The sequence below is a fragment of the Catelliglobosispora koreensis DSM 44566 genome, from assembly GCF_000379685.1.
Taxonomy (GTDB): domain Bacteria; phylum Actinomycetota; class Actinomycetes; order Mycobacteriales; family Micromonosporaceae; genus Catelliglobosispora; species Catelliglobosispora koreensis.
This window is the reverse complement of the sequence record NZ_KB903292.1, coordinates 57,672-284,769: the sequence shown is the minus strand read 5'-3', so window position 1 is coordinate 284,769 and position 227,098 is coordinate 57,672. Positions and strand designations below refer to the sequence as shown.

Genomic DNA, 227,098 nt, shown 5'->3' with positions numbered 1-227,098 from the left:
GTTGGTGGCCGAAGGTGCCACGAACCGTGAAGTGGCCGCGCAACTCTTCCTCAGCCCCCGCACGGTTGATCATCACCTGCGCAATATCTTCACCAGGCTCGGCATCCGCTCGCGGGTGGAGCTGACGAAGATGTTGCGTTAGAACACCACGACAGACCGGGCGCCCACGCCCCGAGCCATGCGCGCGAAGGCTTCCGGTGCCTCCTCGAGGGTGATGGTGTCGCTGATGAGCGCGTCGAGGCTCAGATCGCCAGCGACCACCTCGGCCGCGAGCGTAGGCAGATCACGGTCGGGATCGGAGGAGCCAAACACCGACGAGCGCAGCGAGCGCGACGAGTGAAATATGTCCAGTGCGCTCAACTGCACCAGGTCATCGTTGGAACCCATGCCCACCACCGTGACCGTGCCACCGCGGCGCGCGGCGCGCCAGGCGGCCCGGATCGTCGCCGCCCGGCCCACACACTCGAAGGTGTGGTCGGCACCGCGTCCGTCGGTTAGCCCACGCACCACTTTGGACAGTGTGTCATCGGAGAGCGCGAAGTGCGTCGCCCCGGCAGCCAGGGCCAGATCGCGCTTACCCTCGGCCCGGTCGACGGCGATGACCGTGCTCGCGCCAGCCGCCTTCGCGGCGATGACAGCGGACAGGCCGACGCCGCCAAGCCCAATGACCACAACGCTTTCGCCGGGCTTGACGTTGGCTGTGCGGCGAACCGCGCCGAACCCGGTCAGCACGGCGCAGCCGAGCAAGGCCGCCAGTGGGAATGGAAGCTCTTGCGGCACCGGGATGATCGCCCGCCGGGGAACCACGACTTCTTCGGCCAGCGCACCGAGCCCGAGTGTTACGTGCCGGTCGCCTTGAGGGGTCGTCGCGGCGCCCAGTGAAGCGCACAGCCACGGCTCGCCATGGGCACAGAACCAGCACTCACGGCACGGCGGCGCCCAGTTGAGCACGACGTGTTCGCCGGTCTCCACGATGACGCCGGCGGCTTCGTGCCCGATCACCAGTGGATGCGGTGGATTGAGCGTTCCGTCCACCATGGACAGGTCGGAGTGGCAGACACCGGCCGCCTTGATGCGGACCCTAACTTCTCCCTCACGCGGCTCCGGCAGCTCGAGCTCCTCGACCCCCAGTTGCGTGCCCGGACCGTTCCAGACCAGAGCCTTCATCGCTGAATCGCCTTTACCTCAAAGAATTCGGTCAGGCCGTGCGTGCCAAGCTCGCGTCCGTTGCCGGACTGTTTGTAACCGCCGAAGGGTGCCAGCGGATTGAACGCGGCACCGTTGATGTCGACCGCGCCCGTGCGCAGCTGCCAAGCGACCGATAGCGCGCGCTCTTCGTCTTCGGACCACACAGCTCCGGCGAGCCCGTAACGGGAGTTGTTCGCGATCTCGACCGCCTCGGCGTCGGTGTCAAACGGCATGACCACGAGCACTGGTCCGAAGATTTCCTCCTGCGCGACCACACTGTCCGGCTCAGCGTCGGCGAGCACGGTTGGCGCGACGAAATAGCCGCTGTCGGGGACCTTCGCGTCCAGGCCGCCGGCGATGACGCGAGCGCCGTCGTTGATGCCGCGAAGGATGTAGCCCTTGACCCGCTCACGCTGGGCGGCCGACACGAGCGGGCCGATCCTGGTCGCGCTGTCGAACGGGTCACCCATCTGGTAGCCGCCAACGGCTTCGGTGATGAGGGCGAGCGTTTCTTCGTACCGGCTGGCGGCCACGAGCATCCGCGTCCACGCGGTGCAGGTTTGACCGGAGTTCAGGAAGGCATTAGCCACACCAGTTTTCACGGCGCGCGGCAGATCCGCGTCGTCAAGGATGATGTTGGCTGACTTGCCGCCCAGCTCCAGGCAGACCCGAGCGATCCGGGCCGAAGCAAGGCGAGACACTTCAGCGCCCACGGCCGTGGAGCCGGTGAACGAGACCAGGTCGACTTCCGGATGCGCCGCGAGCGCCGCGCCCACGACAGCGCCTTCGCCCGTGACCAGGTTGAGCACCCCGGCGGGCAATCCAGCCGCGTGCACGGCGTCGAAAAGCAGGTAGGACACCAGGGGTGTCAGCTCAGCGGGCTTGAGGACGACGGTGCATCCTGCCGCCAACGCTGGTGCCACCTTGGCCATGATCTGGTGCAGCGGATAGTTCCACGGCGTGATCGCTCCAACGACACCAATGGGTTCGCAGACGATCAGTGAGTTGCCGACGACCTCCGGCTCGGGTGGTGCCGCTGCCATCGCCGCATAACCTTCGAGCACCTTGAGCGGCAGCTGCGTTTGCACACGCGAGGCGATCTTTAGCGGCGTGCCCAGTTCAGTGGCGATCGTGTGGGCGATCTGCTCGGCACGAGCGCTCAGCTCCCGGTGCAACGCCTCCAGATAGGAGGCTCGTTTCGCCGCGGCGAGCCCGGCCCACGCTGGGAAGGCGGCTCGGGCCGATGCCACGGCAGCGTCCACATCGGACGCATCGCCCGCGGGCACGCGCGCGATGACCTCTTCCGTGGTGGGGTTTTCCACCGTGATCACGCCAGTGCCCAAAGGCGGCATCCACTGCCCGCCGTAGTACAGATGCGCCCGGTCCATGGTCAGAAACTATCACTGCAAGTTTTTGACCACAACCGTCTCGTAGATGCCAGAAAGACCGGCGATCAACGCTTCCAGGCCGAGCTGAAAGGCCCCTTCATCAACGCTTTCGGACTTGCCCGCGAGCCGGTGAGCCTGGCTGAGGTGGGGATAGTGAGCCGCGTAAAGCTGCGGGTCCTCAACGAACCCGCGAGCGAACGAGCCGAGTGCCGAACCCGCGACGTAGTAACGCATGAGTGCCCCGATGTGCGTGGCCCTCGCCGGTGGCCACCCCGCCTTGACCAGGCCGCCATAGACCGCGTCCGCGACGGCGAGCGCGGCGGGACGACGGCCCGGCCCTTGCGCGAGGAACGGCACGATATTCGGGTGCGCAGTCAGGGCGTCGCGGTAGGACTTTCCCCAGAGCAGCAGCGCTTCACGCCAGTCGTGAGTGGCGAAGAACGACACATCGACCTTCGCGGTGATCGTGTCGGCCACCGCGTCGAGGATCTCGTCCTTGGTCTTGAAATGGTTGTACAACGACGGTCCGCGCACGCCTAGCTCGGCGGCGAGGCGGCGGGTGGAAAACACGGCCAGCCCGTCGCGGTCGATCAGCGTGGCAGCGGTTTCCACGATGAGCTGCCTGCTCAGCAGCGCTTGCTTTGGCCTGGGCACGAATCACACCCTATCAGCCACTGGACACAATAAAACTTCCAGCGCTAGTTTATCGGCCATGGACCTGAAACTCTCACCGGAACAGGTCGCCGTGCGCGAGCTCGCGGCCGCGTTCGCCGACCGTGAGCTGCTGCCCTACGCGGCCGAGTGGGACCGGCGAGAGCAGGTCGACCGCGCGATCATCGCCAAACTGGGCGCCCTCGGGTTCCTTGGCCTAACCATCGACGAGGACCTCGGCGGCTCCGGTGGCGACCATCTGGCCTACTGCCTCGTGCTCGAAGAGCTCGGGCGCGGCGACTCAGCCGTGCGCGGTCTGGTCTCGGTGTCGCTCGGGCTGGTCGCCAAAGCCATTGCCGCCCATGGGAATGCAGACCAGCAAGCGGAGTGGCTCCCCAAGCTGTGTTCCGGTGACGCTTTGGGCTGCTTTGCTCTAACCGAGCCGGGCACCGGATCCGACGCCGGATCACTAACCCTGCGGGCAGCCCGTGATGGGAGTGACTGGCTGCTCACAGGGTCCAAAGTGTTCATCACCAACGGCACGTGGGCCGATGTGGCACTCGTGTTCGCCCGGACCGGGGGTTCGGGACCGCGTGGGGTGACGGCTTTCCTAGTACCCATGGATGGGGTTTCCCGAAGGGAGATCAAAGGGAAACTTGGGCTACGTGGCCAGCCCACCGCCGAGCTGTTCTTTGATTCTTTGCGGGTACCAGACACAGCGCGCCTCGGCGATGAAGGCCGGGGTTTCGCTATCGCCATGTCCACGCTCGACAAAGGACGCATGTCCGTGGCGGCGGGATGCGTTGGCATCGCTCAAGGCTGCCTCGACGCCGCGTTGACCTATGCCGGCCAGCGCACCCAGTTTGGCAAACCCATCGCCAGCTTCCAGCTCGTGCAGCAGCTCCTAAGCGAGATAGCGGTCGACACAGCGGCGGCCCGTCTGCTCACCTGGCAGGTGGCCGATCTGATCGACCGGCACGAGCCGTTCGCCACGCAGGCGTCGATGGCGAAACTGTTCGCCAGTGAAGCCGCTGTCCGGGCGGCGAACAATGCCTTGCAAGTGTTCGGCGGGGCTGGTTATGTCGACGAGACACCAGCGGGCAAGTACCTGCGGGACGCCCGCGTCACCACGCTCTATGAAGGCACCAGCCAGATCCAGCAACTCCTCATCGGGCGGGCGCTCACCGGCGTCAACGCCTTCGTGTAGAAGGGATATCCCGCACGTGGACTTCTCGCTAAGCGACGAAGAAAGAGCCGTTCGCGACACCGCCCGCAGTTTCATCCGCAAGGAAGTCATGCCGCTGGAGCAGGAGGTGCTGCGCCGCGAACGGGCACATCAGCCCGGCCTGTCGCGCGACGAGTTGCGTGAGCTCCAGCTCAAAGCTAAGCAGTTTGGCTTCTGGGGACTGTCCACTCCGGAGGAATTTGGCGGGATGAACCTGCCCGCCGTGATGCAGTCGCTGATCTGGACCGAGATCGGGCGCTCGTGGGTGCCGTTTCGCTTCGGCGGTGAGGCCGACAACATTCTGTTCTACGCCAACGCTTCCCAGCGCGAGGAGTTCTTGCTCCCCACGATCTCGGGCGATCGCATCTCCTGTTTCGCCATCACCGAGCCCGGCGCGGGATCGGACGCCGCGAATATCAAGCTCTCGGCTCGCCGCGACGGGGACGACTGGGTGCTCAACGGCGAGAAGACGTTTATCACCAACGGGCATGACGCCGATTTCGTCATCGTCGTCGCGGTGACGGACCGGGAAAAGGGTGTCCGGGGTGGCGGCACCACCGCGTTCCTCGTCGACCGGGACATGGGCTGGCGCTCGGAGTGGATCCAGACGATGGGCGAAGGCGGGCCGGCCAGTCTCGTGTTCGACAACGTGCGCGTGCCACACCGCAACATCCTGGGCGAGATAGGCCAGGGCTTCGAGCTCGGGATGAAATGGATCGGCAAGGGCCGCTACATCATCCCCTCGCACGCGCTCGGGATCGCCGAGCGGGGACTGCAGATGGCCATCGAGCACGCGAACAACCGTGAGACGTTTGGGGCGAAAATCGCTACGTACCAAGCGATCCAGTGGATGATCGCGGATTCGGAGACCGAGCTGGAGGCGGCCCGATGGCTGATTCTGCGTGCGGCGTGGACGGTCGATCAGGGCATGGACCCACGGCACTCCTCGTCGATGGCCAAGCTGTATGGCGCGACGATGGCCAACAACGTCGTCGACCGCGTGATGCAGATCCACGGTGGCATGGGCTACACCCGCGAGCTGCCCATCGAGCGGTGGTACCGCTATGTCCGGCTGCTGCGCATCTTTGAGGGCACCGACGAGATGCAGCGCTTGATCATCTCGCGCGATTTGTTGCGCGGATATACCTCTATTGGCGGTCACCTCGCCTAATGGTGATCGTTTAGTGGGTTGACTGCCAGAGCTGCCGGGGGCTCTGGCTAGGCTCATGTGAGGACTATTCGTGAGGCGAACGCTTGCGGCTGCCCTTTTGGTCATCACGGTCAACGCCACCTTCGTGCCGCCGCTGCCTGCACTCGCGGCACAGAGCACAGCTTTCGCCGCCGTGGCTGACACTTATGTGGACAAAAGTGAGCCCCGCGAGAGCTTCGGCTCCACGAGACGCCTGATCGCCGACAGCTCCCCCACCCGGCGGGTGTTCCTGAAGTTCGACGTGACCGGACTGACCGGAGCGGTGACCCAAGCGCGCCTTCGGTTGCGGCTCGCGTCGAGCAGCAAGCACGGCGGGACGGTCCGTGCGGTGACGAATTCGTGGGCCGAAAACGTCACATGGGCCAGCCAGCCCACGGTTGATGGCGTGGCACTGGGCAAGATGCGTCTCGCGAAGCGCGGTGAGTGGGCCGAAGCCGACCTGCGTCAACTGGTGACAGGCAACGGAACGTTCAGCATCGCGATCACCGCCGAGTCAGGCGATGCGCTCGTCTTTGACGCCCGGGAAGCCGGAGCGCACGGTCCGCAACTGCACGTCGTGACCGAAACGTTCAGCGACGACCCGGTCGTGCTGGCGGCCGGTGACGTCTCCTCCTGCTGGACGACAGGCGACACCGAGACCGCAGGACTCATCGACTCGATCCCCGGAACCGTCGCGTTGCTGGGCGACGGCGTCTACCCCACCGGGTCGTGGCTGTCGTTCCAGGACTGTTATGAACCGACCTGGGGCCGGCACAAGGCACGCACGCGGCCGGTGGCTGGCAACCACGAATACAAGGAACCTGACGCCGCGGGTTACTACGACTACTTTGGTGCCGCCGCAGGCGACCGCGACAAGGGTTACTACTCCTATGACCTCGGTGCCTGGCATGTCGTCGTGCTCAACTCAAACTGCGAGTTCGTCGCCTGCGTCGCGGGATCGCCGCAGGAGCAGTGGCTGCGGGCCGATCTGGCCAGCAATCCCCGGCTGTGCACGCTGGCGATGTGGCACCATCCCCTGTTCACTTCGGGACTAAACCACAAGCCAACACCAGAGACGCTGCCGCTGTTTCAAGCCCTGTATGACTTCGGTGTCGAAGCTGTCCTGGGTGGACACAACCACCAGTACGAACGGTTCGCGCCACAGGACCCGGCAGGCAGGCTCGACGTCACTAGCGGAATCCGGCAGTTTGTCGCCGGGATGGGCGGGTCGAATCACTACGCTTTCACGCGCGTCGCGGCGAACAGCGAAATCCGCAACAACGACACCTTCGGCGTGCTGAAGTTAACGCTGCGCCCGGCCAGTTACGACTGGGAGTTCGTTCCCGTGCCCGGAAAGACGTTTACTGACATAGGTTCCACGGCTTGTCACTGAACGACGATGATCACGTCGAGCCGGCGCGGGCCGTGCACGCCTTCGACGCGGTTCAGCTCGATGTCGCTCGTGGCTGACGGGCCCGAGATGAGGGTCAGCGGCCGGGTGGGATCTGCCAAGGCGGCGAACATGTCTGGTACGTCAGCGACGATCTGCTCGGTGCGCACGACGCACACGTGATGGTCTGGCACGAGGGTGAGCACGCGACGCCCCTGACCCGGTCCACCGTCGAGCACGATGGTTCCTGTGCTCGCGATGGCGACGGCACATCCCGTGAGCACGGGACGGGTCAGCTCCGCTGGGGTAAAGCCGGTGTCCGTGATGGCGAACGCTGGCGCCCACTCGGTTGGCAAGCCGGGAGCTACGACCACTTCGGACACAAGTGAGGCGACTACCGCGGCCACTTCGCTTGCGGCACAAAGCGTTACTCCTGCCTTGTAGTCACGGAGACGGTCGGCGAACATCTCAAGAGTCATGGCGCTTGGCCCACCAGTCCCGGAAGCTTTGGCTCGCCGGCAGCGGAGCGTCCCGGTGCTCCGTCCACGCCGACATGGGGAAGGGCAGCCGGCGGATCGTCCCGCCACGGCGCCGCGTCAAGAACCGCGCAGGCGCGGCTCCCGTGCGCGCCAAGCGCACAGCGGCTTTCCACCGGCGCCGGTCCCGCATGACCCAGCTGAGCGTACGCATCACCGCGCTCTCCGCGACCGGATGCGGCCCCTGCTGACGCAAGTGCACCAGGATCTCCGGGATGTTTATCTTCACCGGGCACACGTCATAGCAGGCGCCGCAAAGCGTTGACGCATAAGGAAGACTGCTGTTGGCACCGGCTTGCTGCCCGGTCAGTTGCGGTGACAGGATCGCCCCGATCGGCCCCGGGTAAACCGAGCCATAGGCGTGCCCGCCCACGCGTTCGTAGACCGGGCACACGTTGAGGCACGCCGAGCATCGAATGCACCGCAGCGCTGGACGGCCAACGGGATCGGCGAGCAGGTTGGACCGCCCGTTGTCGAGCAGCACGATGTGCACCGACGACGGCCCGTCCCCTGGGGTGACACCGGTAAATATCGACGTGTACGGGTTCATCCGCTCACCGGTGGCTGACCGTGGCAGCAGCTGCAGGAACACGCCGAGATCGCTGAAGCGGGGCAACAGCTTCTCGATGCCGACCACGGCGATGAGTTTCTTGGGCAGCGTCAGGCACATGCGCCCGTTGCCTTCGGACTCCACGACCACGAGCGACCCGCTCTCCGCGACGGCGAAGTTGGCGCCGCAGACGGCCACGTCAGTGGTGAGGAACTTCTGGCGCAGATAGGAGCGGGCCGCGGCGGCCAGCTCGGCGGGCTCATCGGACGGGCTGCTGAACCCCGGCATCCGGGCGGCGAAGATGTCGCGGATCTGGCTGCGGTTGTAGTGGATCGCGGGCACCAGAATGTGTGAGGGGGTGTCATCGGCCAACTGAACGATCAGTTCAGCGAGGTCGGTCTCGATGGCGGAAATCCCTGCCGCCGCAAGGGCTTCGTTCAGGCCGATCTCTTGCGTGGCCATCGACTTCACCTTGATGACCTCGCGTGCGTCACCGGCGAGGGAGGCCACGAGAGCGCACGCTTCCGCGGCGTCTGCGGCACGGTGAACGGTCGCGCCCGCCGCTTCGGCCGCCGCGGTGAAAGCAGCCAGGTAGGACGGCATGTTGTCGAGCACATCGTCCTTAATGGACGCGGCTTGTGAGCGCAGGCCCTCCCAGTCGTCCAGTTCCGCGATCACCGCCGCCCGCTTGCCCCGGATCGTCCGGGTCGCGTTGCCGAGATTCGCCCGCAGCTGAGGATTCCCCAGAAACACCGGAGCGGCCTTCTCAAACGGCACCTTACTGACGACCCCCATGCCGGAGCCTGTTGGTGGCAGTTCGAAAGGCCGCGCGTTCATGCGCCGGTCTTTACGGTGCCGGCGAGGATTTCCGCGTAGTGAACGGCTTTGGGCGCGCCGGGGCGGCGCGCGAGGCCACCGCTCAGGTGAGCTAGACACGAGTTGTCGCCAGCGGTCAGGAAAGCGGCATCAGTCGCGCAGGCCGCCGCGCACTTGTCGGCGAGCATGGCCCCGGAAACGGCGGCGTTCTTCAAGGCGAACGTTCCGCCGAAGCCACAGCATTGTTCCGCGTCGGGCAGCTCGGCAAACTCCAGTCCGTCAACCGCTTCGAGAAGCCGCCGTGGCCGGTCCCCCAGGCGCAGCATGCGCAGCCCGTGACACGACGGGTGATAGGTGACCCGATGCGGAAACCGCGCGCCCACGTCGGTCACGCCGAGGACGTCGATGAGCAGCTCGGACAGCTCGTACACCGGCAGCGAAGTGTGCGCGCGAAGGTGAGCCACACAGGAGCCGCTGGGCGACACGATCACCTCACAGCCCGCGAACGCTTGCTCGGTAAGGGATTCCAATGCCCGGGCGGGTGCAGAGTACCCACTGTTGGCATGCATTTGACCGCAGCAAGTCTGCTCCTGCGGAAAGACGACCTCGTGCCCCAGACGCTCCAAAAGCGACACCACAGCGATGCCCGTGCGGGGAAAGAGCACGTCGTTGAGGCAGGTCACGAAGAGGGCTATCCGCACCCGCGAATCATATAGGATCTACGAACGTTCAGGGAACACCTAAATCGCCAGCTAGATCGTTATGCGACTGTGCGCCGTACCACAAAGCTGGGCATTACCGCTTTTATCACCACAGCCGTAAGCCTCATTCCGTCGGCCGCCTATGGCGCCGAGCCCGGAACCTATGCGAACTGGGCGCTGTCTGGCAGCAACGGCAACTGGACCGCCAAGGGCACGCCCGCCGCTGGATTCCCCATGGCCAGCATGGCTTCCAACGCGACGTCCGTCAGCTCACCCAGTGGCGCGAGCGCTTTCATGGGTCCCGGGACACCCATTGGCGCCGCGTACGGCAGCTCACAGAACATGAACTACCTCAACATCTCCACCGCTGCTGGCATCACGGAATCCACGAGCACGTGGACCTTTGATTCGCCCACACCCGCTGGCAAGTGGGCGTTCGCGGTCGGTGACGTCGACGCCGACCGGGTCCAGATCTCCGCCACAGACGAAAACGGCGACCCGGTTCCCGCGGCACAGCTAGGTTTTCAGAGCACCTTCAACTACTGCGCCTCTTCACCGAAGCCCGGCAGCTGCGCCGGCCCCGGTCCGTTCACGGATGTTCCCACCTGGAACCCAGGGACGTCGAGGCTAACAGGCAACACGCTCGACACCATGGGTGCTTCGGCGTGGTTCGAGCCGACCGCCGCCATCAAGACGCTGACGTTCAAGTTCACTGCCATCGTTGGTTTTCCCGTGTTCCAGCTGTGGCTGGCCACCAAGTCCGTCCCGGTCGTCGTTCCCGTTGGCGGCGTGACCCCGGAGTGCCCCGCGACGGTCGAACTGGACGAACCGGATGGCACCCCGATTCTTGACGCGAATGGCAACCCTGTGACAGCCGAAACCGGCGCTAACGGCGAGGCCGTCATCGACGGGGTAGCTGACGGCAGCTACAACCTGCACCTGACCACCGGTTCCTGCGGTGAGATCACCGGGCCGACGGACTTCCCGATCATCGTCAAAACCGAAGAAGGTCCGGTGAACATTCCGGCGGGCACCTTCACCGTCTTCGTGCCGACCTTGCCCGCGACCGGCACATCCATCGGCGCATATGTCCAAACAGGTGCCGCGATGCTTGGTACCGGCGCGATTTTGTTCTGGGTGGGCACGCGGCGGCGCCGGCTGTCCTAAGCGGAGGGACGACCCCCGATATGGACAATGCGGGTGCATGGGGTAAGTTATGAATCGTGGTCGCATTCGCGCGATTGATCACTGGATGGGCGCCGCTTGTCGCCCGGCTTGAAGCCGGGCAGGCCAGCGCCGCTTCCATAGTGCGCGAACTATTGCACCACTTCGGTTTTGTGGCCCTCGTGTCGTTTACAGACGCCCGGTCAGCCGTGACTACCTCTTCCTTCGCACCATTGGGCGAGCGAGCTCCGCCGCGTTTCGGCGTCTAGAGCTCCCCTTTCACCCTTCTCACTCCTCTCCCCTCGCTAGGTGCTCACATGAACATTGTTGTTGCTGAATTCTTTTCCGACGTCCAGCATGCCCTCGCTATCTGGTCCCTACTCCTCCTCGTCGCCGCGATGTGCGTGGCGTTCCTTATGCCACGCGACAAGCGCGTCAAGCCGGTCGCTGCCAACGCGCCAGATCCGGCGCTTGGCCCCGTTCTCAAGCGTGTGCGTCTCAGCTCCGAGGCGCGTGAGCTGCGCCTGCACGCGAGAAGACTGCGCTCCATCGCCGATCAGGCCGAAGAAACCGCGCGCAAGCGGCGCGAAGCCTGGCTGGCAGCCATGAATCAGGCCGCGCAAACATGGCAGGCCTTTGAGGAAGGCGACGCGCTAACCCGCCGCATCGAGGCGACCCTCGCCCTGCCCGATCCCGAAACCCCAAAGACACCAGCGGAATACGCCGATCGCGAGCGTTACCTGCACCGCGCCGCGATGCGTGCATGCAGTCACCGCCAGCTGTCCGCCTTGGACCTCAGCGACGCCCTGGCTCACCGCAACGGCTGGGACCCACGGCTGCACCCGGTTAAGCAGGAAGTCATCCTGCAACGGCGCATCCGCGAAAGTCTGCTGCGCGAGCACAAGGCGGCTGTCGTCAAGGAATCCAAGGCCTGGGAATCAGCTCAACTGGCCGCGACAGCCGTGCGCAACCTGCGCCAGGAAGCCTTCTTCGCCGAGCAGCAAGCCCGCGAGATGCAGAAGGCGGCCGGGCCGGCGCGTGCACAAGCGAGCAAGCCGGGACTCTACGACACCAGGCAGCTACCCTTAGCGCGTGCGCGAGCCTACTAGTTCGAAGCTTCGCAGCGTCGGGACGACCATCTTCACTGAGATGACCGCTCTGGCCCGGCGGACGGGTGCGGTCAACCTCGGTCAAGGTTTCCCCGACAGCGACGGCCCGCCTGCCGTGCTGGCCGCGGCGCAATCGGCGATCGCGGGCGGGCTCAATCAGTACCCTCCGCTCGATGGTTTGCCGGAGTTGCGCGAAGCGATCGCTAAGACGCGGCTTGACCACTACGGACAGCAGTTCGGCGACATCATGGTCACGGCTGGCGCGACCGAGGCGATCGCGGCTGTGCTGATCGCTCTGTGCGAGCCGGGCGACGAAGTGGTGGTCTTCGAGCCTTACTACGACAGCTATTTGGCCAACTTGGCGATGGCCGGGGCGGTACGCCGGCCGGTGCAGCTGCGCTCGGAAGGTTCTCGCTTCACGTTTGACCCTGCCGAACTGCGCGCGGCCATCACGCCCAAGGCTCGGCTGTTGCTGCTGAACAGTCCGCACAATCCGACGGGCAAGGTGTTCACTCGCGAAGAGCTGGACCTGATCGCGCAGTTGTGCCAGGAGCACGACTTGATCGCGGTCACCGACGAGGTTTACGAACACCTTATCTATGACGGCAAGCAGCACATTCCGCTCGCGACACTGCCCGGCATGGCTGAGCGGACTCTCACGATCTCCTCCGCTGGCAAGACTTTCAGCGTCACCGGCTGGAAGGTGGGCTGGGTCTGCGGACCGTCGCCACTTGTCGCCGCCGCGCGTAAGGCCAAGCAGTTCCTAACCTTCGCCGGCGGCACGCCGTTTCACGCGGCGATCGCGGTTGGCCTGACGCAGGAAATGGGCTGGGTCACTCGGCTGCGCGATGACCTGCAAGAGAGGCGTGACCGGCTGCGCGATGGGCTCGAAACCCTTGGCGCGTCTGTTTATCCGTGTGAGGGAACGTATTTCCTGCAAATCGACGCCCGCTCGCTGGGCTATGCCGATGGCATCGACCTATGTCAGGATCTGGCGGTCAAGGGTGGCGTGGTCGCGATTCCCGCCCAGGTCTTCTTTGACGACACCGAAACCGGGCGGCGGTTCGTCCGGTTCGCGTTCTGCAAGTCTGACGGGGTGCTCAACGAAGGAATATCCAGACTGTCGAGCTTCCGGAGCCGATGATGAGAGTCGCTGTTTGCCAGCTCAACGCCCGAGACGACCGCGCGGCCAACCTTGCCGTGGCGCGTGACCTGCTGACGCGCGCCGCCGCGGCCGGTGCCGATTTGGCTGTGCTGCCCGAATTCACCGACTATCTCGGGCCCGCCGAAGGCACTCCCGCTGCGGAAAAGCTCGACGGCGAATACGCCACGTTCTTCGCCGAGGCAGCTCGCGAGCTGGGCATGTGGGTACTAGCCGGATCGTTCCACGAGGCCAGCGGCTCCCCCGGCCGTTCGCACAACACGGCACCGCTTTTCGACCGCGAGGGTTACCTTGTCGCGGCCTACCGCAAAATCCACCTCTACGACGTGGACATCCCCGGGCGAGTGTCCTATTTGGAGTCAGCCACCATCGCGGCCGGTGAAGAGACCGTCGTCGCCGATGTCGAAGGTGTCCGCGTCGGCCTGTCGATCTGCTACGACCTGCGCTTCCCCGAGCTCTACCGGCGCCTCGCCGTCGAAGGCGGCGCCCAGGTCATCGTCGTGCCAGCGGCGTTCATGCTGCATACCGGCCGCGACCACTGGGAAGTGCTGCTGCGCGCCCGCGCCATCGAAAACCAGTGCTACGTCATCGCCGCGGGCCAGATCGGTGACCACGACCCGGGCCGCACCTGTTTTGGCCGCAGCATGGTCATCGACCCCTGGGGCACGGTAATCGCTCAAGCCCCCGACACCGTCGGCGTCACCATCGCCGACCTCGACCTGGCCCGGCTCGCCAAGATCCGCACAGAACTCCCTAGCCTCGCCAACCGCCGCCTCATCTAGGGCCCGAATCTCCTGTATTTTGGTCAGCGGCAGGGGACGAGGAGAAAGCGAATGGATCGGGCCATTCTTCCCGCGGCGCTGCTCGCTGCCGTTGTTGCCACCGCTGGTGGCGTCATGCTGACCGGCAACGAAGACAATGGCCATCAAGGTCACGTCTTGGCGACCGGCCCGGCTTGGGATATGCCGGTGATCGCGGTCGGGTCGCCTTCGGTGTCGCCGTCAGCGGAAGCGTCGGCCACAGCGTCAGCGCCGTCCACTGTGGACGGTCCAAAGCCGGGCACGGCTCCCACGACAGCAGCACCCGCGCCGCCGCGGCAGACCGCGACGATGACGCTGGACACCAAGTTCCTGCGGTCGATCCTGTCCGATGGCACCAATGTCGGCCACCCAGCCGAAGCGGGCTATGTCGATACGTCGAACCCGGATCGGCGGCGTGTGCACCGGACGTTGTTCAAGTTTGACGTCAACGCGTTCCTGGGCAAGGAAATCGCGTCGGCCAAAGTCGTCGCTCCCGGCAGCTGGGGCTGGGGCTGCACGGCCAGTCAAGCGGTCAAACTGCAGCGCATCACGGCCGCCTGGAACCACGATCAGTCGAGCTGGTTCAATCAGCCGCCCACGACCTCGGTGAACGAGGCGACAACCAAAGACCCGCAAGGATGTTCGGGCGACAAACCGGCCTACGAAGGCGTCTGGTCCTGGACGATCACGAGGATCGCCCAGGACTGGGCTTCCGGCGCCGCGAGCAATCACGGCCTGCTGATGCGCATCATCGATGACCTAGCCCGCCCGAACCCGTGGGACACGCAATATCACCGCTGTTTCACCGCGCTTCAGCTTGTCGTGACCTACTACAAGTAGTTACGCGGTCGCGATCGCGGCCAGCACGTCGGTGCGAGCTGCCCGGCGCGCTGGCCAAAGCGCCGCGACGACTCCCACCACGACCATCCCGGCCAGTGCGCCGCCCACGAGCAGCCACGGGACGGTCAGGCTGAAGATGGGCTGGGTCAAGATGACGTGCTGCATCACGGCTCCTAATAGGACACCGACCCCGATGCCGAGCACCCCGCCATAACTGGCGATCACGATGCTTTCCCATCTGACCGAGCTGCGCACGAGTTTGCGCGTCGCACCAACCGCCCGGAACACCCCGATCTCCCGCGTGCGCTCCAGCACCGACAGCGCCAGCGTGTTTACCACGCCAAACACCGCGATCACGACAGCCGCTCCCAGCAACGCTGAGATGATCCCCAGCGCCAGCCGGATCGGCTCGGTCTGCGCGGCGATGAGGCCATCACGATCGCGCACAACCACATCGGGCCGGTCAGCCAAGGCCGCGGTCAGCTTGCTCTGGTCGCCACCCTTGACGAAGACCCCCAGTGGGTACCCTTTGAGCCCGGCCGGAAGCAGCTCCTTGTTCAGAACGACGCCCCGCATGACGTAACTATCCGGGTAAATCCCCGTGACGGGAGCGGTGATCGGCGCGGCCTCCTCGAAGTGCAGGGTCAGCTGCGTGCCCACTTTCAGCCCGAACTCGTCGGCCAGCTCCGTCGAAACGGCGAAGCCGCCCTTAAGGTCCCAGCGTCCTTCCTTGATAGGCGGAGTGAGGACCGTCCCGATAGCGGCCGGTTCAACCGCCGTCCACGTCTGCCCGCGCAGCTCGTGGCCGGGAAGTGTGACACGCACTCCGCCTTGCACCGGCGTCGCGACACTGTCCTTGGGCGACATGCCCTTCACTCGCTCGATGACTGCTTCAGGCAGATCGAACCAAGCCTGAACAGGTTGCACCGCAAGGGTTTGCGCCGGGAGGTCATTCTTGACGGTCTTCGTCATGACCTCCTCAACGGAACTGCTCACCGTGGCAAACGAGGTGACCAGCGCCAGCCCGATCATCAGCGCCGACGCGGTAGCGGCGGTCCGCAGAGGATCCCGGATCGCGTTGCGCACGGCCAGCCGCGAGGTCGCGCTTCTGGCCACTTTGGACAATGGCTTCAGGAAGGCCGACGCGAGCAACGGCGCCAAGAACAGCACGCCCAGCCAGGCGATCAGGGCACCGCCCATGCCCACGGCACGTTCCATCTTCGATAGCGGGGTGCCACTCGTGGCGATCACAGCGGCCACGCCGCCGGTGATGAAGATCGCTCCAGCGACCGTCCGCAGGACGATCGAGCGGCGCGGCAGCGACGCGTCGGCCCGCAACGCGGCGACCGGAGCGATAGCTGAGCCCCGGCGAGCCGAACCGTAGGCGGCGACCACGGTCACCACCACACCAACCAGGTAACCGATCAGAATCGCGAGCGGTGATACGGCGAAGACGATGGTCTCCCCCGTCGTGCGGATGAGCGTCATCGCGAGCCAGCCGAGGCCAACACCAAGGGCCGCACCGATAGTGGAGCCGATCAGGCCGAGCACGGCCGCTTCGGCGATGATCGCCCGGCGCACCTGACCCCGCCGCGCACCCACGGCGCGCAGGAGCGCGAAGTGCCGCGACCGTTGCGCCACCAGCATCGTGAACGTGTTGGCGATGACGAACATCCCGGCCAGCAGGGCGACACCGGCGAAGGCGAGCAGGAAGTTGCGCGCGAATTCAGCCTCACTGGTCGCCGCTCTTTCGCGGTCGGCCTTCAGCTCAACTCCGGTTTTGGCGTCCAGTCCAAGGCCGGCAATGGCTTTGGCGATCGCTGTGGCATCGGTGCCGGTTAGCTCGATCCAGGAATACTTCTCCCCGAGCGTCTGCTTAGCGGTCGCTGGATCGAACGCGGCCACCGGTGTGGACTCGTCCACGGAAAGCCGGCGATAGGTGTAGATGCCAACGACAGTGGCGTCGCGGGAACTGCCGTCGCCGTTGAGTAACCGTGCGCTCTCCCCCACGCCCACGCCAGCATCGGAGGCGGATGCTTCTTCCAGCGCGACTTCCTTGTCAGTGGCCGGAGCCCGGCCGCTGACAAGACTGAACCGTTCGCTGGAATCCCAGGCGGTGCCGCCCATGTCGGGGAAGGAGTACCCGCTGATCTTCCCGTCCTTGCCGACGAGCGCCGAGTAACCGAAGGCGACGCCTTGGGCCTTCGTCACACCCGGCAGCGCCCGAAGTTCGCTGACCGTTTCCGGTGTCAGCTCTTCCCCCGTCACCTGCACCGCAACGTCCGATCTGGACGATCCACTGGAGACGGTCTCGGCGGCCGAGTCGGACACGACCCACGTGGCCACGACGAACCCCACCCCGAGCACGATCGCGACCAACGTCATCGCCATCCGCCCCGGGTGCGCTCGCATATCGCGTAATACGGCGCGCAGCATTAGACCGTCACCGCCCGGTGCTCCAGATCGCGCATGCGGTCCAGGATGCTGTCGGCGTCGGGCTTGAGCAGCTCGCCGACGATCTGGCCATCGGCGAGGAACAGCACCCGGTCGGCGTAGGCGGCCGCGGCCGGGTCGTGCGTCACCATGACCACGGTCTGGCGTAGCTCATCGACGCTGCGCCGCAACAGGCTCAGCAGCTCGGCCGACGAGCGTGAGTCCAGCGCTCCCGTGGGCTCGTCAGCGAAGATGACGTCAGGCTTGGTGATGAGCGCGCGGGCACACGCCACGCGCTGCTGTTGCCCGCCAGAAAGCTGGCCTGGGCGGTGGTGCAGCCGGTCGCGCAGGCCAATCGCGTCGATGATGGCATCGGCGTGCGCCGGGTCAGGTTTGCGCCCGGCCAGGTCGAGCGGAAGCACGATGTTTTCGATCGCTGTCAATGTCGGCAGCAGGTTGAACGCCTGAAAGACGAATCCCACGCGGTCGCGCCGCAAAATCGTCAGGGCGTCATCGCTAAGCGCCGAAAGTTCTGTGTCCCCGATCCAGGACTTCCCGCTCGAGGCGGTATCAAGACCGGCCACGCAGTGCATAAGTGTCGATTTCCCCGAGCCCGAGGGGCCCATGATGGCGGTCAGTTCGCCCGCGTGGAAGCTGACCGTTACCCCGGCCAAAGCGGTCACCCGCGCCTCGCCCTGCCCATAAATCTTTGTCAGCTCAACGGCCCGTGCGGCCGCACCTCTCGTCATGGTGGCAAGGCTTCCGTGCGCTGGGCGAAGCCAAATCTGGCTTGAGTGCTTTCGGGCCTCCTACTTAAGTTGCAGCGCTTGTGACTTTGGCAGCAGAGACGATCGCCACCGCGCGGCCTACGCTCGGTTGGTGGACGAACAGCGCGTGACCCGGCTGATCCGCCGAGTTACCCCGTGGGGGCTCGGTGGCATCGTGGCCATCGCCTCGCTCTCCTCGCCTGGCGTCACGCCGGTGCAGACCATGAGCGAGTACTCCGGCTCCGACGTGATCTACCCGTTGCTGTTCACCGGGGCCGCGCTCGCCGGGCTGACCGCTGGGCTGGCCCGCCGCTGGATCTGGCCGCTGGCCGTAGTCGCCACGCTCGGCTGGTGCCTGCTGACGATGTTTCCCGTCGTCGGTGTGCTGTCCTATTACGTCGCGCTGCGGCTAAGCCGCTGGCCGCACATCTTCGCCTACCTGGCCGCGGCGGCCACCGCTGTCGTCGTCCCGACCGCGTTCGGCATCGCCCACACCGATGACCTGGGCACCGGCTCCTTGGTCGGCATGGCGGTCTATGGCCTCATGGTCGGCCTGCCGTTCGCGGTGGGCTTCGCGGTGCGCGCCCGCCGGCAGGTCTTCGCCGCGCTTGAGGACAAAGCCGCGCGGCTAGAACGGGAGCAGGCCACCCGGGCCGAGCAGGCACGCGTTGAGGAACGCGCACGGATCGCCCGCGAAATGCATGACGTTGTGGCCCACCGGGTCGCCCTCATGGTCTTGCACGCCGGGGCGATCGAAGTCAACACGGCCGACGAGAAGCTCAGCACCGAGGCGGCCCTGATCCGCACCACGGGCCGCGAGGCGCTAACCGAGCTGCGGCAAGTGCTTGGGGTTCTGCGCACAGAAGATACCGGTGACCTGGCACCGCAACCTGATCTGTCCGATCTGGAGCGTCTGCTCGACCAGACACGGGCCGCTGGAGTGAACGTCACCTATACCCAAACCGGCGAGGCGAGACCGCTGCCTCTTGTCGTGCAGCGCACCGCCTATCGCCTCGTGCAGGAGGCGCTGACCAACGTCGTCAAGCACTCCGGCGGCGCCGACACGAGGGTCAGCATGCACTACCTTGGCAGCTCGGTGGAGCTGAAGGTGGACAACGAGCCGGCCCGGTCCGGTGCGGAGCGCCTTCCCGGCAGCGGGCTCGGGCTGATCGGCTTGCGTGAACGAGTCGCGCTGCTTTACGGCCGGTTCGAAGCCAGGCCCCGTCTTGACGGCGGATTCACGGTCACCGCGTTTCTTCCGGGCGAAGCTTAAGGAGTACCCCCGAATGATCCGGGTTTTGATTGTCGATGACGAAGCACTGGTGCGCTCAGGGTTGCGGATGATCCTCGAAGCGGCCGGGGACATCGCCGTCGTCGCCGAAGCCCGGGACGGAAACGAAGCCGTGGAAGCGGTCGTGCGGCACCGCCCGCAGGTGGTCCTGATGGACGTCCGGATGCCCGGGCGCGATGGGCTGAGTGCCGCCGAAGAGCTGAACCAGCAACCGGATCCGCCGAAGATCGTCATGCTGACGACGTTTGATATAGACGAATATGTGCACCGGGCACTGCGTGCCGGAGCGGTCGGATTCCTGCTCAAAGACACGCCGCCGAAGGATCTCGCCGAAGCCGTACGCACGGTCGCGGCAGGCAACGCCATGCTTTCACCAACTGTTACCCGGCGGCTCATCAGTTCGTTCGCTAGCAAGGGACCGTCGCTCGCGCACAACGCCAGGCAGCGTTTGACCGTACTGACCGACCGGGAAATGGAGGTCGTCAGCCAAGCGGGGCTCGGTCTGTCCAATGCGGAGATCGCCCGTCAGCTCGACATGGCCGAGACGACCGTGAAGGCCCATATGAGCCGGGCGCTGGCCAAACTCGGGCTGAGCAACCGGGTGCAGGCAGCCATCCTCATCCATGACGCGGAGCTGTCTTAGGCTAAGGCCCATGAGCGATCGCGACGTGGTGACCGAACCCCGCTGGATTCCCGTGCTCGTGTGGACTGGGTTCCCGGTGATCGGGGCCGCGGCGGGATGGCTACTCAAGTCGATCGCTGGCTGGGTGGCGGGCCTGCAGTGGGCACCGCTCCAAGGGCCCTTCAAGCTGATCGCCTCGATCAAAGAACCCCACGCCACCATCGGCGCCCTGGCGATTGGCGCCCTCATCGGCCTTGTCGTGTCATTCCTCGCCGCCGCCGAGAGCATGAGTGTGGCCTTGTCCGGTGACAGCGTGGAGCTGAACCGCAAATGGAAGGACCCCAAGGAGTTTCACCGCTCGAAGATCGCCGCGGTCTTTCTGGACGGGAAATACTTGGTGCTCCTGGGCAAGAACACCGAAGAACTCGCCAGAGAAAAATCCGACCTAGAGGGTACGGCGTTGCGCCCGGCCTTTGAGAAGCATGGTTACCGCTGGCTGGACGCCGATCCGCATGCCGCCGAGTTCCGCCGCTGGATCGAAGACGACCCGTCGGTGCCCGGTGCCGCCAACGCGGTGCTCAAAGCGCGGGCCAAAGCCATCAGCAAAGACCGCGAAGACGACGCCTCTGAGCTGCGCGAAGAGCTGGCCAAGATCGGGATAGTCGTGCGTGACGAGAAAAATAAGCAGTACTGGAGAGCCGTTCAGTAGTCTTGGCGGATGCCCTCTGACGAAGAAGTGATTGACAGCCCGACCGGCTGGGTAGCCAACCACATCAAGTCCTACGTGGACAGTGATGGCGCTAAAGGCCACCGTCATTACAACAACGACGCGCTGCTGCTGACCACGCGGGGCCGCAAGTCCGGCAAACTACGGCGGACCGCGCTGTATTACGGGCAAGACGGCGACCGGCTGATTGTCGTGGCGTCCAACGGCGGCTCAGCCACGCACCCGTTGTGGTACCTCAACCTGGCCGCCGACCCGAACGTCACCGTCCAGGTCGGGCCGGACGTGTTCCCCGCCACCGCCCGCCTTGCCGAGCCCGGTGAACGGCCCGCGTTGTGGGAGCTGATGACCGGCTTGTTCCAGCAATATTCCACCTATCAGGCCAAGGCCACCCGCCAGATCCCGGTGGTCGTCATCGAGCGCGCCTAACGCGACGCTAGGCCGGGTCGAGGGTGCCGAAAGGCACCGTGACCGTGCACCGCCTAATCCTGGCGATCGTGAGCATCGCGCCGTCAAGCGCGCCATAGCGGCGCAACGCGTCCACGCCATATTCACTGCAGCTAGGGGTGAAGCGGCAGCGCGTGCCCAAACTTCGCGAGACGTGACGCTGATAGGCGCGGATCACCCAAACGCCGATCCGTGCGGGAAGCGTCACCCGATCGCGTGGCCGAGTGTCAGCCGCAGACATCCATGGCTGGGCACCGGTGAGAAGCTGGAATAGGTGGCTGCCGGCGACGGTGCTTCCACAGTTGCTTGTGCCCGTATCACAACTGCGGGATCCCGAGTCGCAACTGCCGCTTGCGGAATTGCAGCCCTCGTTCCCCGAGGTGCAACTGTCTGCCGTGGCGCCGCAGACATCATCCATCGGCTGCTGGCAGACATCGTTGAACACGTCATCGCAAACGGCGCCGGTGGCTGGGCCGCAAGAATCGTCGCAGGAAATCTGGCAGCCATCGTTGGTGTCGCCGCTGGGCGGTGCGACCGGCGGCCCACCGCCGGGCTGGGTGACCACACCGTCGGATTTGGACGGTGCCGGTGTGCTGACGCTAGGCCGGCCCCGGCGGAGCAGCCAATACAACACCACGGTGCATGCAGCGGCAGCCGAGGCCACCACCCCGAACACCCACCAAATCAGCTTAGATCGCTTAGGCACGTCGGAAAGGTACCGTGTTCGATCCCGTGCGTCACGCGATGGGACGTCTGAAAAGCGCCAGCATGGGCGTCCCGCCGGTGACAGGCTCGACGGGTGCATATGAAAACCGACTTGAAGGTGCTGTATTTCGGCACTCCAGTAGTGCTCATCAGCACCCGTAACGAGGACGGCACGGCTAACCTCGCGCCGATGTCATCAGCGTGGTGGCTGGGCCAGGAAGCCGTGCTGGGAATGGGCAACAGCTCGCAGACAACGGCGAACCTGGCCCGCGAACGCGAGTGTGTGCTGAACCTGGTGCCGTCCAGCTTGGTCTCCGCTATCGACAACCTGGCTATGACGACCGGAAAGCACTCTGTGCCGGAAGGCAAGGCACGCATGGGTTACCGCCATGTGGCCGATAAGTTCGCCCACGCGGGCCTCAATCAGCAAGCGTCGGAACTCGTGTGGGCGCCGCGCGTGCGGCAGTGCCCGATTCAGCTGGAAGCCAAGGTAACCGCGATCCATCCGGTCGGGGATCTCAGCGCCAGCACCATTCACGTCAAAGTCCTGCGAGCACATGTCGAGCAGGAGCTCATCATCCCTGGAACCCACTATGTCGACCCGGAGAAGTGGGATCCGCTCATCATGAAGTTCTGTGAATTCTTCGGTGACGGCCGAAATGTGGCGGCCTCACGGCTGGCTGAAGGCTGGCAGATGCCGCATGCGGCGGTGGGCCTAAGCTCAGCACGTGTCTGATGATCTGCATTCGGTGGCGTTAGCGGCGGCCAGAGCAGGTGCCGCGGCGATCGTGTCCGTGTCCCGCGACGATTTGGCCACGCGGGACAAGGGCGGGATCGAGGATTTCGTCACCGCGGCGGATCTCGCTTCGGAGGAGGCGATTACCGAAGTCATCCGCCGGCACCGGCCCGGCGACGCCATCGTGGCCGAGGAGTCGGGGCGGTTCGCTGGGTCAACTTCGGTGTGCTGGTATGTCGATCCGCTCGACGGGACAGCCAACTTCGTGGCGGGCACTCCCGACTACGCGGTCTGCGTCGCCGCCTATGTGGCGGGAGTGCCCACGGCAGCGGTAATTTACCGTCCTGCTGACGATCGCTGGCTAGCGACTACACCGTCGGGATTAGACGGTTCTTATGTTCCGGCTTTGCTGCCGGGCAGACCGTTGTCCGAAGCCGTGATTACGGTCAGCCGGCCGCACGAACAAAGCCGCAGTGAGGTGGCAACCCGGCTTCGCTCCCTGTTGGGTCCGCTCGTGCGGCAGGAGCGGCGCACTGGTTCCGCCGCCTGGGCGATGCTGCTGATCACGATGGGCGAGCACGACGCCTATCTGTCGCCAGACATTCCGTTGTGGGACACCGCCGCCGGGCATCTGCTTGTGCAACGCGCTGGCGGGCTGGTGACCACCACGCTAGACGGCGGGATGCCACTGTCCATTGTGGGCACGCCCGCTGTCACGATCGCGCTCGCCGAGGCCATCAAGACCCGGCAATGAGCCAGGATGCCTTGGTACCAAAGAACTCGCCCAGCCTTTTCACCGCGCTGTCCAGGGCGGCTGTCTCAGCCTTGCTCAGCGGGCGGTAAAGCTCAGCTTCGACAGTCAGCGGCTTCGGCACCAGCCGCCAGTGCCCGATGACCTGACCGTCAAGCAGGATCGCGTGCAAGTACGTCCTGAGGTCGATGTCGCGGGCCGGGGTGTCCGAGCGCAGGACGTCTTTGCTTTCGCTGTAGGACATGATGTATTCGTCGAAGCCCTGCACAAGGTCGATCCGCGGCGACTTTGGTGCCTTGCCCGTGTTTGGTTTGACGAAGTAGAAGTTTCCGTCCTGCTCGGCGTTGAGCACCGAGAGGGCTTTCTTGGTGTCGGCCACGGTCAGGCTGCACCAGCGGACGAAGTCCTTCACTGTCGCGGGGCCACGACTCGTGAAGTAGCGGCGGGCGAGTTCCACGATCGCTTCTTCCACGGGCAAGGACTTCTTATCTGGAACGCGATCGTCGAAGAACGCGTAAGTTGGGGCTTTGCCGCCCACGGTTCCGCTCACGATCACGGCTTCGAGCTCAGCACGCATGAGGACATAGGCCATGTGCAGTCCGCTGGCGGTGAGTCCCGCGTCTTTGGCAAGCACGTCCATGAGTTCTTTACGGTTGAGTTCGTTGCCGCCGTTGAGCGCCTTGGTGAACACCGTCGCGCACTTGGCGAACGACTCCTCGTCGACTCCGTACTTGCGGTAGTAGGTGCCGTTGACCTGGTGCACGCGGGCCTTGGTCGCCTGCAGCACCCAGCGGATATCGTCGCGGTGCACGAAATGCCACGTCGGCCGCAGCACGTGGGTGCGCAGGATCGTGCCGTCGCGGTAGAGCCTTTCGATCGCGCCATCGTCGCTCGCTCGTGTGCGCTGACCGAGCGCCCACTTCGCCGGGCCGAACTCTTGCGCCTGCATGGCACCAAACCAGCGCAGCGCTTCAACGGGATCGCCGAACGGCGTGCCCCACAGTCTGTGCTCGTGCATGCGCCACGTCGCGATATCGCGGTTGTTCATCGTTGTCTAATTTAGCCTCCCAGAAACGCTGGAGAGGACCCCGGGCCGACGAGCTCTGGCCGTCCCGTGCCGTCGGCCGGCAGTCTGAAGATCGCTGGCTGGCCCTCATGTGCTTTGGCATAGGCGACGTGAGCGTTGTCCACCCAGGCCAGCTGATCGTCCACACTGTCCGTCTCGGCGAGGGCGATGTCGGTGTTTCGCACAAGATCGAGCAAGTGCAGGCGCCAGCGATCCCCGAACCGTTTCTTGTACGCCAGGCGCGTTCCGTCAGGTGACAGGGACGGGCACTCGACGTTTTCCCGCAACGACTCCAGGTGCCGTTTCGTGAGGTCCCCGCGCATGAGCCACGTCTTGCCACCAGACCACATCGTCGCGTAGAAGGTGTTGTCGTCACTGGTAAACGTGATGCCCCAGAAGTTGCGGTCCACAGCCTCGTAAGGCTGTCCGTTCAGGTTCACGCTGAAGTCTTCGAGCGATCCGTAATGGGCACCGGTCTTGAGGTCATATGCCCCGGCGGTGGTGGAGAACTGACCGTTGGGAGCGAGATAGGAGTCTCCGGTGCGAAAGACGGTCCACGCGACCAGGCGGCCTGAGGCCGACACGCGCGCCCGGCTTGGCAATCCCCACTGTGACAACGATTTCAGCTCCTTGAACTGACTGTCGTAGATGACGACCTTGGACCCGTCGGGTGGGATACCGGGCCGCAGGCACACGACCGTGCCACCGGCCGCATAGGCCCGCACACACGCCGGGCCGTTCTGACCGTCAATGCGGACAACGCCTTCGTGCACTTTGAGTAAGGCGCCCGGCCGTAAAGACGTCTCTTGTGGTGCGCTCTGCTGGGCGCGGAACACGATGTAACTGGCCGTCGACACCACGGTCAGGATGATGAGCACCAGGCTCGACGTTCGTTTGCTCATGCGCGTCTCCGGTTCATCAGGGCGGTAGCGGTCAGCAGGGCGAGCGCGCCGCCGTAGGCGGCCAGCGGAAGACCGGGGCCAACGGTCGCGGCGAGGAGTCCAAAGACGACGGCTCCGGCCGCCCGCGCTAACGCTTGCGCTGTTTGCAGAAGAGCTAGCCCGCTAGACCTGGCGTGCGCGGGGATGAGCGGTCCGGCATAAGCCATCAGGACCCCATCGGTCGCAGCGTAGAACAAGCCGTGCAGGACCAGTGCGCCGATCGCGAGCCCTGGCGTTAGCCCGATGATGAGGTAGGCGGCCACTAGGAGCCCGTGCCCGATGGCGAACATACGCCACCTTCCGATGCGGTCGGCGAGACGGCCCACCGGTGCCGCGGAGAGCAGGAAGGTGACGGCGGTGCCGAGGGGCAGCAGCGGCAGGACTTGGGCGGGCAGGCCCGCTTGGCGTTGCAGCGTAACGAACAGCACCATGTCGCCGGCGGTGCACAGTCCGAACAAGACGGTGCTCAGGACGGGCTTCTTCGGCACGGCTCGCCAAGCCTCACGCAGGCTAAAGCTCGCTTTCCTTTCAGGGGCGGGCTTATGGGGTACCCAATGAGCGATGACCAGAACCCCGGCGACACCGAAGGCGAAACTCGCGACGAAGACCACGTCGTATCCCCCGGCCACCAGGCTGATCAACCCGAAGGCCACCAGCGGGCCCAGCAAGGCCCCAGCGGCGTCCAATGCCCGGTGTACCCCGAACGACCGCCCCATCAGCTCCGGCGGCGCCGCCAGGCTGATCATCGCGTCGCGGGGTGCCGTGCGCATGCCTTTGCCCGCGCGGTCGATCGCCAGCGCGACCGGCACCGCGACGGGCAGCAGCAGCCGGCTGACCGTCGAGAGCGCGTATCCTGCCGTAGCAACGGCTTTGGGCCGCCCTAACCGGTCGGCGAGCCAGCCGCCTACTACCCGCAGCACAGCCGTGGCACCGATGTACAGGGCGTCAATCGCACCGAGGGCGGCAAGCCCGATCCCGGCACCGTAGATGAGATACATCGGCAGGATCGCGGTGACCATCTCCGAGGAGATGTCCGTGAGCATGCTGACGATCCCCAGGGTGACAACCGTTCCCGGCACCCCGCCGAGCCGGAAGGACCGGCCCGGCGAGGTGTGCACAGTGGACAGATACATCCGCTTAACTCACCGCGATGTCGTCGACCTGTGCCTCGAAGAGGCTGCCGCCGCTGGCATCCGCCGCCTCGACGAGGATCTGGACACTGCGCCCGGCATAGGTGCTGAGGTCAACGTTCGCGTTCTGCCAGGCACCGGCGACTTCCGCGGCCGCGCCAAGCCGTTCGAACACGGTCGTCACCGTGGTGCCATCGACGATCCGCACCCGCAGATAGTCTGCCGTGGACGAATTGTCGCCGTGAGCGATGGAGTAGGCGAACGTTAGCCTGGCCGCCGATGGAACCGTGAACGCGGGCGACCTGATCGAAGTCACCCCGCCGTCCAGATCGTTGGCGCCATAGGCACTTCCGGCCAGCCGTCCCGTTGACAAACAGTTCGTGCCGCTCGCTGTGGTGCCGAGCTGCTTGACCTGATTGCTGTAAGTGGAGGTGGTCTCCTCGGGATCGCCCCGCTCGAACAAACCAGACGACGCCGTGTCGGTTCCGCTAGGGTTCGCGGTCCAGCCCGTCACCGACTCGAAGTTGTCGCTGAAACCGCCACCGCCGGTGGAGGCGGCGATCTTAATGTCGTCGATCTGTGCTTCGAGCAGGCTCGCCGTGCCCAGATCAGCGGCTGTCACCTGCAGCTGGATCGTCCGTCCCGCGAACGCGGAAAGGCTTGCCGTGGCTGCTTTCCAGGCACCGTTCACGTTGCTCGCGGCTCCAGCCTGCTGGAACACGGTGGTGACCGTGCTGCCGTCGACCACCTGCACCCGCAGGTAGTCATTGGTGCCGGAGTTGCTGCCGTGCGCCAGGTTGTACTGGAACGACAGGTTCGCCGCCTGCGCGGGCAAAGCGATCGCCGGTGAGCGGACCGTCGTCGTGCCGCCATCGAGGTCATAAGCGCCCGCTGACGATCCCGCCAAGCGCCCGGTCACGAGACTGTTGGTGCCACTGGGAGTCGTGCCCAGCTGTTTGATGCCAGACGAATCCGTCTGCTCGGGATCGCCCCGCTCGAACACGCCAAGCGTGGCCGTGTCGGTGCCACCCGGGTTGACAGTCCAGCCTTTGTTCGTCTCGAAATCATCGGCGAAGATGTCTGACCCTTGTCCTTGGACAGTCAGGCTGAGCGTCGCCGTTCTGGAAACACTGCCAGACGTTGCGGTCAGGGTGACCGGATAGGTGCCCGGTGCCGCGCTCGCACTGGCCGTCAGGGTCACGGTTGAGGTCCCCGGAGGGGTAACTGACGACGGGCTGAACGAAGCCGTGACACCACTCGGCAGGCCGCTGGCCGAAAGTGCCACAGCGGCGCCAGAACCGGAGACGCTGACCGTCGCCGCGCCCTGACCGCCCGGCGCGACACTAACCGCCCCTGGGCTGACACTCACGTCGAATCCGCTGGCCTTCTTACACGTGCCGGTGACAGAGTCGGTGTAGGTGCTTCCCGCCACGGGAACGAAATCGGCGCGGTAGGTCGTCGCGGTGAGGGTCAGCTTGCCCACGCCAAAGGTGTTGGCGTTACTGGCCTCGACGACGGCCGCAGGAGTGGAGTCGAAGCTGTAGAAGCCACGCCCGCCCGTGCCGATGAGCAACTGCCGGATGCCGTTGACCGTGTCGGTCGTGCCATTCGGCCGTGCCATGGCGAACCGCTGATAGTTGTGATCGTGACCCACGATCAGCAGGTCGGCACGGTGGTCGTAGAGCGCCTGGTAGAGCGGCGTCACGGAGGTGTCGTCGCCGTGGCTGCCGCGGCTGAACCGTGGGTGGTGCCAGTAGGCCGCGGTGCACGGTTTGGTGTTCGCGGTCAGATCGGTGCGCAGCCATTGCTCCTGCGCCGATCCGGCTCCCCGGGCGATGTTGGAGTTCAGCGCCACGAAGTGCCAGTCGCCCACGTCGAAGCTGTAGTAGCCTTTGCCGCGTTCACCGGCGCGGGCACCCCAGTAGTCGAAATAGCCTGCGGCGCCTGAGGTTTGGTACTCGTGGTTGCCTGGCGAGGGATACGAGATGTTCTTGAACTGGCCGTAATACGGGTCGTAGTTGTTGTTGAACTCCGACAACGTGCCGCTCTCATAGGCCAGGTCGCCCGGCATGATGAGGGCGTTGGGGTTCATCGCCTCGATGACGTCGGCGGTCCGGTCGCAATTGGACCCGCAGATGTCACCGACCGCCGCGACGGTCACTGTCGCCGCCGCTAGCGCTTGGGTTCCGGTCTCGTAGCCGCCGAAGGAGTACGAACTCGATGGCGACTTGAGCGACGGCGTGACCGTGACACAACTGCCTTCGAAAGACCTGGTGTGGAAGGGTTTCCCGGCCCAGTTGCGTCCGGTGAGGGTGTAGGAGCCGCCGGCCGATCCGGTCAGGGTGACCGAGTCGCCGTCGGCGAGGCTCAGTGAGGTGACGTGCAGACGCAGCCACTTGGCACCGTCGCCACAGATCTGATGCACCGAGCGGATGTCGGCCGGTGCCGCCGCGGGCCGCGCCTGAGCCTCCAAGCCGATGGTGCTGGTGGCCAGGAGGCAGAGGGTTAAGGGTACATACCAACGTGATCTTTGCTTGTGCATAGACAGACTCAACTCCTTGCCATGCTGCCCCTCCAGGCCTAGAGTGCGCAGAACTGGATAACTCTGGACGCCGGGGTGATGCCATATGGACTTCAGTGCCCTGCTGCGCGAGGCGATCGCCCGCAGCGGCCTCAGCCTGGCGGAGATCTCCCGTGGGCTGCACGAGCGCGGAACTCCGGTCAGCATCAGCGCCCTGAGCTATTGGCAGACCGGCTCCAACGTTCCGGAGCGGGCGGCCTCGATCGCCGCTATTCGTCACCTTGAAGCCATGCTTGGTTTAGCAGCTGGGTCAGCTATCGCGACTTTGCCGGCAAGAAAGCCCCGTGGGCGGTACCAGCCGCGGGCCAATCACCGGTCCCTTCTCGACCGGACGTGGCGCAGCGCCCCGGCGCTCACCCGCATGCTGGCCAAACTGGACGCTCAGCCCGAGGACCTCGCTCAGCCGGCGAAAGTCGCCCAGCACGCGACCTATTACCTGGACGCGTTTGGCGAGGAGCACAGCGTGCGCATGCGGCGGATTCTGCTTGCCCAGCATGACGGCGTGACCCGTACGTTTTTCGCCATGCGGTGCAGCTCGCTGCCGCAGGCACCCGTCGTGACCTATGCCCAGGGCTGCACGCTGAGCCGGTTCCGGGGTGACGGCGCTTCGTCGACGTGCGTCTTCGAGTTCCAGTTGCAGCAGACCCTCAACCGCGGCGACTTGGGCCTCGTGGAGTTCTGGATCAAATATCCGCCCGGGCAAAATGAAACCCGGGCCACCCTGCGCGCCAACGCGGGTGCCCGGGATCTGACGATGAGCGTCGTGTTTCACCCGTCACGGGTGCCACTAAGGTGCTACAGCTCTTATCAGGCAACGATTTCCGGTGAACACCGGACGATCGGTGACGGGCCGGTGCTCATTCAGCTCGACCCGCCACCTGGCATCTATGCCCTGCGCTGGGAGTGGTCCTAGCGTGGCGTCAAGGCGATCGTCGCCGTCGCGGTCACGCCATTCACCGTCACGGAGAGGCCGACCGAGCCGGATTGCCGCAGTGGCAACAGCTTTCCGGACTCGGGATCGAACCAGGCATGGTGCCATGGCCGCAGCCCGAAAGCCGGTCCAATGTAGACATTTGCCGACCCGGTCCAGTCCGCGCTGACCGGTGCCGCCACGGGGACGGTGCGGCCGGTCTGTTCGACAGCCGCTGTCACCGTCACGGGGGTGAGCAGTTTCGCTTCCCCGGGCGCGGTGAGCGACAGTCCGTTCACGTGCGCTTGCACTTCGGCTTTGAGCTCACTGCCGTACACGCCGAAGTGGGTCCATCCGGTGAAGCCGCCCTCATTGGCAGGCGTCGAGGGGCCCTTGCCGGAGTTGCCGTTGATGAAGTAGGGCACTCCATCAACGCGGCCCGCGTAGAACGTGCCCACGTGCGCTCCGATGAACACGGCCTGCTGGCCTGTCGCGTTCTCCCAATCACCCAGCCATTGCTCGATCAGCGCCGCTTCCTTGCGGTCGCCAAGCTGGCTAGCCTTGGCCGGGGTGGGGTCGCGCGGCGGGTGGTGGTGCATCACCACCACGTTGCCGGTGGCGGTGTCGAGTGCCTGTCGCAGCATGTTGAGCTGTGCCACGTGCAGTGACCCGTCACCGGAGTTGAGCATCACGAAACGTGTGCCCTTGTGGTCGAGCACCCGGTTGACGTCACCGAATACGGCCTGGAAGTTCGTGATCGGCGCGCCCATGATCTCGTGGTTGCCCGGGATGTAGTAGTACGGCAACTCCCCACGCAACTCCTCATCCAGGATGCGTTTCGCCAACGCGAAGTCCTGTGGGAAGGCGGTGTCGACGAAGTCACCGTTGATGATGACGAAGTCGGGACCGGCCGCCTTGATTTCCCGCAAGGTTCTGCGGGCTTGGGCCACGATGTCACTGTCGGGATTGGCCGCCACGAATTGCGAGTCGGACATGACCGCGAAGCGCCAGGGCGCACCGTCCACGGTGCCATCCCGGATCACCACACGGTCCGTCAGGAACGGCGCGGCTGGCATCTCCAGTGACGGTGGCACGAGAGCGGCCAGCTCATCGATGATCAGTTCACTCTGGTACTTCGCGGCCGCCTTGATTTCCGGTGCGTAGAAGCGCCGGACCTTCAACGGATACACGGCTCCCTGCGGCACGGCGAAGGTCACCTGCTGCCAGCCCGTCCACGTGACGTTGGGGCCGCGGAGCACGAGTGCGGAACCGTTGCCGTCAACGAGATGCAGGCTTGGCCACTCGCCGTTGCCAGCACCGTGCACCCACATCGAGAACCCTTGTGGCTGACCGGGAACGTCGATGAAGGCGGGCGGGTTGGCATAGGCGGCCCTGGTCACGCTGTGCTTGGTGAAGTCAGCGGACAGTTTCAGGCCCGTACCCGTCTTGCCCGCGACGGGGCTGACCGATCCCGGGATGTCGGCCGGAATCGCGTTGTAGAACCACTGGGAGGCGTTCTCAAAATCAGCGATGACAACGCTTTCCAAGCCGATCGTCACACCGATGACGGTCTCGGCCTGGCCGGCTTTTAGGGTAATCAGTCCTGCCCCGACCGGCTTGAGCGCCTTGACTTTGAGCACGCCTCCTTCACCGGTGACGTTCAACAGTGAGGTGTCATAGCTCAACTTCACGTCGCCGGGCTCGATTGGCGCGCTGGTGCCCTCGCCGTCGAACCCGACAACACCAACCGTGGCCGTGGCGTCCAATCCGGACAGTCCGAGCTTCGTCTGCGTCGCCTGGATCCGGTCCAGCGGTCCGAGCACGGTCAGGCCGATGCTTCCGGTCGCGGACCCTTGGAACGCGGTCGCGTTCACCTTTCCGGGCACGAGCGCGTGGAACACACCGTTCTTGACGTAACCGTGGATCAGGTTGGAGCTGCGCCATTGCGGTGTGGCCGCGGCCGGGCCGAAGGTCTCGTCATAACCGGCGGCGGTCAGCTGGCGGGTCAGGCCGGGGAACACCCGGTCCGGACGGCCGCCGCGCACGGGACCCACGCCCGCCGCGTCACGGGCGTCGATCGCGGTCTCGACCCAGAATCCTTTCAAATTCCCGGAACCAGCCGGGGCGAAGATGCCCAGCCCGTTCGGCACCGGGCGCAGGCTTCCGTCAGACGGCTGGTTCTCCGTCTGCACACTGGCCGATCCCGGTTCGCGGGCCAGCAAAGTCGACGATCCGCCACCGTCGAGGTTTAGCGCGTTGTGCGCGCCAAGCTCGGCCATCATCTGGCCCATCTCGGTGAGTGTCACGCCGCGGCTGTCGACCTGACGTCCGTCAACCGTGAGCAGGTGCATCGTGCGGCCGTCGGCGGAGAATCCGACCGCCGTACGCGGTGCCAGTGACGGATCGGCGATCTGCTGCGGCACACCGTCGCGCACGAGCACGTAGTTGCCGCCGATGGCCGCCTTCAGGTTGGCGTCGCCGGTCGGCTTGGGCTGATAGGCAATCACCATGGGATCGCCAACGGCCAAGGTGGACAAGGCGTCAGCGCCCGCGTCACGGCCGAGCAAAACCGTGGTGCCCGAAGGGATTTCACCCGCTCCGGCGACGTTGGCCACGGCGGTGACGACTCCGCCGGAGACCGTCACCTCAGTGACCCGGCTCGCGCCGGAAACCGCGCGGGTACGCGTGTAAGCGCCCCAAAGCGAGGTGAACGCCCCGACACCGTTGGCCTGGATGAGGTTGTTGAACTGCGTCAACGCGACCGGGCTAGCACCCGTCTTGGTCGCCGTTCCCTCGAAGTACACCTCAAGGACTTTGCCCAGGCCCTCGGCCGTGATCCCGACGGCGGCGTTGTGCCCGGCGACCGGCGATTGGATCAGCTGTCCACTTTGGATGCCGATGCCTTGCGCCGCGCTGGAGTTGTTGATGTCGAAGAAGTCTCCGTTGACGGCGGCCACGGCACGGGTTCGCCCAGCCGGGCCGGTCAGCGGCTCGGGGGTGGAGACCGCTCCGGAGTAGAGGTAGTCGACCGAAGCCCCGCCGGACAGGTCGGCGCTGAGCGCGTCGGCCCGCAGCCAGCCCAGGCTGTCGATCCGGTCGAAGGAGGTCAGTGTGACGCCGGGCGCGACTGGCCGGACGTCCTTGTCAGTTTCCAGGGTTGGCTGAGCCTGAAGGGCCTGCGCGGTGTTGGCCACTGCGACCGCGGGACTGGGCAGTGGCAGCACGAGCGCAGAGATCAGGACAAAGTGGAGGGCAACCCTTCCACGCGCACGACTCATGCCGGCAGTCAACCTGATTAGGTGACTAATTTTCAAGACCTGGAGATGAACTGAAAACAAATTACGGCCGGTGTGCTTCGAAGAAGCTGGTGTCCGCCGGCCTCGGCTGATCAGGCAGGTAACGCAGGCGGGCCGTCACGGTTTTCAGCAGCTCAGGCAACTTTGGCAGCTGGATCGAGACCCACTCCGGGGCTAGCCCGGGGACCACGGGCAGCAGGCCATAGGGCTCCTGCACCCACTCGTCGTAGACCATGCCCCACCGGCCACGACGATAGGACGCGCTGCGGAAGGCTTGATCGCCGGGGAAGGTCAGTTCCAGCCAGAGCGACTCGGCCACCGCCGCCGCGGGCGAGCCAGGATCAGCGTCGTGGTCGACATAGGTCCACAGCCGCCACGGCGAGACGGGGAAGTTTGATCGCGTGCCCACCTTGGCACGTCTGCGCGCGGGGTCGAGGTCGTCACCGTCGATGCGGTAACCCTCCTCGGGGCAAAACGGCGTCACGGCTTGATACTCCAAACTCGACGTCCACAACTGCACGTAGATCGAGTAAGCCACTCCGTCAATCGCCAATTTGTTGACCAGGAGAACGGGGCTTTCGAAGAAGCCGTAGTTCAAGCGCACGAGCGGGAAGCTCTCGTTGAACGCGGCCGCGACGGCGGGCAGTTGGGCCACCCGTTGCGGCTCAGGGGCGTAGCCCCGGCGTACCACCTCGCGGTGTGGCTCTATCTCCGTTAGCGAAGCCGCCTGTTCCTCCAAGGCGGACAGTCTGCCTTCCAGGCCCGCTGGTTCGTGGCGCGGCCGCTGGCCCCGCGCCCACGCGTGCTGATAGACCAGCCCGTTGGCCTCGTCGTCGAGCAACTCCGCGCCCTGGCATAGCGCGATGAGCCGGGCCATCTCGTCACTGACGTAGATGAAGCGGTCGTCGTCATAGAACATGTCCTCGCGCCGGCTCCAGTAGAACCAGCGCCGGTGCGCGGCGTCGAGCGTGACCCAGCGCGGGCCGATCAGCGAGTACCACTTAGCGCTGCTGTCTCGGGAGGCGTGCACGCGATACCGTTCCTGGTCGGGGTTTTCGACCCCGGCGACCCACCTCTCCTCACCGGTCACCCGCGACACCTGATAGCCGCGCCGTGTCAGTGCTTCATAAACCCGTTGTGCTGTAAAGGGTTCCGAACCGCATAGCAAAGCCTTCTCCTGCCCGAACGAGACCCTCGTGGCGTAACGCCAGCCGGTCACGTCAGTGACCTCGGGCGGCAGCGGATCGGAAACTGGCCGCCGCACATCGAGCGGAGGATAGAGCGAACCTTCCGGATCGGCTTCCAAGCGCAGCAACAGTTTTCCGGTCGTCAGCACGTAAAGGCAGCCGTTGGCGGGAGTCATCGCCGCGACGCCGTAGCCGTGGTCGCCCGGATCCTCGGGATAGGTATCCAGCCGTGGGCGTAAGTGCCCGATCAGTTCACCGACGCTCACTTCCCAGACCTGAGCACCTTCGTCGTCGCAGGCGCGAATGAAAGTGCCAACAGCGTCATAGGTGATGCCTTGCGCGATCGTCGTCTCCTGGACGATCAGCCCGTCATGCGTGCGGTAAACCGGCTCCTGCAACGCTTTCACCGATGGCGGCGACGGCAGTTCGGCCCCCGTGATCAGGTCACGGCCGAGGTCCCCCACGCGGACCGCCCGGCCACTGATGCCACCGAAAGACGCGTGCAGCTTGCCGCGCTGTGCCCCGGTCGCCGGATCGAAGAGCGCACTGATGCCATCAGCGGCGACCACGAGGCCCCGGTCGTTCACGACGATCTGCGCGGGAAGCGCGCAGCCCGTGTCGGTCACCCACATCGCCCGCGGGCGTCCCGCCATCGCCTGTATGCCGGCGGAACCCGCTGGACCGCATACGGTTTCGTCCGTCGCGAGGGGACGCGGCCAGCGTTGGGTGAGCCAATCCGCGCTCGGCGCGACAAGTGCCAGGGCACGCAAGGCTTCGGCGCGGTCGGCTTCGGCGGCGTACGACCGTTCCCAGTCGGCGGGATGGCCAGCGCTAGGAATAGACCGTCGTGGCAGCACCTCCCTGCTGCGCACGATGGAACGCCAGGCCATGCCTGCCGCGTAACCCAGCAGCGATCGTTCAGGCTCGGAAAGCCTTATCCTGCTGAGGGTTTGCAGTAGCTCCAAGTCCAGCGGCTCACTGAACCGGCTGACCGCTTTGAGTGCCTGCTTCGTGACATACCACTCCTGCGGGTCGATTAGATCGGCCAGTTCCGTGATCACAGAAGTGAAGAACTCGGCCGCTTCACTCGGCACCGCGGCGTAAAGCAGACCGTAGATGTCGTCTGAGGGCGCGGCCGTCATCGCCTTGGGCACGGGCAGAAACGCTTGCACATCAAGCGTATCCAGTGCCCGTGCGCGGAACCTCCGCAAGCCGTTGCGCGCGACCGCCAGCGCGTCAGCGTCGGCAGAGCCGGGAAAGGCGAACTGCCCGGCGAGCTGTCCCGCCCACACCGCCTCGTCCACTAAACCGAACGTCTTGATCAGGCCCGTCTCGGAGTCTCCTCGCGGGGCGACCGCGCTCGCCGCCGCGTCCTGCACCCGGGCCAAGGCCGCGCCCGCCCAGTCGAAGGAGGGCAACGTGTCGGTGGGCCAACGGCGGCCCATTGCCCGTGGCTGCTTGGTTCCCGGGTATCCCGGCCCGGCCAGCTCTAGAAAGATCTTAGGATCGCGAACGTACTTGCTGATTCCGTCTTCCAGCCTGGTCGCGCACTCCAGCCGTTCTATCGCGGACAGTCCACCAATCCGTGCCGAGAGGTCACCAAGCCACGCCTGTGCGTCGGGCAGTGCGGTATCGAGGTCCGCGGGTGAAGGAGCCGGCACGAGGTCGAGGCTCGCGCGCATGATGCCGGTGACCTCGACGTCGGTCAGGCGCTTGCAGAGGGCGTTGAGCCGGTCGACCGTGCCATTCACATCACTGTGTCCAATCTGGACTGACATGCGAGTGAAGAGCGAACACAAACGGGTGAGTTCGGCGAGATTTCCCTGAGCCCCGAACCCGTGCCCGAGCGCCACCGGCAACGATGGCGCCTCGCCGAGCAGCCAGTCACGCAAGCCCGCGCAGCCAGCCCGAAACGGGTGTGTGGCGGGCAGCAGCGCACCAAACTCCAGCCGCCCGCTGAACTCCACCGTGTGCAGCAACTCAAGCGCGACCTGGCGCAGCCAACGGTCCACTTGCGACTGATCAAGCGTGCCTAACCACGCGCGAACGTCGCCCTCGCCCAGCTCATCCACGGCCTCCACCGGCCCGAGTTTAGGGGCTAAGGCTGATATCCTCGCAGGATCAATTCGCGCCAAGGTCACCGCCGACCTGCGCCTGGACTCGAAGGGGGCCCGATGAGCACCGGTCAGAAGCAGCATGCGACCTGGTCAACTCCAGGAGGGGTCACCGTCTGGGCGACCTATGAGAATGTCGACGGCCAATCGATTCTAGACGACATGATCGAGGCGATCGACTCCCGTCGCGGGATGGTCCTGACCTCCGGGGTCGAAACTCCAGGGCGTTATACGCGAGCCGATATCGGCTTTGTCGACCCGCCTTTGTCCATCACGGCCAGCGCCCGCACCCTGACCATTGAGGCGCTCAACGACCGGGGTCTGCCCCTGCTGCACGCCTTCAGCGATGTCCTGGGCGCGACCAGTTTCAGCTCGCACGTGGCGACGTGGGACATTCCGCTGGCCGAGCACCACGACTCAGAGGAAGAGCGCACGCGCCAGCCATCGGTCTTCACCGCGCTGCGGGCGATCATCGCCGCGATGTCGGCCGACCAGGACAGCTCGCTCGGCCTTTACGGCGCCTTCGGCTACGACCTCGTCCTGGCATTTGAGAACGTCGCCCACAAACTGCAGCGCGATCCCTCAAAGCGCGATGTGGTGCTGTTTGTCCCCGATCAGGTGCTTTACATCGACCGGGCCCGCAACGCCGCCCGGCTGTCCAGCTACGAATTCGCATACGGCGAATGGAAGTCCAACGGCTTCGACCGCAAGAACCCGCTCGACCCCTACGCGGGGGCGCAGCAGCCGAAGATCTTGCGTGATCACCAGCCGGGCGAATATGCCGCCCTCGTTGACGTCGCCAAGCAATACTTCGCCCGCGGTGACCTGTTCGAAGTGGTCCCCGGGCAGGTGTTCTACGAGCCGCTCGAAGAGACGCCCGGCATCCTGTTCCGCACGCTGGCCCGCCGTGAACCCGCTCCCTTCGGCTTCTTCACGAACCTAGGCGAGCAGGAATACCTCGTCGGCGCCTCCCCAGAGATGTATGTCCGGGTGGAGCCGCAGATCGCACCCGATGGTTCCAAGCGCCTTCGCGTCGAGACCTGTCCCATCAGCGGCACGATCGCCCGTGGACGCGACGCTCTGGAAGACGCGCACCAGATCCGCACTCTGCTCGGCAGCACCAAGGACGAGTCCGAGCTGACCATGTGCACCGACGTGGACCGCAACGACAAGGCCCGGGTGTGCGAGCCAGGATCGATTCACGTCATCGGCCGCCGGCAGATCGAGCTGTACGCCCGGCTCATCCACACCGTGGATCACGTCGAGGGCATCCTGCGCCCCGACCGCGACGCGCTCGACGCGTTCCTCACGCACGCGTGGGCGGTGACCGTGACCGGTGCCCCGAAACGGGCGGCGATCGAGTTCATCGAGCAGCACGAGAAGTCCCCGCGCCGTTGGTATGGCGGGGCCGTCGGCTTCTGCGGCTTCGACGGCAGGCTCAACACCGGCTTGACCTTGCGGACCGTCCACATTGAACAAGGTGTCGCGGCTGTCCGCGCTGGCGCCACGTTGCTGCACGACTCCGACAACCAGGCCGAGGAAGCCGAGACCGAGCTGAAGGCGTCGAACATGCTCGACGCGATCCGCACGGCTGGCCGCGTGGAAACCAAGCGCAAGCCCGCCAAGGCCGACACGTCGCCGGGAACAGGCCGCCGCATCCTGCTGGTGGACCACCAGGACTCGTTCGTGCACATGCTCGGTGACTACTTCCGCCAGTCAGGTGCCGAGGTCGTGACCTACCGGGCCGGTTTCCCCGTGTCCCTGCTGACCGAGCTGAAGCCCGACCTCGTCGTGCTCTCGCCCGGGCCGGGCCGCCCGAAGGACTTCGATCTCGATAGGACGATCCGCGTCTCCCTCGAACACCAGCTCCCCATTTTCGGCGTGTGCCTAGGGCTGCAAGGGCTGGCCGAATGCTTCGGCGGAACGCTCGGCCAGCTGAGCATTCCTATGCACGGCAAGGCTTCTGAGATCCGCCTCGAAGGCGACGGTGGCCGCGTGCTCTCCGGGATGCCAGAGACGTTCCAGGTCGGGCGTTATCACTCGCTGTTCGCCGACACGATGACCCTGCCCCGTGAACTGACCGTCACGGCCACCACGGATGACGGCGTCATCATGGCCCTGGAGCACGAGTCGCTGCCGATCGCCGCGGTTCAGTTCCACCCCGAGTCCATCATGTCGGCCGGGCAGTCACTCGGTCTGCAAATCGTTCGGCAAGCGGTCTCACGGCTGCGCTGGAAGGACTGACAATGCGTGTTCTGGTGCTGCTGCGCGGCGATGAGGCCAGCGAGGCTGGCGAGCTACCAAGCCACGACATCGTCGACCAGATGATGAAGTTCAACGCTGACCTGGCTGAGGCCGGCGTGCTGCTGCTGGCCGAAGGCCTGCGGCCTAGCTCAGACGGCGCCCGTACCAGCCATGTCGATGGAAAGAAGACCGTCGTAGACGGACCCTTCGCCGAGGCGAAAGAGGTCGTGGTCGGTTTCTGGGTCTGGGACGTAGCCAACATGGACGAGGCGAAGCAGTGGGCACTACGTTGCCCGGCCGAGCTGGAGATCAGGCCCGTCTTCGAGACAGCGGATTTCGGCGATCACCTCACCGAGGAGCAGCGGGCGCTCGATGAGCAGATCCGGTCGGGACTTGGCGACAGCTGAGATCGCGCGGGCCGTTGACGCGGCCTGGCGGGCGGAATCAGCCCGGGTCATCGCGACCCTGGCGCGGATGGTGCACGACATCGGGCTGGCCGAAGAGCTCGCCCAGGACGCGCTCGTGTCCGCTTTGGAGCAGTGGCCGTCAACAGGCGTCCCGGATAACCCGGGCGCCTGGCTGACCGCTGTCGCCAAACGCCGTGCGATCGACCAGTTTCGCCGTCAGGAAACGTTGCAGCGCAAGGTTTCCGAGTTGGGGCGCGACACTGACTTCGCCGAGTCGTTCGAAGAGCACGCCGTCGCTGATCTCGATGACGACATTCGCGACGACGTTCTGAAGCTCATCTTCACCGCCTGCCACCCGGTGCTGTCGCAAGAGGCCCGGGTGGCGCTGACGCTGAAGATGATTGGCGGCCTCACCACCGAGGAGATCGCCCGCGCCTACCTATCAACCGAGCCGACCATCGCGCAACGGATCGTGCGTGCGAAGAAAACGTTGGCGCAGAAGCAGATCCCGTTCGAGATCCCGTCCGGTGACGAGCTAGGGCCGCGATTCGCCTCCGTGCTTGAAGTCGTCTACGCCATCTTCAACGAAGGCTATTCGGCGACCTCGGGTGACAGCTGGACCAGGCCGACCCTGTGCGGAGAAGCGTTGCGGCTCGGGCATGTGCTGTCCGGGCTCGCGCCGGGCGAAGCCGAAGTGCACGGTCTCGTGGCCCTGATGGAAATCCAGGCTTCCCGGCTTCGTGCGCGGACAGACCCGTCCGGCAAGCCCATCGTGCTGCTCAACCAAGACCGCACGTTGTGGGATGTGCGGGCGATCCGGCGTGGGCTCTCGTCACTTGAGCGAGCGGAAAGCCTTGGCAGCGGCCCCTACACGCTGCAAGCGGCGATCGCGGCATGCCATGCGCGGGCAGGCGCACCCGAACAGACCGACTGGGCCCGGATCGCCGCGCTCTACGAGCAGCTGCCCTCGTCCCCGGTCGTGGAACTCAACCGCGCGGTAGCGGTCTCGATGGCACAAGGACCGCAAGCCGCCCTCGACATCCTCGACCCGCTGCTGAACGAACCGTCCTTAAAGGACTACCACCTGCTGCCAGCGGTCCGCGGCGACCTGCTCGCGCGGCTCGGCCGCAACGATCTGGCCAAGGTTGAGCTAGCACGGGCCGCCGAAATGACGCGCAACGCCACAGAGCGGGAATTCTTGCTCCAGCGCATCGCTACGCTTTAGCTATGGCTAAGACGCACACGTACGAAACGCTGGTCACCTGGACGGGCAACCGCGGCACGGGAACGAGCGGCTACCGCGACTACGGCCGCGAGCACGAAGTCACCGCCGACGGCCCGCCGATGATCCCCGGCAGCTCGGACCCTTCGTTCCGCGGTGATCCCGCCCGGTGGAATCCTGAGCAGCTCCTGGTGGTGTCGCTCTCGCAGTGCCACATGCTGTGGTTCCTGGCTTTGGCCGGTGCGAAAGGCGTCATCGTCACGTCTTACGTCGACAAGGCCTCCGGTGTGATGGCCGAAAACCCTGATGGCTCAGGCCAGTTCACCGAAGTCGTGCTACGGCCTGAAATCGAGCTCGGCTCGCCGGAGATGGCTGTCCACATAGGAGAGTTGCACGAGCGGGCCCACGAGAAGTGTTTCATCGCACGGTCGGTGAACTTCCCTGTGCGCGTGTCACTTCCGGCGGAGCAGTAGCGCCAGCATGACGGGAAACTCCAGATAGGCGTGATAGCTCGCGAACGCCTGATAGACCGTGCGTCCCTGGCGATAGTCGGTGAGGAACAGAAGGCCCAGCAGGAGCGCGGCTCCGGCGCCCAACAGCCACGCGCGGCCGCCTTTGAGCCATGGAACCCGTTGCTCGAAGGCGGCTGCCGCCTCCGGCGCATAGCGCGGGAAGAAACCAATCCACACCACATAATGCATTGTTTGCAGGAACGCGAACACCGCCAGGAACCTTAGCCCCGCCGTCACTCCAGGCGGCGTCACCAGGCTTGGCGTGTCCCCCGCGAACGCCACCACGGCTGAGGCTGACTGATCCAGCAACGGATCGAACGCCCCGGCCAGAATCAGCGCCGGAATCACGAGCACCCAGCCCAGTTGCGTGGCCCGGAAAAGCGCCCGCTGCGGCACGTCGCGCGACCACTCCCACAGGAAGAACAGCGGCACGACATTATGCAAATGCGCCAGCATGACAAAGTGATAAGCCGGCCAGGTAAGCGAAACGGCGGCCAGGCAAGCTAATCCGCCGCGCCCCAGCCATCGCCACTTTCCTTTCAGGGCAAAGGCCACCAGGGTGTACGCGAGGAGCACTTCAGCCGTTCGCAGGTTTGCCAGCCGGCAAATCACGATCCCCGTGATGAAAGCAAGCACTGTCCACAAAAGACGGCCATTCAGCACTCCCGCGAATCGGCCCGCCACATAACGCAACTCCAGTACATTGTGCAGCGCGCCAAACAGAATGAGGCCGATGACGGTCGTGGCCAGCGGAGCCCGCAACGCGATCGCGAGCGCGGCGACCGCACAGGCACCCAGCCCGTAGACATAAGCCGTGCGTCTAGTGACAGCGGGCAGCGCTATCGTCATGTGATGCTCCGGTTCTTCGCGCTGACGTTAGCGGTTGAGGTGCCGCTATACACCGCCGCGCTGACGGCCGGCTGGCGGTTGCCCTGGCCGCGCGCGGTCGCCGTGGCAGTGGCCGTGAACATCGTTACCCATCCCCCACTGTTCCTCTGGCTGACCGCCCACCCAAACACGTTCATCGCCGCTGAACTGACCGTCTGCCTGGTGGAATGGTTCCTGCTCATGGCCTTCGTGCGCCGGCGCGACTGGCTGCTCCTGCTGCTCAGTGTCGCGGCTAACGCATGCTCAGTACTCGCTGGGATTATTTTCGGCGGATAAGAATGACCACCAAGGCGGCAACGGCCGTGACCGCGACCGCGGCAATACACAGGACGGCCCCGAGACCGATAAAAGCCGGCCCGGGTGCGGCATCAGCGAGTGGCATCAACATCGGAACAGTGTGACCGATGAGTTCGCCGGGTGGGCATCGTCTAATGGATGACGAACACTTAGCAACGACTGGAGACGACCATGAAGAAGATCATCGCAGGCCTGTTCATCTCGCTCGACGGCGTCGTCGAAGCGCCCGACCAGTGGCACTTCCCCTACTTCAACGAGGAGATGGGCGCCGCGGTCGATGCCAGTTTCAGCGGTGCTGAAACCATGCTCTTCGGCCGCAAGACCTATGACAGCTTCGCCGGCGCCTGGCCCGAGCGCGAGGCCGCAGGTGAGGAAGACGCCCACTTCGCGAAGATGCTCGGCGACGTCCGCAAGATCGTCGTGTCGAACCAGCAGCTCGAGTTCACCTGGCGCAACTCCGAACAACTGCAGGGCGACCTCGTCGAGACCGTCACCGCCCTCAAGAGCGAGCCCGGCGACGGGAAAATCAGCTTGAGCGGTTCGGTATCCGTGGTCCGCCAACTCCTGGCCGCCGGCCTGCTCGACGAGCTTCACCTGCTCCTGCACCCCATCGCGGTCCGCAAGGGCATGCGCCTATTCGACGACGCCGAGTCCACCATCCCCCTCAAGCTCGTCTCTTCGCAGGCCTTCTCCACCGGTGTCCTCAACCTCGTCTACGCTCCCGCCGACCCGCCAGCAGACGCCACCTACGACGACGCCAAAACTCACCAGTCCTAACCAGACCGCCCCTGCGGGTCCTCGCTTCTTCCCTGTGAAGCGAGGATTCCGCTGTCGAGCGCTTCCGCCGAAGTGGCCCGCGCCCAAAGCCATTCTTCGCCGTCACAACGCAACACCGCGCCGTGGCCGTGGCCGTGAAACCACCGAGTGGGCGGCCCGTCTGGATCGGGCCAAAGTGGGTAATCTGGCAACGGCAGTCTGCGAAAGTGCTGTTCCACCAGGCTGATCGCATACCGGTCCAGTTCGCGGTTGCCAGTGAACTCCCCCTCGGCGAGCATCCACTCCGAGAGCAACATCTCGACGACCGCATGCGAAAGGTGGCCGAGAAACAGCCGCCATTCCAGGCCTACCTGGAAGTACACAGGAGGATCGGGCACGGCCGTGGCCACGGGCACGCCCCAGCGTGTCGCGTGCTGGTGCTCTACACGGAAAACAAGAATCGCGCCGGTGTCATCCAGGTGTAGCTGTTTTGGAGTCAGCAGCAGGTCCTGTACGCGAACCAGATCGTCGCGCCGCCCGATGCGGCGATACAGCTCGCGGAGCGCCGGAGGCATGGACACGCCAAGCCTCGCTTCAGCCGCATTTAGCTCCGCTTCAACGAAGCCGTCACCGTCCGCGACAGGGCGGCCCAGGTCCGCCGCGAATCTCTCAACAAAGCGCCACGTGCCGGCAGTATCACCCATCGCTTGCGTCACTTCACGTTCCAGATCGGGCATCACGTCGAGATTGTAGCTGCTGCCATTGAGGGCTTGATCGCTTGTGGGGCAAGGGTTTTGTGTTGCCAATAGGCGCAAGTTTGGGGTGGGTGTTTCTGTCATACCCCGTTTTTAGGGTTGGGTTATGCGGGGAGTTCTTGCGGGACGGGCGGTTTACGCTCTGTCTGATGCGGAACTCGCTTGTGCCGCCGAGGACATTCGCGACACGGTAAGGGTTTTGCAGGCCGAGCTGATCGCGGTGGCCGCCGAGCAGGCGGGCCGCAACATTCCCCGGCTGCAGGGCTATTCGTGCTGCCGAGCTGGCTCAACGCCGTGCACAAAGTCGGTACAGGAACGGCAACGAAGATGGCCCGGCTCATCAAACTGCTGCCCGACCTCCCCGCTGTAGCTGATGCGTTCGCTGCTGGTGTGGTGTCGGAAGCGCAGGCAGCCGAAATCGCGTTTGCGGCTGAGGCAGTGCCGGCCGGGATGCGTGATGAGGCCGCGCAGGTGCTGCTTTCCCAGGCGTCCGCCTTAAAGCCCGAAGAGCTGCGCATCGCGGGGCGGCGGATCCTGCGTCACGTCGACCCCGACGCGGCAGAAGAACACGAGCGCAAACAATCCAACGCGAAGAACGCGCCGCTTGGGATGCACGCGGTTTCACCGTCACTTCTGATGGCACCGGCCGGTTCCGGCTATCCGGATCCACCACCGCCGAAGGCGCCGCCGTTTTGCAGGCAGCCCTAGACCCTTTGTGCAACCCAGCTCGCAGCAAACCGTCATCGTCGTGGAATGGCTGCATTGCCGAGGCCGCCGCATGCGCTTGTCCAGCCAGCCAGGCTTGCAATTGCGCTAGCAAGCTCGCCGACAGCGCCGCGCGCGAGATGGCCGAAACGCCATTGCCGCAAGCATTCCGCGACCCGCGCTCGCCACAGCAACGCCGCCATGATGCTTTGCTTGAGGTCGTCGAGCTGGCGCTAGCGGCCGAACAGCTGCCCGAAAACGGTGGAGCGAGGCCGCAGACCGTTATCACCGCCAGCTACGACCCAGTCGAGCAGGAGGTGCGGGCCGGGCTGCTCGACACCGGCGAACAACTGACCCCCGAAGCCGTACGGCGGCTGGCCTGCGACGCAGGAATCATCCCCGCGATCCTCGACGCCCACAGCATTCCCCTCGACGTCGGCCGGGAACGACGCCTCATCTCGGGCGCTTTGAGACGAGCCCTGGTCCTGCGCGACAAAGGCTGCGCCTTCCCCGGCTGCGAACGCCCACCACGCTGGTGCCACGGCCACCACATCAACCACTGGATCGACGGCAGCAAAACCAGCCTCGGCAACAGCGTCCTAATCTGCGGCTTCCACCACCGCCTCATCCACGAAGCCGACTGGCAGATCACCATCGCCGCCGACAGCATCCCCGAATTCATCCCACCCGTATGGCTAGACCCATCCCAGCACCCACAACGCAACCTCTACCACCGAAGACCCTGAGCGAATTCACTACCGCGTGCACCGAACCGGGAGCACCTGGCCATACCGCTGTGCCAAAGTTTCCGTGGAACGAGACGAACACAGCTTGACTGCGCGATGAGGGCTGCTGTTTCTGTTCAGAACCTTCACACGGTCAGCACCTTCCTGCAGCGGCCATAGTCAACTGTGGGCAAGTGCGCCAGAATCAGCGGGAAACGAACCGGCGGACTCGTCGGCATGCCTGTTGTGGGCGGAGTGGTCTTGGCGTTGTTGGGTCATGCCTTGACCTTTGCCGTCGCCTGCGCTGTCACGCCGCCCGTGGGTACTGATACGGATCTGGATGCGGGCGGCAGGTTCTCGGTGATGTTCTCGCTGCTATCGGTCGTTGTCATCGGGCAGCTAGTCCTCATAGCTGCCTGCCTAGCTGCCAGCGCCGGACGCATTGCACGGTTCGGTATTGGTATGTGGGCCGGTTGGGTAGCTGGAATCGCGGCAATGGCGGTGGCCGCGTTCCTCTTCCTACAGGGCGCTTCATACGACGAGCCTCAATCGAATCACGGCACGTCGCGACATGAAACGGGCCGGCACTTCTAAGTCGCAAGCCAAAAGCGGGAGCGAGGAAAGGGCGAAGCGGCAAGGAAGAAAGAGGGTGCCCGGCGGCGGCGGTTGGGGACGCGATGCCGCCGGGCGGTGGTGGGCTAGGACTGGTAGATCTCGAACTCGGAGAGTTGGCCTGCGGGCCAGCCGGTGTTGCCGGTGAAGGTTAGGCGGACGTAGCGGGGCGAGGTCGCGGGGAACGTCAAGGTGACCTGGTTGCCCGTGGCCGGGCTGAAGGCGTACCCATTGGTGGGAAGAATGGTGGTGAAAGAGGAACCGGTGGTGCTGCCTGACACCGAGAGGGTTTGGGTTCTGGGACCCCAGGCCGCGGGAGGCGGAAGCTTCAGCACGATGCGGCTGATGGAGGTGGCGGCGCCGAGGTCAACTTGGATCCATTGGGGGAAGGCGTTGTTGGCGCTCTCCCAATACGTCGAGGTGTTGCCGTCGACCGCGTTGGCAGGTGTGTAGTTCTGGGTGTGGCTGCTCGCGGTCGCCGGCTTGTTGAGGGCGAGGTTGGTGTTCGGCGGCACCTGGTTTGTGGTGACGTTCAAGGTGTTTGACGCGGGCGAGGTGTTGCCGGCCGCGTCTTGGGCGGTGACGGTGAAGGCATACGCCGTGTTAGGGGTCAAACCCGTTACCGTGAAAGAGGTTGCGGCCGTAGTGCCGACGACGGCGCCGGCGATGCGCACCTGATAGGCCGTCACGCCAACGTTATCCGTCGAGGCGTTCCAGGTGAGCGAGACGCTGTTGGTCGTCTTGCTGGGTGAGGTGAGGTTGCCGGGCGCGGTCGGCGGCTGTGTGTCGCCGCCGGAAGTCGTGCCGTAGACCTCGAACGAAGAGATCTGTCCAGCGGGCCAGCCCGTATTGGAGGCGATGGTCAGGCGAATGTAGCGCTGCGTCGTGGCCGGGAAGGTAATCGTGACTTCGGGATTGAAGGTGTAGCCAGTCGCACCCACGATCGGGGCGAAGCTGGAACCGTTGGTGCTGCCCGAAACCGCGATGTTCTGAACCCGGCTGCCCCAGTTGGTGGGCAGCTTCAGCACGATGCGGCTCACGGATGCCGCGGCACCCAGATCTACCTGAAGCCACTGCGGGAACGAGTTGTTGACACTCTCCCAATAGGACGCCTGGTTGCCGTCGACCGCGTTCGAGGCGGGGAAGCCACCGTTGGCGCTGCTGGCTTGGGTGGCCTTGCCGCGGGCCAGGTCGCTGACCGGGTCCGGCGGCTGGCCGACGACGGGAAGTGTTGGCCTGATCGGAGTCAAGGGCGCCAGGCCCTTGAACATGGCCCCCGCGTCTTTGGTGATGCGCAGGTAGTAGTCGGACGAGCAGGCGGTGCCGTCCTCGTCGAGGGTGACGAAGTTGGAGCCCGCTGGGATTTGCGAGGCGTTTTCGGCGGTCTTGGCGATCTGGTTGCCCTCGTTGTACTCGTCGAACATCGAGATGTAGATGCCTTGTGCGCCAAGGCGGGTCATGTTGTAGAAATGCCGCCAGTAGAAATCGCCGTGGAACCTGGCGTGATTGGACAGATCGCCGGGCATGACGCACGGCTGATAGTCGATGCCGCGGTTGTTGCACTCGGCTTGGTCCCCGATGTTGACGTTGTTGTAGTAAGAGTCGAGTTCGCCGAGATTGCTGGCGCGGCCGACCATCCACGGGGAAATCATGTTGAACGCGGTGTAGACGTCGAAGAAGCCGGGTCGGGAGTCGTTGATACCTTGGCGCCACCACGTGGGCACGCCGCCAATGACGTAGCAGCCCTGGGCTTTGAACCAGTTGATGACTTCCAGGCAGGGCGCGGGCGTGAACGGGCGGCTTGGTTCGCTGAAGCCGAAACCCCAGATGCAGACGACGGGCTTACCGTTTTGGCGCGCGTAGGCCGGTGAGGATGTGTAGGCCGACATCTTGTTTATCCAGTCGGTCTTGATCTCCGACTGCATGTTCAGCCAGTTGGTGACGTCATACATGATGTAGAACTTGCGGCCTCTGGCCTCCGACGCCGCGCGGACTTTCACGGTGATGGCATCCCGGATCGCGCCCTCGCCACCGAACGGGTTAAACCGTTGCAGCGCAACGGTATCGCAACCGTTCTCCTGCATCCAGCGGAACTGGGTGTCGATGGTCTGGTCGTCGTAGTGTGAGAACAGCGTCGCCGGCTGTCCATTGCCGAGGTTGTTCCACGCGGTCTGGTAACCGCGAGTGTAGTCGCGCATGTCGGGCCAGGAGACGATCGCGTTGTTGCCCGAGGAGGGTGACTGCCCCCAGTTCTGGGCCCAGTGCCACCAGCCGTTGAGCGGTGATCCGTCGCCGATCGCGGCGAACCAGCCCTGGTAGCCGACGGTTATCTTGCCGACGACATCGCCAGGTGGGCTGGCGGCGACGGCCGGCTCCCCAAGGGTTGACACGGCAGCCACCGCGGAAGCGGCAAGGAATGTTCTGCGGGACACGGTCATGGGACGGCTCTCCCCTTCATGAGATGGGTGAAGGCGCGGAGCGGTCGCGTCCCGGCTAGCTTAAAAACATCGATACATTTCCGCAAGAAGTCGACGGAGACCTGTTCGAAACAGGCCCCCGTCGACTTAGTAAGCGCTACTGCTGGGTGACCTTCACATCATCGACACCGGCTTCGACCAGGCTTGCGGTCGAGGCGTCGGTGGCTTCGATGAGGATGCGAACCGACTGTCCAGCATAGGAACTGATGTTCCAGGTGCCGACGGCCCACGCACCGTTGCGGTTGGTCGCCGCACCGGCTTGCGTGAACAGAACCGTCGTTCCTCCACTGTGGATGATGCTCACGCGGAAGAAGTCGGCGCTCGACGAGTTGCTGCCGTGCGCTAGGTACCACGACATGCTGACGTTCAGCGTGCCGCTCGACGGCAACGTGATCGCCGGGGAGCGAACGCTGGACAGACCGCCATCGAGATCGTGGTCGCCCGCGGCGGCACCTGCGAGAGGCCCGGTCACGAGGTCGTTTGACCCGCTGACAGTGGTGCCGAGTTGCTTGGCACCACTGGAGTTGGTGTCCTCCGGGTTGCCGCGCACCCAGACGCCCGTGGTGGCGGTGTCGGTGCCGTTCGGGTTGACGGTCCAGGCCGTCGCGGACTCGAGGTCGTCAGACCACACCGTCGTGGGTGGTGTGCCACCACCGGAGACGTTGAGCGTCCACGAGTTGATGTAACCGACATCGTTGGCCGCGTTGTCGTTGACGCGCAGCTTCCAGGTGCCGTTGGCCAGTTCACTGGACAGGTTCACCGTGTAGGTCTGGTTGATGTTGTCAGCCGAACCTCCACTGCGGTTGTGCAGGGTGTAGAGCGTGCCGTCCGGCGCCACCAGTTGCACCAGCAGGTCGCCGATGTAGGTGTGGACGATGTTGACGGCCACGGTTGACGCCGCACCCGCACTGCCAGCACAACCAGAGATCGTGATCGATGACTCCACCGTGGCGTTGTCGGAGATCGTGACATCCGTTGGGTTGGTCGCGGAGCAGCCCGGCGGTCCGTTGACGGTCAGGCTGTACGTGGTGGTGCGGGTGGCTGATGTTCCCGTTCCCGTGACCGTGACGGTGTAGGTACCCGCAGGCGTGGAAGCCGCCGTCGAGATGGTCAACGTGGACGAGCCACCCGCCGACGTGATGCTTGATGGCGCGAAGCTAGCCGTCGCCCCGCTCGGCAGGCCGCTGGCGCTGAGCGTCACGTTCTGGGCGCTGCCGTTGGTCAGCGTCGCCCCGATCGTGGTGTTGACGGAACTTCCCTGGTTCACCGAGCCTGACGTGGGAGATGCGGCGATGGTGAAGTCGTTCGTCGCCTGGTCCTGCACGGCGAGTGTCCAAAGTGCATACGCCGCCGCGTCACCTGCCCGGTCGAGGTGGGTGTTGCTGATATTGCTGGGGAACGTGTCGCAAGACGCGTGGTAGCACGGGTCGTAGTCACCTGTGGTTCCGCCCCACTTCGCGACCTGTGCGCTCGTCTTGTTGGCGCTTGCGCCAGCAGCGACACCGGACGTCTGGATGCCGACCGCGTTAAATGACGCGTCATCGGAACGGCCCGCGCCCTCGACGTTTTCTTCCGGGGCCAGGCCCGGGAAGTTGGTGTCGTAGTACTGCTTGAGCACCTGACCGGTCGCCGACGTGATGCGGTTGATGAAGTAACCGCCGTTGGTCGAGGCGACCATGTCGAAGTTGTAGTAGCCCTTGATCGCGGTGCGCTGGGCCGACGTCAGCTGGTTGACGTAGAACTCAGAACCGTTGAGGCCCTGCTCTTCATCGGTCCACCAGCCGAACCTGACATGGTTGAGCATCGTCGGGTTCGTCGCGGCCAGCGTCAGCGCCAGCTCGAGCAGCATGCTTGAGCCCGACGCGTTGTCGTTGATGCCCGCGCCCGCTGACACGCCATCGAGGTGCGCGCCAAACATGTAGACGTTGCTGGCGTTGCCGCCCGGCCAGTCCGCGATCACGTTGGGGCCCGCCCCGGACGTGCAGCCGGAGGTGCAGTTTTGCTTGACGACGGTAAATCCTGCCGCGACAAGCTTGTCGTAGACGTAGTTCACCGAAGCGGTGTAGCCCGCCGTGTTGGACCGGCGGTTGCCCCCGTTGGCGGACGCGATGTTCTGGAACTGCTGCAGGTGCGTCCTCATGTTGGTGAGGGAGATGTCGGGTGCTGCTAGGGCAACGGTGGGTTCTGCTGTCGCCGAGTTCGGCACCAGCAATGCGGTCGCGATGGCCAAGGTCATGGCCATGGCACCGCGCAGGGTACTTTTCACGAGTCCTCCCCGACTCCATAAACAATCGTGGCGGTAGCCACGGGTGGTCCCTGCTTACCGGAGCATTCACGAAAACGTAAGACTGTTTTATTGGTGCTTCGATGTGTGACACTTCTTCGATGTCTTAGTCCTCTGCCGCCGTTGGCTTGGGAGCGCTCCGGCGTCTGGCGTGACCATCGAGGTTGGCCTAATCACGGCGGACGCTTAGGTCACGTGCCACATCCCGGTGATCATCGGCAGCGCTGGCACATCGGCTCATCCCGCCGGGAACCCGTGCCGTTCGGCGTAGTCCTTCGCAGAGAAACCGGGGACAGTCCAATCTGGACTGTCCCCGGTTTTCCTTACGCGAAGGCGCAAACGAGCGTTGAGCCAAGAGACCAGGTGGTACTCGTCCCGGCGCCCAATTCCCGCGCGTAGACATAACTTCCTGTCGCCCACGGCGGCGTCTCTGGCACCACGATCTCTGGTGTCACCAGCCCTGGGGTCCGGTTGCCAATGTCCCAGCCGACGCTGAGCGTCCGTGCACCTGACGGGCAGGTAGACGCGACATGCTTGTTGTTCGAATCCCCCAGCGCCAAAGCGTTCACACGCTGAAGTCCTGGCAGATCGCCCGGTCCACAGACGGCATAGGTCCGCAGCGACCAAGCGGCGGCCGCACCGTTGGCGTCTTCCACCGCCACCGCGTTCACCGTCGTGACACCAGGAACCATCGAGTTGAGGATGACTTCCCCGTTGCCACCAATGACTTCCGCGCCACCCCCGGTGACTTTCTTACCCGCCGGGCAGGTGGCCGTCGGCCCGTCCACGCCGACCACCTGGAACCCAGGCTGATCGTCAGCGCAAACCGCGTAGGTCCGCAGCCACCAGAGTCCCTTCGTGCCCTTCGGGGTTTCCCTTGCCCTGACTTGGAAGTAGCTCGCGCTAGGCAGCACCTTGTCAATCAGGACCTCTCCTTGCGTGTCGCCATCGAGGTAGAAACCGCCACCGATGAGACGCTGGCCGGTGCACGTGGCCGTGACGGTCCGCACCGACGTGGATTCGGCGAGTGAGTTCACCGTGACCACTCTGAGCGCACGCAACGTCTCGGCTGCGCTTGCGGGAACCGCGAACTGCGAACCGATGACGCTGGCCGCTAACGCGACAGCCGCGAGCCGGGCTAAGCGCACGGGAGACCTCCATTTTGCCGGAAACAATTGCCGCACACGATATGGCTAAAACCACAGTCCGAGCTGTCGGTTTGCCGTCAGAGCACGAGGGTAGGGTGTCGTTATGACGGGGCCAGCGTATGAATCGGCGTTTGACCGCCAGATCCGCGAGGCAGAAGAGCGCGGAGACTTCAAAGACTTGCCCGGCAAGGGCAAGCCGATCCCGGGCGCGGGCGGCCACTATGACGAAGACTGGTGGCTCAAGCAGTGGATCGCCCGCGAGAATCTGACCGGTCTGCTGCCGCCGAGTTTGGCTCTGCGTAAAGAGATCGAAGAGCTCGACATGATGCTGGCCCGCCGCAACAACGAAGAAGCCGTGCGGGCTTACCTCGCCGACCTCAACGCCCGCATCATCAAAGCCAATCGCGGCATGCTTGACGGTCCGCCCGTGGTGCTGCAAAAAGTTGACGCTGACGCGGCTGTCGAGCGGTGGCGCTCACGTCCCCAGCGCCCGCGCGATTAACGTTTTGCGGCTGCGTTCGCCGGTTTTGGCGAAGATGGATTTCAGATGATCCTGCACGGTGTGCTCCGACAAGTACATCATGGTGGCGATCTCTTTGGTGTCTTGGCCTTTCACCAGATGACCGAATAGCTCGGCTTCCCTCGGGGACAGTCCGCAAGCGCGGGTGAACAAGTCAACTCGCTCCGCTGGCGAACTCTCCTCAATGGACACCGCGATCGCGTCGCCCATGGTGGTTGCCCGCAGGGTCATCCACAATCCGCTCGCCAGGTGCACCCGCGCCCAGGCGGGGCGCGAGTGCGTCCCGGCCTCGTTCGCGAGCACTTGCGCCCCAACGTTATACGCGCCAGCCGGAATGGGTTGCTGGCCTTCCGGTGGCGGGACGAGTTGCCGCAGATAGGCGTTCGTTTCCGGCGTCTGCCGTAAGACGGTCAGATCACGGGACAACAGCAGCACGACGGGGCCTGGTCTCGGCGGGCGGGCTGGTGCGGTGATGAACGTTTCGGCCTGGCTGTGGCGCAGTGCCTCGGTGACCGGCTCGCAAAGCGCGTCTAGGGCTTGCCGCTCAGCGGCCGTGAACGGGTCGCCAGCGCGCCACAGGTCGAGCCAGCCCCACGTTCCGTGCCTATCGCTGAAGACCACCGTGGCGACGTCTGCGATGCCGTGCCGCGCCAAGAATTCGCGCCACTGTGAGCCACCTGTCGCCGCCGACAAATACCGCAGGCGGATCACTTCGGGAAGGCTGGGCATCAGCTCGTCAGGCACCCGAGCCACCGGCGAACAGCCGACGCCGGTCTCAGGGTCCGTGAGCAGAAACGCGTGGTAATCAAAACGGACCGTCTGCTTCAACGCCCGCAGCACACGCGATCGCAGGGACACCGGGTCGCCACCCGCGCGGCACGCAGCCTCGACAGCCGTCACGAGGCTCAGCGTAGCGGGCATACCCCAGCTATCTGGGATATGCCACCGCCGCGCTGGCCCCAACACTGAAGGCATGACAACACTTCACATCGAGCACGCGATCACTGACTTCGGCACCTGGAAGGGCGCGTTTGACCGGTTCGCCGAGATGCGCCAGCAGGCCGGGGTGCTGGCACATCGCGTCTATCAGCCCATCGGCGATCCGAACTATGTCGTTGTCGATCTGGATTTCAGCACGCCCGCGCAAGCTGAGGCGTTTCTGGGTTTCCTGCGCGACAAGGTGTGGGCATCGCCAGCCAACGCCCCGGCCCTCGTCGGAACTCCCGTGACTTCAGTGTGGAAAGTCGCGCCGGGGACGGATGGTGATTGACTCGCGGAAGCGCTCAATCGCCGCGCCGACTTGGATTCTGGTGACCGTTGGCTCCAAAGCGGTGCGGTACAACAGTTTGCGGTAAACGCCCAGCAGATCGAAGCTGAAATACATGGCCATCAGCGGGTTAATGAACAGTTCGCTGCCGCCGGTGCGGGTCGTGAAATGCATATCGCCGAACTCGCCCTTGATCGCGGCGGCGATCTGTCCATTCACGATGCTCGGGTATTTCGGTGTGTGCAGGGCCGCATGTGCCACGGCGTCAAGGTAAGCGGCACCTTCTGGCGACTGCCACGAGATCGACAGCGCACCGAGATAGGCACCGGCTTTGTCAAGCGTGGCAATGTTTTCCAGCACGTGCGAGTGGCAGATGCCGTGAAACGAGTCCACGCCAAAGCCGGCGCTGACGACAAACCTTACCGGGACGTCGATTCCTGCCACGGCGACAAGGCTCGCCATGTCTTCGGCGGGCGTGCCCAGGCCAGCCTCATCACCTTGCATGAGGATGTCGGTGCCGCCGTCAACGAGCACGATGGCGTCGAGTTCCAGCCGCTGCACGAGGGTGCGGTAGTTGGCGCGCATCGGCTGCACCCCAGCCCGTTCCAGTGCGTAGACCACTGGCGTGAGCGGACCGCCGGTGAGCCAGCGGGCCAGCGTCCGTTCCGGAAAGTAGGTCTCGCCACCGGTCGACTCCGCGGTCACGGCTGCTAGCCGCGGCTCGATCCAATCGGCTTGGCCGAGGTCGCCGAGATCGGTGAACGTGAGGTTAGCGAGGTGGACTTGCTTGCCAGCGGCGGCGAGGGCGAAGGCGAGGGGAAGGCCGGCATATACGTCAAATCCCCCACCGGCTCCCGCGATCAGGACGCTGCGGGCGGGTTCGAGATGGGTGAACAGGGCGGGTTCTCGAAGGCTCCACACGAGCCGAGATCATGTCATCATGAAGGATCGTTAGCCAGCAGCTTTTACTGATCGAGGACGACGACAGGATCGCTCGTCTGCTGCACCGTGCACTGCACGGGGAGGGCTTTCAGGTCGTTCGCACGGCGACCGGGCAGGAGGGGCTCACCTCGGGCCTCAACGGCGGCTTCGACCTGGTGATCCTCGATCTGATGCTGCCGGATCTCGATGGCATGACGGTCTTGCACAAACTGGTGGAAAACGTGCCCAGTCAACCGGTGCTGGTGTTGTCAGCGGTTCCGCAGATCGCGACGAGGGTGGCGTGCATCGAGGGCGGCGCGGCCGACTTCGTGGCCAAGCCGTTCGCCCTGGCTGAACTGGTCGCGCGCGTGCGGGCACGCATTAGGGAACGAGCACCCGGGCCCGCCACGGATCTGCTGACGGCCGGGCCGGTACGCCTGGACCTGCGCTCACACAAGGTGATCGTCCAGGGGCGAGAGTCGGCGCTGTCGCATCGCGAGTTCAGTTTGCTGCGCTATCTCATGCAGCGCACCGGTTTGGCGTGTTCGCGAGCCGAGCTCCTGCGCGAAGTCTGGGACATGACCTTCGATCCGGGCACTAATGTCGTCGATGTCTTCATCCGCAGGCTGCGGGCCAAACTTGACCATCCTGATCGGATAGTGGCGGTAAGGCATGTCGGATACCGTTTCGACGCGCACTAAGTGGATCGTCCGCGCGACTTGGCTAAGCGGCGCGCTGCTTTGCGCGCTAGCGATGTACCTGTTGCCTTCGCACGAGACGATCCCCTATCACGTGCTTTGGATTGGGCTCGTGCTCGCTTATGGCTTCACGGTGTGGCAGCCCCGCGAAATGCTGGTCATGGTGGCGATATCCGCTGTCGTGACCGGCACGATCATGTCGTATCACGCCAGCCTGGGACGCATTGACTGGATCGAGACCGCTGAGATTCCGCTGAGTGTGATCCTGACGGCGGTCGTCGCTCACTACCTGCGTAAGCGGCACTTGGCGTTAGCCGAACTGGCCCGCATCGCGCAGGAGGAACACCGCCGCATCGAGGCACGCCAGCACCTGGTGCGGCAGGTGTCGCACGAGTTGCGGACACCGATCACGATCGCCCGCGGGTACACGGAATTGGTACGGGAACGCGTTAGCGACCCTGTCGTGGCTGAAGACACCGCTATCGTGCTCGATGAGCTGGACAAACTCGCGCAGATCACGGAACGCCTGGTCACGTTGATGCAAATAGAGGGTCAGCTCACCCGTGAGCCGCTAGCCCTTGACCGTGAGCTGGCCCGGATCGTGCGGCGCTGGACTCCGGCCGCCGAGCGCGCGTGGGAAGTCACGGCCAGCAGCGGAACCGTTCTCGCCAACCGTGAGCGGCTGGAAGTCGCCGTCGACTGTCTCCTGGACAACGCCGTCAAGCACACGGCCCGCGGTGACCGGATTAAAGTGACCGGGAGCATCGACCATGATGGCTGGTCGGTCGAGGTAACCGACACAGGCGCGGGCATGAATCCGGGCGAAGTGCCTGAGGGGATTGGGCTTTCGACGGTGCGGGGCATCGCTCAGCAGTGGGGCGGCACGATCGAAGTGCGCAGCCGCCCCGGCGCCGGGACTACCGTTTCGATGACACAACTGTCATCAATGTTGCCGGTCAAGGCGTGGCAACCATAGGTTTCGGATGGTCCGTCGTGATGGGATCCAACTCACTGATTCCTCCCCGGCTTCATTGAATTCGTATCCCATCGCGACGGGGTCAGTGGCCGAAGGCGTCTGAGTCAGCCGCCATGGCCTCGCCCTGGTCGAGCGCACTGATCGCTTCGATGTCGGCTGGCTCCAGCTCGAACCCGAACACGTCGAGGTTGTCCGCAAGGCGGTCACGGTTGCTGGACTTCGGAATCGGCACCGCGCCCAGCTCAAGGTGCCAGCGCAGCACGACCTGGCCGGGCGTTATGCCGATCCGGGCGGCGATGTCTCGCACGGCCGGCTCACGCAGGACGCTATTGCCTCCGCCGCCAAGCGGCGCCCACGACTCGGTGACGATGCCATGTTTCTCGTGATAGGACCGTGCCGCCTCACGTGTGACCAGTGGGTTCAGCTCGATCTGATTCACGTCGGGAACCACACCGGTTTCCGCGATGACCCGGTCGAGGTGGGCGGGCTTGAAGTTGGACGTGCCGATAGCTTTGACCCGCCCCTCTTTCAGCATCGCCGCCAGTCCTTCCCATGCCTCGACATAGCGATCCTGCGCCGGATTCGGCCAGTGGATCAGCATGAGGTCGAGGTAGTCGACGCCTAGCCGGTCGCAACTGCGCGATACCGCCTCGGCGACCAGGTTGGCACCGTGCCAGCGCCGGTTGAATTTGGTGGTGACGAACACATCTTCTCTGGACACACCCGAGGCACGGATGCCCCGGCCGACACCGGCCTCGTTGCCGTAATTCTCGGCGGTGTCGATGAGCCGGTAGCCTAACCCAATCGCCTGCGCTATCACGGTTTCGGCTTCGCGATCGGACATTGGCCAGGTGCCTAGCCCGACGCGGGGCATCTTCGCCCCATGCCGCAGCTCGACGGTGCTCACGTGTGACGTCATGTCCCCACTCTATTAGGCTGCACAGATGCTCGAAGGCAACGACGATCCACAGCTTCAGGCTGAAGGCGAACTCTCCCTCGCGCGGATGGCCCTAGACAGCGGCGACCTCAATCACGCGGCCAATCACCTCGCCGGGGCGGTGGCTTGGTCGCCGGGGCACCCCGAGGTGCGGGAGCTGATGGGACAGCTGGTGCGCGAGCACGGCGCGGCGACGCCAGACTTGTTCGATATCAAGGGTTCCGCCTTCATCGGCACCGTGGTCGCCCGTGCCTATGCGCTGGGCAGCCTTGGCCAGCACGCGGAGGCGTTCCAGCTGCTGGTTTCGGCCAGTGCCTATGACCCCTCGATGCCATGGGCCGAGGTGGACTGGATGTCTGATCCTCATATAGCCGAAGCGATTCACCCCGAGATCACGGTCCGCGCCATGATGCGGCTCGCTACGGCATTGGCCGACCCGGTTACCGATCCGGCGGTGCGGGCCGCGTCGGCTCCCTACCTGACTTTTGTGAGCAATGCCGTCGCCGCGCACAGCTATTACGGCCTGCTCATCGGCGTGGCTTCAAGCATCTCGCGGCGCGCGGGGTCGCTGGAGCAGGCGCTCGCGTGGGCGACCCAGGCGGTGCAGACGGATCCGACCGCGATGACCGAGCTCTACCTCGCGTCGGTTTACCGTTCCATGAAGCAGGTTGACGCCGCGGCGCAGTCCTTCGAGCGCGCCATCGCACACGATCCGCTTAATCTGGCGCTGTATTCCGACCTCGCCGAACTCTATGCCACACACCAGCAGCTGCCCAAAGCCTTGCAGTGGATCGACAAGGCGATGGCGATCGACCCGGACTATGACTGCGTTGTCCACGTTGGACAGCGGCTGCGCTTCGAGCAGGACCACGACGCCCGGCATCTGATCCAGCTGGCCGATTTCGCCAGCGCCCACCCTGGCAGCGACTGCAATCACGAGGATCTGACAGCGGCGTGCTGGGAAGAACCTTGGCTGGGCTTCGTTCCGGCTTCTACCGAGTCGTGCACCAACCTGCTCTCGCAAGCCGTGGAGCAGAAGATTGACGGTCCGATCACCATGTCGGTCTCCTCTTTTGAGCCACCGAGCGCCATAACCGCCATCACGCGGACCTTCCCCGGTTCCTCAGTGACCACTGGGCCTGCACCCGGCGCCGATCCGCACCGTCCATTGCGGACAGTGCGGGCACAGGTCTGGACGCCCGACGGTCAGCCCGCCGTCGCGCCGCCATCGCAGCGTGCCGTGGCCGCGCTGCAACAGACCGCCCAGTTCCGTCTGGGCAATCCGCCAGCCGCCTATGACCACGCCGTCAGCCTGGCCGGGCTATCCCTGGACGACCTGCTCGGCGTGCTGGTTCACCCCGTGGCACCACCATCAGATGGGGATATTCCGTGGCACGACTACCCCGCCCTCTGGATTCGTGTCGTGCAGACCTGGGCCTGCCTGGGCATGTTGCACCATCAAGCCGACGAGCCGTGGCAGACCTCAGCCCGCCGCGAGGTGCTCGTTGACTTGACGTTTGGTGCCGAAGACTGGGTGACCGAGACCGCGTTGTTCGCCCTCATCACCGCTGCCTGGGTCGATCAGAGTAGTCGCGAAGATGTGGCAAACGTGGTCCGCGACCGGTTCGAGACGCTGAAATCGGCCTACGCCGTGCGCCCGGTCACCATTGCCCCCAGCCTCGCCCGGCTCGCGCTATTAACCCCGCAAATCGATGGGGGTACTAGGGAGTTCGCGGCAGAAATCCTGGCGGAGACCGACGACTGACCGAGGTATCCTGGCCCGTTATGCGGCTGGAATTGGTAACCAAGGAAAATGTCCGGGCGGCCTGCGATCTGAAGCTCCACCCTCATCAGGAGAGCTATGTGGCACCCGTCGCGGTGTCGATCGCCGAGGCCTACGTGAATCAGGACATCGCCTGGCTCCGAGTGATCATGGACGAGGACCAGGTCGTCGGGTTCGTCATGGTCGCCATCCAGCCTGATGAGCCGATCGAGGCTTACCGTTTTTGCATCTGGCGGCTGAACATCGCCGCCGAGGAGCAGGGCAAGGGCTATGGCCGCTTCGCGATCGACTCGGTGCTGAAGGAGGCCCGGGAGCGTGGCGTCAGCCGGGTCACGGTCACGTGGCATCCCGGTGAGGACGGCCCAGAAGAGTTCTATAAGCGACTGGGTTTCGTCCCCACCGGCGAGGTGCTTGAGGGCGAAAAGGTTGGGGCGATTGACGTCTAGACGCGGCCTGTCCCGCGATAGAGGTCAAGCTCGCCGTCGAGTTCGACAGCGATGACCGTGGCATAGGCGTCCTCGGTTGTGGGCGCCTTAATCCACTTCACCCCGGGCACGTCATGCAGGCCATGGTCGGCGTGATGGGACAGCTCTTCTCCCGAGCCCAGCACGGAAATCTTGCGAATCTGGTTACGCACGCCGCGCAGGCCGATGGTCTCGCGTGGCGTGTCAAAGCACATGAGATAAAGCGTTTCGCGGTCTGCCGACAGGGTGCTCGGCCCATAGTGGTGCCCGGCGGGCAGCCCGGCCACCGTCGCGTAGACAGCCTCGCTGTGTCTGCGGATCCAGGCGCCCAGGCCCCGCAGGCGTTCGGCTTGCGGCGCCGTGATCGTGCCGTCTTCGCGTGGGCCGACATCGAGCAGCAGATTGCCACCCGCGCCGATCGTCTCCACGAAGTAGCGCACCAGCTGACGGACCGTCTTGTGGTTGTCGTCGTGGCCTTGAAAGCCCCAAGAGTCGTTGACTGTCAGGCACAACTCCCACGGGCCATCGGGCGGCAGGATCGGCACGCCTTGCTCCGGTGTCGCGTAATCGCCGTAGGACAGCATGCGGGCGTTGAGAATCGTTTGCGGGTTGGCGGCCAGAATCCGTTCCGCCAACGGCTTTAGCCGCCACTGGGCCTCGCTGCGCTCCCACTCGCCGTCAAACCACAGCAGATCTGGGTGGTAGCGATCCATCAGCTCGCCCACTTGACCGTCGCGGTAGTCCAGATATTTCTCCCACGCGGCCGGATCGTCGGGCTGTCCCTCGGGCGGGCCGACGAAGCGGTTGTCGTTGACCCACGTCGCCTCACCCTGGTTGCGCACACTGGCGTATAGCGGATGGGTCCAGTCGGAGTGCGAATAGTAGAAGCCAACCTTGAGGTCCCGTTCGCGCAACGCGTCCGCGTAGGGCTGAAGCAGGTCACGACCCGCCGGTGTCTGGCGCACGTTCAGGTCACCAAAAGCCGTGTCCCATAAGGCGAATCCGTCATGATGGCGAGCGGTCAGCACGGCGTAGCGGGCGCCCGCGTCAGCGAACAGCTCCGCCCACGCCTTCGGGTCATAGTTCGCGGCCGTGAAACCGTTCAGCTGAGCCAAGTAGTCCTCGCGCGACAGCTGGCCCTGATACATAGCCCACGATTCGGGGACACCTTTGACGGCATAGATGCCGTAATGGAGAAAGATGCCGAGTTTGGCATCGGGAAACCAAGGCTGCATCGGCACGGCGCGCCAGCTCCTTCACAGGTCCGTTAGTGGTAGGTGCTGGGTAAGGCTAGAACCCAAAGCCTTGTCAACGCGTTGGCCAGGTTCACCTTTACTGGTAGTTTTTCACCCGTGTCCGACCTGCTGCCCGACGGTGCCGTGATGTTGCGGCTGCAGCAGCCGCCGGTCATCGCCAACGTCGGCGCCGCCGTGCACGGGACAACCGGCAAACACGATGTGTTTCTGCTCCGCGATCACTGGCAGCTGCACCTCTACGCCTATTCAGGCGAGCTGATCCTGGGCGGGCTGACGCACACCATCCATCCTGGTCACGTGAGCCTCGTGCCGCCGGGGCAGGAGGTGCGGTTCGGCTATCGCGGGCGCTCCGAGCATCTGTTCGTCCACCTCCAGCTGCCCACCGTGGGACCGGGCCTTCGCGTGCCCGTCATGCAGGACGCTGGCGAGCGGGCCGAGGCACTGTCAGGCATGTTTCGCCAGGCACTGGCCGCGGCACACCGCGAGCCCGTCCAAGCGGCCGCTGAGATCTGGGCCGTGCTCTGGCGGGTGGCTCAGCTAGCGCAGCCGTCCGAGGGCGGCCGGCATCAGGCGGTGGTGCGGGCGATGGACTTCATCGAGAGCCGGCTAGGCGAACCGGTCACGGTGCCACAGATCGCGCGCTATGCGGAGGTCTCGCACAATCAGCTCACGCGACTGTTTCGTCTGGAGACAGGGGAAACCGTGGTGGCCTACCTGCGCCGCAGGCGGCTTGAGCGCGCTGAGCACCTGTTGCGGCGCACGACTTTGCCCATCCCCGCTATCGCCGGTCTCGTGGGCATTCCCGATCTGCAGGCCTTCAACAAGGCGTGCCGTCGCGAGTTGGGACAAGCACCCCGCGCGATCCGTTCCAGTTTGTCCCTATAAAAGCAGACCGTGGTGCCGGTTCCCACCGGCGGAACCGGCACCACGACCAGGTCATATTAGCTGAGGTATTTCTCTAGGTCATCAAGGATCTTGTTAGCCGCCGTGACACCGATTCCTGTCATCCAGGTTTCGTCGGTCACGACCTGAATCTTGCCGGTCTTCACCGCCGAAAGTGCCGTCCACAATGGACCAGCCGTGATTTTCGCCTGCTCCGCTGCGGCCTTCTCGCCGTAGGCGGCCACGAACACGAAATCACCGTCAACGTCGGCGACCCGCTCCGGGCTCACCTTCTCAAACCGCTTGTCCTGCTTGCCTTCCAGCATCTGGAACGGTGTGCGGGCCAGGCCCGCGTCGGTCAGCACGATGCCGGAGAACGACTCCGGGCCGTAGACACGAATGTGGTCAGGCATGAACCGCACCACAGAAATCTTGAGCGCCTTGTTCACCTTCAACGTGGCGGCTCGCTGCTGATAGCCGTTGAGCTTGGTTTGGGCCTCCGCACCCTTGCCCAGGGCCTGACCGTCGAGGAGGAAGTTTTCCTTCCACGGCTTGCCCACGTTTTCCGTGAAGACGGTCGGGGCGATCTTGCTCAGCTCCGCGTAGAACTTTTCCTGGCGGAACTTGGAACCCAGGATCAAGTCGGGCTTCAGGGCGGCGATCGCTTCGAGGTTGGGCTCTTGCAGAGTACCCACCTCTTTGATGTCTTTAGTGGCTTCGGCTCCGAAGTAGGTTGGCCATCCCGTGAGTTCCCCGGCCCGGGCCGCACCTACGGGCGTGACACCGAGGGTGAGCGCGGTGTCAACCTTGTCGGTGTCCAGCACGACCACGCGCTTGGGCTGAGCCGGAATCTTGCTGGTTCCCATGGCGTGCTTGAGTTCCACCGTTGCCGCTGCCGTGTCGGTGGGCTTGGTGGTGCCACAGCCGGCCAGAGCCAGCCCGGCGACCACGGCCGCTAGCAGGAGACGCTTCACTTGCTTATTCCTTTCCAGTGGGAACGACCAGCGGTGCGCCGCTGACCGGACAGGGCACGACAACGCATTCGAGCCCAAAGACTTGCCGCACCAGGTCTGCGGTGACCACATTGGACGGTGCGCCCGTCGCGACGACTTCGCCATCTCGCATCGCGATGATGTGATCGGCGAAGCGGGCGGCCTGGTTGAGGTCGTGCAACACGGCGACGATGGTCCGGCCGCCACGTTGCAAGCGCCGCATCAAAGCCAGGACATCAACCTGATGCGCCAGATCGAGAAATGTTGTTGGCTCGTCGAGGAGAAGCGTCTCGGTCTGCTGGGCGAGTGCCATCGCGATCCACACGCGCTGCCGCTGCCCGCCGGACAGTTCCTCGATCGGCCGGTCGGCGAGATCGGCCACGTCAGCGTCGGAAAGTGCTTGCCGCACCACGGTTTCGTCATCGGCGGACCACTGGCGCCACCACCGCTGATAAGGCTGACGGCCACGAGAAACAAGATCAAGAACAGATATTCCCTCTGGTACCAAAGGAGCCTGCGGCAAAACACCAAGCCGCTGCGCCACCAGGCGGGGCGGCAGCTCGTGCAACGGCTGCCCGTCCAGAAGCACCGCTCCTCCACGGGGTTTGAGCAGCCGTGCCATGGTGCGCAGAAGCGTTGACTTGCCTGAAGCGTTGGGCCCGATGATGACGGTCAGTTTTCCGGGCGGAATCGCGACCGACAGTCCATTGAGGACCTTCCGGCCGTCATATCCCGCGACGAGTTCCGTGACGTCCAGTTTCACGCGCGCCTCCGGCGTAGAAGCAGGTAGATCAGGTAGGGCGCACCAATAGCGGCCGTGAGCACACCGGCTGGCAGCTGCGTGGGCGCGAGCAGCCGCCGCCCGGCCAGATCCGCGAGCACGACGAGGGTGGCCCCGAGCAGAGCTGACATCACCAATGGCGGGCGTTCGGTTTTCGCGATGCGCTGGGCGACTTGCGGTGCGACCAAAGCCACGAAGTCGACGGCACCGACCTGCGCGGTCGCCGACGCGGCAAGCAAAGCACCAAGAGCGGCAAGCCCGTAGCGGCGGGCGACTGGCCGCACGCCCAGCCCGCGGGCGACATCGTCGTCAAGTGAGCTGATTCGCAGTGCCCATGCGGCCCATGCCAACGGCACCGCTGCGGCGAGCAACACGATCCCGATGGCGGTGGCTTCTTCCAGTCCCCGGCCGTTGAGCGAACCGATGAGCCAGATCTGGGCTCGTTGCGCGTCAATCACTTCCGCCGACGTGAGCACGACTTCGATGCCGGCCCGTAACGCGAAGGCGACCGCCACTCCCGCGAGCACGAACCGCCTCGCGGTGAATCCGGCCCGCGAGCCGAACCCGAACACGACAGCCGCCGCGAGCAGACCGCCCGCGAGAGCCGCTGGCGCGACAGCGAAAGCGCCTGTGGTCAGGGCGATTGTCGCCGCGAGGCCAGCTCCCTGCGTCACCCCAATGACATCGGGACTGGCGAGCGGATTGCGGGTCACCGCTTGGATGAGCGCACCGCCGAGGCCAAACGCGGCACCGGCGACCGCGGCCAGAATCGTGCGCGGCAGGCGAAGCTCCCGCACCACCACGTCATAGTCGGTGCCGCCAAAGAACAATGACCGCAAGACTTCTAACGGCGGCACACTGACGTCCCCAAGGCTGACACTAGCGACGATCGCCGCGGCAAGGACAGCGGCGATAGGCAGCAGACGCCACGTCATTTGCCGCTCCGCAGCACTGTCCAAAGCAGAACCGGGGCGCCCACCAAAGCGGTGATGACCCCGGCCGGAACCTCGCCGGGCGGAAACAGAACGCGGCCAAGGATGTCCGCGCTCAGCACCATGACGACACCAAACAACGCGGACACCGGCAGCACCCAGCGGTGACCGGTGCCCACGAGAGCTCGGGCAGCATGGGGCACGGCTAGCCCGACGAAAGCGATCGGGCCGGCGAGAGCGACGGCGGCACCGGTCAGCAAAACAGCGGCCGTCCCACCAATGATGCGCACCCTGGCCACGGATTGGCCGAGCCCACGGGCCATATCATCGCCAAGCGCCAAGGCGTCCAGCCCTCTCGCCACGAAGACGGCCAGCACGAGGCCGACCGCGATGAACGGAGCGACCTGAAGCGCCATCTGCGGCGTCCGGCCGGCGAGCGAACCCACGACCCAGAACCGGAACTGATCAAACGTCGCCGCGTCGATGCTGAGCAAGCCGTAGATGAGCGAGCCAAGCCCGGCATCAACGGCAGCGCCAGCCAGAGCTAGGTTCACCGGGTGGGCACCGTCACGTGAACGGGCCGCGATCCCGAAGACGAGAAGGCCTGCCAGTGCCGCGCCCAGCAGGCCGAACCAGATCCAGCCCGCGAGCGTGCTAATCCCGAACATCGCGATCGCCACCACCACTCCGGTCGATGCGCCCGCTGAGATACCTAAGATCCGGGGTTCGGCGATTGGGTTGCGCGTCAGCGTCTGCATCATCGCCCCGGCGATGGCCAGGGCCAGGCCGACTTCAATCCCGGCGAGGGTCCGGGGCAGCCGCATATCCCACACGATCACGGACGCTTCACTGGCTGACGGGTGCAGCAGCACGTCAAAGACTTCGTGGACGGGGATCGCCTTGCTGCCGATAGCCAAACTGGCCACGGCCGCGACCCCGAGCAGGACCGCGCCGAGGATGACGACGAAGCCCCTCTTCACGTAACCCGACACTAGGTTAGGCAACCCTAACTGTCGACTTAGCGTGAGCTAGCTCTCTTATGCGGACGATCCGGGTCGCTCAGTGACGGCTGAGTGACCCAGACCGCGCAGTGTTACCTCGCGACGGCTTCCGTGGGGAAAGACAGCACACCAATGCCGCGCTTGATGAGTTCGCCGGCGATGATGATCCGCTGAATCTCCGACGTGCCTTCCCAGATGCGGTCAACCCGCAGCTCACGGTAGAGCCGCTCGACCGGGTAGGCGCGGTCATAACCACGGCCGCCAAAGATCTGCACGCAACGATCGATCACTCGGCCCGAGGCCTCCGAAGCGGACAGTTTCGCGATGGCGGCCTTGGCGTGCACCGTTTTGCGGTCCGTGGCGGGTTGATCTGCCTCCCACGCGACCTGATGCGTGTAGGCCCGGTTGACGGCGATGTCGACCGCACTGTCCGCCAGCATGCCCTGGATCAGCTGGAAACTCGCGATCGGCTGGCCAAACTGGTGTCGTGTGACCGCCCAATCGCGTGCCAGCTCCAGCCCGCGTTCTGCCGCGCCAATGGTGCGTGCGGCGATCATCAGGCGTTCCTCGGTGAACCACGATCGCGTAATGTCGTAGCCCTGGCCCAAGCCGCCCAGCACATTGCTGTCGGGAACGAAGACGTCGGTGAACGTGAACTCCGGGTGTTCGTAAACGAAGGTATGCATGAAACGTGGCACGCGCTCCATGCGTACCCCCGGAAGGTCTTTCTCCACAAGGAAAAGCGACGGGCCATATTCGGTGGCTGCCAGCAGAATCATGAAGTCAGCGTGATCGCCAACGGTGACAAACCACTTCTCGCCGTTGATGACCCAGCCACCGTCCACTTTGGAGGCAATCGTCATGAGATTCTGCGGATCGGAACCCGCCTCCGGCTCGGTGACGGCATAGCAATCGCGCCGCTCGCCTTTGATAACCGGGATGAGGTACTTCTCGCGCTGCTCCGGAGTGCAGAACCGCAACGCGTTGGCGGGCCGCCACACCATGTCCCAGATCGCGCCCGTCAGCCGGCCGAGCTGCTCTTGCACGATCGCCTGTTCGGTGATCGTCAGCCCGGCGCCGCCCCACTCACGGGGCATGTTGATGGCCTGCAAACCGCTTTCCAGCACGGCTTTGCGCACCAGATCATGGACGTCGGGCGCCAGGCCGTTGTTGGTCTCACAATCAACTTCAAATTTTTCCAGGTACTCGGTCAGCTCGCGCGCCTTGCTCCTAAGCTCCAGCTGACGGGGCGTGTAGTGAAAGTCCACTTAGGCTCCTTTGAGTTGCAGTGCCGCCGTGCCCCGCTTGATGAGCTCGTTGGCGATGATGATGCGCTGAATTTCCGACGTGCCTTCCCAGATGCGGTCGACGCGGACCTCGCGATACATGCGCTCGACGGGGTAGGACCGGTCATAGCCGCGTCCCCCGAAAATCTGCACGCACCGGTCGATGACCCGGCTAGCCCCTTCACTGGCGGACAGTTTCGCGATGGAAGCCTTGGCATGCATGGTTTTCGGGTCGAGCCCGTGGTCGGCCTCCCACGCGACCTGATGGGTGTAGGCCCGGTTGACCGCGATATCGACCGCGCAGTCGGCCAGCATTCCTTGGATCAGCTGAAAACTGGCGATCGGCTGGCCGAACTGCTGCCGCGAAACCGCCCAGTCTCGGGCCAGCTCCAGTGCTCGTTCCGCCATGCCGACGGTTCGCGCGGCGATCATCAGGCGTTCGTCGGTGAACCACTGCTTGGTGAGTTCGTAGCCTTGGCCCACCTCACCAAGCACGTCCTCGTCGGCCACGAAGACGTCAGTGAACGTGAACTCGGGATGCCCGTTAACGGCGGTATGCATGAAGTGCGGCTGCCGGCTCATGACGACACCGGGCGCCGCCTTGTCCACGAAGAACAACGTCCCGTCCGCTTGCACCACAAGGAAGTCCGCGACATCGCCACACGTGACGAACCACTTCTCGCCGTTGATGAGCCAGCCACCGTCCACTCTGGTGGCGCTGGCTGTGCCCGAGGACGGGTCTGATCCGGCACCGGGCTCGGTGACGGCGAAAGCGTCGAACTTCTCACCCCGCAGAATCGGGTACAAGTACATCTCGCGCTGTGCTTCACTCGCTAGCGCGAGCACGTTGGCTGGACGCCAAGGGATGTCCCACAAGCAGTTCGTGACTTTGCCGAATTCTTCCTCGACAATCACCTGTTCTAGCAAGGAAAGCCCGGCACCGCCCCACTCACGCGGCATATTGATGGCGTAGACGCCGGCATCCATGGCCGCCTGCGTCAGCGTGCGAACCGTTTCCGCGGTCAGCGGGCCGCCCGCGGTTTCTGATTCGAGTTCGTATTCCATGAGCAGCCGGGCATAACTGGCCGCACGTGCGCGCAGCTCGGCCTGCGCGGGGGTATAGCTGAAATCCATAGGGGACGCTCCTCAAACGGCTCGGGCATCAAGCGCGACAGCGCCGTGAGCGCTGACGAGCAAAGGGTTGACTTCGAGCTCAGCGAGCTCTGGGTGGCTGGCCGAGACCGTGGTGATGGTCTCGATCGCCTTCGCCGCGGCGGCGACATCCACGGCTGGGCTGCCACGGAATCCGTCGAGCAGCCGGGCGGTCTTCAGGCTCCGCAGCAACGTGATGGCATGCGCCGCGGTCACCGGGGCTAGTGCGAAGACCACATCACGCAGCACCTCCGTGTGCACGCCACCGAGGCCGATCATCGCGACCGGACCGAAGCGTTCGTCCCAGCGCACGCCCACGATGAGTTCGATGCCCTGGCTCAGATCGGCCATCTGCTCCACGGAATAGGTGCCCGCGCTCAGCCGCTCGTCCATGGCGTCGAACGTGGACTTCAAGTCGGCGAAGGTGGCGAGGTTGAGCGCCACTCCCCCGGCGTCGGACTTGTGCAGCAGGTTGAGCGCCTTCAGCACATAGGGCCCGGCGAAGTCAGGTTCTCTATCCACCGTGGACACGCGTATTGCGGGTGGAAAGGCGAGCCCCTTCAGCAACTCACGGCACGCGTAATAGTCCTTGTCCGTGACCGGCTCGGCTTGCTCCGGCAACGGTGCGATCCCGGCCGGGTTGGTGATTCCGGTGACGCAGCGCAGAGCGGCGGCGGCATCTTCGATCGCCTCGAAGACCGGCACCCCAGCCTCGGTGAGCGTCTTGCAGGACGGTGAGTCTGGGTACATCGACTGCACCGCAACGGGTTTGGGGCTGGCCGTAATCAGGCGGGCCATCTCTTTTGCAGCGGCTAGCTCGCCGTCGCCCAGGGAGCCGCCGCTGTAGGACGATCCGGAGTATCCGCCGAAGAAGCCCGTCATCAAGACAGCGTCAACCTCGGGAGCGGTCAGCAGGGCACCGACCGTGTGGGCATAGGACATCGGGTCCTGCTCGCCCATGCCCGCGAGGTCGACAGGGTTGCCTACAGCCGAAGGGCCCCAAAGCAATCCGCGCAAGTCGTGCTGAAGATCCGGTCCCGTGAGCGGAACCTCCAGCCCGGCTCGCTCGGCGACATCGGCCGCGATCGACCCGTGCCCGCCTCCGTCGGTGAGCACCACCGTCCGGCGACCTGCACTGCGCCGTGGCGCCGAGAGCGCGGCCAGTTTGGCGGCCAGCTCACGAGGCGTTTGTACCAAGTGGACACCGGCGTCGCGTGCCGCCGCCGCGACCACATCAGCTGACGTGGTCAGCGCTCCCGTGTGCGACTTGGCTCCTCGCGCGGATGCTTCCCCGGCTCCCGCTGTCAACAGCAGCACGGGTTTGGCTGACGCCGCGCAGACAGAGGCGAACTCGCGTCCGTTGCCGAAGTCCTCGGCGTAAACGGCGATCGCTGTCGTGAGCGGATGCGCCGCACAGTCCGCGACGAGGTCCACGAGGGTGACGTCGGCCTGATTGCCGAACGACACGAACCGGGAGAAGCCCAGGCCATGTTTGCGCAGCCGAAGCTCAAACTCCAGGGCGAGGTTGCCGCTTTGCGACAGCAGCGCGACACCGCCGGGACTGAACTGATCCGAGGACAGGTAAACCTCGGTCGTGTTGTCCACGAGCCCTAAGCAGTTGGGTCCGACGAGCACGGCTCCGGCGTCTCGTACCCGCTTGACGATCGCCGCCTGACGGACCGCCCCGTCGTCTCCCGTCTCCGCGAAACCAGCGGTGATGCCGACGATGGCTTTGGCCCCAGCGGTCAGCGCGTCGTCTACAGCGGACTCAAATGTCGCCGCCGGAACGGTGATGACGACCAGATCCACCGGCTCACCGATCTCCGTGACACAGGTCGCCGCGGTCTGTCCCAGGATCGTCCCGCCCCGCCGGTTGACCAAATGCACAGGCCGCCGAGACGCTCGAAGTGCTTGCGTGGCAACGGCATTACCCCACTTCGCCGGATCGTCACTCGCCCCAACGATCGCTACCGAACGCGGATCGAACAGTGCACTAAGGTCCCGCCGCCCATCGTTTCCCGCCACAACCGTCGCCGGCCCGTGGTGGTTGCGTTCCTGCACCGTCGCTTGCACCCGGGCGGCTTGGTCGCGCTCGCTCATGACGCCAGCTTCAACGCGGCGTTGGGACAGGCCTCGACGGCGGCGCGGGCCGCGTCCACTGTGGACGCGGTAACGTCGGCGGTTTTGACTTGGGCGTAGCCCCACTCGTCGAGGTCGATGAGGCCGGGTGCTTGTTCGTGGCACAGCCCGTAGGCCTGGCAGGCCGTCGGGTCAACCCGCAGTTTCATGACAGAGCTCCTTCGGTGCGGCGGATCGGGGTTCCCAGCTCGGGCAGCGCCACGGTGAGCCGGGCGCCCAGGCTGGGAGGTGCGCTCAGACACTGGGCGCAGTAGTGCGGAAAGGCCGGGCGCAGGCGTAGCAGCGACGCGGTGATGCGGGCAGCCGCGTCGAGCAGGCCACACGCGCCGCGGCCTACGAGCGTTTCCGACCAGCGGGTCAGACGCTCGATGTCGGCGGTGGACCCGTGCCCTTGCGCGATGGCGGCTAGCGTTTCGGCCAGCGAGCGGGTGCCGGACACGCACACGCCGCACTGACGTGAGCTTTCGGCGGCCAGGAACGACAACGCGTCCGCGGCCACGGACACGGGACAGCTCAGCTGGTTGAAAACGTGGATCGCACCGGAGCCCAGTCCACTGCCCGCGGCCCGAAACGTCGCCTGATCAAGCGGCAGGTCGAGCACCTCTGATCCGACGAGACCGCCGAACATGCCTCCGGCCAGGGCACCGGTGATTCGCAGGCCACCGCCGAGGACCGACCGCAGCGTCGAGCCGATGGCGACCTCGCGCAGGCTCGGTTTAGTACCCCCACCAGAAACGGTGATGAGCATGTGCCCGGCGGCAGGCCGGCCAGCGGCGATGAGTGCCAGATGGGCCAGGGTTTCCACATTGGACACTAGCGTCGGCTCATCGGCGACCCCGCGCTCAAACGGACGCGGCGGTTTCGCGGTCGGCAAAGCGGGCCCGCCGTTGAGGAAACGCACGACAGCGCTCTCCTCGCCCGCGACATAGGTCGCTGGCCCTTCCACGATGCCCACCGAGATCGGCAGCCACCAGTCCCGCAACGCCTGCCTTAGCTGTTGTGCCGCGATCGGGTCAGTCACGTAGACGTAACCCGATCCAGCGTTGACGATCGCGGCGGCCCGGCACAGCCCATCGAGCACGAGGAATGGCCTGAACCGCATGAGATGGCGGTCTTTTATCGATCCAGGCTCACCCTCGGCGCCGTTGGCGACGACGACTTTGGCACCCGGCCGGTCCCGGACCGCACGCAGCTTCGCGGCGAGCGGGAAGTTGGCTCCCCCGCGGCCGGTAAGCCGGATCGCCTCGACCCATTGCAGCAACCGGTCCGGGCTCGGGCCGGTGCTGAATCCGCCGGTGGCCAGGTAGGCATCGAGCCCTTCGGGCACCTGCGGAGTCGCGCCGAGCAGGCGCCCGCCGCCGAGGACTTCAGTTTTCATCACCGCCTCCTAGCCGTTCTCGCATGTTTTCTGTTGCTACATAAGCGTTCCCACGCAGGCCGATGAGCATCCGGTGGTGCTCCAGCACGATCGCTTTGACGTGCTTTGCCGCCTGCGTGCCCGGCTGTGCCGCCAGCGCCAGCTCCGCGACCTCATCGAGGTAGCGCAGCCATTGCCGTTGCGTGCCGTGCAGCAGGAGCTTGCTGATGCGCTGGCGTTCGGCCGTCTCGCTGCCGCCGCGCAGCACCGCCACGGCGGCGGGCAGCTCACGCTCAGGTTCGGGCGTGAGCCCGAGCCAGACGAGGGATCGCGACACAGGGGGTAGACTAACTAACTAATTAGTCAGCGAACAAGTCTTGACATGTTCCGAACACACGAGCATCCTCACTAACCAATTAGTCAGCCACGCCGGACGGAGGAGCGAATGCTGGAGACAGCGCCAGCGTCAGCGCTAGCCGCGAAGTACTACCTCGACCCGGCCATCGCTGAGCTCGAGCGAACCGAGATCTTTAGCAGGAGCTGGCAGCTCGTGGCGCACGAGTCTGACCTGCCGCGCGCTGGGGCGCGAATCGTCGCCCCCATCGCCGGGCGGGAAGTGCTCGTCGTCCGTGCTGAAGACGGCTCGCTGAAAGGTCATCTGAACGTGTGCCGTCACCGCGGCTCCCGCTTGGTGATCGACGCTCAGCCCGACGGCAAGGCGATCCGCTGCCCCTATCACGGGTGGACTTACAAGCTGGACGGATCGCTCGTTGGCGCGCCTGAAGGCCGGCTCATTCCGTGCCTCGACAAGCCCAAGCTTGGGCTCTATCCGGTGCGCGTCGAGTCGTTCCTTGGCTTCATTTTCGCCAATCTCGACGAGCACGCCACGCCCCTGCACGAGCAGGTGCCAGGGCTAGCCGAGTTAGCCGGACGCTATCTCGGGCCCGATCTGGTGCCGGTCGGCAAAGACCGGATCTACCACACCGCAGGCGAAACCCAGAAAGCCAACTGGAAGGTTGTCGTCGACAACTACCTGGAGGGCTATCACGTCCCTGTCGCGCATCCGGGCTTGATGCGGCTGCTCGACTATCAGCGCTACAGCGCCGAGATTCACGATTCCTACGTGTTCTTCGAAGCGCCCATGCGGCCCGAGCCCTCCGGCAACCGGCTGGAACGGCTCTATCAGTGGGTGACCTCGCCGATGCCGGGACTGTCCGAAGCCGACAGCCGGGTTTGGCGCTATGCCGTCATCTATCCCAACACTCTTATCGACCTCTACCCAGATCACGTCTTGGCCTGGTCGGTGACTCCGCAAGGGGTGGCCCAATCAGGGTTGCCCGGAGCCTTCTACACCAAGCCCGGGGCCAGCCGCAGAACCAAGCTGGCTCAGCACCTCAACATCAAGATTGGCTGGATCACCAACGACGAAGACGCCGAACTCGTGGCCCGCGTCCAGCAGGGGATGTCTACCCCCGGCTGGAGTCCCGGCCCGCTGTCACGGCGAGAGGCGGCCGTTGGCTGGTTCGCTGACCGCATCCGTAAGGATGTGGGGCAATGACTACCGACGACCGCAAAGAGCAGACCCGGCGGCGCATCATCATGGCCGCCTGCGAGGCCATAGCCGAGTACGGCTTTGAGGGCGTGCGCATGCGCATCGTGGCCGAGCGTGCCGAAGTATCGACGGCGCTGCTCCACTATCACTTCGATACCCGGGAAAAGTTGTTCCTTGAGGCGATGAAGTTCTCGTTCGAGAACACCGGAGCCGAGGAGTACGAGGCGAAGCCGCCCCGAAAGAATCCCAATACCTGGATTCTCGCCCGCGTCATCGACGCGTGTCTGCCCAGGACAGCCGAGCTGCGGCGCGACTTCGTGCTGTGGCAGGAGCTGTGGCTGCGGGCGACCCGCGACAGCGACTCGCGCTTGCTGGCGATCGACCTCTACCAGCAGATGCACGAGTGGGTCGCTGGCGTGATCGACAAAGGCATCGGCGCCAGCGAGTTCACCGCGTGCGACGTGGGGAAGGTCGCTGACCGGCTGCTAGTCCTCACCGATGGCTACGGCATTCGTCTTCTCCTAGAGGACCCAAGACTGTCCCTCGCGGACGCCAGAGCGGCCGTGTGGGCCGCGATTAGTCCCGACCTCGGGATCACCCGGAAGTTTCCAGAGTAAATAACGCCCACTGAACAAAACCCCAGGCCGCGAGGCCCGGGTAGCTCAACGCACCCTGAATTCCCTTCAGCGAGGAGCTCACCATGTCTATGACCAGGCGCTCGATCCTCGGGCTCGGCCTAGCGATGGCCACCGCGGGCTGCAGTTTCGCGCCCACGACTCCGGGCGGCCAGCCGACCCCTGAGGACACCACGCCACCGGTGACCCCCAAGGTGGACGGCGACCTTGTGTATTTCAACTGGGCCGATTACGTGGACCCGGAAGTGTTCGCGGCGTTCGAGGCGGAATACAAAGTCAAGGTGATCCAGTCGAACTTCGATTCCATGGAGTCGATGGTCGCCAAGATGAACTCCGGAAACGCCTACGACATCATCTTTCCCAGTGCCAAGTGGACCCAGAAGCTCGTGGCCGGCGGCAAGCTGCGCAAGCTCGATCTCAAGGCGATGCGTCACGCCGACGCCGTCTACAGCGGGTATTCCTACTTCGCCGATCCTTGGTATGACGCCAAATCGGCGCACAGTGTCCCGTTCACGATGTACAAGACCGGGATCGGCTGGCGCAAGGACAAGCTCGGTGAGCTGTCCGGTTCCTGGGCCGATCTGTGGAACCCGGCCGCGAAAGGCTCAACGTTCCTTCTCGATGACCGTGACGAGGTCCTCGGGATGATCGCCCTCAAACTCGGCCTGCCCATCAACACGGCCGAGCCCGGCGATCTGCAGAAGATCTCGGCTGAGATCAAGGGCCTGCGGCCAAGCCTTCGTGGCTTTTCCAGCGACGACTGGGGGAATCTGCTTAACGGCAGCGCGCACCTCACCCAGGCGTGGAGCGGGGATATGGTCGCCATCCTCAACGAAGCCGAAGACGCGAGCCTGTATGACTTCCTGGAGCCTAAGGAAGGCTCGCCGGTCAACACCGACTGCTATGCCATCCCCATGAATGCCGCTCACCCCGGCACCGCCGCCTTGTTCATCGACTTCATGCTCCGCCCGGAGAACGTCGTCAAGAACATGACCTATATCGGGTACCCAATGCCCGTCAAGGGAACCGAGTCCGATTATGAGGCGCTTGTCGAGGCCCTCCCGCAATGTGTGGTCACCGTCGATGACCTGAAGAAGGATCTGATGTTCCAAAATGGAGGGACTGCCGCCGAGCAGGCCCGCGACAAGGCGTGGACCGATGCGAAAGCGGGTTAGCCTCTGGTCCTGGCTGCTGTTGCCGGGCACGGTGTGGATGTCCATCTTCTTTATCACGTCGCTGCTTCTGGTGACGGCGCTGTCCTTCGGGACGACCGATGATCTGGGCACTCCGCACTTCGGTAACAGCCTGTCCAACTGGGCTGAGGTCTTCGCACCGGTCTACCGCACGGTTATCTTGCGTTCCCTGGGCTACGCGTTCATCACCGCGGTGCTCTGCTTGCTCATCGCCTATCCCGTGGCTTATGCGATCGCGCGTCACGGCGGCCGGTGGAAGAACGCTTTGATCGCCGCCATCGTGGTGCCGTTCTTCGCGAACTATCTCGTGCGCATGTATGGCTGGGCGGTGGTCCTCTCCGACGAAGGGCCACTGCTCGGCCTCGCCCGAAAGCTAGGCGCCCCAGACGATTGGCGCATCCTGCACACCGGCTTCGGCGTCATCGCTGGCCTGGTCTACGGATTCGTCGTGTTCATGATTCTGCCGCTTTACGCCGCGATGGAACGCATGGACAGTGCAGTCATCGAGGCCGGGCGGGACCTTTACGGCGGGCCACTGCGCACATTCCTCTTCGTCACGGTCCCAGCGACGCGGCAAGGCGCGCTAGCTGGGCTAGTGCTGGTCTTCTTACCCGCCATGGGCGATTTCGTGAGCGCACAGTTCCTCGGCGGACCGGATCAGATCATGATTGGCAACCTCATCCAGAGCAAGTTCTTCGACGGCCAGAACTGGCCGCTCGGTTCGGCTCTGACGATGTTGCTGATGATCGTGCTGCTGATCGCGATGGCGGGATATCTGCGCCGGGCACGCAAAGACGAGCAGGAGGCTTGGCAATGAGGAAACCCAGAACCGCCTTCGCCTTCACCGTGCTTTTCTTCGTGCTGCTTTACCTTCCCGTCGCGGTCGTCGTGCTGTTCTCCTTCAACTCCCAGAAGTCTTTGACCGTCTACGAAGGATTCAGCCTCCGCTGGTACGAGGCGTTCTTCGCTGACGAGGCGCTCATCGAATCCTTGGGCATGAGCTTGCGCGTCTCGCTCGTGGCCATGGTGGGCTCGCTCGTGCTCGGTGTCGCGTTGGCCCTCGGGCTGGTGCGCGCTCGCGGCAAGCTGGGCCTGTATGCCGGTTTCATCATGCTGGTCCCGCTGATCACACCCGAGATCGTGACCGGTGTGGCGTCACTGCTTCTGTTCAAGGGACTGGGAATCCCGCTGTCCACCATGACGGTGATGATCGCCGAGATCACCTTCTCGATCTCTTATGTCACGGTCATCCTGCGTTCGCGAGTGGCCGCGCTAAACCGTGAGGTCGAAGAGGCCGCGATAGATCTGGGAGCCACGCGCTGGCAAGCGTTGCTTCTCGTCACGTTGCCGGCCCTGCTGCCCTCAATTCTGGCCAGCGGCGTGCTCATCTTCGCACTCGTCTTCGACGACTTCGTCCTGGCCTTCTTCACCACCGGGGTCACGCCACAACCGTTGTCGGTGCGCATCTACTCCGCCATCAGGTTTGGCATCCAGCCAACCATCAACGCCGTTGGCACGCTCATGTTGCTCGGCTCGATCGCCCTGATCGGCCTGGCCCTGCTGATCCCACGCTTCTTCGGCCGTCGCGGCGGCCTGTCCATCCTGTCCGGAGAGTGAGTCGCGATGATCCGTCTCAGCAACCTCAGCAAGTCGTTCGGCGAGATGCACGCCGTGCGGTCACTCGATCTCGATATCGAAGCGGGGCAGTTCTTCTCCTTGCTAGGGCCGTCGGGCTGTGGCAAAACAACGACTCTGCGCATGATCGGCGGTTTCGAGAAACCGTCCGCGGGCGTCATTTTGCTTGGTGGCAAGGACGTGACCTATGAACCGCCGAACAAACGTGACGTGAACACGGTCTTTCAGAGCTATGCCCTGTTTGACCACCTGTCGGTCTGGGACAACGTCGCGTTTGGCCTACGCCGCAAGGGCGTTGCCAAGGCGGAGATCACTCAGCGCGTCGGTGCGACGCTGGAGATGGTCCAATTAGGAGAGTTGGGCACACGCAAGCCGCGAACGCTTTCCGGTGGCCAGCGGCAGCGGGTCGCCCTGGCGCGGGCCCTCGTCAACCGCCCACGGGTGCTGCTGCTCGACGAACCGCTCGCGGCACTGGATTTGAAGCTGCGCAGGCAGATGCAGATCGAGCTCAAGCAGATTCAGCGCGAGGTGGGCATCACCTTCATCTTCGTCACCCACGATCAGGATGAAGCCTTGACGATGTCCGACCGGGTCGCCGTCATGAACAACGGTGTCGTTGAACAGTGCGGCACGCCCGAGGATGTCTACGAGCGGCCGGCGACGCGCTTTGTCGCTTCTTTCATGGGAACTTCAAACCTCATGCCCGGGGTGTACGCCGACGGCGCTGTCACGCTCGATGGTGGACTGACCGTGAACGTGGGTCAGCGTTCGTTCGCCGACGGCACAGCGGTTTCGCTATCAGTGCGGCCGGAGAAGATCTGGCTGTCCGACTTCGAAGACGGGATGACACGCGTGCGCGGAACGGTCCGTGAGACGGTCTATTCCGGGCCCACGACGACGTATCTCATCGACCTTGTTCCCGGCGTGCGTGTGGCCGTGCTGGAGCAGAACACCGCCCGCTCACGCAACGAGGATCGCTGGGCGGGAGGCGAAACCGTCGACCTTGGCTGGCGCACCGCCGACTGCCTGGTGCTGTCATGAAGCATGACGTGATCGTGCTCGGCGCGGGGATTGCCGGGCTCACAGCGGCGCGGGACCTGATGCGAGCCGGCGTTGATGTGCTGGTGCTGGAGGCACGAGACCGCGTCGGCGGCCGGGTCGAGCAGGCCACCCTGCCTGACGGCCGGATCGTGCAGCTCGGCGGAGAGGTCGTCGGTCACGCGCACACGGCTTATCTCCAGCTCGTTGGCGAGCTTGGCCTCACCTTGACGGAAAGTTACGTCGGCGAGCCAGGGCAGATCGTCAGAGCGACCTCCGAAGACGTGTCCGTGGGCGATCCGCCGCACTGGTTCGAGCCGGGCGACTGGGCCTGCCACGAGCGCGTGACTGCCGCCTTCGTCGCGTTGGCCAAGACAGTTGACCCCGGCAACCCTTGGGAGCACCCGGCTTTAGACCGCCTGTCGGTCGGAGCCTGGCTGCGCGCGGAGGGCGCGAGCTCTAATGTGGTGCGGCTGTGGGAGATCGGTCAGCTCAGTTTGGCGAGTGGGTCCTATGAACGCACCTCCCTGCTCGCGGCATTGCGCAAGAACGTGGTGGTGCCCAGCAACGGCCACTATGACGTCAACGATTGGGAATGCTTGCGGGTCGCCGAAGGGTCAGCCGCGGTGGCCATGCGCTTGGCGTCCGGGCTGGGACACCGGGTCCGGACCGGCGCCCCTGTCGCCGCTGTCACGGCAGGCCCGGCTGGCTGTCAGGTGCGGCTCGTGGAAGGCGAGACGTTCACGGCGTCCGCGATCGTTTGCGCGTTACCCGTCGGGCCGCTGCGCCAAGTCGACTTCCGGGGCTTGTCCCAGGCACGGCTGGATTCGCTGCACCAGCAGCGTCAGGCACGCGCCGCCAAGGTCACGATCGCCTATGACACTCCCTTTTGGAGGGACGGCGGACACAACGGGCTATCGGAATCCGAGCTCGTCATGGGCAGCACTTGGGCGCAAAACACCGGTGTGCTGTCAGCATTGGTGCCGCCGGAGCGATTCGGTGTGCTGCAAGGCATCCCGCCACACCTGCGGCAAGCCGAACTGCTAGCGGAGGTCGCTGGCATGTTTGGGCCCGAAGCACTTGCGCCGCGATCGTTTTACTTGCGGATGTGGGGCAGCGACCCGTGGACGCAAGGCTATGTGACGCAATGGCTTCCCGGTGATGTGATGGCGGTCGGCCCGCTGCACGGCACACATGAGCCACCGTTCTACTTCTGCGGCTCCGATCAGTGGGTCGCCGGCTATCTAGAGGGCGCCGTCCGCACCGGACGTGGCGCCGCGGAGGCGGTGCTGGCTCGATGAGATTCCGCAACTTCATCAACGGGTCGTTTGAGGACGCGAGCGGCTCACTAGACATCGTGGATCCGGCCACCGGATTGGTTTACGCCACGTCACCTTGCTCGTCCGCGTCTGATGTGGACGTGGCGTGTTCAGCGGCCTTGCGGGCTTTTGGCACCTGGTCCCGCACTACACCGGCGCAGCGGCAGCTGGCGTTGCTGCGATTGGCGATCTCGCTTGAGGACAATGCCGCGGCGATTGTCGCCGCCGAGTGCCGCGACACCGGCAAGCCCGCACAGCTGTTCCGGGCCGATGAGCTGCCCGCGATCATCGACACGTTACGGTTCTTCGCCGGAGCCGCCCGCAACCTGCCCGGCCCAGCCGCGGGTGAGTACGCCGACGGCTTCACCTCGATGTTGCGGCGCGAACCCCTTGGCGTGTGCGCGCAGATCGTGCCGTGGAACTATCCGCTGATGATGGCGGTGTGGAAGATGGCGCCCGCGATCGCCGCAGGCAACACCGTCGTGCTCAAACCGGCCGACACCACTCCCGCTTCCGCCCTGCTGCTAGCTGAGCTGGCCGCCGAACACCTGCCGCCCGGCGTCTTCAACGTGGTCTGCGGCGACCGTGGCACTGGCCGTGCCCTGGTCGCCCATCCCGCTCCCCGGCTGATCGCCCTGACGGGCAGCGTGCGGGCCGGGCTGGAAGTCGCCGCCTCCGCTGGGCTGAAGCGCACTCACCTCGAACTGGGCGGCAACGCCCCGGTGATCGTGTGGGACGACGTCGATGTGGTGGAGACCGCCACGGCGCTGGCCGGGGTGGCCTTCTACAACGCGGGACAGGACTGCACCGCGGCGACCCGTTTCCTGGTGCACCAGCGTGTCCACGACACGTTCGTGCCAGCTTTGCGTGCGGCGGTCAGCCAGCTTAAGGCCGGTGTTGACTTTGGGCCGGTGAACAACAGGGCGCAATGGGCTGCTGTGCGGGAACTGGCGGGCTTACCTAGTACCCCCTCGGGGCCGGGGTTTTGGATGGATCCTGTGGTGGTGACCGGCTGCCGCCAAAGCGATGAGCTGGTGCGGCGGGAAATCTTTGGGCCCGTGGCGACGGTGCAGCAATTCGCCTCCGAGGAGGAGGCGCTGACCTTGGCCAACGGTGTGGATTTCGGGCTCGCCGCGAGCGTCTGGACGCGTGATCACGGCCGGGCCATGCGGGCGTTCAAGACGCTGGACACCGGCATCGTCTGGATCAACACCCATGGCACCACTGTTTCCGAAATGCCCCACGGTGGTGTCAAATCCTCCGGCCATGGCAGCGATCTAGCGCTGACGAGCCTGCTGGAATACACGCGTGTCAAGCACGCGATGTCTGCCCTTAGCTAATACGCCCAGCGCGAACGGGGGTGCCGCCTCAAGGTGTGCGCCGCTATACAGGAGCGTATGAGGCAAGGACGGAAGCTACTGCGGTCAGTGCTCGGCGACGCGTTGCGGCAAGCACGCCAGGAACAGGGACGCACGCTCGCTGACGTGGCTAAGGCCGCCCGGATTTCGATGCCTTATCTGTCCGAAGTGGAGCGTGGCCGCAAAGAGGTTTCGTCTGAAGTGCTTGCCGCGCTTTGCGAAGCCCTCGGCCTCGACCTAGCCGACGTTCTGGTCGCGGTCGTCTTTGACCTCACGCGCTCGTCACTGCCGGTTCCCACTTCACGGTCTTCCGCTTCGGCCGGTGTCGCCTCCTCGCCTGCCGCTTCTGCCGCGGCACAGGACGCGGATTCGGCGCTGTCTGAGGCGGCGCTCCTGCCTTTGGACCTGGCGCTTTTTTCGGCTTCGCTTAGCCGGGCGCAGGTGGCGCCACCGGTGCGCCGGCCCGGTGACGCCTACGCGCTGGCTGCCTGATCAGGCACTGACGAGCACCCTCTCAGCGGCCGTCTTGACGGTCGTGATGATTTCGTCGGCGAGGCCGTATTCGACGGCTTCGGCGGCGGTGAACGTCTTGTGCCGGTCGATGTCGTGGCGGATCTTGTTCACCGGGTGACCGGTGTGCCTGCTCAGAATCTCGTCCATTTCGGCCCGCAATTGAGCGACATCCTTGGCACGGATCGCGAGGTCGGGCAACGTCCCCTGAGCGACATCGAACCATCCCTCTTCGGTGGACGGCTGGTGCAGCATTACCTTGGCGTGCTTGAGCATTGACCGCTTACCCGGAGTGCCAGCGGCGAGCAGGACAGCCGCCGCCGATGACGCCTGGCCCACGCAGAACGTCGCGATGTCGGGCCGCACGTATTGCATAGTGTCGTAAATGGCCGCAAGCGCGCTGTAAGAGCCGCCACGCGAGTTGATGTAGAAGCCGATCTCCAGATCAGCGCTCTCCGCTTGCAGATGCAGCAGCTGCGCGATGACCACGTTAGCGACATCGTCGTTGATTTCCGTGCCCAGGAAGACTATGCGCTCAGATAGCAGGCGCGAGTAGATGTCGAAGGCGCGTTCGCCCCGGCTCGTGCGCTCGACCACTGTCGGAATGGTGTACTGCCCCATCTCACAACCCCATCCTGTGACTGCTGCTGCCCGGCCGCACATCATCTAGGCGCTCGACGACGTGATCGATCATTCCGTAGGCGAGTGCCTCCTCCGCGCTGAACCAGCGATCCCGCTGACCGTCGCGCACGATGGTTTCCACCGGCTGACCCGTGTGCTCCGCGGTCAGCGTGCTCATCACCTTGCTCACCCGCTCCAGCTGACTAGCGTAGATCTCCACGTCGGCAGCTGTTCCCCCGAGCCCGGCTGAACCCTGGTGCATCAGGATTTGCGCGTTTGGCAAGGCGAACCGCTTGCCCGCCGTGCCAGCGCACAGCAGGAATTGCGCCATGCTGCCCGCTTGGCCCATCGCCAGCGTGATGACGTCATTGGGAATCAGCCGCATCGTGTCGTAGATAGCGAGCCCCGCGAGCACGGAACCACCGCGGGAGTTGAGGTAGAGAGCGATGTCCTTTTTGGAGTCCTCCGCTGACAGAATCAGTAGCTGAGCACAGATCCGGTTCGCGATCTGATCGTCAACATCCGCGCCGAGGACGATGACCCGCTCATGCAACAGCCGGGACGCCAGCTGATCGTCAAGCGCTTCACTAGTAGCCATGTGTCTACCGTCGTGCGGATCGCCGCGAGAACCAAGGGAATCTGCCCACAGCTACTCTGCTGGCAGCAAAGCGGGCCGCCGGGTTTCCCCGACGGCCCGCTTGCAGGTCAGCTGAAGGCTAGCCGCAGCAACCGATCAGCGTGTGGTTCGTGCATCCGCCACCGCTGCTCTCGTGGCAGTACTTCTTCCAGTACGTCGGGTACCAGGTCACCTGGTCATATGAACACTCGACGGCCCGGGTGCAGTAGTAGAACCAGATGTAGATGGCCTTTGCCTCACGCTGCGGCACGAGGAGTGCCAGAAGCCGGTCGGCCGCGTTCTTAGCGAGCTGCATTTCGTTGTCTCCCTTCCCTAAGTGGAACTTCAGACTAAGAAATACGAATACAAGTCCTATATATGTAGAACTATGCCTCTTCGCTTCCTGTGCGGAGCGTGAAGGGACGCTGCGACAGGTACTTCGCTTCTGGAATCGCTGGCACCGCTGGTGTTCGCGGGTTCGTCTTGCGCCACAGCAGCAGGCGGCGCACATATACGCCAACGATTTGTTCTACATCGACAAGCCCGAACTCACGAGAATCGGTGCTGGCGTTGACGTTGTCGCCCAATAGCTCCACCGACTGGCCCCGCATCATGGCGATCCGTTTCACCATCAGCTTTCGCTGCTTCACCGGGCTATCGGCGGGAGGCCACGTCCAGTCTCCCGCCTCGGTCAGCGTTGGCTGGCTGACGAGCACGATCTGCCCGGTGCGAAGGCTGCTGGCGTCTCTGCGCCGCACCAGAATCCGCTCACCATGACACAGCGCTGGATACATGCTGTTGCCATCGATCTTCGCGATCAGCCACGGAGACAATCGAGTTCGCAGACCGGCGAACACGATCACGGTCAGCACCACCGCGGCACCCAGGATCCCATACATCGCTCACTCCTAGCGCAAGACGAAACCGGCAGGCGCCGCGGCGGCAGTGTCGAGCTGATACCCGTTGGCCTGCATACGGAATAGCTCGGCGTATTCGCCTTCGGCGTGAATGAGGCTGTCGTGGCGGCCTTGCTCGATGATCACACCGTCGGCCAGCACGACAATCATGTCGGCATCGCGCAATGTGCCCAGGCGATGCGAAATCAGCAAGCTCGTGCGGTCAGAGCGGTGCTCCCGAAGACGCTGGTGCACCTCATATTCGGCCGCCGCGTCGAGGCCGGAACTGGGTTCGTCGAGGATCAGCAGCTCCGGCTCCTTGCGCATGAACGAGCGGGCTAGCGCCACCCGCTGCCACTCGCCCCCGGAAAGCAAGACACCGTCATCCTTTCCGCTGCTGGAAAGGAATAGCCGGGTAAGGGCGGTCTCGTAACCGTCCGAGAGAGCCGAGATCTTGTCATCGATGCCCGCCAGCCGTGCGCTAGCACGCACCGCGTCCAGGTCATCGAGCCGGTCCAAGTCGCCGATGCCGATGTTCTCCCGGGCACTCAAGTCGTAGTGCATGTAGTCCTGGAAGACCGCGCTTAGCCGCTGGCGCAGCTGAGCGATGGGCACGTCGCGCACATCCACGCCGTCCCAGAGGATCGCACCGCGCTCCGGGTCGTAGAAGCGGCAGATCAGCTTGACAAGCGTCGACTTGCCCGCACCGTTTCGCCCGACGAGACCTAGAGAGGTGCCGTGCGGAATGAAGAGGTTGACGCCGCGCAGAATCCACGGACGGTCCGGCGAGTACCTGAACCACACGTCACGCAACTCGATCCCGCGCCGCAACGGCGGCAGCGCCACGGTCTTGGCTGGCTCTGGCAGATCCGCTGGCGTGTCCAGGACTTCCAGGTAGCGACGGAAGTTCAGCAGATCTTGATGGGCGAACGCGATGGAAGTCGCGGCCGACGACAGTCCACCTTGCACGCCAGCGATCGCCGCGAGGAACATGGCGACGTCACCGACCGTCAGCTCGCCACGGCCTGCCCGGATCACAATCCACACGAGGCCGCCACCGGAGACGAGCATCGCGAGCAAGCCAAGGCCGCCTTCGAGGCTAACGGTCCGGCGGTCGAGGCTGCGGCGCATGGCGTCGGCTTCCTTACGTACCACGCGCATGCGGGTCCGGAGGAGGTCGCCGATGCCGAACAGCCGGATCTCTTTGGCCGCCTGGAGATTTGCCAGAAGACCCGCGTAGAAGACCTCGCGGCGTTCCCTCGAGCTGATGTTGACAAAGGCATCCGCGCGCTGGCGGGCTAGGCGCACCTCACCGATCAGCATGGGGATCGCGCTCACGAGCACCACGAGAGTGATCGGCGGGCTGATCGTCCACAGTGAACCCAGGAAGGCCGCTGTGGTAATGAAAGTCCGGCACAGATTGATCGCGCTGTCGGCCACCCGCACCGGGGCGGCGGAGCCGGTGTGCTGGGCGACCCGAAGCTGGTTGTGGAACTCCGGGTTCTCAAAGTTGCGCAGGCCATTGAACGTGTTCACCTTGGCGTATAAGCGATCCTGCGTCGCCAGGCTCACCGCCCGGCTGTACTCCGCCATCAGGTAACGGCTGAGGTGCGGGATCAGCGCCCCCAGCAACCCCGTGCCAGCCACCGCGAAGGCGAGCAGCGTCAGGTTGTGGGTCGCTGTGCCACCAAGCCGATCCAGGAGCATTTTGGTGAACCAGGCCAGCATTACCGGAACCATGCCGGTGATCAGCGCTAAAACCAGGTAACACAGGAGTCTTAGCGGCGAGGCGCGCATGCCGAAGCGCACCGCTACAGCAGCGATGCGCAGGCTGTCCATTGACGACACTAGGCCCTGCTTCACGCCGCGGCCATTTCACCGCGGCGCATCGCCGGCGCCGGGGCGGAGTCCAGCTTGGCCGGCATGATGGCACCATCGCCGCCAACGGTGCACGTCGTCGGGTACCCGAAGATGCCGAACGCCTTGCCGACGGGGCCGTCGGGTCCTTCGCTCACGACGTTGGCCACCGGCAGCAGTGTGCGGATCAGGTCGTCGACAACGCCTTCCGGGCCGACCACGACCGCGAGAGCGGAATCGCGCCCACCGCTGCGCTGCGAAGCCGCGGCCACCCACGTGGGAAGGTTCTCCTCGCACGGCTGGCATCCGGGCGTGAAGAAACCGACCAGGGTGTCGGCAGGCAGCTTGCTGGTAATCGCCTGGCCATCAACGGTTTGCGCGACGAACTCGCTGACGTACTTGTTCGTGGGCGCGAGTGTGCTGGCACCGTCGCCACCGACATTGGCAAGGAGGTCCGTGTGCTCACGCAACCGGCGGATGATGGCGAAGGCGAGCAGCAAGTTGACGGCCGAAACCAAGCCGACCACAACGGTGACAATGTCCATGAATCTCATCTGGATCCCTTTCAGTGGCAGGTGCTCAGCGTTTTGCCGAGCGGAAGAGCAGGTCGGCGAGTTCGTCTAAACGGATCACCAAGAGGGCAGGCAGGGCAGCGGTGATCAGCGCGATGGCGAACTGCTGCGCACCCGGTTGAGACGGGCCGCTGGCTTGAGCCACCACCGCCACCGCGAGCAGCACCCCGTTGCGCCACAGGTGCCGGCGGCTCAACGGGCTCGTGCTGGCACCAAAGCATTGGCAACTCGCCGTGTTGCCTTTGCCGAGTGCCCGCAAAATCGCCAGGGAGAAGGCGACGAGCAGTCCTGCGGTAAGCAGCAGCCCGGCGATCGCCGTCGCCGGCACGAGCAGCAACACCACCGCGGCTGCCTCGGCGAGCACCACAGCCGCCGCCATCGCCACGGACAGCCGGCCCGAAACCCCTGTCATGGCACGCAATGCGGTGACGAACTCCCCGGAGCCGCTCACCTTGCTAGCGGCCGACACCACGAAAACGGTCGCTAGCAAGCACCGGCAGATCACATCTAGCTGCAGCACCGTCTCAACGTAGACGCAGCATGCATAAATGCCTTATCGAGTCGATATATGGAAAGGTATGCACCGGCATACCCAGCTTCGAATATCTTCCATATATCAGCGGCTCATACGGTCGTCGCGTTGGAGTCCACACCGGACTCACGGGAAGGATTCATCACATGGCGACGATGAAACGGCTGGGCGACACGCTTCTCAGCCGCATGGTGCCCAAGGTCGACGCGTCCGCGCTTTACGTTTGGGTGTATTACTGCGGCGGCTACAACCCTTGCTATTACGTCAACCCCGACTTCAGCTACCAGAGTGGAAACGCTTTGCGGTACAAGGCTTGGTGCCACGAGAGCAGTGGCGGCGGATGCACCAACGAGACCTGGATCGGCTGCTGCAACATCTAGCTGACCGAGCGGGCGCACGTCACCAATGGTGGACGAGGCGCCCGCTTCCATTCGCTTGGCCCTGTCCCGCGACGCGGCAGGCTATCGAGGCCACGCTCATCCCCGGCTCCTCCCGCATGCAGGAAGCGGCGGCGTGCAGCGCAAGGGGCAGCCCGCCGCACAGGGCGGCCACCCGTTCAGCGACGGGATTGTCCCCCGTCCCGAGCTCGGCGCACAGAAGCTCGAGCGACTCGGCGCGGGTCAGCGTGGTCGCGGTGATTTCAAGGGTGGGCCACACGCCGGTGGGCCGGCCGCCAGCGGTCACCATAACCGAACAACCCGAGGACGCGGGCACGAGTGGCGCCAGGTCGTCTGTCTCCGTGGCGTTATCCAGCACCACCAGCAGACGCTTTCCCGCTGTCAGGGAACGGAACAGGGCCGTTAGCTCGGGCAGGTCCATCGGTTGCGCGGTGTTGCGCCCGCCCAGAGCCCGTGACATCAGGCTGAGGGCGCCCGCGACGGAAACCTGCCGCAGGTCCACATAAAGCTGACCGTCATCGAACTGCTCAGCCACCTCGTGAGCGGCCCGCAACGCCAGTGCGCTTTTGCCCGTGCCAGCGGCTCCTCTAATGACGACGACGGTCGGGCAGCCACTCACCACGGGAGCAGCCGTGGCGGTGAGCCGACGGCGAAGGTGGGCCAGGGTGTCCTGACGGCCGACCAGTCGCATCGGGCCGGGCGGAAGCTGCCTGGGCACGACCAACGTGGCCGCGGCCGGTTCTGACGGCACGACACGTTCGGTGACCGGCGTGGCGACCTGCCGGTTGAGGATCGCGTGGTGCAGTTGCGTCACCTGCTCGCCTGGCTCGATTCCCAGCTCGCGCACCAATATCTCGCGCATATCCCGGAAGGCCGCCAGAGCGCCAGCGACATCGCCCGTGCTGACGAGGGCCTGCATCAATAGGTACCAGCCGCGCTCGCGGAGCGGATAGCGGATCGTCCAGTCCCGAATCCGGCCGAGCACGTTGCTGCTCAGGCTCGTCATCAGCAGCGCCTCAAACAAGTCTTCCTGCGCGGCGATTTTCTGCTCATCGAGACGCCGCACCAGTGCCGAAAGCCGCGGGCCGTCCGCGGCGCCTTCGAGCGGTTCGCCGCGCCAGATCGCCATCGCCAGCTCAAGGCGAGCCGCGGCAGCCGAACCGTCTCCGTGAACCAATGCTGAGCGTCCCTGCGCCACGAGCCGTTCGAAGACATCGATGTCAAGCCCATCGGAAGGCACCGCCAGGGAATAGCTGGAGATGCCGCTCTCCAGCCGGCAGCGCTCGGTATCAGGCAGCACGCGGCGCAGATTCGCCGCGTAATTACGCAGATTTGCTAAGGCGGATTTCGGCGGATTGCCGCACCAAAGTTCTTCGACAAACTGATCGAGGCTTACCGCGGCCCCCGCCGCGGAGAGAAGAACGGCGAGAAAAGTCTTCTGCTTGGGCGATCCCAGCGGCAAGGGTTTGCCATGGGCGCGCGCTTCAACCGGACCCAAAACGCGAAACTCGAGCATCATCCATCCCCGTGTGGACTCTCGTCGATGAAGTTGTAGTTCGAAGCCCGGCCGGAGAATGCGGCCCAACCTGAGCCGCAATCCCCCGAATCGGCCGGACAGCCGAACTAACAGTGTGCGGTTACGATGCACAGCACTTGCATAGAGTTATCCACAGGCAGGAATGGGTAGCGTCTTGAAGATCCAGGTTCTGGGGCCGGTTCAGGTGTGGGCACGTGACCGGCGGATCATGCTGGCCGGGCCACGCAGCGAGGCTCTACTCGCGACGTTGGTGCTGGGCAACGGCCGCGAAGTACCAACCGAAGTGTTGATCGAATCGGCCTGGGATGGCGCAATTCCGGCCACGGTGCGGCGGCAGGTCCGCAACCGGATCACCGAAATGCGCCGTGCGCTCACCGCGGCCGGGTTTCCGTCGGAGATCATCACTAGCCAGGGCAACGGCTTTACCCTCTCCCCTGAGGGCACCACCATCGACCTGCTGGAGTTTCGCCGCCTCGCCGACCTGGCTCAGGAACACCAAGGCGGTCCCGAGGCCACGGGCTTCCTCCGCTCGGCCCTAACGCAATGGCACGGGCCTGCCTTCGCCGGTCTCGAGACTCCCCGGCTCACCGCCGCGGCCGCCCAGCTCATGGAGCACCGGCTGGCGTTGTGGGAGCAATACCTGGAACTCGAGATGGCCGCGGGGAACCACCGCGACCTCATCGCCGAGCTCAGCAGCCTGCACACGACCCACCTCGCGCACGAACCGTTCGCCAAGCTGCTGATGCTCGCGTTTTACCGCAGCGGGCGCCAGGCCGACGCGCTGGCGACCTATGCGGCCACGAAGAGGCACCTGGCCGAGGAGTTCGGGATCAGCCCGGGCGAGCACTTGCAGCAGATGCACGAAGACGTGCTGCGCAACAACAGCCGGCTTCTGCTGCCCGTCAGAGCCAGCTTCATCGTGCCGCGCAACCTCCCCTCGACGGCCAGCAACTTCATTGGCCGGGCCGGCGAGCTCGCCTGGCTGGACGAAAACGCCCGAACGGGAATCGCTGTCCTGTCAGGCATGCCGGGAGTCGGGAAGACCGCGTTAGCCATCCAGTGGGCCTACGCCGCCGCGGACCGCTATCCGGACGGCCAGATCTACCTCAATTTGCGCGGGTTCTCGCAGGAACCACCACTGACGGCGGTTGATGCCATCGGGCAGGTGCTGCGGACGTTAGGCACCCCGGCAGAGAAGCTTCCGCTGGACTACGACGCCGCTATCACGGAGTACCGTGCCGCATTGGCGGGCAAAGAAATGCTTATCCTGCTTGACAATGCGCTCAGCGCCGAGCACGTGCGGCCGCTGTTGCCCGGCTCGGCCACGACGGCCGTGGTCGTCATCAGCCGCAACAAGCTGACCGGCCTTGTCGTGCACGACGGCGCACGCCAGCTCATGCTGGACGTGCTCGCCGCCGAGGAAGCCGAGCGGCTCGTCGTCGACCTCCTCGGCGCGCAGCGGGCGGCGGCTGAGCCGTCGGCGACGGCGCAACTGGCTTCCTACGCCGGAAACCTGCCGCTCGGTTTGCGCATCGCCGCCGCCTACCTGGCTGACCGTCCACAGCAGAGCGTGGACGGTTATGTCTCGGCGCTCACGGGACGAAGCCGCCTAGCCGACCTGTCCCTCGACGGCGACGAGCACCTTGGCGTCGAAGCGGTTTTCGACCAGTCCTACGTCGCTTTGGCGGCACAGCAACAGCATTCTCTCGCGGCACTATCAGCTCTGCCCGCTAACAGTTTCGGCGCCGGTGTCTTGGCCGCGTTGCTGGAGTTGCCGGAGCGGGAGGCCGAAGACATCCTCAGAGCGCTCGAAACGCAATGCCTGATTAGGGAACACGGCACGCAGCGCTACACCTTTCACGACCTCATCCGCGTTTACGCCGCGAAGAAGCTGAGCGGCTTGCCCTTTGGCGAACATGACAAGGTGCGGTCGCGGCTCGTCGCCTATTTCAGCACCAACGCCGAACGTGCCGTAGCACAGCTTGGCAACTCGCACGAAGCCCCAGAAGCCATGGCATGGCTCGAATCCGAACGGTCCAACCTCGTCGGCGCTGTCGTCGAGGCCGCCCAATCGGGACGGCCCGGCGAGGCCTACGACATCGTCAAGCCACTGTGGCGTTACTTCCATCGGGTGGGGCACCTGGCCGACTGGATCGCGACCTACGAAGCGGCGCTCAAAGCCATGGACAGCGACGACGCGGACAGAGCTGCTCTGTCCTATGTGCTCAACTACCTTGGCGGGGCCTATATCCGGGCCGGCCGTTATCCCGAAGCGATCGCCGCGCTGGAACGCTGTCTTGTGATGCGTGAACAGTCCGGTGACCTGGACGGCTTCGCGCGTACTCACGCGAACCTCTCGATGATCCAGCACGACCTCGGTCAGCACAGCCGCAGCATGTGGCACACCCAAACGGCCATCGCCGCGTGCCGCACGAGCAACAACCGCACGTTCGAAATCAATCTCATCGTGGGCCAGATGTCCAACGGGCTACTCGAACTCGGGGAATACCAAAGGGTTCTGGACGAAGCGCTGCACTTGCTGCCGGAGGTGAAAGAAAGGTGCTCCGGGCTTGAGTTTGGCACGGCACTGCACAACGTTGCGCACGCCTACTTCGGCCTCGGCGACCACTTGAAGGCGCTGCATTACTTTGAAGAGGCGCTCAAAGTGCACGAGCAGTGTGGCGACAAAATGACCGCTGGCAACACCCTTGGCTTCATCGCGATCCTTTACCGCGAGACCGGTCGCGTGGAGGAGGCGCTCGATCTGCATGTGAAGGCTCTTGAACTCGTGCGCCAGCACCGCACACCCGCGGCCGAATGCCAGTACACCAACGAATTCGCCGCGACTTACCTCGCTGGCGGTGACCTCGGTAACGCGCTGGCGCACTTTCGCGCCGCGCTGTCGCTCGCCACGCAGGTGGGCTCGACCTACGAGCTCGCCCGGGCGCATGTCGGCATCGGCAAGGCACTGCGGCGTACCGATGCTGTCAAAGCAAAGCAGCATCTTCTCGCGGCACTGGAAAATCTCGACCCGGCCCACCACAGCGTCATTGCCGAGGTCGAGGCGGAACTGGCCAATCACGACAGCCCCGCTGTGCTCCTCGACACGTAGGCGGGGACTGCCCGGTTCTGGTAAACCGGGCAGTCCCACCTTTCAAGGGGAGGAGAGCATTGCTTTTAGAGGGTTAGCGTCCAGGTGTCGATACGGCCGACGTCGATCGCCGCCGCGTCGCGAACCCGGAGCGTCCAGGTGCCGTTAGCGGCTTCGCTAGACAGGTTCCTGGTGTAGGTCGTGATGATGTTGTCGGCGCTGCCACCGCTACGGTTGTGCAGGTTGTAGACGGTGCCGTCCGGCGCGATCAGGTCGACAACGAGGTCGCCCTTGTAGGTGTGGTAGATCGTCACCGCGATCGTGCTGGTGGCCGAGGCGTTACGGTTGCAGCCAGAGATCGTGATGGTACTGGTCACTGTGGACAGATCGGGGATCTGAACGTCAGTGGGATTGGTTCCGGTGCAGCTGCCACCGGTGCCGTTGACCGTCAAGGTAAAGGTCGCCGTGCGGGTGCCGGACGTGCCAGTACCGGAGATGGTCACCGCGTAGGTGCCGGGCGCGGTGGCCGCGGTCGTGGCGATCGTCAGGGTCGACGAGGCGCCTGAGGTAACCGAAGACGGGCTAAACGATGCCGTGGCGCCGGCGGGCAGGCCGCTGGCCGACAGGTTCACCGTCTGCGCAGCACCAGCCGTGGTAGCGGTGCTAACCGTGGCGGTCAGGGAGCTGCCCGGGTTAACGGCACCAGAAGTCGGCGAGACCGCGACAGAGAAGTCCTGCGACGGGGTGTCGTTGACCACGTAGAGCAGCTTGTTCGGGGAGCCGGTGCCCGGGTTCGTCACGACACCGTTGGTGGCGTTGTTGACGAGGAAGTCGCGCACCTGCAACGGGGTCCACGAAGGGTTGGTGCCCAGCACGAGTGCCGCGGCGCCGGCGACATGTGGCGTAGCCATCGACGTGCCACTGATGGTGTTGGTGGCGGTGTCACTGGTGCCCCATGCGGCGGTGATGGAGCTACCCGGCGCGAAGATGTCCAGGCAGGTTCCGATGTTGGAGAACGACGAACGCGCGTCGGTGTTCGTCGTCGAGCCAACGGTGATCGCGTTCGGGGTCGAAGCCGGGGAAACGTTGCAGGCGTTGGAGCCGTTCTCGTTTCCAGCCGCGATCGCGTACGAGACACCGTCTGCGATGGACGCGGTGACAGCGTCGTTGGTGGCCTGGTTGAAACCGCCGCCAAGCGACATGTTCGCCACGGCCGCCTGACCGGCACCGTGGTTGCCCGTCACCCAGTCGATACCGGCGATAACACCAGCGTTGGAGCCCGAGCCGGCACAGTTGAGCACCTTGACGGCGACCAGCGACGCGGCCTTGGCCACACCGTAAGTCGTTCCGGCTGTGGTGCTAGCAACGTGCGTGCCGTGCCCGTGGCAGTCGGTGTTGTTGCCATCCCCGGTGGTGTTGGTACCCCACACCGCGCGCCCGCCGAAGTCGGAGTGCGTGGTGCGGATACCGGTGTCGATGATGTACGCCTTCACACCGCTAGCGGTGTTCGGGTACGTGAACGAGTTGTTCAGCGGCAGTGCCCGCTGGTCGATGCGGTCGAGGCCCCACGACGGGGTCGGCGACTGGGTTCCCTGGATCGTGACCAGGTGGTTCTGCTGCACATACTTGACGTTCTCAAGAGCGGCGATCCGCCTCGCCGCGCTTTCCGAAACGTTGACCTCGACACCGCGCAAGGCGTGCCGGAAGGTGCGTGCGACCGAGCCGCCGAAGTCGGCGGCGAGCTCGCTCGCCTCAGCGTCAACAGATGCCGCTGAGACGCTGGTGTCCTTGAACACCACCAGATACGAGCCGCTGATCGCGGTGGTGCCGCCGGCGGAAAGGATCGCTCCTTCTGCCGGTGCGGCACTGGCAGCTGAGCCAAACGCTGCCATGCCGGCGACGAGCGCGGCCGCCAAGCCGAGCCCTGCCGAACTCCTCAGGCGGTGCATGCGGGCTGGTGACATGTGTGACCTCCCCAATCAAATATCGACGGCGGTAACCGTCTTGGGAGGTTGTATCGAAGAATTTAAGATTATTCAAGGCCCGTGACAAGGTTGTCATATCTTGGTAATGGCATCCTCGAACGCCAAGTCCAGGAAGAGCGCCGCCGACCAGCTGAAGCCGCTGGTAGCCCGGCCCGCGCGCTGGCCGGTCAGCGGATTCCAGTACTCATAGAGCCCACCACCATCGCGAACCATCGCCAGCGTTCGGTTGCGCAGTTCCGCCGCTTCCTGAACGAACCCTGAGCGGCGCAATCCGTCGATCAACAAGTAGTTGATGTTCAGCCACACTGGCCCGCGCCACATGCTCTCCGGGTCGAACGCCGGGTCGTCGAACGCCACTGTCGGCACAGGACGCTCGCCCCAGAAGCTGTTCGACAACAGGTCGCCGGCGAGCTGGCGCGCGATCTGCGCCGGGAGCCGTCCCGTGAACAGTGGCATCAGCTCCAGCGGGGTACGGACCGGCACCGTGACACCATCAGCCAGCGTGCCGAAACGCTCGCCGTCCCAACGCGTAGCGACCATGAGTGCGGTATGACGGGCCGCCTCGTCGCGCCACGGCGAACCGTTGAGACCGAGCACGTCGGCGATGTCGCCGAGCACATCGCATTGGTGGGCCAAGTAGGAGTTGAGATCCGGCGGCTCGGCCCGGGGACCGTAATCCCAGATAGGACTGTCGTCGAGGCCAGAAGAATACGGATGCAAGTACTCGGCCAGTCCATCGCCGTTTGGATCGCTCTCCCTGAGCCACCATCGTTGCGAGACGACCAGTTTCGGGTATACCTCACGGAGGAACTCGAGATCAGGGTCGGCGGTGTGGACCTTCCACACGGCCCACGCGGTTAGCGGCGGCTTGGTGACCGGCACTGGCCTGGGGTCAGGTCGCGTTCCCGTCGCGGTGCCGACGTGCTGGGCCAGCCGCACGTGGTCGCTTTTGGGCAGATCGGTGGTCTCGGCGAGTACGCCGTGATCGTGCACCACATCTGGGATCTGCCCGCTGGGCAACTGATTGTCGAGCAGAATGCGGATCTGCTCACGGGCCAGCGCAGGGGCGGTGTGCCGCAATGCGATGGCGTGAAAATACGAGTCCCAGTTCCACACAGCCACATAGCCATACCTGGACGGAACCACCCCTGTGCGGTCCTGAATGGACAGTTGATTGATCCCCAGCGTCCACCAGGCCATCTCGGCCCGCTCACGCAAGTCCTCGCGCACCGTTGGCAGAAGGTCAAACCAGGCCTGCGCGCGTTGACGAGCCGCCTCAAGCAAGGCTTCTGGCGAAACGTCTCCCAGTTCGCCCGTCAGCACCAGGTGACCGTCGACAGCGCCTTCCCCGTCCGACCATCGCGCGTGCGCGCCAGATCCCACTAACACCAACGTATCCGGTGCCGCGAACAACAGGTGCACATCGCCTTCGAAGGTGATCCGGTCCGGACGTGCCCTGAGCACGGGCAGCTCACGAGACCCGGCAAACAGGCGCAGCCCTGTTAGGACGGTGGTCTGCGACAGCCGTGTCTCATACTCCGAGCGCGCTATCCACAAAGAACCGTCGTCGGCTCGCATCACCATCAGCCGTGAGAGCGGCTCCGTGAACGGCCGCTCGACAAGGTCAAGGTCGAACACGGGTCACCGCCCTCCCAGGCCAGAGGAGGCCAGGCTGTTGATGATGCGGCGCTGGCCGATCAGGAACGCGATCAGCATCGGCACCACGGTGACGACGTTGGCCGCCATGACCAGGCCATAAGAGGTCAGGTCGTGTTGCCCCACGAACTGTGCGATCAGCATCGGCACCGTGAACAGCTCCGTCGTGTTCAGGAAGATGAGCGGGAAGAAGAAACTGTTCCAGCTGCCCAAAAACACGATGATCCCGAGCGCGCCTAAGCCTGGCCTGATGTTAGGCAGCACGATGCGCCAGAAGATGGTCCAGTGCCCGGCGCCATCAATGCGGCCAGCGTCTTCCAACTCGGCAGGCACCGCGAGGATGAACTGCCGCAACAGGAACACCGCGAACGGATTCACCATCGCCGGGATGATGAGAGCCAAGTGGGTGTCGACCCAGCCGAGCTTGCTCATCATCAAGTAGAGCGGGACGATCGTCACCTGGGCCGGCACCATTTGGGTCGCCAGGAAAACGCCGAACAACAGCCCGCGTCCCCGGAACCTGATGCGCGCGAACGCATATGCCGCCATAGCCGAGGTGATCAGGGTGCCGGTCACGGTGATCGCGGCGATATAGAAGCTATTCCAGAACGCCCTAGCAAAGGGTGCCGCCGTCAGCGCGTCGCTGTAGTTCTCTGCCCGCCACGGCTCGGGCAGCACCTCCTGCGGATTGAGCAACATCTGCTGATCGCTCTTGAACGAGGTCAGCACCATCCAGACGAAGGGGAACAGCATCGTCAGGCCACCTAGGATCAGCACGGTGTGCAAGACGATGCGGCCAGCAGGCACCCGGCGCCGGGGCGGCCGTTGTATGGCGACAGCGGTCATGGCCTACTCCTCGTAGTGGACGAAGCGCTTCTGGGCGCCGAACTGGATCAGGGTTACCGCGACCGTCAGCACAAGCAGGATGAGCGCGGCTGCACTGGAAAGCCCGAACCGGAACTGCTTGAAGCCCAGGTCGTAGACCTGATAGACGATCGTGCGGGCGCCATCGTTGTGAGCCGGGTTGGCCAGGATGTAAACGGATTCGAACGCCTGCAGTGAACTGATCACCGACACCACCATGGTGAAGAACAGGGTCGGCGAGATCATCGGCAGCGTGATCGAGCGGAACAGCCGCGCCGGGCTGGCCCCATCGATGCGTCCCGCCTCCATGAGTTGCGGCGGAATGGTTTGCAGCCCAGCCAGGAATATCACCACGTTGAGCCCGAGCGACGACCAGATCGTCACCACGGCGACCGACACCATGACCCACTGCTCACTGTTGAGCCAGTCCGGCAGGGTCACACCGAACAAGTCGTGCGCGGTGTTGTTCAAGATGCCGTAGTCGCCGCTAGCCAGGATCGACTTCCACATCACCGCGACAGCGACCGAACTCGTGACGACAGGCAGGAAGTAGACCACCCGGTAAATCGTCTTGCCGCGCACGCTATTGAGCGCCACAGCGATCAGCAACGCCAGGCCTAGCCCGACGGGAACCGTTATCAGGCCGAGCTTCGCGGTGTTCCAGATGGCATGCCCGAACTCCGGATCGGCGAACTGGGCGCGGAAGTTGTCGAATCCCACCCACGAGGCTTCGGTCAGGCCGTCCCATTGCATGAACGACAGCACGACGGCGAATCCGAGTGGGAACACCAGGAATACCAGCAACCCGCCGACCTGAGGGCCAAGGAACGCGGCGGCCCACCACTTGTCGCGCTTGCGCCAACCAGTGGGCCGCTGCTGCGGAACTGTCGTCATCCGACTTTGCCGCTAACCAGGGTCTGCAGCTGGGTCATGCCCTCGTCGAACCCAACCTTGCCGGTCCAGACCTTCATCAGCAGGTCGTTGATTTCGGCCGTCAGCTTGGGCACGGCGACTTCTTCGGGATAGTTGGCGAAGCCGGTGTCCCTGACGTCAAGGAAGGTCTTGGCGTGAGCCGGGTATCCCGCTGACGTGACCAGGTTCTCCGCGCCCTTGATGGAGGGAACGGCACCGCCGGACTTGAGCCGGATCGCTTGTCCTTGTGCGCTAACGAACTCGGACAAGAAGATGAACGCTTCCTTCGGGTGAGCCGTGTCCTTGTTCAGCGAAAGGTACGACGCCGCGACCGCGCCAGCCATCGGCGAGCCCGTCTGCGACGGGAACGGAACGATGTCGTAATTGGCGAGGTTTTCCTTGCCGCCCTTTTGCAGGCTGTCGACCACCCAGCGCCCGCCGGCGTAGAAACCGGCCTGGTGCTTGATGAACTGCGTGGAAGCGCCCTGGCCTTCCGGCAGATTGTCCGCGCTCAGGAAAGTCTTATCCTGGTACCCCTTGGCCAGTGTCTGCAACGCCGCCCGCGACTTGGGATCGGTGGTCGCGACGAACTTGCCGCCGTCGTAAACCTTGCCGCCGAAGCCGCTAATCATGCTGTAGGTCGAGCCATACCAGTTCCAGAAGATGGAGCCGGCCTTGCCCGCCGCCTTCAGTTTGGCGTTCATTTCCAGGTACTTGGCCATCGTCCACTGCCCGGACTCGTGCAGCTTGGCCGGGTCCTCCGTGATGCCCGCTTCTGCGAGCGCCTTCTTGTCGAACCAAAGCACCTCGGGGTTACAGTCGTTAGGAACCCCGTAGATTTTGCCGTCCTTCTTCGCACCGCCATACAGACCCTCAAAGAAGTCCTCTGGCTTGCTCTGGCTGTCCGCGCTAGCCAGCTTGTCGTTTAGCGGTGCGAGAACTCCCGCCGCCACGAACTTGCCGACGTTGTCGTCGCCCACGTAGAAGACATCGGGCGCCGTCTTGGAAGTTAACTGGGTGAGCAGCTTCGGGTGGTAGTTCTCGTAGTCAGGAACCGACTCCAGCTTCAGGACGATATTCGGGTGCCTCTTCATGAAGTCCTTGCTGAACTCATCCATCAGCGCCAGGTCTTCCGGCGTGCCCCAGGTCGCCCAGCGAATGGTGACCTTTCCGTCCGCGCTGGTTCCGTCGCCTTTGCTGCCCGTGCAGGCGGCAGTGGCGGCGAGCACCAAAGCTAAGACAGCTATGACTTTCTTTCTCATGGTGGACTGCTCCTAAGGGGTTATTTATGCGAGCCCGCCGCCATCGACGACGAGAGCGGAGCCGGTGACATAACTGGCGGCGTCGCTGGCAAGAAAAAGCACCGCCGCCGCGATTTCCTCGGGCCTCCCCGCACGGCCCATGGGGCGGTCGGCCGCGTCGGCCGCGAATGCCGCCCAGTCCTCTGAAAGCTGGCGTGCCTCATCGCGCAGCATCGGAGTATCAGTGTCGCCAGGGTTTACGGAGTTCACCCGGATTCCCGCGGCGGCGTGGTCGATCGCTAAGGCACGTGTCATGTTGACGACCGCCGCCTTGGAAGCGCAGTAAGAAAGCGCGTTGCCGCCGCCTTTCAAACCCCAGCCTGACCCGGTGTTGACAATCGCTCCCCCACTGGTCATAGCGGGGATAGCGTTGCGGCACATCAGGTATACGGACTTGACGTTGACCGCCATGACCCGGTCCCACTCGTCTGGTTCGATGCCCAGGGCGGTGGTCCGGCGAATGATGCCGGCGTTGTTGAACAGGACGTGCAGACCGCCGAACCGCTCGACCGCCGCGGCGACAACGCGCGCGCAGTCCTGGTCTTCAGAGACATCGGCCTGTACCGCGATCGCCTGGCCACCGGCGGCCGTGATCTCCTGGACCACATCGCCCGCATCAGCGATGTCGGCGATCACCACTGCCGCTCCCTCGCGAGCGAACAGCACCGCTGTCGCGCGGCCGATTCCGGATGCGCCGCCGGTGACGATGGCGACCTTGTCCTGCAACATGTTCATGCGTCCTCACTTGCTGAGATAAGGCGATACAGCGTGCTCTCCCGGTAACCGGTGATCACGCGAACGTGGCCGCAAACCCGGCGGTCTGCCTCCGGGTCTCCGGTGTCAGCCAATAGTGGCCGTCCCCCGAGTCCCGCGAGCTTTTGTTGTGTGCCAAGCACTGTCATGCCCCGCAGTCCACTCAGGACGCGTGGGCTCAGCTGCTGGTTTCCCCGTCCCAGCACGAACCCTTGGCCGCCAATGATGGACAGCACCGCTTCGGCTGGCCCGCCCTGCACCAGCTCGTATAGCTCCGCCTCGGCCACGTCGCGGCCGATGAGCTTTCCGTCGAGGACAACGTCTACGCCAAGCAGACTGGTTTCCAGGCCGAGCGCCTTGCCGACCGCCTGCGTGGTCGTTCCCGGCCCCAGGACGTAACGCACGCCCTCGCGCAGACGGGTCACGCATTCACGGGCGATCCCTTCGACCGTGCCGGGCGGAGTGCTGGCTTTGCGGCCGGACAGCCGCACCCTCACCGATGGAACGCGCACCGTCCCGTACAGCCGTGGGCCAACACTTCCCGCCCGGTAGGCGTCCTCGTCAAGGTCGACGACTTCCGCTTCCTCCGCGTCACCGGTGAACCGAGAGGCGGCAAGGCCTGCTGCCGCAGCGCTGATCGCAAAGCATCCTGAATAGACTTTGACGCCGGCGGGTATCCCAAGAACCGGGCTGATCGGTCCCCCATCGAGCACATCGCGGGCTGTGCCATCGCCACCGGCGAACATCAGCAAGTCCACGCCACGCAGTGCCTTCACGGCCGCCCGCGTGTCTGCCGAAGTCGTCGGCTGTTGTGCCGCAAGGGATATGACCTCGGCGTGTGGAGCCGCGTCCGCACCCATGGCACCCGCGACGGTGCGCACAATCGTGTCCGGCCGGTGCTTCGTCAAGGCCCGCACGGCAATTGCCGCCCTGCGCCCAGCCAACGCGACAGAGCCGCGCGCGATCGCTCGCTGCTGGATCTCGCTGCCGTCACTGCCTTTGAGCCCGGCGGGCCCGCCGAGGCCCGCGATGGGGTTGACGATCAGCCCGACGATCATCGCGCGCCGTGCTTTCGCTGATATGCGCGCCATGTCGGTGACCACTGTTGCGGGTCATCGAGTGATGTCGGGTCAATCTTGTGGATCGACTGGTTGTAGGGAGCGCCCTTGACGAACGCTGGATCCCGCCTTGCCTCGTCGGCGACGTGGGCGAGGATCGCGGCGTACTCGTCGAGGTCCTCTTTGCTGTAGGACTCGGTTGGCTCAAGGGTGAACGGTTCAGCGACCACGTATGGGTGATGGCTCGTCCAGTAGTGCACCCCAAAATCGGCTGCCCTGACGCCAATCTCCTCGGAGTGCACACCGGTCTGCTCCGACAACTCCTGCCAGGAGTAGCGGACCTGTTCCACGCGTGGCTTATCCGCCCACGGCACTGACGCGCCCGGAATCCGCAGAATCTTGTGCATGAGGTAGTTGTTGTTGAGCACGGCGATTTCGGCCACGTCGCGCAGGCCTTCCGCGCCCAGCGCCATAACCCAGGCGTAGGCCCGGACAACGTTTGGGGTGACACCGAGATATGGGCGGATCTTGCCGATGCTATGCGCTGGTGTGGCGAGCACAAAACCGTTATCTGTCTTGTCAACGACCGGCCCCGGCAGGAACGGGACAAGTTTTTCGGCCACACCACAGGCGCCAGCCGCCGGTCCGCCACAGGCGTGCGGGGTCGAGAAGGTCTTGTGCAGATTGAAGTGGCACAGGTCGAAACCGGCATCTGCCGCGCGCGTGATGCCAAGGATGCCGTTGGCGTTGGCCTGGTCGTAACAGGCGAGACCGCCGACGCCATGGACCAGGTCTACGAATTCTTTGATTTGCGGGTTGTAGATGCCTGTGTCTTCTGGATTGGTAATCAGAAGGGCTGCCGTGCGCGGTCCTATCGCCGCCTTGAGCGCTTCGATATCGGGGAAGCCGTCGGCATCCGGCATCAGCGTGATGATGTCGTATCCAGCGACCTTGGCACAGGCCGCATTTGACGGGTGCGAGAACATCGTCGTGATGACCTGGTCGCGATGACTCTCACCGTTGGCCGCGTGGTAGGCACGAATCATCGCGATGTTGGCGTAGATCGCCGCGCTGCCAGCGCCCGGCTGCAAGCTCACGCGCGACATGCCAGAGATTTCCTTGAGGATCTGCTCCAGCCGCCAGTAAATCTCCAGCGCCCCCTGCACGGAATCCAAAGGCTGCGCCGGGTGCAGCTCGGCGATTTTCGCGTCACGCACGAAGATGTCATTGACCTTCGGGCTGTACTTCATGGTGCAGGTGCCCTGGCCGACGTCAACGTTCAGGTCGACGCCGAGGTTCTCCTGCGACAGCCGTGTGTAGTGCCGCACGACGTGGAGTTGAGACAGCTCAGGCAAAGCGGGCCGGTTAACACGCCGGATGTCTTCGGGCAATTCAACTTCCGGCAAACCACTTTCTGGTACTCCGATGCCGCGCCGCCCCGGCTGAGATAGCTCGAAAATGATCGGCTCGTCCCACCGCGCCTGATGGAACCGGCGTAACGCGGGCTTCGGCGCGACGGGCATCGTCGCGAATGGTTCGGTCTGCGCACTCATGCCAGGGCTCCCTTCACCGCGGAGGCGAGTCGGTCGATGTCGTCTCGGGTATGCCGTTCTGTCACGCAGATCAGCACTTCGTTCCCGCTCAGGCGAACCCCGCCGAAGATGTTTTCCGCCCGCAGGCTAGTCAGCAGTGCATCGGCATCAGAAACGGCGATGGCGAACTCCCGGAAGTGAATCTCGTTGGGGTGCAGGACAGTCGCGCCCGCATCGGTGAGCGACGTCATGGCATACCGCGTCAGGGACAGCACTGTCTCGCCGACTTCCCGCATGCCTTCCGGTCCCATGAGCGCGAGATAGACCCCGGCCGTGATGCCCCACAGAGCGGCGGCGGTTCCCACCCACTCTTTGCCCTCTTCGCGTAGCGCGAAGGAAGTCCGGTCGTAGTAAACGTCACCGAAGCCGTACTCGCCCGCGACAGCCGTGGGCGCGATGCCGAACAGCCGGCTCGGAAACTCGGCAACGAGCCGTTCCTCGTCATGTGTCGCGATGAAACCCGCTTGGCCGCCGCCAAAACTCTGATGCATGCCCAGTGACTGGATGTCGCCGCACACGATGTCGGCTCCGTAGCTCGCTGGCGGTGCTAGAACTCCCAGGCTGATGGGATCGGTGCCGACCACGAACAAGGCACCGTGAGCGTGCGCGGCCTCGGCCAGCAAGCGTGGGTTGCGGGCCACAACGCCATACATGTCAGGCGTTTCGAGATAGATCGCGGCGACGCTGTCGTCGAGAACGGTGGTGAATTCGATGTCAGGGGTCAGATAGTCGCGCAGTTTGCTCAGCTTGTCGGGCAGGATCTGGCAGCTGAGCAACACCTTGTCGCGTCCGGTATAGCGGCACGCCATCCGCAGCGCGGTGCCCGTGGCCTGATAGCCGTCGTAAACGGGCACGTTGACGACATCCATGTCGAGCAGCTCGCCCATCATGCTGACGTACTCAAACAGGGCCTGGAACCGGCCATGGTCTTCATACGGTTCGCCCGCATAAGCGGTCAGGAACTCGCTGCGGCCATTGATCTCATCGCACACGGCTGGCACGTGATGCGGGTAGCAGCCCGCGCCAAGGAAGCTGAGCGCTTCAGTCGTGTCCGTGTTCTGGTTGAGCAGACCCTTCATGTGCCGAATCAGGCCCTGCTCGTCGCGGATGGGGGCGGGTAGGTTCAGCGGCCGTTGCAGGCGCAGCCCGGCCGGGATTCCGGCGTAGAAGTCCTCGATACTGGCCGCACCAATCGCGGCCAGCATCGCGGTCCGGGTCGCCGGCCCGGTGTTGGGGATGTAGGGATGGGCGTTCACTGCTGTCCTTCTTTGATAACGATGACGTCGAGCGGTGGCACTTCAGTGACTTCCCGTCCAGTGAGCATGTCTGTGCCCCGGAACGGAACGGGCTGAGATGCGTTGGTGTGGTTGAGAACAAACGTGTACGGACCGCGCCGGCAGATCTCCAGTTCCTGCTCCGGTGCCGTGATTCCCGCCTCGCGCAGCACGGGGGTCACGTCGTCGAGCAGACAGCTGACGTAGATGGCGTTGCCATTGCGAGTGATCGCGGGACGGCCATCCTCATAGGACGCGAGTGGCCGCGCGGTGGTGAGCCGGAGCACCTCGGTCCACGTGTGCGCGTTAGCGGTGCCCACTTTGGTCCGCTGCCCATCCGGCAGGGGCCAGAACTCCTCCACCGTGACACCCAGCAGTTCCGTGAGCGGCCCAGGAGCGCCACCGTCATGGATCTGGTCATTATCGTCGACCACTCCACTGAACGGACCCACGATGAGGGTGCCCTTGAAGTCCTGCAACGCTTTTGCCTGCTCGATGGTGCACATGTAAAGGCTGGGCGCGATGACGAGTTGGTAGGACTCCAGGCTGCGGCCATGCGGTGCCAAGTCAACGGCGATGCCGCGGCGGAACAGTGGCTCGTACCAAGTGTGGAGCATGTCTTTGAGCTTGAGTCTGTTGCTGGGCATGGATTCCTGGGCTTCCAGTGCCCACCAGCTAGACCAGTCCAGGAGGATCGCGACCTCAGCGGAGGTGTGATGTCCCTTCACCTCGGCGAGTTTGCGAAGCTCTTGTCCCAGGTGGACAGTCTCGCGCCATTGCCGGGTCTGCGTTCCAGCGTGCGGAAGCATCGCCGAATGGAACTTCTCCGGACCGTATTTGGCTTGGCGCCACTGGAAGAACATCACACCGTCGGAGCCATGTGCCACGGCTTGCAGGCTGTCGAGCCGCATCTTTCCCGGCCGCTTGGGAACGTTGACTTCACGCCAGCTCACCGCGGAAGGCGCTGATTCGAGCAGTAGCCAGGACTGCTGCTTTAGCGATCGCATGAGGTCGTAGCTGAGCGCGATTTTGAGGTGCGACTTAGGGTCGGCTGGATCCGGGTACGCGTCGTCGGTCACGAGATCCTCGGCCTGCGCCCACTTCCAGTAGTCAAGCTCGCTCATGATGCTCATGAAGTTCGTGGTGACCGGGATCGCCGGGGTGACTTCGCGCAGCACCTGCTTCTCGAGCTCAAAACATTCGAGCAGGGCGTCGCTGGAGAATCGCTTCCAGTCCAGGAGCTGAGCGGGGTTGACCGGCCCGGGCGCTTTGCGCGGCGGGTTGACCTGTTCGAAGCCGGTGTAGTGCTGACCCCAGCACGAGGTGCCCCAAGCTTGGTTGAGTCCCGCGATGTCGCGGTATCGCGACTGCAGCCAATCCCGGAAATGTTTGGCGGACTCGTCGCACCAGCAGCTGACGATGTGATCGCCATACTCGTTGCTGATGTGCCACATCTTCAGTGCCGGATGGTCCTTGTAGCGCTCGGCGATCGTGCGCACCAGCCGCTGCACAGCCGAGCGGAAGACTGGCGAGCTTGGGCAATAGCTTTGCCGTGACCCGAATTCCAGCCGTGTCCCGTTGGCGTCAACCGGCAGCACTGACGGGTGATCCCGCACGAGCCAGGGCGGCGGCGTCGCCGAGGCGGTGGCCAGGTCGACCTCAATGCCTTTGGCGTGCAACAGGTCCAGCACGCGGTCGAGCCAGCCGAAGTCGAACTCGCCTGGCTTGGGCTCAAGCCGCGACCACGAAAAGACCCCGACCGTGACCATGGTGACCCCGGCCTCTGCCATCAGCGCCACGTCCTCGAGCCACGTGGCCTCTGGCCACTGCTCGGGGTTGTAGTCACCGCCAAAGATCAGGGTCACTATGGCCTCCGTCTCAGATCTGAAGTATTTTGTATACAGAATTCATAGCGCATTATTTTGCATGTGGTCAAGAGGTAGCCTTACGGCGATCCGATTTGTTACTAAGGGAGCCCCCAATGGCGATCGAGCGGCGTCCACTTCGCGACCAGATACGCGAAGAACTGCTAAAACGCCTCGACCGTGGTGACTTCGCCGCCGGAACCGACGTCAATGAGGCGGCGCTGGCGGCCGAGCTTGGCGTCAGCCGCACTCCCCTGCGCGAAGCGCTGATCACGCTCGCCGGAGAGCGGATCTTGGAAAGTAACCAGGGGCGTGGGTTCCGCTTCGCCCCGGTCAGCCGGCAGGAGTTCCGCGAGGTCTGCTCGATCCTCGCCGCGCTGGAGTCGCTGGCACTGGAGTCGTCTGATCCCGCACACCTCAAACGCATCGCGCCGGACCTTTTGCAGCTGGCCCATGGGTTCCCAGACCCGGTCGCCGAGCAGCAGATCATCGACCGTCATGATGATGAGTGGCATGACTTGCTGCTCAGCGGATGCACCAACGAGCGCCTCCTCGACCTGGTGACCGGCGTCAAGGCGGGCATGCGGCGGTACGCCCACTTGGCTGTCGCCGATGATGCCCCGTTGCGCCGTGACGCCGATGAGCACGCCGCCATCGCCCGGCACCTGCTCGATGGAGACCTGCCGGCCGCCGTTGTCGCGCTCAAAACCAACTGGGCCAACGGCGCTGAACGGATGCTCGCCCGCATCCCCGAGGAATGAGCTCAGATCCAGCCTGACTGCTGAGCGATCCGAATGGCCTCGATCCGGGTGCGCGCACCGGACTTGGCGAGAACACGGGCTAGGTGATTGCGGACGGTGCCATGGCTAAGGAACAACCGTGCCGCGATGTCACGGGTGGTGAGCCCATGCTCGGCTAACTTCAGCACTTCTTTCTCCCGGCTAGTCAGCGGATTCGTTCCCGCGGTAACCGCCGCACGGGCGAGCACGGGATCCCGTACCAGCTGACCACGACTCATGCGGCGCAACCCTTCCACCAGAGTCGTGATAGGAGAGTCCGCCGAGATGAGGCTCGCATCGGGGTTTGACGTGACGACCTCGGCATGCCGGCTATCCGCTAGTCCCTGCGCGATTAGCATCACGTGGCAATGGCTGAGCATTTCCGCGCACAGGTCAGACATCGGCACAGCCGCGGGCAAGTCAAAGTCGACCACAGCCACGTCCGGCTTCTCGGCCATCAGCGCCGCCAGCACCTCATCTCCATCGGCGGCCTCGGCCACAACCTCGATATCGCATTCATCGACCAAGGCCGAAACGAGCGCGCCCCGCACGAGGCGGCCATGATGCGCGAGCAGCACCCGAATCACTGTTGAGACGCCAATGCTGTGCGGCGGGCGGCACATAATGGCGGTACGCGCAGAAGACTGTTCCACCGAGTCACTCCTGGCCAATCTCGCTGACGGTGGACTCGAGTGAGCCCCGTTCTGATCGGACATCGTTATATCGACCAAGTTGCTTGATCGTTACTAGTGAATCTGTCCGGCCAAAGATCGTCTTTCACTATATTTCCGGGCAAAGGCCGCTGGACGTGTCGGTGCTGGCGCGATTGGCCGCGCTGAGCTACGTTGGGTAAGTACAGCCTTCGGTGAGGCGTGAAGTTACCGCCCCGGGGGGAATCACTTCCAGCGAACTGAGCCGCAACTGGCCAGTTGTCACGCGAGCGCGCTTCCTCAGCATTGCCCGGAATGCGCCCCGCCATCTCACTTAGGAGAGCAATGCCTGGTCTCGTAACCACCACACGGCGCCCGAAAGCTAGACAGGCCCGAACCCCCGCGCCAGTTCAGGACATCCAGGAACTGAAGTCCGTCGCGGGCATCCTCGACATCCGCGACGAGCACGGCTTTGTGCGGGTCGAGGGCTATGTGCCGTCCACTCACGACATTTATGTTCCCCAAAACCTCATTCGCCGGTACGGCCTTCGCCGAGGTGACGTCGTCACGGGACTGGCGAGCGACACTGAGGTCGTTTCGTCAGCCAAGCGGGCCAAGAACAGTCCGCTAGTGCGTCTCGACACCGTGAACGGCGCTCCTGCGGGAACGGCCGGCACCCGGCCGGTCTTCCATGAGCTGACACCGCTTTACCCGCAAACCCGGCTGCGCATGGAGACCGAACCGCATCTGGTGACGACACGCGTGCTGGATCTGCTGATGCCGATCGGCAAAGGCCAGCGAGCGCTGATCGTCTCGCCACCGAAAGCCGGAAAGACAACGATCCTGCAAGCGATCGCGCACGCCATCCACGTCAATCACCCGGAATGCCACCTGATGGCCGTGCTCGTCGACGAGCGGCCCGAAGAAGTAACAGACATGCAGCGCTCCATCCATGGTGAAGTGATCGCGTCCACCTTCGACAGGCCACCGTCGGACCACATCGCCGTGGCCGACCTCGCCATCGAGCGTGCCAAACGCCTTACCGAGCAAGGAAAAGACGTCATCATCCTGCTCGACTCCATCACGCGCCTGGCACGGGCCTACAACCTGGCCGCCCCCTCCAACGGCCGGACCCTTTCTGGCGGCATCGACTCGACCGCACTGCAGGCCCCCAAACGATTTCTGGGCGCGGCTCGCAACATCGAAGGCGGCGGCTCACTAACCATCATCGCCTCCGCCCTAGTCGAAACCGGTTCCGCTGGCGACACCCTCATCTTCGAGGAATTCAAGAGCACCGGGAACGCCGAATTCAGGTTGCTGCGCACCGTCGCCGACCGCCGGGTCTTTCCCGCCGTCGACTTCGATTCATCTGGTACCAGGAAAGAAGAAATCCTTGTCGGGCCAGAGGAATTGGCACTGATCCGCAAACTGCGCAAGGCTTTGCTCGCCCTCGATCCGCGGCAGCGCGCCGAGCAACTGATCGACAGCCTGCTCAAGACTTCTAGCAACACCGAATTCCTGCGCCAGATAGCGCGATCGGCAAACTGAAATCACACGCCTGCACGGGCGGCTGTGCTGAAACCCCGGAACCACAGCCAGGCCGGCAGGACAATGAACTCGAAAAGACCGCCCGGGATATACATCAACGCACCGGAGCCGTTGAGTGTGTCCACGACTCCGATGAGATCCAGGATGGCGCTTGCCAGCAGCAAGAGGTATCCCACGACGCCGAGCACGGCGATCCAAGCCGGGACAAGCTTTTCGCGCAACAGGAGCCAGCACAGCAGCATGCTGCCGATGCCCAGGATCGCCATCGCCATTTGATAGGTAGTCCGGCTGAACCCGGTGGCTCCTTCTGCCAGTGCCAGAAAGACCGCGTCGCCTTCGCCTGCGCTGGAGTAGTTGCCGCTCAGGCCAAGCAGGAAGAGGTGGCTGCACACTCCAAGACTCAGCAGCACACACTCCGCGGTGCGGAAAGCAAGGTATGACATGGCAATGGTCTCGTTATGCCTGCGGATTACCGGCAGAAAGCCTAGAGCGATGCCGACAACACCAATGGCCATGAAGAGCCGCATCATTCCTCCTAAGAGGACAGCGGCCTCCTTATCACGGATCTCTGCCAGGGGGCCTTGCAGAATGGGTGCGGCCACGTAGGCGTCGACCATGCCCATGAGCGTGGTAAGCACGAACAGCGTGGCGATCAGACGGGCCGGAAACTTGTCGCGGAGATTCATCTGCACCTCCAGGAAAGCCGATATTACACTACACTGTGTAGTGTAATAAGAGTCCTGTCAACCGTCCTTCGAGAGGGCCGATGGCCAAGCAGCAACGCGATACCAGCAAGAAGCGCGAAGCGATCCTCGACGCTGCCGCTCACGTGTTCGCCACCCAGGGCTTTGACGTCGCCAGCATGGATCACATCGCCGAAGTGTCTGGCGCGTCCAAGCGCACGGTCTACAACCACTTCGCGAGCAAGGAAGTGCTTTTCCGCGAAGTGGTCGACCGGTTCCTCGCACAGTCACACGAACTCAAGGAAATTCCTTACGACCCCAAGCGCAGTCTGGCCTCGCAGCTCGCGCGCTTCGCTGATTCCATCCTGGACCTCACGCGAAACGAACAGTGGCTGGGCCTGACCAAAGTGATGACCGGGGTGACTGTCCGCCAGCCGGGCTTTGTCGCTGAGACGCTCGCCCGCGGCGGCCGCACCGAGGACACGCTTGAAACGTGGCTTCGCGCCGCCAACGCTGACGGGCGCATGAAGGTGCGCGACCCCGGGCTCACGGCACGAACCTTCTGGGCGGCGCTCAACGGCGCCTTCCTCATGCCCGCGATCTACGTCGCTCCCGTGCTAGCCGCGGAAGCCAACGCGATGAAGAAGGAACTCATCGACCTGCTGCTCGCCAAGCACGCGGTCACCGCCAGCTAGGCATTTCGCCGGCTTGTGTCCATTTGCGACACTGCTGCTATGTCGAGTGTGCTTCAGCAGCTTCCGGCACTTATCGGTGTGGTGGTTGGGGTTGTCGCGACTTATGTCGCCACGGTGGCTGCCGAACGCGGCCGCTGGCAGCGCCAGCAGTCCGTGCGCTGGGACGAGCGGCGGATCACCGCATACATCGAATACGCGCACGCGGTCAAAAAGGTCCTGGCCATCACCGTGCGGCTGGCCGCCCAGCGAGGCATTCACCCTGATGATGACGAGATCTCGCCTGAATACACCATCGCCGACTTGGCGTCGGCCGAAGACGAGCGGACCATCAAATGGGAAGCCGTCCTGATGATGGGCAACGAGGCCGTTGTCGTGGCTGGCCGCGACTGGCATCAGAGCGCCTTCAAGATGATGCGGATCGCCTGTGGACAGGCGACCGACGTCAGCTGGCCAGAGGCGGTGACGACCACGGGGCTGGGCCGGCGGCGTTTCTACGAGGCCGCCAAGCGGGACATCGGGGTCGCGGTCGGCCACACGACCGAGGCTTACGAGTGGCAGATGAGCAAGTGGCTAGCCGACCGGCCCCAAGACGTTGCCAAGGAAGAGAACCGGTAGGTTCCAATTCAGCATATGTCTGCGTGACTGTCTGTATTGGACCAGCCACGAATTATTTCCTTCGGCAATCGCTAGCCATCCGGGGCGGCAACGCTCAGTCCGGCGGCCTAACGAACTACTTCGACAGGCAGCGCCCTGCGGGTTACCACCCGATGAAGAAGGAAGCGCCGCTCGGTACGCGGTCATCGGCGGAGCAGAACGCCATGCTCGTTGGTGGTTCTTCCGGCCGGTGTCTCGATGTGCTAACGGCAGCAGCACCAACAGAACCCAGCTGCAGATATGGGACTGCTGGGGCGGCAATATGCAACGCTGGACACACCGCCAGCGACACACTCCAGGTGTATGGCAACAAGCGCCTCGACGTCCTGGTAGCGGGAACCACCATGAAACCCAGGTCGTCATCCGGGATTGCCACGGCGCCACCAACCAGCAATGGAGCCAGCGCACATAACCATCCAGCAGTCACACGCCGAAGGGCCGGCTCCGCAAAGGAACCGGCCCTAACGCGCCTGTGACGCGATTAAGTTGGAAGGCGGTGCGAACCCGCAGCGTGCCGGCAGCTCGCATTTCCGCACCTGCCCTGAACCAGCGGGAACTTCAGCTGCTGACAGGTACAGGTTTTGACCTTGCACGGGACTCCGAGGTTGACCGGCGGGTCGTTTCGCTTACCCGCCCGCGGCGGCTTGGTGGCGTTGCGACTGGCTGTTTCCTGTTTGCTTTTCGCTGAGGTGGACATGAACATCACCGCTTAGACGATCGGCCCCGTGTGGGGCGAAAGCGCCACCCAGGCGCCGGGCTCCGGCAGCGGCCAAACCGCCCATTCGGCGCCGGGCGCCAGGTGCGAATGTCACCCTCAGTTTACGCTCGCGTGCGTGTCCCGGGCGCAAAACGGCGGTGTCCACTGTGGACCGCTTCCAAAGGCGGGCAAAGAAAATCCCCGCACGTCTGTTGACGTTTGGGGAAATCTGGAAAGTGCGCCGCCAGGGACTCGAACCCCGAACCCGCGGATTAAGAGTCCGCTGCTCTGCCAGTTGAGCTAGCGGCGCTCGTGGCAACGGGAGAAACCTTAGCACGGCCCCAGCAGGGATCTCCAATCGGTATCCCTCCGGCGCCGTAAATGTGACAAACGCTAACAAAAATTCGGATTCTAAGCCCAAGACGGGCGCTAAGGCCGGGCGAGCATGACACGGTCGAGCACTGGTTTGTAGCCGAGCTCACCGGACTGGCTGTCTTCGGTGGAACCGAACACCAAGACATGCTCAGCGAGGGATGCGGCGGCCGAGGTGGCGGCGGCGAAAGCCGCCTCGGCGTGAGCGCTGTCAGCGGGAGCGTAGACAGCGCTCAGGCGGACCATTCCGGCGGCAAGTCTGCTGCGGCCAGCCATCGCGACCGGTGTGCCGTCGCGTTCCCACAGCGTTATCCCGCCGTAGGTGAGCGGATCGTCGACCACGTAAGCGGCCTCGCTCGGATCACCCGGGTAGGCGGCCATCAACGCGTGAAACCACGACAGCAGCAGCTCACGGTCGGCCGCCACAGCGACTCGCGCCTGACCGGGCGGATACGTGGGCGGGACGAACTCGGCGAGCCGGTAAAGCGTGATGCGGGAACGCTCACGCAACTCCAGTGCCCCGGCGACCGCGTCGGCGAAGCGTCCATCGACACCGATCGCCTCCACGGAACCAAGAACCCCCGGCAGCTCTGAAATCGCCGAAGGTGGCACGAGAGAAAGGATCGGCGGATGCGCGGGGGCTTGAAGAAACGCACCGGTCACCGCACCCGACGGATCTAGCCACCAGCCGTACAACTGGTCTGGCGCGACCGACGGTCTGGCCTGTAGGTAGGCCGCTTCTGTCAGCAGAGCGGTGTGCTCAACCGGATGTGCCCCAAGGAAATCGCCCGCTACGGCGAGAAAGCTGTGCACGTCAGCTGATGTATGCCAAGTCACGGCAGGTCGAAGCTCGCGGTCACGGTCAGGCCCGGTGAGGTGTTCGCGAGGTGGACGCTGTCGCTGAACTCGCGCACCACCCAGAGTCCGCGGCTGCCGTCCCCGGTGATGGGCGTTCGCTCTCGTCCAGCGTTTTCCAGGTCGGTGATGCCGCGGCCACGGTCACGCACTTGGCAGTGCAGCGCGCCGTCGGCTGCCCAGAGATGTAGCTCGCCTCGCCCGCCGCCATGGCGGACCGCGTTAGTGGCTAGCTCTGTCGCGACGACGAGCAGCTGGGTGAGGCGCTCGTGGCCGATGCCCAATTCAGAAGCGTGCGCCGCGACGGAGGAACGGAGCTCATAGAGGTTGGTGCGATCGAACCGGACGGTGAGACCTGTCGCGGCGGGAGCCGGAATCCCACGGGAACTTTGATCGCGTTTCATGGCAAGCTCTGCATTCGCACTTGGGGAAGCTGTGCTGCCCCAATGCTTTTGAAGACAACCGCTGCCTCTCGGCTGCACAGGATCACCATCTCCCGGCCCAGTGGCAGTGACATCGCCGCGCGGGCGATGACCGTGGCGGCGGTGATGTCTATGAAGTGCAACTTCGCCAGGTTGACGTAGATGGTTTTGTCCAGCCGCAGTGCTTCGGCTATCGCCTGCTGTAACGGATCCAGGTTGGTGTAATCCAGCTCGCCCGAGATGCGAATGCCCGGCGGGCGATGCTGACGGCAGATCCGCAGCAAGGCAGTGTCGTGATAGGCCAGTGCGGCAACCGCTTTGGGATGTGTTTCGGCTGCCTGTGCCAAAGTGACCGGGTCGAAGGAGTCGCGATCATATTGGCAAAACAGCATCAGCTGGCCGCCGTCGAAGAGGGCCGCGGCCTCCCGCTCAAAGGCGATCAGCTGCTCGGCCGCGGCCATGGGCTTGATGGCCCAGCACATGTCCGCGGCGATTCGCACAGCCGTGAAGCCGTTCGTTTTCGCGGTATCCACTTCGGCGCGCACCGCCGAGATCATCTCGCCCGCGCTCACGACGCCTGTGGCGAGTAGCTTCTCGCCGATGTCGTGGATGGCGAGTTGCCCCCGCCCGACCGCGACGGTCGCCGCGATGTCGCGTATCGCGAGTTCCTTCATCAGCCCATCAGGCTGTGAGTCGGTGAAGCACACCACACGCTGCCCGCGTTCGAGGCCATCCGCGACGAATTCCGCCACCAGGTCGACTCGCTCGTCAGGGTCGGTAAACGTCAAACACGCATGATCTCCGAGATCAAGCTGATCGACTGTCACCGCATCCGCCATCGATGGCCCCCAATATCCAGCCCGGTTTCCGACATGCCCATACCCCAAAGTCCGTAACCTAAACGGCTTACGGGGCGGCGTCCAGCCGGACACTCATCCGTAGTCCACAAGCGACATTAAGTAACCGCTAGCTGGCGCGGAAGGTACAGACCTTCCAGTCGCCGTCTTCTTTGACGAGGGTGATAGTGACGTTGCTCGTCCTGGTCTTACCGTTGTCCGTCGCCGTGATCTCGGCCGTGACGTTCGCGGAGCTGTCGTGTTCCTTCGTGGACAAGATCTTCCAGTCGAGCAACCGGTCCTCGTCGTCCTTCATGTCCTGTTCGTCGATCTCATCACGTTTGCTCGCACAGGTATGTTCGCGCATCTCCGCGGCATCCTTGTCCTTCACCGCGGCAAGGTAAGTGGCGGCGACATCCTCTGCGTCTGCCTTGAACCATTTCTGGTAGGCGAAAATCCCGCACGCCAAACACACCACGAAAGCGACCGCTGCCACAGCTGCCGCGATGAGCCAGATTTTGCTGGGGTTGCTCTGCTTCTCAGGCACGTCCGTCACAGCGCGCAGAGTAACCGATCAGCGCGGCGCTGGCCTAAGCGAAGACGAGTCCAGCGACCCAAACGGTGGCGATCGTCAGGGCTGAAGCCAGCTCGATGAGCAGGTAGAGGCCGGCCGCTTTCAGGGCGTGCTTCGTCGACGCCCAGGCTGGGCCGGCCGCTTGCAAGCGAATCTGCTCTGCCAGCCAAACGCCGAGCACGAAGCCGATGGGCAAGCCAAGAAACGGCAACACGAAGAAGCCAACGATGCCGCACAGGCCACCGATGATGAGCGTGCGGTTAGGAACGCCGGCTTCCTTCATCCGCTTGCCGGGCCAGGCGTACTGAACAAGGACACCGATCAGCGCGATCATGGTGGCGATGCCGAGCACCACCCATCTGCCCCAGCCATCACCAGCAAAGATGGCCCACACCAAGACGCTGGCCCAGCAGAGCAGGACCCCTGGCAGCACCGGAATGATGGTGCCGAGAATGCCGCACAGGATTCCGATCCCACACAGGATGGTGATGACCGTGTCGACGTCGAAGTTCACTGTCCCATTGTGCGGCTAAGATCCGGCTGATGGACGACAAGCAGTGGCTCGCGCAGCGATTCGAGGAGAATCGCGCCCACCTCCGCGCCGTGGCCTACCGGATGCTCGGGTCGATGAACGAGGCGGAAGACGCCGTTCAGGAGACCTGGATCCGGCTCAGCCGAACGGATTCCAGCGAGGTGGACAATCTCGGCGGCTGGCTGACTACAGCCGTTTCCCGGGTTTGTCTTGACATGCTCAGGTCCCGCAAGTCCCGGCGCGAGGATCTGGCCGGCGATGACCAGCCCGAGCCCACATATGACGGCGGCCTCGATCCCGAGCGCGAGGCACTGCTGGCTGACACTATGGGCCCAGCGTTGATGGTGGTGCTGGAAACCCTTGCCCCGGCGGAACGTCTCGCCTTCGTCCTGCACGACCTGTTCGCCGTCTCGTTCGAGGAGATCGCGGTTATCCTCGACCGGTCCCCCGCCGCTACGCGCCAGCTGGCTAGCCGCGCCCGCCGCCGCGTGCAGGGGTCAGAACCGGCGCCCGACGGCAATCTTTCCCTGCAACGGCAAGTGGTCGACGCCTTCCTCAATGCTTCCCGTCACGGGGACTTTGCCGCTCTGCTAAGCCTGCTCGACCCCAATGTGGTCTTTCGCGGTGACGCGACCGCGGTCAAACTTGGCGGCCCGAGCGAGATGCGCGGTGCGATGGCCGTGGCGGGCAGTTTCAATGGCCGGGCCGAGGCGGCTCATCTCGCGCTCATCGACGGCACGTTCGGCGCCATGGTTCAGACGCCGAGCGGCAAGGCCTTCATCGCACTCACGTTTACGGTCGCCGACGGCAAGGTCGTTGGCATCGACGCGATCGCCGATCCACAGCACCTCAAGGAGCTTGAGTGGCAGCTGTCATAAGGAACATGACAAAGGCGATCGAGGCGGCGGCAGCCGCCGCGCGAGCCGAAGACGCCGACGGGCTCACCGAAGCCGTTGGCGAACTGTCCAAGCTGGACGCCGCCCAGACCGGAAAGGTCCTGGGCGGCGTGCTCAGATTGCTTCTGGAGCAACAGCATCCGGATGGGCTCGACAGTGATGACATCAAGTCGGTTCTTGAGGAAACCGTTCGCGGCGCGGCGAGCTGGCTTCCCGAGACCGATCCGCACACGTTGCTCATCGTTTTGGCTGGGGCACTGGGAATTCACCCTGACGACCACGAAGAGGTCGCCCGTCCCGCGCCGGAGTCCTTGTCCTTCAACGCCCCGCTGCTGATCGCTCACTTACTCGGCCCCGTGAAGTCCGTGAAACCTTATGTCGAGGCCACTTTCGCCAACATCGCGCAGACCGAACTCATGGAAGAGCCGTAACGGGCAGGTCCCGTCCTGTGCGCATCGGCCCGAGCAGGAGCACCAGCGGTGCCATCGCCACGGCGGTGGTCATGATCCACAGTGTCGGCCGCACACCGACCGCCTCACCCAGGAAGCCACCGATCAGCCCACCGAGCGGAATCGTCCCGAAGTTGAGAAACATCATGCTCACCGTCACCCGTCCGAGCATTTCCCGCGGCACATAGGACTGGCGGAAGCTGCTGCGGATGATGTTGTTGACGACAACTCCCGCGCCGACCATGAACCCACCGGCGATGACGAAACCGAGCCGCCAGCCCTGCCCGGTGAGCGGGATGAGGATCGCGAAGGGTGACGTCAGGAAGAGCGTGAGGAGCATGCCGTGCGACGTGCCGAAGCGTGCGGTGATGCGGCTGGCGCTCATGGCACCCAGGACACCACCGACGCTCATCGACATGAGTAGCGCACCCACGCCGCCGGGCGTGACGCCCACTTCACGGATAAGGAATACGACCAGGATCGTCTGATATCCCGTTAGCACCAAGTTGCTCAGCGCTCCGCCGACCGTGAACACCCGCAGATAGGGGTCGCGGGCGAGGAAACTCCAGCCTTCCTTGATATCGCGGCGCAGGTTCAGTTCGCGTGGCTCGATCGCCGCTTCACCGCCGCGGATGCGCAGCAGGCAGACCGTTGAGATGACAAAGCTTGCGGCATCAGCGATCAGACCGCCGAGGGCGCCAGCGGACTGGGCGATAAGGCCTGCCAAACCTGGCCCGGCGACGTGCGCCGCCGATTCACTGCCCTGCAGCTTGGCGTTGCCTTTGGGAAGCTCCTCTTTGGACAGTAGCGCCGGGATGAAGACCTGATAGGCCGTCTGGAAGAACACGTTCGCCGTGCCCATCAGCAAAGCGACCGCTAGCAACAGCCCGACGGTCAGGAAACCGGCGACCGCCGCGATGGGAACGAAAAGCAGTAACAAGGCCGAGGCGGCGTTGCACGCCAGCATGAGCGGGCGGCGGCGCAGCCGGTCGACCCAAGCCCCGGCGGGCAGGCCGACAAGCAACCAGGGCAGCCATGAGGCCGCCGTCAGCATACCGACTTCGAACGTGCTGGCGTTGAGAACCGTAACGGCGACAAGGGGAATCGCCACACTGCTGATGCTGCTGCCCAGTTTGCTCGTCGTTTCCCCGAGCCAGAGCCAGCGAAAGTCGATGGTCATGGCTGGGCCGGCAATCCGTAGGTGAAGACCAGGACCGGACTGCGCTCAGCGCCATCGTCAGGAAGCTCCCGGTTTCCCCACTTGTCGAGGACGGCGATGATGTCCCGGCTCACCTGAGCCAGTTCCTCAGGCGTGAGCCGCATCCACTTGTCAGCGGTGAACGAACTGTCTTCCCAGCCTTGCTTTTCCGCCGGGGTGGCCGCGAACCACGCCTTCGCCAGCGAGGTGTGCTGGTCGAAGATGACTTTCTGGGCTTCATCGGCCACAAGTGCCCCGGCGGGATCGTCTTTGAAATCGGTGGAAGACCACCGGACGCTCGTGGTGACGATCCGCCACCACCTCTCCCGCTTGTCTCGCGCCAGCTCCGGCGCTTCTTCGATCATGTCGGCCGCACCTAGTACCCGAAGGTGGTGGCTGATATTGGCCACCGCCTGCCCGGTGCGTTCGGCGAGCGTGCTGGCGGTGGCAGGGCCGTAGACCCGGAGCATGTCCATGAGCCGGCGCCGCAGCGGATGGGCCAAGGCGGCCAGAGCTGACGGATCGGTGAGGTGACGAGGTGCCATGCACTGATCATGACATCCACAAGAGACGTTGTGCAAGAGATATTGCGCAATTGTTTTTGCAGGTCTAAATGTGGGAATCGCGGTGATATGAGAACAATTGCCAGAGTGTTCGGGGCTGGGTTCTTGCTGGTGGGAATCCTCGGCTTCATCCCGGGCATCACCACGAACTACGACACCATGCGATTCGCTGGGCATGAGTCCAAGGCCATGCTGCTCGGGATCTTCCAGGTCTCGATCCTGCACAACCTCATTCACCTGTTGTTTGGCATCGCGGGCCTGGCGATGTCGCGCACGGCGGCACAGGCACGGACCTATCTGCTTGGCGGTGGCGTCATCTACGCGCTGGTCTGGCTCTACGGGTTGCTAATCGACCACGATTCCGGCGCCAACTTCGTCCCGCTGAACACAGCGGATAACTGGCTGCACCTCATCCTGGCCGCCGCCATGATCGGTGCCGGGCTCTTGAGCGGAAGGGAAACCGAGACGGTCCGTTAAAGGCGGGCGCGCAAGCGGCTGCGCGCGATCGGCCCGAGGTCGTCCACCATTTCGAGCAGGCCGGCCAGCTGCTCCAAGGCCGACAGTGCGGACTGAGCTCCCTCGGGGTCAACGCCTTCGTGGAGTTCCAAGCCGATGAAGGCGGCCGAGATCGCCCGGGACAGTCCGCGCACGTCGGCGAAGTCAGCGAAAGGAGAGCCTGTCAGCACACGTGACAGGGTCACCTCGATCTCAGCGTTCCACAGCGCGAGGGCGTCAGCCGTTGGCGCGGCTAGCTTTTTGTCCACCTGCGCACCGGCCAAGAGCTGGGCGAGCACGCGCACATTGCCCAGCTCCCGTTCCTCTTCGTGCAGAGCCCGGCCGACGTCGAGCAACTCCCGCAAGGACTTCACGCCTTCGAGACGTTCTTTGTACGCGGCGACCCGAGCCGCGGTGCCAGCCGAGCACGCGGCGGCGAGCAGTTCATGGACGCTGCCGAAGTGGTAGAACACCAGCGCCTGGTTGACCCCGGCCGCCGCCGCGATCGTCCGCGCGGAAACCCCGGCGACACCATGCACCCGGATGGCTTCGAGAGCGCCGTCGAGCAGCTTCTGCTTGGTGGTGTTCATGCGCTTCATTCTCGGGCACACTCGCGCACCGGCTTCACTTCGGCCGGCACGGAGCGCTCCGCGACGGACTCATAGGCACAGGTGAAGCTGCCCCGATAGCCGAACAGGGAGCCGATGCGCTGATTCGAGACTTTGACTTCGATCCGGAATCGTTGCGCCGCCTCGTCAAACCACTCGCGCACGACGGCGTCACCGGTCATCAGCGACGGCATCCGGAAGCCAAGCGGGCCTTCGTAAAAGCGCTGCGAGCCGGTGCGAATCCATAGCCCGCCGTGCTTATCAGCCGACAAATCGAGGTCCACGGCGAGATGCTGATGCGTGCCGAGATAGTCCACGACTTTGCCCCGGGCCGCGCTGTAAATCATCGTGGCGTCGAACCGGCGGCGCGGCCGGCCCGGAAGGTCAAACGCGCGAACGACCGTGACGGTCTCGCGGCCGAACCGGTCGCGGTAGGCGTAGTTGCGGATCGTGAACGGAACGTCTTTTCCCGACTCTGGGAACAGGATGTGGCGCGTCGCGCCCGCGTAGAGGAAAGGCACCGTGAACGCTCTGCCCCGCCAGATGTCTTCCATGACACCGGTGCCGATGCAGGCGATGCCATCGCCGGCGTTAAAGCCAAAGCGCTTTTGCAGCTGAGGGTGCAGGCGGTCAAAGGATGAGCCGAGGGCACGCTGAAAGATCGAGGTCACGATAGCTCCAAGGAGTCGAGAGTGGACGGTGCTTTGCGGGCGAGCCGGTCTGGCGGGCGGCGCAGGCAACGCCTCGCGGCGGGGGTGGTGGCAGCCGGCGGCAGGACAATGACGGCCAAAGCCGTGAGGGCGGCTGTCCACAGTGGACCCAGACTGGCCGTTAACGCGACGACGGCGAGGCGGCTCAGCACGTCGAACAAGGCGTTGCGCAGGGCTCGCCGTGGCGTGATGCCGCGTTCAAGCCGCAGCCGCAGGCGATCGAACGACCACGCCGTCGCCCAGCCGCGCAGCGGGCGAAACAGCAGATCGGCGCTCGCGTAACGCGGTTTGTAGTCGTAGCCGGTCAGGAACCGGATGCCGCCAGCCACCGGCACATAACGCCAGTAGCCCGAGCCTGCCGTGATCACGGACAGCGGGTGGTCCGTGCCGAAACGCAACGCCGACGTGCACGTCCCGTCTGGGCGAACCCGCTCCCCCATCGTCACGCCCACACCTTCGATCGACAGTCCGGGCAGGACCGTCGTCGCGTAGCGAAAGCGCGTCGGCTCACCCCCGGCCGCGGGGAGAGAGTTGATGCGGGTGAAGCGAAGGTCCCATCGCTCGTGCAGCGCCGGGTATTGGGGTCAGCCGCCATAACTCCGGCATTGCACAACGGACCGTGGTTTGCACGTAAAGCGGTCTCATTGCTGCTCCCCTCCGCTTTTAAGCGACTGCTCAAACAAGTTAACAGGATTTGAGCACTCGCTCAAGTTTCATGTTTTGCCTGCTAGACAGCCCGACTGGGGTCAACATGAGCTTTATGCGGATTAGAGGACTTTTGGGTGTGGTGATGGCTTTCGGCGTACTAGCTGGTGGGTGTGGAAAAACCACCGTGGAAGCCGTCGCCGAGCCTCCTGCGGTGGCCCCTCCCCCAGCTGTCGTTCTGGAGATTCAGCCGGTCGCGGAGGCGTCCGGCGTCCCGCTGAGCACGGAGATTGGCCTCAACGTCCAAAACGGAGAGATTGGCACCGTCTCGGTCAAGGACGATCAAGGCCGCGAGGTCGCCGGCTTCTTGCGCTCTGACAAATCCGCGTGGGTACCAAGTGAGCCGTTACGACCCGAGACCCGTTACACCGCCACGGCCCAGGCCGGGGACCAGACGAAGACGACAGTGTTCACGACGATGGCCATGCCAGGGGTCACCGTGGACACGGGGCTGTACCTGTTCGACGGCAACGAGTACGGCGTCGCGATGCCCGTCGTCGTGGAGTTCACGCAAGACATCGCGCCCGAAGATCGCGCCGGAATCGAGAAACGCCTGTTCGTCACGACGGTGCCCGTGCAGGCGGGTTCGTGGTCGTGGGTCAGTGCCAAGCAGGTGGAGTACCGCGGCGAGCAGTACTGGCAGCCCGGCACGCAGATCCACATGCGGTCGGCTTTGGAGGGTCATCCGCTCGGCGGCGGAAAGTGGGGCGACAAAGACCGGCGGGCGAGCGTCAATATCACGCGTCACCAGGTCGAGCTGTTTATTGACAATGCGACAAAGCACCTGACCGTGCGCGAGAACGGCACCGAGACCAGGTCGATGCCAGTCAGCCTGGGCAAGGCCAGCACACCCTCGTCATCGGGAACGATGGTCATCATGGACAAGCAGGCCAAGACCGTTTTCGACACGACGGGCGAGCCTGGTGATCAATATCGCGCCGATATTTCCTACGCCCAGCGCCTGACCTGGGGCGGCGAGTTCATTCACGCCGCGCCTTGGTCGGTTGGGGACCAAGGAGTCAACAATGTCTCCCACGGCTGCGTCAATATGTCCTGGAGTGATGCTGAATGGCTGTTTGGCGTGACTCATGTCGGTGATCCCGTAACCGTGACCGGAACCGAGGTCGAGCTTCAGTCGGGTAATGGATTTACCGCGTGGAACCACAGCTGGGAGGCCCACCGGGAGGGAAGCGCGTTGCCGGGCCGGTGAACGCCAGGCACGATAAGTGAATACACCCCTCGGAGGTTTCATCATGCCAACGCGCCGACACACCCTCACGGCCCTCGGCCTCGCCGGAGCGAGCGTGGCGGGCCTGGCGGCCTGCAGCGACAAACCGTCCTTTAGCGACAGCGCCAAAGAGCAAGAGCAAAAGTCAGCCAAGGCGAAGGCGAGCATCACCAGCCCGGCGGAGGGGGCTGCCGATGTCCCAGCGGGACACGAGTTCACGTTCACCTCGACTGACGCCGTGGACACGAAGTTTGAGCTGCTCGATGCCAACGGCGCGGCCGTGGCCGGCGAGATGCACCCTGACGGCAAGGGCTGGCTGCCCGCCAAGATGCTGACGTGGGGCGCTTCCTATACGGCCAAGGTGTCCGCGACCGGTGACGACAGCAAGACCTTCACGGCCGAGACGAAGTTCACCGTCATGGCCAAGCCCAGCAACGAAGTGCGCGTCATCAGCTTCCTGCCGGACAACCGCGAAATCGGCACCGGCATGCCGCTGATCTTCCAGCTCAGCCGGGACATCCCCAAGGACCAGCGGGCCGCCTTGCAGCGCCGGATGCTGGTCAAGACCGAGCCGGCCACCGAAGGTGTCTGGGGCTGGTACACCTCACGCGAGGTGCACTGGCGGCCCAAGGAGTTCTGGAAGCCGGGCACCAAGATCTTCGTCGACTCGCACGTGGGTGGGATGCCGCTGGGCGAGGGCTTTTATGCCCGCGCCAACGTGACCTTCACCGGCACGACCGGCCGTCAGCTCATCATGACCATCGATGACGCGAAGGCTCCGAAAGAGATGGTCGTCACGATCGACGGCGTGGAAGCCAAGCGCATCAAGGTCAGCCTCGGCAAACCGACGTGGCAGTCTTCCAGCGGGATCATGATCATCATGGAGAAGCTGGAGCACACGGTCTTCGACACGACCAACGACCCCAACGCGCGCGAGCGCTACCGGGCCGACATCGACTGGGCCCAGCGGATCACGCACAGCGGCGAGCACCTGCACTCCGCGCCGTGGTCGGTGCAGCACCAAGGCATCCGCAACGTATCGCACGGCTGCGTCAACATGTCGCCTGACGATGCCAAATGGCTCTTCGACATCACGAAGCAGGGTGACCCGGTGATCACGTCCAACACGGGTCAGGTGCTCAAGTGGGGCGACGGCTGGACACACTGGACCGAGTCGTTCGAGGACTACGCCAAGCGATCGGCGATTCCGCTGTCGTAGGGGTAGGGCATGCTTGGGCGCGTGACAGCACCGAACCGTCCCGCGTCCCTTACCTGGCTGCCCCATTTCATCGCGCTAGCGCTGGTCTGGGGCTCCTCATTCCTGTTCATCAAGGTCGCCGTAGCCGAGGTCCCGCCCGCCTACGTGGCCCTGTTCCGCGTCGCGTTAGGCGCGCTCACGCTGCTCGCGATCATCGCGTTCACCTCGCACCGGCTGCCGCGGGGCTGGGGCTTGTGGGGCCATCTCGCGATCGTGGCCTTCATCGGCAACGTGATCCCGTTCGCGCTGTTCGCCTATGGCGAGCAAGAGGTCTCCTCCGGGATCGCGGGCATCTGGAACGCCACCACTCCACTGACGATGATGCCGGTGATGCTGCTGTTCTTCCGGTCAGAGAAGCTCACCCGGCCCAAGGTGATCGGCTTGTTCACCGGGTTTGCCGGAGTGCTTGTGGTGCTTGGGGTTTGGCAGGGCATCGGTGCCGGGACGCTCGCGGGACATTTGCTGTGCTTCGGTGCGGCGACTTCCTACGCGTTCGCGGGACCCTACATGCGCCAGCACCTGACCGGGCGGGATATCTCGGGCGTCTCCCTGGCCACGGGACAGATCGTCATGGCCACCGTCGAACTGGCCGTCCTGGCGCCCCTCATGGCCGGGTCACCGCCGCCGGTGTCGTCGCTGTCGTGGCAGGTGCTCGCCGCGTTAGTCGCGCTTGGAGCATTCGGCACCGGGATCGCCTTCGTGCTGAACTACCACGTCATCCGGATCGTCGGCATCAGCACGATGGCGACCGTCACCTATCTCATGCCGATCGTGGCCGTGACGATGGGTTTCCTCGTGCTCGGTGAACGGCTCGCCTGGTACCAGCCGCTGGGCGCCCTGATCGTCCTAAGTGGAGTGGCCATCTCGCAGGACATTCCGTCGCGTTTGCTCGCCCGCTTCCGTGCACGTCCCGAGCAGGCGCTGGCCCAGTAAGGGCCTCATTTGGTTCCAGGCAAGGCGCACGGCGCCGACGTGTACGCAGTTGGTACACGAGGCGGCGAGTAACGCAGCCAGGGGGCCAAATGGGCGAGTGGCCTGCCGACGCGCGTCAGCAGGCCACTCTCACCGGGGGAACGGTGTCACCACAGCTAGACATCTGGGGGAGATATCCTCGCTAGACCCCAGCGTATGTGAAAAGCGGCTAATCGGACAAGTCTGTCTAAACGACTGTCCTAGTGGGATAATGCCGTGTCGGGGTAAAAGCGATCAATAGCAGGCTTAATAGCAGCAGGAGATTCCGCCCGACGAACGATCCCGGCGTGTCGGTCGCTTTTGGAACGATCGCGAAGTCCCAGTCGATGGCGCTGACGACGCCGAACAGGCTCACGAAGTACCCACCGATCAAGAGGAACCACAGCGGCGACCAGCGGCCCCATACGGCCGCGAGCACGGCGAGCAGCGCGGGGGCGATCCAGTAAAGATGGTGTGCCCAGGTGATGGGGCTGATGACACCGCCACATAGGCCCGTCAGCGCGGCGGCCACGACTTCGTTGCCTTCGCGGTGGGCTTGCGCGGCCCGCCACAGTCCAAACGCGACGATCGCTAAGCCGAGCGCGAGCCAGATCAGGCGGTTGGGCTCCAACGGGATGGCCAGGCGGTGCAGGAGCGCTAGCAGCGACTGGTTGCCGGTGATGTCCGTGCGCCCGACACGTGCCGTGTCCCAGAGCGCACCGGTCCAGAAATCCCAGCTCGCACGAGGGGCGACGGCGAACATGAGCACTGTCGCTCCGGCAGCGGTGCCCATCGCCGTGAAGGCTGCCCGCCACTGCTTGGTGATCAACAGATAGACGATGAAGATGCCCGGCGTGATCTTGATGGCTGTCGCGAGACCGATCCCGATGCCCGCCCACTTGCTCCCCTTTGGACGGAGCACCAGCAGATCAAGCAGGATCAGGAAGACCAGCAAGAGGTTCAGCTGACCGAGCGCGATGGTCTCACGCAACGGCTCCATCGCGAGAATCATGGGCACGGCCGGAGCGGTGATCCACGTGGGCAAGCCCAGCGCCCTGACGATCCACCACGTCGTGACAATCACCGCGGCGATCGTGCCGAGCACGAACAAAACCTCAACTAAGCCGAGCGGTAAATACGAGAACGGCAGCAGGAACACACCCGAGAACGGCGGATAGGTGAAGAAGAGTTTGCCTTGCAGAAAGTCGGGCTGAAACCACGAGTAGAGGTCGTTGCCTCCCGCCCACCAGTCCATCGCCTTCATGTAGATCCGCAGGTCATAAAACTTGTGCCCACGGTTGTGGTAATTCCAGAAGACCCACGCGGAACCGGCGACAGCCAGGAGAAAGACCACAACGCGGTGCAGGCGTTTCATGGACGTCATCGTAGGCTGTTGCGGTGGCAGATCTTCGCGGCAACGGAACCGATCGACTGGTGTGGATCGACTGTGAGATGACGGGCTTAACGTCCCGAGACGCCCTCATTGAAGTCGCCGCCCTCGTCACCGACCCTGACCTCAACGTCCTGGGCGAAGGCGTCGACATCGTCATCCACGCCTCGGACGAATCGCTCGCCGGGATGCTCGACATCGTGCAGCAGATGCACGCCCGGTCGGGGCTGACCGAGGAAGTACGCAAGTCAACGGTCACGCTGCAAGAAGCCGAAGACCGCGTGCTCGAATACGTCACTACCTACGTCAAGGAGCCCCGGACCGCTCCGCTGTGCGGCAACTCCATCGCGACGGACCGCGGGTTCATCGCACGGGACATGCCTCGCCTGGACGCTCACCTGCACTACCGGATGATCGATGTCTCGTCGGTCAAGGAACTGTGCCGCCGGTGGTACCCCAGGGTGTACTTCGGCCAGCCTGAGAAGGGCCTGGCTCACCGCGCTCTGGCCGACATCCGGGAGAGCATTCGTGAGCTGCGTTACTACCGCGAGACGATTTTCGTGCCCCTGCCCGGGCCTGACGTCGAAGAAGCCAAGCGCATCGCGCAGACCCTAACCCGGTCGACAGACGCCTGAGGGTTGTGGCTATCATGGTCGAGCACATGTGCGCATGGTGGTCGTAGCTCAGCTGGTAGAGCACCCGGTTGTGGTCCGGGATGTCGCGGGTTCGAGTCCCGTCGATCACCCTCTACGAAAAAGGAGCCCTTCAGGGCTCCTTTTTCATTTGCGGCTCAGATGTAGCTGCATCCCCGCCGTTGGCATCGGCCGCGAATCATCTGATACCAGATGAGGCTGCTCCGTGTGCAACTCCGGCTCAGGCGGCGGCCACTGTTCGCCACCCGGCCCCGGCTGCACCGGAATCGTCAGCTCAGCGTCTTCTGTCGCCGCGTCCTGTTCACTGGCGGCCACGGTCGCACCGAACCCGGGCACGAAGTCCGCCGCCCGCCCCGGACGTCGGCCAGCCACCGGCAGCTCCTGCGTCACCGCCTCATCGTCGCCGGCCGGAGCGCTCACCGCACCCCGTGCGGGAACAGCGGCTGCCATCTGCGCATTCTGCCGCCGCTCGCCTTCAGCCTCCGCCTGCGGTTCGACCGGCACAGCGGCGCGGACTCGAGTTGCGGTTTGGCTTTGCGCGGCCGCACCTTGGGTCTGTGCCGGGCTCGCGGGCGGGTGGGACGCCTGTGCCGCGGTCTGGGCGGGTTCGAGGATCGGGACGTAGGCCGGCCAGGAAGAGCGGGATGCCGCTTCGTGGATCGACGGCACGTGACCGGGAGCGAACGGGACCGCTGGGCGAGGCAGGCCGAAGTCGGCGGCGACCGGTGTGTTCATGACATACACGATTTCCCGTGGGCGCTGCGGCCAGGCGAGCGTAGCGAAGCCGAGCAGCAGCAGCACGGGACCCAGGATCAGCAGGCCCCACGTCGTGTTGTTGAGCCACGCCGCCGTCACCGCGACAGACAGTTCGACGGTCGTCGAGGGGGCGATGACGATCAGGGCCAGCTGGCGGTCACGGTCAGCTGTGGGGGTCCACTTGAGAGTGGACGAGCTTTGGCGTACCCAGAAAGGTTGTTGAGGACTAGGAAGAGTCTCGCCCGCGGAAACGACGTGGCGGGTCGTGACGGTCAGCGGTCCCCGGCCGAGGCGGGCGCCGGTCAGCTCCGTGTAGCTGACACCCGTGAGGAACGCGGCCAGATCCGCAGGAGCCGCCATGGCAACGAAAGCACCCTCGCCCGCATTGAGTTCGAGCGATGTCTGCTTGGCCCGTGCGATAGGCGCGTCACGGCGCAGAAGCGCGTCAACGTCAGGCACGACAACGACTCGGTACGGGGAATCGATGGGCATCAGAGACGCATGGAAGGCCCCGTCAGGACTGCGGTGCTGCATCGCCCACCAGGCCACGGCTCCCGCGGCCAGGATCGGCAACGCGACGAGCAGGGTAAGGATGCCAGCGGTTATCCGCAAAACACGCATGACCTGACAACGCAGGCTCTACGCCCGCAGATGCGGGTATAGAGCCTGCGTTAGCGGTATTTATGACCGTCGTGTGCGCGACAGTGCGAATCCGGCGACGATCAGCGCGAGCACACCGGCGGCGAGGCCGGCCCAGCCTAGGGTGTTGTTTTCCTTCTCCCCCAACGAAACGTCGACGTTCGCGGCCGGGGTGGCACTCGGGTTCGCGGCGGCGACGAGCTTTAGCACCGGCGCCGGATGCTCCACTTCGGACCCATCCTTGCTGGGCAGATCGATCCAGCGAACGACGGCACCGTCGGAATACGTCTGGAGGGCCTTGAAAATCATCTGGTCGGCCTTGGGCATCGGGCCCATCGACACCGGAAACTCCTGGAACTGACCGGGCTTGACCTCTGCTCCCGGCGTCGCCGTCCACGTGATCGTGCCAACGACTTCGGTCACCGGGCTGCCGTGCACCTGAAGCGGCGTGCTGAGGGTCCGCTTGGTCGTCGTCACCGTCCAGCCAGGAACCGGCATTGTCGAAACCGAGGCCACCGGAGTGTCCTCAGGGATCTGAATCTCAAGCTTCGTCGTGCTTTCGGTGTCAGATTCATTTGGTACTCGGAAAGCGACCCGTGCGTAGCCGCCTTGCGTGGCCTCTTTCGGGTTCACGGTGACGTGGGCGGAGGCGGGTGCCGCAACGGCGACCAGAGCGATCGTGGCCGCCGCCACGACAGCGAACTTCTTCACGGGAGGATCTCCTTTACTTGACCGGAACCGTTGCGGTAACCGTGTCTTGATCGAAATCTGAGATACGCAAGGTGAACCTGAGCTGCCAGTCGCCAGGCGTGGGCAGCGTGAGGGAACCGGTGACGTGGTTGTCCGTGAGCTTCAGCATCGGCACCTCGATCGGCTCGACACCGGCGCTCGGCAAAGCCGCCGTCACCTTCCACTCCACGACTTTGAGCGGCTGCCCGTTCTTGTCGTAGGCGTAGAGGTGCACGAGGTTGTTGCCGACCTTGCCCGGGTCGACCTCGACGGTCAGCTTGAAGAGGCTGCTGTCCAACGTGGACGTGTACACCGCTTGGACTGGAGGGGTTTTGGCGATCGCCTCGGCGGTGCGGGCGGGTGTCGTCTGGGTGAGCGCTGCCGTGACCGCGAGCACGACCGCGGCGGTGGTCACCTCAATGGCGGCGAACTTACGCACCCGTGGCGCCTGTCCACTGTGGACAGACTTGCGAGCGAGCACGGCCGCGCCCAAGATGACCGCGACGAGCGCGACTTTGGCGATCAGCAGCCGTCCATAGGTCGTCTCCACGAGCGCGGTCAGTGTCGCCACCTCAATCAGCGCCGACACCACTCCCGCGAGTACGACGACCGCGATGGCAACGCCCGCCCACCGCGACCACACCGGCAGGATCGCCGCGACTTCACGCTCATTCGCCCCACCTCCCGCCGCGCCCGTGCTGACTGCCTGGCTTTCCCGCCCTTCCTCGGTCGCGACTTCCCCGTCACCGCTTTCCGCCTCACCTTCGGCCGCTCCGCTTGCGCCGCTGGCCGGGCTCGCCTCGGCGGCAAGCGTTTCGTGCACGCCGTCGGCCGCGTACGCCTCTTCCGCGAGCGCTTCGCTTGCGCCACCCGCCGCGTTCGCCTCTTCCGGAAGCGCTTCGCGCACCTCGCTTGCGCCGCTCGCTGCGTTCGACACGGCCGGAAGCGTTTGGTGCGCTCCGCCTTCGCCATTGGCGGTGCTCGACTCGGCAAGCGTTTCGGGAGATTCGCTTTCGGCGCCGAGGGCTTGGCCGCCGGCGAGGCTGAGCTCGGGGCGGGCGATGGTGGGGTGGGCGGGGCGCAGGAGGAACGTCACGAGCATGACGAGCCCGCCGAGCCAGACCGCGATGCCTGCCAGGTGCAGGGCGTCGGTCACTACGGACACGGCTGGCACTGGAGATCCGGCGGGGTGGCCGGTCAGCGGCCAGGTCATGGCGCCGATGCCGGCCAGGATCACGACGAGCACGCGGTCGACGACCGTCGACGTGCCTTGGATCAGCGGGCGGACCATGATGGCGGCCACCGCGAGCACGGCGAGCCGCACGAGCAAGGCGATACCGTAACGGCTCGCCATGACGTCGCTGAAGGCGGAACCGTCCACTTCGAACAGTCCGGTGCCATTGGTGTACGGCACTTGGAGGTAGATGCTCGCGAGGGTCGACAGGGTCACGAGGCCGAATCCGGCCCACATCAGTTTTACCGGGCCACGGCGGTTTAGCCGCGCGGGCCACAAAAGCGTCAGCACGAACACGGCGCCCACGAGCAGAGTCAGGCCCACGTAACCCACGTACTTCGCGACCCCGATGAGGTTGCGCACCGTGTTGTCGACTTCCTCGGGCAGCGCTTGCGTTGGCGCCGTCGAAGTCTGGCCATAGGAGAACGTGTAGCCGCCCGGGACCGGATGACTGTCCGCTGAGATCACACGGAAGCTCACGAGATAAGTCCCGCGTACCAGATTGTCTTTGAGCCGGATCGTCAGCACGGCGCCGTTGGCTTCGGGTTTGCCTGTGTCAGCGCGCTTGCCGTCCGGCCCGATCACCTGGATCTTGTCGTTAACCGGGGCGACGGGCTCGCTGAACGTCAGGACCACCTGCTTCGGTGCTTCCTGAACGATGGTCCCCGCGGCGGGGGTCGCCTTAGTCAGCGCGGCATGCGCCTGCGCTGGCGCCTGCCATCCAAACAGGACGATCAGTCCCGCGACGAACGCGAGCACAACGTGCTTCGGGGTCGGCTTCACGGTCCTAGGTTCGCGCATGGGACGCGAAGTCACCGAATTCTCCGCGCCCCTTGGCGCGAAGAGGACCGGCGCAAGGGTGCTCCGACCGCACGAGAGGCGGCGCGTCATGGGGTAACAGCCTGACGCTGACGCGGAGTGGCCGCGGGAGCGGACCCTCGTGACAGTGCCAGCAGGATGAACGCCTGCGCGAGCGCGGCCACGTGCGTGACTTCGTGCGCGAAAAGCGTCATCCCGCCCGCGATATCGAAGGCGCTCGTAATGGTGAGACAGCCCGCGAGCACGAACGCCACCGGCACGAAGGCGCGAGCGCGCCCCGGCTGCCAAGCGGCCAGGGCGAAACCGACCGCGAGCGCGATATCGAAGGAGGCCGCTTCGCGGCTGATGTGCACGTCAGGCCCGCCAAACAGTGCCGGGATCGCCAGCGCCAGCTGAACGGCGGCGGAGATCGCCAGCGCGATCTGCAGGATGCGGCGGCGGGAGGAGGCCCGGGCTTTGTGTGATTGGGACTGGTCCGTGTGCACGGCGGCGAGGATGCGGGCGGTCAGATCCGGGACCTCAACAGCCTGGACCCGCACGGCCCGCGTGACCTGTGATGCGGTCGCCAGCCACGCGCGGCAGTCAGCACACGAGGCTAAGTGATCATCGAGCCCGCCCAGACCGGGATCTTCCCCGTCCATGCGCGCCGAAAGCGCCACACGTATCCGTTCACAGCCAGTCATGCACGGGTAGTCGCTCCAGACGCGAGATTAGTTCCCGGGGTGAGGTGCGACACGCGAGCCGGCCGAAGTGCGCGGAGCACCCGCGACGATTTAGGCTTGCCAACCGTGACCCCGCCCGCCGAGCTTGACGCGCCCACGCACTGGGCGCTGGCCGCCAAGTACGGGGATCCCGCAGCTCAGGCGGCCTTTGTCCGGCTGACGCAAGCCGAGGTGTGGCGATTCGCAGCGGCGCTGGTCGATACGTCAACGGCTGATGATCTCACTCAGGAGACGTATCTGAGGGCGTTTCGCGCGCTGCCACAGTTCGAAGCCCGGTCGAGCGCCCGCACGTGGCTGCTCGGGATCGCCCGCCGCACGTGCGCTGATCATCTGCGGACCGTGGTGCGACAGCGAAGGCTGGAAAACCGGATCGCCACGACTGCCACGCCTAACGCCCATCCCGATCCGGCAGGGCAGGTCAGCGCGACCGCACTGCTCGATCGCCTGAGCCCTGAGCGGCGAGAGTCGTTCATCCTGACCCAGTTGCTCGGGCTGACTTATGAGCAGGCGGCGCAGACGCTCGGCGTACCGGTCGGAACGATCCGGTCCCGAGTCGCCAGGGCACGTGCCGATCTGGTCGCTGACGTAGTTATTGCGTTAGCAGCCTGATCGCACAAGGAGCACCGCAATGCGCAACTGGGGCAAGACACAGCCATGGCTGAGCCTGCTCGTCCGGCTCGGATTAGCTGGCGTTTTCCTCGTCGCTGGCCTGCTCAAAGCGCAGGACCTCGACGCCAACAAACGGGCGGTCATCGCTTACGAGCTGCTGCCCACCAACGTCGCCGAGATCATCGGCGTCGCTCAGCCCTTCCTTGAAATCGCGATTGGACTGTTCCTTCTGCTGGGCATCGCGACCCGGCTGATGGCATGGCTCAGCGCGATCGCCATGGTGATCTTCATTTCCGGGATCGCCTCGGCTTGGGCCCGTGGCTTGAACATCGACTGCGGCTGCTTTAGCAAAGGCGGCGCTCTCGAGCCGGGGCAGACGCCCAACTATCTGCCCAGCATCCTCTGGGATGTCTTCTACCTGGCCCTAGCCGTGTTTTTGATCATTTACCCAGTCAGCCGGTTCTCCCTCGACGGCTTGCTGAAACCAGGTTCCTCCAAAGTAGATATTGAGGGAGAAAGTGAAAGTGATGGCGCAGAAGAAAGATGACCGCCGGGCAGCCGCTCGAATGGTTCGTGAGCAAATCGCCAAGGAGCAGCGGCGCAGACGCATGATCTGGGGCGGCGTCATCGGCGCCATCGTCGTGGCCACCGCTGGAATGATCGTTTGGGTGCTGCTGCAGTCAAATAGGGCGGCCGAAGTCTTCACCCCAGCCAACGCCAACGCCTCGGGCAACGCGATCGTGGCCGGCACGGGTCCCGTGATCGTCGAGGATTACATCGACTTCATGTGCCCGCACTGCAAGACGTTCCACGACGAGAGCGACGCGGTCATCAAGCAGCTCGTCGCCGAGAACAAGATCTCGTTCGTGACACACCCTGTGGCCTACCTCGACCGGTTCTCCACCACCAAGTACTCGACGCGCTCTTCTGCCGCGTCGGCGTGCGCTGCCGATGGCGGAAAGTTCACCGAGTTCAGTGACGCTCTATTCGCACAACAACCCGCGGAAGGGTCCGCTGGCCTCAGCGACGCCGAGATGATCGCGATCGGGCGGGGTGTCGGGCTCGACGACACGTTCGAGCAATGCGTCACCGGCGGGCGGTACCTGACGTGGGCGAAGAAGGTCAGCAATGACGCCACGAGCGCGGGCATCACTGGTACCCCCACGGTTTTGGTCAATGGGACCAAGGTGCAGGGCAACACGGCGGCGATCCTCGCGGCTGTGGCGGCGGCGACCGGGAGCTCCTCCCCCAGCCCTTCTGCCAGCTAGGTTCGTTACCATCGGCCCTCATGCTGATGCGAAAGGTGGGCGCCGTGCTCGGCACGGTGCTCACCCTGCTTTTCACGACCGGCTCGCCCGCCCTCGCGCACGGTGCTGACGCGCCTGACGCGACGAACTACCGCTCGACAATCACCTCGCTACCCCCGCTGTCAGGCGTCGAGATCATCACCATCGAGGCGGGCGCGCGGCTTCAGCTGACCAATCGCGGCACCGAGCCGGTCGAGGTGCTGGGTTACCAAAACGAGCCGTATCTGGAGATCCGGCCCGACGGCGTGTATGAGAACATCCACTCTCCAGCGACATATCTCAATATCACGATCCTTCACGTCGATCCCCCGGCGCACGCTGACCCCACGCTGCCGCCCTCGTGGAACAAGGTGAGCGACGAGCCGTTGTACCGCTGGCACGACCAGCGTGCGATTTGGACCTCGGTCACGGAGCCACCTTCGGTTCTTGCCGCCCCTGATCAGCCCCACCACCTGCGTGACTGGGTGGTCCCGGTCCGCGTGGGGGCGACAGCCCATGAGATCAAAGGAACATTGGAGTGGGTACCAGCTCCAGCGCCCGCGATCTGGTGGCTTATAGCCATCGGCGGTGCCGTGGCGGTTGGCCTGATCGGCTTGATCGGTCCCCTGAAACCGTTGCGGGCGTTCATCACCATCGCGGCGGGTGTGCTCGGGCTCGTCTATGTCGTTGGCCGCGAATGGGATGCGGGCTACTTCACGTTCTGGCCGTTGCTGGGGCAGATGTTCTCGGCGCAGCTGTGGACGACAGTCACCTCGCTAGCCGCTATCGCGGCGGGCGTCTACGCGTTGGTCAAACGTCGCGGTGACGCTGATTTCGCGATGGCGCTCGGCGGTGGCGCCGCCGCCCTATTCGCTGGCATGGCAAGCGCTGCCGCGTTCCACCGCTCCATCATCCCGCTGCCGTGGAGCGCCGCGACGGGCCGCGTTCTCGTGTGCGCCATCATCATCCTCGCCGGCGGAAGCGCGATCGCCTCCATGCTCCGCCTACGCGGCACCGCACCCATCGTCGACCCCGCGCCCCACCACGACCCGGTGCCCCACGACCCGGTGCCACACGACCCAGCACCAGGCACCGCCACCTAGTCGTGATCCACATCCCGATTGGTGATCCACATCCCGGCAGACGTGATCAAACCACCTGTTGATCACGTCCCGGTGGATGTGGATCACGCCTAGAGAGCGGTGTGGGTCAGGGCCTGGGGGGCGGTGGAACACGCGCGGGGGGAACGGCGTGAGTCAGGGTCGGGGGCGGTCATGGATCACGCTCGGGAGCGGTGGGTCGCGGTTAGGGGGTGGTGGCGAGTGGGGTGAAGCCGAAGGGGAGTTCGAGGCGGTGCTTGGCCAAAAGTGCTGTGTCGGAAAGGATTTCCCGGGTCGGGCCGTCGGCGGCGATGCGGCCTTCGTCGAGGATGACGGAACGTTCACAGAGCTGTAGGGCGTACGGGAGGTCGTGCGTGACCATCAGCATGGTGACCGGCAAGTTCAGCAGGATCTCGGCTAGCTCCCGCCGCGCCTGGGGGTCCAGATTGGACGATGGCTCGTCGAGGACGAGCAGTTGTGGATCCATGGCGAGCACAGTTGCCACAGCGACCCGCCGCCGTTGTCCGAGCGAAAGGTGATGCGGCGCGCGGTCTTTGACCTCCGTCATGCCGACCCATGCGAGCGCATCGTCGACGCGAGCGTCGAGTTCAGCGCCTTTGAGCCCCAAGTTTGCCGGCCCAAACGCCACGTCTTCACGGACCGTTGGCAGGAACAGCTGATCGTCAGGGTCCTGGAAGACAAGCCCCACGCGGCGGCGGATCTCCGCTAACGCGGCCCTGTCCCGGGGGTCAGCCTTGAGGCCGCCGACGGTCACAGAGCCTTGTGCGCCAGGCATATTCGGCGCCGGGAGGATGCCGTTAAGGTGCAGCACGAGGGTCGTCTTGCCGGCTCCATTGGGGCCGAGGAGCGCGACCCGCTCACCTTCGCTGACGCTCAGGTTCACCCCGTGCAGGGCCTGATGACCGTCGGGATAGCTGTAATGAAGATCCGTGATATCGAGACTCGTCACGCGTACCCCCAAATGATAAGAATGGCGGCGGCCAGAACCGGCACGATCGCACCGGCCGCCCACTGCCTTGCGCTGCCTAAGGTTTCGGCGTGCAGCGCCGCCGGGAGCCGGCCGGTGTAGCCGCGCGACCGCATGGCGAGGAACACCCGTTCACCGCGCTCGTAGGAGCGGATGAACAGCGAACCCAGCCCTGTCGCGAAACCCTTTACCTGCCACAGGAACCGTGGATCGTCCAAACGCGACAGCCGGGCGATGCGCATGCGCCGCGCTTCGTCGGCGAGCACTTCCAGGTAGCGCAACATGAACATCGCGATCTGTGTGATCGCCTGGGGCGCTTTGAGCCGGTCGAGCCCGACGAGCAGGTCTCTCGGCAACGTGGTCGCGGCCAGTGTGAGCGCGATCAGTACCCCCAGTGTGCCTTTGATGAGGATGTTCCAGCCGCCCCAAAGTCCTTCGACGGCAAGGCTCATCCCGAGCACCGTGGTCTTCGGCCCGGCGGCGAAGAACGGCAGCAGCAAAGCCGTTGCCACGAAAGGCAACTCGATGAGACACCGTTTCGCCAGCCATAGCGCGGGAATCCGGGAGAGCACCGCCAGCGCGAGAATGATGACGGCGTATGCCCCGAAAACGGCGACCCGTTCCCGGGGCGTAGCCACGACGACGACCGTAAAGGCAAGTGCCGCAGCGATTTTCACCTCAGGGGCGAGATGGTGCACCAGTGAGTGCTGATGCACATACATCGCGTGGGCATGCCCGGCGCCCATGTCAGGCCCGCACTCTCCGGCGGCGGACCACCCAGAAGATGGCGAGCCCGACGGCGAAAGTCACCACGACACCGATCGCGCCCGCGACACCGGTTGTGCCGTCTATCCCGTTCCAGCTGTAGTCCCCGAGGATGCTGCCGGCCAATTCGTGATCCTTTTCGCCGGACGCCATACACGTCCCGGAACCGTCTTCCTCGCAGCCGATCTGCGCGGTGTGGTCGAGACCATCTGGTGAGCCGGACGCGAAGTAGCTGATGCCGCCGGCGAGCACGAGCGCGGTCAGCAGGCCGGCGATGATGACCGGCTTCGGGCTGCGCCGCACTTCGGTTTCCAGTCGCTGGCCGCGCAAGGCGTAAACCAGGTCGGGCCGCACCTTCGCCACCGCGATAACGGCGAGCGCCGCGATCAGGCCTTCACCGATGCCTATAAGCACGTGCACTCCCGCGAGCACACCGGCGATCTCGCCGTAGCTCAACGTCAACGGCACGCTGCCGCCCAGCATGTATTGCAAGACGAACCCTTGGCTGGCAAGCAAAACGCTCACCACCGAGGCGATGAACACGGCCGCGCCCACGCCAAAAGCGGTGCGCGGCAGGAGCTTCATCAGTCCAATCACGACCAGGTAGCCCACCGCTGTGCCGAGCAGGGCCATGTTGGAGATATTGAGGCCAAGCGCGAGCACACCTCCGTCGGCGAACACCAGGGACTGAACGATCAGCACCACGGCCACGCACAGCGCACCCACCCACGGCCCGACGAGCGTCGCCGCGAGCGCACCACCCAGCAAATGACCACTGACCCCGGAAAGCACCGGGAAGTTCAGCATCTGCGCCGCGAAGATGAACGCGGCCACCAGCCCAGCCATCGGGGCCAGCCGGTCAGAAAGATCCTGGCGCGAACGCTGCAGGCAAACCGCCAGCAGGATCACTGCCAGCGCTGCGTACACGAGGGAGACGGGCCCGTTGATGATCCCGTTACTGATATGCATGGCGAGGTCCACGTCCCCATCTTCGCCTTATTGCATATAACTTGCAACAAGGCGTTGGTATGGTCGGGAGATGCGGCTCGAACCCGGCACAAAAGCCCCAGCCTGGACCCTTCCGACAGCTGACGGAACCAAGCTCAGCCTCGCTGACCTGCGCGGCAAGAAAGTGATCCTCTACGCCTACCCCGCGGCGATGACCCCCGGCTGCACCAAGCAGGCCTGTGACTTCCGCGACTCACTCGCCTCGCTAACCGCCTCGGGCTACGCCGTCATCGGCATCTCCCCGGACACTCCAGCCAAACTGGCCAAGTTCACCGAACGCGACGCGATCACGTTCCCGCTGGTGTCCGACGAAGACAAGACAGTCCTCAACGCTTACGGCGCCTTTGGCGAGAAGCAGAACTATGGCAAGACCTATATGGGAGTCATCCGCTCCACCTTCGTCATCGACGAAAAAGGCGTCCTGACGCACGCGTTCTACAACGTCAAGGCAACCGGTCACGTCGCCAAACTCCGCCGCGACCTTGGCCTGGACTAACTGTCAGACCACTTGGCTACGGTCTCGCCGTGGCCAAGTACACGAGGGAACTTCTAGCAGAAGCGGCCGCCCAATCCACAAGCGTTACTGGGGTTTTACGCCTGTTAGGCCTGCGCATCGCAGGTGGAACCCACTATCACATCAGCAAGCGCATGCGCGCCTTTGGCATCGACACAAGTCACTTCACTGGCAGTGCGCACAATCGCGGAAAAGCAAGCGGCAGGCGTGTGCCTCCCGGAAGGCGCCTCGTTGTGTTGCCGCCCGGCACGACCCGCATGCCGGGCGACCGGCTCTTGCGTGCCCTCCTCGCCATTGGCCGCCCAGAACGTTGCGGCGAGTGCGGCCTGCCAGCGATCTGGAACGGTAAGCCACTGCGTCTCCAGGTCGATCACATCAACGGCGATTTCCTCGACAACCGGCAGGAGAATCCTCAGCTGCTATGCCCGAATTGCCATAGCCAGACCCCCACGTTCGGCAAGCGCAAGCGGGAGCAGCTAGACTCCGTAAACATTGCGGGAGTGGCGGAATGGCAGACGCGCGGGTCTTAGGAACCCGTGTCTTCGGACGTGGGGGTTCAAGTCCCCCCTCCCGCACTTTTCTTACGCTCCGCCGCCGCCTTCGTTGCGGCCGTCGTCGAACAGGACGGTGAGGAGCGCGACTCCGCCAAGGCTGACGGCTAGCCAGACACACAGCAACGTGAGCACGGTCTCGCCCGTGAAGCCCTGCTCGGAGAAGACGCCCAGTGGGGCGATGACACAGCCCGCTAACCACGCGAGGCCGGTGAGCGCGATCAAGATCCGGCGCCACGGCGCGAGGGGTGTCCGCACGCTCGAAGTGTAGGCGCCAGTGTCCAATCCCGACTCAGGTGAGCGCGGTCAGGTGCCCGAAGATGATGATGTTGTCGGAGTAGTTCTGGGTGCGCTCGTCGAAGGTGCCCGCGCACGTGACGAGTCTGATCTCGGAACGGTCCGTCATGCCGTAGACCCGGGTGGCTGGGAATTGGGTCTTGGGCACCTGCTCCACGGAGTCGATCGTGAACGTGGCCACGCGTTTGTCTTCGCGTTCGATGCCGATCTGGTCGCCGGGTCGCAGGTTGCGTGTGTAGAAGAAGACGCCGACGGCTTTCTTGGAGTCGGCGTGTCCGATGAGGACGGCTGGCCCGATTTCCCCAGGGGCGACGCCGCCGCGGTACCAGGCTGCCCGGTGAGCTTCTTCAAATGACGGGACTTTGAGCTGACCGCTGGCATCGATGTCGGTGGTCAGCACGACAGCGCTGAGGCGGATCTTGGGGATGTTGATGCGCGTCGGTACTGATCGGGGCAGGAAGAGGCGCGGCGCGTTGACGGCTCCAGTAAGCGATGGCGGAGCAGTGGCGGAGATGACGGGCACGGGCAGGTTGATGTCTTCTGGTGTGCTGGAGAACTGCCGGATTCCCCAGCCCGCCAAGATGATCGAGCAAAGCAAGGTCAGGGAGCGGATGCGCCGGTAGTGGATTGGCCGCAGGCGCCGCCTGGGCCTGCTCACATCGCGCGGCGGCGGCGCAGCAAGAGTGTGGCGCCACCGAGCAGTCCGGCTGCCGCGATGGCGGCGAGTCCGAGGGTCTTCCCGCTTCCCGTTTGGCTGAATCCGCCGCCGGTTTGCGGTGCTCCACTCGGTGTCGCTGTGGGCGGCTTGCCCGCCACGACAACAAGAGCGGTCCACGCCTCAGTGATGGTCTGTGGCCTACCGTCCACGTCATCCACGATGATGATGCAGGTGAAAACTACGGGATAGTTTCCCGGCGCCAGTCCATTGAGGAGCGTGAAGTTGAACGCGCCCTGAGGCTGGCTCGCGAAGGCGCCACCACCCTGGAACAGGGTTGGGTCTCCCGGGAAGGAGACGAGCCCGGTGGGGTGGCTGCACTCGACGGTGATGGTGACGGCTCCTCCGGCGAACGCCGGAACCGGGTCGACGACGGCACCCGGTGCCACGGCAAGAGCCGAAGCCGGCGTCAGTAGGCCGATCGCGGCCAGGATTCCGCCAACAAGAAGAAGTTTGCGCATTATTTGTCCCGCTTTCGTCCCCGTTAGCCCGGACTATAACGGGACCGGTCCCGCTAGGCCGCCATCAACACGGTGACCAAGGTGCCGAGCAGCATGAACGGTCCGTGCGGGATCGCGCCCTTCATGGTGATGCGCTGCGCGAGCAGCATGCCGATGGCGAACAGTCCGGAAAAGACAAACCCGAGGGCCGCGCCGTAAAGGGTCGGGCCCCAGCCGTACCAGCCGAGAATCAAACCCAGGCTGAGGGCGAACTTGCCATCACCTAACCCCATGCCGTTCGGGGTGACAACAGACATCAGCAGGTACGCCGAAGCTAACGCGAGGCAGCACAAGAGTGCCCGCCCGACGCGGTTGATATCCCCGAACGCGAGGATCAGCAGTCCCCCGCCGAAGGCCAGAAACGTGAGCCGGTCCGGCAGCCGGTGCACCGCGACATCGATGCAGATCAGTGCGATGCCGAGCACGCTGATCCACGCGATGGCCGCCAGCGCGAGCGGATCGCTGATGCGCCAAGCGAGCAAGGCTAGAACGGCCAGCGCCAGCAACTCCACGGAATATGGAAATGGGCTGATTGCCACCTGGCAATGTGGACACCGGCCACGCGGGCCAATAAGGCGGATTGACATATAGCACTTTGGACAAAACTGTCGCCAGGGAGTATCACTGGGTACCGAATGTAAAAAGATGACTCCACGGAGTGCCGGAATCAGCAGGACGGCCGGTAGCAAACCGGTCATAGTCCATCCTGGACTCATCTCTGACCTGGGATTTCTGTTAACGATCTGACATTGAATGCTGTACGTATGGACATCATTCACCCCTTGTTACATCGGTAAGAGTCATCGTACGATCGGCCCTCGGGAACGCAACCGGCGTCACGGCGAGGGGATCACATGAACCCAAATAGCCACAGTGGACGTACGGCAGTGCTGACCGCCGTGCTTATAACCACAGCATCCCTTTTCCTTTGGGGGTGCACCTCAAATCGCGTAGAAGACGTCCCTAATAAACCGCCCAAGGCTGCCGCACCCGCGGGTGCGCCGGCAAGTCTTAGCCCCAAAGATCAGGAAACTGTCGACAAAGCGTGGGCTCGTTACCTAACGCTGAACTCTATATACGTCAAGGCATCTCAGACCGGCGCCTATGATTGGAATGCCGATCCCGCGAAACGGCCGATGTATGAATACGCGGCCGGTAAATTTCTGTCCACATTGGAGCGCGATCTCGATTTCATGCGTGAGCAAGGGATTGTGCGCACGGGAGAGCCGAAGATCACGCTGCGCCGCGTTGTTTCCGTGAGCGCGACGTCGATCCTGGTTGAGTCGTGCGTGGACGACAGCGCCACTGACGCGATCAACAAGGCGACGCGCAAATCCGTTGCCGCGCCTTCGCAGAACAAGATTTATCCCGTCACGCTGCGGGCTGGGCTTTACGCCGATAACGCGTGGCGGTGGGTGGAATCATTCGCTGATCGGACGTCGACATGCTGACCCGGCGGCTTTTCGCGGTGCTCGTGCTGATGACGGCCTACGTTGTCGTCACCCCATCGGTCGCGCGCGCCGACTACATTTACTGCCCACCTGACAACGGCCCCTGCATCATCATCGTCGGCGGGGGCGGCGGCGGTGGAGGCGGCGGAGGCGGCGGCGGAAACGGTGACGGCGCCGCCCGCTGCTGGCACGAGCAGCTCGGCTTCATTTCTTGTTACCGCAACGGAATGGGCTGGTACAACCACACCAACAGCTGCTACTACGAGCGGCTCGAACTGTCCATTGACGACCCGCTGTGGGGTGGCAACGACCCGTCCGACGGCTACGTCTACGCGGTCTGGTGCTGGTTTGGCGCCTCTGGCGGCTGGCAGATCACCGACTATGACTACCGGACGAGTAACCCACCGGGGTGGGGTGGTCAGCCGTCACCCATAAGCCTGGCGCTGCAAGCGATCAACCGGCTGCCCATGGAGAAACCCAGACTGGGTCTGGCCCCCAGCCCGTCGGGATCGGGGCTCGTTGGCCTGCCGGTCTGGATGTGGACCAACGATCCGGGCGTGACGTGGGTCCAGACCCCTAACCGCATCAGCGCGACCGCCTCGGCCGCTGGGGTCTCGGTAACGGCGTGGGCCTATTCGAACCGCATCGTCTGGAACATGGGCGACGGCACCGAGGCTCATTGCTTTAACCCAGGCATCGCCTACACGTCATCGCGGTGGGACGCGAAGTCGCCTGCCTGTGGCCACGTCTACCGCAGGCCGTCGCGCAGCGTTGGCGGCGCCTACACCGTCACCGCCACGACCTGGTGGAGCGTGCATTGGGAGGGCGGCGGCCGCTCGGGTGACCTCCTCATCTTCCGGACCGACTCGACAACATTGCGCATCGAGGAACTGCAGGTGGTAACCGAATGAGCGTCGCTGAGCGAACATCAACCCGTCCCCCGGCGGCCCCAGCGCCGATCGGCGTGGCGAAGCAAGCGCCCCGGCGGCGGTCCGTCATGCAAGGAGCCCTGGCCGTGCTGCTTATCGCGGCCGGGGCCTTGACCGCCGCCTACGTCGCCGAGCGCATGGGGTCCACACAGGACTTTCTCGCCGTGGCACGGCCCGTTGGCGCGGGTGGGCAGATCCAGGCCGCTGACCTGATCAAGGTGAGGATCAACGACGCTGTGGGGCTCAAGCCCATCCCGGCCAATCAAGCACCCAACGTGATCGGCAAACATGCCGTGATGGCGCTCGTTCCGGGGTCGTTGCTGACCATGGATCAGCTGACCGACATCCCGGTGCCCCGCCCGGGGCATCAGCTCATTGGCATCTCTCTTGGCGAGAACAGGCTGCCGGTTGGGTCACGGATCAAGGCCGGGTCAGCAGTACTCCTCGTCGTGCTGCCCAAGGACGCGCCCGGCAACAGTCAGGCCGGAACAGATCTGGTGCCACCACGGACGATCGCCGCGACAGTCATCGACATCAGGCCGCCATCTGGTGATGGCTTCCGCGGGGGCACCCTGGTCAACCTCGAAGTGACCACAGTGGACGCTCCGACGGTCGCCGCCCTCGCCGCGGACGGGCGCATCGTCATCTCGCTGGGCGGGAACTAGCCGCCATGCCACTGATCGCTTTGGTCTCCGCGAAAGGCTCGCCCGGTGTTTCGACCGCGGCGTTGGCCTTCACGCTGACCTGGCCCGCACCAACATTGATGGCCGAGTGCGACCCGGCGGGCGGCGACCTGCTCGCCGGATACCTTGCCAAATATGAGCTCCCGCCAGATCGCGGGGTGCTTCCCCTGGCGACGTCAGCGATCCGGGGGCATGCCGAGCAAGATCTGCCGGGACAGCTGATCGACCTCGATGCCCCACGCCAGCAGCGCATGGTGTTGCCGGGCATCAACGACCCGGGGCAGGCGGCGTCGCTCGCCCCTGGTTGGGACCGCCTCGGGGAGTTCTTCTCGATCCTGCCAACCACCGTGATCGCTGACTGTGGGCGGCTTTGCGTCCCGCATGCCCCGATCGCGCTGCTCGCTCGCGCGAGCTTGGTGCTCATGGTGGTCAATCCCAAGTCGATCCGCACGTTGTCACCCGCTGTCCCAGCGATCGCCCGGCTTCGGCGCGAGGTGCCACACACCGAGGGACCCGATAGCAATCTGGGCCTTTTGCTGGTTGGTGATGGGATCGCTCCACGCGAGATCACACGGAACCTTCAAGTGCCCGTGGTCGCCCGGCTCTCGTGGGACCCGGCGACCGCCGCGGCGCTCAACGGCGAAGGCAAGGGCCGCACCCGCGGGCCGCTGATGCGCTCGGCTCTGGCCGCGCACAAGAGTGTCCAAACCGCGCTTTCCGCGCGGCGCACGGCACAGACCGCGATCGCCTTGCGTGACACCGATTCCCTGCCCGTGGTGACACGGTGAGCATCCCCCGGTTCGTACCCAATCCGCCGCCGGCTGAACATCAGCTGGCAAGGGTCAACGGGCATGCCCGTGAGGTCCCGCTCGACTACGCGGTGGTGCGTCAGCTGCACAACCGCGTTACGGACCGTATTACGGGGTTGCTAGCGGACGCGGCGAATGTCACGCCGTCCTACCGCAAGGAACTGGCACAGCGCGTGGGACGGGAAGTCATCGCGGAATACGCCATCGCGATGGCGCACGCGGGACAGCCCGTCAGCCCGGCGCAAGAGAACGCTCTGCTCGACGCGGTCGTGGCCGGAATGTTCGGCGCTGGAAGGCTTCAGCGTCTCCTGGACGACCCGTCGATCACCAACGTGCACATTCTTGGCTGTGACCAGGTGCTGCTGCATCACGCCGACGGTTCCAAGACGCGGGGTGAGCCGGTCGCTGACACCGATGACGAACTGATCACGATGCTGCAGGTGCTCGCGATGCGGGTCGCGGCGACGGAACGCCAGCTCTCAGAGTCCAATCCGGAACTGGATATGCAGTTGCCCGATGGCTCGCGTATGACGGTGCTGTACAAGGTTTCCCCGCGGCCGGTGGTCTACATCCGCAAGCACACACTTTTCACCGCCTCGCTGGAGCAGTTGCGCGACCGGTGGGGAATGATCGACCACTTGCTCTACCGCTTCCTGACCAAAGCTCTAGAGGCGGGCGCGAACATCATGATCGCGGGCCTTGCCGCGTCGGGGAAAACGACTCTGCTGCGTGCCCTCGGGCGCACCATCCCGGCAGGCGAGCCCTACATCACCCTCGAAGAGTCCCGTGAGCTCGGCCTACACGAACCGGTCGGCACCAACTGGGTCATCAGCCTGGAATCGTTGCAGGGACACGGAGAATACGACGCTCAGGGCAAGCGGCGCGGCGAGAAGACCTTGCACGACATGATGCCGATCACCCAGCGGCTCGGGGTGCGGCGAGTCATCGTCGGTGAGACCCGTGGCCGCGAGATCGTGCCGATGCTGCGCGCGATGACGGTCAGCCGTGGGGCTATGTGCACCATCCACGCCCGGCAAGCGCGCGAGGTGATGGACTCGATCGTTCAGCTCGCCTGTTCCTATGGCAACGATCTCGGGGCTGAGCAAGCGCTGCGGATGGCGGCGCAAGGCATTGACCTCATCGTCTACACGTCTGTAGTGGACGAACGGGCGATTGGTGGCGACGAGCACCGGTTCGTCTCGCATGTCATCGAAGTCGGGGGTATGCGAGACGGAAACGTCGTACTCACCACGGTTTTCGGTCCTGGGGTGGATGGGCGGGCCGTTCCCCGGCATCTGCCTGAACGCATCAAGGACGATCTCCTCGATGTGGGTTACGACCTGCGTGAACTAGTCCCGTTTATCGAGGCTGGTGCCAATAACAAGGGTGCTTGGGTGCGCGAGCTAAGGACGAAGCGGGTGCGCCAATGATTCAGCTACTCGCGGCGTTGTCGTTCATTTTGCTCGGTGCGGGCATCGTGCTGGCGATCAGTTTCCTCGCCGGCACGCGCCGCCCCATCGGGCCGACGTCGCCGTTTCAGCGTCAGCTCAAACAGTTCTGGACCGGTGGCGGCCGCACCGCCCGGCAACGCCGGCTGCACCAGATTTTGCTCATCGTCGCGATCGTCGCTGGTGCGGCGACGTGGCTGTTCACCGGCTGGCCGATCGGCGGGCTCGTCGTCGGGGTCGCGATTCCTGGGCTGCCGTGGCTGTTCTCGGCGGCATCAGCGGAGAAGAAAGCCATCGCCCGGCTGGCCGCGCTCGAAGCGTGGACCCGGCGGATCAGTGACTATGTGCGTAACGGCATCGGTTTGCAGGCCGCGATCGTGGCCACCGCCCGCACCGCGCCGCCGCTCATCGAATATGAGGTGCGCACGCTCGCGGCGCGCATGCAGGCGGGCGTCGACCCGGTGGAGGCGTTGCTGGCCTTCGCCGAAGACCTCAACGACTACAGCGCCGATCAAGTGGTCGCACCGCTGATTTTGCAACTGTCAGACGCCGGTGACGGGCTCTACCACGCGCTTTCCGACATCGCTCATTCGCTGTCGGAAGAGATTTCCACACGCGCGACAGCGGACAGCGAGCGCGCCAACGCCCGCTACACGGTCCGTTTCCTCACCGGGGCGACGATCGCGGTCATCGCCTTCGGGGCGATCAGCTCCAACTATTCAGCGCCTTACCGGACCGTCATGGGACAGCTCATCCTGGTCGCGCTGGCGGGCGTCTACATCGGGCTGATGCTGTGGATCCGGGCGCTCTCGCTGCCTGAGCGGCTTCCCCGGCTCCTGCATGCGGAGGGAGAGCGATGATTTTCGACTATTGGCTCGCCCTGTCCATTGTGGGCGGTGCCGTCGCGGGCTTCGGGCTCTTCCTGCTAGCCATTCAGTTCGTACCAGCCACGCCCGCCCTGGGCCCAGCCCTCAAGCGGCTGCACCCCAACGCGGCTCCGACGGCGGCCAGCGTCACGGCGGAACGGCTGCCCGCCCCGAGCCGTTGGCCCGCAACCGATCTGGCGATTCTCGCGCGGACCCCCGAGCGGCACACGATGACGATCGCGGTGGCCGCCGCGAGTGGGTTCGTGCTGCCCCTGGTGCTCGCGTTATGTGCGCTGATCCTCGGCATCCAGCTGCCGTTCACGATTCCGGTCGCTGTGAGCGTGGCACTGGCCGCCTTGCTCGGTTACCACGCGCACCACAGCATGCGGTCCAACGCCAAAGCCGCGCGCCGTGAGTTCGTTCAGGCGCTCGCGGTTTACACAGCGCTGACAGCACATCAGGTGCGGTCCGGCCACGGGGCGGTCGAGGCCATGGAACGGTCCGCCGCGATCTGCACCGGCTGGCCCTATCAGCGCCTGCGCTCGGCCTTGCTGACCGCACAGCTGCAGATGCGGCCACCGTGGGACGAGCTCAAGTCGATGGCGGCCGCCATCGATGTCGTGGAACTGGCCTCGTTTGCCGACATCATGCGCAGCGCTGGTGCCGACGGAGCCCAGGTCTACTCAACACTGCGGGCACAGGCTTCTTCACTGCGCGATCAGTTGCGGGTGAAGACGTTGGAGGCGGCCAAAACCAGGACCTCCAAATTGGACATCCCGTCCACGCTGCTCATCATGATCATATTGGTGCTCATTGGGTACCCGCTAGTTATTAGTGTTTTCTCGGTTCGATAGAGGAGTATGCATGTTATTGAAACTGTATACGCGCCTTCAGCTTCTGAAGCGCGACCGTGGTGAGGGACCCGTCCCCTACATCATCATCGTGAGCATCATCGCGATCCTCGCGGCGGCGATCGCCTACACGCTCAGCGAAACGGCCGACAACTGGCTCGACACTGTGCCGGAACCATCACCATGACGCGTCGGGGATCGAAGGCTAGGCCGGATCGCGGAAGCGGTCCGGTCGAGCTCGCGATCCTTGCTATCCCCCTGCTCGTGATGACCTTCATGGTCGCCCAGGCGGCCTTCGTCTTTTACGCCCGGTCGACCGCGCTGGCGGCGGCGACCCAAGGAGCGAATTCCGCCCGCTCCTACAACGCGAGCCCCAACGCGGGCATCGACCGGGCGAACAACTTCCTCGTTCAGGTACGCGGTGGTGGGCTGCGTAATCACACCGTGAGCCAGACCGTCAACGCGAGCGGCACCGAGGTGACTATCACGGTGACCGGTGACGCTCCCTCGATCATTCCCTTTTGGACCTACCACGTGCGCCAGCGCGCTACCGGCCCGGTCGAAAGGTGGGTGCCGTGAAGCGCCGCGACCGCGGTTCAGCCGCACTGGAGCTGGCGATCCTCGCCCCAGCCGTGATCGCCATCTTCGTGGTGGTCGTGATCGCTGGCCGAGTCGTGATCGCGCGGCAAGTCGCCGACGCGGCGGCCTTCAGCGCGGCCCGCACGGCGAGTTTGACCCGCACAGCGAGCGCGGCCGCGACCGAAGGCGACGCCGCGGCACGGGAAGCCCTTAAGTCGCAAGGGATCGAGTGCCTCACACTCACGGTCGCCATCGACACCAGCGAGTTCAGCGCACCGATCGGCGCTTCGGCGACGGTCACGGCACGGGTCACGTGCGTGGCCAACCTCGGTGACGTCGCCTTGCCCGGCATGCCCGGAACCCTGACGCTGGTATCGGAATTCACCAGCCCCATCGACCGTTACCGGAGCCGGTCATGAGCCTCAGACGCGAGAAAGACGACGGCGGCAAGGTCGCCGTGTTCTTCGCGATCATCGCCATGGCCTGGATCACTTTGCTGGGCTTGGTGATCGTGGGCGGTGGCCAGCTACGGGCCTTCCAGCGCGCTGACAACGTGGCCGCCGAGGCGGCCCGCGCGGCTGGGCAGGCCATCGATCCAACGAAAGCTATTCCAGGCGGGGACAAGGTTATCGACCCCGGCACCGCGACAGCGGCGGCCCTTGCCTATCTCACCGACGCGGGGGCGACGGGCGAGGTAACGGTGCTGCCGGGTGGGACACAGCTGCGCGTCAAGGCCACGATCACGTATGCCAATCCGACCGGGGTCGGGAAAGCGACGTGGGAAGCGACCGGCTACGCCACGGCAACTCTGCTCATTGGCTGAGGAAGGGGGAGGCATGAACTGGTTACGGCGCTTCATCACGGGCGTCTTCGCGCTTGCCATCACGTCCGGCATCATCGGTGGCGCTCCGGTGCTGCTTTACCGCGTGGCCGGCAATCCCCTGCCCAAGCGCGTCCCGTCGGTGGACCAAATCATCGAGGCTTTGACGTCCCAAGACAACGGCACCCTGTTCATGAGAATTCTCGCCATCGCCGGCTGGCTCGCCTGGGCGACGTTCACGATAAGTGTGCTGATTGAAATCCCTTTCGCCCTCAAAGGGCGCCGGGCTAGGCGCATCCCGGGGCTCAAGGCACAGCAGCGGATCGCTGCAGCACTCGTTGGCGCGATGATCGCCATCTTCGCCGGATCCAGTCTGGCGAGCGCGAAGGTCGCTCCTGTCCCCGCGCGCCAGCCGGCCGTCGTGGCGATGCAGGCGGCACCGCAGGCCCTGGCGCCCCAAACGTTCTCGCAACAGGCTGCGGCAGAACAGGTTTACGTCGTGGCCAAGGGCGATTACCTGGGCCGGATTTCGCAGCGGTTCACCGGTGACTTCGAGTCCTATCGCGACATCGCCGCGCTCAACCCCAAGCTCATCCGCAACCCGAACCACATTCAGCCCGGATGGCGTCTCGTGCTGCCGTCCAACGCCAGCGATCGTGGTGTCATGAGCCACGCGACCGGCCAGGTCATCACGCCGGCCGCCCCGGCTCAGCCAACGCAACCCGCTCCCACGCAGCCCGCTCCGACCCAGCCGGCCCCTACGCCGCCGGTCGTTCCCTCCCCATCGGTGCGGCCAACGCTGCCACCCAGCCCGACGTCAGCGGCTCAAACGCCTGCCTCCCAAGCGCCTCAGCAACAACAGCAAGCGCCAAAGCAGGACGAGTCCAAAGACGACAACGGCGCGTCCAAAGGCCTCGCCGCCGGAGCCGGACTCGCGGCGGCCAGCGTGCTCGCCGCTCACGTCATCGTGCACCGCCAGCAGGTCAGGCAACGCCGGCAGCCGAAGGTACGCCGTCGCCGCCCGGCCGGAATCTTCCTGCCCCCAGCGCAGATGCTGGCCGCGGACCGGGCGGTCGCCAAACACCGTGCGGCAGACCGGCTCGACGCGGCGATGCGCCGGCTCGCCCTCGGCATGCGCGGGCGTCCCGCCCAGGACATGCCCGATATCGCGGCCGCTTGGCAAAACGGCGGCGACCTGGCGATCATCCTGACCGCCGAGTGTCCACACCCACCGGAGCCGTTCGAGGAGCGCTGGCACAACACATGGTCGCTGCCCTCAACGGTCAAGTTGCCGGAAGCCAGCTGGGCGCCCTCGCCGCTGCCCGGTCTGCTCACGTTCGCCACGTGGCCACAGGGCGGTGAGCTTCTCGTTGACGGTGAGCGCACGGGACTGCTGAGCATCACGGGCGATCCGCATGGCGGGGACGATTTGCTGCGCAGCCTGGCCGCTGAAGCCGCGACCGCGCCGTGGGCAGATGGCGCCTCCGTGCTCATCGCCGGATTCAACAGCCTCGACACCCGCTCGCTGCTCGCCCTGAACCCGGCGCGGATGCGTGCCGCCGTTTCGATCCCAGACGCCTTGAACCGCATCGGAAAGCGGGCCGCCGCCAACGCGGCGATCCTGGCCGAGTCGCACATCCACGACACACTCCTGGCCCGGATCAACAACATGACCGAGGCGAGCTGGCTGACCCATCTGCTGTTCGTCGCCGACCCGTGGGGTGAATACACCAGTGCCTTGCGCGCGCTCGACGAGCAGCTCGCCGGGTTGCGCCGGGTGGGCGTCGCCGTGTTCGCGACCCATCCCACGGCGACGCGCTGGTCGGCCACGGTCGGCATGGACGGCGGACTGCACATGGGCTGGCTCGCGGTGACCGGCGCCACAGCACGCCAGCTATCGAGCGATCAGCTTGCCGCGCACGCGGAATCCGAACTATAACTGCAAAGGTGCGCTTTGAACTTGACCCGCCACTGACGCCCGCGCTCCGCCAGGAGATCATCGCCATGTGGACCGACGTGTCCAATGCCGGCGGTGCGGTCGGTTTCGTGCCACCGGTGACCCAGGAACAGGTGGCCGTCACGGCGAATGCGGCATTCGACGACTTCGAGGCCGGCCACGATCATCTCGTGCTGGGGTTTGACGATGACGGGCTGGCCGCCATGCTCTTCTTGGTCAGCCGCCGGTTCTATCTGTCCGAGCACTGGCGCACCGTCAAACGGGTGATGGTTCGCCCCGGTTCGCAGGGCAGCGGCTATGGCGCCGCCATCATGCGCGAGGGCGAAAGGGTCGCCAAGTCTCTCGGTCTCGAAGGTCTCTACCTGACTGTCCGAAGTGGACACAACATCGAGAAGTTCTACTCCCAGCTGGGCTACAAAGAAGTCGGCCGCCTGCCTGGGACGCTCAGGGTCGCCCCAGGCGATGACCGCGACGAAATCCTTATGTGGCTAGCACTGTGACGTCGTCGCCCACGCGAAGGGTGCCTTGCGTCCGCGCCACGAGGTTGACCCCAAACCGCAACTTCTGATCCACGTTGCGATGGCGGGCGAGGGTGCGCAACGGTTCCCTGCCGCGATCACCGGTGCCCTGATCCGTCGTCGTCACGATGCACCGCCCGCAGTGGCTTTCGGCCAGAAACGCCACTTCACCGATCTGAATCGTCCGGCCGATCCACTCATCTTCAGCGAACGCCTTCGCCCCGCTGATAACGACATTGGGCCGGAAGCGAGTCATTGGCAGGGGCGCTTCGTCGGGGCAGTCGCCTTCGAGGATCCAGTCATTGACCCGCGTTAGCGACGCCTCATTAGCAAGCAGCAACGGTGCCCCGTCAGCGAACGCGCACGAGCGCCGGGTCGGATCGTCGAGCCACACCAAATGGCACGGCCGGCCGAGCGCCTCACTGATCCACGCGTCGGCTTCGGGCCCGGCGTTCGTCGCCAGAACCGTTGTGCCCCAGATCGTCACCGGCCGGAGCCCGGCGCCGGGAGCCACGGCATGCGGGTCCAGGCGCGGGAACGACAGCTTCAAGCCATCGAGATCGGGCTCCGCCCGCAACAGTGCCAGCGTCGCGACATCGCGCTGCGTGATGGCCAACCCGTCGGGGTTCGTGATCAGCCAGCGCCGGTCGTCCACGAGTCCCCACGGCTGCACCACCGCCTCGGTGCGATCGATGGCGGTGCAGCCTTTAACGGGGTACACCGAAATCTTGCTCAGCCTCACGAAGGAGACATTACTCGGCCCATGGTGGAGTGAACGGTTCACCGCCGGGCAGCGCGGCTTTTCCACCCACAGGGAACACGGCCACCGCCTCAAAAGGCTCACCGTTGGGATTACTCAGAACAAAAGAAACATCAGCTGGTACGACGAGAGCGTCCCCCTCACGGATAACGTGCTCATCACCGCCAATGACAGCCAGAGCAGCGCCCTTCGTCGCGACGAAGACCTCCTCGTGCGTCAACGTGTGAGGCGCCCCCGCCGCGTGCGGGTTCAAGTGAATCCGCCACACCGCGGTTTGCGCCGAACCCCGGCTCGGCGAGGCCAGCCCCGTGAACGTCCCGTTGGGCATGTCGAATGTTGGTGCGGTTGTCCCCGGAATGAGGGGCATCTGTCCTCCTGAGATATACAACCAAGGTTGACAACCACAGTTGTATATCGTCTAATCGTCTAGTGTCAACTCCAGATTTCGGCATCCTGCTCGGCCTGGCCTATCAGCGATTCGTCATCGAGCTCAACGAGAGCCTTGCGGCGCAGGGCTTCACAGGGATCAAGCCGACGTTCGGCTACGTGTTCCGCGCCCTGGGCGAGCAAGCCATGACCACGGCACAACTTGCTGGCCGTTTGCAAATAACGAATCAAGGCATGGCAAAGATTGTCGATGACATGACAGAGGCCGGTTACCTGGAAAAGAATCACGACCCGGCCGATGCCCGCGTAAAACTGTTGAGCCTCAGCGTCCGTGGCCACGCGGCCCTCAGAGCGGCGCGTCGCTTTCACGCCAACTTTGAGCAGGAGCTTGGGGAGCGCAAAGCCGCCACCATCCGCAAACTGCTCACCGAAATCGTCGCCCAAGGCGGACCCGAAGACGATCTGACCAGGACTTTGCGTCCGTTCTAGGCCAACAGAAGTCCACAAAGGACTGAGGTCCGCGCCATCACGGGGGAAATGGCGCGGACCTCAAGTGCCCATAACGATACGCCGTGGCGCTGGAAACGCAAGAGGGTCTTCTTCAGTTCGTCGCGCTTTCGGGCGACCCTCCCCTCGCCCACCGCAAACCGTTGGGGTCAAAGGTGATCGAGCTACCGTTGCGGCCGGCGGATGCGGGAAACAAAGTTCCCTATTCCCCGATCGAGTTAACTGAAACGCTGTGCCCTAGCCAAACCGGTCGTCAACAAAGGACAGATCGACTGCCCATCACCCAATGGAACCGCTTCCAACGTCCGGAGCCGGCCGCGGCAACCATGCCGTAGGCCGTCCGCGAGGAAGCGACGCAGCTACCTAGTCGCAAACTCAGCTGACGGCTCGCGACTTACACCGAGCAACTGTCGGCACTGTCGCCAAACCGCCACCAGTCACCGACCCCGCTGAAATACGACGCGTGCGGAAGCCGCGGTCTCGGCTAACGACCTTCGCGGAACCGACGCTGAGACGACGTTGGGCGGCCTGTGCGGAAGTAACGGGGCGGAAGCGTCTGCGGGGCGAAGCGTGGTGGCCGATGCCGGGTTGGCGAGGTGAGCGAGGGCGGGAAAGCGGGTTGGCCTGGGTAGGCGGGGCGAATGATGGGCAACGGATTGCGGACTGAATGAAAGAATGCATACAGTGGCGTTGTGAATGATGCTGTTCGGGAGCTGGTGCAGAGCACGAGGCTGACCCCGACGCAGCGCCGCATTGCCCGAGAGCTGGTCAACCGGGCCGATGAGGTTGCTTACTTAAGCGCTGCTGAGCTGGCTGAACTCGCCCAGGTGAGTCAGCCGAGCGTGACCCGGTTCGCGATAGCGCTCGGGTTCGATGGCTATCCGGCGCTGAAACGCAAGCTGCGCGAAGTGGTTGGGCGTCCCACGGACCGGGAACAGGACGGGAATGACCTGCAACGGGCCGTCCGGGATGAAATGGCGAACCTTAACCGGCTCGCCGACAGTCTGGCTGACGAGCGCGCGATCCAGGCCGCGGCCGCTCTGCTGGCTGCCAGCCGGCCGTTGCCGGTGCTCGGGCTGCGCGCGGCGGCTCCGCTGGCCCGCTACTTCGGGTACTTCGCCGCGAAGATCCACCCTGAGGTCCGGGTTATCGATGACGGGGGCAGTTTGCTTCCCGAGCGGCTGGAACAGGCGGCCGGCTCAGGGGCGAAAGCTGTCTTGGGGTTCGCCCTCCCCCGGTACCCACGCGAACTTGTTGATGGTCTTAGCGAAGCCCGCACGCTCGGGCTTGGCATCGTGCTGATCACCGACTCGCCGGTCAGCCCGGCCGCGGAACTCGCCGATGTCACGCTCGTCGCGAGTGTGGGCTCACAGCTCGTTTTCGACATGCACACCGCGCCGATGGTCCTGACCATGGTGCTTCTTCAGGCGATGAGTGACATTGACCCGAGCGCGACTCAGCGGCGCCTGGAGAATTTTGAACTGTCCGCCGCCCGACGGCACCTCTTTGTGGAGTGAGAGTAATCAATGGAGATTATTAGGGCCGCTCGCGGCACGCAGCTGACCGCACGTGGATGGCAGCAGGAAGCCGCGATTCGCATGCTGTGCAACAACCTTGACCCCGATGTAGCCGAACGCCCAGACGATCTCGTGGTCTACGGGGGAACGGGCAAGGCCGCGCGTGACTGGCCGAGCTTCCACGCGCTCATCAGAACGCTTACCACGCTTAAAGATGACGAGACGATGCTCGTCCAATCTGGGCGCCCGGTCGGCGTTTTCCGGACGCACGAGTGGGCTCCGAGAGTCCTGCTGGCCAACTCCAACCTGGTTGGCGACTGGGCGACGTGGCCGGAGTTCCGGCGGCTGGAGCACCTCGGGCTCACGATGTACGGCCAGATGACCGCCGGATCGTGGATATACATCGGAACCCAGGGCATCCTCCAGGGCACGTACGAGACGTTCGCGGCCGTGGCCGCCAAACGTTTCGGCGGCTCTCTGCAAGGCACGCTCACGCTGACCGCCGGCTGCGGCGGCATGGGCGGCGCGCAGCCGCTGGCGGTCACGATGAACGGTGGCGTCTGCCTGGTCGTGGACGTCGACCCGACGCGGCTGCGGAAGCGGGTCGCCACAAGGTATCTCGACGAGGTCGCCGACGGTCTCGATGACGCCATCGCCCGTGTACTGAAGGCCAAGCGCGACCGGGTGCCGCTAAGCGTAGGTGTCGTGGGGAATGCGGCGTGGGTCTACCCCGAGCTGCTGCGCCGAGGTGTCGAGATCGACATCGTGACCGACCAGACCAGCGCGCACGATCCGCTGTCCTACCTTCCCGAGGGCATCGACCTTCCTGACGCGCCCGACTATGCGGCCAAGAAGCCCGAGGAGTTCACCGACCGGGCGCGGGCCAGCATGGCCAAACATGTCGAGGCGATGGTCGGGTTCATGGACAAGGGCGCTGAGGTGTTCGACTACGGCAACTCGATTCGCGGCGAGGCTAAGCTCGGCGGCTACGACCGGGCGTTCGCTTTCCCCGGGTTCGTTCCCGCTTACATCCGCCCGCTGTTCTGTGAAGGCAAGGGCCCCTTCCGTTGGGCCGCGCTTTCGGGCGACCCCAAGGACATCGCCGTCACGGACAAGGCGATTCTGGATCTGTTCCCGGAAAACGAGTCGCTGCACCGCTGGATCAAGATGGCGAGCGAAAAGGTGGCCTTCCAGGGACTGCCCGCTCGCATCTGCTGGCTCGGCTATGGCGAGCGGGACAAAGCGGGAGCTGTCTTCAACGATCTCGTCAAGAAGGGCGAGATTCAAGCACCGATCGTCATCGGCCGCGATCACCTCGACTGCGGCAGTGTCGCTTCGCCTTACCGCGAAACGGAATCAATGCTCGACGGGTCAGACGCCATCGCCGACTGGCCGTTGCTGAACGCGCTCGTGAACACGGCCAGCGGTGCCAGCTGGGTCAGCATCCACCACGGCGGCGGTGTCGGGATTGGACGGTCTATTCACGCCGGGCAGGTCACCGTCGCTGACGGCACCGACCTTGCGGCGCAGAAGATCGAGCGAGTGCTGACCAACGATCCGGGCATGGGCGTCATCCGGCACGTGGACGCCGGGTACGAACTGGCCGCCGAGGTCGCTCAAGACAAGGGCGTCCGGGTGCCCATGCAAGAGTCATGAAGCTGCTTGAAGACATCGCGCACATCGGCCGTGATCCGATCACCGGCGGTTACGTGCGCTACGCCTGGACGCCGCCGGAGCTTGAGCTGCGCGCCTGGTTTCTCGACCAGGCCGCGCAGCGCGACCTCGACGTCGAACACGACGGCAACGGCAACATCTTCGCTTGGTGGGGCTCGGGTGCCGATGCGGTTATTACCGGGAGCCACTTTGACTCGGTGCCGCATGGCGGGGCGTTTGACGGTCCGTTAGGGATCGTCAGTGCCCTGCTGGCGGTCGACGAACTCCGTGCCCGAGGGGTCAGGCCCAAGCGCCCCATCGGTATCGCGGTGTTCGCCGAAGAGGAGGGGTCCCGGTTTGGCTTGGCCTGCTTGGGCTCACGGCTGCTGACCGGAGCCGTCGACCCGGGCATTGTGCTGAAGGATCGCGATGGTATCTCGCTTCAGGACGTCATCCAGCCGGTGGGCAAGCGCGAAGACATCATGAGCCGCATCGGCTGTTTCGTGGAACTGCACGTCGAGCAGGGCCGGGCGCTTCAGGAACCGGTCGGTGTCGCGAGCGCGATCTGGCCGCACGGCCGCTGGCGCCTGGATTTCACCGGCGAGCCCAACCACGCGGGCACCACGCTCATGACCGACCGGCGCGATCCTATGCTGACGTTCGCGTTCACGGTGCTTGCCGCTAACAAGGAGGCCCGGCTCAGGCACGCGCATGCCACCATCGGCCGAGTTGCGGTAGAACCCAACGCCACCAACGCCATCGCCGCCCGCGTGACGGCGTGGCTGGATGCCCGGGCGGCCGAAGCGCGAACTGTCGATGACTTGGTTGAAGCGGTCTTCGCCAAGGCGACAGAGCGCGCTGGCCGCGACGGCACGGAGGTCACCCTGACCGCCGAATCCGTCTCGGGGGAAACAACTTTTGATCCCACGCTCCGCGACCAGATCGCCGCGACCCTAGGTGGCGCACCGATCCTGCCCACGGGCGCCGGACACGACGCTGGCGTGCTCAGCGCTTTCGTTCCTACCGCAATGCTGTTCGTCCGCAACCCAACGGGGATATCACATTCACCGGCCGAGTTCGCCTCTGATGAGGATTGTCAGGCCGGTGTATCCGCGCTCGCCAAGGTGCTTGAGGACTTAGCATGCTAATGACCTGTGAGTTTGCCTGGCTGCCAACGGGTGTCGCCCGTGATGTGCAGCTTGAGGTGCACGATGGCCGGATTCAATCCGTTTCCACGGGGACCAAGGGCGAACGCCGGAAAGGCTTGACCTTACCGGGGTTCGCCAACGCGCACTCACACGCTTTCCATCGCGCCTTACGCGGGCGCACCCACGCTGATCGCGGCTCGTTCTGGACGTGGCGCGATCAGATGTATCACGTTGCGTCCACATTGGACCCTGACTCCTATTACCGCCTCGCCCGTGCCGTTTACGCCGAGATGGCGCTGGCGGGCATCACGACAGTTGGCGAATTCCACTACTTGCACCACGCTCCCGGTGGGGTGCGCTATGACGATCCGAACGCGATGGGACACGCGCTGATCCGGGCCGCACACGACGCGGGCATCCGGATTACCCTCATCGACACGCTTTACCTGACGTCCACGGTCGATGGCGCACCGCTGGAAGGCGTGCAGCTTCGATTCGGCGACGGCGATGCCGAGGCCTGGGCCGAGCGCGTCACGGGGCTAACCGGCACCCGGATCGGTGCCGCCGTGCACTCCGTGCGCGCGGTGCCACCGTCACAAATGCAGCTCGTCGCCGAGTTTGACGGCCCGATCCACGCTCACGTTTCCGAGCAGAGAGCCGAAAACGAAGCGTGCCAAGCGGTTCACCACTGTTCGCCAGTCGAGCTGCTCGCGGAGCGAGGCGTGCTGCAAGAGGGCTTCACCGCCGTCCACGCCACTCACCTTTCCAAAACCGACATAGACCTATTGGGTACCGCGTATGCCTGCTTCTGTCCCACCACCGAAAGGGATCTGGGCGACGGCATAGGCCCCGCCCGCGAGCTGGCGAACCACGGCACGAAGTTGACCCTCGGCAGCGACAGCCATGCCGTGATCGATTTCTTCGAGGAAGCCCGCGCTCTGGAACTCAACGAGCGCCTCGCGACGGAAGAGCGTGGCCACTTCAGCGGGCAGGAGCTGTTAACCGCGGCGACCGCTCACGACAGTCTCGGGTGGACCGACACCGGAACGATCGCCACCGGCCAGCGCGCCGATCTGGTGACAGTCTCGCTGGAGTCCATCCGCACCGCCGGCATCGACCCGGCCGGAATCCTTTTCGCCGCGACGAACGCCGACATCACCAACGTCATGTGCGACGGCCGGGAGATCGTGCGCGCGGGACGGCACCTTTCCATTGACGCGCCAGCAGAATTGGAGCAAGCCATATGCGCTCTCTTCTGATCGCCAACATCGGCGAATTGTTCGGCCAGGAGGGCGATGCCCTCATCGTGACCGACCGTGTCGAGTGGATTGGCTCCTCACGCCACGCGCCGGAAGCTGATTCGTTCCTGGACGTCGAGGGCCGGGCAGTGCTGCCGGGATTCGTTGACAGCCACAGCCATCTGATGTTCGCCGGTGACCGGGCACATGAGTTCGCCGCGCGCATGGCTGGCGAGCCCTACACCGGCGGTGGCATTCGCACCACGGTCGCCGCCACGCGAGAAGCGACCGACGAACAGTTGCTGGCCAACGCGAAGCGGCTGATCGGCGAGATGAACCGGCAGGGCACGACAACTGTCGAGATCAAGAGCGGCTATGGCCTTGATGTCGAAACGGAGGCACGCAGTGTCCGGCTCGCGGCTCAGCTGACCGACGAGGTCACCTTCCTCGGCGCGCATGTCATGCCGCCCGTGACAGTGCCTTCGCCGCAGGCCGCACGTTCTGGTGCTGGCGCGGCTAGTTTCGGCGCGGCAGCCCCGAGTTCCGGCGTTCATGGCGCGACGGTCACCGGTGCGGATGCGGAGCGACGGCGGCGTGATGATTACGTCAATCTCGTGAGCGGCGAGATGCTGGACGCCTGCGCGCCGCATGCCAAGTGGATCGACGTGTTCTGTGAGAAAGGCGCGTTCGACGTCGGTGAAGCACGGCAGATCCTCAAGGCCGGGATCGCCAAAGGTCTTCTGCCCCGGATCCATGCCAACCAGTTGACGGCCAGTGGTGCGGTGCAGCTCGCGGTCGAGCTCGACTGCGCGAGCGCCGACCACTGCACGCATCTGTCCAGTGGAGACGTTGACGCGCTCGCGTCCTCGCACACCGTCGCGACCTTGTTACCGGGTTGTGAGTTCTCGACCCGCTCGCCCTATCCGCGCGCACGCAAGCTGATCGACTGCGGGGTCACGGTCGCCATCGCGACGGACTGCAACCCTGGTTCGTCGTACACGTCCTCAATGCCTTTCTGCATCGCGATCGCGGTGCGGGACATGCACATGACGCCACACGAAGCCGTGGAAGCCGCGACCCTCGGTGGCGCTAAAGCCTTGCGCCGCGACGATATTGGCCACCTCGGCATCGGCGCCCGGGCCGACCTGATCATCCTCGACGCCCCCACCTCACTACACCTGGCTTACCGCCCCGGTGTCCCACTCATCAAGCACACCATGCTCAAGGGGAAACTTGAGCACTTCTCATTGCCCCACACCACGTCCGGAGTCAAGGCCGACTCCGGGGAGGAGCTGCTATGACCGTCATCGTTAGCCCGAATGGCATCACGCCGGCCGCCGTCTTAGCCGTGGCGCGGGAGTCGGCCACGGTCTCGCTCAGCGATGACACGATCGCCGCTATGACCCGCAGCCGGTCCATTGTGGACAACATCGAGCGCGATGGACGCCCGGTCTACGGCATCTCCACCGGCTTCGGCGCGCTCGCGAACACGTTCATCTCGCCTGACCGGCGGGCTGAACTGCAGCACGCGCTGATCCGGTCGCACGCGTCTGGCATTGGTGCTCCGATGCCCCGCGAGGTCGTACGAGCGATGATCCTGCTGCGAGTGCGCAGCCTTGCCCTGGCGCACTCTGGTGTCCGCCCACTGGTAGCACAAGCGCTGGTGGACCTGCTCAATCACGACATCGTCCCATGGGTGCCGGAGCACGGCTCACTCGGCGCCTCCGGCGACCTCGCTCCCCTCGCCCACTGCGCCCTCGTGCTCATGGGCGAAGGCTGGGTCCTGGGCAAGGACGGCGCCCGCATCAATGGTGCCGACGCCCTGCACGCCGCCGGTTTGCAGCCGATCGCGTTGTCTTCCAAGGAAGGTCTCGCGCTCATCAACGGCACCGATGGCATGCTTGGCATGCTGCTGCTGGCGTGCCACGATCTGGCGCACCTGTGCACGATGGCCGATCTGACCGCCGCTTTGTCGATCGAAGCGATGCTCGGCACGGACCGCCCGTTCCACCCGTCGATTCACGACATCCGGCCGCATCCGGGTCAGGGTGCCAGCGCTGCCAACATTTCCAAGCTGCTGCAAAACTCGTCCATTATGGACAGTCATCGGCACGACATGGTGCACGCGGTCCAGGACGCCTATTCGATGCGTTGTGCCCCGCAGGTCGCCGGAGCGGCCCGTGACACGCTCGACTTCGCGCGCTCGGTCGCCGCTCGCGAGCTGGTGAGTGTCGCGGACAACCCGGTCGTGCTGCCCGATGGCCGCGTCGAGTCGACTGGCAACTTCCATGGCGCGCCTCTGGGTTTCGCGGCCGACTTCCTCGCCATCGCCGCGTCCGAGTTGGGTTCCATTAGCGAGCGCCGGGTCGACCGTCTGCTTGACGTGACCCGGTCCCGCGACCTTCCGCCGTTCTTGAGCCCAGACGCGGGTGTCAACTCCGGTCTGATGATCGCTCAGTACACGGCAGCGGGCATCGTGGCGGAGAACCGCCGCCTGGCCTCTCCCGCCTCGGTGGACACCATCCCCACCAGCGGCATGCAGGAAGACCATGTGTCGATGGGCTGGGCCGCGACGGTGAAGCTGCGCCGTGTGCTGGACAACCTCACCTCACTGCTCGCCGTCGAGCTGCTGGCCGGGGTTCGCGGCCTGCAGCTGCGTGCTCCGCTGACGCCATCGCCCGCTGGACGGATCGCCATCGAGAAGGTTTCGGCCTACGCCGGGGAACCAGGACCAGACGTCTTCCTGGCCCCGATTCTCGAACACGCTCGCGCCACCGTCGCCAGCAACGACCTCCTCGCCGCCATCACGGCCGAAGTCGGCCCCCTGGCCTAAGCCACGTTGCCCGAGCGGGCCGTGCAACAGAGCAGTGGCCGGCCCGCTCGGGCAACACGTCGCTAAACGCGCAGATTTTTCGGCTAGGCGAGGTGTTCGGGGCGAACGCCGATGCCGACCATGCGGGCGGGCAGGCCTTGCAGGAAGGGCAAGCGGCGCAACACTTTTAGCGGCAGCGGCGCGGACACGGGGCCGTCGGCGCGCAGCAACGGGTCGACGAAGCGCTGCTGAGCGATCCGTTGCACGCGCTGGGTCACGGCCGTAGGGAACTCTCGCCGCTTCTGCACGGCGGCGAGGTCCAGCGGCTGCCCCGTTTTGAGGGCCAGTCCCAGGATGCGGGCCGTCGCGACCGCGTCCTGGATGGCGAGGTTGACACCGACGCCGCCGATCGGGCTCATCGCGTGTGCCGCGTCGCCGATCAGCAAGTAGCCGGGGCCGTGCCACGTCTCAAGCCGGTTGAGCTTGACGGTCAGCAGCTTGACATCGTCCCATGTGGACAGTTCGCCAACCCGGTCGGCTAGGAACGGTGCCAGCTGGGCGACCCGTGCCTGAAACGCTTCGAGTCCGGCCGCGACTACCTCGTCGTAGCCGCCCTTAGCGATGACGAAGGCGCATTGGTAGTAGTCGCCGCGGTCAATGCAGATCATCAAGCCGCCGTGGCCGACCCGCAGTTCGAGGCCCTCGCCGTCAGCTTCTGTGCGCGAGACCCGGAACCACAGCACGTCCATCGGGGCGCCGTATTCGACCGGCTCCAAGCCCAGCAGGGAACGGACCGTGGAGAAACGGCCATCACAGGCCACGGTCAGGCCGGCCTCGATCACGCGGTCACCCGCGCGAACCCCGGTGACGGTGCCGTCTTCGGCACGGAGCAGATCGGTCACCTCGGTGGAGCGCAACAGCTTGAACGACGGCAGCTTCGCGGCCTCGGAGGCGATTAGCTCCAGGAAATCCCACTGTGGCACGAACATGAGGTAGGGATGTTTGCCCCGCAAGCGCGTGAAATCCGCGACCGTGAACGTCCCGTCAGCGAACGACATGCGCAGCTGCCCGGCTTTGCGGCCGGGTAAGTCTTCGGCTCGATCGCCCAGGCCGGCTTCGTCGAGAAGCTCCAAAGTGGACGAGTGAACCGTGTCGCCCCGGAAATCACGCAGAAAGTCGGCGTGTTTCTCCAGCACGATAACGGAAATTCCTTGCCGGGCAAGGAGATAGCCGAGCATTAGCCCGGCGGGCCCGCCGCCGGCGACACAAACTTGGGTCGACGCCACGCCTCAGTTTAGGGTCTTGGCAATCACTGTCGCGAGCGCACGCAGCGCCTGGCCCCGGTGACTGATGGCGTCCTTAGCGTCGGGGTCGAGCTCTGCGCTGGTCAGCGTGTGTCCGTCAGCGACAAAGATGGGGTCGTAGCCAAACCCGCCTGCACCGCGAGGCGACCTGATTAGCCGGCCCGGCATCTTGCCGTGCACGAGATGTTCCTTGCCGCCGGGCAGAGCCAGGGCGATGGCGCAAACGAACTGCGCGCCCCGGTGCGGTTCGTCCACATCGGACAGCTGAGCGAGCAGCAAGTCGAGGTTGGCCTTGTCATCGCCATGCCGCCCGGCCCACCGGGCACTGAGCACGCCGGGCATGCCGTTCATGAAGTCAACCGCGAGCCCGGAGTCGTCGCCAACCGTGGGCAGCCCGGTGTACTTCGCCCCTTCGCGGGCCTTCATCAGGGCGTTCTCGGCGAAGGTGAGACCCTTCTCCGGCGCCTCTGGATATTCCGGGACGTCGTTGAGGCTCAGCAGTTCAATGTCACGCAGGTCAGGGGATCCGGCCAGAATGCGTTGCAGCTCACCGAGCTTCTTCTGGTTGCGGGAGGCGACGAGGAGCTTCTTCATTTCTTGAACACCGCCAGCAGTCCGGCAGCGTCCAATGTGGGCAGTCCAAGCGCTTCGCGCTGAAGCTTCGTCAGCTGCTCACAACCCGCCACTCCCAGGTCGAGCATGGCGTTGAGCTGCCCGCGATCGAACACGCCTTCTTCGCCGGTGCCTTGCACTTCAACGAAATCGCCGAGGCTCGTGCAGACGATGTTCATGTCGACCTGAGCGGCGACATCCTCCTCGTAACACAGGTCAAGACGCGCCTCGCCAGCCACGATGCCGACGCTGACCGCGGCGACGGACCGGTGCAGGGCGGTGTCGATGGTTTGCTTACGCGTCAGCATGTTCTTGGCCGCCATCCAGCTGACAGCGTCGTGCAACGCGACATAGGCACCGGTGATCGCGGCGGTCCGGGTGCCCCCATCGGCTTGCAGCACATCACAGTCGATGACGATGGAGTTCTCCCCCAGAGCACGCAGCTCAATGCAGGCCCGCAGGCCACGACCAATGAGCCGGGAAATCTCGTGGGTCCGCCCGCCGATCTTGCCCTTGACGCTCTCGCGGTCTGACCGTGTCGACGTCGCGCGGGGAAGCATCGAATATTCAGCGGTGACCCAGCCGTGGCCGGTGCCTTTGCGCCAGCGCGGCACACCTTCGGTGACGCTCGCGGTGCACAAAACCCGGGTGTCCCCGAATTCCACCAGCACCGATCCTTCGGGGTGACGGCTCCAGCCGCGGGTTAACTTGACCGGGCGCAGCTCATCGGGCTTGCGTGCATCTGGACGGGCCATGCGCCCCACCCTATAGGGGGCTAGATGTCATACCTCGCGCCAGGGCGGACTATCTCGACTGGGCCAGCGAAGGCTTCAGCCGCGCTCGCGTAAGTCTCTGATTCTGATCCCCAGGCCTGCACCAAGTGCGTGAGCAGAAGCTTGCGCGCACCGGCCTTTGTCGCCACCTCGCCCGCTTCACGGCCCGTCAGGTGCAGCCCCGGCGGATTGTCCACGCCATCGAGATAGCTTGCCTCGCATAGGAACACGTCAGCGTCGCGGGCCAGGCCGATGACCGAGTCACACACCGCCGTGTCGCCGGAATAGGCGAGCACGCGGCCGTTGTGCTCCAGGCGAACCCCGTAAGTCTCGACGGGGTGATTGACCCGGTCTACCTGCACCTGGAACGGGCCGATGGGGAACGTGCCGGGTTGCAAAGCGTAGAACGAATACACATCGTCGAGCGGACCCTCATCGAGGCTGTAAGCCGCCGCGATCCGTTCAGGGGCGCCAGAAGGCGCGTAAACGGGGATCGGAGGGTATGGCCCATCGGGTGCGTACCGGCGAACGACCACATAGGACGTTGCGTCCATCATGTGGTCGCAATGCAAGTGGCTCAGCAGGATCGCGTCGATGGACTTCATGCTCGAATAGCGCTGCAGAGCCGACAAGGCACCAGGGCCAAAGTCGATCAGCAGCCGAAAACCATCCGCCTCAACGAGATAAGCCGAGCAAGCGGATTCTGGGCCGGGAAAACTTCCGGCGCAGCCAAGAACGGTCAGCCTCATGCGGGCGCACCCCGTTTGAGTCGCAGCTCACCGAGGAATCGGTGCGCTAGGCGGTCAAATATCTCCTGATCGCCCGTCGTGAGCAGTTCATGCACGGGACTGGGCGCGCCGTCCGGCCGGAGCAGGTCTTGCTCCACCAGCACGCGGTAAACATCGCGGGCGGTTTCGTCAGCGCTCGACACCAGCGTCACCTGTTCCCCCATCACCAAGCTGATCAGGCCGGTAAGTAACGGATAGTGCGTGCATCCAAGAACAAGAGTATCCACGCCTGCCCGCTGCAGTGGCTCTAGGTAACCACTCGCCAAACCCAGTAATGCCCGCCCTGAGGTCACTCCACGCTCGACGAACTCGGCGAATTGCGGACATGCGGCGGCCGTCACACTTATCGAGGGCGACGCGGCGAAGGCATCCTGGTACGCGCCAGACTTGATCGTGGAAATCGTTCCGATCACGCCTACACGCTGGTTACGGGTCGCGGACACGGCGCGGCGTGCCGCGGGACGGATCACTTCGACCACCGGGATGGAGTAGCGCTCGCGAGCGTCATGCAAGCACGCGGCTGATGCCGTGTTGCAGGCGATGACCAGCAGCTTGACGCCGCGGTCAGCCAATTGATCCAGGCACTTGAGTGCGTAGGCGCGGACGTCGGCGATCGGCTTGGGCCCGTAGGGCATGTGTGCCGTGTCGCCTAGGTAAATGACCTGCTCATGCGGCAACTGATCCAGGATCGCGCGGGCCACCGTCAGCCCACCGACTCCGGAATCAAATATGCCAATCGGTCTGTCCGACGTTGGCGATACACCGAGGCCCGTCACGCTGCGCAGCCTACTTTGCCGCACCCCTTGTGTGCGAAGAGTCCTTTAGCACATGTCATTAACGCGACATGTGCTCGGGTTGGTGAGCGAATGGTCGCGTTACGTAGGTCATCTAAGGGCGTTGTCCCAGTGTGAGCACGGTTAAGGAAAAACTCTCCGCTGTGATGCCGGGCGCCCGTAAGCCCGCGGAGCCGCAGGGCGCCGTCGGTGTTTTGACGGTTGAGCCCGCCCAGGTGCCAAAACTTGACCAGCTCCGGGTGGCTTTGCGCGCTCGTTTCCGGCTCCCGACCGAAGATGACGCTCCCCCAGCCAACGCTCGCCTGCTCGGCATGGCGTTCTGGGCGGCGGCCTGTGCCTTCGGTGGTGTGCTCCCTGCGGGACGCCTCATGGCCGAGTATTTGTTCGGCTCCGCGCCGCAGTGGTACATCGTCGCGACCATCGTCATCGGGATCGGGGGAACCAGCCTGATCGCCGCCGCCTTCGCTTCGATCCACCGGGCTTTTCTGCCCTGGTATCTGCTCAGCGCGGCGACGATCCTGCTAGCCGCGAATATCGCTCTGTTCTACGCCGTTCCATAATCCGAAGTCGTTCCTGGCAAGGCGGACGGGCCCGCCGTTTACGTTCTTGGTAAACAAGGGCCTGCCCAACGCAGCCAGGGACGACTTTAAGCCCAGAGCTGGCCTTCGAGAGAGGTTTCCGCGTCGGCGAGGGTGCCGGTGTAGGCGCCTGTCGACAGGTATTTCCAGCCCGCGTCGGCGACGAGGAAGGCGACGTCGGCTTTGCGTCCATCCCGGACAGCCTCGTGCGCCACGGCTAGCGCCGCGTGGAAGACCGCTCCCGTCGAGAAGCCGACGAACAGACCTTCGACATCGACGAGTTGCCGTGTGCGCAGCACCGCGTCTCGCGTACCCACTGAGAACCGGCGGGTGAGAACCGAGGCGTCGTAAAGCTCCGGCACGTAGCCCTCGTCGATGTTTCTCAGTCCATAAACGAGTTCGCCATAGCGCGGCTCGGCGGCGATGATCGACACGTCGGGGTTCTTCTCGCGCAGATAGCGGCCCGTTCCCATGAGGGTTCCGGTGGTGCCGAGCCCGGCCACGAAGTGCGTCAGCGTGGGCAGATCACGCAGCAGCTCCGGCCCCGTGGTCTCGTAGTGCGCCCGGGCGTTCGCCTCGTTGCCGTATTGGTAGAGCATCACCCAGTCGGGATGCTCCGTCGCGATCTGCTTCGCCGTGGCCACAGCCTGGTTGGAGCCCCCGGCCGCGGGCGAGAAGATGATTTCCGCGCCATACATCCGCAGCAGCTGAATGCGTTCCGTGGACACGTTTTCCGGCATCACGCAGACGAGCCGGTAGCCGTGAATCTTGGCCACCATCGCCAGCGCGATGCCCGTGTTGCCACTGGTCGGCTCAAGGATGGTGGCCCCCGGGCGAAGAATCCCTTCGGCCTCAGCCGCCTTAATCATGTAAAGCGCGGCCCGGTCCTTGACGCTGCCGGTGGGGTTGCGGTCTTCCAGCTTGGCCCAAATCCGCACGTCTTCCGAGGGCGAAAGACGGGGCAGGCCAATCAGCGGGGTCTCACCGCACATGTCCAATAGCGACTCATACCGAGCCACGGCCGATCACCCGCGAAGGGCGTGCGCCGCGGCGAATCCTAGGGCGCCGCCAGCCACGGCGGGCAGGATCGTCACGGTGTCGCCGTCATTGAGCTTGGCTTCAAGCGAGCCGAGGAAGCGCACATCCTCGTCGTTGACGTAGATGTTGACGAAGCGGTGCAGCCCGCCCTCGGGGGTGACCAGGCGGCCACGCAGGCCCGGGTGCGCCCCGTCGAGGTTGGTGAGCAGGTCGGCGAGGGTGTCGCCGGTGCCGGAAACCGCCTTCGAGCCGCCGGTGTAAGAGCGGAGGATGGTGGGGATACGAACATCGATAGCCATGACTAGATAACTCCTGGAAGAAGAAAGACGTACGGGTATGGATTACGGGTCAGCTTTCAGCTGCGACACTCGTAATCAACCGCGTTTGGGGTTTGCCCAAACAGGTACGACTGCACGGCATTCACCGGCTCTTCCGTCACCACGCCGTCAAGAATACGGAACGACCTGATTTCGGTCGACTCAGGCTCACGGGTTGAGACCAGAAGATAGTGGGCACCAGGCTCTGCCGCGAGACTGACGTCTGTGCGGGAAGGGTATGCCTCGGTTGCGGTGTGGGAGTGATAGATGACCACAACTTCCTCGTCACGGTCGTCCATCTCCCGCCAGACCTTCAGTTGCTCCAGCGAATCGAAGCGATAGAAGGTCGTCGAACGCTCAGCGTTCTCCATCGGGATGTGCCGCACGGGGCGGTCTGATCCGATGGGGCCTGTGACCACACCGCACGCCTCGTCGGGATGGTCCCGGCGGGCATGGGCGACGATCTCGTCGAGAATCGCCTGTTCGATGGTCAGCACGAATGCGAGCTTAGCGCTTTGACCCCACCGAAAGGCGGTGACTCCGGTCACCGGCTGAGGGCGGTGAGCAATGAATCCTGTAAATATCCGAGATAGGAGTAAACACTCAGCTGAAACACGCGCGGAGAACTCGGGTCCTCGGCGATCGCCTCATCGAGTTCGTAGTCGAGCAGCGTGTCGTCCGTGATCTCCAGCCGGATCCCCAGGGCGAGCCGGGCGTCGTTGAGCCCGCGCAGCCACGCGAGCGAGGCTTCAGGATCGAGCCGAACCTCGCCTTCGCCTTCTTCCGGAAGGGCCGCCAGAATCGCGCCCGCTTGATCGATCTTCGCCGTTTTAAGGTCGCCCTCGGTGAAGCGCCGGAACTCGTCTGAGTCCTTTTGCGAGTCGGGATAGACATCGGGGAACAGGCGTCCGACGACCGGGTCTTCCCGGTCGAAGCCGTCCGTCAAGAGCCCGACCACTTCTTCTGCGACTTTCCGCAAGAGGCGGACTTCATCTGGGCGGAACGTGGCCACACAGTCCTGGCCACTGCGCCTGAAAAACGTCACGACTTGTCCACCGTCGCCCATAAGCCATAGCCGTGCAGGCAGGAGGCGTCGTATTCCATCCGCTCACGGGCGCCGCAGCTGACCACGGCCCGGCCCTTGTGGTGGACGTCCAGCATCAGAAGCTCCGCCTTGTCCTTGCTGTACCCGAAGAGCTGCTGGAACACCCATGTCACATAGTTCATGAGGTTAACCGGGTCGTTGTGCACGATGGTTACCCAAGGGCGGTCTGGCTCCAGCTCATAGCCAGTGTCCGGGTCGGCCGTCTGGCTCGGCGCGGTATGCGGGGCGGCGGTCACAAGCCCCATCCTACGAACGGATGGGTCCTCCGGCGACACCGCTGAAAACCTAAGCTGTCCATGTGCGCGGATCTCCCGGATTGCTGACCGACCACTACGAGCTAACGATGGTTAGCGCCGCCTTGAAAGATGGCACAGCCTCCCGGCAGTGCGTATTCGAGGTTTTCGCCCGGCGGCTGCCGCCTGGGCGCCGCTACGGCGTGGTAGCGGGAACGGGGCGCCTCCTCGATCTGCTGCGTGATTTCCGGTTCGGCGCCGAGGAGATCGAATTCCTCGCGCAAAACCGCATCGTCGGCGCCAACACCGCCGATTGGCTCAGCCAATACACCTTCAAAGGCAACATCAGTGGGTACGCCGAAGGCGAGCTTTTCTTCCCTAACTCCCCGATACTGACCGTTTCCGGCAGTTTCGCCGAGTGTGTCGTCATGGAAACGCTGATCCTGTCGGTGCTCAACCACGACTGCGCCGTCGCCGCGGCGGCGGCCCGCATGGTCACCGCGGCCAAGGGGCGTGCTGTGATTGAGATGGGCTCACGGCGTACTCAGGAAGAAAGCGCTGTGGCCGCGGCCCGGGCGGCCTATCTCGCGGGTTTCTCGGCCACTTCGAATCTCGCCGCGGGTTTGCGTTACGGCATTCCGACCGCTGGCACGGCGGCGCACGCGTTCACGCTCCTGCACGATGACGAGAAGGCCGCCTTCGCTTCACAGATCGACGCGCTCGGCTATGACACCACTCTTTTGGTGGACACCTACGACATCACGCAGGGCATCCGCAACGCTATCGAGGTCGCTGGGCCGAATCTGCGCGCGATCCGCATCGACTCTGGCGATCTGTCCGTCCTAGCGGCGCAGTCACGCGCGCTGCTCGATGAGCTTGGCGCGCCCGACGTGAAGATTGTCGTGAGTGGAGATCTAGATGAGTACGCGATCGCCGCGCTGCGAGCCGAACCCGTTGACATCTACGGGGCCGGCACGGCTGTCGTGATCGGATCCGGTGCCCCGACAGCGGGCCTGGTTTACAAGCTCGTCGAAGTCGAGGGACGGGCCGTCATGAAGCGCTCGGAGAACAAGGGTTCCATTGGCGGGCGCAAGACGGCGGTCCGCCGGCATAAGCCAACCGGCACGGCAACAGAGGAAGTCGTTGTCTCCCAAGGCACTCCAGCCGCGATGACGGGAGATCGCGCCTTGCAGCGCGAGTTCATCGTCAACGGCGAGCCAGTCAGCGATCTGCCGACGCTAAAGGAAAGTCGCGATCATCTGCGTGATTGCCTGATCTCGATACCGTGGGAGGGGCTTAAACTGTCCTCCGGAGACCCGGCCATCCCCGTGACCTTGGAGTAGCCAGATGTCCCGTGCCCTGATCATTGTGGACGTTCAGAACGACTTCTGCGAAGGCGGTTCGCTTGCGGTGGAAGGCGGAGCCGCCGTAGCGTCGAAGATCAGTGCCGCGCTGGCCCCGAGCCGCCTCCCGTGGGACCACATCGTTGCCACGAAAGACTTTCACACCGATCCCGGAGCGCATTTCGGCAATCCACCAGACTTTGTGGACAGCTGGCCGGTGCACTGCATCGCTGGGACACCGGGCGCCGAGTTTCACCCCAACCTGGACACCGACAAGATCGAAGCGGTGTTCCAGAAGGGCGCGCACGCGGCGGCCTACTCCGGTTTCGAGGGCACGGCGGGAAGCATCAATCTCGCGGCGTGGCTGCGCATGCATGATGTTGACACGGTCGATGTCGTCGGCATAGCCACTGACCATTGTGTGAAGGCGACGGCCCTCGATGCCGCTCGCGAGGGCTTTCAGACGACGGTGCTGGTCGGGCTGACCGCCGGGGTCGCCCCGCACACCACTGAGCTTGCGCTCGAAGAACTCGCGCAGCATGATGTCGCCTTAGATCTTTCCTAAGACATCTTCTATTTTTAGGAAAGTTAACTTAACGTTTGCGCACCCACCTTCTTGACGGGAGATCACATGCGCAAGCGTCTTGTGGCAGGCGTAGCCGCCGCGCTGATCACCGCCACAGTCGGCATCGGAGTAACGATGGCGTCGGCTGCTGGATCGGTAACGGCGGCGTATACCTCCGAATCGGACTGGGGATCCGGCTACGGCGGCAAGTACACCATCACCAATGGCACCAGTTCGAGTGTGAACTGGACGCTAACCTTCGATCTCCCAACAGGATCCAGTGTTGGGTCCTTCTGGGATGCCGACATCACCAGTGCCGCGATCAGCGGCGGGACGCGCTACACAGCCGTTGGCAAGAGCTGGAACAAGACTCTGGCCGCGGGAACGTCGACGTCGTTTGGTTTCAACGGCGCTGGGACAGGCCGTCCAGGCAACTGCACGATCAACGGGGCGAACTGTTCCACGGGTGCTTCCCCGACACCAACGCAAACATCGGCTTCGCCGAGCGTGTCACCTTCCGTGAGCACGAGCCCCTCGACGAGCCCGAGCACGAGCCCAACGAGCAGCCCCACTCCGCCAAACCCGGGATCTAGGCTCATCGGCTACTTCCCGAACTGGGCGCAATACGGCCGCAACTACCACGTCAAGAACATCCACACGAGTGGCTCGGCCGCGAAGATGACACACATCCTCTACGCCTTCGCCAACATCTCCGGTGGCCGGTGCGTGCTGACCGAGACCTACAACGACTACGAGCGGGCCTACACGGCCGACCAGAGCGTCGACGGTGTCGCCGACACGTGGGACCAGCCACTGCGCGGAAACTTCAACCAGCTGCTCAAGCTCAAGAAGATGTACCCGCACCTCAAAGTCTTGCTGTCGGTTGGCGGCTGGACGTATTCCCCCAACTTCAGCCAGACGCTCGCGAACCCGGCGGCTTTCGCCGACTCGTGCTACAACCTGACTGAAGACCCACGTTGGGCCGGTGTCTTCGATGGCATCGACATCGACTGGGAGTACCCGAACGCCTGTGGCCTGTCCTGTGACACCAGTGGCTTCGGTTCGTTCAAGACGCTGATGGCGGCACTGCGTGCCCGCGTTGGCTCCAGCTACCTGCTCACCGCCGCCATCACGGCTGACGGAAGCAACGGCGGCAAGATCGACGCTGCCGACTACGGTGGCGCCTCGCAGTACGTCGACTGGTACATGCCAATGACGTACGACTACTTCGGCGCGTGGGCGGCGCAGGGCCCGACGGCTCCGCACTCGCCACTGAACTGCTACTCGGGCATCCCGACCGCTGGCTTCTGCACGGAAGCGGCGATCGCCAAGCTCAAGTCGAAGGGCGTACCGTCGTCGAAGTTGTTGCTAGGCATCGGTTTCTACGGCCGGGGCTGGACCGGGGTCACCCAGTCGGCACCGGGCGGCAGCGCGACCGGCGCGGCGAGCGGCATTGAGCCGGGTGTTCAGGATTACAAGGTGCTCAAGACGCAGTGCCCGGCGACGGGAACGGTTGGCGGCACGGCCTATGCCTTCTGCGGTGGCAACTGGTGGAGCTATGACACCCCAGCCACCATCGCGAGCAAGACGGCCTGGGCTAAGAGCCAGTCGCTCGGCGGCTCGTTCTTCTGGGAGCTTTCCGGAGACACCACGAACGGCGAGCTGATCACCGCGATGCGCAACGCACTTAACTAATTAGAAATCTGTCGGTACCTCCGGGCATGATGGGCTCGGAGGTACCGACCGTTATGAACATCGCCCCTTACCGCCACGTCCTAGCCCAGCCCGGAATGCGCTGGCTGATGTTCGTTGGGCTGCTCGCCCGCATCCCGGCCACCGCGGCAGGCATGGCGATCACCCTCCACGTGGTCACCTCGCTCGACCTCAACTTCACCGAAGCTGGCATCGCCGGTGCGGTGACCATGGCCGGTGTGGGCGTCGGCTCCCCGATCCTCGGGCGCCTGGTCGACAAGGTCGGCTTGCGGCCCGTGTTCGCGGTCACCACCATCGCTCAGGCGATCTACTGGGCAGCCGCGCCCTCGCTGAGCTATCCCGTTCTGGTGGTGTCAGCCGGCTTGGCAGGTTTCGCCAGTCTTCCGATCTTCAGCGTGATGCGGCAGTTCGTCGCGGCACTGGTGACGCAAGAGCACCGCCGGCCGGCTTTCGCGCTCGACTCGATGGCCGTTGAACTGTCCTATATGGCTGGTCCCGCGCTCGCGGTCGCCGCGGTCACGGCCTTCGGCAGCCCAGCGACGCTTTACGGCGTGGGAGCAGGGCTCGTGCTCGCCGGCATCGTGCTGTTCGCGATGAACCCGCCGATCCGCTCTGCCGCCGAAGAGCAGGAGCAAGCCGACGCGGCACCGATTCCACGGCGGCAGTGGCTTCGCCCCAGCTTCCTGATGCTGCTCGTCGTCACGGCCGCGACCACGCTGATCCTTTCCGCCACGGAGCTTTCCGTCGTAGCTGTGCTTGAAGGGGCCGGCTCGACCCAGTGGACCGGCCTCGTGATCGCGCTCTGGTGCGTGTATTCGCTCATCGGCGGCTTTGTCTACGGTGCGCTCAGTCGCGGTTTGTCGCCGCTGGTGCTGACCGCTGGGCTGGGTGCCCTAACGATCCCGCTCGCGCTCCTGGCCGGACCGTGGTGGTGGCTGATCGCGGCGCTCATCCCGTGTGGGCTGCTGTGCGCGCCATCGCTCGCCTCCACAGTGGACAGCGTTAGCCAGCTGGTTCCGGCCGCCGCCCGGGGCGAGGCCATGGGCCTGCACGGCACGGCACTGACGTGTGGCATCGCCATCGGGGCACCGTTCGCCGGGGCGATCATCGACAACCTGGGACCGCAGTGGGGCTTCGCCGCCGCTGGGCTGACCGGGGTGCTGATCGTCGCGGTCGCGATTCCGTTCTGGCAACGGACCCCACGCCCGGCGCTCACTTTCGACTAGGGTCCAGGGCATGAGCGAGGGTGTGCTGCACCTGGTTCAGGGAGTGCTCGGCGACGATCTGCTGGGTGCCTATCAGCATGGCTCGGCGACCTTGGGTGGCATGCAGCCGCACAGCGACATCGATGTGCTGGCGGTGACGCGGCGAGCGCTGACCGACCCGCAGCGACGTGCCCTCACCGCCGAGCTTCTCCGCAACAGATTCGACAGGCCCGTTGAGCTGATCCTCGCCGTCGAGTCCGACGTCAAGCCGTGGCGCTATCCGCCGGTCTGCGACTTCCTCTACGGAGAGTGGCTGCGAGCCTCCTTCGAGCGCGGTGAGTTGCCAGCACGGCACCCCGCGCCTGATCTGGCCGTGCTCATCACCATGGTGCTGCAGGGCAACGCGATTCTGTTCGGGCCACCACCGCACGAGCTCCTCGACCCCGTCCCCAGCGAGGATCTCCGAAACGCGATGGTGGCCGGGCTACCTTCTCTGCTAGCCGACCTCGATGACGACACCCGCAACGTGCTGCTGACCTTCGCCCGCATCTGGGCGACCCTCGCGACCGGGCAGATCCTGCGCAAGGACAAAGCCGCCGACTGGGCGCTGGCCGAACTGCCGCCCGGGCACCGGCCAGTCCTTGAGCACGCACGCGCGATCTACCTGGGCGAGGCTGATGAACACTGGAGCGAGGAGCTGTTCTCCCGCGTTCACCAGCACGCCGGTTACGTGGTCGCCCAGATCGAAGGGCTAGTAAGTTAGCCCAAATCCGAAGGCGTACAACGGGTCCTTCGTGTCGAACGCAACGTCGCTCCGGCTTTCCGTGACGGCCTGCATCGAGGACGGCAAGTCAAAGGGCAGCTTGCCCTTTGGCGACGATCGTCCAAACAGGACGTCTTTCAGCGCCTCCTCCTGTGCGCCGTAGTTCACGATGATCGCCGCCGCGTGTGGAACCAACGGCGTCAGGATCGCTGGCCGATCCAGGTATATGTCGAGGACCACCGGGCACTTCGCCGCCACCGCCGCGACGTGTTCAACGATTTCTTCTGGGAACTCCAGGGTTCCGGCGTGGAAGAACGACTCCAGTGCGCCTTCACGCGGCTCAAACGGTGCCTTGAGCCGGATGATGGCGACCTCGGCTTCCTCGGGGCTGTCCACCGAACCGTCGATTCCTTCGCCGTAAACGTTTTGAGCGCGCAGCGGGAGTACCCCCTCGTTTTTGAGGAGCGTCAGCGACGCCTTTTGCGCTTCGAATCCGGCGGCCATGAAGTCTTGGCGCCCAATGGTTTCCTCAGCTTTGGCCACATCGACGTAGGGGTTGTCGAACAAGCCAAGGGCGAACTTCTCGCGCAATAGCCGCGCGACGGAGGTGTTCAGCCGCTCCTCGGTGATCCGGCCCGCCTTGACCAGCTCCACGATCAGATCCGGGCACGCTTCCCCGCCAAGCTGATCGGCCCCAGCTTCAACAATTTTGTGTACTCGGTCCAAGCGCGACAAGTGCTCGACTCCCCAAGCACGGGCGTGGAAGGTCTGCCCGAAGACTTCGGCATCCGTGACCAAACCCCAGTCGGTGCAGATGATCCCGTCGAAGCCCAGCTTCTCGCGCAGCAGCCCCGTCAGGATCGCTTTGTTGAAGCCAAATCCGACCTCTTCGTAAGCCGTCCCGACGGGCATCCCGTAGTACGGCATGATCTGTGAGCCACCGGCTTCGAGCGCGGCGAGGAAAGGCTGGAGGTGGTAGTCAAACTGCCCGCCCGGGTAGACCTGCTCGCGTCCGTAAGGAAAGTGCGGGTCCTCGCCGTCGAGCTGTGGCCCGCCGCCGGGGAAGTGTTTCGTCATCGTGGAGACACTATGGGCCCCAAGCGTTTCGCCCTGGAATCCGCGAATGTAGGCACGCACCAGTTCCGACGTCAGCGCGGCGTCTTCGCCAAACGTGTGGTTGATCCGGGCCCAGCGCGGTTCGGTCGCGAGGTCGATCTGCGGATGCAGCGATACACGAATGCCGGCCGCTAGATATTCCTGACGGGCGATGTCAGCGAACCGCTCGACCAGTTCCGCGTCTCGCGTGGCGGCCAGCCCGGTGGGCTCTGGCCACTGCGAGAACGGCCCGGAAAGCATGCTGCTGAAGGGGTTGTCAGAGAAGTGGTGCCGAGGATCGGTGGAAATGGTGACCGGGATGCCCAGGCGGGTCTGCTTTGCCAGATCCTGAAGATTGTTGTACCAAGTGGCCATCTCCGCCGCCGACGCGGACCCGAAGAGGTTGAAGTGGTTCATGTGCTTTCCCAGCACCATGTCTTCATTTGACTCCACACCCATGGCGGAGCCATCGCCCATCATGATCATGGTGTGGAAGAGCATTCCCGCTTTCTCTTCCAGGGTCATCTTGGCCAGAAGCTCGCTGACCTTGCTGTCAATGGACATGATTCTCCTTGCGTAGCAATCGCTGAAACAGTGCCCACCACAGGAGTGCTACTCCCGCGCCGATGAGTGCGCCAGCGATGGCGTCACTGAGCCAGTGGGCATAGACATAGGTGCGGCTCCAGATGACTAGAACCACGTAGACGACACCGAATCCCAGCCAGGCTTGCCGCCACGCGGCCGGAATGATGACTCCTAACAGGACGATCGTCGCGGCCGCCGTGACCACATGCCCGGAGGGAAACGAACCGTGATCGACCACGACCAGAGCATCACCGGGACGCGGCCGGTCGACGGCGTGCTTGAAGAGCTGGGCCACGATGGCCGCGGCCAGCCCGCCTGTGAAGAAGAACAGGGCCGAGCGCCAGCGCTTGAGCACGACGAGCAGCAGCACGACGGCGAGCGTGACGATAAGTCCTTTCGGCCCGCCGATGAAGTCGAGCACCATTGCCAGACCCCATTGCAGACCCTCACGCGGCCCGGTGACAAACATGTGCCACCCGTCATCAAGCCCTTGCCACAGCGGGTGAGCGACAGCGGCCACACCCGCCGCTGCCAGCCCAGCCGCACCGTAGAGCGCCGGACGCATCAGATCCAGCCGTCCAACGACGACATGAAGTCGCCGAGAAGGTGGCGGTGGATCGTGTGCTCGGCACCCGGCACGACGCGCACCTCAAAACCCTTGTCCCGCAGCTCTTCAGCGAACTCTGGCGAGACCAGGAAACTCGGGTCGGCGAGTTGCACCAGCGACGGCACGATAACCGGCGGCGTAAAGTCCTTGCCCTGCATGGTCATCGTGCTAATGAACGTCTCATCCCAGTCGGCGATGGTCAGCAGCTCGATGTCGATTTCCTCGCTGCTCCAGCCCGGGTGAAACTGCTCGTGCATCTCCCGTGGCAACGTCTTGATCTGCGCGAACATGTCCGCCGCACCCCCAGGGACACGGAAACCAGGGTCGGAGTAGATCGCCCGTTTCGGCAGCAGGCGCTCGACGGCGACCGCCAGCGTCAGTCCGCCAAGCGAGTGCCCGATCGCTATCTCCGGCTGCGCCGGAACGCTTTCCAGCAATGAGGAAGCCAATAGCTCTGGGCTATAAGAGGAGCTTCGCGGCGAGGAACCGTGACCCGGCAAGTCGACCGCGATAACGCGGTAACCGCGCTCCGCCAGTGCTGGGCCCACGCGCCACCAGCCACGCGAGTCCGAGATGACGCCGTGAATCAGCACGGCCACTTTGTCGCCTGAACCCCATTCACGGGTGTACAGCTTCATTTGACACTCCTAATAGGAATAACGGTCAGCGCGGCGGCGATCGCGATGACCGCTCCCGCGACGAATAGCGCCGGATAGCCACCGATCGCGATGACACCCGCGGCAGCGAACGGCCCGGCGACTTGCGGGCCAGCGTTAGCGATGTTGAGTACGCCCATGTCCCGGGCGGCGTTTTCCGCTCGCGGCAACACCAGCGTGACGAGCGCCGTGTCCACCGCCATGTAGACCCCGAAAGCCATGCCCTGCAAGGCCGTGAAGACGAGCATCATGCCCCAGGTCTGAGACACCAACGGCAGCAACAGAACCAGCCCACCGGCGATGCCCGCGACGAGAACGAAGACGCGGTACCGGTTGAGCTTGTCCGCTAACGGTCCGCTCACGAGGATGGCGACAAAGGAACAGGCCGTGTTGACCAGCGTCAGGGTGGCGACACCCGCCGCGGGTGCGAGTCCTTTGGGCAGCGTGATGTAGTCGTCCAGAATGTAGAGCTGGAACATGAACACCATGAAGTAACTCAGCACCATCAGGGCACGGCCGATGAAGACCCAGCGAAAGTCACTGAACCGCAACGGGTTGCTGCTCTTGACCTTCGGCACTATCTCGTATTGCCCCGGGCGCGGGTCCCGGCTCAGCAGCACGACCAGGAGCGCCGCGGCGACCACGCCACCGCCGAGGAGGTAGAACCCGGCTTGCTTTCCTACGTAGGCGGCGGCTATCTGAGTACCAACAACTGCTCCTATGGAAGTTGCCACCCCGACCACGGCTGAGGCGGTGCCCCGTTTCTCCCGTGGGATGCGGTCCGGCACGATCGCGGTCAGCGCGGCCTGGAAGAGGTTCATCATGGCCTGGGCCAGGGACCAGGCGATCAGGATCATCAGGATGGAGGTCGCGTTCGCGAGCCAGGCGAGCGCTAGGAAGGCGGCCAGCGAACCGCCGATCAGCCACGGGTTACGGCGGCCGAACCGGGAGTGGGTCCGGTCGGACAGAGCGCCTCCGACCGGGTTGAACAGCGTCGCGAAGATCGCGCTGACCCCGGCGACCAGGCCAGCGTTGCTGACCTTGTTGGCGGGATCGATGTTCGCGATGGCGGTCTGCACAAGCGGACCACCGACGCCCAGGTAAACCGCGTACATCGCGGTGTTGCCCAGGAGCAGCAGGGACAGCAAACGGCGCATATGATCCTCTCTAAGAGGGCTGCTTATACGTATAAGCAGTTGATAGCACCCGGGAAACAGCCCTGACAAGAGCGCGTTACAGAATGGAGACCATGACCGCCCGCCCGCCCACGAGTTCAGACGTCGCCCGCCTGGCCGGCGTCTCTCAGGCGACCGTGTCCTACGTGCTCAATAACCGGGCTGACAGCCGGGTCACCGAGGAGACCCGGGCCAAAGTCTTGAGCGCCGCCGAGAAGCTCGGCTACGTGCGTCACGCGGGCGCCCGCAGCCTCAAGACGGGCAACAGTGGGCTGGTCCTGCTCCCGCTGTCAGACGTCCCGTTCGGCCCGCTGGCGACGCGGTTCATCGAAGACCTCGACCATGAGCTGACCGCGCTCGGGTACACGATGATCACCTATGGCGCCCGTCAAGCACGGGGCATGGCAGCCGCGAGAGCGTGGGCGGAACTGCGGCCCGCCGCGATCATCGTGGACACGGTGAAGCTGACATCTGCGTCTGTTGGGCTGCTGCGGAAAGCGGGCGTCAAAGCTGTCGTGGGCATCAGCCCGAAGCCGTCCACTTTGGTCCCCACCCTGGTCGCCGACCAAACCGAGATCGGCGCTCTGGCCGCCCGTCACCTGCGTTCCCAGGGCCGCCGCAAGCTCGCCGTCATCGTCCCGCGCGAAGACGGCCTGCGCGACATCGGCCTCGACCGGCGGGAAGGCTTCGGCGCGGGTCTTCAGATCGACCTGGCCTTCGACCCAGCCTCCGCTCAGGAAGTGCTGCCGTTACTGCGCGACATCGACGGCGTGTTCGCCTACAACGACGAATACGCGATGCTGCTCATGTCCACTTTGGCCGACGCGGGCATTCGCGTCCCCGACGACATCGCCATCGTGGGCGCCGACGATCTGCCCCTCGCACGGTTACTCAGACCCCAGCTAACGACGGTCGCGCTCGACATCTCCGGCACGGCAGCGGCCGTGGTCACCTTCCTCGCCAGCCTCATCGACGGCACCCCCGCCACCCCACCCCGCCTCTGGACCACCCATCTGATCGAGCGCTCGTCCACATAAGAAACCGCCCGCCGCGAGTGCGGCGGGCGGTTGCGGTAAGCAGCGATTACTTGGCTGACTTGTCCACGGACTCCACGGCCTTGTGGGCTGAGGTTCCGGTGGCCACGGCCAGGTGCGGGAACTTCGCGTCGAACGCGGGGCGCTCGGAGCGGATGCGGGGCATGCGGTCGAAGTTGCGCAGCGGCGGCGGGCAGGACGTGGCCCACTCGAGCGAGTTGCCGTGGCCCCACGGGTCGTTCACGGTCACGATTTCGCCCACGCGGTAGGACTTCCACACGTTGTAGAGGAACGGCAGTGTGGAGGCGCCGAGGATGAACGCGCCGACCGTGGAGATCGTGTTCAGCGTGGTGAAACCGTCGCCCGGCAGGTAGTCGAAGTAACGGCGCGGCATGCCTTCGTTGCCCAGCCAGTGCTGCACCAGGAACGTGGCGTGGAAGCCGATCGTGGTGAGCCAGAAGTGCACCTTGCCTAGGCGCTCGTCGAGCATGCGGCCGAACATCTTCGGGAACCAGAAGTAGATCCCGGCGTAAACGGCGAACACGATCGTGCCGAAGAGCACGTAGTGGAAGTGCGCGACCACGAAGTAGGAGTCCGACACGTGGAAGTCGACCGGCGGCGAGGCGAGCAGCACGCCCGAGAGCCCTCCAAAGAGGAAGGTCACGAGGAAGCCGATCGAGAACAACATCGGTGTCTCGAAGGTTATTTGCCCTCGCCACATCGTGCCTATCCAGTTGAAGAACTTCATACCGGTCGGCACAGCGATCAAGAAACTTAAGAAGCTGAAGAAGGGCAACAGCACTTGGCCAGTGGCGAACATGTGGTGTGCCCACACGCTCATCGACAGCGCCGCGATCAGCAGGGTCGCGGCGACCAGACCGGTGTAGCCGAAGATCGGCTTGCGGCTGAACACCGGGATGACCTCGGAGATGATGCCGAAGAACGGCAGCGCGACGATGTACACCTCGGGGTGGCCGAAGAACCAGAACAGGTGCTGCCACAGCATCGGGCCGCCGGTGGCGGGGTCGAAGACGTGGGCGCCGAGGCGACGGTCCGCCAGGAGGGCCATCAGGGCGGCGGCGAGCAGCGGGAAGACCATGAGCACGAGCAGTGACGTGACCAGGATGTTCCACGTGAAGATCGACATCCGGAACATCGTCATGCCCGGGGCACGCAGCGTCAGGATCGTCGTGATCATGTTGACAGCACCGAGGATCGTGCCCAGACCGGAGATCACCAGACCGGTGATCCACAGGTCGGCACCGATGCCCGGCGAGTTGATGGCGTCGTTCAGCGGCGCGTAGGCGAACCAGCCGAAGTCAGCGGCACCGCTCGGGGTCAGGAAGCCGAGCACGGCCATCGTCCCGCCGAACAGGTAGAGCCAGTAGGCGAAGCTGTTGAGCCGCGGGAACGAAACGTCCGGCGCTCCAATCTGGAGCGGCACGACGAAGTTCGCGAAGGCGAACACGATCGGCGTCGCGAAGAACAGCAGCATGATGGTGCCGTGCATGGTGAACAGCTGGTTGAACTGTTCCGGCGACAGGAAGTCGGCGCCCGGCTTGGCGAGCTCAGCCCGCATCAGCAGCGCCATGACGCCACCGATCAGGAAGAACGCGAAAGCGGTGACCATATACATGATGCCGATCTGCTTGGCATCAGTGGTCCGCAGCAATCGCGACAGCGCCGACCCTTTGACCTGCTTGCGCACAGGGTATGGCCGGGTCGCGATGGGTTGCGGTGCGACGGTGGTCACGTCTGGCCTCCTACTGATCACGTACCTCGCCACGCACAATATCCCCCCGCCTTGACGCTCAAGGCGGGGGGTGGCGCGTGTCTACTTACTACCTGCCTCCGCGCCGAAGTTGAACGAGATCGCGCCAGCCGCGACAGCGGCCAGAACGAGGAGCACAACGCCCCAGGCGATGAGCCGGTCGGCACCGTCGAGACGGCGCACGACCCTTTTCCAGCCGGTGGCCGGGGTGGCCGTCTCGGCCGTGAATCCGGCGGGCTGCTCTGCTGCCACCGGCTTAAGAACAGTCACCGTGGCTCCCGCGAGCACCAGAATCGTGCCGAGGCCAGCCATGAGGGCGGCAATAAAGTCCTGCATCGGCACAGGCTAGCGATGTGAGATGGTTTTCGCATGGCGACGAAACGGCCAAAGAAGTCCGCCGCCGGCTTACCCGGGGTTACCCATGGTCTTTCCAAAGCCATAACCCAGATGGGGGTACGCCGCACGGCGCTCACGCTGCTAAAAGTGAACCAGGTTCAGGGGTTTGACTGCCCCGGCTGCGCATGGCCGGAACCAGGCGCGGACAAGCGATCCCACTTTGAGTTCTGTGAGAACGGTGCCAAGGCGGTGGCCGAGGAGGCGACCCTTCGCAGAGTCACGCCCGAGTTCTTCGCCCAGCACTCTGTCACCGAGCTGAATCAGCAGACCGATTACTGGCTGGGCCAGCAGGGCCGGCTCACCTCTCCCATGATCAAGCGTCCCGGCAGCGTTCACTACGTCCCGGTCGACTGGGCTGAGGCCTTCGCCGTGACGGCACGTCATCTCAACGCCATCCAGCCTGATCAGGCGCTGTTCTACACCTCGGGCAGGACGTCAAATGAAGCGGCGTTCCTCTATCAGATGTTTGCCCGTGCTTACGGGACGAACAATCTGCCGGACTGCTCCAACATGTGCCACGAGTCCAGCGGCGTCGCCCTGAACGCGACTATCGGTGTGGGCAAGGGCACCGTGACGCTTGATGACATCCATCACGCCCGGCTGATCGTGATCGCGGGACAGAACCCGGGCACGAACCACCCGCGCATGCTGGCCGCTCTGGAGACGGCAAAGCGCAACGGGGCCAGGATTATCAGCATCAACCCGTTGCCCGAGGCGGGCTTGATGCGGTTCAAGAATCCACAGAAGGTGAGCGGGATTCTCGGCCGGGGCACGGATCTGTCCGATCTGCACCTGCCGATCCGCGTTGGCGGCGACCTCGCCCTGTTCCAGGCCATTGGTGCGCATCTGCTCGCCTGGAACGCCGTCGATCAGTCGTTTGTGGACACTCACACGGCGGGCTTCGCCGATTACGCCGCGTCCCACGCCGCGCTGGCCGCCCACCTTCGCGCAATATCGCCCGGCCACGTCGCGGCACCCGCGCCAACTCCTTCAGCGCCCGACCTTCCGGGAGCGGTCGAGCCAGCGGCGGAGGGTGGAGCGGATGGCCAGGAAATTGCCGCGAGGATTGTTGCGGCGACGGGACTGACCGCGGAGAGCATTGAGGCGGCGGCGCGGATGTTCGCCGATAGTGACGCGACGATCGTGTGCTGGGCGATGGGGCTGACCCAGGGCCGTGACGCCGTGGCCACGATTCAGGAGATAGTCAACGTCCAGTTGTTGCGGGGCATGGTCGGCAAACCGGGTGCCGGGCTCTGTCCCGTGCGCGGGCACTCCAACGTCCAGGGCGACCGGACGATGGGGATCTACCACGAGGTGCCGCCGTGGGCGGTCAAGATGCCAGTCGACGTGCCCGAAAGACGTGGCTACGACACTGTTGAGTCCATCCGGGCGATGCGTGACGGGCACGCGAAAGTGTTCGTCGGCATGGGCGGCAACTTCGCGGCCGCGACCCCGGACACCGAGGTCACCGAGAACGCGATGCGCAAGCTGGACCTCGCCGTGCACATCTCGACGAAACTCAACCGCTCACATGCGATTGTCAGCCAGGAGCAGACGGCCCTGATCCTGCCGTGCCTAGGGCGCACCGAAGCCGATCCAGCGGGCGTGGTGACCGTCGAAGATTCGATGTCGACCGTGCACACGTCACGCGGCAAACTCAAGCCAGCCTCAGCGGAACTCAAGTCCGAGGCCGCAATTGTTTGCGAACTCGCCAAGGCGACGCTGAACCTCGACTGGCAGTCCTATCAAGACGATTACCGCACGGTCCGGGCTCTGATCGCTCAGGTCGTGCCCGGGTTCGAAGACTTTGAGAGCCGCGTTCAGGGCGATGGTTTCACCCTCGCCCAGGGGCCGCGCGACAGCCGCACGTTCCCCACGGCGAGCGGGAAGGCCGTGTTCACGAGCAGTCCACTAACGACGGTCAGCGTGCCGGAGGGCCGGTTGTTGTTGCAGACGCTGAGAAGCCACGATCAGTACAACACCACGATCTATGGGCTCGACGACCGCTATCGCGGCATCAAGGGCGAGCGCCGCGTCATCTTCGTCAGCCCCGCTGACCTCGAAAGGCACGGCATCCAAGACGGTGAAGTCATCGACATCGTGAGCGAGTGGCCCGACCGCGAACGCAAGGCCGAGGCGTTCCGGGCGGTCGCCTACCCCACCGTCGAGGGATGTGCCGCGGCGTATTTCCCTGAGGCGAACGTCCTCGTGCCCCTGGACTCCACCGCGCACGGCTCAAACACGCCTGTTTCCAAGCAAATCATCATCCGCCTGGTGAAGCGATGAGCACGTCTTACGAACGCAGGACGGTCGAGGGCAAGGGCGCGGACTTGCTGGCCGTTGAGGAGCCGCTGGAAATCCGCGTGAACGGAACGCCTTTTACCGTCACCATGCGCACACCCGGCAGCGAAGTCGAGCTCGCGCTCGGCTTCCTCTATACCGAGGGCATCACCAACATCCGTGGTGCGAAGTTGTGCACGGACACGCCGAATGTCGTTGAAGTGGAGCTAACTGGCGCCGCACCACCGCCGAGGAACTTCTACACCACCAGTTCCTGTGGCATATGCGGCAAGGCGAGCATCGACTCGGTCAAAGTGCACTCACAGCACGACGTCTCGCAAGACCTCACCCGCGTTAGCAAGACTGTCCTAAACGGACTCCCGGCCAAACTGTCCGCGGCGCAGAAGAGTTTCCGGCACACGGGCGGGACGCACGCGGTTGGTGTCTTCACCCCTGACGGTCAGCTCGTCATCGCCCGAGAAGACGTAGGCCGGCACAACGCGATGGACAAAGTGATCGGCACGCTGTGGCAACGCGGGCAGCTCCCGCTCACGGGACATCTCGTGCTGTTGTCAGGCAGGGCCAGCTTCGAACTCACGCAGAAAGCCTGGGTCGCCGGGGCGCCCATCGTGGCAGCCGTTTCCGCGCCGAGCACGCTCGCGGTGGACACCGCGCAGGAGGCCGGAATGACACTCATCGGTTTCCTGCGCGGGGAGTCAATGAACGTCTACACGCGACCCGACCGGATCGCCTGAGGCCTTCCGGCCCGGCCGCGCTACGGACTGCTAGCCCAGGTCGGATAGCGCTTGCTGAGCTTCTTCCTTGATGGCGGCGACGGTTGAGGCCGACACCACGTCGGCGAGGGCCTTGCGGTAAGCGAGGTCGAACGCTTCCTCGGAAGGCACGGAGATGTCAGGCGCTACGCCCACACCTTCCCAGTTGGTTCCGGTGACCGGGTTGATGGAACGCGCCACCGGGACGGTGATTTCGACCGTGTCTGACAGCGGGAAACTGTCCGTCGGGTGGGCTCCGCCGCGCGTGGTCTGTCCAATGAGGACAGCCCGCTTCTGCGCCTGGAGGTTGTAGCACAACTCCTCACCGGCCGAGAAGGTGAAGTTGCTGACCAGCACATAGACCGGCTTGTCCAGGTAACGGGACCCGGGCACCCAGGCAAGGCTCCAATATTGCTTGGTCTGCTTGGTTTCCCCGTCATAGATGCTGTTCAGGTGGGTCTCTTCGTCCTTGAAGAAGTAGCTGCACCAGAAGATGACGCCGTCAGGCGATCCGCCCCGGTTCTTCCGCAAGTCGATGATCAAGGCATCGGTGTTGCTCACGAGTTCCATCGCCGCGGCCATGGCCTTGGCGCCATTGGCCGGATCGGGCACGCCGCGCAGATCCAGGTAGCCCACGTTGCCGTCGAGCCGCTCCACGCGAGCGATGCGATAGTTCGTGGTGCGCAGATATTCGCGCCAGGCGGCCTCAGCGGCCCCTTCGCTCTGGCCACCTTCTTGCAGCTCGCGCGCTCTCACGCGTACCCGCAAATGTTTGTCGGCACAAAGCTCGAAAAGATCGGCCGTGAGTTTCTCGCAAAGCTCCTCCTCGGAAAGCCCTGAGTAGTCGCGTGACCGGATCACCTTGGCGGCAGCCGCCGCTTTGTCCGGAAAAACGTACTTGCTGCACAGCTGTTCGAGGGCCGCATCGATAAGAGGAGAAGCCATGGCAGCGAAAGTACACTCGCCGCCATGGCTTTCGCTGAGATTATTTCGCGCCCCCTCTGCCTCGGCGGCAACGTGTTCGGCTGGACGGCCGACGAGGAGCAGTCATTCGCCGTTCTCGATATCTACGCCGAAGCGGGCGGCAATTTCATCGACACCGCCGACGTGTACTCAGCCTGGGTCCCCGGCCACCAAGGTGGCGAGTCGGAAAGCATCGTCGGGCGCTGGATGAAGGCCCGCGGCAACCGCGACCAGATGATCATCGCCACCAAGGTCGGCATGCTCGCCGGGCACATGACGCTCAACCCCGAGGGCATCCGCACCGCGGCCGAGAACTCGTTGCGCCGCCTGGGCGTGGACCACATCGACCTCTATTACGCCCACCAGGACGACCCGTCGACCCCGCTGGAGGAGACCATCGCCGGGTTCGACGCTCTCGTCAAGGACGGGAAGGTCCGCTATCTGGGCGCTTCCAACTACAGCGCGGACCGTCTGGCCGAAAGTCTCGCCATCTCCCACAGCAGCGGGCTCGCCAGATATGAGGTGCTGCAGCCGCACTACAACCTGATCGACCGCGCCAAATACGAGGGCCCGCTCGCCGAAACCGTGGCGACTAATGCTCTGGCGTGCGTCCCGTATTTCGGCCTCGCCCGTGGCTTCCTCACCGGCAAGTACCGCCCCGGCCAGACGGACAGTGGCAGTCCCCGTGCCGCGAACGCGAGCAAGCACCTTGACGATCCGCGCGGGCTAATGGTTTTGAGCGCGCTGGACACGGTCTCGCAAAAGCACGGCGTCCCACTCGCAGCTGTCGCTCTCGCCTGGCTTAGGGCGCAGCCGACCGTGCTCGCCCCGATCGCTAGCGCGCGCAACGTTTCTCAACTAAGGGAGATCATGACCGAAGTTAAGTTGACGGACGCTGACTTGGCGACGCTCAGCGGCTGACTTCCACACCCTGAACGCCTTTGAGCCTTCGCAAGCGCTCACCCAAGGAGGCCAAAGGCGTTCCGTTTTGCGGCTGGCACGTGAGCACGAGTGACTGCCCAGTGTCGTTATAGGACACGCGTGACACCCGGGCGCGGCGCAGGATCAGGTTCGCCTCCTGCTCCACCTGATCGAGCGGGGCGTCCGGCTCCAGCGTCAGCACGACTTCGAGCAACCGGCGCCGGGGCAGGACTTCCCGTTCGAAATACTTGAGGAGCGATAGGACGGTCAGCCCGAGGACGGTCGCGCCAACGGCGACAAACCATAGGCGCAATCCCACGGACAGCCCGATGGCGGCCGCCACCCAGAGCGAGGCGGCGGTCGTCAAACCGCGGACCGTGGTGCCTTCACGCAGGATCGCCCCACCGCCGAGGAAACCGATGCCGGTCACGACCTGTGCCGCGACACGTGTCGGATCAGTGCCCACGACTTCGGCACCAGCGAGGGTGAACAGAGCCGATCCAATGCAGACAAGCATGTGGGTGCGCAGTCCGGCCGGCTGAGCGCTGAGTTCCCGTTCCAGCCCTAGGGCCGCTCCCAGCACCGCCGCGACGGCGACCTGGACGATGAGCACCCATTCCATGCTCTCAGTATCAGCCCCACGCACCGTCCGCACTGGTCAACACGGTCAGCGCGTCGTCACCGAGCTGAGGATTGTAAACACCGCACACCCCGACACAGCACATCTGATCGAGCTGTGCCTTGGCCTGCTTGCGATCGCGGTGACCGAGGAAAGCCAGCTGTAGCAAGGCAACCGCGTCGGCAGCCATGCTTTCCGACGCACCGGGAGCCCCGTTGGCGGGAGTGAAGCCTTCCTTGAACCGCCGGATCACCGTGGCATTGGGCAGATCGGCGGGCGGCTCCGCCGCAGAGGCAGCCCACGGGGCGACCGCTTTCGACCCGTCAGCGCCCGGCCCGGCCACGCCGTGGAACCCGGGATTGACCGCTGAAGGCGGAAACATGATGGGCCCGGTGAAGCCCGCCGCGCGGGCGTCGCGTGCGGCGTACCCGTCGAAGGGTGGAGGCGCCGCGACAACAATGGCTTCCGGTGCGCCCTCGATGAGAGTCGCCGCCACCGACGTCAGGTCGGTGGCCGTGGCATCAAACGATTCCGCGCCAGTGAGCGTGATGCCCCGGTTGAGCGCGGCGTCGGCCAGATCCGGCGGCGGATCGCCGAGTGACATGACGCCCGCCTTGCTGACCCCTCCCGTTTTCAGCGCCTGCATCATCGCCTGAGCCACCTGTCCCGGCGAAGGGCCGGCCTGAAACACGTAGGGCCCTTCGGCTTTGCCAGTCGTCAGGGCCGGTGTGCACGACGCGTTGGCAGCATCCACAATGGACTTTGCCGAACTGAGCAGAATGAGACCATGGACACCTTGTTCCAGCAGGCCGAAGACAGCGTCTTCTGGTGTTTCCGCGGCGTCGGCGGGCATCAGCTCAACACCGCCACCATGCCCGTGCCCGCCGCTGCCCGCCCGGTGCTGTGCGCCGAGCAGTTGCCGCTTTCCCTGCTGCGCCAGCGGCCCGGTCAGGTCGCTTAGCACCCCGATTCGCAGCGGGCTTTCTCCGGCCGCCGCACCAAGCAGCGGAACGGAAAGCGCCCCCATGAGAAGTGAACGCCTGCCAATCATGTCACTCATGATCTCCGGCGTTATGCCCGTTTTGTTTCCTATTGTCAGCTACCTGACAATACGAGGACGAGCAGCACCGCGCCGTCCCTGCCGCGCAGCTCAATCCGGCTGATCGTGTCCAGTCCTAACTGGACAGTGCCGGTGATGGTGATCTCCTCCCCGGGTCCAGCCTTCCACGAGCCGACTTGTTCGACCGTGCCGTCGGTTCCAATCGCCACGAGGCGGAACGTATAGGGGCGGGTCTGCTTGCCATTGTCGGGATAGGCGCAGTGCATCCGGATCAGCGTTCCGCCCGGCGTCTGGCTGGCTGAGGCCTCGGCGGTGACGTTGGTGTTCGCCGCGACCTTGTCCATCGAATACATCACGGGCTGATCCTGCGGAAGATTGGTCAGGCCCGCCCCCAGCGCCAGAGCGGCGCAAAACGCTGACAGCACCAGGGCCAGTGTCCGCCGTTGCCGTGCCCGGCGCTTGCGCTTCAATGCCTTCAGGAGCAACGGAATCCGGTCTTCCCTGGCCGGGCTTTCGTCTTGCGGCTGGCCGAGCCGGCGCAGCAATCCGGGCAAGCCGGCGAAGCTGGCCACGGCTTTGCGGCACGCCGCACAGGTCGGCAAGTGTGCCTCGTAGGCGGCACGGTCCGCCGGAGACAGAGCGCCTAACACATAGGCGCCGTCGTCAAACCCAAAGGAGCAAGTCATTGCAGCACCCCCATCTCAGCGAGAATGAGGCGAAGTGATTGCAGCGCATAGTGTGTGCGGGACTTAACGGTTCCCGGTGGGATGCCGAGTTTCGCCGCCGCCTCCGCGACCGACCTTCCGTTATAGAAACACTCGACCAGAACTTCCCGGTGCGCGGCCGAAAGGCGGGCTAACGCCTCGGCGATCGTCCAGGACTCCACGGCCCGGTCAGCTTCGTCCACATCGGACGTTTGCTCCGGCACCGTATCGGTCACGACCTCACCAACCCTGGCATTGCGCCGTCGCCACGCGTCGATCGCCAGGTTGCGCGAAATCGTGAACAACCAGGGACGCACCGGGCCACGCCGCGGATCCAGATGCTCCGGATGCTGCCACGCCCGCATCAGCGTTTCCTGAACCAGATCTTCGGCCCGTTGCCGGTCTCCCGACGTCAGCCGCAGCGCATGAGCGTAAAGAGCGTCGCCATGTTCGGCATGCAACGCCCGCAGCAGCTCCGCGCCCTCATCTATCTCACTCATCTCGCCCTGGTACACGCTGACAGAACGGCGACGGTTCAGCTACCGTGCGGACGGGCGGAGTTCGGGTAATTCAGTACCGTTTGCCCCTGAATCGTGATATCCCTACTGCCCATGCAGGTTCTCACGTTGCCCGAGCAGGGCAACCCCATCGCGACCGAGCGTGACGCCACCGACGTCATCGGCGAAGCCTTCAGTGTCGAGGCGAAAACCGTCGTCATTCCGGTCAGCCGGCTGACCGATGACTTCTTCCAGCTGCGCACCCGGCTCGCGGGCGAGATCGCCCAGAAATTCGTCAACTACCGGCTGCGCCTGGTCATCCTCGGTGATATCTCGAAGTATGTGGATGAGAGCACTGCTCTACGCGACTTCGTCTACGAATCCAACCGTGGCAAGCAGCTTTGGTTCGTGACCACCGCGGCCGACTTGGAGGCACGACTAAACGCCGCGTAGGCATTACTGTGCTGCCCATGACAGCGGGGAGGCAACGCGACGTCCTGGGCAGCATGATCGCCTGGCTGGCACATCCGGTTAGCATCGGTGCACTGGTTTTGCTGGTGGTCAACGACCATGTGCTCAAGACGGTCTGGCCGGGTTTCGTCACCGGCAAGCTCAGTGACCTCGCTGGAATGGTGATGTTCCCACCGCTCCTGGCGACCGCCCTCGCGCTCGTCGCGCCCCGCTTGCCTTCGCGCGGGCTCGCGCTGGGCACGGTTATCGCCACCGGCACGGTCTTCACCACCATTAAATCCAGTGGGTACGCCGTTACCCTGGCCGAGCACACATGGAGTGTCCTAAGCGGACACCCGGCGACGATCGCCGCTGATCCCACCGATCTGCTCGCGGTGCCGTTCGTGGCGCTGGCGTTCTGGACGTGGCGGCGCAGTTCGCCTTTCGCCTCAGGCACTTCCAGAGTCGTGCGGGCCGCCGTCCTTGTGCCCGTTGGGCTTCTCGCCACCATGGCGACGTCGCCCGCTAACTACCAAGTCGCGCTGACCGTGTTGGAAAACGACGGCATCGTCTATGTGGGCTATGACTCGGTCCGTGAGGGCGCTGCGGCGAAGGTGACCAGCCACCTGTTGAGCCGGGACAACGGCTTGACGTTCACTTACGTCAAGGATCAGGAGACGGTCCCCGCAGGGCGCACCTCCACCCAAGGCTGTGTCAATGCGTCCTGTTATCGAGTCGTGCCAGGTGAACTGCACGTTCAGCAAAGCACCGACGCTGGCCGCACCTGGACCACCGCCTGGCAGATCACGGGCTGGGAATACGAAGCGCTGCGGCACGACCGCGACGGCATCACCAACCCTCGCGCGGAGTTGTCCTCGCAGAGCCTCGTCGTCATCGCCACCACCCCGGGACGGCATATCGTCATCGCCGCGAACGGCCGGGATGGGTTGCTGCGCAAGGCTGAAGACGACTCCTGGGCCCGGATCGGTTTCGACGGCTCCGGCCGCGTGACGCCCCTGCGCTCCGCTCCCGACTTCACCAGCCTGCGCGCCGTCGCCATCGTGCTGGTGTTCGCCGCCGCCTTCTACGCGTGGGTCCTCACCGTCGACGTGAACGGACCGCCCAGCCGCCGCCGCGTCTCGTTCCTCATCCTCGCCATTTCCGCGACCGTTGTTAACCTCTTCTACCTGCTGCCGTCCCAGCTTCCGGTCTATAGCTGGATTCTTCTCGCCCTGTTGCACGCGGGCGCCCTAGCGACAGGCATCGGCCTCGTTCGCGAACGCCTACTTTGGACAGCCATTCTCCTCGTGCTGGCCGCTCCGTTCGCCTGGTGGGCCACCACCATCTCCCTATCCCCCGGCCCCGATCTCGAGTTCGTTGTCATCGAGCTCGGCAGCACGTTCAGCGAGGCGGTGCAACACCTGTCGCTCGCCTTGCCCGCCCTCGTTGCAGTGATCCTGTCTTTCCTGGCCGGCCTCTTTCTTCACCGCCCAGCTAAGTCCGCAGAACCTCCAGCAACCGCCGCAGTCGCGTTTCCACCCTCGGAAAGCTAGCCGCCAGCTCCAGCAGCCGGTCTTCAGCATTACCTTCCTGGCCCAGCCACCGCTCTAACGCTGTGACAGCCAGCGCGTGGTCGTGGCTGCGGCGCGTCCTGAGCGCATCGATAATGGACCGCTCTGGGAGATAGATTCCTATGTAGACGCCCTTCTCCACCTGACGCTCAATCCGCCCGAGGTGGAATGTCGGTGTATCAAAGGAATGCCAGCGGACCGGGGTCTCCAGCCGAGGCCGGTAACTATCGCGCCGTATCGCGATGTCCCAGACGGGCAACGGATCGGCGGGGCTAAAAGCGCCAGCGCCGAGGCTAAGCAGATCGTCGCACCCTTGGCCCGCTTAGCAATCTCAAGCAGCTCGAAATCAACGCCCCGCTTGCTCACCGTGATCTTTCGGAACAAGCCCCACCCGATGGTCTCGATCGACTTCTCATCGCGGAGTTCGTAAAGCAGCCGATCGGAAACTCCCACTTCGCGAGCCTGGGAGTAGGTGAAGGTCGGGGCGAGCTGCCGCAGCTTGTAGTGGACTTCCGGTTCCATAGGTGACCGTTTCGGTGAGGGAGGAAATCCTCCACAGCTTAGCTTTACTGTGGAGAATTTCCTCCCTCAGCGATTTCATCAAGTCAGGGAAACCGGTTCGGTTTGTTGCCTAGGCTGGCGATGTGCCGGCGGAAGGGACGAGTTCGGACTTAGTCGCGGGCTTGTGTTGCCTTGCGGTCCTCCTCGTGCTCGGGGTAGGGCTAATCTCGCTGCTGGTCCGCAGGCGCAAACAACCGCAGCGGGCGGCTCAGCAGGTCCCCGATCCCACCGATCCTTATGCCACGACTACAACCGCTGAGCTGAACCAGATCGCGAGCGGAAAGCTGATCGAGGCCGATAACGCGCTGCGCACGAGCGAGCAAGAGCTGGGGTTCGCCGTCGCGCAGTATGGGAAGGACGCGACGAAAGCGTTCGCTGACGCGCTAGAGGCGGCACGAGCGGACGTGGCCCATGCCTTCCAGCTCAGGCAGCAGCTCGATGACGACGTGCCGGAGGATGAGCCCGCGCAACGATTGCTGCTCAAGGACATTTTGGGAAAGTGTGCGCTGGCTGATGAGCGGCTCGATGCGCAGGCCGACGCGTTCGCGCGATTGCGGTCTATGGAGTCGCAAGCCGAACAGATCGCCGACGACCTTGGCACCCGGCTCAAGACGGCGCAGCTGGCGATTCCGCTAGCCGAGAAGACCTGGCAATCCCTTACCACGCAATACTCCGCGAGTGCTCTGACCGTCGTCGACGGCAACGTGGAGCAAGCCAAGGAAAGAGTCGAGTTTGCCGACGCTCAGTTGACGCAGGCGCGCAAAGACATTGAGGCGGCTAACCGGCCAGCGGCGGCACTGCGGTTGCGTGGCGCGGAACAGGCCATCGGGCAAGCCGGGCTGCTCTTGGACGCGCTCGTCAAGGTGCAGAAGCAGCTGGAGGCAGCCAAGTCCGGGCTCACCTCGCTGCTAGCTGACGCCCAGGGGCAAGTCGCCGCAGGCAAGGCGGCCATGCAAGCAGGCACCGGTGGCGGGGCGGATCAGATGAGCCTCGCCGCGGCCGTGGCACGGGCCGAGCAGACCATCGCCGACATCCGGACCGAACTCGCCGCGCCCAAGTCCGATCCGGTGAGTGCGTTGCGCCGGGTGGAGACCGTGGCCGGTGACTTGAACGCGACGCTCGGTGGCATCCGGGACGCGGCCGCCCGCGCCCAGCAAGCGCGGACCGTTTTGGATCAGGCCATGTTCTCCGCACGGTCCGCCATTGACTCGCTCACGGATTTCATCACCACCCGGCGGGGCGCGATTGGCAGTCAGGCGCGCACAAGGCTCATGGAAGCGCAACGGCAGCTCGATCAGGCGTCCGCCTTGGCCGCCAGCGATCCGGTGGCGGCGCTGTCTTCGGCCCAGCGGGCGAGTGAGCTCGCGGAGCGAGCGACCGAGGCGGCACGTAACGACCTCAACCAGTGGCACACCGGCCCGGTCGTCATCTCAGGTGGCGGTGGCATGGGCGGAGCCGTGCTCGGCGGGATCCTTATCGACTCGATGTTTGGCGGCGGCACGCATCCCCGGCGCGGCGGCGGTTACGGCTACGGCACACGGATCCGGCTCGGGTTCGCCAACGCCGACGAATCCGGGCCAACACCGCTAGACGATCAAGCGTTGCCAGATCTGCCCGGTGAACCAGGACGGTTCGGCGGGCCAAGCACATGGGCACGTTAGCGCCAGTCCAAAAAGGAGAAAAGATGCCGCAGACAATTCTTGGCCGGATAACGCAAATGGCGCGGGCGAACATCAACGCGATGCTCGACTCCGTCGAAGACCCGAAGGTCATGCTCGACCAGATGGTGCGCGACTACACGAGCAGCATCAAAGAAGCCGAGACCGCCGTCGCGACCACGATTGGGAACCTGCGGCTGCTTGAGCAGGACTCCAAAGATGCGCAGAAAGCCATGTCTGACTGGGAAACCAAGGCCCGCGCCGCGAGCGGCAAGGCTGAGGAGCTCAAGAAGCAAGGCAACACCGCTGAAGCGGAGAAGTTTGACGACCTCGCGCGGATCGCGCTATCCAAGCAGATCGGCTACGAAAGCGACGTGTCGAATTTCGCGCCCGCCATCAAGGAACAGACCGACGTGGTCGAGCAACTCAAGGCCGGGCTCACCCAGATGCACAGCAAGCTCGATGAGCTGAAGTCCAAGCGCAACGAACTGGCCAACCGGCAGAAGATCACCGAGGCGCGCGAACGCGTGCAGGACATGACCGGTGCCATCAACACGATGGACCCGACGAGCGAGCTCGGCCGGTACGAGGAAATGGTCAGAAGAGCCGAAGCCAGGGTCAAGGGCAAGGAAGAGCTATCCGCCGAATCGATCGACGCCCGGTTCGAAAGCCTCGTCAAGGCCGCCCGTGACGACGAAGTCGAAAAGCGTTTGGCAGCGCTCAAATAAGGCCACGCCGCGAGGCGATGACACCGGCTTGAAAGCGGTTGGCTGCGCCCAGTTCCTCGTGCAGTTTGCTGATGCGACGGCGCATCGTGCGCACCGACCAGCCGAGCTGCCGGGCGATCGCCTCATCCTTCAGGCCAGACACGAGCAGGGTCAGCAGATCCCGGTCCTCCACGCTAAGCGGGTCGTCTGCCGGGGCGTTGAGCGGCAACGCGTTGCTCCAGCACAGCTCCCAATAGTCGATGAGCGCATCGAGCAACGTGGACGGCCGGATGACGGCTGCCCGCACATCGGTCAGGTCAAGGGAAAGCGGCATGAGGGCCATCCGCCGGTCGGCGATCGCCAGCTTGATGCGCAGGCCCGGAAGCACGCGTGCCTCTTCCCCGTGCCGCACGAGTTCCTGAATGTCACCGAGCACTCCCGGCCACTCCAGTGCCTCGGGTGCGTAGACAGCGCGATAAGTCACGCCCCGGCTCAGCGCTGTCGCCTCCACCGGATTGGAAGTCGTTAGGGCATAAGGCGGACGGTCGAGCGTGATGACCTCCTCGCGCGCTTCTTGCTGCAGCCGGACAAACCAGCGTCCCAAGGCTTCGGCACCCGTGGTGATTTCGACTTCTTCCGTGCCCGACACTTGTGCCGCGGCGAACATGGCTGCCAAGTCGGCGGTCGCCCGGCGTACCCGGTCGAGTTCAGCGGCCCGCGTTCGCAGCAAGGCCTCGACCGCGGTCTCCGGATCGACCGCCGCGTAGCGCCGTTTCGTCCCGGCCATGCGGCCCACGAGGCCGTGCTCACGGAGCCGGGCAAGCGAACGGGCGATCCGCTCGGCGGAATGACCGAGTTCGTCCACCAACTCGGCTGGCGACGCCGTGTGGCGCGCGAGAACAGCCCGGTAGACGGCTTCGTCGAAGGGTTCAACACCGGCTGCGGTGAGTTCAGGGGTCACCCGGAGATCTTGGCCCACTTGTGCCACCGGCAGCAATGGGCCAGCGCGATCCATTGCCGCAGGAAAGCGCATGCCACTAGGACCATAACCATGAAACGCACACCCCCGAAGTCACTGGCGGCTGCCGTCGCCGCGGTCGTGGTGGCGAGCTTGCTCAGCGCGTCAGCGCAGGCGACCGCCGCACCGTCCGGGCCGGACCGCAAAGTCATCGTGATGCTTGCGGGAGAGCAGGGCGATGCCTTCCTCGACAAGGCCACCAAAGCGAACGTGCGCGCGAGCAAGAAGCGCAAGCTGGCCAGCAAGCTCGTCAACGCCGTCGCGATGACGGTTCCCGCGTCCGACGTCGCCAAGCTCGCCGCGCTTGCGGGGGTGGCTGGGGTCTATCCCGACCTCCCGGTGCGTGCCCAGACCGAAACCAGCGTGGGTCACATTGGCGCGCCGAGTCTTTGGGACCCGGCCGGGGGTGGCGCTAAGGGCGAAGGCATGACCATTGCCGTCATCGACACAGGTGTGGACTACTCGCACCCCGACCTGGGCGGTGGCCTGGGCGCGGGGTTCAAAGTCATTGGCGGATATGACTTCGTCAACGGTGACCCCGATCCGATGGATGACAACGGGCACGGTACCCACGTCGCAGGCATCGTCGCCGGGAAGGCTGCCGCGAGCGGTGGCATCACGGGTGTGGCTCCAGAGGCGAACCTGTTGGCGTACAAGGTAATGAACGAGTGGGGTGAGGGACTCACCTCCGATGTCGTCGCGGGCATCGACGCCGCCGCTGACCCGGCGAACCCCAACCGGGCCGACGTCATCAACCTGAGCCTGGGCAACAGTGGAGATGGCAACGATCCCGTGGCACAGGCGGCAGCGGCCGCTTCCCGTTCCGGCGTCGTCGTGGTCGCCTCGGCCGGCAACAGCGGTCCCGGCGAGGGCACCGTCGGCAGCCCGGCTGTAGCCGAGGGAGTCATCGCGGTTGGCGCGTCCACGAGCGGTCTGCGTCTTCCGGTCGCTCACCTCGCGGGCCCGAACCCGGGCTTGCTGCAGACCTATCGCGGGGCACTATCGGCGAATCCGCCGACGGCTGCGGTGACCGCCCAACTGGTGGATGTTGGCTGGGGTACGCCCGAAGAGTGGGCCAGCGCAGGTGACGTCACCGGGAAGATAGTCCGGGTCAACACCTTCATCGGCTCTGTGCCGCAAGATGTCTTCCAGTCCGAGCTGGATCTCGCCCGCGAGGCGGAGAACCGGGGTGCCCTGGCCATCATCGGCGGCCAGGACTATGGCATGGGCCCCTGGTCGGTTCAGCCAGGCGTGGCCCAGGTGGCGGCGTCTAACCGCATCCTTGCCTCCGGCGACACGTTCCGCATGGACCGCCTTGTCGTCATGGGCATGGACAACACGCAGTACCAGGAACTCACCAGGCTGCTCGCGGCTGGCCGGGTTGACATCAAGCTCAGTGGCGATGACCGCACCGATGAGATCGCTTCATTCTCCTCACGTGGACCGGATCGCTCATTCGGCCTCAAGCCGGACCTCGTCGCTCCGGGCGTGGACATTCGCTCCGCGGTGCCAAAAGCGCTTTACGCACCAGGCGAATACCGGATGTCGGGCACGTCGATGGCGGCTCCACATGTGGCCGGCGCGGCGGCGTTGTTGCGTCAGCTGAACCCGCAGCAAACTCCGGCTCAGGTCAAGGCGGCCCTCATGGGGACGTCGAAGCAACTGTCCGGCACGGCAGCGACCGACCATGGCGCGGGCCGCATCGACCTCGTGGCCGCGGCTAAGGCTGTCGTCCTGGCCGACCCGCCCTCGCTGTCGCTCGGGCTCGCCGACCTGTCGAAGAACACCGTGGGCGGAACCAAAACCGTGACGTTGCAGAACACTTCGTCCACCGCACGGACCGTAAAGGTGACGGGGGATGACAACGCGACGGTCAGCCCGTCGTCTGTCGTCATAGGACCCGGCGCGTCCGCGAGCGTCGAAGTGACCGTGAAAGCGGCACGTCCCGATGGCAACGCTGAACTCTCCGGTACGGTCACGGCCACACCAGACAATGGGCCGGCCGTGCACGTTCCGTACCTTCTGGTCGTCAAACCGCTGATGGTGCAAACGTCACCCGACCCGGCAGACGGACCGTCCACGGTTTACATCTACAGCCCGGCCGAACTGTCGGCCCCGCCGGTCATCTCGGTTGAGCCGCCGCAGGGTCCAAAGAAGACAGTCACGGCGACCCAAGTGAACCCTTCGTGGTACTCAGCGAACGTCGAAGGCAAGCACGAGGGCACCTACCGGGTCGCCGTTACCGCCCGTGCCACGACGGGCCAGGTTCTCAACGGCACCAGCAGTTTCGAGGTGCTGCCCGAAAAGGATCGTAAGAAGCGCTGGGAGCCGGCCGGCCCGTACAACATGGGTGGGCAACTGAGCCTGTCGCCCAGCAACCCGCAGCAGGGCATCATGACCCAGGACGGTCACAAGGCGGGGGTCTGGCTCACCACGAACAAGGGAACGTCGTGGACCGAGCTCAACCGCGTCCCGGTCTTCGCTCCCGCCCGTCCTCCCGTCGTGATCGTCGACGACCAGAAGGACGGCACCTGGTGGTACGGCGCCACTGACGTGGGCGATGGCAAGACGAAGCTCTTGCGTACCACTAATAAGGGCGGCGATTGGAAGGTGCTGGCGGAAATCAGTGGCTATCTGGTCACGATGGTCGCCGACGCCACGCGGCAAACCCTGGTCGCGGTCACGGACAACGACTTGTTCATCAGCACCGACGCTGGCGAGACCTGGGCGCAGCAAAGCAACGGCACGGGCGACTACGTGACACACGCGGCTATCGCTAACGGCAACCTCTACCTCAACACGAGCCGGGGCATCTGGGTCCGCGAAGGTATCACCGGCGAGACGCGGCAGATTTACAGCGCCAACTACCTGTACAGCATTGTGGCTAACGAGACCGTCATCGCGGCTTGGGTGCCAAGGGTTGGCATCGTTGGCTCCTATGACAAGGGCCAGACGTGGTCAACGCTTTACAGCATGCCTAGCTTCTGGGGCACGCAATTGTCGATGTCGGGCAATGACATTTTCCTCGCGACTTCACTGCGCAAGGGAATCGTCAGCCACGACAACGGCCGCACGTGGGCTGATATGGCCGTCGCCGTTCCAGACGCGGCACAGCTGGACTATGACCGCTGGGCTGACGGCACGGTGACGCACTCGCTGACTTCCGGGCTATACAACGGAACCCAGCGCATCGGTGTGCAGGGCCAGACCGTCTACGACCTTGCCTTCTCGGGCAACACGCTCATGGCGGGAACCGACGTGGGCTTGTACAAGACACAGGCACCGGCCGCTTCCCCGGATTGGGGCAACTCCGGTGACGAGGGCTGGATCGGTGTCACACCACGGTTTGTGGTCACCTCACCGCACGACCAGAACGTGGTTTGGCGGGTCGTGAAGAGCGCCTTTGGCTCGTTCTCGGTGCAGCGCAGCGGCGACGGCGGTCAGACGTGGGAGGAGAAGGGCAACAGCACGGAGGTTCCGACGGCCCTGTCGGTGCACCCCGCTGATCCCAACAAGGTCTACGTCAGCTTCGCCCGCTTGGGTGGGGCAGGCCTTTACGCCACCACCGACGGTGGTACGACGTGGAAGAACCTCTATCACGGCATGCCGTTCGAAGCCGTGGCTGGCGACCTCGCCAACGCCAACAGGTTGTGGCTCAGCAATTCCAGTGGGCTATACCGCTCCGATGACGGCGGCGTCACGCTTACGAAGGTTTTCGACGGTGCTTTCGCGACCATCTACTTCGACGGCGAGCGGCTCATCGCCGCCGGGCGAAGCGTCATCATGAGCACCAACGGTGGCCGCACCTGGCGGCAAGGTGACACCGGCACACTGTCCACTTTGGTCACCGATGTCGTCAAGGCCAACGGCGTGTTCTACGCCTCGACGGCAAGCCACTGGCCCAACGGGTTTATCAAGGGCGGCCGCGGCGTGCTGCGTTCCGACGACGGTGGCCTGACGTGGCGCAACATCTCGTCCGGGTTGTCGAACCTTGACGTGCAAACCCTGGCGGTCAGCCCCGATGGCAAGTTCCTGTTCGCGGGCACAGCTCTCGGCGGCGTCCACCGCATCGCCATCTAGGACGATAGGGGGCCTGCACAGCAGGCCCCCTATCGCGTAGTCTCCCGCGTCATGACCTACGTGATGCCTGACGGCCAGAACCCGGAACGACGGACAAATGCGTTCGCCGTTGTTTCCCTCGTGCTGGGACTCGTTGGGGGCGTGGGACTTTCTGCCATCTTCGGATACATCGCCCTAGGTCAGATCAAGCGGTCTGGGGAGAAGGGCAAGAAGCTGGCGATCGCGGGAATTGTCCTGAGTGTTGCCTGGGTCGTTGGATACTGTGCTTTCGCCAGCAAAATGACGGACTTGGCAAACGGCTCTGCCCCCGGCTTCGGCTACGAATCCGTCCGGGCCGGGGAGTGCTTCAATTGGGCGGGAAACAAGGACTTCGCCAATGCTGAAAAAGTCCCTTGCGGCGAATCACACGATGTTGAGGTCTTTGGCCTGGTCAACCTGGAAAAAGACGGCAGCGAGATACAACAGCAATCCCAAGCCTTTGAACGCTGTCAACAGCTTTTCAAGCTAGATGCCAAGAGCGAAAGCCAGAGCGAGCCCACCTTGGCTGTGAACTTCGATCTCGGTAACCGCAATAGTAAGCGCGTTTTGTGCGTTGTGGAGCGGCCGGGCGGCAAGTTGACTGGGTCGGTGCTGAAGTAGCGTCCGATGGGGGGTCTGCGGAGCGGGCCCACCATCGCGTAGTCTCCCGCGTCATGACCCAGCTAAACCCCGACTACCAGCCGCCCGCTTCGCAATCGTGGGCCAATCAGCCGCGGCGGGCAGCGGACAAACGGCCTTGCCATCGCGGCGCTGGTGCTGGGCATCGTGGCCGTGTTCCCGCTCGCCATCATTTTGGGCTTGGTTGCCTTGCGGCAGATCAAGAAGCGCAACGATCACGGCAAGGGAATCGCGATCGCCGGAATCATGCTTGGAATGGTGTGGCTCGGCATGTGTGCGGCTTTCGGCAGTTTTGTTGTGGAGGCGATCCGCGACTTCCAGCCTGAGGTGGCGCTCGATAAGGGCGTCTGCCTGACCGATGTCAGCGGTGGCGACATCTCGATGTCGCAGCCGGTCGATTGCGATGAGCCGCATGATGCCGAAGTTTTCGCGCTGTTCAAGCTCACCGGGCACGAGCAGTCGGAGGACGAAATCCGCGACAAGGCCTATGAGCGGTGCGCCCAGTTGTTCAAACTGGATGTAGCCGACCAGTTTCAGCGTGATCCTCTCGTTGTTCAGACTGTCGTGGCGCCAGAGCCCGGAGTGGATTTCGGCTTCTGTCTTGCCGAACACGTCGACAGCGGCGGGCTGACGCAGTCGGTGTTGAAGTAACGTCGGGCGGGTGGATGTCGCAGCGGCGCGGATGGCGAGTCAGGGACTGATAGCACCGGTTGGCACGTCGTTAGAGGTCGTGCGGCGCCTGGTCGGGTTGCAGGCGCAGGATGAGTGGGTCGCGAAATACGCGCTGAGGCCACGGGCGACTTCGGTCGATGAGAGTGGCCTTATCAAGACATGGCTGATGCGCGGCACGCTGCATGTCGTGGCTAAACAGGATGTCCGCTGGCTGCTTGACCTCTTGGGTCCGCGCTTCATCGCGCGGCAGCGCGGCCGCAGGCATCAGCTCGGGCTGACCGATGAGCTGCTCAAGGAGGCGCTGCCCATCGTGGCCGACAGCGCGCCGGGGACGCGCGAGGAGCTGGTCGCGGCGGTCCGCAAACGGGGCATTGCCGTGGCGGCGGGACAGGCCGAGGCATATCTGGTCGCGACAGCGGCGCTAAGTGGCCTGATCCATCGCACCGCCACCGGCTATGAGCGGCTGACCGTCAAGGGTTCCCCTGTGGACGATCCGCTCACGGAACTCGGGCGGCGTTATCTGGCGGGCTACGGGCCGGCTGAGCCAGAGGACTTCGCGGCCTGGTCTGGCCTGTCGCTCACCGACGCTCGCAAGGCACTCGCCGGGCTGGAACAGCCGTCCTCAGCAAAAGCCGACCTGCCCACGAAGATGCTGGGACATTGGGACCCTTGGCTGCTCGGCTACAAAGATCGCTCGTTCACCCTCGACCCGGCTCACGCTAAGCACCTTCAGCGCGGTGGCGGTTTCCTCCAGCCGATCATCTTGGTCAACGGCCGGGTTGAGGGCACGTGGAGCCGGGAGGGAAAGAAGATCGTCGTTACGAGCTTCGGCAAGAAGCTCCCTGACCTGGGCAAAGAAATTTCTTCGCTCGAAGCGATAAGTTAGGCGAGTCGGCTCCGTCTTATAGGCATGACGACTTACCTGCCCGGCGACGCCGAATATGACCTCCTCCGTAAGCCGCTGCGTGCCGACCTCGACCCGCACCCGGCGATGATTGTCAAAGCTGAGCGCACCGAAGACGTGCGCGGCGCCATCCTGACGGCCCGTTCACAGAACCTGCCCCTCGCGGTGCAGGCGACCGGACACGGGACACACCAGTCCACCGACGGTGCCGTGCTCCTTCGGACCAACGAGATGGCGGCTGTTCTGATTGACCCAGACCGCCGCATCGCCAAGGTAGGCCCCGGCGCGACATGGGGTCAGGTGCTGAAAGCGGCTGCCCCGCTTGGCTTGGCGCCTCTGTCGGGTTCTTCGCCAACGGTCGGCGTCACCGGGTACACCCTCGGGGGTGGAATGGGCTGGCTCGCCCGCAAGTTTGGCTTCGCCGCCGACAGTGTCACGAAGGCCAGAATCGTTACCGCGGAAGGACGTTTGCTGACCACGAGCGCCGACCAGTATCCCGATCTGTTTTGGGCGTTGCGCGGTGGCGGCGGAAACTTCGGCATCGTTACCGGGCTTGAATTCAAGCTATACCCCGTGGCGAAGGTGTATGCCGGAACGTCAACGCTGACCGGTGACCTCTTCGAAAACCTTGCCGCTTACCGGGATTGGGCGCTGAACCTGCCCGACGAGGTGAGCAGTGCCGCGGTGGTGCGCGACAACCTCGTCATCGTGAAGACCTTGTCCATCGGCCACCACGTTCCACTGTGGACCGAGCCCGCCACGACCGATGTGCGCGAAATGGGATACGCCGAGGCGAGCATGGGCGGCACAGCGGCCCGCTACTTCGACTACTTCGCCAAACTCACCGACGACGTGCTCGGCGCGGCCGTGGCCAACCACGAGGAAAACGGCTCCACCGTTGAGATCCGGCACTGGGGCGGCGCTTTGGCCAACCCTGGCCCAGACGCGGGTCCCGTTGGCCACCGCGACATGCCGTTCTCCGTCATCCTGGACAACCCGTCCGCGACGATCGCCGATGAGCTGAGCCCGGACGCCGCAGGCGCGGGATTCCTCAACTTCACCGGCGATCCCAAAAAGACCGAACGCGCTTACACCACAGCGAACCTCAAGCGCCTGCGGGCCGTGAAGTCCTTCTACGACCCGGACAACTTCTTCCATCTCAACGCCGGCTTTGGCGCGGGAGACGCCAAGCGAGTCATCGCGAAGCGCCGCCGTAGTGCTTAAGGCTTATCGCGTCAGCTTTCGCGGCCTGCTTGGCCATGAGCTGGCGCATCGGCCATTTGGTAATCATTCGCATAGACAAGTTGCGTAGGGCGATCATCATCTTCGAGTTCGGCGCCATGCCGTTGACACCTCCGGGCGGCAATTCCATGGCCTGCTCCACAAAACCCTTCATTTCCATCTGGTACGCCGAGAAAGCGCGCTCGTGGTCATCCGGCGTGGCCGCCAGCTCACCGGCAAGCACATAAGCCCCAAGGAGCGAAGCAGCCGTGCCCAGTCCGCTAAGCGGCGAGGCGCAGTGCGCGGCATCGCCCATCAACGCGATCCGGCCGCGTGACCAGCGATCCACGCGCACCTGGCACAGACTGTCAAAGTAGAAGTCGGGCGCCTGCCGCATTTCGGCGAGCAGATCCGGCACACGCCAGCTCGCACCTGCGAATCGTTGCGACAAAAGGTCTTTCTGCGCCTGAAGGTCTTTGCGGTCATAGGAAAGCGGCGGCGAAGTGAACGACAGCGACGCTTTGGCGGTGCCACCGCGCTCGGGACGGATGCCCGCGCACAGGCCGCCCGGCTCGTTGTACATCAGGAACCAGTTGTTTAGGTCACCCGGGTCAGCAACAGTGAAGTAGGCGGTATAGCCCCCGAGGAAGGTGACGAACCGTTCTTCCGGCCCGAAAGCGAGCGCGCGCACTCCGGAGTGGACGCCGTCGGCGCCGATGACGAGATCGAAGGAGCGGACGAGACCACTGGCGAAGGTCACCTTGACGCCATCGGCACCTTCGTCGAGAGCCGTGATGCGGTCGCCGAAGAAATACTCGGTGCCGTCAAGCGAAGCGTCGTAAAGGATTTCGCTCAGGTCACCGCGCATGATTTCGATCTCGGCCACGATGCCCTCGCCACCAAAGGCTTCCGCGGCGACGCGTGCCTTCATGTTGCCTTTGCGGTCAACGAGAGCGAATCCTTTCTCCGGCACGCTCTTGGCCTTGATGCGCTCGGTGAGGCCCATCTCGGCGACGACTTGGCGCGACGCGCCCCGGATGTCGACGGCGTGCCCTCCTGGCCGCAGCGATGGGGCGATTTCGACGACGGTCGGCTGGAAGCCGTACCGGTGCAGCCAATAAGCCAGCACTGGCCCGGCGATGCTGGCACCCGAGATAAGAACGGTCCTGTTGCGCATTGCTGTCTCCCATCAGTTGTGTACGCTGTACACCGTAAGCGGGTCAACAAAACAGCTCAACGGAGTACTAGTACACCAATCACAAACGGGCAGTACACCACCACCGGTGTACTAGTACCGGGCAGGGAGAAGCACGATGGCCAAGCCGCCATATCAGCAGATCGCAGACGATATTCGTGCCCTCATCTCCTCTGGCGAGTTGTCCCCCGGCGATCGCGTCCCGTCGGCACGGCAAATCACGGCTAAGTGGGGCGTCGCCATCGCCACCGCGACGAAGGTGCTCGCTTTGCTCCAGCAGGAGGGCGCGGTCACCGTCGTTCCGGGCGTGGGCACGGTTGTTTCAGGCCTTTCCAAGGTAGGCCGTCCCTCCAAACGCGACCATGGCGGATTGTCCCGTGAACGCATCGTCGCGATGGCACTGGATATCGCGGACGCTGAAGGGCTTTCGGCTCTTTCCATGCGCCGCATCGCCCTGGAGCTAGGCGTCGCAACCATGGGGCTCTACCGTTACGTGCGCGGAAAAGACGACTTGCTGCTGCACATGATTGACACGGTGTTCGGCGAAATTCCGATGCCCAAACGGCCCGAGGGGTGGCGGCTTCAGCTCGACGCGGCGGCCCGGCACACCTGGGCGATGTTTAAACGGCACCGCTGGCTCGCCCCGGTCATGTCACTGACCCGGCCACAGCTGGCCCCCAATGCGTTATCCCACACCGACTGGGTGCTCAAATCAGTGGAGGGGCTGGGTTTGGGGCACGAGGCGATGATTCATATCCACGTCATGCTTTTCAGCTATGTGCGCGGCATCGCCACGAGCCTGGAGGCAGAAGCCGAGGCGGAGCAGGACACCGGGTTGACCAATGACGAGTGGATGCAGGGGCAGGAAGCCATTTTGAGCACGCTCGCGGCTTCATCGCGCTACTCGACGGTGGTGAAACTGATGCTAGAGACCGAACTCGACCTGGATCTGGATTCCCTGTTCGAGTTCGGCCTCGCGCGGTTGCTTGACGGCATCGCCGTTCTTATCGCGTCGCCTCCAGCGCCCAAGGGCGGGCGGTCGCGCCGAGCCGGTTCCAGGCGTTGATGACGGTGATGGTCCAAATCAGTTCGGCCAGCTCGGTCTCGTTGAACTCCTTGGCCGCCGCGCCGAACACCTCATCGGACACCGGGCCGTGGGTCAGGCGTGTGGCGGCCTCGGTCAGCGCGAGCGCGGCCCGCTCACGAGCGCTGAAGAAAGGGGTCTCCTGCCACACCGCGACCGCGTAGAGCCGCTGCTCGGTCTCGCCGCCCTTGCGTGCGTCGGTGCTGTGCATGTCGACGCAGTAGGCGCAGCCATTGAGCTGCGAAGCCCGCAGGCGCACCAGCTCCAGCAGAGCTGGCTCGATGGTGGTCTTACGGGAAGCTGTATCGAGGGCGTTCATCGCCTTGTTGATGTGTGGGGCCAGTTTGTCTACCGCGAGGCGCATGTCTGTCATGTCATCAACGTTAGGCGTGAAATGGCTCTGCGCTAAGGTCCATTCTTATGCAGTTTGATTGGGCCAATTCTGGCGTCGACCTCCACTTGGAGCTGGCCGTGGGCGGCCGCAGAGCGGGCTTGGAGACGGCGCTACGGGAAGCCATCCGGGACGGGCGCTTGTCCCCCGGCACCAGGCTGCCGTCCACCCGCGATCTGGCCAGGGAACTCGGGCTCGCCCGCAACACGGTCAGCGCCGCCTACGAACAGCTGACCGCCGAAGGCTTCCTCGCCGCCCGAACCGGTTCCGGAACGGTGGTGGCCGAGTTGCCGTCAGCCGGTCCGCTCGCAGAGCCTTCGTCGCCAGTGGACGATACGTTCCTCTACGACCTCGGGGCGGGAACCCCTGACGTGACAACGTTTCCCACGGCCGCCTGGCTGAGGTCGATGCGCCGGGCGCTGGCGGTCGCACCCGCGCACACCTACGGCTATGGTCCCGAGGCGGGAGCGTTAGAGCTGCGCCTCGCACTGACCGAATATCTGGGCCGCAGCAGGGGTGTGCTCGCGTCACCGGACCGCATCGTCATCACGACGGGCTATGTTCAGGCGCTGAGCCTGCTCGCCCGGGTCGTTGACGGTCCCATCGCGATGGAGGATCCGGGCCTTTCCTTCCACCGTGACGTCGTAGCCTTCACTGGACGTCCCGTCCTGCCGCTTTCTGTCGATTCCCTTGGCGCGACTGCGCCGCCAGCCAAAGCTAAGGCTGTCGTCGTCACACCGGCTCACCAGTACCCGATGGGCGTGACCCTGCACCCGCAACGCCGGCGCATGCTCGCCGAGTGGGCCCGCTCCACCGGCGGACTGATCATCGAGGACGACTACGACGGCGAGTTCCGCTATGACCGGCAGCCGGTCGGGGCTTTGCAGGGCGCGGCACCCGATCACACTGTCTACCTTGGAACGGCGGCGAAGACACTCGCCCCGGCGCTCAGGCTCGCGTGGATGATTCTGCCGCCGGCGCTCGTCGAACCAGTAAAGGCAGCCAAGCGGCTCTCCGACGGCCACAGTGAAGTCTTAGGACAGCTCGCCCTGGCCGACTTGATAGCCACGCACGCGTTCGACCGTCACGTGCGCGCGTGCCGTCAGCATTACCGCAAGCGCCGAGATCTGCTGGCCGAACGGCTCGCCTCACACAGAGTGCAGGGAATTTCGGCGGGCCTGCATGCTCTCATCGCCTTGCCAGACAACGTGAGCGAGGCTGACGTCATCGCGGCGGCGGCCAAACGTGGCTTGCGTTTAGCGGGTCTTGGTCCGCATTGGCACGGCACGCCGCGCAGCGCCGGCATCGTGGCCGGCTACGGCACGCCACCCGAGCGGTTATGGCCGGGCGCGCTTAACACCCTTTCCCTTGTGCTGCGGGGCGTATGACAGCAGCCCCCGGATCATCATGTCGAGCCCAAACTCGAAGCGCTCCTCGCCGTCACCAGACATCATGGCGTCCAAGTTGGCCGTCAGGGCCGGAAACAGTTGCGGCGGCAGCGATGCGTAGTAACTGTGCAGTCGGCCAAAGTACTCCGACTGCCACTCCTGCATGCCCAGGCCGCTAGCCTTTTGCTTCAGCGTGTACAGCGAACCCTCATACGCATCCGCGGTTAGATAAAGCGAGATGCGGTCGATCGCCCAGGCTGCCTCCCGCGGCGGAATCCCGCCCGCGAGAATGATGCCGAACATCGCGTCGCCAAGCTTCAGCGTGTTGGGGCCGGTCGGCAGGTTGGCCATCGCCACCAACGCGATGTCGTTGTGCGCGGACAGCACGTGAAACGAGTCGAGGCACAACTGGCGCAACTGCTCGACCCACCGCTCGGGGTCGGGCTCCGGAACCGGGATCTCCGCCGCCACCTTCTCGTAGATGAGATCGAGTAGCTCCTCTTTATTGCTCACGTGCGCGTAAAGCGAGGCCGGGCCGGTGTTCAGCTCCTCGGCCACCCTTCGCATAGTGACGGCCGCCATTCCCTCAGCATCGAGAATCTTGAGCGCCGTGTCGACGATCACGTCCTGACTGAGCTGGGGTTTCGTGCTCTTGCGGCGTTCCGGGCGCCACGGCGGAGCGGGGATCTGCGGTTGCATGCCGAACATCGTACTTGACGCGAACGTAGTTCCGAATGTAGAACAGTGTTCGTCAACAACGAACACTGTTCTTTTGGGGGAACCTCATGACCACCACACGGGTGGAACCCGCGGCTCCGGTCGCCCAAACGCTTTATAGATGGCGCTGGCCCGCGCTGTTTGTCATCCTCGCCGTCGAGATCATGGATCTGCTCGACGCACTCGTCACCACGGTCGCTGGGCCGTCGATCCAAGCCAGCCTCGGCGGCACCGAATCGCTCGTCCAGTGGCTTGGCGCGGGCTACACCCTCGCGATGGCTGTCGGCCTGCTCACGGGCGGCCGGCTCGGCGACATCTTCGGCCGCAAGCGCATGTTCATCATCGGTGCCGCGGGATTCGTCGTCGCGTCGCTGCTGTGCGCCATCGCCCAGTCGCCCGAAATCCTTGTCACCGCACGGGTTCTGCAAGGTCTATTCGGCGCCGTCATGCTGCCGCAAGGTCTTGGCCTGATCAAAGAGATGTTCCCGCCTAAGGAAATGGGCGCCGCGTTCGGTGCCTTTGGCCCGGTCATGGGCATCTCCGCCGTGGGTGGCCCGATCCTGGCGGGCTGGCTCGTCGACGCCGACTTCTTTGGCACGGGCTGGCGCATGATCTTCCTGATCAACCTGCCCATCGGTATCGCCGCGCTCGTCGCCGCGGTCAAGTTCCTGCCCGCGACGAAGACCACGCACGCCACCAAGCTCGACTTGCCTGGCGTGCTTTTGTTCTCAGCCGCTTCGGCCATGCTCGTTTACCCGCTCGTGCAAGGACGCGAGCTCGGCTGGCCAGCGTGGACCTACCTGCTCCTGGCGGGCTCTGCCGTCGTGTTTGGACTATTCGCCTGGTACGAGACGCGCAAGCACCGCGCTGGCGGCGAACCACTGATCGTGCCGTCGCTGTTCCGTAAGCGCGCCTTCACCGGTGGCCTCGTGGCCGGGCTTGCCTTCTTCTCCGGGATGATCGGCTTTGGGCTGGTCTTCACGCTCTACATTCAGCTCGGTTTGGGTTACTCACCCCTAAAAGCAGGTCTCGCGGGTACTCCACAAGCACTCGGAATGATCATCGGGTTCGTCGCGGCGAATGCCGGTCTGATGGAACGCTTCGGCCGCAAGCTCATGCACGCCGGTCTTCTCATCATGGGTGCTGGCGTAGCGATCTTCGGCTACATCCTTGACACGCAAGGCATTGGCGTCACCCCGTGGCAGCTCGCGCCCGGACTGGCCGTCGTGGGATTCGGCATGGGACTGCTCATGTCGCCGTTCTTCAACACCGTCCTAGCTGGAGTCGAGCCAAACGAAACCGGCTCCGCTTCTGGTGCGCTCACGTCGATCCAGCAACTCGGTGGCGCACTGGGCATCGCCATCCTCGGCACGATCTTCTTCAACCAGCTGGCTCGTGGCTTCGGCAACGCGATGAACACGGTGCTGTGGGTCGAAGGCGGGTTGCTAGCGCTGACTTTCGCTGCCGTCTTCTTGCTTCCGAAGCAGCCTCTGCCCGAGGAGCACTGATTCACTGGCCGCGCAAATAGGCCAGGACGGCGAGCACACGGCGGTGGTCATCCTGATCCGGTGGAAGGTCCAACTTGGACAAGATGCTGGCGATGTGTTTGGCCACCGCCGCCTCGGTCACGACAAGGGCACGGGAGATTGCGGCGTTTGACCGCCCCTCGGCCATCAGTCCCAGCACTTCGTGCTCACGGGGCGTCAAGCGCTGCAACGGACCGCGCTGCTGTTCCAGCAGTTGCCGCACGACTTCAGGGTCGATCACGGTTCCACCGGCGGCCACGGTGCGCACGGCTTCGGCGAACTCGGTCACCTCGCCGATACGGTCCTTGAGCAGATAACCCGTACCAGCGTGGCGTCCTGAGTTGAGCAGTTCACTGGCGTAGGTCTGCTCGACGTATTGGCTCAGCACGAGCACCGGCAGCGATGGCCGTGTTTGGCGCAAGGTTAGAGCGGCCCGCAAACCTTCGTCGGTGAACGACGGTGGCATCCGGACGTCGGTCACCACGATGTCGGGCTCAAGCTCCGTCGCCGCCGCGATCAGCGCCTCGGCATCTGCGACGGCAGCCACCACCTGGCTGCCAAATCGCTCCAGGAGCCCCACGAGTCCTTCGCGCAGCAGCACGGCATCTTCGGCTAGCACTATGCGGAGCATGGCAGCTCCACCCGCACGACCGTTGGGCCACCGGCCGGACTGGACACGCTGAACTGTCCATCCAAAGTGGATATGCGGTCGGCGAGGCCGGTCAGCCCGGAGCCTGCCGCCGGATCGGCACCGCCGACTCCATCGTCGCCAATCTCCAGTCGCAGCAAGCCTTTGCTCACCTCTCCACTGACCCAGGCCCGTTGAGCGCCACTGTGTTTGGCGACGTTTGCCAGGGCTTCGGTCACCACGTAGTAGGCGGTTACTTCAGCGGCCTCATCGAGCCGTGTTGACGGGAGGTCAACGGTCACGGGCACCGGGGACCTGCCTGCCGCGTCCCGAACAGCTGCCGCCAAACCTCGTCCCGACAGCACTTGCGGGTGAACGCCGCGAATGAGTTCACGCAGGTCACTCAACGCCAGCTTCGCTTGCTCGTGCGCTTCATCGATCTCCTTGTACAGCGGCGAGTTCACGTCAGCGGACAGTTTCGCCAGTCCTAGCTTCATGCTCAGCGCCACGAGCCGTTGCTGGGCACCGTCGTGCAGGTCTCGCTCGATGCGGCGGCGTTCTAGTTCGAACGCGCCCATCAGCCGGGCGCGCGAGCGCGCGAGTTCGTCTTGTGAGCCAAGGATCGCCCGGCTCATCGCCGCTCTAGCCCCGGCCCAGGCGGTGAGCGGATAGGCGGCTACGGGGATGAGCAGGAATCCCGCCAGCGTGAACAACACCGTCGCCACCGGGCCCGTGCCATTGGGCTGAAACGGAGCGGTCAAGAACGTCCCCGGCACGCCGAGAGCGACGGCCAGCACCAGGAGGTCGATCCACCACAGCGCGAGCATCGCGACCAGGGCGTGGGCGAACTCACGCCAGGCGTCAGAGTCGCGAAGGCGGCGTATCAGCGAACCACGGACCCGCGGCAACGCGGGTGACCGGTCCACGAGCTTGAGCCGCAGCCGCTCGAAGGCATTGATGACCGGCGTCGCCACAATGACGACGGTGAAACCCGCGAGCGTGGGCCCGACCGTGCCCATGAGTTGCCCGCCCAGCCAGCCCACCGAGATGATGAACGCGCCCGGGATCACGCTCAGGAGCAGGTAGGCCAGCGAGCGCCAAGGCCAGGCTGACCGCAGCAGCCGCAGGGGGCTCTGGGTCAGGGCCTCAAGCGCACTGCGAGCGATCACGACACCGACGTTATCTTGCCGCCGGGGCCGACACACTAGCGCTAGGTATACCTTCAGGTCTCGTCCCAGAGCCAATGTGCCACTGCGCTCTGTCGCCTTGACTTGACCGCATGACGATCGAGTTGCGTTCCGTGACGAAAACGTATGGCGAGAAGGTGACGGCCCTCGATGGGGTCAGTGCCAGCTTCGCCGAGGGCACCTTCACCGCGATCATGGGCCCTTCCGGGTCAGGCAAGTCAACGTTGCTGCATTGCGCCGCCGGGCTGGACCGCCCGTCAGCTGGCGAGATCATCATTGATGGCGTCTCGCTGACCGGTCTGAGCGAAACCGGCCTCACCCTCCTGCGGCGCCAGCGCGTTGGCTTCGTGTTTCAGGCGTTCAATCTGGTGTCCTCGTTGACCGCGGCGCAGAATGTGGCCCTGCCCCGCCATCTCGCCGGCAACAAGCCGCCCGCCAAGGAAATCACGAGCACGCTGGCTCAAGTCGGGCTCGCCAGCCGGGAAAGCCACTACCCCAGCGAGCTTTCCGGCGGTGAGCAGCAACGGGTGGCGCTCGCCCGCGCACTCATCACTCGCCCAGCCGTGCTATTCGCCGATGAACCGACCGGGGCGCTGGACAGCAAGACCTCCCGGGGTGTCATGGAACTGCTGCGGGACTTTCCGGCCACGGTAGTGATGGTCACCCATGACCCGGTCGCGGCGTCCTATGCCGACAGAGTGCTTCTGTTGTCAGACGGTCATATGGTCGACGAACTCGCGAAGTCTTCCGCGGACGCGATCGCCGCGAAGATGGCCACGATGGAGGCGTCATGCTAAGCCTCGCTTCGGTCAAAGCCAACCGCGTGCGGCTGCTCGGCAGCTTCGTGGCCCTGCTCCTCGGCGTCACGATGCTGACCCTCACCGCATTACTCCTCGTTTCCGCAAAACCTCAAGTACCGCAGCGCTTTTCGGCGACCACCGTCGCGGTGACACCCCTGCCCGCGCAAGCTCCGTCCGACACCTTCCCCGACCACCCCCGCTGGACCATCGCCGAAGCCACCGCCCTCGCCGAAAAGCTGCACGGCGTGCTGGACACACCGTTTTACGCGCAGGCTGTCATTGACGGAAAGCCCGCCAAGGCCACGGCCGGAAATACCTGGGCCACAGCGGTTCTCGGTAACACCCGGGTCACGTCAGGGTCGGCGCCTGCCAACGCGGACGAGGTCGCGGTGCCTGCTGACTTGGGACGCCAACCCGGCGACACCGTCACCATCCTGACCGCGCCAGGACCGCGCGACTACCGTGTCTCGGCCGTGCACGATGGAACCGAGCTCTATTTCCGAGACGTGCCGCCGGAAACGGGAGTACTGGCGATCGGCGTTCTCGGCGATGTCGACCCGGCTGCGGTCAAAGCGATCGTAGGCAGCCAGGCGCAGGTGCTTGCGGGCAGTGAACTGTCCGCTTTGGAGCCTCCCGGTGACGCGAGAACGCGCTGGATCGGCATGCAGGTGCTCACCGCGATGGGTGCGCTGTCAGCGTTCGTCGCCGTCTTCCTTGTCGCGGCAACGTTCTCGTTCAGCGTGCTGCAACGGCGGCGGGAGTTCGGTTTGCTGCGCGCGGTGGGTGCCACACCCGGACAGTTGCGCCGCCTTCTCCTCAGAGAGGCCGTCCTCGTCGCCGCGAGCGCGGGCGCGATCGGGGTCGCCCTCGGTGTCGTTGGTGCGCCAGTGGTCGGCAGCCTGCTGATCGATGCCGGAGTCGAGCCGGCCAGCTTCACGGTCCGCTATGACCCGCTGCCGATGGCGGCCGCCTACCTGACCGGGATCGCCGTCGCGGCCGCCGGTGTGTGGATCGCCTCCCATCGGGCCGCCCGCGTGCGTCCGCTGGAGGCGCTGCGGGTGGCCGAAGCGGAACGCCGCCCGATGACCCGGTCTCGCTGGATCGGCGGGGTGCTCGCCGCAGCGATCGGCGTCCTGGCCGGCGTCGCGACGGCAAGCGCTGACGCGCTGTCGATGCCAACGTATGCCGGGCTGACCGCGATGGCGCTCGTGGTCGCGATGAGCTTGCTGTCACCGGTTGTCGTGCCACCGCTGGCACGGGTGCTGATGGCACCGTTGAGCCGAAGCGCTGTCGGCCTGCTCGTGCGGCAAAACGCGGCCACAGCGGCTCGCCGCACGGCTGCCACCGCCGCACCGGTTTTGCTCACGGTCGCTTTCACGATGCTCGTGACCGGGATGGTTGCCACGGGCGCTTCCGCTTATGCGGCAAGGAGAGCCGACGCCCTGCCTACCGCTGCGGTTCTCGTGGCTGACGGGACGCCGGGGCTCACGCAGGCGGTTGTGGACGGCTCCCCAGGGATCGTGCTCAAGCCGACGACGGTGTTCCTGGGGCGGGAACCGCTGTCCGTCATGGGTTCCAGTCAGACCACCGGTCTGACGGTCAGCGAAACGCTGGCAGCCAAACATGGCTGGAAGTGGGGATCCACCGTCGAACTGACCGTCGCCTCTGGAGCCAAGGTGCAGTGGACGATCCAAGACGTCCTGCCGGATCGTGAAGTGCCGTTGGGGGTTCAGGTGCCGGCTCACTTAGTACCACCAAGTGTTTTGACACAGGCGGTTTATCTGGCGGCCGATGGCGTGAAAGCGCCCGGGCTTGGCGCCAAAGTCCTTTCGGCACCAGACTATGCGGCGCAGGCCGATGCCGAGGAGGACCGTCTCGTGTGGACGTTCACGCTGATTCTCGTTGGCATGGCTGGTGGTTTTACTCTTATCGCGGTGGCCAATACGTTGCTGATGGCGACCCGTGGACGGCTGAACGACTTGCTGGTGCTGCGTAAGGCGGGCGCGACGGCGGGGCAGATCCGCCGCCTCGTCGCTGCCGAAACAGCGGTCGTCGTGGCCATCGGCGCCGCACTAGGCATGGTCGTCGCGACCGGGGCGCTGCTCGCCATCCGCGCGGGGCTCAGTGAGCAGATGGGCCTACCCGTCCCGATGACCGTGCCCTGGCCCACCATCGGCGTCACCGTGGCGCTCTGTCTTGTCACCGGGTTCGCGGCTAGCGTTCTTCCCTTACCTCGGAGGTAATCGACAGCATTACGCGAAGGAGCGAGAGTTGGGGCATGACAAACACTCGCTTCCTTCGTTTCGCCCTCAAGCTCGACTCGATCGTCACGGGCGCCTCAGCGGCAGGCGCCCTTGTCCTGTCGCGACAGACGAGCCAGTGGCTCGGCATCCCGGCCGGGCTCAGTTTTGGCGTCGGCGTCTTCCTGCTGGTGTTCGCCGTTGGGGTGTGGCTCGTCGCCTCGGCGAAGGCCATTAACCCCGCCGCGGTATGGACCGTCATCGGTTTCAACGTCGTCTGGGTAGCGGCCAGTGCGGCCTACGCCTTCGGCGCATCGGCGTCGCTGACCGTGCTTGGCCTGGCTTATGTCATCATCCAGGCAGCGGGAGTCGCGCTCTTCGCCGACTTGGAATTCATCGGCCTGCGCAAAGCCAAGGCATAGGAGAACTCTTGACCACCGTGGGGCAGATGCTCAAACACTGGCGCGAGCAACGCCATCTCAGTCAGCTGACCCTCTCGATTGACGTCGGCGTCTCGGCAAGGCACCTCAGCTTTGTCGAGACGGGACGGTCCAAGCCGAGCCGCGACATGGTGCTGCGGCTGGCCGAACACCTCGACGTCCCGTTGCGGGACCGCAATCAGCTGCTGCTGGCCGGTGGATTCTCCCCCGTCTTCCAGGAGTCTGGTTTGGACACTCCACGCATGTCGTCGGTACGCTCAGCGATCCGCCAGCTGCTGACCGCACATGAACCCTTTCCCGCCGTCGTCATCGACCGGCACTGGAACATGGTGGACGCCAACGCCGGCCTCACCCTGATGACCTCGCTCGTGGCACCACACCTCCTCGAACCACCCGTGAACGTGTTGCGCGCCAGTCTTCATCCCGAAGGCCTCGCGCCACACATCGTCAACCTCGGCGAGTGGCGGTCACATTTGCTGACCCGCCTTCGCCGCCAGGCGACGCTCACCGGCGATCCGTTTCAGAACGAGCTTTTAGAAGAACTCCGGGGGTACTCAAATGAGCACTCCGAGACCGAAGTGGAGTTGCCCGGGGCGGCCGATGTCGTGACGCCCCTTCGGCTCCGCACGCCCGCTGGCACCTTCTCGTTCTTCGGCACCATCGCCACCTTTGGCACCCCAGCCGACATCACGGTCGCCGAACTCGCGATCGAGTCCTTCTTCCCGGCGGACCCTCAGACGAGTGAGTTCTTAAGAGCCATGTCGTAGACAGACCGTCCAAAAAGGACTAGCCGTGCCTTGGTGAGGTTCGCCGGGTCGAAAGCCTGGATCACTCCGGCCGCTTGGCGCACCGCGTCGTCAGGCGGCCAGCCGAAGATGCCCGCTGAAATGAGCGGAAACGCAATTGTTTTCGCCCCCAGCTCATCGGCGACCTTGAGCGAATTCTCATAGCAGTCGCGCAGCAGAGCTGACCGGTCTTCATTCGGCCGCCACACGGGACCGACCGTGTGTACGACCCAAGTCGCCTGCAGGTTCCCGGCGGTGGTGGCCACGGCTTGCCCGGTCGCCAGACCCCGGCCGTAGTGCGAGGCACGCAAAGCCCGGCAGGCTTCCAGAATCGCCGGGCCGCCTTTGCGGTGGATCGCCCCGTCAACGCCGCCACCGCCTAGTAAAGACGAGTTGGCGGCGTTGACGATCACGTCCACTTGCTGCTCGGTGATGTCGCCTTCGACCAGCTCAAGCCTCATGAGGCCGAGCGTAACTCAGCCCTGAGTCGTGATGAAAACGTTGACGATCGCGTGGTTGGCGCAGGGCGTGTAGCTGACCTGGCCGACGTTGGCCCACGGGCCCTGGCAGGCGATGAGCCCGACCTCGGGCAGGAAATGGCGCTGAATCATGTGAATCCGGTGCTGACCGGTGCCACCTGTGCACAGGCTCTGTGCCCAGTTGGACCCGTAGGTGATCGTGCAGTTGGTCGGCGCCGCGGCGGCGCTGGAAACCATACCTACCACGCTGCCCGCGGTCAGGACCGCGCTTAGAGAAACGACCGTAGCTAACCTTCTAGCCTTCATGTTCCTCCTTCAATTAACAAGCTTTACAATTTGTGTGCACACTATGCGCGGCAGTCAGTGACGTCAATCCCCCTTATCGTCGGCGGCCGATATGCAGGACCGAGGTGTCCACCAGCGGCCGAGGGTAAAAAGCGCTGCGCGGCAATCTGATCCGCTCTTCGGCGAGCCAGCGTCCACGATGGACACCGCTGAACTTCGTGACCACGGCACGCTGCAGCACCAGATCAGCCGACTTGAGCTGAGAGCCGTCCTGAAGAAGCGTGCGCAGTAGCAGGCTGGAGATCGCGAAAGGCGGGTTCGCCACGACTTTGAAGGGCCGGTGCGGCAGCAGGAGACGCCTCGCGTCTACTTGCACGACCGTGACGGCGGCACCGGCGAACCGTCGCTTGAGGACGGCCGCACGACCTGGATGCAGCTCAATGGCAAGCACCCGGGCACCGGCGGCGATGAGGTGAGCTGTGAGAGCACCGGTGCCCGCGCCAATATCGAGGACGAGGTCCCCTTGACGGACTCCGGATGCGGCGACCAGGCGTCGTGCCCAGTCGTCAGATAACGCGTGCCAGCCCCACGCCGCGCGAGCGGGTTCGGAGGCGCGCACGGCGCACCGCCAGCATGAATATTTGCATGATGGCCAGCCTAGGGCGCGCCTCCCTTCGCAGGAAAGCGATTTAGGCCCGGGTGAGGCGGACGATCAGCCCGATGCCTTCCGCGGCGATGTCAGCTGAGCCGAAATAGCTTTCGCTGGCGAGCTTCCGGAAGCGGTCAGCCGTGTAGGCACGATGGCGCAGTCCACGCAAGGCCATACGCGTGAAGAAAGCGTCCTTGGCGCCCTGTCCCATCCGTTCGACTTCCGTGGCGATGTCCGCTGTGGACACGTCGTGGTTCATGTCTTCGATGACCGCGACTCCACTCGGCTGGAGCACGCGGTGCATCTCGTTGAGTGCCTTGACCGGTTCGGTGAAGTTCTTGAACGCGGCCTGGCAGACGATCAGCCCGAAAGTGCCGTCGGGATAAGGCAGACTGGCCGCATCCCCTTCTTGGACACGGTTGCAGCACCGCTATCGGGCCGTTCTTATTCCTCCAGTTCGGGTGGCAACTGCCCGGTTTCGTGGAACAGTTGCCACCTCGCGAGGTCAGGAAAACTGCCGTCACTCAGGCGGCGCAGCAGCTTCTTAGTCCAGCTGAGCTCCGCTTTGCGGACGGCCAAGTCGTAGTCACCTTCGATGAGGAAGATCTCCGGAAGGGTCGCGCTGTAGGCCGCCTGCTCTTGCTCATCGGCCGCGATCTGGCTTTCGAGCCTGGCGATCCGTTCACACAGGAGCGCGATCGCTTCGGCGGGTGGCAGCACAGCGAGCAAAGACAAGCCCGCCTTGAACTTTGGCCGCTCTCGCTCAGGTGCCGCGATCAGTTCACGCACCCAGTCGGTCATCTCTTCGCGGCCTGCCTCGGTGATCCGGTAAACCGTGCGCTCGGGACGGGCACCAGCCGCGCACACGAGCCAACTGTCGCGCACGAAAGTGCCCTGCCCGCGCTCAGGCGGACAGGGCACGGGGTGCTGCTACTGGATGTTGGAGCGCCGGATCACGTCCGGGTTTCCGTTACCGTTGTTGTCTTCGTTCGATGTCCCGAACCAGATCGCGCTCTGTCCCGGGACCTTCGTCACGGCCCGAATACGCCCGAACGAGGTGAAGTACTGCGACTCACCCGTCACGCTGGTGCCGCTGAGCGTCAAACGCCACAGCCGCTGCCCGCGCAGAGCGCCGAGGTAGATCACGTTGTTCACGATGTCGAAGCCACTGCACGAGCAGGATGCCGTGCTCTTTGTCCACTTCGGATTCGTCATGCCGGCGACGTTGCAGTTGCCTTCACAGGTGGGCCAGCCGTAGTTCTTGCCTGACTCCAGGAAGTTCACCTCGTCGACGACCGAGTTACCGAATTCGGCTTCCCACAGGCGTCCGGCCGAGTCCCAGCCGAGGCCCTGCGGGTTGCGGTGGCCCAGCGTGTAGACACGGGTGCCGAACGGGTTGCCCGGTGCGGCGGCTCCCGTCTTGGTGATGCGCAGAATCTTTCCGTTCAGCGAGTTGGGATCCTGCGACAGGTTCGACTGCTGTGCGTCGCCCGTTGCCACATAAAGGAATCCGTCCGGGCCAAACTTGATGCGGCCACCATTGTGGAACCGGCTCGACCGGATGCCGCCAAGCACGACGACCCGGTTGGTGAGCGAGGTGCCGTTGAACGTCATCTTCACGACGCGGTTCTGGGTCGTGCCACCGTCATTCGACGTGTGCATGAAGAACCAGTCCGTGTCGCTCGATCCGTTCCAGGTCGGTGACGGGGCACAGCCCATGAGGCCACCCTCGCCATCGGTGGTGACACTGCTGGGCACGGTGCCAACCTGAGTCTTGGTGCCGTTGCCTTCCAGGCGGAAGACACGGAACGTGTCGCGTTCGGTTACCAGAGCCCAGCTTTGCCCGGGAGCGAAGCAGATGTCCCAAGGGATGTCCCAGTTCTGCGGCCCGATCACCGTCGGGGTCTGCGGAACGCCAGGGGCGCAAGCACCGGTCGTCAGCGTGACGGAGTTGCTTTGGCCGGAAGTATTGCCAGCCTTGTCACGGGCCACCACAAACAGTGTGTACGAAGTGCCACACGCGAGCGAGACGGTCGCTGAGGTCACCGGCGGATTGCCCGTCACGGTGTGCACGTTCGGGTTGCTCGACGTGCGGACCACATAGGACCGGACGCCGACGTTATCCGTTGCAGCGCCCCAGGACAGGTTCGCCGACGTCTGGGTGACGTTGGAGAAGCTCAGGGTTCCTGGCGCGCTTGGCGCGGTGGTGTCCGAGGACGGTCCGGTCGCACAGGTCACCAGCGGGCTGGTGCCAGAGACGTTGCCTGCCGCGTCACGAGCGAAGACCGACCAGCGATAGGTGAAGTTGAACTGCAGGTCGTTCAGCGTGTGCGGAGACGTCGCCGGTGACGCGTAAAGCGTTCCGTCGTGGTAGATGTCGTAGGCGACCACGCCCACGTTATCGGTGGACAACGGCCAGCTCAGGGTTACGGAGTCTTCGTTCACGGAACAGACCGGCTGCCCAGGAGTGGTAGGAGCCTGAGTGTCGGTCGGTGCCGCGACCCGTAGCCGGTCAAGGTTCGGCCCGCCGTTGACGGTCGTTGACGTCAGGTTGATCGTGTTCGCGCCAGCGTTGAGGTTTACGTTGAAGGTCAGCGTGGCCCATGTGGTCCAGGCTCCGGTGCCCTGGAACGCGATGTTCTGGACCGTCGTTCCGTTGACTTTCAAGTCCATCGGGCGGACCGTCGTCGTACCGTTGGCGAAGCGGATCTCAACACTGTAGGAACCAGCGGCCCCAGCGTTGCTGACGTTACAGGTGATGGCACTGCCAACAGCGTTGTCGGTGTTGACGAATCCCGTGCCGGTGTAACCGGTGTGGTTGGACTCCACGACACCCAGCGCGATCGTGCAGTTCTCCGCCTGATAGTCGGTGAAGTTCTGCGGCGGCGCGACTTCGAAGTCAACGAAGTCGAGATTCGCCGGGCCGACAGCCGTGGTTCCCGTGACTTTGATCGTGTTAGAGCCCGCGTTCACTTGGGCGGTAATGGTTTTGGTGACCCAGGTCGTCCATGCCCCGGTGGGGTCGAACGCACTGGCCGCCTGGACGACCGTTCCGTTAACAGCGATGTCCGCTGGACGGTTCGTCGTCGTGCCGTTAGCGAAACGGATGCCAATCGTCGCCGTGCCGGCGTTCGCGGCGTTCACCGTCCACGTGGCGCTGCCCCCGACCGCGTTGGTCGCGTTGCAGAACCCCGTTCCGGAGAAACCGGCATGGTTGGAGTCGATTGTGCCGTCACAGACCGCGGGCGCGCTTTCCGCCTCGTAGCGAGTCGGTGCGGCCTGCGCTTCGATGGCTGGCAGTAACCATACGGCCAGTAGTGCCGCCACCGTGACGCTGATGCGTCGCATGTGCACTCCTATCCTTGGTATTGCGCGATGACTTTCGTGAAGTCGTACTGCTGTTGCGCGATCCCGCTACACGCATCGGGATCGGTGCCCCCGCCGCAGGGCCGGTCGCGGTTGATCGACCAGAAGGCGAACCGCGCCAAGTGTTTCTGTTGTGCGTAAGCGAGGATCTGCTGGAAGTCCGAAACGGTCACCAGCTCCCCCGCCACGTCGGTGCGACCGTTCATCGAGGAGAGGCCAACGCGGGCATAGGTTTCGGCGTCGGTGTAGCCATAGGCCGACTTCACCGCCGCTTTGAGGCCCTCGACCGCACTGATCGACGCGTCGCCCATGTCACCGGTGTAGCCGCCAAAGTCGAACGGCATCACCGCCCAGACATCGTTGTTCAGGCCAGAGGCCGCGCCACGGTTGATCATGTCGCGCCCGGTGGCGTCGGGGCCGTTCACCGTGGTACCAAAGGTGATGATCGTCTTAATGCCTGGGTTGGTCTGCTTGACAATCTTGAGCGCGTCGATCACCCGTTGCCGCACGGTCGCGTTGTTCCACTCCGTGTTCTCGATGTCGATGTCGATCACTTTGAGGTTGTAGGCGTTGATGACTTTCTGATAGGCACCGGCCAGAGCGCTTGCGCTGGAACATCTTTCGCCCAGCTTGTTGCCTGACCAGCCACCGATGGAGACCATGACGTCTCCGCCGTTGGCGCGGATGCGATTGATCTGTGTTTGGTCGTTGCCGCCGGTAAGCGGCCTGCTCCCGTCCCAGGCTGGGTTGCAGCTTCCGTCAGACAGGATGAAGGCAAGGGTGAACCACTTGATGCCGGTCGCGTTCATGACGGATACGGGATCCGGTGGCGAAGCCCAGCCGAAGTATTCGTAAGGCGCGGCAGCCATTCCGGGCACACCGCCCGCCTGAGTCGTTCCGGTGACGGCGACGCTCTGTGCCGATTCGTTGCCGGCGGCGTCGCGAGCGGCAATCCGGTAGGTATGCGTCGTTTGCGGCGCAAGACCACCGATGGTCGCGGTGGTGCCGCCAGGCGAGGCCACGATCGTGGTTCCTTCATACACGCGGTACCCAGTAACGCCCACGTTGTCACTAGAAGGATCCCAAGCGAGGCTGAGGCTGTTGCTGGACGTCGCGGTGACTCTCGGGTTCAGCGGAACGGTCGGCGGTTCGCCTTCCGCGACAACGAGCCGGAGCCGGTCGAGGTTCGGCCCGCCGTTAGCTGTCGTTGAGGTGGCCCGAATCGTGGTGCTGCCACTGTTCAGCGTCGCGGTAACGGTCGCCTCGGCCCAGGTCGTCCACGCTCCCGTGCCGGGGAAGTTCACGGTCGTGCCGTTGACGGACAGTGGCCTGTTCGCCGTCGTCCCGTTGGCGTATCTAAAGACCAGCGCGTGTGGACCGCCCGCCGACGTGACCGTGAACTCGACGTAGGATCCGGTGACGTTGCCCATGTTCACGAAACCCGTGCCCGTGAATCCGGCGTGGTTGGACTCGACTACACCTTGCGAGATAGTGGCGCTTTCAGCCTGGTATTCGTTCGCGGCGACCGCGACTTCGAAGTCAACGAAGTCCAGGTTCGCCGGGCCGGCGGCGGTGGTTCCCGCGACTTTGATGGTGTTAGAACCAGCGTTCACTTGAGCGGTGAGTGTTTTGGTAACCCACGTGGTCCACGCGCCGGTGGGGTTAAACGCACTTGCCGCCTGGACGACCGTCCCGTTGACAGAAATGTCGGCTGGACGGTTCGCCGTCGTGCCATTCGCGAAACGGATGCCAATCGTCGCCGTGCCGGCATTGGCGGCGTTCACTGTCCAGGTCGCGCTTCCGCCGACAGCGTTGGTGGCGTTGCAGAACCCGGTGCCGGAGAACCCAGCGTGATTGGAGTCGATGGTGCCGTCACAGACCGCGTTCTCGGCTTCGTAACGAACGGGAGCCGCCTGCGCGGGAGCTGGAAGCAGCAGCAACGCTGCTATGACGAGAGATGTCTTGACGATCTTCACAGAAGCTCGCTTTCAGCTGCCAGGGGCAAACCTTGCCCGTCCAGCAGGAGAGGGTTGGTGTTGTTGAGGTGGGTGTAGCGAAACTCGACGCCCGGGAAACGCTTGAGGTGCACCAGACTGTCCTCAATGGACAGATGGCCCTTGACGTTAGGCATCTCCGCCGCACTGAAGAACGTGCCATCGATGATGGCGAGCCTGGCCCTGTCGAGCGCCTCGTCGAGGCCGGCCGTCCACTCCCCGAAGCACGGGGCGTAAACCATGTTGTTGATTCGCAGCCCGCTCACCCAGTCGGTGCCATTGGCTGCCGCGACGTAGCGGGGTTGCTTGTCCCCCAAGGCAAAGGCGGTGACTTTCAGCCCGCCGATGTCGACCGCGCGACCATAGTGCAGTTCCCGGAACGTCGCGCCGGCCATGGCCCGCACCGGCAGATGGTGCTCCAGCGCGGACAGCACGGTTCCGGTCGCGTAGACGTCGAGCGATCCCGCTTCGCGCAGCGAGAACAGCCCGAGCGTGTGGTCGAGTTCCGCGTCCGTGAGCACGACGCCGCGGATCGGGGTTTGCCGGGAACCTGGCCCGGGTGTCAGCTCAGGGGTGGTGATGAGTTGGGTGCGCAGATCTGGCGAGGCGTTCAGCAGATACCAGTCGGTCCCGTTAGCGGACACCGCCGCGCACTCCTGCGTGCGATGCTGCCCGGTGAGCCTGACGTGGACACAGGACGGGCAGGCGCAGTTCCATTGCGGCACTCCTCCGCCGGCAGCGGTGCCCAGCAAACGCACTCTCATGAGATCCGCCTCGGGGTGAACGCCAGTGCCGCCCGCTGACCGACGATCGTGGTGACCACTTCGTGTTTCGGCGACAGCGCACACGCCGGATCGGTCGCGGCCGCGTCACCGGTCAGCTGGAACGCTTGGCACCGGCAGCCACCAAAGTCGATTTCCTTGCGCGGGCAGGTGCGGCACGGCTCCTGCATCCAGTCAACGCCACGGAACTTGTTGAACGCGCCAGAGTGGTACCAGATGTCCTTGAGCGGCACGTCGAGCACGTTGAGGGAGTCGAGCTCCGGGATCACCGACGCGGCGGGGCAAGGCAACACGTCACCGGACGGATTGACCACCAGCTGGCGTGCGCCCCAGCCGTTCATGCACGGTTTGGGAACGCCATCGTAGTAGTCCGGCCGCACGTAGACAATATCGATATCGCCCTTGCTAGCAAGGATTTGCGCCGCCTGCTCGTCAGCGATGGCGACCTCTTCACGGGTGGGCAGGAGCGCGGCCCGGTTCAGTAGTCCCCAGCCGTAGTACTGCGTGTGCGCGAGCTCGAGCCGCTGTGCCCCCATCTCGGTGGCGAGCGCCGCTATCTCCGTCAGCCGCGTGACGTTGTGGCGGTGTAGCACGACGTTGATGGACAGCGGCAGTCCAGATGCGGTGACAAGTTTGGCCACTGCCCGTTTGCGTTCGTGCACCCTGATTCCAGCGATAGCGTCAGCGTTGGGCGCATCGGCGTCCTGAATAGACAGCTGGACATGGTCGAGCCCGGCTTGCTTGAGTTCGCTCAGCCGGCTCTCGGTTAGGCCAATCCCACTGGTGATCAGGTTGGTGTAGAGGCTCAGCTGCCGGGCGCTGGCTACGAGTTCGGTGAGGTCCTTACGTGCCAAGGGCTCACCGCCCGACAGGTGCAACTGCAGCACGCCAAGGTCCCGTGCCTCGGCAAAGACACGGGACCACGATGAGGTGCTCAGCTCGGCGCCATCCATGTCCACAGGGTTCGAGCAATACGGACAGCGCAGTGGACACCGGTAGGTCAGCTCAGCGAGCAACCCAAACGGTGCCGGATCGACCGCCGCCCGGCCCGCCCGCGCCACCTCCGCCCGCACCGGAGCCCCGCCACCGTGTGCCTGGGTTTCGCGGCCCGACGACGTGTGGCGACCGCCAGCAAGGTGCCCGCTGCCCACGAGGTGCTCGCCAGCGGTCAGGATGCCTAGGCCACTCAGTGAATCCAGCGCCGCCTCGACGTCGGCAGGAGTGACGCCGTCGAACGAATCGCCGAGCGACGCCGTGATGGCCGCGGCATCGTGCTGACCGTCGCAGTAGGACAACACGGCTGCCGCGGCCTCATTAAGCAGCTGCACCCCTTCGGGCTGGAGCACCGCGTGCTGCTGCCGCGCCTCGTCGAAGACGAAGCGCACGCCACCGCGCAGCCGTGGCCCGTTCACGGCCGCTGTCCCGCTAGCGAGATGGCGTCGAGCATCGCCCAGAGGACGTCGCATTTGAACCGCAGCGCGGCGATAGCCGTCTCCTGGTCCTGCCGCGTGGCGCAGTGATCGGCGACGAGGCCGAGCGTGTAGGCAGAATCGTTTCGCACCACGGGAATCCGTGACTCGAAATACGCGTAGCCACTCTCGTCGATCCACGGGTAGTGCTTGCGCCAAGCCAAAACCCGGTCACGCATCGCGTCCGGGGCGAACAGCTCCGTGAGCGCGGCGGCTGCGGCGATGCGCCATGGGTTCTCCTTGCAGAACCTCACGTAGGAGTCGACCGCGAACCGAACCCCAGGAAGCGGTTCGGGCATGCTGCCCAGTCCCACCGCCCGGCCGAGGACGAGCCAGTCATCCAGCCCGCCCTCGTCCTGGAACTTGATGCGCTCCACCCACCGCAGCCGCACTTCTGGCAAGGGGCAATTCGCGATGATGGCGGCGTTCTTCTGAGACAGATTCGACTGGTAGTACCAGCGGTTGCCCACCCAGGCACGCACCTCATCGGGCGTGCAGTCGCCAGCGGCGAGCCGCTGATGGAAGGGGTGCTTGTCCCAGTAGTGTGCCCCTTGTGCGTAAAGGGCATCAGTGAACTCGCCACGGCTGAGCGCATCCATGCTGAGCCTACTTCGCGACCGTCAGCGGACGTCCGAGGTCACCAGAATAGGCCGTGACCTCCGGCCGACAGTCCACCGTGGACACCTGGGGCTTCTTCCATTCCTTCTTCTTCACGAGACTCCTTTCATCGGATGTCTAACAGTTAGTCAGACTGCCTAACTGTCAACTGTTAACATTAATACCAGAAATGTAAATATGGAAGTCACTAGCTATTGCGACACATCGAGATAGTCCAGGTTTGGCCCTCCGTTGCTGGTCGTGGCGGTCGCCCGGATCACATTGGACCCGGCAGTGAGGTTCAGCGTCAGAGTCTTTGTCTGCCAAGTCGTCCAGGCCCCGGTACCCGCGAAATCGGTTATCAAGCCGTTGACGTTCATCGGGCGGTTCGCCGTCGTGCCGTTGGCGTATCGAATCCGGACGGTCGCCGAACCCGTAGCCGCAGCGGTAACGGTCCATTCGACGAATGACCCCACGACGTTGTCGCCGTTGACAAAGCCGGTCCCGCTATAGCCCGCGTGGTTCGATTCCACGACCCCCTGACCGATAAACGCGTTCTCCGCCTCATATCGCGTTCCCGCAGGTGGCGGATCGCCAATCGGCACACCGTTAATGGACGAGTTGATCCAATGGACGTCGGTGAATTCGATGACGTTGGCGGCGGTCATGCCCGTGAACGTGCTATTGCTGATCTCAACTGCCTGGATGCGAACATCCGATTGCCCCTCAAACGACACCGCCGACCGGCCATTGACGACTGTCAGCTGATCGCAAGTGAAGTCGCGCAGCACCGGGATGAACGACCCACTGGTCGTGCCGTTGTAGACCGTCGTGATGTGCAGGCCGTCTCGCTCAATGTTTCGAGCATGAATGCGCCTTAGGTGTACTCCGTCAATCGTGCCGCCACGCTGCTTGTTGGTCTTCACGTAAAGCGGGTACTTGATCGGGTAGCGGCCAGGGAAATCAGCCGGGTTGTTCTGGCAGTCCTGAGCGAAAATCTTGCTTGCTCCGCCCGACATCTCCGAGCCGACCGTGATCCCGCCCCAGCGCCCGCTGAACTTGCAGTTCTCGACGACGACGTTTTGCATCGGGCGCCCCACCCGCCTGCCGTCGGTGTCCCGGCCCGACTTGATGACGACGCAATCGTCGTTGGTGTCCATCCGGCAACCGGTGACATAGGCATCCGTGCACGAATCCAAGTCGAGCCCATCACCCTGTGAATTCGTGGAATAGAACGTCACGTTGCGGACCGTAATGTTGGTGCAGTAGACCGGATGCAGTGTCCACATCGCTGGATGGCGCAAGAACACACCGTCGATGAGCACGTTGGTGCAGTTGTAGAGTCCAATCATGTTGGGCCTGAGTTTCGTGCCCGCGCCGTAGACGCGTTGTGACACAGGCACATTGGTGCGACCCTGGTCTTGCAGTTTCGTCCAGTCGGCACCGCCGCCGCCCCAGCCGGACCAGCTTCCCGCGGGAGCGTTGCCGTCGATGGTTCCGGCGCCGGTTATGCCGACGTTGGTGAGCCCGTTGGCGTAGATGAACGGGGAATGGTTGTAGCACTCAATTCCCTGCCACCTCGTGAACACGGGCGGCAGATACGATCCCGTGTCGGTCCGGAACCTGATCGTCGCTCCGCTCGTGACGTGCAGCTCCACGTTGGACTTCAGCTCAATCTTGCCTGTCCTGTAGGTTCCGCTGGTCACCAGCACCCGGCCACCGCCCGCGGCAGTGCAAGCGTTGATGGCGTTACGAAAAGCGGCCGTGCAGTCGGTGGAGTTGTTGCCAACGGCGCCATAATCGCGGATGTCAAACGTTCGTGCGGCAAACGTCGGAGGCACGATCCGCGCCAGAATCGCCGGCACCTCATCCCACGCCGACGCCATCACTCCCCGCGCCTGCCCCGCCGCCGCTTCCCCTGTCCCCGCAGGCCCTTGGCCGGCTAACCCGTCCCCGGCTGCCAGGCCTGTGCCGGTCTCGTGCCCTGCCGCGACTGCTTCGGCGCCCATCGCCGCCGCGCCAGCGAGCCCCACAGCGGCCGCACCCAACACTGTCCGTCTCTTCACGACTCTCCTCTCCTCTCCCTCATCCCCGTCGTCCCGTTAGTCACGTCGCCCCGCTTGCATCCGGCGGCCGCCGGGTCCTCACGCCATCCGCATCCCGCCGCTTCCGCCTGCACCCGTTTCCGACTGCTTGCGCCCGTCTCCCGTTAGCCCGCGGCCGTCCTACACTTCCCGCTGCTTGTGGCCGCCTGCCGCGTCCGCCCGTCGGCAAGCACGCTTGGCGTGCCCGGACTCACTCGTGATCCACAGCCCTTGGGACGTGATCGAATGGCCTGTTGATCACGTCTCGAAGGCTGTGGATCACGCTTGTGGATGTGGATCAAGAGCAAGTGCGCCAGCGGGCGGCCCACATGCCGGCAAACAGCAGGCCGCCCTCGCGAACGCGCTAGCTCAGCGTGATGCGGTCGAGGTTCGGGCCGCCGTTGGCTGTGCTCGCGGTTAGCCGGATCGTGTGCGTGCCGGCCGCCAGAGACACCGGAACCGTCACCTCGGTCCACGTTGTCCACGCACCGGTCCCGGCGAAGTTCACCGAAGTTGGAGCAGCCCCGTCGACGGACAGATCCATCGGGCGTGCGGTCGCCGTCCCGTTAGCGAAACGTATCTTCAGCGAAGTCGCCGGTCCCGTAACACTGAACTGAACATAAGACCCAACAACGTTGTCGCCGTTGACAAATCCCGTGCCGGTGAACCCGGCATGGTTCGACTCCACGACACCTTGCCCGATGACGGCGTTCTCAGCCTGATACTCCGTTGGTGCGGGGCCGCCGCCTGCCGTCGTCACGTCAAGGTAGTCCGTGTTCGCGACACCGCCAGCCGTCGTAGAGGTCAGGCGGACCGTGTTCACGCCAGCGTTGAGGTTCACGTTGACGGTCTGCGTTTTCCACAGCGACCAGGCGCCCGTTGCCGGGAAGGCAAGCGTGCCATTGGATCCACCGTTCACGGACAGGGTCGAGGGGCGGTCCGCTGTGGTGCCGTTGGCGTAGTCGAACGTGAGGGTCGCCGGTCCGGCCTGCGCAGCGTTCACCGTGAACTGGACGTAGCTGCCAACAGCGTTGGCAGTGTTGAGGAAACCGGTGCCGGAGTAGCCGGACCAGTTCGTGTCCACCGTGGACCCCGCTGACGTCGTCGCCGCCTCCGACTCGTGCCGAACGGACGTCCCCGCCCGCGAAACGCGATACATCACCGTGCCGTGACCTGGAACCGAGGCACTGATGTTCCCCGAGGTCGTCGAAACTGCCTTAGACCACAGATCCTTCAGCGTGTACGACGATGAGCCGCCCAGCCCAATAGCCGACGTCGAAGTGCCCATCGTCGCTGTTGACGTCGTTTCGTTTGACAGCGCCACCGCACGATCGCCATTGGCCAGTGTCTTGGCGTAAACGACCAGCCCGGCGTTGCTCGAGATGACCGTTCCCTGACGTCCCAGCGGATCCTGATCGACCGCGATGACGTCGGTGTTCTTCAGGATCGTGAACGTATCAGCGTTCACTGAACGCAGGTCAGAGCCGATCAGCAAGGGCGCGGCCATAATGGCCCACAGGCTAAAGTGCGTGCGGTACTCAGTCGCGGTCATCCCGCCGTTGCCAACTTCCAGCATGTCCGGGTCATTCCAGTGTCCCGGCCCGGCATACTGCGCTAGCACCCGGTTGGCCTGGGCCTTGCCAATCATGCTGGTCCAGTTGTCACTGATGTCGCCCGTGGTGCGCCAAAGGTTGCCGTATTCCTTGCCCCACTCCCAAACGCGGGGCGGTCCGGTGCGCCCCCATTCGCAAATGGAGTAGACGATCGGCCGTCCCGTCGCGGCTAGGGCGTCACGCATCGCCCCGTAGCGCTGCCGCGCGTCGACCCCTTGGTTGTTGCAGTTGTCGTATTTCAAGTAGTCGATTCCCCACGACGCGAACAGGTTGGCGTCCTTGACCTCGTTGCCGAGTCCGCCGGAGAAGCCAATCGTGTTGCAGGTTTTCGTGCCCGCACTGGTGTAGATGCCGAGCTTGAGCCCACGAGCGTGGGCGTAGTCCGCTAGATATTTGATGCCGCGCGGGAAGCGAGTCAGGTCTGGCTTCAGGTTGCCCTGCGCGTCCCGCGAATTCGGCGCGGGCACGGCCCAGCAGTCGTCGAGGTTGACATATTGGTATCCAACGTCGCGCAGTCCCTGGTTGACGAAAATATCAATGACACCAAGGATCATTGCCTCGTTGAAGTCGGCGTCACAGTGCGTGGCGTTCCAGTTGTTGAACCCCATGGGCGGGGTTCGTGCGAGCCCGTTATCGAGCGCGACGGCGGGCGCCGCAGGCGTCGCCACGGTGATGGCCACGACGGCCGTCGCCGTCATGGCGGCAGACGCGATGGCGGAAAAGAACTTGCTCATTGTTCTCCTCATGGCGTGATCGTGATGCGGTCGAGGTTTGGTCCCCCGTTGACTGTCGTGCTCGTCAGCCGAACGGACTGTGCGCCCGCGCCTAGTGACAGCGGAACGCTGACCGTGTTCCAGGTTGTCCAGGCACCGGTCCCCGGAAAATTCACGGTCGTGCCGTTGACCGTCATCGGACGGTTAGTTGTCGTGCCGTTGGCATAGCGGATCGTCACCTGACTGCACGGTCCCGTGATCGCGAAGTCCACGTAGGACCCCACTACGTTGTCGAGATTCACGAACCCTGTGCCGGTGAACCCGGCATGATTGGACTCCACGACCCCTTGGCTGATCGTCGCGCTTTCCGCCTGATAGCCGGTATTGCTGCCGGGCGTGAGTTGCACTTCGAGGTGATCGAGGTTCGGTCCGCCAGCGGAACTCGCTGATGTGGCACGAATCAAGTTGGTTCCCGCGGCGAGCGAAATGCCGCTTAGGGTTCGCGTGTCCCAGTCGTTCCACGCCGGAGTCGGAAGGAACGCCAGATCGTTGGCGACGACCGTCCCGTTGACGGTGATGTCCATGGGACGGTCCGCCGTCGTGCCGTTCGCGTATCTGAACGTCAGCGTCGCTGTCCCGGCCGCGGTCGCCGGAACCGGCCACTGAACATAAGAACCCACGATATTGTCGAGATTCACGAACCCCGTGCCGGTGTACCCAGTGTGATTGGACTCCACGACCCCTTGGCTGATCGCCGCGCTTTCCGCCTCGTAACGCGTCTTGCCAGGCGGTTGCGTATCGCTCCACTCATAGGCATGGTGGTTTCGCGTCAGCATGTAGCAGTCCTGCAGCGAGCCCGAAGTGTCCCCCAGCGACCTGTAGATTCCCCACTTGGGGCGCACACGATCGTCGAGCCAGATGTCCACATTGGACCGGCTGACATCAATC

220 protein-coding genes, 3 tRNA genes and 5 pseudogenes (2 of these 228 only partly in view) are annotated in these 227,098 nt (G+C 64.5%); 108 read left to right on the top strand and 120 right to left on the bottom strand.

Annotated elements, in window-relative coordinates; genetic code table 11:
- On the top strand, positions 1-142 hold the 3' end of the coding sequence (locus tag A3E1_RS0135510; protein WP_020525592.1) for a helix-turn-helix transcriptional regulator. The gene continues 2,312 nt to the left of window position 1, outside the view; only the last 142 of its 2,454 coding nucleotides appear in the window; its start codon lies beyond the left edge, outside the window; its stop codon occupies positions 140-142.
- Here the strand turns inward: A3E1_RS0135510 and A3E1_RS0135505 are convergent.
- From A3E1_RS0135505 to A3E1_RS0135495, 3 genes are read right to left on the bottom strand one after another with little or no spacing between them, the layout of a single operon-like run.
- Positions 139-1,167: a zinc-binding dehydrogenase gene (locus tag A3E1_RS0135505; protein ID WP_020525591.1), complete on the bottom strand. Its 1,029-nt coding sequence runs from the start codon at positions 1,165-1,167 to the stop codon at positions 139-141. The genes A3E1_RS0135510 and A3E1_RS0135505 overlap by 4 nt on opposite strands.
- Positions 1,164-2,576 carry an aldehyde dehydrogenase family protein gene (locus A3E1_RS0135500; RefSeq protein ID WP_020525590.1) on the bottom strand — a complete coding sequence of 471 codons (1,413 nt, stop codon included), beginning with the start codon at positions 2,574-2,576 and terminating at the stop codon, positions 1,164-1,166. Before A3E1_RS0135500 ends, A3E1_RS0135505 begins: the two co-directional genes overlap by 4 nt.
- Positions 2,577-2,588: 12 nt before the next feature.
- Complete coding sequence (locus tag A3E1_RS0135495) at positions 2,589-3,230, bottom strand: TetR/AcrR family transcriptional regulator (protein WP_020525589.1); 642 nt, start codon at positions 3,228-3,230, stop codon at positions 2,589-2,591.
- A gap of 58 nt (positions 3,231-3,288) precedes the next feature.
- Between A3E1_RS0135495 and A3E1_RS0135490 the strand changes: the two genes are divergently transcribed.
- From A3E1_RS0135490 to A3E1_RS0135480, 3 genes are all read left to right on the top strand, one after another.
- A complete protein-coding gene (locus A3E1_RS0135490; protein WP_020525588.1) occupies positions 3,289-4,434 on the top strand; it encodes an acyl-CoA dehydrogenase family protein in 1,146 nt (381 codons plus the stop codon).
- A gap of 16 nt (positions 4,435-4,450) precedes the next feature.
- Positions 4,451-5,623, top strand: coding sequence for an acyl-CoA dehydrogenase family protein (locus tag A3E1_RS0135485; RefSeq protein ID WP_020525587.1), 1,173 nt, complete (start codon positions 4,451-4,453; stop codon positions 5,621-5,623).
- 70 nt (positions 5,624-5,693) lie between these two features.
- Positions 5,694-7,034 carry a CBM96 family carbohydrate-binding protein gene (locus A3E1_RS0135480; RefSeq protein ID WP_020525586.1) on the top strand — a complete coding sequence of 447 codons (1,341 nt, stop codon included), beginning with the start codon at positions 5,694-5,696 and terminating at the stop codon, positions 7,032-7,034.
- Here the strand turns inward: A3E1_RS0135480 and A3E1_RS43860 are convergent.
- From A3E1_RS43860 to A3E1_RS0135465, 3 genes are read right to left on the bottom strand one after another with little or no spacing between them, the layout of a single operon-like run.
- Positions 7,028-7,510, bottom strand: a complete 483-nt coding sequence (locus A3E1_RS43860; RefSeq protein ID WP_020525585.1) for a LutC/YkgG family protein — start codon at positions 7,508-7,510, stop codon at positions 7,028-7,030. The two genes, A3E1_RS0135480 and A3E1_RS43860, sit on opposite strands and share 7 nt — an antisense overlap.
- A complete protein-coding gene (locus A3E1_RS0135470) occupies positions 7,500-8,954 on the bottom strand; it encodes a lactate utilization protein B (RefSeq protein WP_020525584.1) in 1,455 nt (484 codons plus the stop codon). The genes A3E1_RS43860 and A3E1_RS0135470 overlap by 11 nt, the downstream gene beginning before the upstream one ends.
- Complete coding sequence (locus tag A3E1_RS0135465) at positions 8,951-9,634, bottom strand: (Fe-S)-binding protein (protein ID WP_020525583.1); 684 nt, start codon at positions 9,632-9,634, stop codon at positions 8,951-8,953. The genes A3E1_RS0135470 and A3E1_RS0135465 overlap by 4 nt, the downstream gene beginning before the upstream one ends.
- Before the next feature lie 69 nt (positions 9,635-9,703).
- On the opposite strand from A3E1_RS0135465, the gene A3E1_RS43855 reads away from it, so the two are divergent.
- The 5 genes from A3E1_RS43855 (at position 9,704) to A3E1_RS0135440 (ending at position 14,709) form a co-directional block, all read left to right on the top strand.
- A complete protein-coding gene (locus A3E1_RS43855) occupies positions 9,704-10,801 on the top strand; it encodes a hypothetical protein (RefSeq protein WP_020525582.1) in 1,098 nt (365 codons plus the stop codon).
- A gap of 314 nt (positions 10,802-11,115) precedes the next feature.
- The gene (locus A3E1_RS0135455) at positions 11,116-11,907 is read left to right on the top strand and encodes a hypothetical protein (RefSeq protein WP_020525580.1); all 792 of its coding nucleotides are present in this window, start codon (positions 11,116-11,118) and stop codon (positions 11,905-11,907) included.
- Positions 11,908-11,947: 40 nt separating this feature from the next.
- A complete protein-coding gene (locus A3E1_RS0135450; protein WP_020525579.1) occupies positions 11,948-13,051 on the top strand; it encodes a pyridoxal phosphate-dependent aminotransferase in 1,104 nt (367 codons plus the stop codon).
- Entirely contained in the window at positions 13,051-13,851 is an 801-nt protein-coding gene (locus A3E1_RS0135445; protein ID WP_020525578.1) for a carbon-nitrogen hydrolase family protein, read from the top strand. Before A3E1_RS0135450 ends, A3E1_RS0135445 begins: the two co-directional genes overlap by 1 nt.
- Positions 13,852-13,902: 51 nt before the next feature.
- Positions 13,903-14,709, top strand: a complete 807-nt coding sequence (locus tag A3E1_RS0135440) for a DNRLRE domain-containing protein (RefSeq protein WP_020525577.1) — start codon at positions 13,903-13,905, stop codon at positions 14,707-14,709.
- Here A3E1_RS0135440 and A3E1_RS0135435 read toward each other — a convergent pair whose 3' ends face one another.
- Together A3E1_RS0135435 and A3E1_RS0135430 are read right to left on the bottom strand one after the other, a co-directional pair.
- A complete protein-coding gene (locus A3E1_RS0135435; RefSeq protein WP_083929774.1) occupies positions 14,710-17,145 on the bottom strand; it encodes an ABC transporter permease in 2,436 nt (811 codons plus the stop codon).
- Positions 17,145-17,891, bottom strand: a complete 747-nt coding sequence (locus tag A3E1_RS0135430; protein ID WP_020525575.1) for an ABC transporter ATP-binding protein — start codon at positions 17,889-17,891, stop codon at positions 17,145-17,147. The genes A3E1_RS0135435 and A3E1_RS0135430 overlap by 1 nt, the downstream gene beginning before the upstream one ends.
- Positions 17,892-18,021: 130 nt before the next feature.
- Here A3E1_RS0135430 and A3E1_RS0135425 point away from each other — a divergent pair, with 130 nt between their 5' ends.
- Genes A3E1_RS0135425 through A3E1_RS0135410 form a run of 4 tightly spaced genes read left to right on the top strand, consistent with a single transcriptional unit; the run spans position 18,022 to position 20,975 of the window.
- Positions 18,022-19,182, top strand: a complete 1,161-nt coding sequence (locus tag A3E1_RS0135425) for a sensor histidine kinase (protein ID WP_020525574.1) — start codon at positions 18,022-18,024, stop codon at positions 19,180-19,182.
- A gap of 13 nt (positions 19,183-19,195) precedes the next feature.
- A complete protein-coding gene (locus tag A3E1_RS0135420) occupies positions 19,196-19,843 on the top strand; it encodes a response regulator (protein WP_020525573.1) in 648 nt (215 codons plus the stop codon).
- Positions 19,844-19,853: 10 nt separating this feature from the next.
- Positions 19,854-20,531: a YqeB family protein gene (locus tag A3E1_RS0135415; RefSeq protein WP_020525572.1), complete on the top strand. Its 678-nt coding sequence runs from the start codon at positions 19,854-19,856 to the stop codon at positions 20,529-20,531.
- A gap of 9 nt (positions 20,532-20,540) precedes the next feature.
- A complete protein-coding gene (locus tag A3E1_RS0135410; protein WP_020525571.1) occupies positions 20,541-20,975 on the top strand; it encodes a nitroreductase family deazaflavin-dependent oxidoreductase in 435 nt (144 codons plus the stop codon).
- Positions 20,976-20,982: 7 nt separating this feature from the next.
- Here A3E1_RS0135410 and yidD read toward each other — a convergent pair whose 3' ends face one another.
- Positions 20,983-21,699, bottom strand: coding sequence for a membrane protein insertion efficiency factor YidD (gene yidD, locus A3E1_RS48700; protein WP_157631950.1), 717 nt, complete (start codon positions 21,697-21,699; stop codon positions 20,983-20,985).
- Between the two features lie 99 nt (positions 21,700-21,798).
- Here yidD and A3E1_RS0135400 point away from each other — a divergent pair, with 99 nt between their 5' ends.
- Both A3E1_RS0135400 and A3E1_RS45460 read left to right on the top strand, forming a co-directional pair.
- Positions 21,799-22,434 (top strand): flavin reductase family protein, encoded by a 636-nt coding sequence (locus A3E1_RS0135400; RefSeq protein ID WP_020525569.1) that lies wholly within the window; start codon positions 21,799-21,801, stop codon positions 22,432-22,434.
- A complete protein-coding gene (locus A3E1_RS45460) occupies positions 22,427-23,188 on the top strand; it encodes an inositol monophosphatase family protein (RefSeq protein WP_020525568.1) in 762 nt (253 codons plus the stop codon). The genes A3E1_RS0135400 and A3E1_RS45460 overlap by 8 nt, the downstream gene beginning before the upstream one ends.
- On the opposite strand, the gene A3E1_RS43840 is transcribed toward A3E1_RS45460, so the two are convergent.
- Genes A3E1_RS43840 through A3E1_RS43835 form a run of 4 tightly spaced genes read right to left on the bottom strand, consistent with a single transcriptional unit; the run spans position 23,172 to position 28,864 of the window.
- A complete protein-coding gene (locus tag A3E1_RS43840; RefSeq protein WP_020525567.1) occupies positions 23,172-24,233 on the bottom strand; it encodes a winged helix DNA-binding domain-containing protein in 1,062 nt (353 codons plus the stop codon). The genes A3E1_RS45460 and A3E1_RS43840 overlap by 17 nt on opposite strands.
- Before the next feature lie 11 nt (positions 24,234-24,244).
- A complete protein-coding gene (locus tag A3E1_RS0135385; protein WP_020525566.1) occupies positions 24,245-25,153 on the bottom strand; it encodes a TolB-like translocation protein in 909 nt (302 codons plus the stop codon).
- Positions 25,150-26,325 carry an MFS transporter gene (locus A3E1_RS0135380; RefSeq protein ID WP_020525565.1) on the bottom strand — a complete coding sequence of 392 codons (1,176 nt, stop codon included), beginning with the start codon at positions 26,323-26,325 and terminating at the stop codon, positions 25,150-25,152. The genes A3E1_RS0135385 and A3E1_RS0135380 overlap by 4 nt, the downstream gene beginning before the upstream one ends.
- A 4-nt stretch (positions 26,326-26,329) precedes the next feature.
- Positions 26,330-28,864 carry a metallophosphoesterase gene (locus A3E1_RS43835; RefSeq protein ID WP_020525564.1) on the bottom strand — a complete coding sequence of 845 codons (2,535 nt, stop codon included), beginning with the start codon at positions 28,862-28,864 and terminating at the stop codon, positions 26,330-26,332.
- Positions 28,865-28,949: 85 nt separating this feature from the next.
- Between A3E1_RS43835 and A3E1_RS0135370 the strand changes: the two genes are divergently transcribed.
- Complete coding sequence (locus A3E1_RS0135370; RefSeq protein ID WP_020525563.1) at positions 28,950-29,816, top strand: helix-turn-helix domain-containing protein; 867 nt, start codon at positions 28,950-28,952, stop codon at positions 29,814-29,816.
- Here A3E1_RS0135370 and A3E1_RS0135365 read toward each other — a convergent pair.
- Together A3E1_RS0135365 and A3E1_RS0135360 are read right to left on the bottom strand one after the other, a co-directional pair.
- A complete protein-coding gene (locus tag A3E1_RS0135365) occupies positions 29,813-33,091 on the bottom strand; it encodes a phosphodiester glycosidase family protein (protein ID WP_020525562.1) in 3,279 nt (1,092 codons plus the stop codon). The genes A3E1_RS0135370 and A3E1_RS0135365 overlap by 4 nt on opposite strands.
- A gap of 61 nt (positions 33,092-33,152) precedes the next feature.
- Entirely contained in the window at positions 33,153-36,377 is a 3,225-nt protein-coding gene (locus A3E1_RS0135360; protein WP_020525561.1) for a hypothetical protein, read from the bottom strand.
- 93 nt (positions 36,378-36,470) lie between these two features.
- Here A3E1_RS0135360 and A3E1_RS0135355 point away from each other — a divergent pair, with 93 nt between their 5' ends.
- From A3E1_RS0135355 to A3E1_RS0135340, 4 genes are read left to right on the top strand one after another with little or no spacing between them, the layout of a single operon-like run.
- Complete coding sequence (locus A3E1_RS0135355) at positions 36,471-38,654, top strand: anthranilate synthase component I (protein WP_020525560.1); 2,184 nt, start codon at positions 36,471-36,473, stop codon at positions 38,652-38,654.
- Between the two features lie 2 nt (positions 38,655-38,656).
- A complete protein-coding gene (locus A3E1_RS0135350; protein WP_020525559.1) occupies positions 38,657-39,061 on the top strand; it encodes a YciI family protein in 405 nt (134 codons plus the stop codon).
- On the top strand, positions 39,027-40,286 hold the full coding sequence (locus tag A3E1_RS0135345; protein WP_085952277.1) for an RNA polymerase sigma factor: 1,260 nt from the start codon (positions 39,027-39,029) through the stop codon (positions 40,284-40,286). The genes A3E1_RS0135350 and A3E1_RS0135345 overlap by 35 nt, the downstream gene beginning before the upstream one ends.
- 2 nt (positions 40,287-40,288) lie before the next feature.
- Positions 40,289-40,756 carry an OsmC family protein gene (locus tag A3E1_RS0135340; protein WP_020525557.1) on the top strand — a complete coding sequence of 156 codons (468 nt, stop codon included), beginning with the start codon at positions 40,289-40,291 and terminating at the stop codon, positions 40,754-40,756.
- On the opposite strand, the gene A3E1_RS0135335 is transcribed toward A3E1_RS0135340, so the two are convergent.
- Positions 40,736-41,644: a hypothetical protein gene (locus tag A3E1_RS0135335; protein ID WP_020525556.1), complete on the bottom strand. Its 909-nt coding sequence runs from the start codon at positions 41,642-41,644 to the stop codon at positions 40,736-40,738. The two genes, A3E1_RS0135340 and A3E1_RS0135335, sit on opposite strands and share 21 nt — an antisense overlap.
- A 3-nt stretch (positions 41,645-41,647) precedes the next feature.
- On the opposite strand from A3E1_RS0135335, the gene A3E1_RS0135330 reads away from it, so the two are divergent.
- Entirely contained in the window at positions 41,648-41,959 is a 312-nt protein-coding gene (locus A3E1_RS0135330) for a hypothetical protein (RefSeq protein ID WP_157631949.1), read from the top strand.
- A 192-nt stretch (positions 41,960-42,151) separates the two neighbouring features.
- Positions 42,152-42,757, top strand: a complete 606-nt coding sequence (locus A3E1_RS0135325; RefSeq protein ID WP_020525554.1) for a dihydrofolate reductase family protein — start codon at positions 42,152-42,154, stop codon at positions 42,755-42,757.
- On the opposite strand, the gene A3E1_RS43830 is transcribed toward A3E1_RS0135325, so the two are convergent.
- Positions 42,754-43,476 carry an SMI1/KNR4 family protein gene (locus tag A3E1_RS43830; RefSeq protein WP_157631948.1) on the bottom strand — a complete coding sequence of 241 codons (723 nt, stop codon included), beginning with the start codon at positions 43,474-43,476 and terminating at the stop codon, positions 42,754-42,756. The two genes, A3E1_RS0135325 and A3E1_RS43830, sit on opposite strands and share 4 nt — an antisense overlap.
- A 342-nt stretch (positions 43,477-43,818) precedes the next feature.
- On the opposite strand from A3E1_RS43830, the pseudogene A3E1_RS48695 reads away from it, so the two are divergent.
- Together A3E1_RS48695 and A3E1_RS43825 are read left to right on the top strand one after the other, a co-directional pair.
- Positions 43,819-44,013, top strand: a pseudogene (locus A3E1_RS48695) (DUF222 domain-containing protein); the annotation flags it as partial.
- A 59-nt stretch (positions 44,014-44,072) separates the two neighbouring features.
- Positions 44,073-44,942: an HNH endonuclease signature motif containing protein gene (locus tag A3E1_RS43825; protein WP_083929771.1), complete on the top strand. Its 870-nt coding sequence runs from the start codon at positions 44,073-44,075 to the stop codon at positions 44,940-44,942.
- 677 nt (positions 44,943-45,619) lie between these two features.
- On the opposite strand, the gene A3E1_RS43820 is transcribed toward A3E1_RS43825, so the two are convergent.
- The 3 genes from A3E1_RS43820 to A3E1_RS0135290 form a co-directional block, all read right to left on the bottom strand.
- Positions 45,620-47,971, bottom strand: coding sequence for a discoidin domain-containing protein (locus A3E1_RS43820; protein ID WP_020525550.1), 2,352 nt, complete (start codon positions 47,969-47,971; stop codon positions 45,620-45,622).
- 136 nt (positions 47,972-48,107) lie between these two features.
- Positions 48,108-50,252, bottom strand: a complete 2,145-nt coding sequence (locus A3E1_RS43815) for a M28 family peptidase (RefSeq protein ID WP_020525549.1) — start codon at positions 50,250-50,252, stop codon at positions 48,108-48,110.
- Between the two features lie 365 nt (positions 50,253-50,617).
- Positions 50,618-51,442 carry a hypothetical protein gene (locus A3E1_RS0135290; protein ID WP_020525548.1) on the bottom strand — a complete coding sequence of 275 codons (825 nt, stop codon included), beginning with the start codon at positions 51,440-51,442 and terminating at the stop codon, positions 50,618-50,620.
- Positions 51,443-51,545: 103 nt separating this feature from the next.
- Between A3E1_RS0135290 and A3E1_RS0135285 the strand changes: the two genes are divergently transcribed.
- On the top strand, positions 51,546-51,944 hold the full coding sequence (locus A3E1_RS0135285; RefSeq protein ID WP_020525547.1) for a DnaJ family domain-containing protein: 399 nt from the start codon (positions 51,546-51,548) through the stop codon (positions 51,942-51,944).
- Here the strand turns inward: A3E1_RS0135285 and A3E1_RS0135280 are convergent.
- Positions 51,918-52,862, bottom strand: a complete 945-nt coding sequence (locus A3E1_RS0135280) for a helix-turn-helix transcriptional regulator (RefSeq protein ID WP_211216051.1) — start codon at positions 52,860-52,862, stop codon at positions 51,918-51,920. The two genes, A3E1_RS0135285 and A3E1_RS0135280, sit on opposite strands and share 27 nt — an antisense overlap.
- 73 nt (positions 52,863-52,935) lie before the next feature.
- On the opposite strand from A3E1_RS0135280, the gene A3E1_RS0135275 reads away from it, so the two are divergent.
- Positions 52,936-53,232 carry a hypothetical protein gene (locus A3E1_RS0135275; protein WP_020525545.1) on the top strand — a complete coding sequence of 99 codons (297 nt, stop codon included), beginning with the start codon at positions 52,936-52,938 and terminating at the stop codon, positions 53,230-53,232.
- Here A3E1_RS0135275 and A3E1_RS0135270 read toward each other — a convergent pair.
- Entirely contained in the window at positions 53,194-54,150 is a 957-nt protein-coding gene (locus A3E1_RS0135270; protein WP_020525544.1) for a DUF1152 domain-containing protein, read from the bottom strand. The two genes, A3E1_RS0135275 and A3E1_RS0135270, sit on opposite strands and share 39 nt — an antisense overlap.
- 26 nt (positions 54,151-54,176) lie before the next feature.
- On the opposite strand from A3E1_RS0135270, the gene A3E1_RS0135265 reads away from it, so the two are divergent.
- Together A3E1_RS0135265 and A3E1_RS0135260 are read left to right on the top strand one after the other, a co-directional pair.
- Positions 54,177-54,851 carry a response regulator transcription factor gene (locus A3E1_RS0135265; protein ID WP_026209135.1) on the top strand — a complete coding sequence of 225 codons (675 nt, stop codon included), beginning with the start codon at positions 54,177-54,179 and terminating at the stop codon, positions 54,849-54,851.
- Positions 54,823-55,824: a sensor histidine kinase gene (locus A3E1_RS0135260; protein WP_020525542.1), complete on the top strand. Its 1,002-nt coding sequence runs from the start codon at positions 54,823-54,825 to the stop codon at positions 55,822-55,824. Before A3E1_RS0135265 ends, A3E1_RS0135260 begins: the two co-directional genes overlap by 29 nt.
- Before the next feature lie 82 nt (positions 55,825-55,906).
- On the opposite strand, the gene A3E1_RS0135255 is transcribed toward A3E1_RS0135260, so the two are convergent.
- Positions 55,907-56,743: an aldo/keto reductase gene (locus A3E1_RS0135255; protein ID WP_020525541.1), complete on the bottom strand. Its 837-nt coding sequence runs from the start codon at positions 56,741-56,743 to the stop codon at positions 55,907-55,909.
- A 25-nt stretch (positions 56,744-56,768) separates the two neighbouring features.
- Here A3E1_RS0135255 and A3E1_RS43810 point away from each other — a divergent pair, with 25 nt between their 5' ends.
- Together A3E1_RS43810 and A3E1_RS0135245 are read left to right on the top strand one after the other, a co-directional pair.
- The gene (locus tag A3E1_RS43810) at positions 56,769-58,526 is read left to right on the top strand and encodes a tetratricopeptide repeat protein (RefSeq protein ID WP_020525540.1); all 1,758 of its coding nucleotides are present in this window, start codon (positions 56,769-56,771) and stop codon (positions 58,524-58,526) included.
- A gap of 20 nt (positions 58,527-58,546) precedes the next feature.
- A complete protein-coding gene (locus A3E1_RS0135245) occupies positions 58,547-58,990 on the top strand; it encodes a GNAT family N-acetyltransferase (protein ID WP_020525539.1) in 444 nt (147 codons plus the stop codon).
- On the opposite strand, the gene A3E1_RS0135240 is transcribed toward A3E1_RS0135245, so the two are convergent.
- Positions 58,987-60,243 (bottom strand): alpha-L-fucosidase, encoded by a 1,257-nt coding sequence (locus A3E1_RS0135240; protein ID WP_020525538.1) that lies wholly within the window; start codon positions 60,241-60,243, stop codon positions 58,987-58,989. The genes A3E1_RS0135245 and A3E1_RS0135240 overlap by 4 nt on opposite strands.
- Positions 60,244-60,360: 117 nt before the next feature.
- Here A3E1_RS0135240 and A3E1_RS0135235 point away from each other — a divergent pair, with 117 nt between their 5' ends.
- On the top strand, positions 60,361-61,149 hold the full coding sequence (locus A3E1_RS0135235) for an AraC family transcriptional regulator (RefSeq protein WP_020525537.1): 789 nt from the start codon (positions 60,361-60,363) through the stop codon (positions 61,147-61,149).
- Positions 61,150-61,205: 56 nt separating this feature from the next.
- Here the strand turns inward: A3E1_RS0135235 and A3E1_RS0135230 are convergent, their stop codons facing one another.
- From A3E1_RS0135230 to A3E1_RS0135185, 10 genes are all read right to left on the bottom strand, one after another.
- The gene (locus tag A3E1_RS0135230; protein ID WP_020525536.1) at positions 61,206-62,120 is read right to left on the bottom strand and encodes an ABC transporter substrate-binding protein; all 915 of its coding nucleotides are present in this window, start codon (positions 62,118-62,120) and stop codon (positions 61,206-61,208) included.
- A 4-nt stretch (positions 62,121-62,124) separates the two neighbouring features.
- Positions 62,125-62,901, bottom strand: coding sequence for an ABC transporter ATP-binding protein (locus A3E1_RS0135225; protein ID WP_020525535.1), 777 nt, complete (start codon positions 62,899-62,901; stop codon positions 62,125-62,127).
- Positions 62,898-63,854: a FecCD family ABC transporter permease gene (locus tag A3E1_RS0135220; RefSeq protein ID WP_020525534.1), complete on the bottom strand. Its 957-nt coding sequence runs from the start codon at positions 63,852-63,854 to the stop codon at positions 62,898-62,900. Before A3E1_RS0135220 ends, A3E1_RS0135225 begins: the two co-directional genes overlap by 4 nt.
- Positions 63,851-64,831: a FecCD family ABC transporter permease gene (locus A3E1_RS0135215; protein ID WP_026209132.1), complete on the bottom strand. Its 981-nt coding sequence runs from the start codon at positions 64,829-64,831 to the stop codon at positions 63,851-63,853. Before A3E1_RS0135215 ends, A3E1_RS0135220 begins: the two co-directional genes overlap by 4 nt.
- A gap of 113 nt (positions 64,832-64,944) precedes the next feature.
- Positions 64,945-66,120 carry an acyl-CoA dehydrogenase family protein gene (locus tag A3E1_RS0135210; protein WP_020525532.1) on the bottom strand — a complete coding sequence of 392 codons (1,176 nt, stop codon included), beginning with the start codon at positions 66,118-66,120 and terminating at the stop codon, positions 64,945-64,947.
- The gene (locus A3E1_RS0135205) at positions 66,121-67,272 is read right to left on the bottom strand and encodes an acyl-CoA dehydrogenase family protein (RefSeq protein WP_020525531.1); all 1,152 of its coding nucleotides are present in this window, start codon (positions 67,270-67,272) and stop codon (positions 66,121-66,123) included.
- A gap of 12 nt (positions 67,273-67,284) precedes the next feature.
- Positions 67,285-69,390, bottom strand: a complete 2,106-nt coding sequence (locus A3E1_RS0135200) for an acetate--CoA ligase family protein (RefSeq protein ID WP_020525530.1) — start codon at positions 69,388-69,390, stop codon at positions 67,285-67,287.
- Positions 69,387-69,578, bottom strand: coding sequence for a ferredoxin (locus A3E1_RS0135195; RefSeq protein ID WP_020525529.1), 192 nt, complete (start codon positions 69,576-69,578; stop codon positions 69,387-69,389). Before A3E1_RS0135195 ends, A3E1_RS0135200 begins: the two co-directional genes overlap by 4 nt.
- On the bottom strand, positions 69,575-70,807 hold the full coding sequence (locus tag A3E1_RS43805) for an NADH-ubiquinone oxidoreductase-F iron-sulfur binding region domain-containing protein (protein WP_020525528.1): 1,233 nt from the start codon (positions 70,805-70,807) through the stop codon (positions 69,575-69,577). Before A3E1_RS43805 ends, A3E1_RS0135195 begins: the two co-directional genes overlap by 4 nt.
- A complete protein-coding gene (locus tag A3E1_RS0135185) occupies positions 70,797-71,123 on the bottom strand; it encodes a hypothetical protein (RefSeq protein ID WP_020525527.1) in 327 nt (108 codons plus the stop codon). The genes A3E1_RS43805 and A3E1_RS0135185 overlap by 11 nt, the downstream gene beginning before the upstream one ends.
- A 108-nt stretch (positions 71,124-71,231) precedes the next feature.
- Between A3E1_RS0135185 and A3E1_RS0135180 the strand changes: the two genes are divergently transcribed.
- The 9 genes and pseudogenes from A3E1_RS0135180 to A3E1_RS49270 form a co-directional block, all read left to right on the top strand.
- Positions 71,232-72,344 (top strand): aromatic ring-hydroxylating oxygenase subunit alpha, encoded by a 1,113-nt coding sequence (locus A3E1_RS0135180; RefSeq protein ID WP_020525526.1) that lies wholly within the window; start codon positions 71,232-71,234, stop codon positions 72,342-72,344.
- A complete protein-coding gene (locus A3E1_RS0135175; protein WP_020525525.1) occupies positions 72,341-72,955 on the top strand; it encodes a TetR/AcrR family transcriptional regulator in 615 nt (204 codons plus the stop codon). Before A3E1_RS0135180 ends, A3E1_RS0135175 begins: the two co-directional genes overlap by 4 nt.
- 83 nt (positions 72,956-73,038) lie before the next feature.
- The gene (locus A3E1_RS0135170; protein ID WP_157631945.1) at positions 73,039-74,148 is read left to right on the top strand and encodes a polyamine ABC transporter substrate-binding protein; all 1,110 of its coding nucleotides are present in this window, start codon (positions 73,039-73,041) and stop codon (positions 74,146-74,148) included.
- On the top strand, positions 74,132-74,983 hold the full coding sequence (locus A3E1_RS0135165; protein ID WP_020525523.1) for an ABC transporter permease: 852 nt from the start codon (positions 74,132-74,134) through the stop codon (positions 74,981-74,983). The genes A3E1_RS0135170 and A3E1_RS0135165 overlap by 17 nt, the downstream gene beginning before the upstream one ends.
- Entirely contained in the window at positions 74,980-75,783 is an 804-nt protein-coding gene (locus A3E1_RS43800; RefSeq protein ID WP_020525522.1) for an ABC transporter permease, read from the top strand. The genes A3E1_RS0135165 and A3E1_RS43800 overlap by 4 nt, the downstream gene beginning before the upstream one ends.
- Before the next feature lie 6 nt (positions 75,784-75,789).
- Positions 75,790-76,842 carry an ABC transporter ATP-binding protein gene (locus A3E1_RS0135155; protein WP_020525521.1) on the top strand — a complete coding sequence of 351 codons (1,053 nt, stop codon included), beginning with the start codon at positions 75,790-75,792 and terminating at the stop codon, positions 76,840-76,842.
- Complete coding sequence (locus tag A3E1_RS0135150) at positions 76,839-78,140, top strand: flavin monoamine oxidase family protein (protein ID WP_020525520.1); 1,302 nt, start codon at positions 76,839-76,841, stop codon at positions 78,138-78,140. The genes A3E1_RS0135155 and A3E1_RS0135150 overlap by 4 nt, the downstream gene beginning before the upstream one ends.
- Positions 78,137-79,498, top strand: a complete 1,362-nt coding sequence (locus A3E1_RS0135145) for an aldehyde dehydrogenase family protein (RefSeq protein WP_020525519.1) — start codon at positions 78,137-78,139, stop codon at positions 79,496-79,498. The genes A3E1_RS0135150 and A3E1_RS0135145 overlap by 4 nt, the downstream gene beginning before the upstream one ends.
- A gap of 57 nt (positions 79,499-79,555) precedes the next feature.
- Positions 79,556-79,813, top strand: a pseudogene (locus A3E1_RS49270) (helix-turn-helix domain-containing protein); the annotation flags it as partial.
- A gap of 195 nt (positions 79,814-80,008) precedes the next feature.
- On the opposite strand, the gene A3E1_RS0135135 reads toward A3E1_RS49270, so the two are convergent.
- The 7 genes from A3E1_RS0135135 to A3E1_RS43790 all read right to left on the bottom strand — a co-directional run bounded on the left by A3E1_RS0135135 (position 80,009) and on the right by A3E1_RS43790 (position 85,108).
- Positions 80,009-80,647 (bottom strand): ATP-dependent Clp protease proteolytic subunit, encoded by a 639-nt coding sequence (locus A3E1_RS0135135; protein WP_020525517.1) that lies wholly within the window; start codon positions 80,645-80,647, stop codon positions 80,009-80,011.
- A gap of 1 nt (position 80,648) precedes the next feature.
- Positions 80,649-81,245 (bottom strand): ATP-dependent Clp protease proteolytic subunit, encoded by a 597-nt coding sequence (locus tag A3E1_RS0135130; protein WP_020525516.1) that lies wholly within the window; start codon positions 81,243-81,245, stop codon positions 80,649-80,651.
- Positions 81,246-81,363: 118 nt separating this feature from the next.
- Entirely contained in the window at positions 81,364-81,579 is a 216-nt protein-coding gene (locus A3E1_RS0135125) for a hypothetical protein (protein ID WP_020525515.1), read from the bottom strand.
- Positions 81,580-81,649: 70 nt separating this feature from the next.
- Positions 81,650-82,162 carry a S26 family signal peptidase gene (locus tag A3E1_RS0135120; protein WP_020525514.1) on the bottom strand — a complete coding sequence of 171 codons (513 nt, stop codon included), beginning with the start codon at positions 82,160-82,162 and terminating at the stop codon, positions 81,650-81,652.
- A gap of 9 nt (positions 82,163-82,171) precedes the next feature.
- Positions 82,172-83,998: an ABC transporter ATP-binding protein gene (locus A3E1_RS0135115; protein WP_026209129.1), complete on the bottom strand. Its 1,827-nt coding sequence runs from the start codon at positions 83,996-83,998 to the stop codon at positions 82,172-82,174.
- Positions 83,999-84,018: 20 nt separating this feature from the next.
- Positions 84,019-84,570: a thioredoxin domain-containing protein gene (locus A3E1_RS45455; RefSeq protein ID WP_157631944.1), complete on the bottom strand. Its 552-nt coding sequence runs from the start codon at positions 84,568-84,570 to the stop codon at positions 84,019-84,021.
- A 25-nt stretch (positions 84,571-84,595) separates the two neighbouring features.
- Entirely contained in the window at positions 84,596-85,108 is a 513-nt protein-coding gene (locus A3E1_RS43790) for a MauE/DoxX family redox-associated membrane protein (protein ID WP_020525511.1), read from the bottom strand.
- A 158-nt stretch (positions 85,109-85,266) separates the two neighbouring features.
- Here A3E1_RS43790 and A3E1_RS0135100 point away from each other — a divergent pair, with 158 nt between their 5' ends.
- The gene (locus A3E1_RS0135100; protein WP_020525510.1) at positions 85,267-85,500 is read left to right on the top strand and encodes a hypothetical protein; all 234 of its coding nucleotides are present in this window, start codon (positions 85,267-85,269) and stop codon (positions 85,498-85,500) included.
- 19 nt (positions 85,501-85,519) lie between these two features.
- Here A3E1_RS0135100 and A3E1_RS0135095 read toward each other — a convergent pair whose 3' ends face one another.
- Positions 85,520-87,034, bottom strand: coding sequence for a BTAD domain-containing putative transcriptional regulator (locus A3E1_RS0135095; protein ID WP_020525509.1), 1,515 nt, complete (start codon positions 87,032-87,034; stop codon positions 85,520-85,522).
- A gap of 175 nt (positions 87,035-87,209) precedes the next feature.
- Here A3E1_RS0135095 and A3E1_RS45450 point away from each other — a divergent pair, with 175 nt between their 5' ends.
- On the top strand, positions 87,210-90,167 hold the full coding sequence (locus A3E1_RS45450) for an AfsR/SARP family transcriptional regulator (protein ID WP_169454500.1): 2,958 nt from the start codon (positions 87,210-87,212) through the stop codon (positions 90,165-90,167).
- Between the two features lie 65 nt (positions 90,168-90,232).
- On the opposite strand, the gene A3E1_RS0135085 is transcribed toward A3E1_RS45450, so the two are convergent.
- The 10 genes from A3E1_RS0135085 to A3E1_RS0135040 form a co-directional block, all read right to left on the bottom strand.
- Positions 90,233-92,110 (bottom strand): S8 family serine peptidase, encoded by a 1,878-nt coding sequence (locus tag A3E1_RS0135085; RefSeq protein WP_020525507.1) that lies wholly within the window; start codon positions 92,108-92,110, stop codon positions 90,233-90,235.
- A gap of 93 nt (positions 92,111-92,203) precedes the next feature.
- Positions 92,204-93,769 (bottom strand): amylo-alpha-1,6-glucosidase, encoded by a 1,566-nt coding sequence (locus tag A3E1_RS0135080; protein ID WP_020525506.1) that lies wholly within the window; start codon positions 93,767-93,769, stop codon positions 92,204-92,206.
- 3 nt (positions 93,770-93,772) lie between these two features.
- Positions 93,773-94,633, bottom strand: a complete 861-nt coding sequence (locus A3E1_RS0135075) for a carbohydrate ABC transporter permease (protein WP_020525505.1) — start codon at positions 94,631-94,633, stop codon at positions 93,773-93,775.
- Positions 94,634-94,636: 3 nt separating this feature from the next.
- Positions 94,637-95,545 (bottom strand): carbohydrate ABC transporter permease, encoded by a 909-nt coding sequence (locus A3E1_RS0135070; protein ID WP_020525504.1) that lies wholly within the window; start codon positions 95,543-95,545, stop codon positions 94,637-94,639.
- Positions 95,542-96,825: an ABC transporter substrate-binding protein gene (locus A3E1_RS0135065; RefSeq protein ID WP_020525503.1), complete on the bottom strand. Its 1,284-nt coding sequence runs from the start codon at positions 96,823-96,825 to the stop codon at positions 95,542-95,544. Before A3E1_RS0135065 ends, A3E1_RS0135070 begins: the two co-directional genes overlap by 4 nt.
- 24 nt (positions 96,826-96,849) lie before the next feature.
- Complete coding sequence (locus A3E1_RS0135060) at positions 96,850-97,599, bottom strand: SDR family NAD(P)-dependent oxidoreductase (RefSeq protein ID WP_020525502.1); 750 nt, start codon at positions 97,597-97,599, stop codon at positions 96,850-96,852.
- Positions 97,596-98,708: an ATP-NAD kinase family protein gene (locus A3E1_RS0135055; RefSeq protein ID WP_157631943.1), complete on the bottom strand. Its 1,113-nt coding sequence runs from the start codon at positions 98,706-98,708 to the stop codon at positions 97,596-97,598. The genes A3E1_RS0135060 and A3E1_RS0135055 overlap by 4 nt, the downstream gene beginning before the upstream one ends.
- On the bottom strand, positions 98,672-100,228 hold the full coding sequence (gcvPB, locus tag A3E1_RS0135050) for an aminomethyl-transferring glycine dehydrogenase subunit GcvPB (RefSeq protein WP_020525500.1): 1,557 nt from the start codon (positions 100,226-100,228) through the stop codon (positions 98,672-98,674). The genes A3E1_RS0135055 and gcvPB overlap by 37 nt, the downstream gene beginning before the upstream one ends.
- Positions 100,225-101,523, bottom strand: a complete 1,299-nt coding sequence (gcvPA, locus tag A3E1_RS0135045) for an aminomethyl-transferring glycine dehydrogenase subunit GcvPA (protein ID WP_020525499.1) — start codon at positions 101,521-101,523, stop codon at positions 100,225-100,227. Before gcvPA ends, gcvPB begins: the two co-directional genes overlap by 4 nt.
- A complete protein-coding gene (locus tag A3E1_RS0135040; RefSeq protein ID WP_020525498.1) occupies positions 101,520-103,406 on the bottom strand; it encodes a beta-galactosidase in 1,887 nt (628 codons plus the stop codon). Before A3E1_RS0135040 ends, gcvPA begins: the two co-directional genes overlap by 4 nt.
- Positions 103,407-103,522: 116 nt before the next feature.
- Between A3E1_RS0135040 and A3E1_RS0135035 the strand changes: the two genes are divergently transcribed.
- Positions 103,523-104,167 (top strand): GntR family transcriptional regulator, encoded by a 645-nt coding sequence (locus A3E1_RS0135035; RefSeq protein ID WP_020525497.1) that lies wholly within the window; start codon positions 103,523-103,525, stop codon positions 104,165-104,167.
- Between the two features lie 2 nt (positions 104,168-104,169).
- On the opposite strand, the gene A3E1_RS0135030 is transcribed toward A3E1_RS0135035, so the two are convergent.
- Positions 104,170-104,838 (bottom strand): response regulator transcription factor, encoded by a 669-nt coding sequence (locus tag A3E1_RS0135030; protein ID WP_157631942.1) that lies wholly within the window; start codon positions 104,836-104,838, stop codon positions 104,170-104,172.
- Positions 104,839-105,243: 405 nt separating this feature from the next.
- On the opposite strand from A3E1_RS0135030, the pseudogene rho reads away from it, so the two are divergent.
- Positions 105,244-106,383 (top strand): annotated as a pseudogene (gene rho / locus A3E1_RS0135025) (transcription termination factor Rho); the annotation flags it as partial.
- 2 nt (positions 106,384-106,385) lie between these two features.
- Here rho and A3E1_RS0135020 read toward each other — a convergent pair.
- The gene (locus tag A3E1_RS0135020; protein WP_020525494.1) at positions 106,386-107,069 is read right to left on the bottom strand and encodes a DUF4386 domain-containing protein; all 684 of its coding nucleotides are present in this window, start codon (positions 107,067-107,069) and stop codon (positions 106,386-106,388) included.
- An 80-nt stretch (positions 107,070-107,149) separates the two neighbouring features.
- On the opposite strand from A3E1_RS0135020, the gene A3E1_RS43780 reads away from it, so the two are divergent.
- Genes A3E1_RS43780 through A3E1_RS47580 form a run of 3 tightly spaced genes read left to right on the top strand, consistent with a single transcriptional unit; the run spans position 107,150 to position 108,891 of the window.
- Positions 107,150-107,761 (top strand): TetR/AcrR family transcriptional regulator, encoded by a 612-nt coding sequence (locus A3E1_RS43780; RefSeq protein WP_020525493.1) that lies wholly within the window; start codon positions 107,150-107,152, stop codon positions 107,759-107,761.
- 39 nt (positions 107,762-107,800) lie between these two features.
- Positions 107,801-108,376 carry a hypothetical protein gene (locus A3E1_RS48685; RefSeq protein WP_020525492.1) on the top strand — a complete coding sequence of 192 codons (576 nt, stop codon included), beginning with the start codon at positions 107,801-107,803 and terminating at the stop codon, positions 108,374-108,376.
- On the top strand, positions 108,313-108,891 hold the full coding sequence (locus A3E1_RS47580) for an arabinofuranosidase catalytic domain-containing protein (RefSeq protein ID WP_245571538.1): 579 nt from the start codon (positions 108,313-108,315) through the stop codon (positions 108,889-108,891). Before A3E1_RS48685 ends, A3E1_RS47580 begins: the two co-directional genes overlap by 64 nt.
- Positions 108,892-109,349: 458 nt before the next feature.
- Here the strand turns inward: A3E1_RS47580 and A3E1_RS0135005 are convergent.
- The 6 genes from A3E1_RS0135005 to A3E1_RS0134980 all read right to left on the bottom strand — a co-directional run bounded on the left by A3E1_RS0135005 (position 109,350) and on the right by A3E1_RS0134980 (position 112,685).
- Positions 109,350-109,422: transfer RNA gene (locus tag A3E1_RS0135005), tRNA-Lys, on the bottom strand.
- Between the two features lie 119 nt (positions 109,423-109,541).
- Entirely contained in the window at positions 109,542-110,297 is a 756-nt protein-coding gene (locus A3E1_RS43775; RefSeq protein ID WP_020525491.1) for a hypothetical protein, read from the bottom strand.
- Between the two features lie 20 nt (positions 110,298-110,317).
- A complete protein-coding gene (locus A3E1_RS43770) occupies positions 110,318-110,743 on the bottom strand; it encodes an ATP-binding protein (protein WP_020525490.1) in 426 nt (141 codons plus the stop codon).
- Entirely contained in the window at positions 110,740-111,549 is an 810-nt protein-coding gene (locus A3E1_RS0134990) for an MEDS domain-containing protein (RefSeq protein ID WP_169454498.1), read from the bottom strand. The genes A3E1_RS43770 and A3E1_RS0134990 overlap by 4 nt, the downstream gene beginning before the upstream one ends.
- A gap of 178 nt (positions 111,550-111,727) precedes the next feature.
- Positions 111,728-112,153, bottom strand: coding sequence for an Rv0361 family membrane protein (locus A3E1_RS0134985; RefSeq protein WP_020525488.1), 426 nt, complete (start codon positions 112,151-112,153; stop codon positions 111,728-111,730).
- A gap of 34 nt (positions 112,154-112,187) precedes the next feature.
- On the bottom strand, positions 112,188-112,685 hold the full coding sequence (locus tag A3E1_RS0134980; RefSeq protein ID WP_020525487.1) for a DUF456 domain-containing protein: 498 nt from the start codon (positions 112,683-112,685) through the stop codon (positions 112,188-112,190).
- A gap of 29 nt (positions 112,686-112,714) precedes the next feature.
- Here A3E1_RS0134980 and A3E1_RS0134975 point away from each other — a divergent pair, with 29 nt between their 5' ends.
- Both A3E1_RS0134975 and A3E1_RS0134970 read left to right on the top strand, forming a co-directional pair.
- Positions 112,715-113,581 carry a sigma-70 family RNA polymerase sigma factor gene (locus A3E1_RS0134975; protein WP_020525486.1) on the top strand — a complete coding sequence of 289 codons (867 nt, stop codon included), beginning with the start codon at positions 112,715-112,717 and terminating at the stop codon, positions 113,579-113,581.
- A gap of 5 nt (positions 113,582-113,586) precedes the next feature.
- Complete coding sequence (locus tag A3E1_RS0134970; RefSeq protein WP_020525485.1) at positions 113,587-114,030, top strand: hypothetical protein; 444 nt, start codon at positions 113,587-113,589, stop codon at positions 114,028-114,030.
- Here A3E1_RS0134970 and A3E1_RS43765 read toward each other — a convergent pair.
- Entirely contained in the window at positions 114,014-115,228 is a 1,215-nt protein-coding gene (locus A3E1_RS43765; RefSeq protein ID WP_020525484.1) for an MFS transporter, read from the bottom strand. The two genes, A3E1_RS0134970 and A3E1_RS43765, sit on opposite strands and share 17 nt — an antisense overlap.
- Positions 115,225-115,791: an ArsR/SmtB family transcription factor gene (locus A3E1_RS0134960; RefSeq protein ID WP_020525483.1), complete on the bottom strand. Its 567-nt coding sequence runs from the start codon at positions 115,789-115,791 to the stop codon at positions 115,225-115,227. The genes A3E1_RS43765 and A3E1_RS0134960 overlap by 4 nt, the downstream gene beginning before the upstream one ends.
- Before the next feature lie 87 nt (positions 115,792-115,878).
- On the opposite strand from A3E1_RS0134960, the gene A3E1_RS0134955 reads away from it, so the two are divergent.
- Positions 115,879-116,286 carry a DUF4383 domain-containing protein gene (locus A3E1_RS0134955; protein WP_026209124.1) on the top strand — a complete coding sequence of 136 codons (408 nt, stop codon included), beginning with the start codon at positions 115,879-115,881 and terminating at the stop codon, positions 116,284-116,286.
- Here A3E1_RS0134955 and A3E1_RS0134950 read toward each other — a convergent pair.
- From A3E1_RS0134950 to A3E1_RS43760, 3 genes are read right to left on the bottom strand one after another with little or no spacing between them, the layout of a single operon-like run.
- Positions 116,283-116,894, bottom strand: coding sequence for a TetR/AcrR family transcriptional regulator (locus A3E1_RS0134950; RefSeq protein ID WP_026209123.1), 612 nt, complete (start codon positions 116,892-116,894; stop codon positions 116,283-116,285). The genes A3E1_RS0134955 and A3E1_RS0134950 overlap by 4 nt on opposite strands.
- Before the next feature lie 5 nt (positions 116,895-116,899).
- Positions 116,900-117,583: a DUF4166 domain-containing protein gene (locus tag A3E1_RS0134945; RefSeq protein WP_020525480.1), complete on the bottom strand. Its 684-nt coding sequence runs from the start codon at positions 117,581-117,583 to the stop codon at positions 116,900-116,902.
- Positions 117,580-118,068 carry a hypothetical protein gene (locus A3E1_RS43760; protein WP_020525479.1) on the bottom strand — a complete coding sequence of 163 codons (489 nt, stop codon included), beginning with the start codon at positions 118,066-118,068 and terminating at the stop codon, positions 117,580-117,582. Before A3E1_RS43760 ends, A3E1_RS0134945 begins: the two co-directional genes overlap by 4 nt.
- 314 nt (positions 118,069-118,382) lie before the next feature.
- On the opposite strand from A3E1_RS43760, the gene A3E1_RS0134935 reads away from it, so the two are divergent.
- From A3E1_RS0134935 to A3E1_RS0134925, 3 genes are read left to right on the top strand one after another with little or no spacing between them, the layout of a single operon-like run.
- A complete protein-coding gene (locus A3E1_RS0134935) occupies positions 118,383-119,537 on the top strand; it encodes a L,D-transpeptidase (protein WP_245571536.1) in 1,155 nt (384 codons plus the stop codon).
- Positions 119,538-119,580: 43 nt separating this feature from the next.
- A complete protein-coding gene (locus tag A3E1_RS0134930) occupies positions 119,581-120,774 on the top strand; it encodes a L,D-transpeptidase (protein ID WP_020525477.1) in 1,194 nt (397 codons plus the stop codon).
- 21 nt (positions 120,775-120,795) lie between these two features.
- Positions 120,796-121,746, top strand: coding sequence for a DMT family transporter (locus tag A3E1_RS0134925; RefSeq protein WP_245571535.1), 951 nt, complete (start codon positions 120,796-120,798; stop codon positions 121,744-121,746).
- Between the two features lie 226 nt (positions 121,747-121,972).
- On the opposite strand, the gene A3E1_RS0134920 is transcribed toward A3E1_RS0134925, so the two are convergent.
- Complete coding sequence (locus A3E1_RS0134920; protein ID WP_020525475.1) at positions 121,973-123,148, bottom strand: glycosyltransferase family 87 protein; 1,176 nt, start codon at positions 123,146-123,148, stop codon at positions 121,973-121,975.
- A gap of 14 nt (positions 123,149-123,162) precedes the next feature.
- Here A3E1_RS0134920 and orn point away from each other — a divergent pair, with 14 nt between their 5' ends.
- Both orn and A3E1_RS0134910 read left to right on the top strand, forming a co-directional pair.
- The gene (gene orn / locus A3E1_RS0134915; protein ID WP_020525474.1) at positions 123,163-123,789 is read left to right on the top strand and encodes an oligoribonuclease; all 627 of its coding nucleotides are present in this window, start codon (positions 123,163-123,165) and stop codon (positions 123,787-123,789) included.
- Between the two features lie 37 nt (positions 123,790-123,826).
- Positions 123,827-123,899, top strand: a tRNA-His gene (locus A3E1_RS0134910).
- Between the two features lie 34 nt (positions 123,900-123,933).
- Here A3E1_RS0134910 and A3E1_RS0134905 read toward each other — a convergent pair.
- The 4 genes from A3E1_RS0134905 to A3E1_RS45440 form a co-directional block, all read right to left on the bottom strand.
- Complete coding sequence (locus A3E1_RS0134905; protein ID WP_020525473.1) at positions 123,934-125,184, bottom strand: hypothetical protein; 1,251 nt, start codon at positions 125,182-125,184, stop codon at positions 123,934-123,936.
- Positions 125,185-125,244: 60 nt separating this feature from the next.
- The gene (locus A3E1_RS0134900) at positions 125,245-125,913 is read right to left on the bottom strand and encodes a YcnI family copper-binding membrane protein (RefSeq protein WP_020525472.1); all 669 of its coding nucleotides are present in this window, start codon (positions 125,911-125,913) and stop codon (positions 125,245-125,247) included.
- 13 nt (positions 125,914-125,926) lie between these two features.
- Positions 125,927-127,948, bottom strand: a complete 2,022-nt coding sequence (locus tag A3E1_RS47575; protein WP_169454496.1) for a copper resistance CopC/CopD family protein — start codon at positions 127,946-127,948, stop codon at positions 125,927-125,929.
- 104 nt (positions 127,949-128,052) lie between these two features.
- A complete protein-coding gene (locus A3E1_RS45440; protein ID WP_020525470.1) occupies positions 128,053-128,643 on the bottom strand; it encodes a hypothetical protein in 591 nt (196 codons plus the stop codon).
- Between the two features lie 129 nt (positions 128,644-128,772).
- Here A3E1_RS45440 and A3E1_RS0134885 point away from each other — a divergent pair, with 129 nt between their 5' ends.
- Genes A3E1_RS0134885 through A3E1_RS43745 form a run of 4 tightly spaced genes read left to right on the top strand, consistent with a single transcriptional unit; the run spans position 128,773 to position 131,704 of the window.
- On the top strand, positions 128,773-129,315 hold the full coding sequence (locus tag A3E1_RS0134885) for a sigma-70 family RNA polymerase sigma factor (protein ID WP_020525469.1): 543 nt from the start codon (positions 128,773-128,775) through the stop codon (positions 129,313-129,315).
- 19 nt (positions 129,316-129,334) lie between these two features.
- Positions 129,335-129,862 (top strand): DoxX family protein, encoded by a 528-nt coding sequence (locus tag A3E1_RS0134880; RefSeq protein WP_020525468.1) that lies wholly within the window; start codon positions 129,335-129,337, stop codon positions 129,860-129,862.
- Positions 129,843-130,583: a DsbA family protein gene (locus A3E1_RS0134875; protein ID WP_026209120.1), complete on the top strand. Its 741-nt coding sequence runs from the start codon at positions 129,843-129,845 to the stop codon at positions 130,581-130,583. Before A3E1_RS0134880 ends, A3E1_RS0134875 begins: the two co-directional genes overlap by 20 nt.
- Before the next feature lie 20 nt (positions 130,584-130,603).
- Positions 130,604-131,704, top strand: coding sequence for a hypothetical protein (locus A3E1_RS43745; protein WP_020525466.1), 1,101 nt, complete (start codon positions 130,604-130,606; stop codon positions 131,702-131,704).
- Between the two features lie 202 nt (positions 131,705-131,906).
- Here the strand turns inward: A3E1_RS43745 and A3E1_RS0134865 are convergent, their stop codons facing one another.
- From A3E1_RS0134865 to A3E1_RS48950, 4 genes and pseudogenes are all read right to left on the bottom strand, one after another.
- Positions 131,907-132,671, bottom strand: a complete 765-nt coding sequence (locus tag A3E1_RS0134865; protein WP_020525465.1) for an energy-coupling factor ABC transporter ATP-binding protein — start codon at positions 132,669-132,671, stop codon at positions 131,907-131,909.
- Positions 132,668-133,435 carry a cobalt ECF transporter T component CbiQ gene (gene cbiQ, locus A3E1_RS0134860; protein WP_020525464.1) on the bottom strand — a complete coding sequence of 256 codons (768 nt, stop codon included), beginning with the start codon at positions 133,433-133,435 and terminating at the stop codon, positions 132,668-132,670. The genes A3E1_RS0134865 and cbiQ overlap by 4 nt, the downstream gene beginning before the upstream one ends.
- Before the next feature lies 1 nt (position 133,436).
- Positions 133,437-133,757: a PDGLE domain-containing protein gene (locus A3E1_RS48955; protein ID WP_211216055.1), complete on the bottom strand. Its 321-nt coding sequence runs from the start codon at positions 133,755-133,757 to the stop codon at positions 133,437-133,439.
- Positions 133,731-134,423, bottom strand: a pseudogene (locus A3E1_RS48950) (energy-coupling factor ABC transporter permease); the annotation flags it as partial. The pseudogene A3E1_RS48950 and the gene A3E1_RS48955, both read right to left, overlap by 27 nt.
- A gap of 70 nt (positions 134,424-134,493) precedes the next feature.
- Here A3E1_RS48950 and bcp point away from each other — a divergent pair.
- The 3 genes from bcp to A3E1_RS0134840 all read left to right on the top strand — a co-directional run bounded on the left by bcp (position 134,494) and on the right by A3E1_RS0134840 (position 135,551).
- Complete coding sequence (gene bcp / locus A3E1_RS0134850) at positions 134,494-134,958, top strand: thioredoxin-dependent thiol peroxidase (RefSeq protein WP_020525462.1); 465 nt, start codon at positions 134,494-134,496, stop codon at positions 134,956-134,958.
- A 29-nt stretch (positions 134,959-134,987) separates the two neighbouring features.
- Complete coding sequence (locus A3E1_RS46560; protein ID WP_083929767.1) at positions 134,988-135,506, top strand: HNH endonuclease signature motif containing protein; 519 nt, start codon at positions 134,988-134,990, stop codon at positions 135,504-135,506.
- A tRNA-Leu gene (locus A3E1_RS0134840) sits at positions 135,471-135,551 on the top strand. Before A3E1_RS46560 ends, A3E1_RS0134840 begins: the two co-directional genes overlap by 36 nt.
- A gap of 6 nt (positions 135,552-135,557) precedes the next feature.
- On the opposite strand, the gene A3E1_RS0134835 is transcribed toward A3E1_RS0134840, so the two are convergent.
- Genes A3E1_RS0134835 through A3E1_RS0134820 form a run of 4 tightly spaced genes read right to left on the bottom strand, consistent with a single transcriptional unit; the run spans position 135,558 to position 137,578 of the window.
- Complete coding sequence (locus A3E1_RS0134835) at positions 135,558-135,785, bottom strand: hypothetical protein (RefSeq protein ID WP_020525461.1); 228 nt, start codon at positions 135,783-135,785, stop codon at positions 135,558-135,560.
- Positions 135,786-135,819: 34 nt separating this feature from the next.
- Positions 135,820-136,482, bottom strand: coding sequence for a class F sortase (locus A3E1_RS0134830; RefSeq protein WP_020525460.1), 663 nt, complete (start codon positions 136,480-136,482; stop codon positions 135,820-135,822).
- On the bottom strand, positions 136,479-137,000 hold the full coding sequence (locus A3E1_RS47570; protein ID WP_020525459.1) for a hypothetical protein: 522 nt from the start codon (positions 136,998-137,000) through the stop codon (positions 136,479-136,481). Before A3E1_RS47570 ends, A3E1_RS0134830 begins: the two co-directional genes overlap by 4 nt.
- Before the next feature lie 53 nt (positions 137,001-137,053).
- Complete coding sequence (locus A3E1_RS0134820; protein WP_157631938.1) at positions 137,054-137,578, bottom strand: prepilin peptidase; 525 nt, start codon at positions 137,576-137,578, stop codon at positions 137,054-137,056.
- Between the two features lie 597 nt (positions 137,579-138,175).
- Here A3E1_RS0134820 and A3E1_RS0134815 point away from each other — a divergent pair.
- The 13 genes from A3E1_RS0134815 to A3E1_RS0134755 are packed head-to-tail and all read left to right on the top strand — an operon-like array spanning position 138,176 to position 147,932.
- A complete protein-coding gene (locus tag A3E1_RS0134815; RefSeq protein ID WP_020525457.1) occupies positions 138,176-138,490 on the top strand; it encodes a hypothetical protein in 315 nt (104 codons plus the stop codon).
- A complete protein-coding gene (locus A3E1_RS0134810) occupies positions 138,484-139,401 on the top strand; it encodes a hypothetical protein (RefSeq protein WP_020525456.1) in 918 nt (305 codons plus the stop codon). Before A3E1_RS0134815 ends, A3E1_RS0134810 begins: the two co-directional genes overlap by 7 nt.
- Positions 139,398-140,084 carry an SAF domain-containing protein gene (locus A3E1_RS0134805; protein ID WP_020525455.1) on the top strand — a complete coding sequence of 229 codons (687 nt, stop codon included), beginning with the start codon at positions 139,398-139,400 and terminating at the stop codon, positions 140,082-140,084. The genes A3E1_RS0134810 and A3E1_RS0134805 overlap by 4 nt, the downstream gene beginning before the upstream one ends.
- 5 nt (positions 140,085-140,089) lie before the next feature.
- Positions 140,090-140,890, top strand: coding sequence for a P-loop NTPase family protein (locus tag A3E1_RS0134800; protein ID WP_020525454.1), 801 nt, complete (start codon positions 140,090-140,092; stop codon positions 140,888-140,890).
- A complete protein-coding gene (locus A3E1_RS43735; RefSeq protein ID WP_020525453.1) occupies positions 140,887-142,341 on the top strand; it encodes a CpaF family protein in 1,455 nt (484 codons plus the stop codon). The genes A3E1_RS0134800 and A3E1_RS43735 overlap by 4 nt, the downstream gene beginning before the upstream one ends.
- Positions 142,338-143,219 (top strand): type II secretion system F family protein, encoded by an 882-nt coding sequence (locus tag A3E1_RS0134790; protein WP_020525452.1) that lies wholly within the window; start codon positions 142,338-142,340, stop codon positions 143,217-143,219. Before A3E1_RS43735 ends, A3E1_RS0134790 begins: the two co-directional genes overlap by 4 nt.
- Complete coding sequence (locus A3E1_RS43730) at positions 143,216-144,079, top strand: type II secretion system F family protein (RefSeq protein ID WP_020525451.1); 864 nt, start codon at positions 143,216-143,218, stop codon at positions 144,077-144,079. The genes A3E1_RS0134790 and A3E1_RS43730 overlap by 4 nt, the downstream gene beginning before the upstream one ends.
- 10 nt (positions 144,080-144,089) lie before the next feature.
- Positions 144,090-144,263 (top strand): hypothetical protein, encoded by a 174-nt coding sequence (locus tag A3E1_RS47565; RefSeq protein ID WP_020525450.1) that lies wholly within the window; start codon positions 144,090-144,092, stop codon positions 144,261-144,263.
- Positions 144,260-144,655: a TadE family protein gene (locus A3E1_RS0134775; protein ID WP_020525449.1), complete on the top strand. Its 396-nt coding sequence runs from the start codon at positions 144,260-144,262 to the stop codon at positions 144,653-144,655. The genes A3E1_RS47565 and A3E1_RS0134775 overlap by 4 nt, the downstream gene beginning before the upstream one ends.
- Complete coding sequence (locus A3E1_RS0134770) at positions 144,652-145,074, top strand: TadE/TadG family type IV pilus assembly protein (RefSeq protein WP_020525448.1); 423 nt, start codon at positions 144,652-144,654, stop codon at positions 145,072-145,074. Before A3E1_RS0134775 ends, A3E1_RS0134770 begins: the two co-directional genes overlap by 4 nt.
- Complete coding sequence (locus A3E1_RS0134765; protein WP_020525447.1) at positions 145,071-145,478, top strand: hypothetical protein; 408 nt, start codon at positions 145,071-145,073, stop codon at positions 145,476-145,478. Before A3E1_RS0134770 ends, A3E1_RS0134765 begins: the two co-directional genes overlap by 4 nt.
- Before the next feature lie 13 nt (positions 145,479-145,491).
- Positions 145,492-147,414, top strand: coding sequence for a LysM peptidoglycan-binding domain-containing protein (locus A3E1_RS0134760; RefSeq protein WP_020525446.1), 1,923 nt, complete (start codon positions 145,492-145,494; stop codon positions 147,412-147,414).
- Between the two features lie 8 nt (positions 147,415-147,422).
- Positions 147,423-147,932, top strand: a complete 510-nt coding sequence (locus A3E1_RS0134755; protein WP_020525445.1) for a GNAT family N-acetyltransferase — start codon at positions 147,423-147,425, stop codon at positions 147,930-147,932.
- On the opposite strand, the gene A3E1_RS0134750 is transcribed toward A3E1_RS0134755, so the two are convergent.
- Both A3E1_RS0134750 and A3E1_RS0134745 read right to left on the bottom strand, forming a co-directional pair.
- Positions 147,913-148,692, bottom strand: a complete 780-nt coding sequence (locus A3E1_RS0134750; RefSeq protein WP_020525444.1) for an MOSC domain-containing protein — start codon at positions 148,690-148,692, stop codon at positions 147,913-147,915. The two genes, A3E1_RS0134755 and A3E1_RS0134750, sit on opposite strands and share 20 nt — an antisense overlap.
- Positions 148,693-148,702: 10 nt before the next feature.
- Positions 148,703-149,077 carry a cupin domain-containing protein gene (locus tag A3E1_RS0134745; RefSeq protein ID WP_020525443.1) on the bottom strand — a complete coding sequence of 125 codons (375 nt, stop codon included), beginning with the start codon at positions 149,075-149,077 and terminating at the stop codon, positions 148,703-148,705.
- A gap of 62 nt (positions 149,078-149,139) precedes the next feature.
- Here A3E1_RS0134745 and A3E1_RS0134740 point away from each other — a divergent pair, with 62 nt between their 5' ends.
- From A3E1_RS0134740 to hutH, 7 genes are all read left to right on the top strand, one after another.
- Entirely contained in the window at positions 149,140-149,586 is a 447-nt protein-coding gene (locus A3E1_RS0134740) for a MarR family winged helix-turn-helix transcriptional regulator (protein WP_020525442.1), read from the top strand.
- Between the two features lie 710 nt (positions 149,587-150,296).
- Positions 150,297-151,121, top strand: a complete 825-nt coding sequence (locus A3E1_RS0134735) for a MurR/RpiR family transcriptional regulator (protein WP_020525441.1) — start codon at positions 150,297-150,299, stop codon at positions 151,119-151,121.
- A 9-nt stretch (positions 151,122-151,130) separates the two neighbouring features.
- Positions 151,131-152,777: a urocanate hydratase gene (gene hutU, locus A3E1_RS0134730; RefSeq protein WP_020525440.1), complete on the top strand. Its 1,647-nt coding sequence runs from the start codon at positions 151,131-151,133 to the stop codon at positions 152,775-152,777.
- Positions 152,774-153,922, top strand: coding sequence for an allantoate amidohydrolase (locus tag A3E1_RS43725; protein ID WP_020525439.1), 1,149 nt, complete (start codon positions 152,774-152,776; stop codon positions 153,920-153,922). Before hutU ends, A3E1_RS43725 begins: the two co-directional genes overlap by 4 nt.
- Positions 153,922-155,181, top strand: a complete 1,260-nt coding sequence (locus tag A3E1_RS0134720) for a formimidoylglutamate deiminase (protein ID WP_020525438.1) — start codon at positions 153,922-153,924, stop codon at positions 155,179-155,181. The genes A3E1_RS43725 and A3E1_RS0134720 overlap by 1 nt, the downstream gene beginning before the upstream one ends.
- The gene (locus tag A3E1_RS46555; RefSeq protein WP_020525437.1) at positions 155,166-156,461 is read left to right on the top strand and encodes an amidohydrolase family protein; all 1,296 of its coding nucleotides are present in this window, start codon (positions 155,166-155,168) and stop codon (positions 156,459-156,461) included. The genes A3E1_RS0134720 and A3E1_RS46555 overlap by 16 nt, the downstream gene beginning before the upstream one ends.
- The gene (gene hutH, locus A3E1_RS0134710) at positions 156,458-157,993 is read left to right on the top strand and encodes a histidine ammonia-lyase (protein ID WP_020525436.1); all 1,536 of its coding nucleotides are present in this window, start codon (positions 156,458-156,460) and stop codon (positions 157,991-157,993) included. Before A3E1_RS46555 ends, hutH begins: the two co-directional genes overlap by 4 nt.
- Positions 157,994-158,076: 83 nt before the next feature.
- On the opposite strand, the gene A3E1_RS0134705 is transcribed toward hutH, so the two are convergent.
- The 5 genes from A3E1_RS0134705 to murI are packed head-to-tail and all read right to left on the bottom strand — an operon-like array spanning position 158,077 to position 162,225.
- On the bottom strand, positions 158,077-159,258 hold the full coding sequence (locus A3E1_RS0134705) for an FAD-dependent oxidoreductase (RefSeq protein WP_020525435.1): 1,182 nt from the start codon (positions 159,256-159,258) through the stop codon (positions 158,077-158,079).
- Positions 159,259-159,261: 3 nt separating this feature from the next.
- Positions 159,262-159,870: an RdgB/HAM1 family non-canonical purine NTP pyrophosphatase gene (gene rdgB, locus A3E1_RS0134700; protein ID WP_020525434.1), complete on the bottom strand. Its 609-nt coding sequence runs from the start codon at positions 159,868-159,870 to the stop codon at positions 159,262-159,264.
- Complete coding sequence (rph, locus tag A3E1_RS0134695; RefSeq protein ID WP_020525433.1) at positions 159,867-160,643, bottom strand: ribonuclease PH; 777 nt, start codon at positions 160,641-160,643, stop codon at positions 159,867-159,869. The genes rdgB and rph overlap by 4 nt, the downstream gene beginning before the upstream one ends.
- 20 nt (positions 160,644-160,663) lie before the next feature.
- Complete coding sequence (locus A3E1_RS0134690) at positions 160,664-161,410, bottom strand: MBL fold metallo-hydrolase (protein WP_020525432.1); 747 nt, start codon at positions 161,408-161,410, stop codon at positions 160,664-160,666.
- On the bottom strand, positions 161,407-162,225 hold the full coding sequence (gene murI, locus A3E1_RS0134685; protein WP_040392759.1) for a glutamate racemase: 819 nt from the start codon (positions 162,223-162,225) through the stop codon (positions 161,407-161,409). The genes A3E1_RS0134690 and murI overlap by 4 nt, the downstream gene beginning before the upstream one ends.
- Before the next feature lie 131 nt (positions 162,226-162,356).
- Here murI and A3E1_RS43715 point away from each other — a divergent pair, with 131 nt between their 5' ends.
- Positions 162,357-162,803: a hypothetical protein gene (locus A3E1_RS43715; RefSeq protein WP_157631936.1), complete on the top strand. Its 447-nt coding sequence runs from the start codon at positions 162,357-162,359 to the stop codon at positions 162,801-162,803.
- 86 nt (positions 162,804-162,889) lie between these two features.
- Here the strand turns inward: A3E1_RS43715 and A3E1_RS0134675 are convergent, their stop codons facing one another.
- The 5 genes from A3E1_RS0134675 to clpS are packed head-to-tail and all read right to left on the bottom strand — an operon-like array spanning position 162,890 to position 165,526.
- A complete protein-coding gene (locus A3E1_RS0134675; RefSeq protein WP_020525429.1) occupies positions 162,890-163,840 on the bottom strand; it encodes a PLP-dependent cysteine synthase family protein in 951 nt (316 codons plus the stop codon).
- A gap of 6 nt (positions 163,841-163,846) precedes the next feature.
- A complete protein-coding gene (locus tag A3E1_RS0134670) occupies positions 163,847-164,158 on the bottom strand; it encodes a MoaD/ThiS family protein (protein ID WP_020525428.1) in 312 nt (103 codons plus the stop codon).
- Positions 164,159-164,214: 56 nt separating this feature from the next.
- Positions 164,215-164,673: a Mov34/MPN/PAD-1 family protein gene (locus A3E1_RS0134665; protein WP_026209114.1), complete on the bottom strand. Its 459-nt coding sequence runs from the start codon at positions 164,671-164,673 to the stop codon at positions 164,215-164,217.
- A 47-nt stretch (positions 164,674-164,720) separates the two neighbouring features.
- Positions 164,721-165,242: a DUF2017 domain-containing protein gene (locus tag A3E1_RS0134660; RefSeq protein ID WP_020525426.1), complete on the bottom strand. Its 522-nt coding sequence runs from the start codon at positions 165,240-165,242 to the stop codon at positions 164,721-164,723.
- Entirely contained in the window at positions 165,218-165,526 is a 309-nt protein-coding gene (clpS, locus tag A3E1_RS0134655) for an ATP-dependent Clp protease adapter ClpS (RefSeq protein WP_020525425.1), read from the bottom strand. The genes A3E1_RS0134660 and clpS overlap by 25 nt, the downstream gene beginning before the upstream one ends.
- Before the next feature lie 53 nt (positions 165,527-165,579).
- Here clpS and A3E1_RS0134650 point away from each other — a divergent pair, with 53 nt between their 5' ends.
- From A3E1_RS0134650 to A3E1_RS0134630, 5 genes are all read left to right on the top strand, one after another.
- Positions 165,580-166,857 carry a nicotinate phosphoribosyltransferase gene (locus tag A3E1_RS0134650; RefSeq protein ID WP_020525424.1) on the top strand — a complete coding sequence of 426 codons (1,278 nt, stop codon included), beginning with the start codon at positions 165,580-165,582 and terminating at the stop codon, positions 166,855-166,857.
- 4 nt (positions 166,858-166,861) lie between these two features.
- On the top strand, positions 166,862-167,422 hold the full coding sequence (locus tag A3E1_RS0134645; RefSeq protein ID WP_020525423.1) for an isochorismatase family protein: 561 nt from the start codon (positions 166,862-166,864) through the stop codon (positions 167,420-167,422).
- A gap of 66 nt (positions 167,423-167,488) precedes the next feature.
- On the top strand, positions 167,489-169,117 hold the full coding sequence (locus A3E1_RS0134640) for a glycosyl hydrolase family 18 protein (RefSeq protein WP_020525422.1): 1,629 nt from the start codon (positions 167,489-167,491) through the stop codon (positions 169,115-169,117).
- Positions 169,118-169,146: 29 nt separating this feature from the next.
- Positions 169,147-170,361, top strand: coding sequence for an MFS transporter (locus A3E1_RS0134635; RefSeq protein ID WP_407637408.1), 1,215 nt, complete (start codon positions 169,147-169,149; stop codon positions 170,359-170,361).
- A 10-nt stretch (positions 170,362-170,371) separates the two neighbouring features.
- On the top strand, positions 170,372-171,103 hold the full coding sequence (locus tag A3E1_RS0134630) for an aminoglycoside adenylyltransferase domain-containing protein (RefSeq protein ID WP_020525420.1): 732 nt from the start codon (positions 170,372-170,374) through the stop codon (positions 171,101-171,103).
- Here A3E1_RS0134630 and A3E1_RS0134625 read toward each other — a convergent pair.
- Genes A3E1_RS0134625 through A3E1_RS0134610 form a run of 4 tightly spaced genes read right to left on the bottom strand, consistent with a single transcriptional unit; the run spans position 171,092 to position 175,203 of the window.
- Positions 171,092-172,762, bottom strand: coding sequence for a glycoside hydrolase family 3 protein (locus A3E1_RS0134625; RefSeq protein WP_020525419.1), 1,671 nt, complete (start codon positions 172,760-172,762; stop codon positions 171,092-171,094). The genes A3E1_RS0134630 and A3E1_RS0134625 overlap by 12 nt on opposite strands.
- Entirely contained in the window at positions 172,752-173,348 is a 597-nt protein-coding gene (locus tag A3E1_RS43710) for a phosphatase PAP2 family protein (RefSeq protein WP_020525418.1), read from the bottom strand. The genes A3E1_RS0134625 and A3E1_RS43710 overlap by 11 nt, the downstream gene beginning before the upstream one ends.
- Positions 173,348-174,028, bottom strand: a complete 681-nt coding sequence (locus A3E1_RS0134615; RefSeq protein WP_020525417.1) for an alpha/beta fold hydrolase — start codon at positions 174,026-174,028, stop codon at positions 173,348-173,350. Before A3E1_RS0134615 ends, A3E1_RS43710 begins: the two co-directional genes overlap by 1 nt.
- On the bottom strand, positions 174,025-175,203 hold the full coding sequence (locus tag A3E1_RS0134610) for an MFS transporter (RefSeq protein WP_020525416.1): 1,179 nt from the start codon (positions 175,201-175,203) through the stop codon (positions 174,025-174,027). Before A3E1_RS0134610 ends, A3E1_RS0134615 begins: the two co-directional genes overlap by 4 nt.
- A 92-nt stretch (positions 175,204-175,295) precedes the next feature.
- Here A3E1_RS0134610 and A3E1_RS43705 point away from each other — a divergent pair, with 92 nt between their 5' ends.
- On the top strand, positions 175,296-176,258 hold the full coding sequence (locus A3E1_RS43705) for a LacI family DNA-binding transcriptional regulator (RefSeq protein WP_020525415.1): 963 nt from the start codon (positions 175,296-175,298) through the stop codon (positions 176,256-176,258).
- 46 nt (positions 176,259-176,304) lie between these two features.
- Here A3E1_RS43705 and ctaD read toward each other — a convergent pair whose 3' ends face one another.
- Positions 176,305-178,008, bottom strand: coding sequence for an aa3-type cytochrome oxidase subunit I (ctaD, locus tag A3E1_RS43700; RefSeq protein WP_020525414.1), 1,704 nt, complete (start codon positions 178,006-178,008; stop codon positions 176,305-176,307).
- A gap of 81 nt (positions 178,009-178,089) precedes the next feature.
- Positions 178,090-178,362, bottom strand: a complete 273-nt coding sequence (locus A3E1_RS0134595; RefSeq protein ID WP_020525413.1) for a hypothetical protein — start codon at positions 178,360-178,362, stop codon at positions 178,090-178,092.
- A 33-nt stretch (positions 178,363-178,395) separates the two neighbouring features.
- Here A3E1_RS0134595 and A3E1_RS45430 point away from each other — a divergent pair, with 33 nt between their 5' ends.
- Entirely contained in the window at positions 178,396-180,708 is a 2,313-nt protein-coding gene (locus tag A3E1_RS45430; protein ID WP_051105241.1) for a molybdopterin-dependent oxidoreductase, read from the top strand.
- Entirely contained in the window at positions 180,705-181,457 is a 753-nt protein-coding gene (gene fdhD / locus A3E1_RS0134585; protein WP_020525411.1) for a formate dehydrogenase accessory sulfurtransferase FdhD, read from the top strand. The genes A3E1_RS45430 and fdhD overlap by 4 nt, the downstream gene beginning before the upstream one ends.
- A 30-nt stretch (positions 181,458-181,487) precedes the next feature.
- Here the strand turns inward: fdhD and A3E1_RS0134580 are convergent, their stop codons facing one another.
- A complete protein-coding gene (locus A3E1_RS0134580) occupies positions 181,488-182,420 on the bottom strand; it encodes a S41 family peptidase (protein WP_020525410.1) in 933 nt (310 codons plus the stop codon).
- Between the two features lie 24 nt (positions 182,421-182,444).
- On the opposite strand from A3E1_RS0134580, the gene A3E1_RS0134575 reads away from it, so the two are divergent.
- Entirely contained in the window at positions 182,445-183,359 is a 915-nt protein-coding gene (locus tag A3E1_RS0134575) for an aldo/keto reductase (RefSeq protein ID WP_020525409.1), read from the top strand.
- Here the strand turns inward: A3E1_RS0134575 and A3E1_RS43690 are convergent.
- Genes A3E1_RS43690 through A3E1_RS0134555 form a run of 4 tightly spaced genes read right to left on the bottom strand, consistent with a single transcriptional unit; the run spans position 183,349 to position 186,242 of the window.
- On the bottom strand, positions 183,349-183,981 hold the full coding sequence (locus A3E1_RS43690) for an MgtC/SapB family protein (RefSeq protein ID WP_020525408.1): 633 nt from the start codon (positions 183,979-183,981) through the stop codon (positions 183,349-183,351). The two genes, A3E1_RS0134575 and A3E1_RS43690, sit on opposite strands and share 11 nt — an antisense overlap.
- A 10-nt stretch (positions 183,982-183,991) precedes the next feature.
- The gene (locus A3E1_RS0134565) at positions 183,992-185,029 is read right to left on the bottom strand and encodes an ABC transporter substrate-binding protein (protein ID WP_157631935.1); all 1,038 of its coding nucleotides are present in this window, start codon (positions 185,027-185,029) and stop codon (positions 183,992-183,994) included.
- Between the two features lie 44 nt (positions 185,030-185,073).
- The gene (locus A3E1_RS0134560; protein WP_020525406.1) at positions 185,074-185,724 is read right to left on the bottom strand and encodes an anti-sigma factor family protein; all 651 of its coding nucleotides are present in this window, start codon (positions 185,722-185,724) and stop codon (positions 185,074-185,076) included.
- Positions 185,721-186,242, bottom strand: a complete 522-nt coding sequence (locus A3E1_RS0134555; RefSeq protein ID WP_020525405.1) for a sigma-70 family RNA polymerase sigma factor — start codon at positions 186,240-186,242, stop codon at positions 185,721-185,723. Before A3E1_RS0134555 ends, A3E1_RS0134560 begins: the two co-directional genes overlap by 4 nt.
- 111 nt (positions 186,243-186,353) lie before the next feature.
- Here A3E1_RS0134555 and A3E1_RS0134550 point away from each other — a divergent pair, with 111 nt between their 5' ends.
- The 4 genes from A3E1_RS0134550 (at position 186,354) to A3E1_RS0134530 (ending at position 191,207) form a co-directional block, all read left to right on the top strand.
- Positions 186,354-186,692 carry a DUF4180 domain-containing protein gene (locus A3E1_RS0134550; protein WP_020525404.1) on the top strand — a complete coding sequence of 113 codons (339 nt, stop codon included), beginning with the start codon at positions 186,354-186,356 and terminating at the stop codon, positions 186,690-186,692.
- Between the two features lie 17 nt (positions 186,693-186,709).
- On the top strand, positions 186,710-188,242 hold the full coding sequence (locus A3E1_RS45425; protein WP_157631934.1) for a hypothetical protein: 1,533 nt from the start codon (positions 186,710-186,712) through the stop codon (positions 188,240-188,242).
- 662 nt (positions 188,243-188,904) lie between these two features.
- Positions 188,905-190,482, top strand: coding sequence for a coiled-coil domain-containing protein (locus A3E1_RS43680; RefSeq protein ID WP_157631933.1), 1,578 nt, complete (start codon positions 188,905-188,907; stop codon positions 190,480-190,482).
- A gap of 23 nt (positions 190,483-190,505) precedes the next feature.
- The gene (locus A3E1_RS0134530; protein ID WP_020525400.1) at positions 190,506-191,207 is read left to right on the top strand and encodes a PspA/IM30 family protein; all 702 of its coding nucleotides are present in this window, start codon (positions 190,506-190,508) and stop codon (positions 191,205-191,207) included.
- Here the strand turns inward: A3E1_RS0134530 and A3E1_RS0134525 are convergent.
- A complete protein-coding gene (locus tag A3E1_RS0134525) occupies positions 191,200-192,147 on the bottom strand; it encodes a helix-turn-helix domain-containing protein (protein ID WP_040392848.1) in 948 nt (315 codons plus the stop codon). The genes A3E1_RS0134530 and A3E1_RS0134525 overlap by 8 nt on opposite strands.
- A 90-nt stretch (positions 192,148-192,237) precedes the next feature.
- On the opposite strand from A3E1_RS0134525, the gene A3E1_RS0134520 reads away from it, so the two are divergent.
- The 5 genes from A3E1_RS0134520 (at position 192,238) to A3E1_RS0134500 (ending at position 199,741) form a co-directional block, all read left to right on the top strand.
- Complete coding sequence (locus A3E1_RS0134520) at positions 192,238-196,284, top strand: S8 family serine peptidase (RefSeq protein ID WP_020525398.1); 4,047 nt, start codon at positions 192,238-192,240, stop codon at positions 196,282-196,284.
- Positions 196,285-196,335: 51 nt separating this feature from the next.
- Positions 196,336-196,923: a DUF4190 domain-containing protein gene (locus A3E1_RS0134515; protein ID WP_020525397.1), complete on the top strand. Its 588-nt coding sequence runs from the start codon at positions 196,336-196,338 to the stop codon at positions 196,921-196,923.
- 105 nt (positions 196,924-197,028) lie between these two features.
- A complete protein-coding gene (locus A3E1_RS48135) occupies positions 197,029-197,592 on the top strand; it encodes a DUF4190 domain-containing protein (RefSeq protein WP_083929763.1) in 564 nt (187 codons plus the stop codon).
- 10 nt (positions 197,593-197,602) lie between these two features.
- Entirely contained in the window at positions 197,603-198,499 is an 897-nt protein-coding gene (locus tag A3E1_RS43670) for a winged helix DNA-binding domain-containing protein (RefSeq protein WP_051105240.1), read from the top strand.
- Between the two features lie 24 nt (positions 198,500-198,523).
- On the top strand, positions 198,524-199,741 hold the full coding sequence (locus tag A3E1_RS0134500; protein ID WP_020525394.1) for an FAD-binding oxidoreductase: 1,218 nt from the start codon (positions 198,524-198,526) through the stop codon (positions 199,739-199,741).
- Here the strand turns inward: A3E1_RS0134500 and A3E1_RS0134495 are convergent.
- Positions 199,713-200,915, bottom strand: coding sequence for an FAD-dependent monooxygenase (locus A3E1_RS0134495; protein ID WP_020525393.1), 1,203 nt, complete (start codon positions 200,913-200,915; stop codon positions 199,713-199,715). The two genes, A3E1_RS0134500 and A3E1_RS0134495, sit on opposite strands and share 29 nt — an antisense overlap.
- 136 nt (positions 200,916-201,051) lie before the next feature.
- On the opposite strand from A3E1_RS0134495, the gene A3E1_RS0134490 reads away from it, so the two are divergent.
- On the top strand, positions 201,052-201,999 hold the full coding sequence (locus A3E1_RS0134490; RefSeq protein WP_020525392.1) for a TetR/AcrR family transcriptional regulator C-terminal domain-containing protein: 948 nt from the start codon (positions 201,052-201,054) through the stop codon (positions 201,997-201,999).
- Here the strand turns inward: A3E1_RS0134490 and A3E1_RS0134485 are convergent.
- Positions 201,938-202,390 carry a carboxymuconolactone decarboxylase family protein gene (locus A3E1_RS0134485; protein WP_020525391.1) on the bottom strand — a complete coding sequence of 151 codons (453 nt, stop codon included), beginning with the start codon at positions 202,388-202,390 and terminating at the stop codon, positions 201,938-201,940. The genes A3E1_RS0134490 and A3E1_RS0134485 overlap by 62 nt on opposite strands.
- Positions 202,391-202,437: 47 nt before the next feature.
- Here A3E1_RS0134485 and pdxR point away from each other — a divergent pair, with 47 nt between their 5' ends.
- A complete protein-coding gene (gene pdxR / locus A3E1_RS0134480) occupies positions 202,438-203,796 on the top strand; it encodes a MocR-like pyridoxine biosynthesis transcription factor PdxR (protein ID WP_020525390.1) in 1,359 nt (452 codons plus the stop codon).
- On the opposite strand, the gene A3E1_RS0134475 is transcribed toward pdxR, so the two are convergent.
- Complete coding sequence (locus A3E1_RS0134475; protein WP_157631931.1) at positions 203,746-204,495, bottom strand: TetR/AcrR family transcriptional regulator C-terminal domain-containing protein; 750 nt, start codon at positions 204,493-204,495, stop codon at positions 203,746-203,748. The two genes, pdxR and A3E1_RS0134475, sit on opposite strands and share 51 nt — an antisense overlap.
- Before the next feature lie 86 nt (positions 204,496-204,581).
- On the opposite strand from A3E1_RS0134475, the gene A3E1_RS0134470 reads away from it, so the two are divergent.
- Positions 204,582-206,021: an MFS transporter gene (locus A3E1_RS0134470; RefSeq protein WP_020525388.1), complete on the top strand. Its 1,440-nt coding sequence runs from the start codon at positions 204,582-204,584 to the stop codon at positions 206,019-206,021.
- A 1-nt stretch (position 206,022) separates the two neighbouring features.
- Here A3E1_RS0134470 and A3E1_RS0134465 read toward each other — a convergent pair whose 3' ends face one another.
- On the bottom strand, positions 206,023-206,670 hold the full coding sequence (locus A3E1_RS0134465) for a response regulator (RefSeq protein ID WP_020525387.1): 648 nt from the start codon (positions 206,668-206,670) through the stop codon (positions 206,023-206,025).
- Positions 206,658-207,836, bottom strand: coding sequence for a sensor histidine kinase (locus tag A3E1_RS0134460; RefSeq protein ID WP_026209109.1), 1,179 nt, complete (start codon positions 207,834-207,836; stop codon positions 206,658-206,660). Before A3E1_RS0134460 ends, A3E1_RS0134465 begins: the two co-directional genes overlap by 13 nt.
- 110 nt (positions 207,837-207,946) lie before the next feature.
- On the opposite strand from A3E1_RS0134460, the gene A3E1_RS0134455 reads away from it, so the two are divergent.
- The 4 genes from A3E1_RS0134455 to A3E1_RS0134440 are packed head-to-tail and all read left to right on the top strand — an operon-like array spanning position 207,947 to position 212,101.
- Positions 207,947-208,651 carry an ABC transporter ATP-binding protein gene (locus A3E1_RS0134455; protein ID WP_020525385.1) on the top strand — a complete coding sequence of 235 codons (705 nt, stop codon included), beginning with the start codon at positions 207,947-207,949 and terminating at the stop codon, positions 208,649-208,651.
- Positions 208,645-210,897: an ABC transporter permease gene (locus A3E1_RS0134450; protein ID WP_020525384.1), complete on the top strand. Its 2,253-nt coding sequence runs from the start codon at positions 208,645-208,647 to the stop codon at positions 210,895-210,897. Before A3E1_RS0134455 ends, A3E1_RS0134450 begins: the two co-directional genes overlap by 7 nt.
- Positions 210,898-210,932: 35 nt before the next feature.
- A complete protein-coding gene (locus A3E1_RS0134445) occupies positions 210,933-211,316 on the top strand; it encodes a hypothetical protein (RefSeq protein WP_020525383.1) in 384 nt (127 codons plus the stop codon).
- Between the two features lie 26 nt (positions 211,317-211,342).
- Positions 211,343-212,101, top strand: a complete 759-nt coding sequence (locus A3E1_RS0134440) for a helix-turn-helix transcriptional regulator (RefSeq protein WP_020525382.1) — start codon at positions 211,343-211,345, stop codon at positions 212,099-212,101.
- On the opposite strand, the gene A3E1_RS0134435 is transcribed toward A3E1_RS0134440, so the two are convergent.
- The 13 genes and pseudogenes from A3E1_RS0134435 to A3E1_RS48120 all read right to left on the bottom strand — a co-directional run.
- On the bottom strand, positions 212,068-212,580 hold the full coding sequence (locus tag A3E1_RS0134435; protein ID WP_020525381.1) for an O-acetyl-ADP-ribose deacetylase: 513 nt from the start codon (positions 212,578-212,580) through the stop codon (positions 212,068-212,070). The genes A3E1_RS0134440 and A3E1_RS0134435 overlap by 34 nt on opposite strands.
- A 15-nt stretch (positions 212,581-212,595) precedes the next feature.
- On the bottom strand, positions 212,596-212,904 hold the full coding sequence (locus A3E1_RS0134430; RefSeq protein ID WP_157631930.1) for a hypothetical protein: 309 nt from the start codon (positions 212,902-212,904) through the stop codon (positions 212,596-212,598).
- A gap of 73 nt (positions 212,905-212,977) precedes the next feature.
- Complete coding sequence (locus tag A3E1_RS0134425; protein ID WP_020525379.1) at positions 212,978-213,502, bottom strand: rRNA adenine N-6-methyltransferase family protein; 525 nt, start codon at positions 213,500-213,502, stop codon at positions 212,978-212,980.
- Between the two features lie 70 nt (positions 213,503-213,572).
- Positions 213,573-213,938 (bottom strand): annotated as a pseudogene (locus tag A3E1_RS43665) (class I SAM-dependent methyltransferase); the annotation flags it as partial.
- A gap of 38 nt (positions 213,939-213,976) precedes the next feature.
- On the bottom strand, positions 213,977-214,417 hold the full coding sequence (locus tag A3E1_RS43660; RefSeq protein ID WP_020525377.1) for a hypothetical protein: 441 nt from the start codon (positions 214,415-214,417) through the stop codon (positions 213,977-213,979).
- 45 nt (positions 214,418-214,462) lie between these two features.
- Positions 214,463-216,880 carry a PQQ-dependent sugar dehydrogenase gene (locus A3E1_RS0134410; RefSeq protein ID WP_020525376.1) on the bottom strand — a complete coding sequence of 806 codons (2,418 nt, stop codon included), beginning with the start codon at positions 216,878-216,880 and terminating at the stop codon, positions 214,463-214,465.
- A gap of 8 nt (positions 216,881-216,888) precedes the next feature.
- On the bottom strand, positions 216,889-218,874 hold the full coding sequence (locus A3E1_RS48130) for a carbohydrate-binding protein (RefSeq protein WP_020525375.1): 1,986 nt from the start codon (positions 218,872-218,874) through the stop codon (positions 216,889-216,891).
- Entirely contained in the window at positions 218,871-219,656 is a 786-nt protein-coding gene (gene pqqB, locus A3E1_RS0134400; protein ID WP_026209107.1) for a pyrroloquinoline quinone biosynthesis protein PqqB, read from the bottom strand. Before pqqB ends, A3E1_RS48130 begins: the two co-directional genes overlap by 4 nt.
- Complete coding sequence (gene pqqE / locus A3E1_RS43645) at positions 219,653-221,086, bottom strand: pyrroloquinoline quinone biosynthesis protein PqqE (RefSeq protein WP_020525373.1); 1,434 nt, start codon at positions 221,084-221,086, stop codon at positions 219,653-219,655. Before pqqE ends, pqqB begins: the two co-directional genes overlap by 4 nt.
- The gene (locus A3E1_RS0134390) at positions 221,083-221,742 is read right to left on the bottom strand and encodes a thiaminase II/PqqC family protein (protein ID WP_020525372.1); all 660 of its coding nucleotides are present in this window, start codon (positions 221,740-221,742) and stop codon (positions 221,083-221,085) included. Before A3E1_RS0134390 ends, pqqE begins: the two co-directional genes overlap by 4 nt.
- A gap of 210 nt (positions 221,743-221,952) precedes the next feature.
- Positions 221,953-223,749, bottom strand: coding sequence for a glycosyl hydrolase family 28 protein (locus tag A3E1_RS43640; RefSeq protein WP_407637409.1), 1,797 nt, complete (start codon positions 223,747-223,749; stop codon positions 221,953-221,955).
- Positions 223,750-224,188: 439 nt separating this feature from the next.
- Complete coding sequence (locus tag A3E1_RS48675) at positions 224,189-226,171, bottom strand: carbohydrate-binding protein (protein ID WP_020525369.1); 1,983 nt, start codon at positions 226,169-226,171, stop codon at positions 224,189-224,191.
- An 8-nt stretch (positions 226,172-226,179) separates the two neighbouring features.
- Positions 226,180-227,098, bottom strand: partial view of a carbohydrate-binding protein gene (locus A3E1_RS48120; protein WP_245571532.1) — the 3' portion only. 719 nt of this gene lie beyond the right edge of the window; 919 of the gene's 1,638 nt are visible here — the last part of the coding sequence; its start codon lies beyond the right edge, outside the window — the gene reads right to left on this strand; its stop codon occupies positions 226,180-226,182.

Excerpts from the sequence above, each read along its gene's own strand:
- A3E1_RS0134745 (WP_020525443.1), bottom strand. The coding sequence starts at position 149,077 with ATGCCCCTCATTCCGGGGACAACCGCACCAACATTCGACATGCCCAAC.
- A3E1_RS0134800 (WP_020525454.1), top strand. The coding sequence starts at position 140,090 with ATGCCACTGATCGCTTTGGTCTCCGCGAAAGGCTCGCCCGGTGTTTCG.
- A3E1_RS0134960 (WP_020525483.1), bottom strand. The coding sequence starts at position 115,791 with ATGGCACCTCGTCACCTCACCGATCCGTCAGCTCTGGCCGCCTTGGCC.
- A3E1_RS0135435 (WP_083929774.1), bottom strand. The coding sequence starts at position 17,145 with ATGCTGCGCGCCGTATTACGCGATATGCGAGCGCACCCGGGGCGGATG.
- A3E1_RS0134465 (WP_020525387.1), bottom strand. The coding sequence starts at position 206,670 with ATGCTCCGCATAGTGCTAGCCGAAGATGCCGTGCTGCTGCGCGAAGGA.
- A3E1_RS0134920 (WP_020525475.1), bottom strand. The coding sequence starts at position 123,148 with ATGACGTCCATGAAACGCCTGCACCGCGTTGTGGTCTTTCTCCTGGCT.
- A3E1_RS0134765 (WP_020525447.1), top strand. The coding sequence starts at position 145,071 with ATGAGCCTCAGACGCGAGAAAGACGACGGCGGCAAGGTCGCCGTGTTC.
- A3E1_RS43640 (WP_407637409.1), bottom strand. The coding sequence starts at position 223,749 with ATGGGCGCCGAAGCAGTCGCGGCAGGGCACGAGACCGGCACAGGCCTG.
- A3E1_RS43745 (WP_020525466.1), top strand. The coding sequence starts at position 130,604 with ATGCTGATGCGAAAGGTGGGCGCCGTGCTCGGCACGGTGCTCACCCTG.
- A3E1_RS0135490 (WP_020525588.1), top strand. The coding sequence starts at position 3,289 with ATGGACCTGAAACTCTCACCGGAACAGGTCGCCGTGCGCGAGCTCGCG.
- A3E1_RS0135130 (WP_020525516.1), bottom strand. The coding sequence starts at position 81,245 with ATGGCTACTAGTGAAGCGCTTGACGATCAGCTGGCGTCCCGGCTGTTG.
- A3E1_RS0135430 (WP_020525575.1), bottom strand. The coding sequence starts at position 17,891 with ATGACGAGAGGTGCGGCCGCACGGGCCGTTGAGCTGACAAAGATTTAT.
- A3E1_RS0134880 (WP_020525468.1), top strand. The coding sequence starts at position 129,335 with ATGCGCAACTGGGGCAAGACACAGCCATGGCTGAGCCTGCTCGTCCGG.
- A3E1_RS0135175 (WP_020525525.1), top strand. The coding sequence starts at position 72,341 with ATGACTACCGACGACCGCAAAGAGCAGACCCGGCGGCGCATCATCATG.
- A3E1_RS0135325 (WP_020525554.1), top strand. The coding sequence starts at position 42,152 with ATGAAGAAGATCATCGCAGGCCTGTTCATCTCGCTCGACGGCGTCGTC.
- A3E1_RS0135340 (WP_020525557.1), top strand. The coding sequence starts at position 40,289 with ATGGCTAAGACGCACACGTACGAAACGCTGGTCACCTGGACGGGCAAC.
- A3E1_RS0134810 (WP_020525456.1), top strand. The coding sequence starts at position 138,484 with ATGCTGACCCGGCGGCTTTTCGCGGTGCTCGTGCTGATGACGGCCTAC.
- A3E1_RS0135350 (WP_020525559.1), top strand. The coding sequence starts at position 38,657 with ATGCGTGTTCTGGTGCTGCTGCGCGGCGATGAGGCCAGCGAGGCTGGC.
- A3E1_RS0134610 (WP_020525416.1), bottom strand. The coding sequence starts at position 175,203 with ATGCGCCGTTTGCTGTCCCTGCTGCTCCTGGGCAACACCGCGATGTAC.
- A3E1_RS0135500 (WP_020525590.1), bottom strand. The coding sequence starts at position 2,576 with ATGGACCGGGCGCATCTGTACTACGGCGGGCAGTGGATGCCGCCTTTG.
- A3E1_RS0134565 (WP_157631935.1), bottom strand. The coding sequence starts at position 185,029 with ATGATTGGCAGGCGTTCACTTCTCATGGGGGCGCTTTCCGTTCCGCTG.
- pdxR (WP_020525390.1), top strand. The coding sequence starts at position 202,438 with ATGCAGTTTGATTGGGCCAATTCTGGCGTCGACCTCCACTTGGAGCTG.
- A3E1_RS0134550 (WP_020525404.1), top strand. The coding sequence starts at position 186,354 with ATGCAGGTTCTCACGTTGCCCGAGCAGGGCAACCCCATCGCGACCGAG.
- A3E1_RS43860 (WP_020525585.1), bottom strand. The coding sequence starts at position 7,510 with ATGACTCTTGAGATGTTCGCCGACCGTCTCCGTGACTACAAGGCAGGA.
- A3E1_RS0135155 (WP_020525521.1), top strand. The coding sequence starts at position 75,790 with ATGATCCGTCTCAGCAACCTCAGCAAGTCGTTCGGCGAGATGCACGCC.
- A3E1_RS0135165 (WP_020525523.1), top strand. The coding sequence starts at position 74,132 with ATGCGAAAGCGGGTTAGCCTCTGGTCCTGGCTGCTGTTGCCGGGCACG.
- A3E1_RS43805 (WP_020525528.1), bottom strand. The coding sequence starts at position 70,807 with ATGAAAACTGAAGTCCTCGGCGGCGGGCGCCTGCTCGGCGCGACTCCG.
- A3E1_RS0135070 (WP_020525504.1), bottom strand. The coding sequence starts at position 95,545 with ATGACGACAGTTCCGCAGCAGCGGCCCACTGGTTGGCGCAAGCGCGAC.
- rdgB (WP_020525434.1), bottom strand. The coding sequence starts at position 159,870 with ATGAAGAAGCTCCTCGTCGCCTCCCGCAACCAGAAGAAGCTCGGTGAG.
- A3E1_RS43835 (WP_020525564.1), bottom strand. The coding sequence starts at position 28,864 with ATGCACAAGCAAAGATCACGTTGGTATGTACCCTTAACCCTCTGCCTC.
- gcvPB (WP_020525500.1), bottom strand. The coding sequence starts at position 100,228 with ATGAGTGCGCAGACCGAACCATTCGCGACGATGCCCGTCGCGCCGAAG.
- A3E1_RS0135285 (WP_020525547.1), top strand. The coding sequence starts at position 51,546 with ATGACGGGGCCAGCGTATGAATCGGCGTTTGACCGCCAGATCCGCGAG.
- A3E1_RS0134475 (WP_157631931.1), bottom strand. The coding sequence starts at position 204,495 with ATGCAACCGCAGATCCCCGCTCCGCCGTGGCGCCCGGAACGCCGCAAG.
- A3E1_RS43770 (WP_020525490.1), bottom strand. The coding sequence starts at position 110,743 with ATGAAACGCGATCAAAGTTCCCGTGGGATTCCGGCTCCCGCCGCGACA.
- A3E1_RS0135470 (WP_020525584.1), bottom strand. The coding sequence starts at position 8,954 with ATGAACGCGCGGCCTTTCGAACTGCCACCAACAGGCTCCGGCATGGGG.
- A3E1_RS0135420 (WP_020525573.1), top strand. The coding sequence starts at position 19,196 with ATGATCCGGGTTTTGATTGTCGATGACGAAGCACTGGTGCGCTCAGGG.
- A3E1_RS48675 (WP_020525369.1), bottom strand. The coding sequence starts at position 226,171 with ATGAGCAAGTTCTTTTCCGCCATCGCGTCTGCCGCCATGACGGCGACG.
- A3E1_RS0135125 (WP_020525515.1), bottom strand. The coding sequence starts at position 81,579 with ATGCAGCTCGCTAAGAACGCGGCCGACCGGCTTCTGGCACTCCTCGTG.
- bcp (WP_020525462.1), top strand. The coding sequence starts at position 134,494 with ATGCGGCTCGAACCCGGCACAAAAGCCCCAGCCTGGACCCTTCCGACA.
- A3E1_RS0134970 (WP_020525485.1), top strand. The coding sequence starts at position 113,587 with ATGACAAAGGCGATCGAGGCGGCGGCAGCCGCCGCGCGAGCCGAAGAC.
- A3E1_RS0135020 (WP_020525494.1), bottom strand. The coding sequence starts at position 107,069 with ATGAATCTCCGCGACAAGTTTCCGGCCCGTCTGATCGCCACGCTGTTC.
- A3E1_RS0134520 (WP_020525398.1), top strand. The coding sequence starts at position 192,238 with ATGAAACGCACACCCCCGAAGTCACTGGCGGCTGCCGTCGCCGCGGTC.
- A3E1_RS47570 (WP_020525459.1), bottom strand. The coding sequence starts at position 137,000 with ATGCGCAAACTTCTTCTTGTTGGCGGAATCCTGGCCGCGATCGGCCTA.
- A3E1_RS0135355 (WP_020525560.1), top strand. The coding sequence starts at position 36,471 with ATGAGCACCGGTCAGAAGCAGCATGCGACCTGGTCAACTCCAGGAGGG.
- A3E1_RS0135055 (WP_157631943.1), bottom strand. The coding sequence starts at position 98,708 with ATGGCGCGCATATCAGCGAAAGCACGGCGCGCGATGATCGTCGGGCTG.
- A3E1_RS0135120 (WP_020525514.1), bottom strand. The coding sequence starts at position 82,162 with ATGTATGGGATCCTGGGTGCCGCGGTGGTGCTGACCGTGATCGTGTTC.
- A3E1_RS0134950 (WP_026209123.1), bottom strand. The coding sequence starts at position 116,894 with ATGAACACCACCAAGCAGAAGCTGCTCGACGGCGCTCTCGAAGCCATC.
- A3E1_RS0135115 (WP_026209129.1), bottom strand. The coding sequence starts at position 83,998 with ATGGACAGCCTGCGCATCGCTGCTGTAGCGGTGCGCTTCGGCATGCGC.
- A3E1_RS0134530 (WP_020525400.1), top strand. The coding sequence starts at position 190,506 with ATGCCGCAGACAATTCTTGGCCGGATAACGCAAATGGCGCGGGCGAAC.
- A3E1_RS0135035 (WP_020525497.1), top strand. The coding sequence starts at position 103,523 with ATGGCGATCGAGCGGCGTCCACTTCGCGACCAGATACGCGAAGAACTG.
- A3E1_RS0134560 (WP_020525406.1), bottom strand. The coding sequence starts at position 185,724 with ATGACTTGCTCCTTTGGGTTTGACGACGGCGCCTATGTGTTAGGCGCT.
- A3E1_RS0134630 (WP_020525420.1), top strand. The coding sequence starts at position 170,372 with ATGAGCGAGGGTGTGCTGCACCTGGTTCAGGGAGTGCTCGGCGACGAT.
- pqqB (WP_026209107.1), bottom strand. The coding sequence starts at position 219,656 with ATGAGAGTGCGTTTGCTGGGCACCGCTGCCGGCGGAGGAGTGCCGCAA.
- A3E1_RS0134430 (WP_157631930.1), bottom strand. The coding sequence starts at position 212,904 with ATGAAGGCTAGAAGGTTAGCTACGGTCGTTTCTCTAAGCGCGGTCCTG.
- A3E1_RS0134720 (WP_020525438.1), top strand. The coding sequence starts at position 153,922 with ATGACCTGTGAGTTTGCCTGGCTGCCAACGGGTGTCGCCCGTGATGTG.
- A3E1_RS0134930 (WP_020525477.1), top strand. The coding sequence starts at position 119,581 with ATGCCAACGCGCCGACACACCCTCACGGCCCTCGGCCTCGCCGGAGCG.
- A3E1_RS43810 (WP_020525540.1), top strand. The coding sequence starts at position 56,769 with ATGCTCGAAGGCAACGACGATCCACAGCTTCAGGCTGAAGGCGAACTC.
- A3E1_RS0135410 (WP_020525571.1), top strand. The coding sequence starts at position 20,541 with ATGCCCTCTGACGAAGAAGTGATTGACAGCCCGACCGGCTGGGTAGCC.
- hutU (WP_020525440.1), top strand. The coding sequence starts at position 151,131 with ATGGAGATTATTAGGGCCGCTCGCGGCACGCAGCTGACCGCACGTGGA.
- A3E1_RS0134645 (WP_020525423.1), top strand. The coding sequence starts at position 166,862 with ATGTCCCGTGCCCTGATCATTGTGGACGTTCAGAACGACTTCTGCGAA.
- A3E1_RS0134580 (WP_020525410.1), bottom strand. The coding sequence starts at position 182,420 with ATGGCTTCTCCTCTTATCGATGCGGCCCTCGAACAGCTGTGCAGCAAG.
- A3E1_RS0135200 (WP_020525530.1), bottom strand. The coding sequence starts at position 69,390 with ATGAGCGAGCGCGACCAAGCCGCCCGGGTGCAAGCGACGGTGCAGGAA.
- A3E1_RS0134485 (WP_020525391.1), bottom strand. The coding sequence starts at position 202,390 with ATGACAGACATGCGCCTCGCGGTAGACAAACTGGCCCCACACATCAAC.
- cbiQ (WP_020525464.1), bottom strand. The coding sequence starts at position 133,435 with ATGGGCGCCGGGCATGCCCACGCGATGTATGTGCATCAGCACTCACTG.
- A3E1_RS43725 (WP_020525439.1), top strand. The coding sequence starts at position 152,774 with ATGAAGCTGCTTGAAGACATCGCGCACATCGGCCGTGATCCGATCACC.
- A3E1_RS0135060 (WP_020525502.1), bottom strand. The coding sequence starts at position 97,599 with ATGAACATGTTGCAGGACAAGGTCGCCATCGTCACCGGCGGCGCATCC.
- A3E1_RS0135180 (WP_020525526.1), top strand. The coding sequence starts at position 71,232 with ATGCTGGAGACAGCGCCAGCGTCAGCGCTAGCCGCGAAGTACTACCTC.
- A3E1_RS0135440 (WP_020525577.1), top strand. The coding sequence starts at position 13,903 with ATGGATCGGGCCATTCTTCCCGCGGCGCTGCTCGCTGCCGTTGTTGCC.
- A3E1_RS0135245 (WP_020525539.1), top strand. The coding sequence starts at position 58,547 with ATGCGGCTGGAATTGGTAACCAAGGAAAATGTCCGGGCGGCCTGCGAT.
- A3E1_RS0135065 (WP_020525503.1), bottom strand. The coding sequence starts at position 96,825 with ATGAGAAAGAAAGTCATAGCTGTCTTAGCTTTGGTGCTCGCCGCCACT.
- A3E1_RS0135205 (WP_020525531.1), bottom strand. The coding sequence starts at position 67,272 with ATGGATTTCAGCTATACCCCCGCGCAGGCCGAGCTGCGCGCACGTGCG.
- A3E1_RS0134390 (WP_020525372.1), bottom strand. The coding sequence starts at position 221,742 with ATGGATGCGCTCAGCCGTGGCGAGTTCACTGATGCCCTTTACGCACAA.
- A3E1_RS0134670 (WP_020525428.1), bottom strand. The coding sequence starts at position 164,158 with ATGGCTATCGATGTTCGTATCCCCACCATCCTCCGCTCTTACACCGGC.
- A3E1_RS0135505 (WP_020525591.1), bottom strand. The coding sequence starts at position 1,167 with ATGAAGGCTCTGGTCTGGAACGGTCCGGGCACGCAACTGGGGGTCGAG.
- hutH (WP_020525436.1), top strand. The coding sequence starts at position 156,458 with ATGACCGTCATCGTTAGCCCGAATGGCATCACGCCGGCCGCCGTCTTA.
- A3E1_RS0135365 (WP_020525562.1), bottom strand. The coding sequence starts at position 33,091 with ATGAGTCGTGCGCGTGGAAGGGTTGCCCTCCACTTTGTCCTGATCTCT.
- A3E1_RS0135400 (WP_020525569.1), top strand. The coding sequence starts at position 21,799 with ATGAAAACCGACTTGAAGGTGCTGTATTTCGGCACTCCAGTAGTGCTC.
- A3E1_RS0134445 (WP_020525383.1), top strand. The coding sequence starts at position 210,933 with ATGACAAACACTCGCTTCCTTCGTTTCGCCCTCAAGCTCGACTCGATC.
- A3E1_RS0134975 (WP_020525486.1), top strand. The coding sequence starts at position 112,715 with ATGGACGACAAGCAGTGGCTCGCGCAGCGATTCGAGGAGAATCGCGCC.
- A3E1_RS0134515 (WP_020525397.1), top strand. The coding sequence starts at position 196,336 with ATGACCTACGTGATGCCTGACGGCCAGAACCCGGAACGACGGACAAAT.
- A3E1_RS0135145 (WP_020525519.1), top strand. The coding sequence starts at position 78,137 with ATGAGATTCCGCAACTTCATCAACGGGTCGTTTGAGGACGCGAGCGGC.
- A3E1_RS43730 (WP_020525451.1), top strand. The coding sequence starts at position 143,216 with ATGATTTTCGACTATTGGCTCGCCCTGTCCATTGTGGGCGGTGCCGTC.
- A3E1_RS0135240 (WP_020525538.1), bottom strand. The coding sequence starts at position 60,243 with ATGCAGCCTTGGTTTCCCGATGCCAAACTCGGCATCTTTCTCCATTAC.
- A3E1_RS0134760 (WP_020525446.1), top strand. The coding sequence starts at position 145,492 with ATGAACTGGTTACGGCGCTTCATCACGGGCGTCTTCGCGCTTGCCATC.
- A3E1_RS0134790 (WP_020525452.1), top strand. The coding sequence starts at position 142,338 with ATGATTCAGCTACTCGCGGCGTTGTCGTTCATTTTGCTCGGTGCGGGC.
- A3E1_RS0134470 (WP_020525388.1), top strand. The coding sequence starts at position 204,582 with ATGACCACCACACGGGTGGAACCCGCGGCTCCGGTCGCCCAAACGCTT.
- A3E1_RS0134625 (WP_020525419.1), bottom strand. The coding sequence starts at position 172,762 with ATGTCCATTGACAGCAAGGTCAGCGAGCTTCTGGCCAAGATGACCCTG.
- A3E1_RS0134690 (WP_020525432.1), bottom strand. The coding sequence starts at position 161,410 with ATGAGGCTGACCGTTCTTGGCTGCGCCGGAAGTTTTCCCGGCCCAGAA.
- A3E1_RS43820 (WP_020525550.1), bottom strand. The coding sequence starts at position 47,971 with ATGACCGTGTCCCGCAGAACATTCCTTGCCGCTTCCGCGGTGGCTGCC.
- A3E1_RS0135150 (WP_020525520.1), top strand. The coding sequence starts at position 76,839 with ATGAAGCATGACGTGATCGTGCTCGGCGCGGGGATTGCCGGGCTCACA.
- A3E1_RS0134595 (WP_020525413.1), bottom strand. The coding sequence starts at position 178,362 with ATGCAGGACTTTATTGCCGCCCTCATGGCTGGCCTCGGCACGATTCTG.
- A3E1_RS0135380 (WP_020525565.1), bottom strand. The coding sequence starts at position 26,325 with ATGTATCTGTCCACTGTGCACACCTCGCCGGGCCGGTCCTTCCGGCTC.
- A3E1_RS0134555 (WP_020525405.1), bottom strand. The coding sequence starts at position 186,242 with ATGAGTGAGATAGATGAGGGCGCGGAGCTGCTGCGGGCGTTGCATGCC.
- A3E1_RS0135135 (WP_020525517.1), bottom strand. The coding sequence starts at position 80,647 with ATGGGGCAGTACACCATTCCGACAGTGGTCGAGCGCACGAGCCGGGGC.
- A3E1_RS0134500 (WP_020525394.1), top strand. The coding sequence starts at position 198,524 with ATGACGACTTACCTGCCCGGCGACGCCGAATATGACCTCCTCCGTAAG.
- A3E1_RS0135220 (WP_020525534.1), bottom strand. The coding sequence starts at position 63,854 with ATGACGTGGCGTCTGCTGCCTATCGCCGCTGTCCTTGCCGCGGCGATC.
- A3E1_RS0135335 (WP_020525556.1), bottom strand. The coding sequence starts at position 41,644 with ATGACGATAGCGCTGCCCGCTGTCACTAGACGCACGGCTTATGTCTAC.
- A3E1_RS0135075 (WP_020525505.1), bottom strand. The coding sequence starts at position 94,633 with ATGACCGCTGTCGCCATACAACGGCCGCCCCGGCGCCGGGTGCCTGCT.
- rph (WP_020525433.1), bottom strand. The coding sequence starts at position 160,643 with ATGGCCCGTCCAGATGCACGCAAGCCCGATGAGCTGCGCCCGGTCAAG.
- clpS (WP_020525425.1), bottom strand. The coding sequence starts at position 165,526 with ATGGGGCTTGTGACCGCCGCCCCGCATACCGCGCCGAGCCAGACGGCC.
- A3E1_RS0134805 (WP_020525455.1), top strand. The coding sequence starts at position 139,398 with ATGAGCGTCGCTGAGCGAACATCAACCCGTCCCCCGGCGGCCCCAGCG.
- A3E1_RS0135450 (WP_020525579.1), top strand. The coding sequence starts at position 11,948 with ATGACCGCTCTGGCCCGGCGGACGGGTGCGGTCAACCTCGGTCAAGGT.
- A3E1_RS0134935 (WP_245571536.1), top strand. The coding sequence starts at position 118,383 with ATGCGGATTAGAGGACTTTTGGGTGTGGTGATGGCTTTCGGCGTACTA.
- A3E1_RS0135100 (WP_020525510.1), top strand. The coding sequence starts at position 85,267 with ATGGCGACGATGAAACGGCTGGGCGACACGCTTCTCAGCCGCATGGTG.
- A3E1_RS0134575 (WP_020525409.1), top strand. The coding sequence starts at position 182,445 with ATGGCTTTCGCTGAGATTATTTCGCGCCCCCTCTGCCTCGGCGGCAAC.
- A3E1_RS0135345 (WP_085952277.1), top strand. The coding sequence starts at position 39,027 with ATGAGCAGATCCGGTCGGGACTTGGCGACAGCTGAGATCGCGCGGGCC.
- A3E1_RS0135085 (WP_020525507.1), bottom strand. The coding sequence starts at position 92,110 with ATGTCACCAGCCCGCATGCACCGCCTGAGGAGTTCGGCAGGGCTCGGC.
- A3E1_RS0134875 (WP_026209120.1), top strand. The coding sequence starts at position 129,843 with ATGGCGCAGAAGAAAGATGACCGCCGGGCAGCCGCTCGAATGGTTCGT.
- A3E1_RS0134455 (WP_020525385.1), top strand. The coding sequence starts at position 207,947 with ATGACGATCGAGTTGCGTTCCGTGACGAAAACGTATGGCGAGAAGGTG.
- A3E1_RS45425 (WP_157631934.1), top strand. The coding sequence starts at position 186,710 with ATGACAGCGGGGAGGCAACGCGACGTCCTGGGCAGCATGATCGCCTGG.
- A3E1_RS43765 (WP_020525484.1), bottom strand. The coding sequence starts at position 115,228 with ATGACCATCGACTTTCGCTGGCTCTGGCTCGGGGAAACGACGAGCAAA.
- A3E1_RS0135370 (WP_020525563.1), top strand. The coding sequence starts at position 28,950 with ATGGACTTCAGTGCCCTGCTGCGCGAGGCGATCGCCCGCAGCGGCCTC.
- A3E1_RS46555 (WP_020525437.1), top strand. The coding sequence starts at position 155,166 with ATGCGCTCTCTTCTGATCGCCAACATCGGCGAATTGTTCGGCCAGGAG.
- A3E1_RS0134815 (WP_020525457.1), top strand. The coding sequence starts at position 138,176 with ATGTATGAATACGCGGCCGGTAAATTTCTGTCCACATTGGAGCGCGAT.
- A3E1_RS0134640 (WP_020525422.1), top strand. The coding sequence starts at position 167,489 with ATGCGCAAGCGTCTTGTGGCAGGCGTAGCCGCCGCGCTGATCACCGCC.
- A3E1_RS0134450 (WP_020525384.1), top strand. The coding sequence starts at position 208,645 with ATGCTAAGCCTCGCTTCGGTCAAAGCCAACCGCGTGCGGCTGCTCGGC.
- A3E1_RS0135445 (WP_020525578.1), top strand. The coding sequence starts at position 13,051 with ATGAGAGTCGCTGTTTGCCAGCTCAACGCCCGAGACGACCGCGCGGCC.
- fdhD (WP_020525411.1), top strand. The coding sequence starts at position 180,705 with ATGAGCACGTCTTACGAACGCAGGACGGTCGAGGGCAAGGGCGCGGAC.
- A3E1_RS43690 (WP_020525408.1), bottom strand. The coding sequence starts at position 183,981 with ATGGAATGGGTGCTCATCGTCCAGGTCGCCGTCGCGGCGGTGCTGGGA.
- A3E1_RS0134490 (WP_020525392.1), top strand. The coding sequence starts at position 201,052 with ATGGCCAAGCCGCCATATCAGCAGATCGCAGACGATATTCGTGCCCTC.
- A3E1_RS0135275 (WP_020525545.1), top strand. The coding sequence starts at position 52,936 with ATGACAACACTTCACATCGAGCACGCGATCACTGACTTCGGCACCTGG.
- A3E1_RS47565 (WP_020525450.1), top strand. The coding sequence starts at position 144,090 with ATGTTATTGAAACTGTATACGCGCCTTCAGCTTCTGAAGCGCGACCGT.
- A3E1_RS0135170 (WP_157631945.1), top strand. The coding sequence starts at position 73,039 with ATGTCTATGACCAGGCGCTCGATCCTCGGGCTCGGCCTAGCGATGGCC.
- A3E1_RS0135095 (WP_020525509.1), bottom strand. The coding sequence starts at position 87,034 with ATGCTCGAGTTTCGCGTTTTGGGTCCGGTTGAAGCGCGCGCCCATGGC.
- A3E1_RS0135385 (WP_020525566.1), bottom strand. The coding sequence starts at position 25,153 with ATGAGCAAACGAACGTCGAGCCTGGTGCTCATCATCCTGACCGTGGTG.
- A3E1_RS0135195 (WP_020525529.1), bottom strand. The coding sequence starts at position 69,578 with ATGAAACTGCGGGTTGACCCGACGGCCTGCCAGGCCTACGGGCTGTGC.
- A3E1_RS45455 (WP_157631944.1), bottom strand. The coding sequence starts at position 84,570 with ATGAGATTCATGGACATTGTCACCGTTGTGGTCGGCTTGGTTTCGGCC.
- A3E1_RS0134435 (WP_020525381.1), bottom strand. The coding sequence starts at position 212,580 with ATGAGGCTTGAGCTGGTCGAAGGCGACATCACCGAGCAGCAAGTGGAC.
- A3E1_RS43800 (WP_020525522.1), top strand. The coding sequence starts at position 74,980 with ATGAGGAAACCCAGAACCGCCTTCGCCTTCACCGTGCTTTTCTTCGTG.
- A3E1_RS0134495 (WP_020525393.1), bottom strand. The coding sequence starts at position 200,915 with ATGCGCAACAGGACCGTTCTTATCTCGGGTGCCAGCATCGCCGGGCCA.
- A3E1_RS0135330 (WP_157631949.1), top strand. The coding sequence starts at position 41,648 with ATGCTCCGGTTCTTCGCGCTGACGTTAGCGGTTGAGGTGCCGCTATAC.
- A3E1_RS0135255 (WP_020525541.1), bottom strand. The coding sequence starts at position 56,743 with ATGACGTCACACGTGAGCACCGTCGAGCTGCGGCATGGGGCGAAGATG.
- A3E1_RS45430 (WP_051105241.1), top strand. The coding sequence starts at position 178,396 with ATGGCGACGAAACGGCCAAAGAAGTCCGCCGCCGGCTTACCCGGGGTT.
- A3E1_RS43815 (WP_020525549.1), bottom strand. The coding sequence starts at position 50,252 with ATGGCCATGACCTTGGCCATCGCGACCGCATTGCTGGTGCCGAACTCG.
- A3E1_RS0135260 (WP_020525542.1), top strand. The coding sequence starts at position 54,823 with ATGTCGGATACCGTTTCGACGCGCACTAAGTGGATCGTCCGCGCGACT.
- A3E1_RS43840 (WP_020525567.1), bottom strand. The coding sequence starts at position 24,233 with ATGAACAACCGCGATATCGCGACGTGGCGCATGCACGAGCACAGACTG.
- A3E1_RS0134660 (WP_020525426.1), bottom strand. The coding sequence starts at position 165,242 with ATGGGCGACGGTGGACAAGTCGTGACGTTTTTCAGGCGCAGTGGCCAG.
- A3E1_RS0134905 (WP_020525473.1), bottom strand. The coding sequence starts at position 125,184 with ATGCGTGTTTTGCGGATAACCGCTGGCATCCTTACCCTGCTCGTCGCG.
- A3E1_RS0135455 (WP_020525580.1), top strand. The coding sequence starts at position 11,116 with ATGAACATTGTTGTTGCTGAATTCTTTTCCGACGTCCAGCATGCCCTC.
- A3E1_RS43780 (WP_020525493.1), top strand. The coding sequence starts at position 107,150 with ATGGCCAAGCAGCAACGCGATACCAGCAAGAAGCGCGAAGCGATCCTC.
- A3E1_RS0134440 (WP_020525382.1), top strand. The coding sequence starts at position 211,343 with ATGCTCAAACACTGGCGCGAGCAACGCCATCTCAGTCAGCTGACCCTC.
- A3E1_RS0134955 (WP_026209124.1), top strand. The coding sequence starts at position 115,879 with ATGAGAACAATTGCCAGAGTGTTCGGGGCTGGGTTCTTGCTGGTGGGA.
- A3E1_RS43710 (WP_020525418.1), bottom strand. The coding sequence starts at position 173,348 with ATGCGTCCGGCGCTCTACGGTGCGGCTGGGCTGGCAGCGGCGGGTGTG.
- A3E1_RS43705 (WP_020525415.1), top strand. The coding sequence starts at position 175,296 with ATGACCGCCCGCCCGCCCACGAGTTCAGACGTCGCCCGCCTGGCCGGC.
- A3E1_RS0134775 (WP_020525449.1), top strand. The coding sequence starts at position 144,260 with ATGACGCGTCGGGGATCGAAGGCTAGGCCGGATCGCGGAAGCGGTCCG.
- A3E1_RS0134615 (WP_020525417.1), bottom strand. The coding sequence starts at position 174,028 with ATGAAGCTGTACACCCGTGAATGGGGTTCAGGCGACAAAGTGGCCGTG.
- A3E1_RS0135415 (WP_020525572.1), top strand. The coding sequence starts at position 19,854 with ATGAGCGATCGCGACGTGGTGACCGAACCCCGCTGGATTCCCGTGCTC.
- A3E1_RS0134410 (WP_020525376.1), bottom strand. The coding sequence starts at position 216,880 with ATGCGACGCATCAGCGTCACGGTGGCGGCACTACTGGCCGTATGGTTA.
- A3E1_RS0134635 (WP_407637408.1), top strand. The coding sequence starts at position 169,147 with ATGGGCTCGGAGGTACCGACCGTTATGAACATCGCCCCTTACCGCCAC.
- A3E1_RS48685 (WP_020525492.1), top strand. The coding sequence starts at position 107,801 with ATGTCGAGTGTGCTTCAGCAGCTTCCGGCACTTATCGGTGTGGTGGTT.